Here is a 228,787-nt window from a genome sequence, read left to right as displayed (position 1 = left end):
GCGCACGACTGGTACTTCCTGTGGTGCCTGCCGTTCCTGGCCGTCGCCCGGCCCGGTCGGCGGCTGCTGACGGCACTGGTCGGCGTCAGCCTCGTCCTGACGATCGCCGCACCGCTCAACTCGTCGCTGCGCGGTGCGGTCATCCCCATCCTGGTGACGACGTCGCTGGTGCTCGTGGTCGTCGGCACCCTGCTCGGCCGGCTCCGCACTCTCCAGCCGGTCAGAGCGCCCCGACGGCCTCGTTCACCGCAGCCTGCAACCCCAGGTGCAGCGTGGTCGGCCGCGGCAGCCGCACCTCCACCACGTCCACGCCCGCAACAGTCCTGACCAGCGCGGCTCGCAGCTCGTCCTCCGTCGTCACCAGGGTGTACGGCGTACCGGTCGCTGCTGCCAGGGCACCGAAGTCCGTGCCGTGCGGGGTGCCGAAGACCCGTTCGAAGTCGGGCGACCCGGCCTGCTCCAGCGTCGAGAAGATGCCGCCGCCGTCGTCGTTGACCACCACGACGCGCAGGTCCGGCCGCGCCTCGGCCGGCCCGATCACCAGCCCGGTGAAGTCGTGCAGGAAGGCCAGGTCCCCGATCAGCGCGTACGTCGCCCCGCCGTTCGCCAGTGCCGCGCCGACGGCGGTCGACAGCGTCCCGTCGATCCCCGCGAGCCCCCGGTTCGCCACCGTCCGGATCGGTACGACGGGCGCCAGGTCCAGGTCGCGCACCGGGTTCGACGACGCCACCACCAGCATCCCGTCCGCGCCGACGGCCTCGCCGACGATCGCCGCGACACCCGGCCCGGTCAGTCCGCCCGCGAGCACCTTGTCGATCGCCGGCCGGGCCAGCTGGTCGGCCTGCTGCCAGCGCGCGAGCCAGTCGGTGTCGTCGGCCCCGATGACCTCCAGACCGGTCAGCACGGTCGCGGCCCGCCGTACGGCGTCCGGCCAGGAGCCGGTCGGCGCGACGACGATCACCTCGACATCCGGGCGGCCCAGCAGCGTGGTGATCGGGCGGGACAGCGTCGGGTGCCCGAACACCACCACCCGCTCGATCTCGTCCGCCAAATTCGTTGCTCCTAGCAACAGCCGGTACGCCGGGATGACCGACGGCCCGATCCGCGCCCGGCTCGACGGCTCCGCGAACAGCGGCCAGTTCCCCGCCTCCGCGGTCAGCCGCGCGGCCTGTGAAGCACCGTCCCCGGCGACCACGACTGTCTTCGGTCCGGGCGACAGGGACGACGGCTGTCCACCGGCCGCGCGCACGCTCGTCCACGGGCCCGTGGCCCGCCCGTCCAAGGACTCGGGCCAGTCCGGCCCCTCGGTCGGGACCAGCGGCTCGGTGAACGCGCAGTTGAGCTGGACCGGCCCGGGGTCGTTGCTGCGAGCGCCGACCGCGACTGACACTGCCCGCGCGATCTGCGACCGCCAGTAAGCGACCTGGCCGACCTCTCGCCGCGGTACACCCACCTCGTGGAACATCCGCACCGCGCCGCCGAACACCTTCAGCTGGTCGGTTGTCTGGTTCGCACCGCTCCCCCGCAGCTCCGGCGGCCGGTCCGCGCTCAGCACGAGCAGCGGCAGTCCGCTGTGCGACGCCTCCAGCACGGCCGGGTGCAGGTTGACCACCGCCGTACCGGACGTGGTGACCACCGGCACCGGCAGACCGGTCCCCCGGATCAGCCCGAGCGCCAGGAAGCCCGCCGTACGCTCGTCGATCCGTACGTGCAGGCGGAGCCGGCCCTCACGGTCAGCAGCGGCCAGAGCCATTGCCAGCGGCGCACTGCGGGAGCCGGGCGCGAGCACGACCTCCCGGACGCCACACCGGATCAGCTCGTCGACGACCACGGTCGCGAACGCAGTGGACGGGTTCACTCGGCACTCCCCTTCAGTACTTCGACTCTGGCCAGCCGTGCTTCCCACACAGCACTGGTTTCAGGTGACGCGGTGGCCGCGGCCAGCAACGCGCGGTCCGGCTCCATCTTCCTCACCGGCAGGAAGCCGTCGACCGGCAGCAACGGCTCGGCGACGACTTCACTGGTGAACATCGCCACGGTGGCCAGTCCGCAGGCATACGGCAACTCCGGCAGCGCTGCCGCCAAAGCGACACCCGCAGCGATCCCCACCGACGTCTCCAACGCCGACGAGACCACCACCGGCAGTCCGATCTGCTCGGCGATCTCCAGGCACGCCCGGACCCCACCGATCGGCTGCACCTTCAGTACGGCGATGTCGGCCGCCTCCAGCTCCCGGACCCGCAGTGGGTCCTCGGCCCGCCGGATGGACTCGTCCGCAGCGACCAGTACGTCGGTATGCCGTCGTACCAGCGCAAGGTCCTCGACCGACGCGCACGGCTGCTCGACGTACTCCAGCTCGAACCGCGACAGCTCCTTCAGCGCTCGCAGTGCCTCGTCGACGGACCAGCCGCCGTTGGCGTCGATCCGGACGCGTCCGTCGGGTCCCAGCGCGTCGCGAACGGCCTCGACTCTGGCCAGGTCGTCGGCCAGGCTCTGACCGGGCTCGGCCACCTTGACCTTCGCCGTACGGCAGCCGGAGGCGCGGACGATCTCCGCAGCCCGCTCAGGTCCCAGGGCAGGCACAGTGCAGTTCACCGGGATCTGCCAGCGCACCGGCTCGGGCCAGCCGTCGACCGCCGCCTCCTGGGCAGCGCGGAGCCAGGCGACACAGGTGGCGTCGTCGTAGTCCAGGAAGGGACTCCACTCGGCCCAGCCGGCCGGGCCCTCGAACAGCATGCCCTCGCGCACGGTGATCCCGCGGAACTTGTTCTTGAGGCCGAGCGAGTAGGTGATCATCGGACACCTTGCAGCAGCCGCTGCCGGTCGACCTTGCCCGAGCCGAGCATCGGCAACGCGTCCAGCCGAACCAGCTCACGCGGAGCCCAGGTCCGGGGCAGCGTCTCGCTCACGAAGTCCCGCACGTCGTCCAGCGCAGCCGAGCCGACCACGAAGGCCACCACCCGACTCCCCCACTCCTCGTCGGGCACACCGAGCACGACAGCATCCGCGACGTCCGGGTGCTCGAGCAGACGCGCCTGAACCGCCGGCAGCGTCACGTTGACCCCACCGGAGATCACCACGTCGTCCACCCGCCCAACAACCTCCAGCCGGCCGTCGACGAACCGGCCGCGGTCCTGCGTGCGGAACCAGCCGTCCTGCAGCACCTCTTTGGTCAGCGCGGGCTGCAGGCGGTAGCCGGAGAACAGCGTCGGCCCCTTGATCAGAATGCGCCCGTCGTCCAACCGCAGCTCGGTCCCGTCGAGCGGCAGACCGGCGTACACGCAGCCGCTGCCGGTCTCCGTCATCCCGTACGCCGGAACGACCGTCACGCCCGCGGCCGCGGCCCGGGCCTTCAGCTCGTCGCCCATCGAGGCGCCGCCGATCACGATCGCGTCGAAGCTGCGCAGCGCGTCGGGCGCGGTGTCCAGGTAGCGGGTGAGCTGGGTCGGGACCATCGCCGTGTAGCGCCGGTCACCTGTCATCGACGCGGCCGCTGTCAGGTCATCGGCCACGACGGGCGTCGTACCGGCCAGGAGCGAGCGGGTGAGGATCTGCAGCCCGCCGACGAAGTAGGGCTTCATCGGCAGCAGCCACTGCCCCGGTCCGCCGAGCCGGTCGTGCGTGGCCGTCGCCGAGGCGATCAGCGCGTCCCTGGAGAGCAGCACACCCTTCGGCTCACCCGACGAACCTGAGGTGGTCAGTACGACGGCGCAGTCGTCCTCCAGCGGCTCGTCCGGCGCAGCCGCCCGGCGTACGCGCTCTGCCGCGGCCGGCTCCGGGGGCACCGGCGCGAACGGCCGCCCGGCGCCTTCCAGCACCTCGGACAGGGCGGCGAGGACAGCCTCGGGCGTGCCAGGCACCAGACGCAGACTAGACATACTCCGTCGAGCGTAGCCCCGACCCTCATTCGCCGAGCCAACGGCTGACACAATCCGGGCCATGGCCAACCTTTCTCAGTGGATCGAGGGTGCCCGCCCCAGGACGCTGCCCGCCGCCATCGCGCCCGTGCTGGTCGGCACCGGCGCCGCCGCCTACCTGGACGGCTTCGTCTGGTGGAAGGCGCTGCTGGCCCTCGGCGTCGCCCTGGCACTGCAGATCGGCGTGAACTACGCCAACGACTACAGCGACGGCATCCGCGGCACCGACGAGAACCGGGTCGGCCCGCTGCGACTGGTCGGGTCCAAGGTGGCCACACCGCGAGCGGTGAAGACCGCGGCGTTCGCCTGCTTCGGCGTGGGCGCCGTGCTGGGGATCGTGCTCTGTGCGACGTCCAACTGGTGGCTGCTGGTCGCGGGAGCCGCGTCGCTGGTCGGAGCGTGGTTCTACACCGGCGGCAAGTCGCCGTACGGGTACCGCGCGCTCGGTGAGGTCAGCGTGTTCGTCTTCTTCGGGCTGGTCGCCGTGCTCGGCACCACCTACGTGCAGGCCGAGCGGCTGCACTGGACGGCCGTGGCCGGGGCCGTCGCCATCGGCTCGATCGCCTGCGCGCTGCTGGTCGCCAACAACCTGCGGGACATCCCGACCGACAGCGTGACCGGCAAGCGCACGCTGGCCGTGGTCATCGGTGCCACGCGGTCCCGGCAGCTGTACGCCGTACTGATCGCGCTGGCGTTCATCCTGGCCGTGCTGTCCGCGCTGGCGACGCCGTGGGCCCTGCTGGGCCTGATCGCGCTGCCGCTGGGCGTCAAGGCGGTCCGTGTGGTCGTCGGCGACGCCGTCGGCCCGGCCCTGATCCCGGTGCTCAAGGGGACGGGCCAGACCGAGCTCGTGTACGCGATCGGTCTGGCCGTCGGGCTGGCGCTGGGCGGCTAGAAGACCTGCTAGAAGGCCTCGCGCCACTGACCGGTTTCCGCGAAACCGCGGAGCGTCTCCTCGTACGGGCTGATGTCGATCCCGTTGGTGCGCAACCAGTCGTCGTCGTAGTAGGTGTTGGTGTAGCGCTCGCCGCCGTCGCACAGCAGCGTGACGATGCTGCCGCGCTGACCCATCCGGCGCATCTCGGCCGCCAGCCGCAGCGCGCCCCACAGGTTGGTCCCGGTCGAGCCGCCGACCAGGCGCCCGGTCACCCGTGAGCAGAACCGCATCGCCGCGATCGACGCGGCGTCCGGCACGGCGATCATCCGGTCGACCACACCCGGGATGAACGACGGCTCGACCCGCGGCCGGCCGATCCCTTCGATCCGCGACGGCCGCCCGGTGGCGAAGTCGCCGTCACCGGCCTCGAAGCCGGGGAAGAACGCCGAACCCTCCGGGTCCACGACCGCGACCGACGTCGCGTGCCGCTGGTAGCGCACGTACCGGCCGATCGTCGCCGACGTGCCACCGGTGCCGGCACCGACGACGACCCAGGTCGGCACCGGGTACTGCTCGAGCGCCAGCTGGCCGAAGATCGACTCGGCGATGTTGTTGTTGCCCCGCCAGTCGGTGGCCCGCTCGGCGTAGGTGAACTGGTCCATGTAGTGGCCGCCGGTCTCCTCGGCCAGCCGCTTCGCCTCGCCGTAGATCTGGCCGGACCGCTCGACGAAATGGCAGCGGCCGCCGTAGAACTCGATCAGCTGGATCTTCTCCCGGCTGGTCGAGGTCGGCATCACCGCCACGAACGGGAGCCCCAGCAGGCGGGCGAAGTACGCCTCGCTCACCGCGGTGGACCCACTGGACGCCTCGATGACGGTCGTCCCCTCGCGGATCCAGCCGTTGCACAGCGCGTACAGGAACAACGACCGCGCCAGCCGGTGCTTCAGCGACCCGGTCGGATGCACCGACTCGTCCTTGAGGTAGAGATCCACCCCACTCATCGCCGGCATCGGGAACACGTGCAGATGCGTGTCCGCACTCCGGTTGGCGTCCGCGTCCACCACCCGCACGGCCTCAGCCACCCAGGCCCGCTGCTTGTCGTCCCGCCGGTCCACTTCCCTGCACCCCAGCGGCTGGTTCTGTCCCCCGTCAACCTCACTCATGGGGGTCAGGCTAGGGCCATTTGGCGGGTGTTGAGTATTCCTACTCTCTGCAACCGTCCCGGCCCGCGGGCACGATCGGAGCATGATCCCCCTCGGCTTCGAGTTGAACCTGTCGGCCACCGAGCAGGCCGTGCTGCTCGTCGTACTGGGGCTGCTGGCGACCGCTGCGGCGGTACCGGCGAGCGTGCCGCTGGCTGCTGTCGGTGCACTCCGGGCGCGGGTTCGCGGGCGGGGAGCGGCCGGCAACGGGCTTTGGTACTGGCTCTGGGGTACGGCGCTCAGCTGGGCGACGATGATCGGCGGGTACCAGCTGGAGCTCGGCTGGTGGTCGGTGCCGTTCGGGTGGGTGCCGGGGCTGGTCGCCGCCTGGCTGCTCCGCCCCGGACCCCCGCGCCCGCTACGTTGGGAGGAAGCACGCCGACCCGTGGGGGAACGATGACCGACAACGACGAACGGCCGACCCGCCAGCGGGTGACGCTCACCGACATCAGCTCACGGGCCTGGGAACACCCGGCCGACCGCGGTGCGCTGGTCGCGCTGCGGCAGCTCAAGGGCTTCGACTTCGTGCTGCGCAAGATGTCCGGGCTGATCAACGAGCGCGCCTTCCGGCTGCAGTTCCTCGGCTCGGCGATCCGGGTCGACGAGCGGCAGTTCCCCAAGGTGCACCGGCTCTACACCGAGGCGGCCACGACGCTCGACGTCCGGCAGCTGCCCGAGCTGTACGTCACCAACAGCCCGATCTGGAACGCCGTCACGATCGGCATGGACCGGCCGTTCATCGTGCTGAACAGCGCGCTGGTGCAGGGCCTGGACGAGGAGGAGCTGCGCTTCATCCTCGCCCACGAGCTCGGCCACGCGCAGAGCGGTCACGCGCTCTACCAGTCGCTGCTGCTGTGGCTGATGCGGCTGACCGGCGCGATCAACTGGATGCCGATCGGCGCGCTCGGGATCCGGGCGATCATCGCGGCGCTGCACGAGTGGTCCCGCAAGGCGGAGCTGTCCGGCGACCGGGCCGGTCTGCTCGCCGTACAGGATCCGGCGGTCGCGCTGCGGGTCCAGATGAAGCTGGCGTCCGGCGGTCACCTCGACCAGCTCGACACCACCGCGTTCCTGGCCCAGGGCACCGAGTACGAGAGCTCCGGCGACCTGCGCGACTCCGTGCTCAAGCTGCTGCTGCTCGAGGCGCAGACCCATCCGCTGGCCGTCATCCGCGCGCACGAGCTGCGCCGCTGGGTCGACGAGGGCGAGTACACCACGATCGTGTCCGGCGACTACCCCAAGCGCCAGGACGACGCGAACGCCTCGATGACCCAGGAAGCCAAGAACGCCGCGAAGTCGTACTCCGACGCCTTCGCCCGCTCCCAGGACCCGCTGGCCAAGTTCCTCCGCGACCTCGGCGAAGGCCTCGGCGGCGTCCGCGACTGGGTCAACTCCAAGTTCCCGCCCCGCTGACATGCCGGACCGGTCGGCGGAGGACCGCGCCGAGCTGGCCCGGATGCAGGCGGCCGAGGCGGAGAAGTCCGAGGTCGACCTCGACGCCCTGCGCGCCGAGGCGGCCTCGTCCCCGCCCTCCCACGAGCGAACCGCCGCACTCGTCCAGCTCTATTGCGCCGACCACGCCGCGCTCGGCTACGGCTGGGACCGCGAGGCACGCACGTTCGTCATCCGCCTCGCGGCCGACCACTCCGGCACGGCGGCTCCGGACGCCCCCGCTTCGGACGCGGCGGCCCCGGACGCGTCGGCTCCGGACGCGGCGGCCCCGGACGCCGTGAACGCCCGACCGGTCGACCTCGGTGGCGCCGAAGCCGTGGTGGCGCGCAGCCGCCACACCCAGTCGGAGCTCGACCTGGTCCTCGACGAACTGCGCCTCCGCCGCTGGCACCCGGACGCCCGCACGTACCCGTACGGCTTCACCTACGACGCCCTCGCCGACGCGGTCGACGTCGTGACCAACGCCCCACCGGAGGTCGTGGCCCCGCTCCTCGAGCGATACCCCACCTCCCTCACCGTCCGCCACGGCCGAACCACCCGCCGCTGACCGGCGGCCCAAGGAGGGTGAAATGCTGGGCCGGTGATCGCACTGCGGCAGCTGACCCCGGACGACTGGAAAGACTGGCGCGAGCTGAGGCTGACGGCGCTCGCCGACACTCCGACGGCCTTCGGCGCCCGCTACGACGACTGGGCCGGCGCCGACGAGGACCGCTGGCGCGCCCGGCTCGCGCTTCCCGGCTCGTACAACCTGATCGCTTCCCTCGACGGCAACCCTGCGGGGATGGCGAGCGGCCTTCCGTCCCGCCACGAGGACGACGTCCGCGAACTGGTCTCGATGTGGATCACGCCGGCCGCCCGGGGCCGAGGCGTCGGGGACCACCTGATCACCGCGGTCGAGACCTGGGCCCGCGACACCGGTGCTCGCGCCGTCGAGCTGTCAGTTGTCGAAGGCAACGAGAAGGCGCACGCGCTCTACCTGCGTCACGGGTACAGCCAGACCGGCAAGTCCGGCGGCCTGATGCCCGACGGAATCCACCGCGAACTCGTGCTGCGCAAGCAACTGTAGAAAGCAACCCGGCGTACGCCGCTGGGCCGGCGGGCACAGGAGTCCCATGTCGACCGAGGGACCTGCCAAAACTCCGGACGGCCGGTACGTCGTGATCGCGGGGCGAAGTGGCGAGCCACCGATCCCGCGATCCCCGAGGAGATCCGCAGCGAGCTCCAGCACGCGCTGATGGCGGCCCGCCGAGCTGTCGGCCAGGCCCTGCGCGCCAAGGACCCCGACGCGGAACGACGAGCCAGAGCCCAGGTGAACACGGCCAAGATCGCCCTCGGCGAGCGCGGCACTCCCTGGTGGGAACAGTCCGACCAGGAGCGCGAAATCCGCTGGACCACCGGCCTGCAGCAGCTCAAGACCGACACAGCCTGAACAACGGCGAAGGGCCGCACCCCGCCCCCGGGATGCGGCCCTTCGGTTCAGGAGGGCGTCAGCCGATGTGGACGCCGCCCGGCTTGCCGTCGTTGGCCAGGTCCTTGGACTTGACCGACAGCCCCACCAGCGTGATCAGCGCCGCGCCGAGGATGATGAACGCCGACACCGTGAACGCCCGGGTGAACCCGTGCGTCGTGGCGACCGCGGTGAACTGGCCCTGGAGCTCCTTCAGCTGAGCCGGCGACTGACCGGACTCGGCCGCCTTCTGCAGCCCGGGGGCGAGCTCGGCGAACCGGTCCTTGATCGCGTTGGCCGAGACCGTGCCGAGCAGCGCCAGGCCGATCGCGCCACCGATCTGCTGGACCGTGTTCAGCACCGCGGAGCCGACACCGGAGTCCTCGTTGGCCACACCCGAGACCGCGGTCAGCGTGAGCGGCACGAAGATCAGGCCCATGCCGAACGACAGCAGCAGGATGAACGGCATCACGTGGGTCAGGTACGTCGAGTCGACCTCGAGCTGGGAGAAGCCCCACATCCCGACGCCGGCCAGCGCCGCACCGGCACCGGCGATCCAGCGCGGGTCGATCCGGGCGATCAGCGTGGAGGCGATCTGGGCCGCGACCACGATGCCGAGGCTGAACGGCAGGAACGCGAAACCGGTCTTCAGCGCGCTGTAGCCCAGGATGTTCTGGATGTAGATGCCGAGGAAGTAGAACATCGAGAACATCGCCGCGCCGACGATCAGCATCACGAAGAAGCTGACCCCGCGGGTCCGGTCGGCCAGGATCCGGAACGGCATCAGCGCGTGCCGGGACCGGGCCTCGATCGCCAGGAAGACACCGATCAGCGCGACGCCACCGATGATGAAGGCCAGCGTGACCGGGTCGCCCCAGCCCTTCTCGGCCGCGTGCGTCAGGCCGTAGACCAGGCCGGTCAGACCGACCGTGCCGGTGACCGCGCCGGGGATGTCGAACTTGCCCTGCTGGCGGGCCGACTCACCCAGGTAGCGGATCGCCAGCACCGCGACGATCAGGCCGATCGGGGTGTTGATGAAGAAGGTCCAGCGCCACGACGCCTCGGTCAGTGCACCGCCGAGGATCAGGCCGACCGCGGCACCCGCACCGGACATCGCGGCGTACACGGCCATCGCGCGGTTGCGCTCCTTGCCGGCCGGGAAGGTGGTGGTGATCAGGGCCAGCGCGTTCGGTGAGGCGGCCGCGGCCGCGACGCCCTGCAGGATCCGGCTGGCGAGCAGGATCGTCTCGTTCTGCGCGATGCCCCCGATGAACGACGCGACGCCGAACAGCACCACCCCGAACATGAACACCTTGCGGCGTCCGAGGATGTCGCCGATCCGGCCGCCGAGCAGCAGCAGACCACCGAAGGCCAGCGCGTACGCGTTGACCACCCAGGGCAGCGACTCGTTGGTGAAGCCGAGATCGTTCTGGATGTGCGGGAGCGCGATGTTGACGATGGTGCCGTCCAGCACCACCATCAGCTGCGCCATGCTGATCAGCGCGAGCGCGATCCCGAGGTTGCGGTGGCCGTGGGCCGCGGGCTCGGCCACCGTGTCGGTCGGTCGCCCTTCCGGCGGATCGGCCTTGACGACGTCTTCGGACATACTGAGTTTCCCCTCTTGGGTGGTACTGGCTTCTGGGTCGCCGACCGGCCCCACACCGGTCAGCTCGCCTGCGACCCCCGCGCCGCAGGCAGGATCACGTGGTCGATCACCCGCAGAATCAGGTCTTCGGTCGGCTCGACGCCGAGCACGAAGGCGTGGTGGATGACGAGCGCGGGCAACGTCTGGGACAGCAGCTCGACGTCGACGTCCTCGGCGATCTCGCCGCGCTCGACCGCCCGCTGGTAGAGCCGAGCGGTCAGCTCCAGGCGCGGCTTCAGGAACCGCTGCTGGAAGGCCTGCTGCAGGTCGTCGTCGCGGTGCAGCGCGGTGAGCAGACCGGCCGTCACCGACATCGGCATCTCGTCGGTGAACCCGCCGGCGCTGCACGACAGCGCGATCAGGTCACCGCGCAGGCTGCCGGTGTCGACGTCGTCCGGCATCGGGCAGCCCTTGGCCCGGCTGATCGCGTCGACGACCAATTCGGCCTTGGTCGTCCAGCGCCGGTACAGCGTCGCCTTGCTGGCCTTGGCGGCAGTCGCCACCGCGTCCATCGTCAGGCGGTCGTAGCCCAGCTCGCCGACGAGCTCGACGGTGGCGTCGAGGATCTCTTCCTCACGCCCACCCTCGACCCGCGGTCGCGATCGCGGTCCGGCTTCAGCCACTTCGGTCATCATCACCCTGTGTGATCGTCACGCAACAGATAGAACGAAACGGTTCCGTTTCATCCACCACGGTACGACTCATGTGAAGCGATGCACAAGCGAATTTCCGGGAAACTCCGCAGTGGCCTGGGTCACTCTGCGTACCACTCCTCCACTGGTACGCCGAACAGCCGGCTTCGCCCGCAGACAGCAACGGGCCCCGCCGACAGGTTGTCGACGGGGCCCGCGCAGGTCAGAACCTCAGTCCTCGTCCTCGGCCTTCCGGGCCGCCTCGAGCCGCTCGGACATCCGGGTCGCGCGCGTCTCGATCCGCTGCGCCAGCCGGTCCCGCCAGGCGCGCAGCACGAAGATCGACAGGATCGACGACACGATCAACGCGAGCAGTAGCAACGGGAACACCGCCAGCCAGTTGCTCAGCGCGAACCACAGCACCGCGAACGAGGCGGCGAACAACGCCAGCCGCAGTCCGGTGTAGACAGCGAATTCCTTCATACCGGCAGTCTCCTACAGCCCCGAGTAGGCGTGGATACCCGACAGCAGCAGGTTGACGCCGATGAAGTTGAACAGGAAGACGACCCAGCCGGCGATCGCCACCCAGGCGGCGCGGCGGCCCCGCCAGCCGGCGGTGGCGCGGGCGTGCAGGTAGGCGGCGTACACGACCCAGGTGACCAGCGACCAGACCTCCTTGGGGTCCCAGCCCCAGGCGCGGCCCCAGGCGTAGTACGCCCAGATCGGGCCGGCGACCAGGACGCCGAAGGTCCACAGCGGGAAGGCGAACGCGTGCACCTTGTAGGCGACCGCGTCCATGCCGGCCGACGACGGGACGCGGCGCAGCGCGGCCGACATCGGCTTGCCGTCGGCCTCACGCGCCTCGGCGCGGCTCTTGATCAGGTACAGGATCGAGGCCAGTCCGCCGACGGTGAACCCGCCGCCCGCGACCGCCGCGGCCGACACGTGGATCACCAGCCAGTACGAGTGCAGGGCCGGCAACAGGTCGGCGGCCGGGACGTACAGCGCGAGCACGGCGATGCCGAGCGTGGCGGCCAGGACGAAGGTGACCAGCAGGCCGAGCCACTCCAGCCGCTGCCGCGTGAGCAGGAACAGGTAGACCGCCGCGACCGCGAGCGACGCGGTGATGGCGAACTCGTACATGTTGCCCCAGGGCACCCGCCCCGCGGCCAGACCGCGGGTCAGCACCCCACCGGCGTGCATCACGAACGCCAGCACCGTGAGCAGGACACCGATCCGGCTGGCCTGCTGCCAGCGCGACGAGCGGTCCGGCTCGTCCGTGCCGTCGGCATCCGCGCCGGCCGGAATCTCGGCGCCGTCGGCACCGACCAGCACCTTCTGCTCCGCGGGCTTGCGGACCCGCAGGCCGCTCGACCACTCCACGGTGTGTGCCAGCAGGGCCAGCGTGTAGATCACCGTCGCGGTCGGAACCAACAGGTTCGACAGCGAGGCGAGGGTCGCCGAGTTCATGCCTGCTCCCGCTTCCTGTTCAGAATGTTCGAGATCGCGTCGAGCTCGTCACCGAGACCACGCTCCGGTCCCCGGTCCAGACCGGCGACCTCGACCACGGTACGCCCGTCCTCGGTCCGCACCCGCACCCAGGTACGCCGTGGGTGCACGAACAGCGAGCCCATCAGCCCGAGGATCGCGAGCAGGATCCCGGCCAGCGCGAGGTTCAGGCCAGGGGTGTGGCTGATCTGCAGTTTCACCCACTGGTCGTAGGAGTCGAAGGTCAGCGAGCCACGGCCGTCCGGCAGGTCGATGCTCTGGCCGGGCGCGAGCTGGAACCGCAGCTTGTCACCCTTGCCGTCGTCGAACTGGGTCAGCTTGGTCTTGTCCAGCTGGTAGACCGACTGCGGTTTGCCCGTCTCGTCGGCCGGCCGTCCGTAGTACGCCGTGAGCACCAGCGCCGGGTTCACCGCGTCGGGGAAGACCGACACCGGCCCGCGCTGGTCGATCACGGCGGTCGGCAGGAAGAACCCTTCGAACCCGAGCTGCGCGGGCCGCGCGTCCGGTGCCTTCACCACGCCGAACGACGAGAAGTTCGCGTCCTGCGGCAGGAACGGCGACGGCCCGGAGAAGGCGATGTCGCCCTTGCCGTCGCGCACCGTCACCTTCGGCGCGTAGCCGTGGCCGAGCAGGTGCACCTTGGTGCCGTCGATCGACAGCGGGTGGTTCACCTGCAGGTCGTAGGACTTCTCGGGCGATTCCGGCGTCTCCTGGTAGGTGATGCCCGCGTCGAACGAGCGGGCGGCGCCACGCTGCGGTCCCTGCGTCTCGAAGGTCGCCTTGAAGCTGTTCACGGTCAGCGTGAACGGCGGCAGGTCGTCCGGGGTAAACGACCGGCCCGGCGTGAAGTCATCGTACTGGGCGACGGCGTTGGAGAAACCGTTGCCGACGACAACCAGTACGGTGCCGCGGTAACCGAACAGCGAACCCCACGCGACCCCGACCAGCGTGAGGATCAGCGAGAAGTGGAAGACCAGGTTGCCGGCCTCGCGCAGGTAACCCCGCTCGGCGCCGATCGCGCCGTCGTAGGTCTCGACCCGGAAGCGGCGCTTGCGCAGCTCCTGATGCGCCGCCGCCAGTACGTCGGCCTCGCTCGCGTCGGTCTCGAAGCGCTGGTGCCCCGGCAGCCGGTTCAGGTTGCGCGGGGGCTTCGGCGGCCGGGCGCGCAGGGCTTTCAGGTAGACCTGCAGCCGCGGCACCACGCAGCCGATCAGCGAGATGAACAGCAGCAGGTAGATCGCGGAGAACCAGACCGACTTGTAGACGTCGAAGAGTCCGAACTTGTCGTACCAGGACGCCAGCGACGGGTTGGCCTCGTAGAAGTCCGAAACCTTGATCGGGTCGACCGGGATCTGCGGGATCAGCGAACCCGGCACCGCGCCGAGCGCCAGCAGGAAGAGCAGGACCAACGCGGTCTTCATCGAGGTGAGCTGACGCCAGGACCAGCGCAGCCAGCCGACCAGGCCGAGGGCCGGTGGCTCGGGGCGCTCGGGTGGCTTGCCGCCGGACATCACCGGCTCGGTCTCGACGTGCTCCTTGACTTCGCTCATCTCACACCGCCGACCCGAAGTTGCTGACCCACTGGCGAAGATCGGCGGTCATCGCGTCCCACACTCCTGTCAGCAGCAGCAGACCCACCGCGATCATCAGTACGCCGCCGATCCGGATCACCAGCACCTGGTGCTTGCGGACCCAGGCGACCGCGCCGAGCATCCGCCGGAAGGCCAGGGCCGCGACGATGAACGGGATGCCCAGCCCGAGGCTGAACACCAGGGCCAGCGTGGCACCGCGGCCGGTGCTGCCCTCGGTGGCGGCGAGGTTCATCACGGTGCCGAGCGTCGGCCCGATGCAGGGCGTCCAGCCGAAGCCGAACAGTACGCCGAGCAGCGGCGCGGCGGCGATCCCGACGGCCGGCACCCGGTGCACCCGGACGTCGCGCTGCAGGAACCCGAAGCCACCCAGGAAGATCAGGCCGAGCACGACGGTGGCTCCGCCGAGAACGCGGGTGATCAGGGTCTGGTGCACGATCAGCGCGTTGCCGATCGCACCGAACAGCACGCCGGTCAGGATGAAGACGGCCGAGAACCCGGCCACGAACAGGCTCGTCCCGGCCAGCATCCGGCCGCGCCGCTCGGACCCGAGCTCGGCGGCCGACAGCCCGGTGACGTAGGACAGATAACCCGGCAGCAGCGGTACGACGCACGGCGAGAAGAACGAGATCGCCCCGGCGAGCACCGCGATCGGCAGTGCCACCAGCATCGAGCCCGTCATCGACTGGGCGAACCACTCACCCATCAGCTCGCGTCTTTCACCATGCCGAGCAAGGTCTGGGTGGTCACTTCGCCGATCACCCGCGACGCCACCTTGCCGTTCTTGTCGATCACCAGCGTGCTCGGGATCGAGCTCGGCGAGATCTGCCCGCGGAAGCCGAGCAACTGCTTGCCGCTCGGGTCGTACAGGCTCGGGAACGGAACGCCGAACTCCTGCACGAACTTCCTCGCCGGCGCCTTGTCCAGGTCGCGGGTGTTCAGCCCGATGAACTGCACGTCCGGGCCGAGCTGCTGGTGCGCGGCCACCAGGTCGGGCGCCTCCTTGCGGCACGGCGGGCACCACGAGCCCCACACGTTCAGCACGATGACCTTGCCCTTGTGGTCGGCGAAGTTCCACGGCTTGCCGTCGAGGGTGTCGCCGCCGAAGTCAGGTGCCGGCTTGCGCTCGGCCGCGGCGAAGCTGGAGACCCGGCCGCTGCCGCTGACGAAGCCGGTCTGGCCGCTGCGGTTCTCGGTGGTCTCCTGGCCGGAGCCGCAGGCGGTGGCGAGCAGCAGGACCGCGGCCGACAGGATCGCCGTACGGCGCATCACGCACCGCCCACGAACTTCTTCGGGTTCTTGACCGGCAGCAGGTCCTTGGCCGGTTCGGCGTAGCCGACGGAGACGATCTGGTCGCCGTGAAATGTGAACGAGGTCAGGCTGGCCAGGCTGCACTGCCGCCTGCGCGGGTCGTGCAGCAACCGGCGGTTCTCGATCGCAGACCGGACGATCCAGATCGGCAGCTGGTGGGACACGATCAGCGCCTCGTGCCCGGCGGCCTTCTGCCGGGCGGTCTCGATCGCGTCCCGCATCCGGCGGACCAGCTGGCTGTACGGCTCACCCCAGGACGGCTTCCACGGGTTGCGCAGCAGCCACCAGGCGGACGGCTGGCGCAGCGCGCCGTCGCCGACACCGAACTTCTTGCCCTCGAACTGGTTGGCCGCCTCGATCACCCGCTCGTCGATGTCGGGGGTCAGACCGAAGGTCGCCGCGATCGGCTCCATCGTCTCCTGGGCCCGCTCCAGCGGCGAGGTGACCAGGTGCACGATGTCGCGGCCGGCCACGTGCTCGGCGACCCGCTCGGCCATCTTCCGGCCGAGCTCCGACAGGTGGTAGTCGGGCATCCGGCCGTACAGGACGCCGGCCGGGTTGTGCACCTCGCCGTGTCGCATCAGGTGCACGACCGTCGTTTCGGTCACCGCTGCCCCTCCATAGTCCTGTGCAGCCCTTCTCAGTTCTGTACGGCGGCCGCCGCGCGGGCGGCCGGAGCGAGTGCGCTCTCCAGCCGGGCCAGGGCGTCGTCGTCGATCGCGGCACTCACGAACCACGCCTCGAACGCGCTCGGCGGCAGGTAGACACCGGCGTCCAGCATGGCATGGAAGAAAGCGGCGAACCGTGGCAGCACCTGGGCTCCGGCACCGGCGAAGTCGCGGATCGGCCCGCTTGCCTCCTCCGAGTTCACGAAGAAGACGCTGAAGAGGTTCCCGGCCGACTGGATGACGTACGGCACACCTTCCTTGTCCAGCGCCGTACCGACCAGGCGCTGGATGGTGGCCGAGGTCTCGTCGAGCTTGGCATAGACCTCGTCGGTGGCCAGCCGGAGCGTGGCCAGCCCGGCCGCGGTGGCGACCGGGTTCCCCGAGAGCGTGCCGGCCTGGTAGACCGAGCCCTCCGGTGCGAGGTGGGCCATCACGTCGGCGCGGCCGCCGAACGCCGCGGCCGGGAAGCCGCCGCCCATCACCTTGCCGAACGTCATCAGGTCGGGCCGGACGCCGTCCACGCCGTACCAGCCGGAGCGGGTGATCCGGAAGCCGGTCATCACCTCGTCGGAGATGAACAGAGCGCCGTTGGCCTGGCAGATGCCGGCCAGGAACGCGTTGAAGTTGTCCTGCGGCGGAACGACGCCCATGTTGCCGGGCGAGGCCTCAGTGATCACGGCCGCGATCTGGTCGCCGTACTGGCTGAAGGCGGCGGTGACCGCGGCCTGGTCGTTGTAGGGCAGCACGATCGTGTCGGCGGTGGTCGCCTCGGTGACGCCGGGGGTGCCCGGGATGCCGAGCGTGATCACGCCGGAGCCGGCCTGGGCCAGCAGTGCGTCGACGTGACCGTGGTAGCAGCCGGCGAACTTGACGATCTTGTCCCGGCCGGTGAACCCGCGGGCCAGCCGCAGCGCCGACATCGTCGCCTCGGTGCCGGACGAGACCAGCCGGACCTTGTCGACCGGCGTCCGGCCGACGATCTCCTGAGCGAGCAGCACCTCGGTCTCGGTCGGCGTCCCGAACGACGTACCGCGGGCGACCGCGGCCTGGACCGCGGCGATCACCTCGGGGTGCGCGTGGCCGAGCAGCATCGGGCCCCACGAGCAGACCAGGTCGAGGTAGGTGTTGCCGTCGACGTCGGTGATGTGACATCCGTCACCAGAGGTCATGAAGCGTGGGACTCCACCGACGGCGCGGAACGCGCGGACCGGGGAGTTCACGCCGCCAGGCGTGACTGCGGTGGCTTGGTCGAACAGAGCGGCGGAGCGAGCGGTGTGGTCGGGCACGGCGGCCATTCTCCCCGACGAACCGGCGGCGGCGGTGAGCGGGCGGCGGCCCGGGGGTTCCGCTGAGCGTTGTTACGCGCCAGTATGGGTACCCGGTGACCGCTCGGACACTCTCCGCGCCCGCCCCGTAACCCACGCACGGGCCAGGCGTTAGACGAGGTGAACGCGGTTATCGGGACGACGAAGAGACGTGTCCGCAGCGTGGGGGCGGGACAGGTCGATGAGTCACGGAGGGGATCATCGATGGCGAAGGGCAAGCGCCGCGCCACTGCGGGCGGGTGGCGTCAGGTGGCGCCGCTGGTGCCGCTGGTGTTGTTCGCGAGCGCGTTCACCGTCAGTGCGACCGACGACCCGGCGGTCGCGACCGCGGCACTGGACCAGGACCTCGGACCGAACATTCCGGTCGTCGTCCCGAACAAGCCGATCAGCGACCCGGCCAACGTGCCGGTGCCCGGTTCGGTCGGCAACGGCGTGGACAAGACCGAGGAGCCGACCCAGGTCGTGTCCGGCCTGTCCCGCAACGGCATTCCGAACGCCGCGCTGAAGGCGTACTCGCGGGCCCAGCAGGTGCTCGCGCAGGCCGACCCGTCGTGCCACCTGCCCTGGACGCTGGTGGCCGCGATCGGCCGGGTCGAGTCCAACCACGGCCGCTTCGGCGGCAACTCGCTGACCACCGAGGGCGTCGCCACGCCGGGCATCTACGGCCCGCGGCTGGACGGCGTGACCACGGCCCGGATCACCGACTCCGACGCCGGCCGGCTCGACGGCGACGGCGCGTTCGACCGCGCGGTCGGGCCGATGCAGTTCATCCCGGCCACCTGGCAGGCGATGGGTGTCGACGGTGACGGCGACGGCACGAAGAACCCGCAGGACATCGACGACGCGGCGATGTCGACCGGCGTCTACCTGTGCTCCGGCGGTTCCGACCTGTCCCGGGCCGGCGACCTGAACCAGGCCGTGCTGCGCTACAACCACTCCCAGGCCTACGCCGACCTGGTGATCAGCATCGCCAAGGCGTACGCCGGTGGCAGCTGGATCGTGGTCGGCAACGGCACCGAGTCCGACGACCAGGGCGTGATCCGGGCCGGCGGCAAGCGCGGCGACGACAGCATCGACGCTCCGGCCGACGACAATCTGCCGCAGGCCATCGACCTGCCGGTGTACCCGCCGGGCACGCCGCGGCCGACGCCGACCGGTGGCGGCAACGGTGACGGTGACGGCACCCAGGACAAGCCGGGCGACCAGCCGACCCAGAAGCCCTCGAGCAAGCCGACGCCGACCAAGCCGGGCACGACGAAGCCGACCACCAAGCCGACGCCGACCAAGCCGACCACCCCGCCGCCGAGCACGCCGAGCGGCGTGGCCAAGCTGCAGACCGCGGCCGGCCTGATCGTCGGCACCGTCGGCAGCACCCTGACCGAGCTGACCAAGGCCACGCAGTACTGCCAGAGCGAGATGGCCAAGGTCACCATCACCCGCCCGACGCAGGACCAGCTGCAGAAGTGCGTGACGGCCTACCAGACCGGCGGCACCGCCGCGGTCGACCAGGTGATCCGCAACCTGCTGTCCGTGCTGGGACTGCTCGGCGTGCTCGGCGGAGGCCTGCTCGGCAGCTGACCACCCCCTAGACGGCGCGCCGCCCCCACCCCTCCCTTGGCGCGCCCCGGCGACGCCACGGAGCACCTCCCCCCAGCTCCGTGGCGTCGCCTCTTTTTCTGGTCAAGCGCTTACTTGAGGAATTCTCAGTTTGTCGTCCAGGGCCGCTCGATGGTTTGGCTGATCCGGTTGCCGCCGAGATCGGTCGCGGTGACCCGGAGCGCGGCGACCGGGGTGGACGGGATCATGGCGCTCTGCTGTCCCCAGCCACTCGGGCGGAGCCGCAGCGGCTGCCAGGTCTTGCCGTCGAAGGTGACCTCGGCCGTCGTACGGAAGAAGCTTGGGCCGCGCGCGCCCGGTTGATAGCCGGGCTTCAGCTCCAGTTGCCGGCCGGCGAGCCGGTAGTCGACCTGCACCAGCGGCAGGACCTCACGCGTCCTGACCGACCCCGACCGGAACCTCCACTCGGTCCGCGTCGCCGTCGACGTCTTCGCCCAGGTGTTCGGCGCCCGCTGAACGTCCAGCCTCAGGTCGTACCAAGCCGGCTTGGCCGGCACCGGGAACTGCGCGACCGACCAGTCCTTGCGGCCCAACTCCTTGCCGCCGCTGGTCAGCGTCAGGGTGGTCTGGTCACCGCGCATGTCACTCCACCCGTACTGCGTGCGGTCGCCGTTCACGTGCTGCGGGATCGCGATCCGCAGCGCGTTCTCGAAGCGAGCCACCGGCAAACCATCGGCCTCACTTCCCCGCGCATCCGGGATCGCCGGCCGCGAGATCGGCGCCCACACCTCGCGCATCACCCGCTCGTCGGGCCGGTAGCTCCGAGCCACGCTGTACTCGTAGCCCGAAAGGTTCTCCGCTCCTGCGCGCGTCTGCTCGTCCCAGGTCGTGTCCGGCTGATCGGAAGCCAGGTAGTCCGTCCGAGTCACCGGGCCGGCGACCAACCGGACCGATCCCAGACCGGCCGAAACCCCAGGGAGGTAGGCCGCCCGCTTGTCGTAGTGCAGGAAGTCGCTGTCGATCCGCTGGTAGTTCGTGGTCACCACCGCCGGGCGCAGCCGCGCGAAGTCGTAGGTCAGGGGGCCTGCCACCTGCTGCGGTCCGACCGCCAGTTCGTACCGGTACGTGCTGTCACGCAGCCCGGTCAGCTTCACCTGCACCGGCCGCTGCTTCAACAGCTGCAGCAATCGGGCGCCCTCCTCCTGCCGGAACAGGTAGAACGGCAGCCCCACCCACGCACTGTCGCTCCAGAACCCCGGCTGTTCGTTGTACATGAAGACCGCCTTCGCACCGGCCGCCTTCGCCGCCTCGACCTGCCCGAAGGTCTGGTCGTAGTCCCGGAAGCGGATCAGCGCGATCTTCCCGCGGGCCTCGCTGAGCTGCTCGGGACGCCCGTCACCGGCGTCGACCAGTGAGAGGGTCTCCTGCCCGACGTACCCGGACAACTCGGCGCCGTCGCGCGGACTCGGCAGCCGGAAGCCGCCCGGCCCGAGCACGTCGGCGGTCAGCTTCGGCTGAGCCAGGTCCCACCGCTGGACCGCCCGGAACGTCCCGGTCCGCACCTTGCCGAACTCACCGACGTAGACGTCTCCGGCCACCTCGCGGTCGAAGCCGAAGCCGGACACCGCCTCTCGCTCACCGGCCGCGCGGTGCCAGGCGATCCCGACACTGTCCAGCTCCGCGCGCTGCGGCGTCTTCACGGTCACCGGGTGTGCCCGCCGGGCATCGAACACGAAGGTCCGGTCCCCGCGGATCTCGGCCTCGGGATCACCGAGCAGCGTGACCCCGTCGATCCACTCGGCCTCGTCCGAATCCATCACGTACGCCATCACGGCGTACCGGCCGGTCGGTACCTCCAGCGTGTGCTGCCCGTTGGCGTCGAAGACGGTGCCGTTGACGTCGCCGGTGTCGAGGTTCCACAGCTGCACGCCGCTGTTCGCCGCCGTTGTCGGTACGGCGGGTTTGCCGTCGCGGCCGATCCCTTTCACGGTGACCCGATGCAACCGCCCACCGGCTGCGAACGCGACCCCGGTCCGGTACGTCGTGCCGCCCGCCGTGGTGCTGCCCGCGTTCCGCGCGTCCGGTGTCTTCGCCGCGCCGCCCGCGCTCGCCGCGCCGCGTCCCGCGACCACGGCGACCAACTCCCCCGCGTACTTCGCCGGACTGGTGCTCGCGAGGTCGAGCCGCAGCGTCGCCGACGCCGAACCGCCGGCCGGGATCGTCAGCCGCGCCGGGCTCACCGTCAACCCCGCTCGCACCCCGGCGGGCGACTTCGCCGCGACCGAGAGGTCCAGCGTCACCGACTTGCCCGAAGTGTTGCTATAGGCAACCTTTCGGAGCACCGGCGCCGGCGCGGAGCCGGTCCAGGAAACGTCACCGAAGAAGACATTGGCGACATCAGGCTGGATCTTCGGATCCAGCGCCCGCGGAATGTCGATCCGCCCGAGCCCTTGCTGCACAGTCGTCGCACCCGCACCCGGCACCGCGGTGCTCGCCAGCGCGGCCTTCAACTGCTGCCCCGTCCACTCCGGATGCCGCTGCGCCAGGATCGCCGCCGCACCGGAAACGTGCGGTGTCGCCATCGAGGTTCCGCTCATCGCGGTGTAGTGCTCGCCGACCACGTGCCCCTGTTCGGTCCCGGCCGCACGAGCGGCAACGATCTCGACACCCGGCGCGGTCACCTCGGGCTTCAGCGCGCCGTCACCGAGTCGCGGTCCACGGCTGGAGAACGACGCGAGCCGGTCGTCGCGGTCCACCGCGCCGACGGTCAACGCGGCCGCGGCCGACCCCGGCGTACCGACGGTTTCCTCCATCCCCGCGTTGCCCGCGGCAACCACGAAGAGTGCACCGCTGGACTTCGACAGCCGGTCGACGGCCTCGCTCATCGGGTCGGTACCGTCCGACGGCAGTCCACCGAGGCTCATGCTGACCACCTTGGCGCCTTGCTGGACGGCCCACTCCATCCCGGCGATGGCCTCGGAGTCCAGGCCGCCGCCGTTGTCGTCGAGCACCTTGCCGATCAGGAGATCGGCGCCCGGGGCAACACCCTTGCGCTTGCCGCCGGACGCCGTACCGAGTCCGGCGACGGTCGAGGCGACGTGGGTCCCGTGCCCGTGCCCGTCCTGGACCGGCTGGCCGGGGATGAAGCTGGCCGCGCCGACAACCTGCTTCTGCAGATCGGGGTGATTGGCGTCGTACCCGGTGTCGAGCACCGCCACCTTCACCCCACGCCCGTCGTACGACGAACGCCAGGCGACCGGGGCGCCGATCTGCTGGGTGGAGTGGTCGAGCGTGGCGCGCGTGCGGCCGTCGAGCCAGATCTTGCCGACCCCGCTGGTGCTCGCGAAGGTTCGCGGACCGGCGATGTCCTGCCAGAACTGCTTGGCCCGCGACTTGTCGATCGAGACGGCGGTGGTGCCGACGCTGGCCAGGGTCATCCGGCGGGTCGTGTTCGCCGGGGCGGCCGGTGCGTGGTCGCCGGCGAGCAGCACGGGCAGCTTGGCCGTGCTGGCGTCGTCGTAGCCCTGGGCAACCAGCTGGCTGAGGTTGAACAGCCGCCGATCGAGCCGCCCGGAGGTGAACAGCGGGTACGCCGCGACCGGTACCAGCGTGAGCTCGCCGTCGAAGTCACCGAAGTAGTAGTTGCCGCCGTCCACGAGCCGGGCCGACCGGCTGCCGTCGGCGGAGGTGGTCAGCTCGGCGACGTCGCCGGTGATCAGCGTGATCCGGTGCGTCGAGGCGCCCGGCGTCGGACGCGCGAGACCGGTGGTGCCGGGTGGGGAACCGGGAGGGGCCCCGGCACCACCGGTGGTCCGAGCTGCCTGGGCGGGCACGGTCAGTGCCGTCGCCCCGACGATCACCGAGCAGAACATGCTGGTCGCGCGTCGTGACCACCGCATCCGTGGACTCCTCACCGGGGCCCGACGGGCGCGAGGCCACCGCTGGCGAGCCTGGCAGTTGCCCTGGGCCACGGTCCACGAATCCGGCTGACCTGAACCCGTCATGGCCGATACCGGCCACTGAGACAGCTGTCTCACACCGCCCCGCCGCCGCCCGGTTGGGTCCCGCCCCCGATTTCCCCCGCCCCGCAACCCACGCCCTCCTCCCCCCAGCGTCCCGGCTTCCGCATTTCATGGGTTAACCCACCAAATCGCCCGTTGGCCCGCCGGAATTCGGTGGGCCAAGGGGTCAGATCGTGGGTTGACCCACCAAATGCAGCGAGGGAGTTCGGGACAGATAGGGCGGGGGCGGAGGGCAGGCGCGGGTGGCGGGAGAGGGAGGGCTCAGGCGAAGCGCTTGTCCTGGGTGAACCCGTGAAACTGACCGTTGGCCCACCGAATTCCGGTGGGCCAACGGTCGAACTGGTGGGTCAACCCACCTAACTGCGGGGTCAACCCACCAAATGCGCGACAGCGGGAGAGGCTCAGGCGAAGCGCTTGGCGACCTGCTCGACGCGGTCGACCAGGTCGAGGTCATAGGCGACGCCCGGCACGTAGAAGATCACGTAGTCGGCGCCGGCCTCGAGCGCGGCCTCGACCTTGTTCGCGATCTCGTCCTCGGTGGCGATGATGTTGTCGTTCGAGAACTGCTCCCAGTCCTTCGGCCCGCGGGCCTTCTGGGTCGCCTTCTGCGGGTCGTCACCGGCGTCGATCGGGAACACGTTCAGCCCGGTTGACTTGACGATCTCGTTGTAGTCGCGGCCGAGCTTGTCGCAGTGGCCCTTGAGGATCGCCGTCTTCTCCCGGATCACGTCCGGGTTGCCGCCGCCGATGTTGGCCGCGTCGGCGTACTGGGCGACCAGCTTCAGCGTGACCTGCGGGCCACCGCCGCCGATCCAGAACTGCGGACGCGTGTTGCCGGCGCCCTTGGGCAGGTTGATCGGGGCGTCGATCGAGTAGTGCTTGCCGTTGTAGACCGGCTTGTCCTCGGTCCACATCTTCCAGATGATCTCGGTCGCCTCGCGGAACGCGGCCATCCGCGGCTTCACGTCGGTCCACTCGTAGCCGTAAGCCTTCCATTCGTGCTCGTACCAGCCGGCGCCGATCCCGGCGTACAGGCGGCCGTGGCTGGCCACGTCGACGGTGGAGGCGATCTTCGCGTAGAGCGCCGGGTTGCGGTAGCCGTTGCAGCCGACCATCTGGCCGATGTTCACCCGCTTGGTGTCGCGGGCTAGCGCGGCGGTCGCCGACCAGCACTCGAAGGTGGTGTTGTCACTCGGCTCCGGCACGGTGTGGAAGTGGTCGAACAGCCAGATCGAGTCCCAGGAACCTTCGTCGGCCCGCTTCGCGACGTTCGTCATCGCTTCCCACTGCTCGACCGGATCGGCGATCTCGGTCAGGTCCATCTTCCAGCCTTGGGGAACAAAAATCCCGAAACGTGTGGTCATGCCCCCATCCTTTCCCGGCCCGCTGAACCGGTCTACCACCTGGCGGACGGGATTCCTTCTCAATCGGACCACCGTGGTTTCTCAATCGAACCGCCCGGCCGCACGCGGCGTCGTACCGGCTGCCATCCGACCCGAGGAGACGATCGCGATCCACCCGACCAGGTTCGACCAGTTGTTCACCGCCGCCACGCCGTTGATCGCCGCCGGGCAGCACGGCGTCGACACTCCCCCGGTCGAGAACGGCGAACGCTGGCCTGTCAGCACCGTCTTCCGCCCCGACCCCGCGGGCCCCCTGACGCGCCGCCTCGACCAGCTCACCCTCGAAGCCGCGCAGATCGCCGGCCTGATCCTCACCCGCGGCACCGTGATGGCCTGCGCCCACCCCCTCGACGACCACGCCAACCGCCTCCAGAAGCTGTACGCCGACGCCCTCGGCCCCGACGGCTGGCTCGAGGCCGAGGAAATCCGCGACATCTGGTACGTCAACCTGCTGCACTTCGCCGCCCCCATCCCCGACCCCACCACCCTGATCGCCTGGGTCACGGCCCACCGCCACGTCCCCCTCGGCAAGGTCACGGTCAACACAGCCGAGCTGGTCCGCTTCCGCCACACCCTGGGACCCCGGCCTTACATGCGCCCGGAAACCCTGGTCGCCGTTCCACTGAGCGCGCAGTAATCCGGATCCGGCTACGCGCCCGGTGAATACGCCGACGCGCCCGCGTCCAACGCGTCGCCGATAATCCGGTCGAGATCTGAGCGGCGAGCGGTCCAGCCGGTCGCCTGCTGGAACGCCGTGGAGTCCGCTGTCAGCTCCGGCGGCTCGGCCGCGCCGGCCTGATGCCGGACGGGCAGCGGCTTGCCGGTCAGCCGCTCGATGCTCTCGATGACGTCGAGGATCGTGGTGCGACCACCGCCGCCCACGTTGTACGCCTGCCATTCGCCCGGCTCGCAGAGACCGGCCGCGGCGAGGAACGCGTCTGCCATGTCGAGCACGTGGACGTAGTCGCGCACCGTCGTACCGTCGCCGTTGACGACGAGCTCGGGAGCGCGGCCCTGCGCGACGGCGACCGCCTTCGGGATCAAGCGGGACTCGTCACGATCCGGATGTCCGGGCAAGCCACCGGCCACGTTGAACGCGCGCAGGCTGATCGCCCCGATCGCCCCCGCCGCCGCCAGGTCCGCCGCCGCGCGATCGGCCGCGAGCTTGCCGGCGCCGTACGGGTTGCCCGGCTCCGGGCGGGCGTCCTCCCGGACCGGTTGCGTCGCGGGTTCGCCGTAGACGGCGCAGGTCGACGCGATGATCAGCTTCGCGGGCTCCGACGGGCCGTCGGCCAGCGCGCCGAGCAGGGCCAGCGTGCCACCGACATTCGTCTGCCAGTACGTCACCGGATCGACCCGGGACTCGCGCACCCGCACCGCGGCGGCCAGATGACAGACCACCTCAGCTCGGGCCTGCCCAACGGCCTTCCGAACGGAGCTCGCGTCCAGCAAGTCACCGAAGACGCGCTCGACACCCGAGGGCAGCGCCGCGTCGCCCCGAGTCAGCCCGAACACCTCGTGCCCGGCGAGAGCGAAGCGGCGGGCGACGGCGTATCCGACGAACCCGGAGGCACCGGTGACCAGGACTCTCATCGACCCAGGACTCTCTGTCCGTGCAGCCAGGATGCGGTCGGCATGGGGTCGATGATCTCAGCCCATACCTGACCCACGTCGTCCCGGTCGGCGGTCTCGGTGCGTGAGAGCGCTCTAGTTCCGGAACCGGCGGGGTCTTGACCGGGGGTTCGGGAGGGCTGAGCATCGGGCCCGACGCGGGTGTGAGGCACCTGTGCTGAGAGCTAGGAGTCGCCCATGCCCAGGTGGCCAGGTAAGCGTCTGTCGCGGCGGACGGTGGTGGTGACGGTGTCGGCGCTGCTGGCGGGGTTGCTGCCGTTGGGGGTGGCGTCGCAGGCAGCGGCCGACGATCCGGAGCCGACCGTGCTGGCGGCGTTCGAGGGGGCGGAGCCGTTCGCGTCGCCGCCGAACCCGGGGATCTTCGGGTGGGGCAGTGACGCCGACGACCCGCCGACGATGCAGCTGCAGGCGCGGGACGACGCGCCGGTCGGCGAGAAGGTCCTGCACGGGACCTACAACATCAGCGGGTACGGCGGGTTCAGTCACGACGTGACCTTCGACCAGAACCCGGGCAACTGGTCGGCGTACAAGGGGATCCGGTTCTGGTGGTACGGGCAGAACACCGCGCCGCTGCCGCCGGGGTCGGGCAAGCGGATCTTCTTCGAGATCAAGGACGGTGGCGCGAACGCCGAGGCGTCGGAGCTGTGGAACACCAGCTTCACCGACGACTGGCAGGGCTGGCACCTGGTCGAGATCCCGTTCAGCGACCTGGCCTATCGCGGCGACTACCAGCCGGTCGGCGGCATCGACCAGGTGCTCGGCCTGACCCAGATGTGGGGTTACGCGTTCACGATGCCGGTCGGCTCGCCCGGTGAGTTCGCGATCGACCAGGTCGAGGTCTTCGGCAAGGCCGACCCGGCGCTGAAGGCGAGCGTGGTCACCGACGCCGGCGTCTACCCGGTCGACGAGGGCGGTACGGCGCAGGTCAAGGTGTCGGTCGCCACCACCGGCGCAGTCCCGCTGGAGGAGCCGGTCACCGTCGACTTCCGCAGCGGCACCGGTACGGCGGGCGCCGACGACTACAACCCGGTCTCCGGCGCGTTCACCTTCCCGGCCGGTACGCCGTCCGGAACGTCGCACACCGTCCAGGTGGTCACCCGCAAGGACAAGTCGGCCGAGGCCGCCGAGACGATCCCGGTCGAGTTGACCGTGACCGGCGCGAAGGCTCCGGCGAGCCAGCCGGTCGTCGTGATCAACGCGCACGACCTGCCGTACCTGAACAGCAAGCTCCCGGTGAAGACCCGGGTCAAGGACCTGCTCGGCCGGATGACGCTGGCCGAGAAGGTCGGCCAGATGACCCAGGCGGAGCGCAACGCGGTCCGGACGAAGTCCGACATCGCGACGTACGCGCTCGGCTCGCTGCTGTCCGGTGGCGGCTCGGTGCCGACCCCGAACACCCCGGCGTCCTGGGCCGCGATGATCGACACCTTCCAGCTCAACGCGCAGGCCACCCGGCTGCAGATCCCGCTGATCTACGGCGTCGACGCGGTGCACGGGCACAACAACGTGATCGGTGCGACGATCCTGCCGCACAACATCGGCCTGGGCGCGACCCGCGACCCGGACCTGTCCCGGCGGACCGGTGAGGTGACCGCGACCGAGGTCCGCGCGACCGGCATCCCGTGGGACTTCGCGCCCTGCGTCTGCGTCGTGCGCGACGATCGCTGGGGCCGTTCGTACGAGGGCTTCGGCGAGGACCCGGCGCTGGTCAAGGCGATGGCGACCGTGATCACCGGCATGCAGGGCAAGGCCGACGGCAGCCAGCTGAAGCAGAACACCAAGGTGCTGGCCAGTGCCAAGCACTACGTCGGCGACGGTGGTACGACGTACGGCTCGTCCACCACCGGCTCCTACACCATCGACCAGGGCGTCACCGAAGTGACCCGGCAGCAGCTCGAGGCGATCCACCTCGACCCGTTCCAGACCTCGGTCGATCTCGGCGTCGGGACCGTGATGCCGTCGTACTCCAGCGTGGACATCATCGGCGACGACAAGCCCGCGGTGAAGATGCACGGGCACGCCGAGCTGATCAACGGCGTGCTGAAGGACCGGATGGGCTTCGACGGCTTCGTGATCTCCGACTGGCAGGCGATCGACCAGCTGCCGGGCGACTACGCCAGCGACATCCGGACCTCGATCAACGCCGGGCTGGACATGATCATGGTGCCGACCCGGTACCAGGAGTTCACCCAGGGCCTGACCACCGAGGTGACCGAGGGCCGGGTCAGCCAGGCCCGGGTCGACGACGCGGTCCGCCGGATCCTGGAGCAGAAGTTCAAGCTCGGCCTGTTCGAGCACCCGTACGCCGACACCAGCAAGCTGAGCGAGATCGGCGGCGCGAAGCACCGGGCGGTCGGTCGCGAGGCCGCGGCCAAGTCCCAGGTGCTGCTGAAGAACGACGGCAACGTGCTGCCGCTGAAGAGCAGCGCGAAGGTGTACGTGGCCGGCAGCAACGCCAACGACCTGGGCAACCAGCTCGGCGGCTGGAGCATCAGCTGGCAGGGCGGATCGGGCGCGACCACGACCGGTACGACGATCCTCGACGGCATCCGGCAGAACGTGCCGGCGGCAACCTTCAGCCAGGACGCCTCGGCGCCGCTCGACGGCCACGACGTCGGCGTCGTCGTGGTCGGCGAACGCCCGTACGCCGAGGGAATCGGTGACGTCGGCAACGGCCACGACCTGCTGCTCAGCGACGCCGACAAGGCCGCGGTCGACAAGGTCTGCGCGGCGATGAAGTGCGTCGTCCTGGTCGTCTCCGGCCGGCCGCAGGTGGTCGCGGATCAGCTCGGCGAGATCGACGCGCTGGTCGCCTCGTGGCTGCCCGGCACCGAGGGCGCGGGCGTCGCGGATGTGCTGTTCGGCAAGCAGCCGTTCAGCGGGCGGCTCCCGGTGACCTGGCCGAAGACCGAGGCGCAGCAGCCGATCAACGTCGGCGACGCGTCGTACGACCCGCAGTACCCGTACGGCTGGGGTCTGACCACGCAGGCGGCGGCCCGGCAGAAGTTGGTCGACGCGAAGACCGTCCTGCTGCGCAAGGGATTGCTGGACCCGAACGCGCTGGTCGCGGCGATCTCGATCGACATCGCCCTGCGGGTGAAGGACTGGTCCGGGCCGCAGGCAACAACCGCGCTGGTCGCGCTCGGCCAGGCCGGCAAGTCGTTGCAGCGCAGCCGGGTCGACGGCTTCGCCGAGGACGACGCGGTTGTCGCGGCGGCCCGCTGGATCGCCCAGGACGAGATCGGCCAGAACCTGGACGAGCCGGTGTCCAAGCTCACCGCGGACGCCGAGCACCTGGCGCTCAGCGGTGACCTGAGCGGTGCGATCGCCAAGCTGGCGGCGGCGTACAAGCTGAAGTAGCACGACGAACAGCGGGGTCCGGTGCAGCACCGGACCCCGCTGTTTTGCTGTCAGGCCGTGACCAGTTCACGCTCCGGCGTCGGCTCGACAGTGGCCGCTGACAACTTGGTGGGCCACCAGGCCCTGCGACCGAGCAGGACCAGGATCGACGGCAGCATGACGATCCGGACCAGCGTCGCGTCGATCAGGACGGCGACCGCCAGGCCGACGCCCATCTGCTTCATCTCGATCATGCCGAGCGTCGCGAAGACCGCGAACACCGAGACCATCACCGCGGCCGCGCTGGTCACCACCCCGGCCGACTCGGTGATGCCCTTGCGGACCGCCTCCTTCGGGCTCAGCCCGTCCCGCACCCCTTCGCGGATCCGGTTGAGCACGAACACGTGGTAGTCCATCGACAGCCCGATCAGGATCACGAACAGGAACAGCGGGATCCACGACACGATGAAGCCGGGCGAGGTGAAGTCCAGCAGCCCTTCGGCCCAGGTGCGCTGAAAGACCAGCGCGAGCGCCCCGAAGCAGGCCCCGACCGAGGCCAGGTTGAGCGCGGTCGTGACCAGGGCGATCGCCAGGCTGCGGAACGTGATGGCCATCATCACCAGCGTCAGGATCAGTACGAAGCCGATCACGTACGGCAGCTTGTCGCGCTGGTTCTGCCCGTAGTCGATCGAGTCCGCGGTCTCCCCACCGACGGCCCAGGTGCTGCCCGATCCGGCCGCGAACGCCTTCGGCACCAGATCGTCGCGCAGTTCGCCCAGCGCGATCCTGGCGTCGTCGCTGGTGTCGGGCCGGACCGAGACCAGTGACAGGACGGCGGTGTCGCCCGAGCTCCGGACCTGCTGGCCCGGCGTGACGACGAACTTGCCACTGGCGACGGCTGTGCGCTGCAGCGCGGTCAACGCGGCGACCGGCGCCTCGCCGTCGTTGCTGCGCGCAACCACGTCGTACGCCATGCCCTGGGACGGGAAGTTGGCCTGCAGCTGCTGCATCGTCTTCACCTCGGGGATGCTCTGCGGCAGCGTGCTCAGACCACCCGGCTCGGTCTTCATGCCGAACGCCGGGACGGCGAGCGCGACGATCGCCAGCACCGAGACGAGCAGCGCGATCTTGGGGAAGCGCAGCACCGGGGCGAGCAGGCGGCGGCTGATCCCGCCGGGGCCGATCCGACGGTTGAGGCGCCACAGGAGCGGAACGCGCGGGCGGTCGACGCGGTGGCCGAGCTTGGCCAGCAGCGCGGGCAGGACGGTGAGCGAACCGATGACCGCGACCGCGACGACGACGATGGTTGCCGTGGCCATCGACGAGAAGACGGGGTCCTGGGCGACGTACAGGCCTGCCATCGAGACGATCACCGCGATGCCGGAGACGACCACCGAGTGTCCCGACGTGGCAGCGGCGATCTCGATCGCGTCGACGGTGCCGTGGCCGCGGCGGCGTTCCTCACGTTCGCGCTTGAGGTAGAACAAGGAGTAGCCGACGCCGACCGCCATGCCGATCAGCAGCACCACGTTCGCGACCGAGCCGCCGTCGGGGAACAGGTAGGACAGCGGCGCGTAGAACCCGAGCGCGGCACCGACCGCGGAGATGGCCAGCAGCACCGGAATCCCGGCCGCGATCAGCGCGCCGAACGCCAGCAGCATCAGCGCGAACGTGATCGGCAGGCTGAGCTTCTCGGCCTTGGCCAGATCGCTGCCCACCTGCTTCCAGATGCCGGCGTCGAGCGACGCGCTGCCGGTCTGCTGGATGCTGAGGTTCTGGTTCTCCTTCTGGACGTCGGCGGTCGCGGCGACCAGCTGGTCGACGTTGTCGGCGGCGTCGTCGGCGCTGCCCTTCAGCTCGATCGGCAGCAACGCCGCCTTGCCGTTCTCGGCCCAGATCGGAGCGCCGACGGTGCTCACCGCGGCGATGCCGGTCATCTTCTGCTCGAGCTGGCGCAAGGCCTTGGCCGCCTCGGCCCGATCGAGCCGACCGTCCGGATCGGTGATCAGCACCGTTTCGCTCGGCTTGTCGCCGAGCCCGGCCTGCTGGATCATCTCGGCGGCCTGCCCGGACTGGCCGACCCAGGTGTCGGCTGCCTTGGTCTGCTGCTTCGGAACCATCACGGACAACCCGACCGCGACGGCGACGAGGATCAGCCACAAGCCGATCGCCCGCCATGGATGGGTGGCGCTCCACCGCGCGACCCGAACGGTCACTGATCCCCTGCTCATCTTCCAGCCCTCTCGACGACCCCGCCCGGGCGCTCTGCCCGCACCCAAGAGCCTGCCGATCCGGCGCTGGAATCTCAGGAGACGCAGCTCCCCCTGATGGGTGGGTCTAACCCCACCCCCGGCCGCTCAGGCCGTGGCGGCGGGAGCCCGGGAGCGCAGCCGGCGGAGCATGCGAGGGTCCTCGAAGCCGACGATCCGCGCGGCGGCGTCGACGGTGGAGCCGTGGGCGATCAGGTGTTCGGCGCGTTCGAGGCGGAGGAGTTGCTGGTAGCGCAGCGGCGTGAGGCCGGTGGCCGTGGTGAAGACACGGGTGAGGGTGCGCTCGCTGACCCCGACCGAACGGGCCAGCTCGGCGAGCGGCAGGCGTTCGGCGTACCGGCTGTCGATGACGTCCTGGACCCGGTGGGCGAGATCGCTGAGATGTCCCCGGTGGCGCAGCATCGCGCTCTCCTGGAGCTCGTCGCCGTTGCGCCGGGCGTAGACGACCATCTCGCGGGCGACCCGGGCCGCCGCGACCGCGCCGTGCTGGATCGCGACCAGGTGCAGTGCGAGATCGATCCCGCTGGCGATACCGGCCGACGTGATCACCCGCTCGTCCACGACGTAGAGGACGTCGCGCACGATGCTCGCCTTCGGGTACCGCGCCGCGAGCTCCTCGGTCAGGTCGTGGTGGGTGGTGTAGCGCCGGCCGTCGAGCAGACCGGCGGCGCCGAGCGCGTCGGCGCCCGAGCACACGCTCGCCACCGATCCACCACCCGCGTGATGGGTCCGCAGTACCTGTTTGGTCCGCGCCGAGATCGGCGGCCGCGGCGACAACCGCGGCGACCGCCACCCCGGTACGACGATCAGGTCGTCCCGGCCGAGCGCCGGCCAGTCCACCTGCGCCCTGACCGGAACACCTTGCGCGGTGCTGACCTCGCCGGCCTCGGCCACGTAGTGCAGCTGGTACGGATATCCGAGATCGGCCGCCGTCGAGAACACCTGCGCCGGCCCCGCGAGGTCGAGCAGATGCAGCCGAGGGACGAGGAAGAACACGACCTTGCGCATGATCCGGTCAGGATCCCACGAGCAGTCCGGCCTGCTCGTCGAGCGTCCGGATGGTGGCGAACCGTCCCGCCAGCGCGTACTCGGTCCGCTCGGTGATCACCTCGGGTGACAGCGTCCGCGGGTCGGCGAGCACCTCTTCCAGCGACGCGTCGGCCGGCAGCGTCCAGTGCGGCAACGGCGTCGTGGCGGTCGCCTCGGTCACGAACACCACGTCGTACCCGAGATCGGACGCGACCCGGGTGGTCGTCTCGCAGCACTGCTCGGTCCGGATCCCGCTGATCACCAACTCACGGATGCCGCGCTGGACGAGCAACTGCTGGAGATTCGTGGTGGTGAAGGCGTTGTGCGAGGTCTTGGTGAGCACCGGCTCCCCCTCGATCGGCTCCAGCCCTTCGATCAACCGCACGTGGCCGGACGCCGGGTCGAACACGCCGCCCGTTCCGGGCTCGGTGTGCAGGATCCACACGACCAGATCTCCGCGGTCGCGCGCGCTGCGGACCAGGCGGCCGACCCGGTCGGCGATGTCGGGGTGGTTCACGGCCTGCCAGTTCGGCCGGACCCGGAAAGACTCCTGGACGTCGATCACGATCAGCGCTGTCTGTGTCATGCCTCCAGCCTCGCCGGACGACGGCCCGGCCGCCAGGCATCATCGCGCCCCGAGGCGGACCGATCCGGTCACGGGTCGCCTGCACCGTTGAGTCATCGGACGAATTCGAACAGTGACGAACTCTGGCAAACACCGGACGCCGGTGCTTACAGTGCCCGGGTCGGCGTGAGAACGCTCTCGCCGGCCACCGCCCCCACCGATCGAGGAGAGCACATGCCAGACCACCTGCCTCGTCGCCACGTCCTCCGCGCCGCCGGAGCGCTCGGCCTCGGCGCCGCCGCGGCCGGTGCCCTGACCAGTTCGGCCGGCGCCCAGCCGACGGCTACTACAGTCACGTCCATGGGTTCACACCACGGCCGCCTGTCCATCCGCAAGGACCCCTTCGGCACCACCCCGCAAGGGGAGAAGGTCGACGTCTACACCTTCGGCAACGGGCGGGTGACCGTCTCGATGCTGACATGGGGCGCGACCATCCAGCGGGTTGAGACCCCGGACCGCCGGGGCCAGACCGAGAACATCAGCCTCGGCTTCGACAACCTGCCGGACTACGCGAAGCTCAGCCCGTACTTCGGCGCGACCATCGGCCGGTACGGCAACCGGATCGCGAAGGGCCGGTTCTCGATCGACGGGCAGAGCTACCAGATCCCCGTCAACGACGGCGAGAACGCCTTGCACGGCGGCACCACCGGCTTCGACAAGCGGGTGTGGACGGCGAAGGTCGTGCAGACCCCGTCGCACGTCGGCGTCGCGTTCAGCTACGTCAGTCCGGACGGCGAGATGGGCTTCCCCGGCACACTGACCACCACCGTCACCTACACGCTCGACACCGACGACGACCTGCGGATCGACTACCACGCGACCGTGGCCGGCAAGCCGACCGTGCTGAACCTGACCAACCACGTCTACTTCAACCTGGCCGGCGAGGGCAGCGGATCGATCGAGGGCCACGTCCTGGAGCTGAACGCCCCGTCGTACACACCGGTGGACTCCGGGCTGATCCCGACCGGCGAGATCGCGTCCGTCGCCGGGACGCCGTTCGACTTCCGCCGGCCGACGGCGATCGGGAAGCGGCTGCGCGACGACCACCCGCAGCTGGTGATCGGGCGCGGCTACGACCACAACTTCGTGCTCGGCGGGAAGCCCGGCCGCGACGGCCTGCGCTTCGCGGCGCGCTTCTGGGAGCCGGACAGCGGCCGGACCGTCACCGTGCACACGGCCGAGCCGGGCGCGCAGTTCTACAGCGGCAACTTCCTCGACGGCACGTTCCAGGGCATCGGCAACAAGTCGTACCGGCAGGGCGACGCGTTCGCCTTCGAGACCCAGCACTTCCCCGACTCCCCCAACCAGCCGAACTTCCCGTCCACGGTCCTGCGCCCCGGCCAGACCTACACCTCCCGGACGGTCTACTCCTTCGGCACCAAGTAGACAGCGCCGCCGCTGGTGGTCAGCTCGGCGACGAGGCGACCACCAGCGCCGGGTAGTCCCGCAGGTCGATGTCGTTCGCGGCCTTGTCGGTGTACTTGGTCATCAGCAAAAACATCCGCGAGCCGAGGAACCAGTTGCGCAGCCTGATCCCGGTCGCCGTTCCTGGCGCCAGGAAGCGGCCGGTGTTGCCGTTGCCCGCGATCTTGGCGTAGCGCTTCATGATCCGGTCGTAGCGAGGGTACGCCGCCAGGTGATTGCCTTCGGCAAGCGCCAGCTCGCCGGCCAGCACGTACGCCCCGACGATCGCGAGCCCGGTGCCGAATCCGCCCAGCGTGTTCCCGTACGCCGAATCGCCGACCAGCGCGACCCGGCCGCGGGTGTAGTGGCCGTCCAGCCGGACCTGGCTGAGCGAGTCGAGATAGAAGTCGGCGAACCCGTCCAGCTCGTCGAGCATCCGCGGAACCTGCCAGCCGACGTCGGCATACACCGTGCGCAGGATGTCGCGCTGTGCCTGGACGTCGTCGCGGCCGTGGCCGAGCTCGGACGAGGCGAACAGGTAGAACTGCTGACCCTTCGACCCACCGGTGACCGCGAGCTTGCCCGGCACATTGTGGCCTCGGGCAACCTGTCGTTCGGCTGAGCCACCAGGGTTCGCGCCGGCGACGCAGTAGTAGTGACCGAGGTGCTTCACGAAGTCCCGCTCCGGCCCGAAGACCAGTCCGCGCACCCGGGAGTGGATGCCGTCGGCACCGATCACCAGATCGAAGGTCCGGTCCGGGCCGTGCTCGAAGGCGACCCGGACGCCGTCGTCGAAGTCGGTCAACGCACTGATCGAGTCGCCGAAGAGGTACTCGCACCGCTCGGCGGTCCGCTCGTACAGGATCTCGGAAAGGTCCCCGCGCAGGATCTCCAGATCGCCGCCGGTGAACTCGCCGGAGATGACCGCCAACTCGTGGTCGTGCTCGTCGACGAGCACGGTGTCGGTGGTGCCGGTCCGGCGCCGCTGGAGCTCGTCGAGCAGGCCCATTCGCTCGAGTACGACCAAGTGCGTGCGGCCCTTGAAGTCGACGGCCTGACCGCCACGCCGCAACTCCGGCGCGCGTTCGACCACGGTGACGTCGAACCCATACCGGCTCAGCCAGTACGCGAGCGCGGGGCCGGCGATGCTCGCCCCGGAGATTAGAACGGACCTGCTCATGACGCCTCCCTGGAACTGGGTCCGACGGAAACTGTTTCCGATGGACACGAATCAGAGTATGGTAGACACAGTTCCTCGTCAACGGAGCTGTTCGAGGAGGACCGCGATGCCGGCACCGACTGCCGTCGAGCTGCTCTGGGGCACCCAGCAGCGGGCCCGACGCGGCCCGAAGCCCGCGCTGTCGCTGGAGCGGATCGTCGCCGAGGCGATCGAGCTCGCCGACGCCGAAGGCCTGGCGAACCTGTCAATGCAGCGACTGGCCGAGCGGCTCGGCTTCACCAAGATGTCGCTGTACCGCTACGTCCCCGGCAAGGCCGAACTGACCGCGCTGATGCTCGACACCGCGCTCGGGCCGCCGCCGCCGGCAGCCGACGGCTGGCGCGCGGGACTGCAACTCTGGGCCGAGACGATCTTCGCCCGCTACAGCGCGCACTCGTGGACGATCGACCTCACCACCGGCCAGCGCCCGATCGGCCCCAACGAACTCGGCTGGATGGAGGCCGCCCTCACCGCGCTCGGCGGAACCGGGCTGACCGGAGCAGAGCGGCTGGACACCATCGTGCTGCTCAACGGGCACGTCCGCAGCCTGGTCGAGCAGCTCGCGCCACCGGGCTCGTCCGCCGACTACACCGCACAGCTCGCCGAGACGATGGCCGCGGTGGGCGACCGCTTCCCCGCCGTCACCGCCGCCTTCGCCGAAGAGGCCGCCACCGCCGAGTCCGGCAACGCCCTCCAGTTCGGCATCGACCGCATCCTCGACGGCCTCGCCGCCCTGATCGCCGAGCGCTCGTGAGCCGGCCGACCGACACACTGCTCGGCCGAGCGAAGGGTCACCTCACTACATAGGGTCGAAGCATGACGGAGACCGTGCTGAACATCCCGTTCGACGACGCGTTCCGGTTCGATCCCTCGCCGACCTTCGCGGAGCTGCGGGAGAACCGGCCGGTCGCGCGGGTCCGGACCCTGGCGGGTGCCGAGGTCTGGCTGGTGACGCGGTACGACGACGTGCGGCTGGTGCTGGCCGACCCGCGGTTCTCGCGGGCCGCGGTGGTGAAGCACGGGGCGCCGCGGGTGGCGCTGGCCAAGCCGATGCCGAACAGCTTGACCACCACGGATCCGCCGGAGCACAGCCGGTTGCGCAAGCTGGTGTCGTCGACGTTCGCGCACCGGCGGATCGAGCGGACCCGGCCGTGGGTGGCCGACCTGTCGGCCCAGCTCGCGAACGACGTCGCCGCGGCGGGTGACGGCGCCGACATCCGGCAGCTGGTCGCGCTGCCGTTGCCGATCCAGGTGATCTGCCAGCTGCTCGGCGTACCGTACGAGGACCGCGAGCAGTTCCGCGAGTGGACCGAGCTCGGCTACAGCATGCGGATGGCGGAGAAAGATCTCGTCGAGAACGCGATGACCGAGCTGACGGCGTACATCGAGGCGCTGGTCGACCGGAAGCTGGCGAAAGCCGACCAGCCGGCCGAGGACCTGCTGGACGAGCTGGTCCGGGCGCGCGAGCAGGGTGACCGGTTGAGTCAGGAGGAATTGATTGCCTTCGGCGTCAACTTGCTGGTCGCCGGGCACGAGACGTCGGCGAACCAGATCTCCAGCTGCGTCGCGACCCTGCTGCGCCGGCCGGAGAACTGGGCCCGGCTCGTCGACGACCCCTCGCTGGTCCCGTCGGCGGTCGAGGAACTGCTGCGCTTCAACCGCTTCTCCGAGGTCGGTCAGCTGCGGGTCGCGATCGAGGACGTCGAGCTGCACGGCGTACAGATCAAGGCGGGCGACGGGGTGATGGCCGCGCTGAACTCCGCCAACCGCGATCCCCGCGCGTACGACGAACCCGACGAGCTGCGGCTGGATCGCAAGGACAACAAGCACCTGTCCTTCGGCTTCGGCCCGCACTTCTGCCTGGGCGCCCAGCTGGCCCGCATCGAACTGCAGGAGTCGCTGCTCGCGCTGCTGCGCCGCTTCCCGGAGATGTCGCTGGCCAAGCCCGCCGAAGACCTCGAGTGGCGCCGCGTCCTGGTCAGCGGCCTCGCCGAACTCCCGGTCAACCTGGGCACCGTCAAAGCCTGAGCACAGCACTGAGGGCCCGCTCGAAAGCGGGCCCTCAGTGTGTTGCTGCTCAGTTCTTGGTGCTGACCAGTTCGGCCTCGTACTGCTCGATGAAGCGGCTGGCCATCGGCTCGCTGCACCCGATCGCCTCGGCCAGCTTCTTCGCGCTGCGCTCGTGACCCTCGGGCCAGTCCGAGAGCATGTTCCACGCGCGCATCCGCCGCTTCTCCAGATCGGTCGGCTCGCTCTCGACCGGCTCGGCCGCGACGACCTTCGGCTCCGGGCGCGACGGCCTGGCCTTCGGCGCCTCGACCTTGGGCTCGGTCACGACGACCGGCTCGGTGACGACGACCTTCGGCTCCGGCTCGGCGACCACCGGCTCCGGCACGCCGGGCCGCGCGACCTGGTCGGCCGGGGCGAACGGCGACGGCTCCGACGGCTTCTGCACCACCGGCGACGCCTTGACCGGCTTGCGGACCCCGTTGACCACGTGCTCGGCCTCGTCCTCGACCACCTCGGCCTCGGCGACCCCCTCGGCGTTGACCGGCGGGTCGACGATGGCCATCAGTTCACCGGTCATCGCCTCGCCCCAGGCGTCCTCGTCGCGGATGTTCACGCCACCGTCGGCCGGCCGCAGCTGCTGCGGCTTGAGCGCGGTGCCCTCGACCACCCAGACCGCGGCGCGCAGGTCGTTGCGCTCCTCGGCCGGCGGCTCCTCCGGCGGCGGGGAGATGGCCCGGGTCAGCTTGTTCGTGACCACCTCGTAGTTGATCCGCTCCTCGAGCATCCCGGCCAGCCGGTCCGCGTCGTAGGTCGTCTCGGCGATCTTGGCCAGTCGCTCGTCCTGGTGCTCCGAGCGGATGTACTCCGCGACCGTGCCGGCGATCGCGTTGCGCCGGGCCGCGTTGCGTACGTGCTCGCGCGCCGCCCGCAGACTCTCGAACATCCCGTAGCCGTGCTCGATCGCCAGCGACCGGGCCTGCCAGGTCAGCCGCGGCTCGCGCAGCCACTGGACCACGCCGTACACCGGGCCGGTGTTGGCCATCTGGCCGGACACCCGCAGCGCGTCACGGCGCCGCGCCGAGCTGTGGATCAGCCAGAGCACGTAGGCGAACGCGGACAGCCCGCCGAAGCCGAAGGCCAGGAACCGCTCCTCCGGCCGCCAGTGGCCGACCACGTTGAAGACGAGCGCGACGATCGCCGCGAACAGCGACATCGCGCGGTAGGCGTAGGCCTGCTCCCCCTTGCGCCGGCGCAGGTCGGCCAGCGCCGCGGTCGCCACACCGCCGAGCTCGATGACGGCGACGGCCGGGGTGACGAGGGCGATCTTGAGGAACGTCGAGAAGCCCTCGTCGGGCCAGGGGATGTGGGTGACGCCGGCCCAGACCTGGCCGACGAGCGCGGCGGTCGCCGCGGTGGCGTAGAAGGCGTAGGCGACCTTGTCCGCACCTGTGAGGGGTACGTTCGCGAGTTCGCCGGAACTGCTGCTGGTGGTGTTCTCCTGCAAGACGGGATCTCCTGACCGGTTTGGGCTCTCCGGCAGTTCGTCGGTGGTGGTCGTCGTACCGCGACCATTCTGGGTGTCCCCCGGAAAAGTGCGCGGCGGCTGCACGAGGCTACCGGTTCCCGGGGCGTTCAGGGGAGGTGAATCCGTACAACGATTCCGTCCTACCCCGTGAGCCACTGCCGTCCCGCAGGAAAACCCGCTTCCTGAGCGGCCCCCGAGTACGGAATCGTCTCCCCTGGTACTGCTTCAGTACTCTCCAACGCCCGCCACCCCCGCGACGTCACGCAAAGGACATCACATGGTCCGGATCGAGAGATCGTTGCCCCGTCCGGACGACCTGCGCGACCACCTCGCGGAGGCCTACCGGCTGCCCTTCACCGGGTGCACCCTGCTGCGGTCGCTGGTCAACGACGTCTACCGGCTGACCACCGCGACGGGCGACTACGTAATCAAGCTGTACGCCGTCCGCCCGCTGCCGGAGATCCGTTGGGAGGCAGAGCTTTCCATCCACTTGTCCCAGCACCAGGTCGCGACCCCGCCGCTGATCCCGCTCGGGGACGGCGCATCGGCCGGCGTACTCGCGATGCCCGAGGGCGACCGGCCGTACCTGCTGACCGCGTTCGTCGACGGGTCCAAGCCGCAGGCGCCGTTCACCGACGACCTCTACCGTTCGTTCGGCGAGCTCGTCGCCCAGTTCCACACCGCGACCGACACCTTCGCGCCGGCGCTCGACCGTCGCGCGGCCGACCTGTCGCACAGTCTCGACGAGCCGGCCGCCGAGATCGTCCCGCTGCTCCCGGCCGCCGACGGCGAGCTCGTCGCGGCGCTCGCGAGCGCCGTTCGGGACAAGGTCGCCGACGGCCTCAGCCGGGGCGTCTGCCACGGGGACGTCTCGCTCGACAACGTGCTGATCACCCCGGACGGGTTGAGCCTGCACGACTTCGACCTGTCCGCCGAGGGGTATCGCGCGGCCGATTTCACCGGCGTCGCCGCGACACCGCACTGGGACGCGTTCCGGGCAGGCTACGAGCGGCACCGCCCGATCGCGCCCGCGGACCTGGCCGCGATCGATTGGCTGACCGTTGCCGGCCGCATCTCCAACCTGCACTTCCACCTGGTCCGCAAGCCGCTGTTCCGGGGCACCGAGTCGCGGGCCGAAGGCTGGGCGGCCGGCGAGCTGGCGGAGCTCCGCGCAGCCGCCGGCCGCTTGCTCTAACCTTCGTTGCCGGCGGCCCAGGGCGCGCCGAGTTCGCTGAACAGGGCCAGGCTCTCCGCGGCCTGCCCGGCCCACTTGTTCACGTCGTGCACCACCGGATGCCGCTCGGGACCCTCGCCTTGCCAGTTGATCAGCGCGGGGTCGATCTCCCGCGGCGGCGGTGACAGCCGGACCGCCTCGAGCACCTTGGTGAAACCGCCGAGCTGTTCGAGCGGAGCCAGCAGCTCGACGGCCGGGTCCTCCCGGTGCTCGATCAGGTTGAGCAGCAGGTCGTCCCGCTCGTACGACGCGGAGGTGGTGACGCCGTCGACGGTCAGCTCCAGGTGGTCCGTCGGATACGTCAGTACGGCGCGTCCGCGGGAGCCGTGCACGATGATCTGCGGATCACCGCCGGGCGGCTCGGCGCACAAGGTGAGCGCGGCAACGATCGTCGTACCGCGGGTGGTACTGATCCGGACGGTCGAGGTGTCGTCGGCCTCGATCGGGTTCGCCCGGTACAACTCGGTCTCCACCGTGGTGACCTGCCCGGCGGTGCCTGAGCCGTCCACCAGCAAGGCGGTCGCCGACGCGTGGGCGAACGGGTTGGTCACCGCGCCGTCCACCACGGCGACGCCGTCGAGGCTCCGCTTGCCGGACCACCGCGCGCGCTGCCAGTACTCCTGGTTCCGGATCCAGGTCCCGACGGCGCCGATTCCGCGGATCTCCCCCAGCCGCCCGTCGCGCACCCACTCCGCCATCGTCCGGGCGGCCTTCGACCCGTGCACCTGGAAGCCGACCTGACAGGCGCGGCCGGTCTCCTCCACCACACGCTGGAGCCGCTCGAACTCTTCCAGGGATGCGGCCGGAGGCTTCTCCAGCAGCACGTCGGCACCGGCGCGGAGGGCCAGCTCGGCCAGCGGGACGTGGGTGTGGATGGGGGTGCTGATCACCACCACGTCGACCTCGGTGGCCGCGAGCAAGCTTTCGAGGTCGGCGAACACCAGCGTCCCTGCGGGCAGGTCTTCTACCCGAGTAACCCGCCCGCCCCCGGCTGCGCCGGGGGCGGGCGGGGAGGAAGGCGGAGCCGCGGAGGCAGCGGGCTCGCCGGGCGTGGCGAGCTGGGGGTCGGCGACCGCGACCAGGCGGATGCGGCCGGCCGCATGGAGTTCGGCGCAGTGGCGGACGTGCCAAGTGCCGTGGCCGTGCACGCCGACCACCGCGACGCGCGGCGCGGCGCCGGCCGGGGCACGCCCGGCCGGCGGTGTGCTGGTCATGCGCAATCAGTTGCCGTCGGCAACACTACTTCAGCTCCCCGTTGATCTCGTCGATGAACTTCTGCGCCGCGTCGGCCGGTGACAACCGCCCGAACAGCACCTCGGTGGTGTAGCGCTGGATGATCTTCTCGACCTGACCACCACCGACCGGAGGCGGCGGCGACGGCTTGCCGAGCTCCTTGGCGATGGCCTGGATGAACGCCGCGGAGGCCGCGTCGGCGGGCTGCAGCTTGGGCGTGACCGCGGCGCGGATCTCGGTGTTCGGCGGGACGCCGCGCTCGGCGAGCAGCAGGTTGCCGGCGGCAGCGCTGTTGGCCAGGTAGTTGACGAACTTGGCGGCCTCCTTCGGGTGCTTCGACCGCGACGAGATCGACCAGAACATCGACCCCTTGTAGTAGGCGCCGTTCTCGCTCGCCTTACCGGTCACACTCGGCAGCCGCAGCAATTTGAGCTGCTGACCCGACGCCTTGCTGAGCGCGTTGAGCTGGTTGCTCCAGGAGAAGGCCATCGCCAGCTTCCCGGTCGCCATCCCGTTCTGGTCCAGCGGCGCGGTCATGTCCTGCGAGGTGAACTCCGGCGACGGCGTCGCCTTCGAGGCCTGCAGCGCGAGCAGGTTGGTGTAGAACTCGGCCAGCTTGTCCTTGCTCACGCCGAGCTTGCCGTCCTCGGTGAACAACGACTCCCCGCGCTGGCGGGCCCACATGTTCAGGCTGGCGTCGTTGGCCCCGTACGCCGCGGTGCCCCAGCCCTTGCCGTTCAGCTTCCGGCTGATCTCGGCCGAGATCCGGGCGTAGTCGTCCCAGGTCCAGGTAGTGTCGTCGGGGATCGCCACCCCGGCCGCCTTGAACACCGCCGGGTTCGCGACGATCGTGAACGCGTTGATGCCGGCGTTCAGCCCGTACAGGCCGCCGTCGAACTCCCCGGCGCCCAGCGTGTCCGGCTCGAACTTGGCGGTGTCCAGGCCCTCGGCCTTCTTCAGGTCGAGCAGCGCGCCGCGGTCGGCGTACTCGCGCAGGTACTTCTCGTCCATCTGGATCACGTCGGGCGCGTCGTTGGCGGCGACGGTGGTGGCGAGCTTGTCCCAGTAGCCGGCCCACTCGCCGAACTCGCCCTTGACCTTGATGTTCGGGTTCTCCTTCTGGAAGGAGTCGATCACCTGCTGGGTGATCTTGTGCCGGGTGTCGGAGCCCCACCAGTTGAACCGGAGGGTGACCTCTTCGCCGGCGGAGTCACCACCACCGCCGCCGGAGTCACCTCCGCAGGCGCTGGTGGCCAGCAGGGCGGCGGCCATCGCGACGGCGGCCAGGGCCCGCACGCGCCGGCGCGGCGGTGCGGTCAGTCGGGGTAGCGGCCTCATGGGTGAACCTTTCTGAAGGGACGTACGGCGTACAACACAACAGGGACGAGCTACTTGATGCCCGTGGTCGCGATGCCCTTGATCAGGAACCGCTGGCCGAGCAGGAAGGCGAGGAAGACCGGCACCAGCGAGACCACCGACATCGCGAACAGCGAGCCCCACGAGGTACTCGCGGTGGCGTCGACGAAGGCCCGCAGCGCGACCGGCACGGTGTACATCTTCGGATCGGTCAGGTAGATCAGCTGGCTGAAGAAGTCGTTCCAGGTCCAGATGAAGGTGAAGATCGTGGTGGTCGCCAGGGCCGGCACCATCAGCGGCAGGATCACCCGCAGGAAGACGCCGCCCTTGCCGCAGCCGTCGATCCGGGCCGCCTCGTCCAGCTCGCGCGGGATGCCGCGGATGAACTGCACCATCAGGAAGACGAAAAACGCGTCGGTGGCCAGCAGCTTGGGCACGATCAGCGGCAGGAACGTGTTGATCCAGCCGGCCTGGCTGAACAGGATGTACTGCGGCACGATCACCACGTGGATCGGCAGCATGATCGTGACCAGCATGATCGCGAACCAGAACTTCTTGCCGGTGAAGTTCAGCCGGGCGAACGCGTAGGCCGCCATCGAGCACGACACCAGGTTGCCGACGATCGCGCCCAGGACGACGGCCGCGGAGTTCAGCAGGTAGCGGGTGAACGGTTCGGTCAGCGCGTTCCAGCCGAGCCGGTAGTTCTCGATCCGCAGGTCACGGACCAGGATGCCGGGCTCGCGGAAGATCTCGTTGCCGGGCCGCAGTGAACTGACCACCATCCAGATCACCGGGTAGAGCATCACCACCGCGGCCGCGGCCAGGGCGACGTGGGTCAGCGCGGGGCGCACCCGCCGCCAGACCGGCGTCGTGGCCCGGGTGGCCGGGACGGACCGGGGCAGGGTCTCAGTCGTCATAGAACACCCAGTACTTCGAGGCGACGAAGTTCGCCGCGGTGAAGACTCCGATGATCACGAGCAGGAACCACGCCATCGCCGACGCGTATCCCATGTCGAAATTGCCGAAGCCACGGTCGTAGAGGTACAGCGTGTAGAACATCGTCGAGTCCGACGGTCCGCCGGTGCCACCGGAGACCACGAAGGCCTGGGTGAACGACTGGAACGCGTGGATGATCTGCAGCACCAGGTTGAAAAAGATGATCGGGGTCAGCAGCGGCATCGTGATGCTGAAGAACCGGCGCAGCGGTCCGGCGCCGTCGACCGAGGCGGCCTCGTAGTACATCGCCGGGATCTGCCGCAGGCCGGCCAGGAAGATCACCATCGGGGCGCCGAAGGTCCACACGTTCAGCACCACCAGCGTGCCGAGCGCCGTACTGGGGTCGGAGATCCAGCCCTTGCCGGCGAAGCCCAGCGGGGTGATCAGCTGGTTGAGCAGGCCGTCGGTGCCGAAGATCTGCTTCCACAGGATCGCGATCGCGACGCTCGAGCCGAGCAGCGACGGCAGGTAGAACACCGAACGGTAGAAGGCCATCCCGCGCACCCCACGGTCCAGGACGACGGCCAGCAGCAACGCGACCGCGAGCTGGATCGGCACCGACACCAGCACGTAGGTGAAGGTGACCTTCAGCGAGTTGTGCAGCCGCTCGTCGGACAGCATCCGGGTGAAGTTCTCCAGGCCGGTCCACTGCGGGGCCTGGATCAGGTTGTAGTCGGTGAAGGCCAGGTACAGCGACGCGATCATCGGGCCGATCGTGATCACGAACAGGCCCAGCAGCCACGGCGTCAGGAACAGGTACGCCGCGACGTTGTCCTTCTTCTGCCCGGGCGGTTTCTTCCGACCGAGCGTGCCCAATGCACTCAGCGCGCTCATCTTTTCTTTCCTCCGGAAAGCTGATGCAATAGTGCCGGAAAGCGTTTGCCCAGGTCGGTCAAACTAGTTCAGCGAAGCGGTTCGAACAAGACCTCGCCGGACCTTTCGGTGACCGATTCCGGACAGCTGTGAAGTCTTGACAGTGGTGTGCCGCCGAAGAACAGTACTGGGCATTTGGCAATCGCTTTCCAGCCTCTGGAGGCCTCATGCAGCGACGTACCTTTCTGGCCGGATCGCTCGCCGGACTGTCCGTGGGCACGGTTCTGCCGGGCCTCGCGAACGCGGCCGGCAGCGCACCGGCCGACGAGGAACTACTCGCCCTGCTCACCCGCGCCAACGAGACCCAGATCCCCCTCGTGCTCGGCAACCACCAGAATGCCGGCGACAGCGTGCGGACCGTCGCGCGCAAAGCCCGCCGCCTGGTCGCCGGTTTCGTCTGGAACCGTTCGCGGTATCACCACGATCCGACGGTGCTCGCTCCGCTGCGTTTCCTGGTCGACAAACTGGAGAGCACCCAGCACGACGACGGCACGTACGACGTCGGCAATCTGCACTCGCCGCCCGACAGCGCGTTCGCCGTCCAGGACTTCTGCACCGTCTACGCCCTCCTGGACGCCGACGACAGCCCGGAAACCCAGGTCCATCGCTCGGTGCTCGAACGCATCATTCGCAAGGCCGGCCCGGCGCTGGCCACCGGTGGCGTGCACACGCCGAACCACCGTTGGGAGATCTCGGCGGCCCTCGCCCGCACGCACCATCTGTTCCCGGATCGCCGGTACGCCGCACGGATCGACGACTGGCTGGACGAGGGCATCGACGCGACGCCCGACGGCATCTACAGCGAGCGCAGTTCGACGTACGCGTCGGAGGTGACCAACCCGAGCCTGCTGACGATCGCCTGGCTGCGCGGCAAACCCGAACTGCTCGGCTTCGTCCGCCGCAATCTCGAAGCGACCCTGCACCTGCTCGAACCCAACGGCGAAGTGGACACGATCGCTTCCCGGCGGCAGGACCAGAACCGGATCCGGGACGTCTGGTGGTACCTGACCCAGTTCCGTGAGCTGGCCCTGCACGACCGCGACGGCCGGTTCGCGACGGTTGCCAAGGACATCGAACGGCGTGGGACCGGCGAGCTCGGCGACTTCCTCGCCGAGGTGCTCGAGCGCCCCGAGCTGGCCGCCGTACTGCCGCCGCTCCGGACCGTCCCGACCGACTTCGTCCAGGAGTACGGCGCGCACGGCCTGGCCCGGATCCGCCGTGGCGACCGGACCGCCAGCGTCTTCGGCGGCACCGACTTCCACGACATCCCGGTGATCGCGTCCGGACTGTCCACCAACCCGACGTTCTTCAAGCTCCGCAAGGGCGCCGCGATCCTGGACTCGGTCCGGCTGTCGCCGCAGTTCTTCAGCACCGGCCACTTCCGCAGCGACGGCCTGCGCCGGACCGGGGCGCGCACGTTCCGGCTCGGCGACGAGGTGAAGGTCCCGTACCACCTGCCGCTGCCGCGCCGCTACCGGCGCGCGGACGGCGCGTACGCGCTCACGCCGGACGGCCGGTTCTACGCCTCGATGGACTTCCCGCACCGGCCGAAGCACTACCGGACGCTGCGGACGTCGGTCACCGTCGCGGAGACCGGCACCGGCTTCGACCTGTCGTTCGCGCTGGACGGCTCCGAGGTGCCGTTCGCGATCGAGCTGTGCTTCCGGCCCGGCGGCACGTTGTCCGGCGTGCAGCAGCTCGATGCTTCCGGCAACTACCAGCTGGTCGAGGGCACCGGCGCCTACACCGTCGGCGACGACCGGATCGAGTTCGGCCCGGGCAACGGCGCGACGCGGGTCGCGATGGACCCGGGCGAGCGCTACACGCACCTCAACGGCAGCCTGGTTCCGGACGGGCTGCGGGTGTACGTGACCGGCCGGTCGCCGGGGCGGATCACCCTGCGGTTGCGCACCGCCTGAGCCGGCCGTCAACCGACTGTCACCGCCAGCGTCGCGGTGACAGTCGGCTCGAGCTGCGAGGTCACCCGGAGCACGGCGCTGCCCCGCTGCTGGGCGTGCACGACGCCGTTCTGGTCCGCGGTCAGCACAAGGCTGTCCTGCTCGACAGTCCAGAGCAGATGCTGCCGGTAGAACGTTTCGAACTGCTCGTACCCGACCGTGTACACCGACTGCTCGCCGACGCCGAGCCGGCTCTTGCCGCTCACCGTGATCCGCGGCACCGGCGTCAGGCCGATCTGATCCGTCGCCAGGTCGTACGCCGTACCGGTGCGCCCGGCTACGACGTACCGCAGGACCGTCGGCCCGGTCGGCAGGTCGACCTCGCCGTGGGTGATCTCGCGGTACTGGTAGGACCCGTCGGCGGGTGCGAGGTATTCGTCGAAGACCGGGCCGAGCCGACTGCCGTTGACGGACAGTTGCGCCTGGCCCCTGGCTACGTGGGCCTTCACCAGGCTCGTGACGCGGTAGCGGCCCGCGGACGGAACGTGGATCGTGTAGTCGACCCAGTCGCCGGGACCGGTTGCCTTGAGCCCGTGCCAGCGCCCCTTGGCGGCCGCCGGGTCCGCGGTGGTGACGACGCTCGCGTTGGTCGCGGTGAACGAGTCCTCCGCCTCGAAGACGAGCCGCTCGGGCGTGATGGTCGGCGTGAGCTTGAGGTAGTCGACACCGACGGCGTGGCTGCTGCCACTGCTACCGGTCGAGGTGAACCGGACGACGTGCTCGCCCTTGGCCAGCTGGACGTTGCCGTGCCGGCGTTCGCGGAACTCGATGCCCTTGTACATGCCCCGCGGCTGGAAGTGGTCGGCCTCCGGACCCAGCCGGGAACCGTCGATCGTGAGTTGGCTGCGGCCGCGGGACTCGTTCTCCTTGTAGCGGACGTCGACGTGGTAGAACCCGTCGGCCGGGACGTCGACGGTGTACTCGATCGACTGGCCGACCGCCGTGAGGCCGGCCAGGATCCAGGCGCCGTTGCTCGCGTTCGGCTCGCTGATCTCGGTGACGGTGCTGCTGGTCTCGCGGGCGAGGAACTCGGCCTCGTAGTACGCCGGCTCGGCGAAGACCGTGCTCGCCGGTGCCGGCGGCAACAGCTCCGACGCGCGAATCGTCGCCGTCGCTCGGCCGCGGGCGTCGAGCGGGACGCTCTTGGCCAGGCCGCGATCGGTTCGGGGATCGACCACCACCACGACGGCTGACGCGTTCGCCGTACCGGACAGCTTCAGGTCGATCCGCTGGGGCGTGCCATGCTGCTCGACGGTGTCGACGAACTCGTCGGCGTACAGGACCTGCAGGTTCTTGCCGTCGGTCGCGCGAATCCAGAACGCCTTGCCGCGGGAGGTGTTCTGCCGCAGGTCGATCGGGAACTCGGCGAGCTGGCCGGCGGTGAAGGTGCCGCGGTAGGCGTAGCTGTGCGACCCGTCGTCGTCGAAGCTGATGTCGGCGATCGCGTAGGTCCGGCTCGGCGCCAGCCAGCGCAGGTCGGCGACCACGGTCGAGGCGTAGCCGCCCTTGCCGGTCGCGATCAGCAGCGCCTCGCGGCGGGCGTCGTCGGTCCACATCCAGACGAACGGGCCGGTGCTGCTGTTCCACGTCGTACCGTCCCAGCCGCTGCCGAGATAGACCGGCCGGAAGACCTGCTCGGTCAGCCGGGTCACGCGCGGATGCTTGCGCCAGCGGTTGAACGCCGCCATCAGGTCGACCGCGGCGTCCGGCCACGTGCCGGGCTTGCCAGGGTCCTGGCCGAACTTCACGTTGCGCACGGCGAGATAGGAGTAGTAGTCCTCCATCCGCCCGCTGAGCTGCCCGCCGTTCATGTATGCCGACCCCATCGGCAGGTGCCCGAAGCCGGTCACCGCCGTGCGGAGCGAGAGGTCCTCGCCGGTGATCCCGCCGTTGGCGGTGTTCCAGCCGTTGTAGGCGACGTGCAGCAGACCGTTGTTGCGATCGCCCTGGGTCGGCCAGATGTCCAGCTCGCTGGTCACCTTCGGCAGGTACTGCGGGTACTTCTCGACCAGCTCGTTCAGCATCCGCCGGCTCAGCACGGCCTTGCGATACACGTTGTCGCTCGGATGCGAGTACGCCGTGACCGCCTCGTTCTGCCACCACTCGGTCAGGTCGATCATCTGGTGGCTCATCCGGTACGTCGTGATCAGTGTCTCGATCTGGGCCCGCTTCGCGGCGAGCTGCGCCGGGTCGGCCAGGTCACGACCCTCCATGTGCCCGCCGCCGCTGAGCGAGTACCACAGACCGAAGCGCATCCCGCGGGAGGTGATCGTGCGGGAGAACTCGTCCAGGCTGCGGATCGACCTGGTCATCACCGCGCTCGGCTCGATCGAGTCGCGGGTGGTGTTCCACAGGTCGTCCAGCATCACCATGTCGAACCCGGCGCGCTCGGCCTTCGGGATGATCACGTAGTAGTAGTAGTTGTCCGGCAGCGTGCTGCCCGGACCACCGCGGTAGTCCCAGTCGTTGGTGTTGAACAGCGTGCCGGTGTAGTGGTAGCGGAACCGGCGGCGGAAGTGCTGCTCGTCGGCCAGCTTCGCGTCGATCACGTCGCCGCGGAACACGGTCAGGTTCACCGACAGGTACTCGAACTCCTCGTGCGGGAAGAGCACCAGCTGCAGGGACTCCGGGTTGGTGGTGACGCGGACGTGGTCGATGCCGTGCCAGGCGTTGAGCGACGCGAACGGCGGGAGCATGTAGCCGGAGGGATAGTTACCCTTGCCCTTCTGGGTCTTCCAGTTCAGCTCGGGACTCAGGCTCCAGCCGTGCCCACCGGCGTACACGCTGATCACCTTCTTCGCCCGCTCGGCCGGCTTGTCCTCCGCGGTCGGTGCCAGTGATCCGGTCGTGCTCTTCCAGCGCATGTTCGGCGGATAGTGCAGGCGGTGCGGACGATCCGGCAGACCGAGCGCGAGCACGGTCGAGTTGGTGATCGTCGTCAACGTGTCGGCGTCGTTGCGGATCAGGGTGTGGAAACGCAGACCCGAGCGGCCGTCGTACAGGTCGAGGACGACAGTCACGTGCAGTCCGTCGCGGCGGAGTGGGAGGCGGAGCTCGCGGCCGACGGGCACCCGGCCCTGCATGGTGTGCAGGTGGAGGTCACTGGTGCGCGGCTGGAGCAGCGTCCAGCCGTCGTCGGCGGTGATCGTGCGGGTGCCGTCCAGCTCGTACGCGAAGAGCGGCTGACGGGTGACCTGGTATTCCTGCTGGGCTTGCTTGTTGAGGATGCTGGTGAGGTGCAGGCCGCCACCGGTGAAGTCGAGCTTGATCCGCAGCACCTCGTTCTCGAGGACCCAGCCGGTGCCGCGCCGGATGATCGACGCGGCCCCTGGGCGGCCGGCGGCTTCGGCCGGACCGGCCAGCGTTCCGCCGGAGATGCCGAAGGCGGCAGCCCCCGCGAACGCCGTGCCGGTGACGGTCAGGAAGGTCCGACGGCTGATCGGTTCCATGCAGCTGTCTCCGGTCAGTCGCAGTGGATGGTGGTGGCGAGCGTTCCGTCGTGGGGAATGCGCAGTACGTGGACGCGGCGGCGCTGGTCGCGCAGGTAGGTGCGGGTCGACGTACTGAGTGAGGCCGGGCGGGTGCCGGACCAGGTGATCGTGATCGTGCTGCGGCCGCGCTTGACGGTCAGGCCGTCGGCCGTCGCGGTGCGGGACTCGTTGTACGGGACGCGGGTGCCGTCGGAGAAGACGACCTCGTCGCCGGGCTGCAGGACCAGCGGGATCTGCTCGGTCGCGGCCGAGGTCGCGGTGACCCGGCGGCTGACGGTGTCGTGACTCGTCACCAGGTCGGTCACGACGGAGTTGTCGGGAGTGCGGTAGCGGACCTCGTCGCGGGACCGGTACTCGGCGATCAGGTTGCTCTCGGCATCGGCTTTGCCGGCCCGGACCGTCGCCCAGCACCCGGTCGCGGTCTGCTGGGAGTGGATCACGGTGCCGGCGGCGGGGTGCCAGAGGAAGCCGGTGCCCGCCTTGACCACGCTGCCGGGCCGGGTGCCGAAGAAGGCGCCGAGATAGAAGCCGGGACGGCGGACGTAGAGGTAGTCCTGGTTCTCGACCGCGTCACGGCGCAGCTCGGTGAAGGTGTCCTTGCGCAGGTACGGCACGCGAGCGATCGCGGCCTGCTTGGCGGCCCGCGTCGGCAGCGCTTCGCCGTACGGGGCGTGCGCGATGATGCGTGGCGACGTGTCCTGCTTGGCCAGCGGCGCGACCGGCGCCGGGTCGGCGGCCCAGGCCGCCCGCGTCGCGGCGCGGTCCTCGCGGCTGGTGAAGAACGCGGCCAGCTCGGGCACGGCCGGGACGAACAGGCTGCCGAGATTGGTCCGGTCCGGGTCCGGGACGACGTCGTCGTAGTACGCCGTGGCGGTGCGGTCGGAGACGGCGTAGTAGGTGAGCCAGCCGGAGCCATCGGGTTCGCGGAGCAGGTTGTAGCCGAACCAGTCGGTGAACTTGCGGGTCATCGTGACCAGCGCGGGGTTCTTGGTCAGCAGGTGCAGCTCGGCCATCTCGGGGAGCATGACCTCGAAGTTGTAGTTGATGTCCATGCCGCGCGGGTCGTAGAAGAAGCCCGCGGGGCTCTGGGACCACCGGGCGACGTACCGGATGCGTTCGTCGAGCCGGCGGCGCAGCTCGGGGTCGGGGATCAGGTGCAACGTGAGGGCTGATCCGGCGACGCCCGCGACGGCCTGATTGGTGTACTGGAAGGGTTCGTCCCAGACGACCGTGTTCGCCGGGTCCAGGTACCAGGCGGTGCCCTTGCTCAGCGCGCCTTCCAGCTCGCGGCGGCGGGCCGGCAGGGCGTTGGCCTGGCGCAGGTTGGCGAGCGTCTTGGCCAGGTAGCCGAGCCCGAAGCCGCTGGACGCCTTGCCGCGCTCGCCGGGAGCGTACTCGGGCCAGGAGCCGTCAGGGTTCTGCAGCTTCAGGTAGTGCTGGAGGGCGGCGTCAAGGCGGGCCAGCAGGGCGGCGTCGCGGTAGTACGGGTTCCACGGACGGCGGTTGGCGTAGAACCAGCTGAGCGTGAAGACGTGTTCCTGGACGCGGGAGTTGAACGGCTGCGCGGGAGTCCGCCACCAGCCGCCGGCCATGAATCCGTACGACGCGGGGTCGCTGTCGACGATGTCGTTGCTCATCGGGGCGAGGATGGCGAGATAGCCGGCGAAGCGCTGTTCGAGCGGCGCGAACAGGCGGCGGTCCGGGGCGCCGGGCGGCAGGGGCTGGAGCAGCGGAAGGGGACCCTCGGCGGCGTGGGCGCTCTGGATCATGGACGGCAGGGCGGGCGTGGCCGCGACGGCGGCCGCGGTGGTCAGCAGGGCACGGCGAGTCAGTGGCATGACCGAAACTGTCCGGCGCGTCCACTCGGCTCGTCAAGAGGATGGCCGTGCTAATTCGTATTACCTTCGATCGCCACTCTTGACGGCGCACTTGTGCCGCTCTACCGTTCCTGGGCAATACGTATTACTCAACGGAGGTGACGGCAGTGCGGCTGACCCAGCGGGACATCGCGCGGCTGGCTCGCGTGAGCCAGACGACGGTCTCCCTGGTGCTGAACAACCGCACCGAGGCGTCCGCGCGGATCCCGGCCGAGACCCGCGACCGGGTCCTCAAGGTGATCCGCGAGACCGGGTACGTCGCCGACCCGCTGGCGCGCCGGCTGCTACAGCAGCGCAACCAGATCCTCGGGGTGTTCACCTACGAGTCGGTCTTTCCCAGCGCGAGCGCCGACTTCTACCATCCGTTCCTCAGCGGCATCGAGGAAAGCGCCGAGGAGCGCGGGCTGGACCTTCTGCTCTTCACCAGTGCTCCGGTCACCGACGGCCGGCGCCGGGTCTTCCACGCCAACAACCGACTCCGTCTGGCCGACGGCTCGCTGCTGCTCGGCCGTCACATTCCCACCGAGGAGCTCACTCGTCTGGTCGCGGAGCAGTATCCCTTCGTTTCCGTCGGCCGTCGTGACAACCCGGACAGCTCTCCTCCGGTCCCGTACGTGGGTGCCGACTACGTCTCGGCGACGGCGACGCTCACCGAGCAGGCGTTCGAGCTCGGGCACCAACGCGTCGCCTTCGTCGGGCCGGGCGAAGGGGCCGAGTCCTCGGCCGACCGCCTGCTCGGGTTTCGGCGGATCGCCGCTCGCGGACTGCACCTACCGCCCGCAGACCGCGCGCTCGACGACGTACTGGAAGAGCTGTTGTCCAAGAACGTCACCGCGGTGTTCGTCGAGGACCTCGCCGACGCCGACGCCCTGGCGGATGCGGCCCGCCGGCGTGGACTGACCGTGCCGGGCGACCTGTCCGTCGTCGCGCTCGGCGACGCGAGCCGGCCGATCCCCAGCGACGCCGACTATTCCGGCTTCCACATCCCCCGCAAGGAGATGGGCCGGCAGGCGGTCGGGCTGCTCGAGTCGATCCTGTCCGGCGAACCGGCCGATCCCCAGCAACTCCTGCCCTGCGAACTCGTCGAGGGAAGCACCCTCGCCGCACCGAGAGGTCTCTAGAGATGCATACCGAAGTCCTGGTCGTCGGCGGCGGTCTGGGTGGAGTGGCGGCAGCCCTGTCCGCTCTCCGCGCCGGACGCGACGTGGTGATGACCGAGGAGTACGACTGGATCGGCGGCCAGCTGACCAGCCAGGCCGTCCCGCCGGACGAGCACACCTGGGTCGAGCAGTTCGGGGTCACCGCGTCGTACCGCGCGCTGCGGGACGGCATCCGGGACTACTACCGCCGCCACTATCCGCTCACCGAGGCCTCGCGTGCCCACCCGGAGCTCAACCCGGGCGCGGGCTACGTGTCCAAGCTCTGCCACGAGCCTCGCGTCGCGGTTGCCGTGCTGGAGGCCATGCTCGCGCCGTACCGGGCGAGCCGGCGGCTACGGATCCTTCAGCCGTACAAGCCGGTCGATGCCACGACAGACGGCGACCAGGTCACCTCCGTGACCGTGCAGCACCGGGACACCGGCGACCAGCTCACGCTGACCGCGCCGTACATCCTCGACGCGACGGAGACCGGCGAGCTGCTGCCGCTGACCGGTACGGAGTACGTGACCGGTTTCGAGTCCCAGGCCGACACCCAGGAGCCGAGCGCGCCGGCGACGGCCCAGCCGCTCAACATGCAGGCCGTCTCGTTCTGCTTCGCGGTGGACCACGTCGACGGCGACCAGGTCGGCGACAAGCCCGCCAACTACGCGTTCTGGCGCAACTACCAGCCGCCGTTCTGGGGCGACCGGATGCTGTCCTGGAACGCCCCGGACCCGCGCACGCTGAACACCTCACGCCGTACCTTCACGCCCAACCCGGACGACGACCCGCTCGCCGTGGTCGCCGACCAGCGCCGCACCGGCGGCGACACGAACCTGTGGACGTTCCGCCGGATCGCCGCCCGCCGGCACTTCCAGCCGGGCACGTACGCGAGCGACATCTGCCTGGTGAACTGGCCGATGATCGACTACCTGGAGGGCAACGTCTTCGACGTCCCGGACGCCGATCGGCATCTGCAGGGCGCGAAGGAGCTGTCCCAGGCGGTCTTCTACTGGCTGCAGACCGAGGCGCCCCGACCCGACGGCGGCACCGGCTTCCGGGGCTTGCGCCTGCGCGGCGACCTGCTCGGCTCGGCCGACGGGCTCGCCCAGGCGCCGTACATCCGCGAGTCCCGCCGGATCGCGGCGGAGTACACGGTCGTCGAGCAGGACCTGTCGGTGGCCGTCCGCGGCGACGCCGGCGCGGTCGAGTACGCCGACAGCGTGGGCATCGGGATGTACCGGATCGACCTGCACCCGTCGACCGGCGGGGACAACTACATCGACGTGGCGAGCAGCCCGTTCCGGATCCCGCTCGGCGCGCTGATCCCGCGCCGGGTCGAGAACCTGCTGCCCGCCGGCAAGAACCTCGGCACCACCCACATCACGAACGGCTGTTACCGGTTGCACCCGGTGGAGTGGAACGTCGGCGAGGCCGCCGGACTGCTCGCCGCCTTCTGCCTGGACCGCGGGGTCAGCCCGCGAGCGGTCCGGGCCACCCCTGCTCTGCTCAGCGACTTCCAGGCACGACTGGTCGCCCAGGGCGTCGAACTGAGCTGGCCGGCCATCTCGGGTTACTGAGTTCCGGCTACTGATGGAGGACTGAGCGATGAGACTACGTTCCTTGACCGCGGCCGGTGTCGTCGCGGCGATGCTGGCCCTGACCGGCTGCGGCGGTGGATCCGACGACGCCGGCGCGTCCGGCCCGGTCGACCTGCGAATGACGATCTGGAGCGCGAACGCCAAGCACACGGCGCTGTTCGACCAGATCGCCGCCGAGTACAAAAAGACCCATCCCGACATCGGCAAGATCACCTTCGAGTCGATCCCGTACGAGAATTACACGACCGCGTTGACCACCCAGATCGGCGGCGGCAACGTGCCCGACCTGGCATGGATCCTGGAGAGCACCGCGCAGGACTTCGTCACCTCCGGCGCACTGGCGCCGATCGACAAGGACCCCGACCTGCTGCCGAGCACCACCAAGACGTGGGAGCAGGACGGTCAGCTGTTCGCGTACCCGTTCTCCACCTCGCCGCTGGGTGTCTTCGTCAACACCGACCTGGTGACGGCGGCCGGACGACCGGCACCCGCGCAGCAAGTTGCCGCTGGCAACTGGACCTGGGACCAGGCGGTCGCCACCGGCGCCGCCGTCCAGAAGACCGGCAAGGGCGGCATCGTGGTCGGCGACTTCGACTACAAGGGCTGGGACACACTGAACTCGATCTGGGCCGGCTGGGGTGCGCGGCCGTGGAGCGAGGACGGCAAGACCTGCGGGTTCGACCAGCCCGAGATGGTCGCCGCGATGACCGCGATCCACAAGATGGTGTTCACCGACCAGGCGATGCCCGGTCCGGGCGTGACCAAGGACTTCTTCGCCGGGGACGCCGCGATGGTGCTGACCCAGATCAGCCGGGCGGCCCTGCTGGAGAAGGCCAAGTTCAAGTGGGACCTGGTGCCGCTGCCGAAGGGCCCGGCCGGTGAGTACGCCGTCGTCGGGCAGGCCGGCATCGGCGTGCTCAAGCGCGGCAAGCACGTCGACGCCGCGAAGGACTTCCTCGCCTTCTTCAGCAACCAGGAGAACTCGGCCAAGCTCGCCGCGTTCTTCCCGCCGCCGCGCAAGTCGCAGCTCACCACCGAGGTCCTGGCCAAGGCGAACCCGCTGCTCAAGCCCGCCCAGCTGCAGAGCGTCGTGATCGACGGCATCGAGCGCGGCGACATCAAGACCAGCCACGTCGGGTACGCCGAACTGCAGCAGACCGTGCGCGCCGCGCTCGACCCGCTGTGGAAGCCCGACGCCGATGTGCAGGCGGTGCTGTCCGGCGTGTGCGCCAAGATCAACCCGCTGCTGGCCAAATGACGCTCCTGGCCTCCAAGCCCGCCGCGGCGCCGGCCCGCGCGCCGGAGCGGGCGCCGTACTGGACGATGCGCCGGCGCGACGAGCTGGCCGGCTGGCTGATGGTCACGCCGCAGCTCGCCGGCATCGTGGCCTTCGTCATCGTGCCGCTCGGGCTGGTGGTCTGGTACAGCCTGCACGAGTGGAACGTGCTGGCCGGCACCTTCGACTTCGTCGGCGGCGCCAACTACGAGCAGCTGACCTCGGACCCGCGACTGGGTCCGGCGTTACAGGCGACCGGGCTGTTCTCGGTCGGGCTGGTGGTGCTCAACCTCAGCTTGGCGCTGTTCCTCGCCGTACTGCTGAACCAGAAGCTGCGCGGAACCGTCGTGTTCCGCACGCTGTTCTTCTCGCCGGTCGTCGTGACGCTGGTCGCCTGGACGATCGTCTGGGGCTTCCTGCTCCAGGACAACGGCGGCGTCAACGGCTTCCTGCAGCAGCTCGGCATCGACGGGCCGAACTGGCTGCGCGGCGAGAGCACCGCGATGATCTCGGTGATCGTGGTTCAGCTGTTCAAGGGCGTCGGGCTGAACATGGTGCTGTTCCTGGCCGCGCTGCAGGGCGTTCCGGCCGAGCTGTACGAGGCGGCGCGGATCGACGGCGCGTCGGCGTGGGCCCGGTTCCGCCGGGTCACCGTGCCGCTGATCAGTCCGACGATCCTGCTCACCTCGATCCTCACCGTGGTCGGGTCGTTGCAGGTGTTCGCGCAGATCGCGGTCCTGACCCAGGGCGGCCCGGGCACGTCGACGACGGTGCTCGTCTACTACCTGTACCAGCAGGCGTTCCAGTTCCATCACTTCGGCTACGGCGCGACGATCTCGCTGCTGCTGTTCGTGATCGTGCTCGCGCTCACCGTCCTGCAGTGGCGGATGCGCCGGAGGTGGGTGTTCCATGAGTCGTAGGCTCAAGCTGCTCGTGTACGGCGTACTGCTGATCTGCTGTGTGCCGTTCGTCTTCCCGACCTGGTGGATGGCGACGACCTCGCTCAAGCCGGTGAACGAGATCTTCGCGTTCCCGCCCCGGTTGCTGCCGCAGGACGTCACGTTCGACGCCTACCGGCAGGTGTTCGCGCTGCAGCCGTTCGGCCAGCAGTACCTGAACAGCCTCTACATCGCGGTCCTGGTCACGCTCGGCACGCTGGTCGTCTCCTCGCTGGCCGGCTACGCGTTCGCCCGGATCCCGTTCCGCGGGTCCGGCGTGGTGTTCGTGGTCGTGCTGGCGGGGCTGCTGGTGCCGAACGAGGTGACGATCATCCCGCTGTACCGGATGTTCGACGGCCTCGGTCTGGTGAACACGCACTGGCCGCTGATCCTGATCCCGATGCTCGGGGCGCCGAGCGTGCTGGCGACGTTCATCATGCGCCAGTTCTTCATCACACTGCCGCGCGAACTGGAGGAGGCCGGCCGGGTCGACGGGCTGGGCCGGTTCGGGCTGTTCTGGCAGGTGTCGCTGCCGCTGGCGAAGCCGGCGATCGGGGCGGTGTCGATCTTCACCTTCCTGCACAGCTGGAACCTGTTCCTGGAGCCGATCGTGTTCTTGTCCAGCAAGGACAAGTTCACCATCCCGCAAGCTCTCACCCAGTACGTCGACGCCTACGGCGGCGCGTTGTGGAACGTCCAGCTCGCCGCGGCCACGTTGAGTGCGTTGCCGGTGCTGGTGATCTTCGTCCTGGCGCAGCGGCAGTTCGTCGAAGGGCTGGCGCAAACCGGCTTGAAGGGCTGATTTCGTCGCTCACTGTGTTCGTCTTGGCACACTCTGCGGACAACACCGTCTCATCGAGCGGTGGATGGTTGAACTACCGGCTCGGCGGGAGATACTGCTCGTGACCGGTGGTTCAGTCAGGAGCCACCCACCATCGCGGCCGTCGGGGATACGACAGTCGCAGCCGGCGCCCCGATGACCATCCTGTGATCGTTGCCCGGGTCGCCGACGAAGCAAGGAGTACCCGTTCGTGGCTGCCGACAGCGCGGATCTGTCCATCCAGGTCGACCACCTCGGCCCGCACCCGGTCGTCCGGCTGTCCGGCGACATCGACGTCGATTCCTCGCCCGCACTGATCGAGGCCCTGACCACGGTCCAGACCGGCCTCGGCGCCGAACCGCTGGTGCTCGACCTGACCGAGGTCGAGTTCCTCGACTCCAGCGGCCTGGGCGTACTGGTCGCCGCCCACCAGCGGGCCTCGCTCCAGGGCGGCACGCTGATCCTGGCCGGCCTGCATCCCCGGGTCGCCAAGGTGCTGCGCATCACCAAGCTCAACAAGGTCTTCACCGTCGCCGACTCGGTCGAGGAAGCGATGAGCACCAGTTCCTGATCGCACCCGGCCGCGTGGAAAAATGGAGCTCCACGCACGAACGAGGAGCGATGTGAGTTTTCACGCGGCGGTGTTCATCGCGGTCAGTCTGGACGGCTTCATCGCGCGGCCGGACGGAGCGATCGACTGGCTGACCGAGCGCGGCGAGCGAGCCGGCGACACCGGGTACGACGAGTTCATGGCGGCGATCGACACCGTCGTCCTGGGCCGCAAGACCTTCGAGAAGGTGCTGACCTTCGGCTTCTGGCCCTACGCGGGCAAACAGGTCGAGGTGCTGAGCACCACGCTGCCCACCGACGTCGACGAGCGCGTCATCGTGCACCGCACGGTCGACGGCCTGGTCGAGACGCTGAACGACCGCGGCGCGAAGCGGATCTACGCCGACGGCGGCCGGATCGTCCAGACGTTCCTGCGGGCCGGCCTGCTCAACGAGCTGACCATCACCACGGTCCCGGTGCTGATCGGCCAAGGCATCCCGCTGTTCGGCGCGCTGGACGCGGACATCGCGCTGACGCACAACGCGACCCGGACGCTCAACGAGGGCTTCGTCCAGTCGGACTACACGATCCGCCGCTGACCCCGGCGGCGGGCGCTCACCGCCGCCGGAAACCTGGTTGCCTCGCGGACCCGGGCCGGACCAGAATCGCTGCTCGTGCCCAGACGGTTGTTCGCCGATGTGACTCCGCTGCGTGAGTCAGCCGAGTTCCGGTGGCTGTGGGCCGGGCAGTCGCTGTCGTCGGTCGGCAGCACGATGACCGTCGTCGCGGTGTCCATCCAGGCGTACGACCTGACCGGTTCCTCGGTCGCGGTCGGGGCGCTCGGCCTGGCCAACCTGTTCCCGACCCTCCTGCTCGGCCTGTTCGGCGGCTCGATCGCGGATGCCGTCGACCGTCGCCGCCTCGTCCTGCTCACCAGCACCGGACTGATGGCCATCGGCGTGCTCTTCGCCGTCCAGGCGTTCCTGCACTGGGACCACCTGTGGCTGCTGTACTTGCTCACAGCAACGTCCGCCGCCCTGGCCGCGGTCGACGGCTCGGCCCGCCGGACGTTCCCGCCCCGCGTGCTCCCCGTCCGGCTGCTCCCCGCCGCGGCGGCGCTCAACCAGCTGTCCTTCCAGATCGCGATCATCGCCGCTCCCCTGCTCGCCGGGGTCCTGATCGCGTCGCTCGGCCTCGCCGCGGCGTACGCCGTCGACGCCCTCACGTTCGTCGCCGTCCTGGCCGGCGTCCGCCGCCTCCCACCCATGCCACCCGTCGGCGGCGGTTCCACCTTCGGCCTCCGTTCGGTCGCCGAAGGCATCCGCTACGCCACGCGCCACCGGCTGATCGGCATGATCTTTTTGCTCGACCTGAACGCCACCGCGCTGGCCATGCCGACGGCCCTGTTCCCCGCGCTCGCCGCCACCCACTTCGGCGGTGGCGCGCAGACCGTCAGCTACCTCTTCGCCGCCATCGGCGTCGGCGGCATCGTCGCCGCCACCCTCTCCGGTCCGCTCGGGCACCTGCGCCACCAGGGCCGAGCGATGCTCATCTCGGTCGCGGTCTGGGGCGCCGCCATCGGATCCGCCGCCCTCACCAACCACCTCTGGCTCGCCCTGCTCCTGCTGGCCACCGCCGGCGCCGCCGACATCGTCACCACCGTCTTCCGCGCCACCATCCTGCAGGCCAACACCCCCGACGACCTGCTCGGCCGCCTCAGCTCCCTCGACCTGGTGATCGGCATCGGCGGCCCCAACCTGGGCAACGTGCGAGCCGGCGCGCTCGGCGGGCTACTCGGGCCGATCCCCGCGCTGCTTCTGGGCGGCCTGACGTGTGTGCTCGGCGCCGGCGTACTGACTGCCTCGTCCAGAACCTTCCGCCGGTACGACGCCAAGGCCTGAAGCTAGAAGCCGCAAAGGTCCGCGAGTACGGCGTACTGCGTGGTCGTGGCGAAGCTCGGGTTGCTCATGAACGGCTGGCGGACGACTTCCAGCTCCGGGAGGCGTGGCGCGATCTCTTCTCGCGGGACCGGCGTCGACAGGAAGTCCATGGTGACAGGCATGACGAGCTTGCCGTGCTCCGAATACTCCACCGGACCGGTGGTTCGGCCTGCGGCCCAGATCCCGGCCTGCGGGCGTGCGCCGGTTGCGCCGGTGACCCACAGGAGGACCGGCTGTCCGGCCTCTATCAGTCGCGACCTGTAGCCCTCCCGGACGCACCAGGACCGCACCCCGCCGGCGATGAGCTCCGGAAGGTTGCTGATCGCCGGATTGCACTTGACCACCCAGGCGCCGAGATTGTCGGCCGTGATCCGCTGAGCCGGCGCCGAAGCACTCTTCCGGGTAGCAGCCACGCCTCTGATTCTCCCCTACTCGACGACGACCTGTCCCCATCGCTCGGGTTCAGCGATGCATTCCACGACCTCCAGGTACCGGCGCACCGCCGCAGAAGCCGCGTGGTGTCCTTCAACCCGAGACAGTACGACGGCCAGCCCGGCGCCGACTCCGACGTCGGAGGGCGCATCCAGCATCGACGCCATCGCCGCGGCCTTCTCCAAGTCACCCCGAACGATGTACTTCGCCGCCAACGGCAGCATGGCCAGCGCGAACGCGTTGGGATCCGGCGCAGGCCCCGGCAGTCCTCGCCCGACCAACTCGAGCGTCTCCGCGAGGTCGAGATCCCCAGCTGTACCTGCGCCGGACAGCAGCCGAGCCTCTCGGGGAATCGGCGCATCTGACGGCCAGAAGTACCAGTCAACCCACAGCGGAAGGCCGTCAACGTCGTACATCGCCCCTACGTAGCCTCCGCCGACCGGCCCGTTCCCCGGCATCTCGAGCGTCAGCAGCGTCTCGCCGAGCGCGCGCTCTTCCCCGACGACGAGAAGGTCCACGTCGCTCCACTCGTCGTGCGTTCCGGAGGCCAGTGAACCAACCAGCCAGACTCCGTCGGCCTGCAGCTTCGGGACAGTCTCCGCCAGCCACCCCGCCCGCCCGGCAGCCAACGCCGCCACCAAGCTCTGTGCCTCATCCCGCGTCACCCGACGGACGCTATCCGGTCTGCTCAGGGCGACACGACGTGGATTCGCGGGGCATCCGTGAATTGTCTTCCCTCGACCTTGGAGCTACCTTTGAGGTATGGATCTGCAGGAAGTGACGTTCACCGATTTGCTGCAGCACTCGAACGAGACCGTCGAGAAGCTGAAGCAGAGCCGGGACCGCGCTCTGCGCGTGCGCCGTCGGGGCTCGGAAGAGGACCTGGTCCTCACGACCGCGTCGCGGGCGGCCCAGGGCGAAGAGGTCGTGCACGTGGCGATCCGCCTGCTCCGTGCCATCGTGAGCAATCCGGTCATGCGCTCCACCCACCTGCTCGACATCCTGCCGCAGGTTTTTCCATGGATCCGGTTTCTCCCCACTGACGACCAGACGGAGTTCGTCCGTGAACTCATTGAGGTGATGAGCGCCGGCGAGGAGGTCGGCTCACCGGCTCCGGTCCTGCAGACGATCACGGAGTGGCGGAACACCGCCCAGATCTACGCCGACCCCGAACTGCTGGAGACCCTACGATCGCAGGTGATCGAGGACGCCGGGGACGTTGCAGCGCCTCCGGTTGCTCCGTGACTCCGGCGAAGAAGAACGACCGGGTCGCACCGCCGGCGCAGCCTGGTTGCTGGCTTCTCAAGTTCGGCAGCAATGAGGCCGCGAAGGGCTGGGAAGACCTGGTCCAGCAAGCATCGTCGAACCTGTGGGATGCGTACGAGGCGATTCGCACCGAGCCGACCCCGTTTCCGCCGAGGCCGCGGCAACACCGCCTGAAGGGTTCGCTGGGGACTGTCGACGGTCTGGAGCAGTGGCAGTACGAGGTCACGGCCGGCGGCCGGATCTGGTACGTGGTCGACCCGACGAAGAGGACGGTCTGGATTCGGGCGGCGAGTACGAAGCATCCGAAGGTCACGGAGTAACCGTCGGCGTAGAGATCCATGTCAGGCAGGACCGCGCTCACCTGACACCTAAGCCCTTGCCTGGTTGGCTTTCCGCTCGCATATAAACAGGCGTGGGCGGCAATAGGTCTCGTTCAGGTGGCGATCTGTTGAGTGCCGGCGCCGATCCACAGGAGAGGACTCATGCGCCCCGCCGAACCTGCATCCGTGCAGCCGGACGCCGCCGCGATAGCGACCACGCGCATCGCCGCCCGGCGAGTCCACCGGTATCTGACCGACCACGGGGAACGAAGCATTCGCATATTCGTTGGCGAGGATCCGGGCGAAACATTCGCGATTCCGCGAAGCGCAGTGGAACTCCTCGCTCGCGCGCTGGACTACATCGCGGCCGGCCAGGGAGTGAAGGTTGTCCCTGCTCCCGCGGAGCTGACCACGCGGCAGGCCGCTGACCTGCTGAACGTGTCCCAGCCTTATCTCGTCGGGCTGCTGGACGCGGGTGAGATCGAGCACCGGGACGTAGGGCGTCATCGTCTGGTGCGCACTGATGCTCTGATGGCCTTCAAGCGCAGCGACGATCTGAAACGTCGCGGCATCGCGGACGAGCTGACCGTGCTCGATCACGAGGTCGGCTGAATCGCTCGTACGTGGCTCAGGTCGCGGACCGGACCGAGTCGCCTCGAGGCACGAGCGCCTCGCTTTCGGCCGTTACGTTGTTGCTGTGAGCGATCGATCGGCCGCCACCGCGCCGACCCGCCGGGGGTAGTGCCCGACGAGCAGCGTGAACAGTAGTGCGGGGCACTCGCCCGTACGGTCTACTGCGCGAGCATCAATCCCAGCGTTGCTCGGGCGGCCGGGCATCGAGGAAGGTCTACGCGGATTCGAACGCCGCGGACCATCGGGCCTCGGTTGCTGGCAGGATCAGGCCATGCTGACTGGTCGCCTCCGCCAACTTGATCTCGGCGTCATTCCCGCTCCGTCCGGTGCGGGTGCGCTCGTTCTCCACGCGGAGGAGGCGGCCGACTGCGTTGTCGTGTTCACGGCCTTCGATCCGGCAGACCGCACGACCACGGCGGCGCTCGCCACATTCAGGGACTGCAGCCAGTCGATCTTCGGCTACCCCAATGATGAGGCCTACTGGGGCGTACCGGCCGCCGGATACGGCTTCTATGAGGTCCTTGACTCCGGCTGGTCCCAACGGCTGACCGAGTTCAACCGGCTTCGCTTCCCCGACACGATGCCCGACAGCGAGAGCCGCCACTACTTCATGGGCTGTCATGACGCCTCCGGGCAGTTTCTCGCTCGTGACCTGTCGGTCGAGCCCGTCAGTGGGGGCTTCGGCGCAGCGCTCAACGCAGCACTCAGACGCTACGGGCTCCACGAATAGTCGCAGCGCCGGCCACGAAGCGGCCACCAGTCGGAACACGACTGCAACGCCTTCAACTTCGTATGACCGCGCGGACGCGATATGCCAGTGTGTGCCAGCCTTCACTGTCCCAGCACCCGGCCCTGACGGTGTCGACTCATCTTCCGTACGGCGACCGGTTCGGCGCCGACAGGCTGATCCCTCCACCTGTGCCTTGCCGAACCAGGTGAGCGACCCAGACGCCGGGTGGTCCCGTGATGAACTGGGCAACCGAGGCGGCTCTGGCGCGTCGCCGGCCGCCGCGTGGGGCTGAATCGCCTGTACGAACGAACCCCCGACCAGGTCCCGCGAAGGTCGACCGCCTGTAGTCGCTCAAGCGGGCGACGCCAGGAGCCCGCGCCCCGGGTGGGTGGGAGCGGACTGCGCAGCACGCGACGCAGGAGCGCGCGTAGCCGGCCGCGTGGGGCTGAACCACCCACGCGAACCAACCCCCGCGAAGGCCGAACCCCTTCAGTCGCTCAAGCGGGCGACGCCAGGAGCCCCCGCCCCGGGTGGGTGGGAGCGGACTGCGCAGCACGCGACGAAGGAGCGCGCGTAGCCGGCCGCGTGGGAGCTCTACCGGTGGGAAAGAAGCTGCGCCGCTTCGGAAGCCCAGTAGGTCAGGATCGTGTCTGCGCCGGCCCGCTTGATGCCGGTGAGCGTTTCCATGATCGCCTTCTCGCGGTCGATCCACCCATTGGCGGCCGCGGCCTCGACCATCGCGTATTCGCCCGAGATGTTGTACGCCGCCACAGGCACGTTCACGTGGTCGCGCACCTGCCGGATGATGTCCAGGTAGGCCAGAGCCGGCTTCACCATCACCAGGTCGGCGCCTTCGGCGATGTCCAGGTCGACCTCGCGGATCGCCTCGCGGGCGTTGGCGGGGTCCTGCTGGTAGGTCTTGCGGTCGCCCCGCAGGGACGAATCGACGGCCTCGCGGAACGGGCCGAAGAAGGCGGAGGCGTACTTCACGGCGTACGCCATGATCACCGTGTCGGTGAAGCCGGCCGCGTCCAAAGCGGTGCGGACGACGCCGACCTGGCCGTCCATCATTCCGGACGGGCCGACGACGTGCGCGCCGGCGGAGGCCTGGGCGACGCCCATCTCGGCGTAGATCTCCAGCGTCGCGTCGTTGTCGACGCGGCCCTGGGAGTCCAGTACGCCGCAGTGCCCGTGCGAGGTGAACTCGTCCAGGCACAGGTCCGACATCACCAGCAGGTCGTCGCCGGCCTCGGACACCGCGTCCCGGATCGCCACGTTGAGGATGCCCTCAGGATCGAGGGCCCCGGATCCGACCGGGTCCTTCGACGTCGGGATGCCGAACAGCATCACGCCGCCGAGCCCGAGCTGCACCGCCTCGGCGACCGCCTTGCGCGCGGTGTCGCGGGTGTGCTGGTAGACGCCCGGCATCGAGCTGATCGCGATCGGCTCGCGGGCGCCTTCGCGGACGAACATCGGCAGGATCAGCTGCCGCGGCTCGATCGTGGTCTCCGACACCAACCGCCGGACAGCTGCCGACGACCGCAGCCGCCGCGGACGAACACCCGGGAAACCAGACACAGACCTAGCTCTTCCTGCGTGAGCCCGAGCGGCGCTCGGACGGGCGGGTGACCGGTTCACCGGCCTCTACCATCGTGTCACGCCGGTCCGCGCCGAACCGGGCCAGTGCGTCGGCCAGCTCCTCGGCCGACGGCGACTCGGCCATCGCGTCGACCCGCAGGCCGTGCTCCTCGGCGGTCTTCAGCGTCGCCGGGCCGATCACCGCGATCACCGTCGACGCGTGCGGCTTGCCGGCGATGCCGACCAGGTTGCGCACGGTCGAGGACGAGGTGAACACGACCGCGTCGAACTTGCCCGACTTGATCGCCTCGCGGGTCGGCGCGGGCGGCGGAGCGGCCCGGACGGTCCGGTACGCCGTGACGTCGTCGACCTCCCAGCCCAGATCGGTCAGGCCGGCGACCAGCGTCTCGGTGGCGATGTCCGCGCGCGGCAGGAAGACCCGGTTGATCGGGTCCAGCACCTCGTCGAACGGCGGCCAGTCCTCGACCAGCCCGGCGGCGGACTGCTCACCCGAGGGCAGCAGGTCCGGCCGGATGCCCCAGGCGGCGATCGCCTCGGCGGTCTTCTCGCCGACCGCGGCGATCTTCAGGCCGGAGAACGCCCGCGCGTCCAGTCCGTACTCGTCGAACTTCTCCCGGACCGCCTTGACCGCGTTGACCGAGGTGAACGCGACCCACTCGTAGCGGCCCTCGACCAGGCCGCGGATCGCCTTGTCCATTTGCTGCGGATTGCGCGGCGGCTCGACCGAGATCGTCGGCACCTCTTCGGGCATCGCGCCGTAGCGGCGCAGCCGGTCCATCAGCGGGCCGGCCTGGTCCTTGGTGCGCGGCACCAGGATCCGCCAGCCGAACAGCGGCTTGGTCTCGAACCAGCTGAGCGCCTCGCGCTGCTCGACCACCGAGCCGACCACGATCACGGCCTCGCCGGTGACCTTGGCGGCGCGCAGGTCGGCCACGATGGTGCCGAGCGTGCCGACCACGCTGGTCTGGGCGGTCGTCGTCCCGCCGACCGTCGCGCAGACCGGCGTACCGGCGTCGAAACCGGCCTCGACCAAGGCGGCGGAGACGTCCTTCAGCACGTCGACCGCGTTCAGCAGGACCAGCGTCTGCTTCGGGTGCAGCCGGCTGAAGTCGAGCTTGGCCTCGGCCAGGTCGAGCACCGTGACCTCGCGCTCGCTCTTCACGGTCAGCGGGATGCCCGCGTACGTCGGAACGGCGCTGACCTCGCTGACGCCCGGGACGACGTTGAAGCTGATCCCGGCCTTGCGGCAGGCGGCAGCCTCCTCGGCGCCGCTGGAGAACGTGAACGGGTCGCCGGTGAGCAGCCGCACCACGTTCGCCGCGGACTTGGCCGTCTTCACCACCAGCCGCGCACGGGCCGCGACCCGCAGCGCCCGGCTGCCCTCGGCGCCGGAGCCGTCGATCACCTCGACGCCCGGCCGGCAGTACGCCAGGAACGGGTCGTGCTCGGGACCCTCGACCACCACGGCGTCGGCATTGGCCAGGACGTCGCGACCCGCGAGCGTCAGCAGCGCCGGGTCACCCGGCCCGACCCCGACGAACGTGACATGGCCGAGCGGTCTGGTCTGCTTGGCCGTGCTGCTGGTCGCCGCGGCCTTCGCCGGCACCTTCTGCGGAGTCTGGGTGGCCGCTGCTGTCTTCGCGCTGCTCACGTCTGCCGTCGCCTTCGCCCTTGTTTTGCTCGTCTTTGCCGTCGTCGTCGTTCCCCGTGCCGGTGTCATGTCTGCTCCAGCAACTCGTGGGCCAGCGCCCGCCCGACCGCCGCCGGGTCGTCGACCGACCCGTTGGCGGACAGCCGCCGGACACCGCCGCCGTCCTGACCGAGTGCTCCCCGCAGCCACAGCTCCGGACCGTCCTCACCTTCGACCACCTCGGCGAGCGCCCCGACCGGCGCGGTGCACCCGGCTTCGAGCGTCGCCAGCAGCTGCCGCTCGGCGGTCACCGCGACCCGGGTGACCGGGTCCTCCAGTGGCGCCAGCGCGGCCAGTACGTCGGTGTCGTCGCTGCGGCACTCGATGCCCAAGGCACCTTGTCCCGGAGCCGGCAGCACCTGGATCGGGTCGAGCATCTCGGTGACCTCCGAGAGCCGGCCCAACCTGGCCAACCCTGCCCTCGCGAGGACCACCGCGTCCAATTTGCCGTCGGCCACCATCCCGATCCGGGTGTCCACGTTGCCGCGGATGCCGGTCAGTTCCAGCCCCAGACCCAGAGCCTCGAGCTGCGCCACCCGGCGCGGTGAGCCGGTCCCGACCAGCGCACCGGTCGGCAGTTCGCCGAGGCTCATCCCGTCGCGGGCCACCAGAACGTCGCGCGGGTCCTCGCGGACCGGGATCGCGCCGATCGTCAGGCCCTCGACGGGAGTTGTCGGCAGGTCCTTCAGCGAGTGCACGGCGATGTCGATCTCGCGCGCCACCAGGGCGTCGCGCAGCGCGCTGACGAAAACGCCGGTGCCGCCGATCTGCTCCAGCGGCGCCCGGTTCACGTCACCGGTGGTGACGATCGGGACCAGCTCCACCTCGTGCCCGAGGCTCCGCAGCGCGTCGGCCACGTGGTTGGCCTGCGCGGTCGCGAGCGCCGACCGGCGGGTTCCGAGCTTGATCATGCGGACTCACCTCCGGTGGTGGTTTTGGGGGCGGTGACCGCGTCGACGGTCGCCGGGTCCAGCGCGAACAGCTCGCGCAGCGCGTCGGCGTACGTCGGGCCGCCCGGATCGGCGGCCAGTTCCTTCACGCGGACGGTCGGGGTGTGCAGCACCTTGTCGACGACGCGCCGGATGGTGCGCGCGACCTCCTGGCGCTGGTGGTCGTCGAGGCCGGGCAGCCGGCGGTCCAGCCGGGCCAGCTCGGTGGCGACCAGCTCGGAGGCCATCGTCCGCAGCGCGACCACGGTCGGCGCGACCGAGGCCGCCCGCCGGGTCGCCTCGAAGGCGCCGGTCTCCTCGCCGACGATCCGGCGGACCTCGTCGATGTCGTGCTCGCTGCCGCCCGCCGTACCGGCGAGGTCGGCCAGCGTGACCAGGGTGACGCCGGGGATCCGGGCGACGCCGGGCTCGACGTCGCGCGGCAGGGCCACGTCGAGCACCCCGAGCGGGCGCCCGTCGGTGGCGTTGCGGATCATTTCCTCGGTCAGCACGGTGCCGCGAGCGCCGGTGCAGCTGACCACCAGGTCGGCCTCGGCCAGCGCGTCCGGTACGCCGGCCAGCGGGATCGCCGTACCGCCGATCCGGTCGGCCAGCGCGACGGCGCGGTCGTGGTTGCGGTTCGCGATCGTGACGCTCGCGGCGCCGCCGGCCAGCAGGGTCTGCGCGGCCAGCGAAGCCATCGATCCGGCGCCGACGATCAGCGCGCGACGGCCTTCGAAGCCACCGACGGCGTCCAGTCCGGCGGTGACCACCGAGCGGCCGGCCGAGTCGATGCCGGTCTCGGTGCGGGCCCGCTTGCCGGTCCGCAGCGCGTGCTGGAACAGCGCGTTCAGGCCGGACCCGATCGTCTCGAGGTCCTGGCCGATCCGCAGCGTCTCCTTCACCTGGCCGAGGATCTGGCTCTCGCCGACCACCATCGAGTCCAGGCCGACCGATACCTGGAACAGGTGCGCGACGGCGCCTTCCTCGAAGTGCACGTACAGGTGCTCGGCCAGGTCCAGCAGCGGGACGCCGGTGATGTCGGACAGGATCGCGGTGACCTCGTCCATGCCCGCGTGGAACCGGTCGACGGTCGCGTAGACCTCGGTCCGGTTGCAGGTGGCCAGTACGGCGGACTCGCTGACCGCGGGACTGTCCTGGACGGCGATCGCCAGCTTGGTCGCCGCGTCCGCGTCCAGCGCGACCCGCTCGAGAATCGAGATGTCCCCGCTGCGATGCGAGATCCCGACGACCAGGTAGCTCATGCCCCCACACCCCCACCCACGCTGGGCAGACCGGGCAGACCGTTGATCGCTGGTAGTTCGGGCACCTCGGGGAGCGCCGCCTCTCCGGACTTTCGTTGTTCGTGGTACGCCAGGATCTGCAACTCGATCGAGAGGTCCACCTTGCGGATGTCGACGCCGTCGGGCACGGACAGCACCACCGGCGCGAAGTTGAGGATGCTGGTCACGCCGGCCGCGACCAGCCGGTCGCAGACCTCCTGGGCCGGACCGGCCGGGGTGGTGATCACGCCGATCGACACCCGGTCGGCGGCGACAATCTCCTCCAGCTCGGCGAAGTCGCGGACCACCATGTCGCCGATCTGCTCGCCGATCAGGGCGGGGTCGGCGTCGAGCAGGGCCACGATCCGGAAGCCGCGGGTGCCGAAGCCGGAGTAGTTGGCCAGCGCGTGACCCAGGTTTCCGATCCCGACGATGACGACCGCCCAGTCCTGGGTGACGCCGATCTCGCGGGCGATCTGGTAGCGCAGGTACTCCACGTCGTACCCGACGCCGCGGGTGCCGTAGGAGCCGAGGTAGGACAGGTCCTTGCGCAGCTTGGCCGAGTTGACGCCGGCCGCGGTCGCGAGATCCTCGCTCGACGCGGTGGCGATACCACTGTCCGACAGAGCGGTCAGGGCCCGCAGGTACACCGGCAAGCGCGCGACAGTGGCCTCGGGAATGCCGCGTTCGGTTCTCGTCGGCGCGCCGGGGCGACGGCTGCGGGCAGGCGTCACAGTTCTCCTGGAAAGGTGGTTCGCGAGTCACCGCCTCACGGCGGGCGACACCCCCACTCTAGGAGCTTGTGAACGTGAGAACAAAATCGGCGACGGCGCCCATGACAGACGTCACGTCGAAACTCACGCGGTTGTCAAGGCCTTCCTCAGCCTGACCGGGTCGACCCGCCAGAAGTCGTGCTGGCGGCCGTCGACGAAGGTGACCGGGATCTGTTCGCCGTACTCACGGAACAGCTCGGGGTCCTGCGTGATGTCGATCTCGGTCCAGCCGACGCCGAGCTCGGCGCAGACCGCGGCGACGATCGCCTGGGCGTCCTCGCAGAGATGACAGCCCGGCTTGCCGTACAAGGTGACCCGCGGTTCGCTCATCGGTCCGTCTCCCGGAGCCGGCCCTTCGCGACCTTGCCGGTGACCGAGTGCGGCAGGTGGTCGACCACCTCGATCTCGACCGGGCACTTGAACCGGGCCAGCCGCTGCGCGGCGTACGCGCGGACCTCGTCGACGTCGATCGCCGCGCCGGTGGCCGGGACCAGGAACGCCTTCACCGCTTCGCCGGTCTCCTCGGACGGTACGCCGATCACCGCGGCCTCGCGGACGCCGGGAGCGCCGACCAGGACCTCCTCGACCTCGCTCGGGAAGACGTTGAAGCCGCTGACGATCACGAGTTCGCGGAGCCGGTCGACCAGATAGAGGTCCCCGTCGGCGTCCAGGTAGCCGACGTCGCCGGTGCGGTACCAGCCGTCGTCGCCCGGCCCGTCGGCGCCGTCGGGCCAGTAGCCGGAGAACAGGTTCTGGCCGCGGACCAGGATCTCGCCCGGGTCGTCACCCTCGACGTCCTCGCCCCGCTCGTCGGCGATCCGCAGGTCCACACCGGGCAGGGGTCGGCCGACGGATCCGAGCTTCGGGGAGTCCTCGCCGAGCGTGGTCGTGACGCCCGGGGACGCCTCGGTCAGGCCGTAACCCTGGTGCACGAACAGCCCGGTGACCTCCTCGAACCGGGCGGCCAGCGAGCGGTCGAGGATGGACGCGCCGGTGAGCACGACCTTGACCGAGGCGAGCCGCTCGCGGAGGTCGTCGCGGGCGAGCAGCGCGTGCAGGGCCGGCGGGGCGAGCGGGAGCCGCGTCACGGCGTACCGGCTGATCAGGTCGACGGTGCCGGTGGAGTCGAAGCGCTGGTCGATGACGAGCGCGGCGCCGGTGGCGATGGCCCAGCCGAGCACGGCGTTCAGGCCGAAGGCGTGGAACATCGGGAGTACGCCGAGCACGACGTCCTCCGGGCCCATCCGGTCCTCGCCGAGGCCGGCCAGATTCTCGACGTTGGCGGCCAGCGCGCGGTGGGTGAGCATCGCGGCGCGCGGCTCGCCGCTGGTGCCGGAGGTGTAGAGCAGGACCGCGAGGCTCTCCGGGTCGGTCCGCAGCGACAACGGAGCGTGACCGTCGAGCTCGCCGGGACGGATCACCTTGACGCCCTCGACCTTGGCCGCGAGGTCGCCGTCGGCGACCACCAGCCGGGCGCCGGAGTGCTGCACGACGTTGCCGATCTCGGGCGTGGTGAGGCCCGTGTTCAGCGGTACGGCGACCAGGCCGGCGCGCAGACATCCCAAGTAGGACGTGACGAACTCGATGCTGTTGGCCATCAGCAGCACCACCCGGTACCCGGGCACCAGACCGGCCGCGGCGTACCCCTGAGCGGCCCGCTCGACGGCCTCGTCGAGCTCGCTCCAGGTCAGTCGCCGGTCACCGTCGACCAGCGCGAGACGCTCCCCTTGACGTCGCGCTGTGTCACGAAGAACATCCGCGAAGTTGAAGTTCACCAGGCGAGTCTGTCATGTTCCCGTTAAGGTCCTCAGGGTGACTCGGGACCTTCGCGCCCGGTCGGTGCTGGCCGGTGAGGCCAGTGCGGCCGCGGCTGAGCTGGAAGCCGCGCTGGCGACCCCTCCGGTCGGCCACGCCGCCGCGTTCTTCGACGTCGACAACACGCTGCTGCAGGGCGCCTCGGTGTACCACCTGGCGCGAGGTCTGTACCGGCGCCGGTTCTTCAGCTTCGGCGAGATCGCCGGCAAGGCCTGGCAGCAACTCGCCTTCCGGCTGCGCGGCGAGACCCCCGAGTCGGTCGACAAGGCCCGCTCGGCGGCGCTGTCGTTCATCGCCGGCCACCGGGTGTCGGAAGTGAAGATCCTGGTCGAGGAAATTTTCGACGAACTCATGGCGGACAGGATCTGGCCGGGCACCAAAGCGCTGGCGCAGCGGCACCTGGACGCCGGCGAACGGGTCTGGCTGGTCACCGCGGCACCGGTCGAGGTGGCCCAGGTGCTGGCCCGGCGACTCGGTCTGACCGGCGCGCTGGGGACGGTTGCAGCGCAGAGTGACGGGGTCTATACAGGTGTACTCGTGGGCGATATTCTGCACGGCCCGGCCAAGGCGGAAGCCGTCCGGGCACTGGCCGCGCACGAGGGGCTCGACCTGACCGCGTGCTCGGCGTACTCGGACTCGGTGAACGACTTGCCGATGCTGGAAATGGTGGGGAATCCGTGGGCGATCAACCCTGACAGCAGGCTGCGGCGGCATGCCGAAGTGGCCGGCTGGCAGGTCCGGGACTACCGGACCGGACGCAGGGCGACGCGCCTGGCCCTGTTGACAGCCGGTGCTTCAGGCGTAACGCTCGGTGCTGTCTCAGCCGCTGTGGCCATCCAACGATGTCTCAGTCGCGGATGTGCCAGTCGTAGACGTGTCAGTTGAAACGGGGAGAGATCTTGACGACGCCGGAGCCGAGCCCGGACGGGATGAGACGTGCAGAGCTCGTCGATCGCGCCCAGGCTGGAGACGTCGGTGCATTCGGTGAGCTGTACGACGAGTACTCGCTCACCGTCTATCGCTACATCTACGCGCGGGTGTCTTCCTCGGCCCTGGCCGAGGACCTGACCAGCGAGACGTTCGTCCGGGCGCTGCGCGCGCTGGACTCGTTCCGCTGGCAGGGCCGGGACTTCGGTGCCTGGCTGGTGACGATCGCCCGCAACCTGATCACCGACCACTACAAGTCGGGCCGCGTGCGGCTCGAGGTGGTCACCGACGAGATCGAGACGCACGACCGGCAGACCGAGGGGCCGGAGGTCGACGTACTGGCCGCCGCGACCGCCGAGGTGCTGCGGGACGCCGTCGCGGCCTTGCCGGACGAGCAGCGCGACTGCCTGACCATGCGATTTTTCGCGGGTCTGTCGATCGCCGAAACGGCCAAGGCGCTGGAGAAATCCGAAGGCGCGGTCAAGCAACTGCAGTTGAGGGCCGTCAGGCACCTGGCGAAGGTAATCCCCAAGGACTTGAGGTGAGACGGATGGCAACGAATGTCTTCCGTAACCAGTCAGGGAGTTTCCTCGTTTGCCTGGTGAGGACCTGTCGGTGACCCCGACTGGACCATTGAGGAGAACGAGAACTCATGAGTGACCTAACCAGGGCTCGAGCGCGCGCGGATGCTTTCGCGCACGCCGTCGATCACGGGCCCCGTCACTCTTCGCGACTGAGCGATGACCCTGAGTTGCTGGAAGCTGTGGAACTGGCCGGGCGCCTGAGGACCGCCGGGGCAGTCGCACCGCGACCGGAGTTCAGTGCCGAACTGAGGCACCGTCTGCTGGAGCAGGCGGCGGCCCGGGCGGCAACGACTCCGACCGTGGTACACAGCTCGCCGGACAGCGAGGAGGATTTGCCGCCCCGCGAGGACGACGAGGCGTCCGTGACACCGATCCGTCATCGCCCCGGCCGGAGGATCCGGCTGGTGGCGAGCACCGCCGCACTCGTCCTGCTCGGAGGTGGCATCGGTTCCGCTGCCGCCGCCCAGCAGGCGATGCCCGGCGACACGCTGTACGGGATGAAACGCAGCATCGAGAACGTCTCGACCAACGTCAGCGTCGGGGACGACTCCCGCGGCCGGCGTGATCTCGAGCACGCGATGACCAGGCTGTCCGAGGTGGACGCGCTGGTGTCGAACGGCGGCGACGCGGCCGCCATCGACAGCACGCTCGTCCTGTTCTCGCAGCAGGCCCGCAAGGGTGTGTCCCGGCTCGTCGCGTCGTACCAGCAGGACGACGACCCCAGCTCGATCACGGCGATCACGACGTTCATCACCAGCGCCCGCCAGGCCATCGGTGAGCTCGCTCCGAAGTTGCCGCCCGAGTCGCTGAAGTCGGCCGTGGAAGCGATCGCGACGATCGAGGAACTGACCCGGCACACCACGCTGGCCTGCCCCAAGTGCGACCAGCCCAAGCCGGCGAAGGGCTCGACCCAGCCGAGCACGGAGCAGCAGCCCGAGCCCGGTCAGCCGTCCGACCCGGAGGACCCGATCAAGTCGGGTCCGGTCGTGCCGTCGGCCAAGACCAGCCCGAGCACGAGCGCGAGCGCCAAGCCGAGTACGGCACCGACCCAGGTGCCGGACACCACGAAGGTCGAGGAGCGGAACACGACGACGCAGCCGACCCAGCTGCTGACTCCGCCCGGCAACCGACCGACCGGATCTCCGACGGTGACGCCGTCCGGGCCCCCGGTTCCGAGCCTGCCCACCCCGGGAACGCCGAGCTGGCCCTGGCCGTTCCCGACCCTGAGCCTGCCACTGCCGACGATCAACCTGCCCGGCGTGGTCCAGACTCTGCTACCTCCCTGGAAGTAGCAGCACGACCCTTCAAAGAGCCCCGGCCGCTACGGCCGGGGCTCTTCGTTTGTCTCGGGGACTGCGGTCTGCAGGCCGCTGGTGCCGGGTTCCGCCCGCGTCGGCCTCCGGACCCCGGACATGAAACCGTCACGGCGCACAGGTCGTACCGTGTCCGCGGTCCCGGCAGGGTGTCCGCAGTGCGGTGATCCTTCCCGGGTCCCGAGAGGGTGACCGACGTACGGCAGATCGAACGTCGCCATCGCGTCGTGCAGCGCGCGGATCAGACCCCGTTTAGGGATGCTCGACGGCGCTCATCGCTCGGTCAGAAGAAGACGCTGCGGCGTTGCATGAGCAGCGCGTACAGAGTCTGCTGGATGGTTTCGCGGACCTGGTCGGTGACGTTGAAGACCAGCATCGGGTCGTCGGCCGCGCCTTCGGGGAATTCGTCGGTGCGGATCGGCTCGCCGAACTCGATCAGCCACTTCGACGGCAGCGGGATCAAGCCGAGCGGGCCGAGCAGCGGGAAGAACGGCGTGACCGGGATGTACGGGACGCCGAGCAGACGCGCCAGCGAGGCGATGTTGCCGACCAGTGGATAAATCTCCTCGGCGCCGACGATCGAACACGGCACGATCGGTACGCCGGTCCGCATGGCCGCGCTGACGAAACCGCCGCGGCCGAAGCGCTGCAGCTTGTACCGCTCGCTGAACGGCTTGCCGAGTCCCTTGAAGCCTTCCGGCCAGACGCCGACCAGGTTGCCCTCGCGCAGCAGCCGCTCGGCGTCGTCGTTGCACGCCAGCGTCGCACCGCCCTTGCGGGCCAGCTCACCGACGAACGGCGTACGGAAGACCAGGTCGGCGGCGAGCGTGCGCAACGGGCGGTTGGCGTGGTCGGCAACGACCAGCTGGGTGATCAGGCCGTCGAGCGGCATCGTGCCCGAGTGGTTCGCGACGATCAGCGCGCTGCCGGTGTCCGGGATGTTCTCGATGCCGCGCACCTCGACCCGGAACCACTTCTCGGCCAGCGGCCGCAGCCCCGACAGCAGCACCTGATCGGTCAGCTCGGCGTCGTACCCGAACTCGTCGACCTCGTACTGCCCGGTGAGTCGCCGCCGCAGGAACGCCAGCCACTCCGCGACCTTGCGCTCCCCCGCGTCGCCGAACATGTCCCGGACCACCTGCTCGAAGCCGGCGAAGTCGGGCAGCTCGTCGACAGCCGGCTGCTCGGCAGTCGGACCGTCGACCAGGTCGTCCGGCTCGGACTGGGGGTCCGGCTCGGGCCGCTGGTAGTTCTTGCCGGCCAGCGAGCGCGCCGCGGCCGACGGCGTCGTACGGCGGGCGCTGCCGCGGCCGGGCCGTCCGCCGGAGCCGATCGGGATGACGTCGGCGTCAGCCACGTACTGCCCCCAGTCCGGCCGTCAGCAGCCTGGAAGCGGTGGTCACCGCGCCGGGGCCGAGCGCGGCACGGAAGTCGTCGAAGGCCTCGGCCGTCGTGTACCGCGGCTCGAAGCCGAACTCGGTCCGCATCCGGGTCGTGTCCACCACGCGGCCGTAGGTGAGAAAGGTGATCTGGTCCGGCGAGAAGTCGGCCAGCCGCGCCCGGCGGACGACGGCCGCCGTGCTCGACGCGGTGAAGGACGGGAGCCGGACGACCGGACGGCCGAGCCGGCGGATCGCCTGGGACAGCACCAGGATGCCGTCGCCGGCAAGGTTGAACGTGCCCGGCAGGTCTTCGACGGTGGCGTGATGGATCGCCTCGACGCCGTCGCTCTCGTGCAGGAACTGCAGGCGGGCGTCGTACCCGAGAACGGTGGGGACCACCGGGAGCTCGAAGTACCGGGTGATCGGGGAGTCGGTCTGCGGACCGATCCAGTTGGCCATCCGCAGGGTGCTGACGGTCACGTCGGGACGGCGCCGGGCGAACCCGCGCACGTAGCCCTCGACCTCGACGGCGTCCTTGCTCAACCCGGTCTGGTGGATCGCCCGCGGAGCCATCTCCTCGGTGAACATCGCGGGGTCGCGAGGACCCGCGCCGTAGACCGTGGTCGACGACTTGACCACCAGCTTGCGCAGCCCGGGCGCCTTCTGGCACGCGGCGAGAAGCTGCATGGTGCCGATGACGTTGATCTCCTTCATCGACGACCGGCCACCGGCGCTGCCAGGGGTCGCGACCACGCCCGTGTGGACGACAGTGTCGACGTCCTCACCGGCAATGACCTTGGCGATCACGGGGTTGCGAATGTCCGCCCGGACGAACCGGACGCGGCCGAGCTCGGCCCGGGGCGGGACCACGTCGACCCCGATCACGGTCTCGATGGACGGGTCCGCGGCCAGCCGCCGCGCACACCGAGCACCGGCGTCCCGGGAGACGCCGGTCACCATCACCACCTGTGCCACGAGTGACCCCCAGCCAGACAGCAACCCACACAGCCGCTCTGGTGACCAGAGCGGCTCGAACTGCTTACTTGCCGAGCTTGCGGCGCTGCACCCGCGTCTTCTTCAGCAGCTTGCGGTGCTTCTTCTTCGCCATCCGCTTACGGCGCTTCTTGATAACCGAACCCACAGTTGGACCTTCCAAACATAAAGAGAGCGTCGGCAAAGCCTACCCGCAAGTGTGCTTGCGCACCTAAGTGAGGGGTAGGAGCCAGGGATGGGAGCACGTTACAACGGAGTGGCCGGGTGGTCGGCCTGGACCGTTCGGCGGACCAGTTGCGGTTCGCGCGGGAGAAGGGCGACGTGCCGCTGGTGGAGAGCGACTCGGCGCGGCTGCCGTTCGCGGCGGGCAGTTTCGACGACGTGCTGGCGCTGTGGATCTCGACCGATCTCGACGACTTCGCCGGGACCCTGCGGGAGATCGCGCGGGTGCTGCGGCCCGGCGGGCTGTGCTACTTCTACGGCGTGCACCCGTGCTTCAACGGGCCGCACGTGGAGTACCAGGAGGACGGCGGCCGGCTCGCGCATCCGTCGTACCGGCAGTCGGGGTGGCACGAGCCGTCGGCGTGGTGGAGCGGTGACGGGATTCGCGCGACGGTCGGGATGCGGCACATCCCGCTGGCCGAGTTCCTGAACGCGTTTCTCGCGGCGGGGCTCGCGCTCGACCACGTCGTCGAGCCGGACGGCGGCCCCGTGCCGGCAGCGTTGGCGGTCCGGGCCCGGCTCGCTGCTTAGCGCGTCGGGGCCAGGTGCTCCCAGGTCAGCAACACCAGGTCCCGGCCCTTGTCCATCAGCTTGGTCGGCGGGAGGTCGGTGAGCGTGTAGCCGGTGCGCTTGGCGACAGAGATGCTGGCCTGGTTGTCCGGCTCGATCTCCAGGATCAGCCGCGGCAGCTCGAGCACCTCGTGCGCGTAGCCGGTCAGCAGAGCGAGTGCGCGCACCGCGAGCCCCTGCCCGCGGTGTGCCGGCCCTACGGCGTACCCGAGGGAGCTCGTCTTCTGGTTCACCATCACCTCGCCGAGCGGCTTCTCGCCGTCGGTGGTGATGGCGAGGTGGAGCCGCCCGTTGTCGGTGTGCGCGGCGTCGTAGTACGCCTCGGCCGCGGCCAGGTCGAACGGCGCGCGCAGCGGTGTCCAGTACGCGACCTCCGGGTCGTCGAACAGCTCGGACATCGCGGCCAGGTCACCCCGCTCCCACTCCCGCAGCACCAGCCCGTCCCCCGCGATCCGCACCCCGGGACCGCCGTACCTGATCGTCATACGACTCAGTGTCCAGTACGCCGGGTTCGCAGGCGATCCAGCACTTCGGCGACGGAACCGAGGGTGATCAGGCCACTACCGGCGGCCAGTTCGGCGCGGGCCGGTTCGAGAGCCCGGGCGGTCCGGTCCATCGCCAATTTGTTGCCAAAGGCAAGGGCTGCCTCGGCGACGAGAACCCAGAGCAGCTCCTGGAGCAGGTCCTGCGGCGGGTCCGGTACAGCGTCGAGCTCTTCGCCGTCGAAGAGCGGTCGCACCCACGGCTCGTACGGCCCGTAGTCCGCGCCGGGATCCAGCGGCCGCCGTTCGCGAAGCCGCACGGTCAGCACCGCGAGCGGCAGCAAACCCCGTTGCACACCAGGCATTCCGGCACCGTCGAGCAGCTTCGCGACCTCGCGGTACGCAGCCTCACCGGGATCACGCAGTACGCCGTACCAGCGGGTGAAGACGGCGACCAACGGGGTCTCGTGCTTGCTCGCAAGGTCGTCCGCGGCGGCCGCGTGCGCGTCGGCGGACTCGAAGTCGCCCAGCGCGCTGAGGGCTTGGATGCGGATGAGATGCCCGAGCACCTCGTACGGAACGAGACCGTGGCGGCCGGCCAACGCGATCAGCTCGGCGCCGATCGCGTCGCGTTCCGGCGCGAGGCCGGTGCGGTGGAAGGTCTGCAGAAACAGGCCGTTGAGAGCGAAGGCCAGTACGCCGGGATCGTCGAGCCCACGAGCGATTTCGACGGCTTCAACAGCTGCGGCACGGGCGCGCGGCGACCCGGTTCCCCGCGACTCTATGGCGATCGTCGCCAGCAACCGAGCCCGCACGGGTGCCGCGAGCCCGTCGCTCGACGCGAGGGTGCGCTCGGCGGCGGCGACGACCGCGGCGGCCTGTTGCTCGTCGTCGGAGCGGGTCCAGATCGCGGGGACGTCGTACGCGCCGATCACCCGGGCCGTCAGCTCGGGATCGCCGAGCTCCTCCGCCGCGGTGATCGCCGCCAGCCGGTGTTCGCGGGAGGCGACCAGGCCGCTGCCTCCGGTGATCGCGAGACTCCGCAGCAGCCCCACGGTCGACTCCAGGCGGGCACGTGGTCCCACACCTTGGTTGTACGCCGCCACCGCCCGATCCCACACCGCAGCCGTTCCCGGGACCACCGTCGGCTCCATCAAGTGCGCCGCCTGGCGGAGGACGTCGGTTTCGAGTTGCCGGAGGTTCGGGCCGGGATCCAGTCCCAGCTGGTCCACCAGCAGCGCGCGGGCTCGGCGCAGTACGGCCAGGGCGTCGCCTTGTCTGCCCGACCGGTACAGCGCGAGCGCCAGCAGCCGCCAGCCCTCCTCGCGCCACGGATGCTCGCTGACATGCGCATCCAGATCGGGCACCGCCGCCGCGGCCCGCCCCGACCGCAACCGCTCGGCAGCCACCTGCTCCACCGCCTGCAGCCGCAGCTCGGTCAACCGCGACCGCTCCGCGCGAGCCCAGGCCTCGTCCGGAAAATCCGCGTACGCCGGTCCCCGCCACCACCCCAACGCTTCCTCGACCCCGGACGACGAAGCGACCGCCCGCTCGAATCGCCAGGCGTCCACCGCGTCCGGCGCCAGCCGCAGCGCATAACCAGGACCGTCGGTGATCAGCACGCGAGGTTTCGCCCGGGCTTCCCGCTCGGGCTCCAGCGCCCGGCGCAGCGCGGCGACGAAGGTCCGCACCGCGCTGACCGCTCCGGCCGGCGGAGCGGTCCACAGATCGTTGACCAGTACGCCGACCGGAACCACCCGCCCCCGCGCCACGATCAGCCGGGCCAGGACCGCGCGATGCCGGGGTCCCTTCAACGGCAGCGGTTCGCCGTTGTTGTCCCAGGCAACAACCGGCCCGAGCACCCCGAACCTCGGCTCACCGCTCACGGGCTCCACGCTAGCGCTCATCGAATGCTCATCCGCGCGCGCCAGGCTGGCGGCGTACCGGAAACCAGCTGCCAGAAAGGCACCACCGATGAGCACCATCGCAGGATTCGACTACCACCGGGTCACCGTCGCCGACGGGGTCACGCTGACCGCGGCGATCGGCGGCAGCGGGAGCCCGATCGTGCTGCTGCACGGCTTCCCGCAGACCCACCTGATGTGGCGGCACGTCGCCGCCGACCTCGCCGCCGACCACACGGTGATCTGCCCCGACCTGCGCGGGTACGGCGCCAGCGACAAGCCGGCCGAGCTCGACGAGAACACCTACTCCAAGCGCACGATGGCCGCCGACATCGTCACCTTGGCGCGGGAGCTCGGCCACGACCGGTTCGCGCTCGCGGGCCACGACCGGGGTGCGCTGGTCGCGTTCCGGGCCGGGCTCGACCATCCGGACGCGGTCACCCACCTGGCCAGCCTGGACGTGCTGCCGACGCTGGACATGTGGTCGGTGATGCAGGGCACGAGCGCCGCCATCGGGTTCCACCTGTACCTGATGGCGCAGCCACCCGGTCTCGCGGAGACGATGATCGCCGCGAGCTCGGACGCGTTCTTCGGCTACTTCCTCGACCTGTGGGTGAAGGACCCGTCGGCGATCCCCGCGGACGTCCGCAGGGCGTACCTGGACGCGTGCCGGGACGCCGTACCGTCGATCGTCGCGGACTACCGGGCGAGCGCGGGCGTCGACGTACGGCACGACGAGGAGGATCTGGCGGCCGGCCGCAAGCTGGCGATGCCGGTGTCGGTCGTCCAGCAGGACTGGGGCAGCGCGCTCGGTTTCGACGCCGCCGCCCGCTGGCGCGCCTGGGCGCCGGACCTCGAGCACACCACCACGACCAGCGGCCACTTCATGGCCGAGGAAGCGCCGGCCGAGATCGCCAAGGTGCTGCGGGACCTGCTGACGCGCTGAGTCCGGGCACGGCGCAGCGGCCGGTCCCCGCGGGGATTCCGGCCGCTGTGCTTCTCGTGGTTATCCGGCCTGGAAGAAGGCGCCCTTGAGGTAGTCGTGCACCGCGTCCTCCGACACCCGGAACGACCGACCCACCCGCACCGCGGGCAGCTCGCCGGAGTGCACCAACCGGTACACCGTCATCTTGGACACGCGCATGGCCGTGGCGACTTCAGCCACGGTCAGGAACTTCACCTCGGCAAGCGGCTGCTCACCGCCGGACTTCTTTGATGCCATAACGCACCGCACTTCCAGCACGGATCGTGCGCCGGCTTCCCCTCCGGCACCTCCGCCCGTGCATGAACCGAGGGTAGTGGCTGATGGTACGAATGGGAAAGAGGGTGTCTGGTGTGACTCGCCCCGGGCCGGCTCAGTACGTCGGATCGAGGCCGAGCAGCGGGAACGACGCGTCCCGGGTCGCCTTGATCGAGCGGTCCAGCCAGTTGTCGGGGTTGTACCCGGTGGACCAGTCGACGTACGAGCCGTCGTTGCCGTCGGTCATCCGGGTCGGCGCGAACCGGGAGAACCGGATCTTGATCTCCTCGCGCCACGACTCCGGGACCGCGGTGGTGGGCTCGATCGGGTGCCCCGCGACGATCGCCAGCAGATGGGTCCACGCGCGCGGGACGACCTCGATGATCGCGTAGCCGCCACCTCCGGTCGCGACCCACTTGCCGCCGCACACCTCGTGCGCCAGGTCGTGCAGCGCCGCGTACGCCGCGCGCTGGCCGTCGACGGTTTTGGTCAGGTGCGCGAGCGGGTCCTCGACGTGCGAGTCACAGCCGTGCTGGGTCACCAGGACGTCGGGCCGGAAGGCCCGCACCACGTCGGGAACGATCGCGTGGAACGCCCGCAGCCAGCCGGCGTCACCGGTGCCCGGCGGAAGCGGGATGTTGACCGACATCCCCTCGGCGCCCGGGCCGCCGGTCTCCCCCGCCGTACCGGTGCCGGGGAAGAGGGTGGTCGGGGACTCGTGCAGGCTCACGGTGAGAACCCGCGGGTCGTTGTAGAAGACCGACTGGACGCCGTCGCCGTGGTGCACATCGACGTCGACGTACGCGACCCGTTCGGCGCCGTGGTCGAGCAGCCACTGGATCGCGATCGCGGGGTCGTTGTAGACACAGAAGCCGCTTGCCTGCGCGCGCATGGCGTGGTGCAGGCCGCCGGCGATGTTCGCGGCGTGCAGCGCCTCGCCCTCCCAGACCGCCCGGGCCGCCTCGACCGACGCGCCCGCCACGTGGGCCGACGCCTCGTGCATGCCGCGGAAGCAGTAGGTGTCGTCGGTGCCGAGCCCGTGCACGAGATCCGGTACGTCGGGATCCTGGCCGGCCCGCTTCACCGCCGCGATGTACTCCGCCGTGTGCACGGTCTCCAGCAACGCGTCGTCGGCCGTCGGCGCCGGGACCACCTTCAGTTGGTCCAGCACCCCCAGCTCCCGCGCCAGCTTCACGGTCAGCTCCACCCGGACCGGACTCATCGGATGCCCGTGCCCGAAGTCGTACGCCGTCAGGCCCTCGTCGAACACCAGCAACGCCTCACCACTCATGCCCCGACCTTAGCGGCGCGACGGCGGACATGCCCATGGTCCTTCGAATACTGGATACCAGGAAAGCAAGGCTATCGGTGGTTCGCCGCCGGCGCTTTCGGGGCATCCGGGGCATCCGCGGACGCTTCCGGGGCGCTCGCGGACGCTCCCGGGGCGCTCGCGGGTGCTTCCGCGAGCAGGTCGCGGGCCTGCGCCGCGGCGCGGGTGATGCTTTCGCCCACGAACTCCATGAACCGGGCGATGTTCTCCAGCCGGAGCGCCGCGGGGCTCTGCCGACCCAACACATCGACGCCGCGGCGGGCGGTCTCGGCCATCACCGCGTGAGTCCGGGCCGCGGCGGTCATCGACTGGTACCAGACGTCGTTGTCGACGACGTAGCGTTCCCGGCGGCGGTCGTCGCGTTCCCGGCGGATCAAGCCCTGACTCTCCAGGAACGCACAGGCTTTGGAGATGGACGCCGGGCTGACCTGGAGGCGCTGGACCAGTTCGGCGGCGGTGAGGCTGCCGGCGTCGGTGGTGAGCAGGCTGGTCAGCACGCGCGCCATCATCCTGGGCACGCCCTGCGCCATCATCAGGTCGGTGAAGGCCTCCTCGTATTCCCGGACGGCCTCGGGATCCCGCCCGGGCGCGACCGGTGGCGCCTGGACGCTCCGGGCAGCGGGCTGCCGGCGCTGGTGAGCGCGACGTTCGGTGGCACGGTGGGCCAGGTCGGCGCGATAGCCGGTCGGGCCGCCGTTGCGCATCACCTCCCGCGTGATGGTCGAGGTGGGCCGGTCCAGCCGCCGGGCGATCTCGGCATAGGCGAGCCCGTCGGCCAGGCCGAGCGCGATCTGCGCGCGGTCCTGCTGGGTCAATCTGCCTCCCGGCATCGCCAATCTCCCTTCACTCGCGGCTGATCTGCCGAGCATAGCGTTCACCGCGCATCCAATGCAACGATCAACCCTTGCCTTGTTGCATTAGATTCTGAACTGTTGCAACGATTATTGGCGTTTGACCTGCGCAGATACGAAGACAACGCAACATTGTCGTTGCGCAATTCGCGAACGCAACGTAGCTTTTGCGATATCAGAAACACCAACGCCACAGCTCAGGAGCACACCGTGCAGACCTTCGCCACCACCGCCCCGATCACCACCGTCGTCGACATCCCGGCCGGCCGCGTGCAGCTCATCGCCGCCGAGCGCGCCGACGCCACCGTCGAGGTCCGGCCGGCCGACGCCGGCAAGAGCCGCGACGTGAAGATCGCCGAGCAGACCACGGTCAGCTACGCCGACGGCGTCCTGCGCATCGAGGCCAAGGGCAAGAACCAGATCCTCGGCAGCAGCGGCTCGCTCGAGATCACCGTCCAGCTGCCGGCCGGCTCCGCCGTTCAGGTGAAGGCCGCCAGCGCCGACTTCCGCGCCGTCGGACGCTTCGGCGACATCACCCTCGACGGCGCTCACGGCCCGGCCAAGATCGACGAAGCCACCGGCGTACAGGTCACCACGCAGGCCGGCGACATCGCGATCGGCCGGCTCAACGGCCCGGCCGAGATCACCACCGCCCAGGGCGACATCACCATCGCCGAGGCCCACCGCGGCGCTCTCACCCTGACCACCCAGGCCGGCAACATCACCGTCGACGCCGCCGCGGGAGTCTCCGCGACGCTCGACGCCGGCACCACCGTCGGCCGGATCAACAACACGCTGAAGAACGCCGACAGCAGCCCGGAGCTGACCATCCGTGCGACCACGACCCAGGGCGACATCACCGCTCGCAGCCTCTGAGCCGTCAGGCCGTCTCGACCGCAACCCGCCACCGGTAAAGGACACAGTCATGACCACCACCCCGCAGGACTACCAAGCCGCCGAGCAGCTCCTCCGCCGTCCCGCCCGCCCTGGCGAGCTGGTCGTCGGTGACCGGGTCCGGCCGCAGTGGATCGACGACGGCGCCCGCTTCTGGTACGCCGTGAACGACGGCACCGCGCACCGGATGGTCATGGTCGACCCGGCGAGGGGCACCAGCGAGCCGCTCACCGAGCCGCCCGCGTTCACGCCGCCGGCCAATCCGCTGGACGTGCCGTCACCCGACAACAAGTTCGCCGTCTCCCAGCGAGGGCACAACCTGTGGGCGTGCTCGTTGACGGACGGCACCGAGTGGGCGCTGACCACCGACGGCGAGGCCGACTACCAGTACGGCACCGGCCCGGCCGCGACGGGCAACGGCACGCTGCTGCGCAAGATCGGCCTGCCCTACCTGCCGCCGACGGTGGCCTGGTCGCCCGACTCGAAGAAGGTGCTGGCCCATCGCACCGACGAGCGTGCCGTGCGGCAGACCCACCTCGTCGAGGCCCGGCCCGCCGATGGCAGCGCTCCCGTGCTGCACACCCAGCGGTACGCCTACGCCGGGGACGAGAACCTGCCGCGCGCCGAGCTGGTCGTCCTGAACGTTGCCGAGGGCACCGTCGTACGGGCGCAGGCCGAGCCGTTGCTGATGCCGAACCTGTCGCCGATCGCGCTCAAGTGGGCCTGGTGGGCCGCGGACGGCTCGGCCGTCTACTACCTCGACCGGCCGCGCGATCTCCACACCCTCACCCTGCACCGGCTCGATCCGGCCACGGGCGAGGTCACCACAGTGCTCAGCGAGACCGGTGACACCCGCGTCGAGCCCAACCAGTTCGTCTTCGAGCCGCCGATCGTGCAGGTGCTGGCCGACGAGGTGCTGTGGTACTCCCAGCGGGACGACTGGGGTCACCTGTACCGGTACGACCTGCACACCGGCGAGCTGCTCGGGCAGGTCACCTCCGGGCAGTGGGCGGTGCGGCAGATCCTGCGCGTCGACGAGGCCGCACGGGTCGTGTACTTCACGGCGTCGGGTCTGGTCGACGAGGATCCGTACCGGCGTACGGTCTGCCGGGTCAACCTGGACGGCACCGGCTTCACCAAGCTCACCGACGACGAACTGGACCACGTCGTCACGGTCTCGCCCAGCCAGCAGTACTTCATCGACTCCGCCTCCACCGTCGACACCCCGCCGGTGACCAGCGTGCGGGACTGGGACGGGCGGGTGCTGGTCGAGCTGGAGCGGGCCGACATCAGCAAGCTCGTCGCCACCGGCTGGACGGCGCCGGAACGCTTCCGCGTCAAGGCGGCCGACGGCGTGACCGACATCTACGGCGTGCTGTACCGGCCGCGCGGGTTCGACGCCGCCGAGCGGTACGCGGTGGTGGACAACGTCTATCCCGGTCCGCAGGTCGCTCGGGTCGCACCGTGCTTCGACCCGGGCGGCATGGGCCTGGACGCCGAACCGCTCGCCGCGCTGGGGTTCGTCGTGGTCGCGCTGGACGGGCGGGGCACGCCGGGGCGCAGCAAGTCGTTCCACGACGCCTCGTACGGCCGGTTGGCCGACGCGGGCAACCTGGAGGACCACGTCGCCGCGCTGCGGCAACTGGCCGAGACCCGGCCGTGGATGGATCTGGACCGGGTGGGTGTCTTCGGCCACTCCGGCGGCGGCTTCGCCGCGGCGCGGGCGATGCTGGACTTCCCCGAGGTCTACAAGGCCGGAGTCGCGCTGTCCGGCTCGCACGACGCCCGTCACTTCAACCCGGGCTTCGTGGAGGCCTACGACGGCGCCGGCGACCCCGCGACGTGGGCCCGGACCTCCAACGTCGACCTCGCGGACCGGCTGGTGGGCAAGCTGCTGCTCGGCCACGGCGAGCTCGACGACCAGGTCCACCCGGACCACACGCTGCGACTGGCCGACCGGCTGGTCGCCGCCAACAAGGACTTCGAGCTGCTGCTCGTGCCCGGCGCCGAGCACACCTTCATCGACTGTCTGGCCTACGTCCGCGGACGCTGCTGGGACTTCCTGGTCCGCGAGGTGAAGGGTGAGCAGCCGCCCGGCTACCGTCCCGAGCCGATCGTCATCGGCCCGGAACTGTTGGCCGAGATGTTCTCCTGATCTATGCTGATGCCTGTGAACAAGCTGACCTTGCAGCAGTGGTGGGCCGCCTGACGGCGGACCCCCAGCGTTCACACGCATCCAGAGGCCGCCTCGCCGAGGCGGCCTTTTTGTTTGCCCTCGGACGGGGTGGCGTCTCCACCCCACAGAAGAGGACGAACACAGATGACTTCGGTATCGGGAATCATGCCGACCGGCCGGCTGACGCTCGGCAACCACCTGGGCGCGCTGCGGCGGTTCACGGATCCAAACGGCTTCTACTTCGTCGCGAACCTGCACGCGATGACGATGCGGCACGTACCCCGCCGGCTCGCGGAGCTGACCCGGGAGACGGCGACGCTGATGCTCGCGGCGGGATCACCGCCCGGCACGGTCTTCATCCAGTCGGAGGTCCCGGCGCACGTCCAGCTCGGCTACCTGCTCGAGTGCACCTCGTACGTCGGGGAGCTGTCCCGGATGATCCAGTACAAGGAGAAAGGCAAGGACAAACCGATGACGCGGGTGTCCTTGTTCACCTATCCGTGCCTGATGGCCGCCGACATCCTGCTCTACGGCACGGACCGGGTGCCGGTCGGTGACGACCAGGACCAGCACGTCGAGCTGGCCCGGGACGTCGCGATCCGGTTCAACCGCGAGTACGGCGAGACGTTCGTCGTGCCGGAGCTGGCGAAGGCGGCGTACGCGACCCGGATCAAGGACCTGCAGACGCCGACGGCGAAGATGAGCAAGTCCGACGTCGACGACGCGATCGGCACGATCCGGCTGCTCGACCCGCCGGACGTGATCCGCCGGCAGGTGATGAAGGCGAAAACCGACTCCGAGAACGTGGTGCGCCACGACCCCGACCGCAAGCCGGGGGTGACGAACCTGCTGGAGATCCTCGCCGCCTGCGTCGACGGCGATCCGGAAGAGCTTGCCAAGGGCTACCAAAGCTACGGCGAGCTGAAGACCGACGTGGCCGACGCCGTGCTGAGCGTGATCGAGCCGCTGCAGCGCGAGTACGCCGTACTGGCATCGGATCCCGCGACGGTCGACGCGCTGCTGGCCGCCGGCCGGGACCGGGCGATCGAGGCGAGCGCGCCATTGTTGCTCGCGGCAACCACCGCGATGGGGCTGAATCCCAGCCGGGCCACGGCGATGGCTTGAAGACAGGGGTGGCGGCCGGGAGTCGTCCCAGGTTTGGCAGGATCGAGGAGTGAGTGCGCAGCTGCGGGTGGCGACGTTCAACCTCCGGAACTCCTCGGCGCCGGACGGGAACGACTCCTGGCCGGTACGGCGCGACGCGGCCGTCGCGGCGATCGTCGAACTGGCGGCCGATGTGGTCGGGCTGCAGGAAGTGCTGCCGGACCAGCTGGAGTATCTGCGGGAGCGGTTCGACGGGTGGCAGATCGTCGGAGCCGGGCGGGACGACGGCGTCGCGGGCGGCGAGCACTCGGTGGTGATGGTGCGGCCGGGCGACTGGTCGATCGAGTCGCACGAAACCCGCTGGCTGTCGGCCGCGCCGGACACGCCGGGATCGGTCGGCTGGGACGCTGATCTGACCCGGATCGCGACGCTGGTCCGGCTGCGCTCGGCGGGTGGGCAGCGGGTCGGCGTACTCAACACGCACTACGACCACCAGGGTGAGGTCGCGCGGCTGGAGTCGTCGCGCCTGCTCGACGCGTGGGCGTCGGCCGAACCGGACCGATCGTGGATCCTGATGGGCGACCTCAACGCCGAACCTGGTTCGCCGCCGCTGAAGGTGCTCACCGACGCGGGCTGGACGGACGCGGTGCCGCCCGGGGAGGGCGGCACCTTCCACGACTTCACCGGCGAGGCCGACGAGCGCATCGACCACATCCTGGTCGGCACGGGGCTGCAGGTGGTGGAGGCCGCGGTGTCGCGTCACCGGCCGGGCGGACGTCTCCCGAGCGACCACTGGCCGGTCGTCGCCACGCTGCGACTCAGAGCTTGACGAGGACCTCTTCGCGCAGGCGTTCCAGAGTCTCGAAGCGCTGGTTGCCCGCGCCGAGGAAGGCGTCGGGGATCAGCAGCTCGTCGATGCCGGCCTCGGAGTACTGCGCGAGGGTGTCGAGCACGTGGTCCGCGGTGCCCATCACGGTGGGACGGCCCGCGGCGACGAGCTTGTCCCGGCGGGCTTCGGCTTCGGTGTCGCCGGGGGTGATGATCTCGATCATCGCCTGGGTCGAGCGACGGACCTCGGACGGGTCGCGGCCGATCGCCTCGCAGTGGGACCTGAACACCTCGCCCTTGTGCCGGGCGACCTCGGGCAGACCCCAGTGGTTCCACTCGTCGGCGTACCGGGCGACGATCCGCAGGGCCACTTTCTCACCGGCCGCGCCGATCAGGATCGGGAGATCGGCGGGCTTGGGCTCGAGTGGGGCACCGGTGAGCTGGTAGTACGTGCCGTCGAAGGTGAACCGCTGCTCGGCGAGCAGACCGCGGACGACCTGGCAGGCCTCCTCGAAGCGGGCCAGGAGCTCCTTCACCGGCGGCAGCTCGATGCCGTACACCTCGTGCTCGTTGACCTGCCAGCCCGCACCGAGACCGAGCACGAACCGGCCGCCGCTCAGCTGGTCCATCGTCGCGGCCCAGTTCGCCACCACAGCCGGGTGGCGGTAGGTGTTGCCGAGTACCATCGACCCGATCCGGACCCGCTCGGTCCGCGCCGCCAGGCCGGCGAGCAGCGCGAGCGCCTCGTTCACCGGGACGGACAGGTCGTCCCCGTTCTGCATGAAGTGGTCGGCGATCCAGACGCCGTGCCATCCGGTCCGTTCGGCGTACTCGGCGCCCTCGAGAATCTCCGTCCAGGTCCGCGACGCGGCCGGCCACAAAGAAAAGTCCATGACACCGACCCTATGCCTGACCTACAGCTCGCCGGCGAGGTGCTTCTCCCGGCTGGCGCGGGGGTGCTTGCCAACGGCCGACATCGGCTCGCGACCGGCCGGCTGGGGCGGCGGTGGCATCAACGGCGTGCGCTTCTTCAGCGGCCGGGTCACCGGCTCCTCGTCGGTCACCCGGACCTCCTCCCCGGCGTGCAGGAAGGTGATCTCCGCGTGCGGCCCGTCGTGCACGGCGTAGACGACCTCGTGGTGCCGCACCTCCACCCGCAGCCGGACACCGCGCCAGCGCACCCGAAAGACCAACCCGGCCAGACCGTCCGGCAGCGCCGGGTCGAAGCTCAGCCGGCCGTCCTTCTCCCGCATCCCGCCGAAGCCCGCGACCAGCGCCATCCAGGCACCGGCCAGCGACGCCATGTGCAGGCCGTCCCCGCTGTTGTGGTGCAGGTCGAGCAGGTCGATCAGCGCGGCCTCGTAGGCGTAGTCGTAGGCCAGGTCGAGATGCCCGACCTCGGCCGCCGCGACCGCCTGCACACACGCCGACAGCGACGAGTCTCGGACCGTGATCCGCTCGTAGTAGTCGAAGTTGCGGGCCTTCTCCTCGGCGGTGAAGGCGTCGCCGCACCAGTACGTCGCGAGCATCAGGTCGGCCTGCTTGACCACCTGCTTGCGGTACAGCTCGAAGTACGGTGCGTGCAGCATCAGCGGATACTTGCCGCGGTAGGCCTCGAAGTCCCAGTCGGCGTACCCGGTGAAGCCCTCGGACTGCGGGTGCACACCGAGCTTCTCGTCGTACGGGACGTAGACCGCGGCGGCCGCGTCCCGCCAGGCGGCCTCCTCCTCGGCGTCCACCTTCAGGTCGCGGGCGGTGGCCGGGTACTTGGCCGCGTACTTCGCCGCGGCGCGCAGGTTCCGGGCCGCCATCAGGTTGGTGAAAACGTTGTCGTCGGCAACGGCGCTGTACTCGTCCGGGCCGGTCACGCCGGGTAGGTGCCAGCGGCCGTCGCGGTCGTGGTGGCCGAGCGACAGCCACAGCCGCGCGGTCTCGACCAGCAGCTCGAGCCCGACGTCGGTCATGAACTGGTCGTCCAGGGTCGCGCAGTAGTACCGGGTGACCGCCTCGGCGATGTCGGCGTTGATGTGGAACGCCGCGGTCCCGGCCGGCCAGTACCCCGAGCACTCCTGACCGCGGATCGTCCGCCACGGGAACGCGGCACCCTTCAGACCGAGTACGCCGGCGCGCTCCTTGGCCTGCTCCAGGATCGAATGCCGCCAGCGCAGCGCATCGGCGGCGGCGTCCGGAATCGTGTAGGTGAGCGCCGGCAGCACGAAGCCCTCGGTGTCCCAGAACGTGTGCCCGTCGTAGCCCGCACCGGTCAGGCCCTTGGACGGGATCGCCCGCCGCTCGGCCCGGGCGCCGGCCTGCAGCACGTGGAACAGCGCGAACCGGACCGCCTGCTGCAGCTCGGCGTGGCCCTCCACCTCGACGTCGGCGGCGTCCCAGAAGTCGTCCAGGAACTCCTTCTGCTGCTGGACCAGCCCGTCCCATCCCGAGAACTGCGCGCCGGCCAGCGCGGCCGCGACCTGGTCGGCGATCGCCGTCTCCGAGCGCAGGCTGGACCAGCCGTAGGCGACGTACTTCACGACCCGCAGCGTCTCCCCCGGCTGCAGCTCGCAGATCACCGTGTTGCGGGCCCAGTCCTCGCGGATGTCCACGTCGACCTTGTAGCGCGTCGCCGTGTCCACCTCGTGGCACATCCCGGCGGCCATCAACTGCTCGCTCTTGCGCGTGCGGTGCACCAGGACGACGTCCTCGGCGTCACCGTGCTGCGAGACCGGCTCGAGCGGGTTCTCCAGCGCCGCCGCGACGCGGGGGTCGTCCGACAGCCGCGGCTGCGACTCGTTCGCCACCAGCTCGGACTGGACCACGATCCGGACCGGCTGGTCGATCGCCTCCACGACGTACTCGATCGCGACGATCGCGCGCTGGGTCAGCGACACCATCCGGCGCGACCGGACCTTGATCCGCTTGCCGGCCGGTGAGGTCCAGTCGACGTCGCGCCGCAGGATCCCGGTCTTGAAGTCGAGCACCCGCTCGTGGCTGTGCAGGTCGCCGTACCGGACGTCGAACGGCGAGTCGTCGACCAGCAGGCGGATCAGCTTGCCGTTGGTGACGTCGACCAGCGTCTGGCCGGATTCGGGATAGCCGTAGCCGGCTTCGGCGTACGGAAGCGGACGGCGTTCGTAGAAGGAGTTCAGGTAGGTGCCGGGGATCGCGTACGGCTCGCCCTCGTCCAGGTTGCCGCGCAGGCCGATGTGCCCGTTGGACAAGGAGAACAGCGATTCCGACTGGGCCAGGCGGTCGATGTCCAGCCCGGTCTCGCGCAGCTGCCAGGGCTCGACGGGGTGCTCGGCGGCACGCTCTTTCATCACTTCTGGTCTCCGTCCAGCAGCTCGGCCAGGTCCTGTACGACGATGTCGGCACCGTGCTTGCGCAGGGCATCGGCCTGGCCGACGCGGTCGACCCCGACGACGTATCCGAAGTGGCCGGCCCGGCCCGCTTCCACTCCGGCCAGCGCGTCCTCGAAGACCACCGCCTGGGACGGGTCGACGCCGAGCGCGCGGGCCGCGGCGAGGAACGTGTCCGGCGCGGGTTTGCCGCGCAGATGCTCGCTGCGGATGGAGAGTCCGTCGACGCGTAGTTCGATGTACTGGGCGAGGCCGGTGACGTCGAGGACCTCGGCGGTGTTCGCGCTCGAGGAGACCACGGCGCGGCGCAGTCCGGCCTGCTGGGCGGCCTGGAGGTAGCGGCGGGACCCCTCGAACACGCGCACGCCGTCGGTGCGGATCCGGCGCTGGACCGCGTCGTTCTTGTGGTTGCCGAGGCCGTTCACCGTGGCGGCGGCCGGTGGATCGTCCGGCGCCCCCTCGGGCAGCGTGATCGCGCGCGAGGCGAGGAAGTCCCGGACCCCGTCGACGCGCGGCTTGCCGTCGACGTACTGCTCGTAGTCGTGCTGGCTGAACGGCGTGAACGAGGCGCCGTCGCGCTCCCGGAGGAAGGCGTCGAACATCTCCTTCCAGGCCGCGGCGTGCACGGCGGCGGTGTCGGTCAGCACCCCGTCGAGGTCGAACAGGCAGACCGTCACCTGCGCGGGCAGTCCCAGCATCGTGCACCTTCCCGATCGCTTCATCCGGTGGTGTCGAGCGTAGCCGGAGGAGCCGAACGGATCCGGGAGGTCAGATGATGTGCCAGCGGATCAGGAACGCGCCGACCGCGAGAACCAGGTAGAGCAGGACCAGCGGAACGCCGATGCCCGGACGCGGCCGCGAACGCCGGACCGCGCGACCGTCGGCGGCCTCCCGGGCGGCCTCGATCACGCTCGCGACCTCGGCGGTGCGGTCCTTGCTGATGCCGTTGATCTCGTTCTCGTCGGGGCCGGAGCCGAGCACGACCGAGCCCTCGGCGACCTCGATCCGGTCGACGTCCTGCCAGGCGAGACTGCGGACGAGCAGGCTGGTCCGGGCCTTCAGCGCGGTCTGGGTGATCTCGACCTTGTAGAGCACGACGCCGCCCGCGACCCGGACCACCGACGCGCCGATCAGCGTGAACAGGCCGACGGCGAGGAAGTCGCGGGCGCCCATCCACAGCCAGGAGTTGAGCAGCGGGACGGCGACGAACGGCAGCACGAACAGCGCCCACGCCCACCAGGGCGCCGGGTCCAGGGGTACCCGCCACGGCAGCGCGGGCAGCGCGACCGGCCGGTCCGCGACCGGAGCCGTGGCAGCCGGGTCCACCGAGTGGTCGTTCATGGGCGGGACCATAGTCGTCTCATCCTTGGAGTGGCGGGAAACCGCGACGACAACAGTAACGGCGAGCGGGGGTGCGGTGTTACTCGCTGGGTTCGCTCCGGCGGGAGCGTTACTCCGCCGCGAGGTCGCGCGAGCGGTTGCGGGCCGCCTCGATCGCGGACAGAAACGCGGCCCGGACCTTGTGGTCCTCCAGCTCGCGGACCGCGGCGGCCGTCGTACCGCCCGGTGAGGTGACCCGTTCACGCAGCACGGTCGGGTGCTCGCCGGTCTCCCGCAGCAGCTTCGCCGACCCGACCACGGTCTGCACGACCAGCTCGGTCGCCGTACCGCGCGGAAGGCCCATGTGCACGCCTGCCTCGATCATCGATTCGACCACGAAGAAGATGTACGCCGGCCCGGACCCGCTGATCGCCGTCACCGCGTCCTGCTGCTTCTCCGGCACCCGCACGACCTTGCCGGTCGCGGCCAGCAACCCTTCGGCGAGCACGAGATGGCTCTCGTCGCAGTGCGCACCGCGGGAGATCGCGGCCATGCCCTCGTCGACCAGCGCCGGGGTGTTCGGCATCACGCGGACGACCGCGACCCCCTCGGGCAGCCTCGACTCGATGAATCCGGTCGTGATGCCGGCCGCCAGCGAGACGACGGTCTGGTCCGCCCGCACCGCCGGGGCGATCTCGGCGAGCAGATCAGGCATGTCCTGCGGCTTCACCACCAGCACCAGCGTGTCGGCCTTGGCCGCTGCTTCGACGTTGGTCACCACGTCGACGCCGTACCGCTCCCGCAGCTCGTCGGCCCGCTCCTCGCGCCGCTCGGTGATCAGCAACTCCCCCGGTCGCCGGCCGGCCCGGAGCAGCCCGGACAACAACGTCTCGCCCATCACACCAGCACCGAGAATGGCCACCTGACCGTTCGCACTCATGTGGTCAGGCTACTCAGTAGCCTTCAGTCGCCACCACCGCCACAACTGGGAGACACCACCATGCTCGAGTCCGCGACTGCCGAGTTCCTCCGGTCCGCCACGCAGTTGCCACCGGATGCCCTGGGCCGAGTGGTCGACGAGGCGCTGGCGAGGTGGCGCAGCGGTGGACGTGATGCGAGCCGCGCGGTGAAGGCGTCCGCGTCGGAGCAGTCCGCGCTCGACAACGCGCTCCGGTCGATGCTTCGGCCACGAGCCGATGAACTCGAGGCATTCCGCCCAGGGCTGCCGTCCCGGGTCAAAAGCACGGTCTCCATCGCCACGCGTGCTGTCCTCAAACGCCACCAGGCGTCGGAGGAACAGTACCGAGTGCTGACGGAACCGTTCGCTGCGGAGGGCGTGGAAATTCCCGTCCAGATGCGATGACGCTCACGCCGGTTGGGCGGACTAGCGGAGGTCAACGCAAAGGGTCGCCTGACGCATGCGGTCGCCCGTCGCGCTGCTCGCGAGGCTCCCGTACGTGCGGACGTAAGCATCGTCGATCAGCTCGGCGAGCTGCGGATCCGCGGAAGCGGGAACGGCCGTGATCATTACGTTCCACCTGGTTCGGCCGTGCCGGATCGGGTCGCGGGCCGGCACCGGGTCCAGGCCCGCGACCGTCGGGTGGTGATCAGGCGGCCGCCGCGGACGTCCGGCTCAGGTGCGCGCCGAAGAACTCGACGAGCTTTTCGACCGCGGGCGAGACGTACTCGTCCTTGTCGTAGAGGTCGACGTGGCCGGCGCCCTCGATCCAGAACAATTCCTTCGGCTCGGCGGCGCGTTCGATCGCCTCGACGCTGAAGTAGTCGCTGACCGCCTCGGTGCCGGCGATCATCAGCAGCGGCCTGGGCGCGATCAAATGGGCGAACCGGAAGCCGTCGAAGAGCGCGAGCAGGTCGAGGCTGCGCAGCGCGAACCAGTTCTCGGTGTGCGGGTGGTACGCGCGGTCGGTGCGGTAGTACTCCCAGCCGTCGTAGATGTGCCGGGTGAGGCTCTTCTTCACCGCGCCGCGGTCCGGCGGGGTCTCGGGGTGGATCGGCATCCGGCGTACCTGCTCGCCGCGCGCTTCCGCGGTCCTGGCCTCGGCCGACTGGTCGAGCAGGTCCTGCAGGACTTCGGGGGCCTGGGAGTGGGCGAGGCCGTCGCGGAACCAGCTGCCTTCCTCGGCGGCGCTGACCGTGGCGACCGCTTTGATCCGGTGGTCGGTCGCGGCGGCCGGGACGATGTAGCCGCCGGCGGCACAGATGCCGAGGCCGCCGATGCGGTCGGGGTCGACCTCGGGCCGGCCGCTGAGGAAGGTGACGGCGTTCTTCAGGTCCTCGACGCGGCGGGCGGGATTCTCGAGGAACCGCGGCTCACCCTCGCTCTCGCCCCAGTGTGCGGAGTCGAACGCCAGCGTCACGAATCCCTGGCGGGCGAGCCGTTCGGCGTACAGGCCGGCGGTCTGCTCCTTGACGCCGGTCATCGGGTGACCGACGACGATCGCGGGACGCGGAGCGCTCTGCGAGGCGTCGTCGGGGGTGTAGAGGTGGCCGGCCAACGTGAGGCCGTCGCTGGGGAAGGAAACTGAGGTCTTCATGTCCTCAGCATTCGTCGCCGTTCGAGGCCCTACCAGAGCAGATTCCTGCCGGGGAAGGATCCTGCCCCTCCAGTCGACACCGGTGGGTCAGGCGCGTACTCCCCGGCGCCGCCGTACTGGAGCAGCGTCGGGGAGACGCCTCACTTCTTGCTGATCAGGGACCGTGCGAAGAACTGCAGGTTCGCCGGGCGCTCGGCCAGGCGGCGGACCAGGTAGCCGTACCAGTCCTCGCCGTACGGGATGTAGACGCGGACGGTGTTGCCCTCGCGGGCGAGGCGGAGCTGCTCGTCGGGGCGGATGCCGTACAGCATCTGGTACTCGTAGCTGTCGCGGGAGCGGTTGGCGCGGTCGGCCAGCGAGCCGGCGATCGCGATCAGGCGCGGGTCGTGCGACGCGATCATCGGGTAGCCGTCGCCGTTCATCAGGATCTTCATCGCCCGGACGTAGGCCTTGTCGACGGCCTGCTTGTTCTGGAACGCGACCGACTCGGGCTCCTTGTAGGCACCCTTGCACAGCCGCACCCGTGAGCCGGCGTGGGCCAGGTCGACGCAGTCGCCCTCGGTGCGGCGCAGGTAGGCCTGCAGGACCGCGCCGGTCTCGGGGAAGTCCTGCCGCAGCTCGCGCAGGATGCTCAGCGTCGAGTCGGTGGTGGTGTGGTCCTCCATGTCGAGGGTGACCGTGGTGCCGGCGTTGCGGGCGGCCAGGCAGATGGTGCGCGCGTTCTCCAGGGCGATCTTCTCGCCGTCGCCGGGCAGCGCCTGGCCGACGGCCGACAGCTTGACCGACACCTCGGCGTGCTGGGTCAGGCCGGCCTCGGACAGCTGCTTGAGCAACTCCACGTACGCGTCGGCGGTGGCGGTCGCCGCGGCCAGGTCGGTGGTGTCCTCACCGAGGTGGTCCAGCGTCACGTTCAAGCCGTTGCTGACCAGCTTCTCGGTGGCCAGGACGGCCTCGGGCGCGGTCTCACCGGCGACGAACCGGGCGACGATGCCGCTCGAGACCGGCATCGACGAGACAGCCTTCTTGATCTGGGGACTGCGGGACACGCCCAGCAGGACTCGCCGAAGCACTCGTGTTCCTCCTCATCGCCCCCAGCCCCAAATGCCAGGGGTGTCAGCAGGCTACGCGCCTGGACCGGACCGTCCCTAATCCTGTGGCCAGGACCACACCAGTGAATCGAGTGGTCCGCCCTCAGCTTGGCGGACGACCGGGCGGCGGACAAGCGGCTCGCCCAGGCCTTCACTGCCGCGGGTGATTCCGGGCCGGAAGGATCAGCTGCCGAGGTGGCTGAGGTTCTGCCAGCCCGGGTCTCTGGCGGTGGTCAGCGTGACCTCGCCGTGCGGCCAGCCGGAGGTGGCGGCCTCGAGCTGGGCAGGGGCGGGCGTGCTGCCGTCGACGTAGTAGTGCAGCGTCCGGGCTCCGGCAATGGTCTCGTGGGCGAGCAGGCGGCCGGAGTCGCCGAGGCGGCTGGTGAGGTGGTCCTCGAGGTTGCGGAGCTGGTCGAGCATCTCGGCGTCGGGCAACCCGTCCTCGCGGCCGGCGGGGTAGCCGATGGTGACGCCGACGTGGGTGTCGAGATGCGGCAGGCGGATCGAGCGCAGCGGGACCTCGGTGGTCGCGATCAGCCGTTGGCCGTCGACGAATCCCTCCAGCAGCCGCCAGGTCGGGTTGCCATCCTCGGTGGTGAACGCGGCGGCGAACGCGGCCACGGTCGGCAGCAGCTCGCTGATCGGCACGGTCCCGGCCGGCCGCTCGACCAGCGTCTCGACCGCGCCGATCCAGGTCTCGGTCATCTCCTCGCCGAGCGACAGGTCGAGCAGGAGGAACGTGATCCGGCGCTGAACGTCCTCGGACACCTGCGCGAACACCGGATGATGCACCCCGACATGCACGGCGGCCGCCCGCTCGTCCGGCTCGATCGTGACCAGCGCGTCGTCGGAGGCGACCGGCGGCATGCCCTCGAACTGAATCGTCACCTCCGGCGAGGGACGCCGCAGATCGGCGTACTCCCAGAGGTGGTCGGACGGCGGCGCGGAGCGTAGCCAGCGCCTGGCGACCGCCCGGGTCGCGGGATCGCCGGCCGCGGTGACGACCAAAGTGTGCTCGGCGTGCAGTCCCGGACCGAGCTCCCAGTCCAGGCCGCCGTGAATGGCGTTGACGTGCTCGGCCAGCATCCCGCTGATACTGCCCGGCTCCTTGCGCGCGATCGCGTCAGCGACCAGCTGGGCCCCGGTTTCCTCCCACCAGGTCCAGAACCCCGCGATCGGATCCACCACCGATCGCCGCCGCTTGAAGATGCGCATACTGCTCATCTTCCCTCGCCACCGGCGCACACCCCAGTACGCCGCGGCGCCCGGTGCGCTGCGGCCGCGGACGTGCACCACTCATCAACCTCGTTCGCGGACCGTCGCTCAGGCGGCGACGAACCTCAGGAGCCGCGAGAATCGGAGGTTGGTGAGTGGTGCACGTTCGCATCGATCACCGTCAGGCCGTACGCCGCCTGAGCGTGGCGGCCCCCAGCGCCAGCGCGGCGACGATGAAGGCGGTGACCACCAGCGCGTCGGTCCCCGCGCCCGCGCCGAAGCCGTTGCCCGCAGCAACTCCGGCCACCGCGTCGACGGCATACGACAGCGGCAGCACATCGCTGACCGCCTCCAGTACGCCGGGCAGACGCTCCCGCGGGACGAGCAGTCCGCACAGCAGAATCTGCGGGATCATCACCGCCGGCATCATCTGCACGGCCTGGAACTCGGTCGCCGCGAACGCGCTGGCGAACAACCCCAGCGCCGTCCCGAGAACCCCGTCCAGCACCGCGACCACCCCGAGCTGCCAGGCGGCGCCCTCGATGTCGAGATCCAGCGCGTACAAGGCGATCGAGACCACCACGGCCGCCTGCACGACGGCGATCAGCGCGAAGGCGAAGGCATAACCGAGCAGGAAATCCAGCTTGGCCATCGGCATCGTGAACAGGCGGGCCAGCGTCCCGGTCGAGCGTTCCCGAAGCACCGCGACCGAGGTGACGGTGAACATGATGATCGCGGGGAAGACCGCGAGCAGTGGTCCGCCGACCCGGTCGAACGTGGCCGGCGAGTCGGTGAACATCCACCACATCAGACTGACCAGCAGAGTCGGCAGGACGACGAGCATCGCGACCGTGCGGTGGTCGCGACGCAGCTGGGCCAGTACGCGCGCGGCGACGGCGAAGGTGACGCGGGGTGTCATCGGGCACCTGTCTTCCGGTCGATCAGCGTGAGGAACGCCTGCTCGATGTCGGCGGTCCCGGCCGCGGCGAGCAGGTCGGCGGGGGTGTCGTCGGCGAGCAGATCGCCGTCGCGCATCAGCAACAGCCGGTCGCAACGGCTCGCCTCGTCCATCACATGGCTGGAGACGAGCAAGGTCGCGCCGTCGGCGGCGAGCCGGTGGAACAGGTCCCAGAGGTCGCGGCGCAGGACCGGGTCGAGGCCGACGGTCGGTTCGTCGAGCACCAGGAGCTCGGGGTTGCCGAGCAGGGCGGCGGCCAGCGACGCGCGGGAGCGTTGGCCTCCGGAGAGCTGGTCGACCCGGGCGGTCGCGTGGGTGCCGAGGTCGACGGCGTCGATCACGCGATCGACATCGTCCGCGGAGACGCCGAGGACAGCGGCGAAGAAGCGCAGGTTCTCGGTCACCGTCAGGTCGCCGTACACGCTGGGCTCCTGGGTGACGTAGCCGATCCGGCCGCGCAGCTTCGGGGATCCGGCGGGCAGGCCGAGGACCTCGACGTCGCCGGTCACCTTGGCCTGCAGGCCGACGATTGCGCGGATCAGCGTGGTCTTGCCGCAGCCGGACGGCCCGAGCAGCCCGGTCACCGAGCCGGTCACCAGCGCGCAGTCGATGCCGTGCAGGACCTCGCGGTCCCCGCGGACGACCACCAGCGACCGGCACTGCACCGCGTTTTTCATCATGCGATGAATTTAGAACGGACGGGAAGCCATGGCAAGAGGTCAGGGGGAGGTCAGCCGGTCAGATACTGCTGCAGAGCCGGCGCGATCCGGTCGATCAGCTCGGCCGTCGGCGTGGTCGTGACCGGGTCCAGTTCGAGCAGGTAGCGGACCAGCGCGATCCCGACCAGTTGCGAGGCGACCAGACCGACCCGCAGCCGGGCGTCCGGTACGCCGAGCGTCTCGGAGACCGGCCCGATGATCATCCGGGTCATCCCGTCGCGCATCAGGTGCGCCACCTGGTCGCTGCTCACCATGCTGCGCAGCAACGCCTTCATCCGCTGCTGCCCCTCGGCGGACTCCCAGACCCCGAGGAACACGGTGACGATCCGCCGGCCGAGCTCCTCGGGCGGCCCGCCGACGATCGTCGCCGCCACCTGGCGCGGATCGATCGGCAACGCCATCGCCTCGACGAACAACTCGTCCTTGCCGCCGAAGTAGTGGTGCACCAGCGCCGCGTCCACGCCGGCGGCCCGCGCGACGCCGCGCAGCGACGTACCGGCGAAGCCGTTGCCGGCGAAGGACTCCCGGGCGGCGCGCAGGATCTCGCCCCGGGTGTCGGGACCGCCCGGTCGCCGGCCGCGGCCCGCCGTTTCGTCGGTCCGGCTCACGGGACGATCTCCTCGTCGGTCCGGCTCACGGAACGTCCTCGTCGGTGCGACTCACGGAGTGAGCTCCGAGACCTCGCCGTCCGGAGTGACGGCGAAGCCGGTGCGGGCAGTGGCGGTCCGGACGAAATGCTTGCGGGTGAACTCGAGCGACTCGATCAGGTCGACCTCGCGCTCGGAGCGGCTGGAGGCGCGGCGGGTGTTGATCTCGATCACGATGTGGCCGCGGAAGTCGTTGTTCGCCAGGCCCTGCAGGAGATCGGCGGCGCGCTGGGTCCCCCGGCCGGGCACCAGGTGCTCGTCCTTCGCGGAGCCGGTGCCGTCGGTCAGGTGGATGTGCTTGAGCGTGCGGCCCATCGTCGCCGCGAGCTCGACGCAGTCCTGCTCGGCGGTCGAGGAATGGGACAGGTCGAGGGTGGTGTGCGCGTAGCTCTGCTCGGTCGGGTCCCAGCTCGGGGCGTAGGCCTGCAGGCCCTTGCCCGGCGCGCGCCACGGGTACATGTTCTCGACCGCGAACACGACCCCGCTGTCCTGCTCCAGCCGCGCGATGCCCTCGACGAAGCCGCGCGCGTAGTCGCGCTGCCAGCGGAACGGCGGGTGCACGACCACCACGTCGGCGCCCAGGTCCTTGGCCGCCTCGGCGCTGCGCTCGAGCTTGCCCCACGGATCGGTCCCCCAGACCCGCTGGGTGATCAGCAGACACGGCGCGTGGATCGCGAGCACCGGCAGCTGGTGGTAGTCGACCAGCCGCTTGATCGCGTCGATCTGGGTGCTCAGCGGGTCGATGCCGACCATCACCTCCACGCCGTCGTACCCCAGTCGGGCGGCCAGCTCGAAGGCGCTGGCGGTCGACTCGGGATAGACGGACGCGGTGGACAGGCCGATCTTCGCGGCCGTGCGGGTGTTCATCGGTAGGTGCCTTCGTGGGAGTTCATCGGGGTTGCAGCTGGTCCAGCCGGTTCAAAATGACGCCTTCGCGCAGCGCCCACGGACAGACCTCGAGCGAAGTCAGGTCGAACAGGTCCATCACCGCGTCGGCCACCAGGGCACCGGCCACCAACTGGCTGCTCCGGCCGATCGAGACGCCGGGCAGGTCGGCCCGCTCGGCCGCGGTCATCGCGATCAGCTTCGGCACCCACTCGCTCAGGTCGTCGCGATGCAGCGAGCGCGGCACGTACGGACCGTCGTCGGACGGCGCCGCTCCGCAGATCCGGGCCAGCGAGCGGAACGTCTTGCTGGTGGCGACCGCGCGCTGCGGGCGGCCGGCCCGCAGGACGTCGCCGGCCACCGCGGCCATGTTGACCCGGATCCGCTTGCGCAGCGCCCGGACCTCGTCCTTGTCCGGCGGATCGGTGGTCAGGCCCTCCCGCGTCAGCCGGCCGGCCCCGAGCGGCACGGACACCGCGATCGTCGGCTCCTCGTCGGACCCGGCCGCGATCTCCAGCGAGCCACCGCCGATGTCGAACACCGCCAGCCGCCCCGACGACCAGCCGAACCACCGGCGCACGGCCAGGAACGTCAGCCGGGCCTCGTCGTTCCCGCTGAGCACCTGCAGGTCCACGCCGGTCTCGGTCCGGACCCGCTCGAGCACCTTCTCGCCGTTCGGCGCCTCTCGCAGCGCGGAGGTGGCGAACGCGAGCACGGACTCGCAGCCCTTGTCCTCGGCCAGCTGCGCCGCCTCCTTCACGAAGGCGACCAGGTTCTCCGCGCCGGAGTGGTCGATGTTGCCGTCCTTGTCCAGGTGCTCGGCCAGCCGCAGTTCGATCTTGTGCGAGTACGCCGGGAGTGGCGCGGCACCACGGTGCGCGTCCACCACGAGCAGATGAACGGTGTTTGATCCCACGTCGAGTACGCCGAGCCGCATACCCTCACGCTACTGGACGCTGTGCGATCTGCCTCGCTCCGCTCGGCGGATCGTGGGGCCCCTGGCTCCCGGTCTTCCCTCGTCGCTCCGGTCGCTTCGCTCCCTCCACTCCTCAGTCCAGACCGGGAGGGCCCCACGAACTACCGATCGGCAGGCAGACCCGTCGGCCCGGTCGGGCCGACGATGCCGGAGATCGGAGCCGGGGCGCGTAGGCTTTTCGGGTGCCTGAGGTTTCTCTCGATTTCCCCCGTGCCTACGTCGAGTTCGTCGACCCCGACGATCCCGACCAGGTCTTCCGCTGCGACCTGACCTGGCTGACCTCCAACTGGACCTGCATCTTCGGCGGCGGCTGCCGCGGCATCTACAAGGGCCGCCCGAACGACGGCTGCTGCACGCTCGGCGCGCACTTCTCCGACGCCGAGGACGAGGACCGGGTGAAGGGCTACGTCAAGCAGCTCGGCAAGGAGGACTGGCAGTTCCGCAAGGAGGGCAAGAAGAACGGCTGGGTCGAGACCGACGACGAGGGCGACCGCAAGACCCGCGTCTTCGAGGGCGCCTGCATCTTCCTGAACCGGCCGGGCTTCGAGGGCGGCGCCGGCTGCGCGCTGCACGGGCTCGCGCTCAAGCAGGGCGTGCACTTCGTCGAGACCAAGCCCGACGTCTGCTGGCAGCTGCCGATCCGGCGCACGTTCCGCGACGTCGAGCGGCCCGACGGCACGTCGTACACGGAGGTCGGGATCGGTGAGTACGACCGGCGCGGGTGGGGTCCGGGTGGGCACGACCTGGACTGGTACTGCACCGGTAACACCGAGGCGCACATCGGCGTCGAGGCGGTCTTCGAGTCCAGCAAGGTCGAGCTGCAGACGCTGATGGGCCCGAAGGCGTACGACGTCCTGGCGGAGTACTGCCGCCGGCACCTGGAAGCCGCGCGGCCGTTGCTGCCGCACCCGGCGTCCCCCTCGCTGCCGGGTCCGGCCTCCCCGATGCTGCCCGCGTCTAACTGAGTTTTCCCGCGCCGACCAGCCACTCGATCGCTTCCAGCGTGGTCTCCAGCGCCGAGTAGCGCGGGCGGAAGCCGAGCAGCCGGGCCGCCTTCTCCATCGAGCAGTGCGGGCTGTGCGCGATGTGGTCGTAGGTGATCTGCGCGTCCCGCTCGTCCACGGTCTCGCGCCACTGCTCGAACGGCAGGAACGTCAGCCGCGGCTCCTGACCGAAGTACGCGGCCACCGCCTCGGCGTATCCGCGCAGGGTCATCGCGCCGTCGGCGACGGCGTGGAAGCTCTCACCGACCGCGACCGATCGGTTCGCGATCGCGGCCAGGAAGACGCCGGCCACGTCGGCGGCGTGCACGTGCTGGACGGTCTCCAGACCGAGGTTCGGCAGGACCAGTTCGACGCCCTGGGCAAGCTTCTCGAAGACGGCGAGGTCCAGGTGGCCGGCCGGGTTGACCGGCGTCCAGCCGGGGCCGCTGATGTGGCCGGGGTGAATCACGGTGGCGGGCAGGCCGTGACGCCGGGCCTGGTCGAGCAGGTAGCGCTCGATCGCGGCCTTCGCGACGCCGTAGTCGCCGAAGGGATTGCGGAGCGCGTCCTCGCGGGTCGGGACACTCGCGCTCGGGCCGTGCACCCAGATCGTGCCGCAGTGCAACAGGTGCTGGACCTTGCCGTTGACCGCCTCGGCGAGCTGGCGGGCGCTGTCCTCGGTGAAGCAGATCAGGTCGACCACGACGTCCGGGCGCAGGTCGGCGACGCGTTGCCCAAAGGTGCCGGCGGCATCCTCCTCGGCGCGGTCGATCTCGATCAGCTCGACCTCCTGCCACTCCCCGCTCGACCGGTACGGCGTACGGGCGCCGCGGCTGAGCACGGTGACCTGGTGGCCGGCCCGGACCAGCCCGGGGACGAGGTAGGTGCCGATGTGTCCGGTGCCTCCGACGACGACTGTTCGCATGATCGCAGCGTGCCCTGTTTCTGCCCGGTCAACCAGGTAAGGGTGCCCTTCGTAACGACACCCCGGATCGGCGAGTGTCGGTGCCAGGGCACAGAATGACTGACATGCGCTTGGATCATCTGTCGTACGCGGCCGGACCCGACGGGTACCGAGCCACGGTCGAGCGGTTGTCCGCGCTGCTGGGGGCGGACTTCGTCGACGGTGGCGTGCATCCGCGGTTCGGGACCGTCAACCACATTCTCCCGCTGGAGAACGACCGCTACATCGAGGTGGTCGACGTGCTCGACCACCCGGCCTCGGACAAGGCGCCGTTCGGTCAGGCGGTCCGGGCCCGCAAGGAGCTCGGCGGCGGCTGGCTGGGCTGGGTCGTCGCGGTCCGCGACATGGAGCGGATGGAGAAGCGGCTCGGCCGCGACGCCGTTCCGGGCAACCGGCACCGGCCGGACGGGGTGAACATCACCTGGCGGCAGATCGGCGTCAAGGGTCTGATGGCCGACCCGCAACTGCCGTTCTTCATCCACTGGGACGACCTCACCCAGCACCCGTCGGTCGGCGGCAAGGGCATCAAGCTGACCGCGCTGGAGATCGCCGGCGACCCGACCCGGGTGACCGAATGGATCGGCCACCCGGCCGACCACCTGCTCGACGACCTCGACGTCGCCTGGGTCGGCCCGAACGGCCAGCCGGGACTGAACGCCGCGGTCTTCCAGACCCCGAACGGCATCATCAGGTTGTGAGCGCGCCGGGCAGCTCCGCCGGCTGCTCTTCACGTTTACAGCGACGGGAAAATCCTGCCGCGCTTGATCTAGAGCTTCTCCAGCTCCTGCAGCGCGTGCTCCAAGTGCACCAGCAGCCGTTGCAGATGAGGGACCGTGCGCCGGCAGCCGGTGAGGCCGAAGTGCAACTGCTGGTCGTAGCTGGTGACACTGATGTTGAGCGCCTGCCCGTTGAGCACGATCGACGCCGGGTACATGCCGAGCAGCCGCGACTGGTTCCAGTACAACGGGCTCTCGGCCGGTCCGGGGATGTTGGAGATCACCAGGTTGAACGGCGGGGTCGTGCGCCCGGCCAGTCCCGGCAGGACCGCGGCCGGGCCCGCGGAGCCGATGCCGAGCGCCCCGATCATCAGGTTCTGCACCGGGCTCAACTCCGACAGCGTGCGCTTGCCGCGGCTGGTCGAGTCCATGATGCGGCGTAGCCGACGCCCCGGGTCACGTTCGTCCGTCGCGAGGTCGGCGATCAGCGTCGCCAGCGAGTTCGCGCCGCCCGGTCCGTTGCCTTCGGCACCACGCAGCGAGACCGGCACCAGCGCGGTCAATCCCTTGTCAGGCAGGGCGTTCTGCTCCTGCAGATACCGTCGGAGCGCACCGCCACACATCGCCAGCATCACGTCGTTCAGCGTCGCGCCGGTCAGCGCGCGCACCTTCTCCAACCGTTCCATCGGCCAGGACTGTGCCGCGAACCGCCGCGAACCGGTGATCGGCTGGTTGAAGATCGTCCGCGGCGCCTGGAACGCGCCCGGCGGGTGCTCGGCCCGCAGCGCGCGCACCGCGCTCCTCAGGCCCACCGCCGGAAGCTCCGCAAGGTCAGCGACCGCCCGCCCGAACAGCCCGAGCCGACTCTGATCGCGTTGCACGGACGACGGAGGGCTGTCCGGCAAGGCGAACGGCGCCGGCATGCCGGTACGGGCGGGATCGGTCGTGAGCATCTGCTGCATCAGCCGCAGGGCGCTCACGCCGTCGAGCAACGCGTGGTGGACCTTGGTGTAGAGGGCGAAGCGGTGGCCTTCCACGCCCTCGATCAGGTGCATCTCCCACAGCGGCCGGCGGCGGTCGAGCAGAGTGCCGTGCAGCCGCGAGGTCAGCTCGAACAGTTCCCGGTAGCGCCCAGGCCGGGCCAGCGCCGACAACCGCAGGTGGTACTCGAGATCGATCTCGTCGTCCTGCTCCCACGACCAGTAGCCGAGGTCGACCGGGCGATTACGCACCCGCCGGGCGAACATCGGGCTGACGGAGTCCACGGCGAGCATCTCCTGGTAGAGCCGCGACACGAACTCCCGCCCGGCCCCCTCCGGCAGCTCGAACAGCATCAGCCCACCGACGTGCATCGCCTGCTCACGCGTCTCCCCGAGCAGGAACATCGCGTCCAGCGGCCCGACCGCTGTCATAGATCCTCCGCTCCCGGCCGGCTCCGGCCGACAACTCATCGTCGCCGCCGGAGCCGGTCCCGTCCAACTGTCGCAGGCCCGGTGGGAGCAGTGGGCTCTTCGGCTACTGGTCGAGCGGCCGGTAGTTCAGGCCCAGCGCCTCGATCCGCCGCAGGTGCGGACGCAGCCGGCTGACAAACTCGTCGTACGGCGTCTTCGGGGAGCCCCAGGCGCGTTCGGAGAAGGCGGACAGGCGTGGGAGCAGCATGTAGCCGACCTGCTCCGGGCCCTCCATGTACTCGGTCCACACGTTGCACTGGGCACCGACGATGCGAGCCTGCTCCTCGTCGGTCAGGCCCGCGGGCACGACCTCGAAGTCGTAGACCTTGTCCAGCGGGATGAAGCCGCCGATCGCGAGCGGCTCGGTCTCCGGGTCACCCTGGTAGTAGTCGAAGTACACCGACTCGCACGGCGTCATCACCACGTCGTGGCCGGCCTTCGCGGCGATCTCGCCGCGCTGGGCGCTGCGCCAGGCCATGATCACGGCGTCCTTGGGGCAGTCGGTCTCGACCATCTCGTCCCAGCCGACCAGCCGGCGGCCCTGCTCGGTCAGCACCGACGCGACCTGCGCGGTGAACCAGCCCTGCAGCTGCCCGGCCTCGGTCAGCCCGAGCTCGGCCTGCCGCTGCTGCGCCGCCTCGGACTCGCGCCACTGACGGGCCGGGCACTCGTCCCCACCGAGGTGGATGTACGGGCCGGGGAAGATCTCCAGCACCTCGCGCAGCACGGTCCGGACGAACTCGACGGTCGCGTCGTTGACGTTCAGCACGTCCTCGCTGATGCCCCAGATCTTGCGGACGCCGAGCTGCTGGTCGGGGTGGTTGCCGAGCTCCGGGTACGCCGCGATCGCCGCCTGCATGTGGCCGGGCAGGTCGATCTCGGGGACGACGGTGATGCCACGCTCGGCGGCGTACGCGACGATCTCGCGCAGGTCGTCCTTGGTGTAGAACCCGCCGTGCGGCGTACCGTCGTAGTCGAACTCGGCCTGCTCGTGCGTCATCCGGCCGACCATCGACTCCGGCCGCCAGGCGCCGACCTCGGTGAGCTTGGGGTAGGCCTCGATCTCGACCCGCCAGCCCTGGTCGTCGGTCAGGTGCAGGTGCAGCATGTTCATCCGGTGCAGCGCGACCACGTCGACGACCTTGAGCACGAACTCCTTCGGCATGAAGTGCCGGGAGACGTCGAGCATCATGCCGCGCCAGGCGAACCGCGGCGCGTCCGCGATCCGCACCGCCGGCACCGAGACCTTGCCGTCCTCGGCCGGCTCGGCGGCGTCCAGCAACTGCCGGTACGTCGTGTCCGCCCAGCGCAGCGCGTCCTCCGAACCGGCCGACAGCCGCGCGCCGTCCGCGGTGACGTCGATCCGGTACTCGGTCTCGCCGAGGTTGTCCACGACGGTCCGGACCGCGTCGGTGGCCGGGTCGGCGGTGATCCAGCGGCCGTCGTCGACGACGAGTTCACGCGGTGCGGGGACGATCGCGATGTCGGGCATCCGGACTCCAAGAGGTCTCGAGGAACGCTTCGGCAAGAACCTTGCCGAATAGGACCCTACAAGCGCGACCCCCGCGCGGGACAGGTACGGTCCACGCTCCGATCTGCGCGCAAGACCGAGTGGTGAGCAGTTACGGGCCCTGCTAATTCTCTGCCGCGACAGCGTTCCGGGTGAGAGGCTGAGCGGGTGACCGCCGACCCCGTGCCGCAGGACGTGACCCCCGCCAGCCTCCAGCGCTCGACCCTGCGGGTGCTGGTGATCAGCAACGTGGTTGGCGGCGTCGCGGTGGCCAGCGGCTTCGCGGTCGCCGGTCTGCTCGCGGAGAACATCTCCGGCTCGACCTCGATGGCCGGACTGGTCGCCACGTCGACCACGCTCGGAGCGGCCGTGCTCGCCGTACCGCTGGCCGGTCTGGCGCGTACCCACGGCCGCCGGGTCTCCCTGGCGACCGGCTACCTGATCGCCACGCTCGGCGCGGCGCTCAGCATCGTCGCCGCGCAGATCGACTCGCTCGTCCTCCTGCTGCTGGCCGGGTGTCTGTTCGGCAGCGGCTCGGCCGCCAACCTCCAGTCCCGGTACGCCGCGACCGACGCCGCCGACCCCAAGTACGTCGCCCGCTCCCTGTCGGTGGTGGTCTGGGCGACGACCATCGGTGTGGTGGTCGGCCCCAACCTCACCGGCCTCGGCGGCTCGGTCGGTACGTCGGTCGGTGTCCTGGCGCTGGCCGGGCCGTACCTGTTCTCGGTGATCGCCTTCGCGCTGAGCCTGGCCACGGTCTGGTTCGGGCTGCGGCGTCTGCAGCTCTCGACACCGCGGACGAAGGTGGAGCGCCAACCGCTGATCACCACGCTGCGCCGGGTGATGGCCATCCCCCACGCCCGGCTCGGGCTGCTGTCCATCGCCACCGCGCACTCGGTGATGGTCGGCGTGATGTCGATGACCTCGGTTCACCTGCGCCACCACGGCGCCTCGCTGACCGTCGTCGGCTTCGTGATCAGCGGTCACGTGGCCGGCATGTACGCCCTGTCGCCGGTGATGGGCTGGCTCGCCGACCGCCTCGGCCGGATCCCCACCATCGGCATTGGCCTGGCGGTGCTCGCCGCCGCGATGACCGTCGCCGCCGTAGCCCCCGACGAGGCACACGGCCTCACCGCACTCTCCTTGGTGCTGCTGGGCCTCGGCTGGTCGGCCTGTCTGGTGGCCGGCTCCACCCTGCTGTCCAACGCGGTGCCGACCGACATCCGCACCTCGGCCCAAGGCCTGTCCGACCTGACGATGGGCGCCTTCGCCTCCATCGCCGGTACGGCGGCCGGCCCGGTACTGGCCGGACTCGGCTTCCACTGGCTGGCGGTACTCTGCGGCCTTCTCCTGATCCCTGTCGCAGTGACCGCGGCGCTAACCAAGCAGCAGGTGCGCAGTGCTTGAGCATGCAGAGCGGCTAGGGCCGCTCGGTGGGCTCAACCGGATTCACTAGGGTGGGGCGCCGTGAGCATCGCCGACGGCGGGATCCCCAGCCCGAACATCTGGCACCACCCGCAGACCTACGAGATCGAGAACCGGGCCGTCGACCCGCACGGTGTGATCGAGCCGGCCATGCGGGCGATCCGGGACTGGGCCGGTGCGACCGTGCTGGACCTGGGCTGCGGGACCGGCTTCCACCTGCCGATGTTCGCGCGGACCGCTTCGCACGTGATCGGTGTCGAGCCGCACGGCACGCTGGCCGCCGCGGCCCGGCGCCGGACCCGGCAGCTGGACAACGTCGAGGTCAAGCAGGGTACGGCGCAGCAGCTGCCGATCCCGGACGCCTCGATCGACGTGATGCACGCCCGGTGGGCCTACTTCTTCGGTCCGGGCAGCGAGCCGGGGCTGGCCGAGCTGGACCGGGTGATGCGGCACGGCGGTACGGCGTTCGTGATCGACAACGACGGGAGCCGGTCGACGTTCGGGCGCTGGTTCAGTGCGGCGTACCCGATGATCAAGCCGGCCGAGGTGGAACGGTTCTGGACGTCGCGCGGCTGGCAGCGCACGCCGCTGGACATGGGCTGGCGGTTCGAGAACCGGGCCGACTTCGAGGCGGTGGTGCGGATCGAGTTCCAGCCGCAGATCGCCGAACGGATCATCGCGTCGTACCCGGGACACGCGGTGGACTACGCGATCAACCTCTGGAGCCGCACCTACTGACCGGGCCCGACACGCGGCCCGCTGCGATGGCCCGCCGGTCGCCCTAAGGTGAGCATTCGCCACGACCTGGGAGGCGCCTCACCGGCATGGACGGACTGCTGCTGCAACGGCTGCTGCCGGGACTCCCCGACGAGGTGAGGATCGGCGCAGGGCAACAGCACTCCCTGGTGGTCGCGACAAGGGCCGAAGCCCGGCTGTGCGCCGACCTGATCGCCGGGCTGGAGGAGCCGCCACCGAACGCCGTGGTCGAGACCAGCGGACCGGTCCGGCTCGTCCCTGCCGAGGGTGGGCTGCTGCCGCACCTGACAGTGCTCGGCAACATCCTGCACGGCCACGTCGCCGCGCACCGGGTGACCAGAGACGCGGCGGAGAAGGAGTGCCGGCTCACCGCGACCAACTGCGACCTGGACGACGTACTGCATCGCTATCCGCACGAGATCACTCCCGGACGACGCCGGTTGGCCGGACTGGCCCGAGCGGTGCGGTCCAACCCGTCGGTGATCGTGCTGGAGGACGCACCGGGGCTGCCGACCTGGGGCTCGCTGTTGCGGCCGGACAACATCACCGAGCTGTGGTCCATCGCGGTCGTGCTGATCACCACCGACCCCGACCGCGCCAAAGGGTTCGACGCGTGATCCGCCGTCGGGTGGTGCTCGCCGGTGCTGCTGCCGCGGCCTTGACCGGCTGCACTCCCGACGTACTGGGGCTGAGCCGCAGTGTGCGGGTCGCGGTGAGCTGGGGTGGTCCGGAGCTGCGGGCCTTCCACCGGGTGCTCGATGGACTCGGCAAGCTCGACTACCCGGTCGAGGTGATCCCGCTCGGCGACGACATCTCCACGGCCTTCGGCGCCCGCTCCGGCCGGCGGCCCGACCTGGTGATGTTGCCGCAGCCCGGTCTGGTCCCGCTGCACCGCGGGGAGCTGGAGAAGATGCCGGCCGACCTGGCCGAGCGCGGCCGGGCACGGCTGTGGGACGAGCTGCTGGCCCAGGACGGTTCGACGTACGGGGTGCCTTTCAAGACGGCGCACAAGTCGGCGGTCTGGTACCGGCCGTCGGTGTTCCGGAAGGCCGGTGTGCGACCCCCGGCGCTGTGGGAGGAGTGGGTCGAGCTCAACAAGGCCCTGTCGACCAGTGGCATCAGACCGCTCGCTCTGGGCGCAGGTGACGGCTGGATGCTCACCGACTTCCTGGAGAACGTCCTGCTCGGTACGGCGCCCGGTGCCTATCGCGCACTGGCCGTGTCGACCGATCCGCGGGCTTCGCGGGTGCCGGAGTTCGCAGCCGCGTTGCAGCGGCTGGCGACGCTCTGGGCCGCGCCGGGCACGCTGGCCGGTGGCGTGGAACGCTCGCTGACGCAGCAGTTCCCAGATGCGGTCGTGGAGGTCTTCGGGCATCGCCGGGCCGCGATGGTGGCCGCACCGGACTTCGCCGAGCCGGTGATCCGCTCGTTCGCAGCCGATCCGTCCGACGTCGGGCTGTTCACCTTCCCTGCCTTCGCTGCGGGAGCGGCCGCGCCGGTGGTGGTCGGCGGTGACGTGATGGTGCTGCCGCGGCCGGCGACCGACGACGCGTGGGACCTGCTCCACCGGCTCGCGACCCCGGCATCTCCTGCTCCCTGGATCGAGAGCGGCGGCTTCCTGGTCGACGGACGCACCACCGGCTACTCCCCCGAGCTGGACCGGCTGGCTCAGCAACTGGTGGCGCCAGGTGCCTCGCTGCAGTTCGACCTGTCCGACCGGCTGGGCGAGCTGGGCGGCATCAACGGGCTGTGGCGAGTGCTGACCGATCTGCTGGTCCGCGTCGGCAACCGCGGGCAGGACGTCGTACCGGAAGCAGTGCGGTCCGCGCTGGAAGAGCTGGCGAAGGTGGAGAGCTGATGGGCCTCAGCAGCAACAGCTTGTCGCTCGAGATCGCGGGGCGGGCAGTCTCCGGCCGTCCGGTACCCGGCAAGCCGCAGCGACCGGCAGGCCCTTATTTGCTGGGGATTCCGGCGCTCCTGCTGAGCAGTCTGCTGCTGATCCCGGTGGCGATCACCGTGGTCGCGGCGTTCCGGCTGCCGGACGGGTCGTTCGGGCTGGGGAACTTCGCGGTGATGGGCGACCCGGCCGCACTGCACGCCGTACGGAACAGTGTGGCGTGGGTGGCGGTCGCGCTCGCCCTGGTCGTCGTCGGGTTCCTGCTGGCCGTCGTCAGCTACCGACTGCCCGGGCTGTCGTCGTTTCTTCAGCCAGCGTTGGTGATTCCGTTCGCCGTGTCGGTGCTGGTGTCCGGTGCGACGTTCCGGCTGATCTTCGACCCGGCACCCGAGCGCGGCACGGTGACGGCGGTGTGGAGCTCGCTGTTCGGCACCAGTCCGGTGTGGCTCGGCCCTGGCCTGTTCTGGCTGGTCCTGGTGTCCGCCTTCGGCTGGACCTGGCTCGGGTACGTCGTGTCGCTGTTCCGCGCCGGACTGGACGCGATCCCGGACGACGTGAGCCGCACGATCGCTGCCGAAGGTCTGACCGGCCTGCGTCGCTGGCGCGCGCTCGAACTGCCACTGCTGCGGCCGATCACCGGGGTCGTCACGCTGACGCTGGTGGTCGCCGCTGTCCGGGTGTTCGACCTGGTGCTGATCGTCGTACCGGGTCCGATGCAGCACGAGGCCGATGTCCTGGGCCTGAACTGGTGGCGCGCGACGTCCTCCGGCGACAACTCCGGCCGTACGGCGGCGCTCGGTGTGGTGCTGTTCGCCATAGTCGCCACGGTGGCGGTGATCGGTGTCCGCGGCCTGCGCCGGCGACGCTGGGCGGTGCCGGTGAGCGTCGTACCGGCTGACTCGTCGCTGCGCAGACCCAAGCCCAGCAAGCGAGTTCGGCGGATCGGGTGGACTGCCGGGTTCGTGGTGAGCCTGTTCTGGATCCTGCCGGCGGTGATCCTGGTCGCCACCGCGCTGCACTCGCCGCGGGAGGCCGGACTGCGGGGCTGGTGGTCGTTGGACGGGCTCGGGCTGTCGTCGTTCGACGCTGCGGCGAGCATCGGATTGCTGCGGGCGTTGCTGTCGACCGTGCTGATCGCCTCGATCGCCACGGTGGTGCTGCTCGTCGTTGCTGTCCCTACGGCGTACCTGGTCGCGTGGGGCGGTCTGCCGACCTGGCTGGGACGTGTAGTGACGTCGGTTTTCGTAGTGCTGGCAGTAACGCCGGTTCAGATGTACGCCGCGCCGCTGCGGGACGCGATCGACGCAGCCGGGCTCAGCGGCTCGCGGATCGCACTGGGACTGGTGCACGCGTCGGCTGGTCTGCCGTTCGCCGTACTGCTACTGCGGTCAGCGTTCGCGTCTGCTCCGCCCATGCTGGTGGCCGAAGCCCTGCAAGGGCCCGCGCGGCAGAGCGCCGTACTGGCGACTGTGCAACGGACCTATCGGCCGGCTGTGGTCGCTGTCGCCGTACTGGAGTTCGTGCTGGTGTGGAACGACTTCATCGTCGGCTTCCTGATCAGCGGAGCCGGTACGACGCCGCTGTCGCTGGTGCTGTGGGGTGAGGCGCGGCAGTTCTCCACGTCGGCCGGGACCGTCGCCGCGGCGGCGGTGGTCGCGTCGGTCGTACCGGCCGTGCTGATGCTGACCTTCTGGCGGACTGTCGTGCGTGGACTGACCATCGGGAGCCGGCCATGAGCCCACCCGACGAGGAGAAGCCGAAGGGCGAGCGGCGGCGCGGCGACTTCCTGGGGATCAGTGCGATCGCGGCCGGTCTGCTGTCCGGACTGGCGAGCGAGAAGCTGTCGCAGAGCCTGGAGAGCGGCGGCTGGATCAAGGTGGCCGGGTGGAGCCTGACCATCGTCTTCTTCGTGATCTGGGCGGTCTACAACGCCCCGGTGGTGAAGCGGAAGTACCGGAGCTGGCGTACTGGTACCGGCGCGACCAGTACGCCGTCCGAGCTTCGGGCCGCTGCCGAAGAGGCTGAGCAGTGGCTGGTGGCACTCGGCTCGGAGGCGGGCGGCCTGGCTGCGGCGGAGTGGTTCGAGCAGAACGAGCCGCGGCTGCGGTACATGCTGGCGAGCGAGAAGCCGGTTGCTGCGGCGGCTGACGATCTGGCCCGGATCTGCGACGCGCTGGATGCCTGGTACGTGCGGCAGCGCCGGCCAGAAGACCTGCTGGAGTTGAGCGACTACCTGCTGACCGTGGCGGAGGGATGCGGGCGGCAGGACCTGGAGGAGTTGGCGACAGCGCGCGGCGCCACGGCGTACCGGCTGCTGGGGGAACTGGACACCGCGATCGCGAGAATCGGGATTTCGGCCAACGTCGCACCGTCGCGGCGCGGGCACAGCCGGACGGCGGCGGCGCTGGACACCCGTCGGCAGGTGGAGCTGGCCTTGGTCCATCTGGCTCGGGCCGACGCCGCGCCGGCGGGCAACGAGCGGGACGAAGCCGTCGCGCATGCCCGCAGCCGGCTGGACGATGCACGGCTTAGTCGCCCGGGGCCGGATCTGGCAGCTGACGTGGCGATCTCCATCAACCTGGCGATCGTGCAGCTCTACCAGGAGGACGCCGAAGGCGCGCTGGATCTGCTCAAGCCGGCGGCGGCTCGGGCGGCCGCGGCCGGTGACCGGAGTGCGCAGGCGCATGCGTTCGAGCTGATCGGGGTCGCCGCGTGGATGCTGGAGCGGCGGGACGAGGCTGTGAAGTGGTGGGGGCGGGCCGAGCATCACTACTCGGAGATCGACGAACGGGAAGGGCAGGGCCGGTGCCTGCAGCATCTCGGGTCGGCGGCGATTGTCGCGGGCGATCGCGACGGCGGGTGCAAGCTGCTGAGGCAGAGCGCGGTGCTGCGATCGTTCGAGAGCCCGCTGCTGGCGCGGTACCTGGAAGCGGGGACGGAGACGGTGGCTACGCCGCCGGAGCCCGCGCCGCGGGGGCGAGGGGTCGGGGGGTGGCTGCGGCGCAGGATCGAGTTGTGGCGGTTGCGGTGATTGGCGAGGGTGGTCGGCTCGGCGACGGGTGACCCGCGCCGGCCGATCGGCCGGCGTACGGGGTGCCGGCGTAAGGCGTGATCGGGTCCGCTCGCCGGACTTGTCGGTGGCTTCGCCTAGGTTGTCGGTCATGGTGAAGGCGACGGGGCAGACCAAGGCGAAGGCAGCGGGCAAATCGCCGTTCCAGTGCTCGGAGTGCGGCTGGACAGCGGCGCGCTGGATCGGCCGCTGCGGCGAGTGCCAGGCCTGGGGCACGGTCGTCGAGGTCGGTGCGCCGAAGGCCGCGCGGATCACCGCCGGCCCGGTGTCGTCGCCCGCGATGCCGATCGCCCAGGTGTCCGCGGTCGAAGCCGAGTCGCGCCCGACCGGCATCGGCGAGCTCGACCGCGTGCTCGGCGGCGGCGTCGTCCCGGGTGCGGTGATCCTGCTGGCCGGCGAGCCCGGCGTCGGCAAGTCGACGCTGCTGCTCGAGGTCGCGGCCCAGTCCGCGCGCAACGGGCATCGCACGCTCTACGTCTCCGGCGAGGAGTCCGCCGCCCAGGTCCGGCTGCGGGCCGGCCGCACCGACGCGCTGGTCGACGAGCTGTTCCTGGCGGCCGAGACCGACCTCGGCGCGGTCGTCGGTCAGGTCGACGCCGTCGAGCCGTCGTTCCTGGTGATCGACTCCGTGCAGACGATGGCGCACCCCGAGGTCGACGGTGCGCCCGGTGGGGTGACCCAGGTCCGCGAGGTGACCGGCGCGCTGGTCCGGCTGGCCAAGGAGCGCAACATCGCGGTCGTGCTGGTCGGCCACGTCACCAAGGACGGCGCGATCGCCGGGCCGCGGATGCTGGAGCATCTGGTCGACGTCGTGCTCGCGTTCGACGGTGACCGGCACTCGGGGTTCCGGATGGTGCGCGCGACCAAGAACCGGTTCGGCCCGTCCGACGAGGTCGGCTGCTTCGACATGGTCGACACCGGCATCGTCGAGGTCAGCGACCCGACCGGCCTGTTCGTCTCCGAGCACTCCGAGCCGGTCGCCGGGACCTGCGTCACGGTGATGATGGAGGGCCGCCGGCCGTTGCTCGCCGAGGTGCAGGCGCTGGTCGGCCCGTCGTCCGCGCCGCAGCCCCGGCGCACGACGTCCGGGCTGGAGTCGTCGCGGGTGGCGATGGTGCTCGCCGTCCTGGGCAACCGCGCGGGCGTGAAGCTGCACGACCACGAGGTGTACGTCGCGACCGTCGGCGGGGTGAAGATCACCGAGCCGGTCGCCGACCTGGCGGTCGCGATCGCGGTCGCGTCCTCGGTCACCGACAAGCCGATCCACCCCGGCCTGATCGCGATCGGCGAGGTCGGCCTGGCCGGTGAGGTGCGCCGGGTCGGCGGGCTGGAGAAGCGGCTGGCCGAAGCCGCGCGGCTCGGGTTCACCAAGGCGATCGTGCCCGCCGACGTGCCGAACCGGGGCAAGGACCTGAAACCCTTGGACATGCAGGCGAAGTACGGCCTGCGCGTCTTCGCCGCGGGCGACATCCGGGCCGCGATGCACGCCGCCGGGATCCTCTGACCGACGGTCGCTCGCCGGCCAGATCCTCGGCGCGGCCCTCGGGTCACGCCGAGGTGGTCCCCGGCGCCGCCCTCGGGTCACGCCGGGGTGGTCCCCGGCGCCGGCTTAGCCGTCCGGTTCAGCTCTCGGTCAGCGCGTGCACCGACAGGACGGTCCGGTTGTCCAGCATCCGCGTCTCGACCAGCCGCAGCGGGCGGCGGGCCCGGCCCTCGGCGAACAGCCGCTTGCCGCCCCCGAGCAGGACCGGGTGCACCACGGCGTGGTACTCGTCGATCAACCCGGCCTCGGTCAGCGCGTCCGCCAGGCCCGCCCCACCCGTCAGCAGCAGATCGCTGCCGGCCCGGTCCTTGAGCTTGGCGAGTTCGTCGACCGTGCGGACCACCGTCGTGTTCCAGCCGGCGCTGTCCACCGTGGTCGACACCACGATCTTCGCCGCCTCCCGCCAGATCGGCGCGAAGGCCAGGTCGTGCGCGTCGTCCGAGATCGACTCCACGTCCGGCCAGTAGCCGGCCATCATGTCCCACACCCGCCGCCCGTACAGGAACGTGCGGGCCCGATCGTGCAGCCCGAACGAGTACGCCGACAGCTCCGGCCCCATCATCGGCCAGTCGAACTCGCCGTTCGGGCCCTCGATGAAACCGTCGAGCGAGGTGTGGACGTAGTGGACGATCTTGCTCATGGGTGTGCTCCTGATCCGCGCTGCCGGTCCTGCCTGACACCCCTCGGTCGGAGCCGTGCCCCCGGCTTTGACATGCCGCGGAAGACGTTGTGGTACCGCTCACAACCATGAGACGGGTGTCCACACCCTGGTTGGCCGTTACGTACTCTGGAGGGCGGCCCACTCCTCCCCGCGGCCGCCCACGAAGGAGCCTTCCATGACCGGATCCAGAGTTGTCGCGCTCGGCCACTACCAGCCCGAGCGGGTGCTCACCAACGACGAGCTCGCCACGATGGTGGAGACCAACGACGAGTGGATCCAGAGCCGGGTGGGGATCAAGGAGCGCCGGATCGCGGCGCCCGACGAGCAGGTCGACGAGATGGCCTGGCGGGCCGCGGAGAAGGCGATCGCGAACGCCGGCCTGGACAAGGCCGAGATCGACTACGTCGTGGTCGCCACCTGTACGGCGATCGACCGCTCGCCGAACATCGCCGCCCGGGTCGCGGCGCGGCTCGGCCTCGGCCACCCGGCCGCGCTGGACGTGAACACGGCCTGCTCGGGCTTCAGCCACGCGCTGGCCACCGCCGACCACGCGATCCGCGCCGGAGCGGCGTCCAAGGCACTGGTGATCGGCGTCGAGAAGCTGTCCGACTTCACCGACTGGACCGACCGGACCACCTGCGTGCTGGTCGGCGACGGCGCGGGCGCGGCCGTACTGGTTGCCAGTGACGAGCCGGAGATCGGGCCGGTGGTCTGGGGCTCGGTGCCGGAGATGTCGGACGCCGTCCGGATCGAGGGACCCGACGGCAAGTTCGCCCAGGCCGGACAGAGCGTCTTCCGCTGGACCACGACGCAGCTGCCGACGATCGCGCGGGAGGTCTGCGAGAAGGGCGGGGTCACCCCGGAGGAACTCGGCGGCGTCGTCCTGCACCAGGCGAACCTGCGCATCATCGAGCCGCTGGCCAAGAAGCTCGGCGCGGTCAACGCGGTTGTCGCCCGCGACGTGATCGAGTCCGGCAACACCTCGGCGGCCAGCATCCCGATCGCACTGTCCAAGCTGATCGAGCGCCGCGAGATCCCGGCCGGCGCCCCGGTCCTGCTGTTCGGCTTCGGCGGCGGTCTGTCGTACGCGGGCCAGATCATCCGCTGCCCGTGACCTGCGCCGACCGTCTCGATGCGCACCAGCACCTCGTCCGGCTCGGCGCGGCCGTCGGCGCTCCGGCCTGCGGGACGCGCCGTACCGGGGTGACGCGCCGTACCGGGGTGACGCGCCGTACGGGGTGAGAAATTTCGGCCGGGCGGTCGCCGGGTGGTTCGTCGACCGGTGAGCGCTCCGGTCGCGCGGCGAACCCGTCGGCGCCGGAGCTTCACGCGGGAAAATCAGTTGCACGCATCGGGTGCACATTCGGATGCACGGGCGTTTGCAAGCGCTGGGCGAACCACCCCGGACGGAGCGCTCGCTCCGGAGGCCTTTCGCTCACACCGCGCCGCCGACCCGCATAGACTCAGGGACCGTGGCCCCCAATTCCGACAAGAACAGCACCGATGCCCGGATGCGCGCGACGCTGGCGGCCGTGGCACCCGGCACCGAACTGCGCGAAGGCCTGGAACGGATCCTGCGGGGCCGCACCGGCGCCCTGCTGGTCCTCGGTCATGACAAGACCGTCGACTCCATCTCCACCGGCGGGTTCGCGATCGACGTCGAGTTCACCGCCACCGGCCTGCGCGAGCTGAGCAAGATGGACGGCGCGATCATCCTGGACCGCGACGTCAGCCGGATGCTGCGCGCCGCCGTACACCTGATGCCGGACCCGTCGATCCACACCGAGGAGACCGGCACCCGGCACCGGACCGCCGACCGGGTCGCCCGGCAGACCGGCTTCCCGGTCATCTCGGTGTCGCAGTCGATGCACATCATCGCGCTGTACGTCGACGACCAGCGCTACGTGCTGGAGGACTCCGGCGCGATCCTGTCCCGGGCCAACCAGGCGCTGGCCACCCTCGAGCGGTACAAGCTGCGCCTCGACGAGGTCTCGGGCACGCTGTCCGCGCTGGAGATCGAGGACCTGGTCACCGTGCGGGACGTCGCCGCCGTCGCGCAGCGGCTGGAGATGGTCCGCCGGATCGCGACCGAGATCGACGGCTACGTGGTCGAGCTCGGCACCGACGGCCGGCTGCTCACCCTCCAGCTGAACGAACTGGTCGCCGGCGTCGCGGGCGAGCGCGAGCTGGTCGTGCGCGACTACCTGCCGCCCGCGACCGGCCGCAAGGCGAAGACCGCGGACGACGTACTGCTGGAGCTGGACGCGGTCAGCCCGACCGACCTGCTGGACATCGGCCAGGTCGCCCGGGCCCTGCAGCTCGGTGGGGCCGAGCAGCTGGACGCGGCGGTCACCCCGCGCGGCTACCGCCTGCTCGCCAAGGTGCCGCGCCTGCCCGGTGCGGTCATCGACCGCCTGATCGAGCACTTCGGCCACCTGCAGAAGCTGCTCGCCGCGAGCATCGACGACCTGCAAACCGTCGACGGCGTCGGCGAGAACCGCGCCCGCACAGTCCGCGAGGGCCTGTCGCGCCTGGCGGAGTCCAGCATCCTCGAACGCTACGTCTGACCGAGCGAACTCGCTCGAGTCAGCCGCCTGCCCGGTTCCGCCGACGAGCGTGGTGAGCTGGATCCGGACGAGATCCAACTGCCCGGCGTCTGTCCGGGACGACGTCGACGATGCGACGTCGCAGCCGGTGTCCGCCTGGTCCCGCCTGACCGCCTGACCGCCTGATCCGCCTGACCGCCTGACCGCCTGATCCGCCTGATCCGGCTGACCCGCCTGGTCCGCCTGATCCATCCGCCCGCCCCCGCGCCGCCCCGCGCCCTCCTCCGCATTTCGTGGGTGAACCCACGAGCCGGCCCGTTGGCCTACCGAATTCTGGTGGGTCAACGGGCCATTTCGTGGGTTCACCCACCAAATACGCAAGGCGGCGGTGGGTTCACCCACCAAATGCGCAGGGCCGCGTGGTTCACCTACCAAATGCGAAGGGCCGCGGCGGTGGGTGAACCCACCAAATGCGCCGGGCCGCCGCCGGGTGACGCTGCCGACTTGCTTCCAGCACAGTGACCGAGGTTCTCCACGTGGAATAGGTCGCGAGGAATAGTGGGGGTGGAACGAGCTGGGAGGTGCTGCTGCCGATCGCGTTGCTGGGCGTGGCAAAACGGCTTCATGTAGGCGCCGATCGGGACCACGGCGACGCGCAACCTGCCGTACCACCAGGCCGGCGCATACAACACGACGCGGCAGGCCGGCGCGGGCGCCGGGGTCTACAACACGACGCGACAGGTCGGCGCGGTACTGGGCAGCGCGGCATCGCCGTACTGATGGAGTCGCGGCTGGCGGCGAACCTGCGGCGGCGCCTGGTGGTGCTTCAGCGGAGGGTGTGAGCTTCAGCGGCGAACTGCCTGAGGCGTTGCACCCAGGGGTAACGGTCGAGGCCGACTAGGAAGCGACTACGTAGAAGGCCTGGGCGGCCGACGCCTGGCCGTCGTACGCGGCCTTGGCCACGTAGGTTCCGGGCTTGGCCTGCGGCTGGCCGGGCAGGCAGCCGGGGGCGGAGCGGCGTCCGTCCCAGCCGATCACGCTGGTGGACTGCTTGCCCTTAGCAACCAGGAAGGTTGCCCGGGGCACGGTTTGCTCACACTGCGTGGTGGACCAGATCTGGTCGGCACCGGAGGTGATGGTGAGCGACAGCAGGGCCGGGTCGATCGCCGCCTTGCACTCGCCCCGGACGGCGCTGAGCTGGACGGAGAAGTTCAGCGAACCACCGCTGGCGATGGACCGGACGGCGGGCAGTACGGCCACCCGGACGTCGCGTCCGGCGCAGTCCTTCGGCGGCTCGGGTGTCTCCGGCGTTTCCGAGGTGCTCGGCTTGGCCGAGGTTTTCGTGGTCGGCTTGCCGGTGGTCCGCGGGGTCTCGACCGGTGTCTGCTCGTCGGTGGACGGCGTACTGGTCGGGTCGACCGGGGCTCCGGAGGTCTGCCCCTGCTGCGGTCCGCCGGCCGCTGTGTTCTCGGGCTTGTCGCCGCCTCCGCCGATCAGCCGGCCGAACAGCACCAGCACGACCACCAGGGCGACGAGCAGCAGGCCCCTGCGGAACCAGTAGACGCTGGCAGGCAGGTGCCCGACCGGACGGAGCAGGCTGCTCATGTCCGCACCTTAGTGTCAGGATTGAGCCCGACATGTCAGACTCGCCGCTCCCCCTCGCATCCGCCTTGCACACCCCCGTCCTGCAGTGGTACGCCGCCAACGCCCGCACGCTGCCCTGGCGCGAGCCGGACGCCGGCGCCTGGGCGGTGATGGTCAGCGAGTTCATGCTGCAGCAGACACCGGTCGCACGGGTGCTGCCGGCGTACGAGAAGTGGATGCGGCGGTGGCCCAAACCGGGTGACCTCGCCGCCGAGCCGCCTGGTGAGGCTGTGCGCGCCTGGGACCGGCTGGGCTACCCACGGCGGGCTCTCCGGCTCCACGCGGCCGCCAGGGCGATCGTGGAGCTGCACGGCGGCGAGGTGCCGGACGACCACGCCGCACTGCTCGCACTGCCCGGGGTCGGGACCTACACGGCGGCAGCGATCGCGTCGTTCGCCTTCGGTCAGCGGCACGCGGTGGTGGACACCAACGTGCGACGGGTCTTCGCTCGCGCGCTCACCGGCGTCGCGCAGCCGACCATCTCCCCGACTGCTGCGGACCAGCGGCTGGCCGTCGCCGCTCTGCCTGCAGACGAGGCCACTGCGGCCCGCTGGGCTGTCGCCACGATGGAGCTCGGCGCGCTGGTCTGCACGGCCCGCATCCCGCGGTGCGGCGAGTGCCCGATCAGCAGGCAGTGCGCGTGGGTCCTGGCCGGTTCCCCGCCGTACGACGGACCGCCGCGCAAGGGCCAGACCTACGAAGGCACCGACCGCCAGGTCCGGGGCCGGCTCCTGGCCGTACTGCGTGCTGCTTCCGGCCCGGTGGCCAAGAAGTCCCTGGACGCCAGCTGGCCCGACCAGGTGCAGCGCGAACGCGCCCTCGACGGCCTGGTCGCCGACGGACTCGTCGAACCACTCCGCCGGAATCGCTACCGACTCCCCCACTAGCCGCCCACCCCGCGCATCGCCGCCTGCCGCCCGCGCCACGCCGTTTCGACGGGGGGCGGGACGGGATGGGACGCGACCGGATGGGACGGGCACGCGACGGGAGGCGACGGGTCTGGGAGCGGCGGTCGGGGCGGGACGCGGCCGACGGGCCGGGCCGGCGGGACGGAGCTGGCCGGACCGGGCGGCGGTCGGGGCCGGCGGGACGGAGCCAGCGGGACGGGGCGGCGGTCGGAGCCAGCGGGACGGAGCCGGCGGGCCGGTAGGTCGGGCTGCGAGTGGAGTCCGGGCATGCTCGAGGCCGGCTTCTCCCCTGGGGGAGAGCCGGCCTCGGTGCGGTCGAGCAGGGGTGAGGCTGCTCAGTTCTTCTTGCTGCTGGACGTGGCCGTCTCGTCGTCGTCGTCGGCCAGCAGGTCGAGCGGCATCGCCGGGCTGCCGGACAGCGTCGCCAGCATCTGGCGGACGTTGGTCAGCTGCGCGTTGATGCTGTCGCGACGCTGGGTCGCGGCGGCGAGCTCACGCTCGGACTCGGCGCGGATCCGCTCGGCCTTGTCCTTGGCGGCGGCGACGATCTCCTGCGCCTGACGGTTCGCGTCGGCCAGCTGCTGCTGGGCCAGGCGCTCCGCCTCGCTGCGGGACCGGTCGGCCTCGCGCTGCACCTGGGCCGCGCGGTCGGTGACCGCGGCCAGCTGCTGCTCGGCCAGCGCCGTCCGGGCGGCGAACTCCTGCTCGACCTTGCCCCGGCGCTCGGCCAGAGTGGTCTCGAAGGCGGCCGCGGCCTGGGCGGACTTGGCCCGCTCCTGCTCGTACAGGGCCTGCGCCTCGCTGCGCCGCGCATTCGCGTCGCGCTCGGCCTCGTCGCGCATGTCGTCGGCCTGGGTGCGGGCCTCCTCGAGGATCCGGGCGGCCTCGGCGTCGACCTCGCTCTTCCAGTCCAGGGAGTACTGCTCGGCCTCCTTGCGGACCTTCTTCGCGTGCGCCTCGGCGTCGGCGACGATCGCCTCCGCGTCGGTGCGGGCCCGGGTGACCAGGTCCCGCGCCTCGTCGTCGGCCAGCGACAGGATCTTGGCGACCCGCTCACCGAACTCGGTGAACGTCGGCGTCCGGTCCTTGTCGTCGTTCTGGGCGGAAATCACCGCCGCCTCGGCCGCGTCGGTCCGGGCCTGCAGCTCCTGGACGTGCCGCTGCAGCTGCTCGGACTGCTGCTGCAGCGCGGTCAGCGAGGTGGTCAGCTCCCGAACGTGCTGGTCCACCTGGGCAGGCTCGTAGCCACGCAGAACGGTGCGGAACGGGGTTGGGGCTTCACTGCTCATGTCTTCTGATGCTCACTTCGGTGGGTGGGTGGATCACACATTGTCACTGACAAGGATCTGGCTGTCACGTCCTCATCCTGGTTCCCCCGTGGAACCCTCGCTGGAGGACATTCCACCATCAACGCGGAAGCCGGGTACAGCGAGTGCCTCGATCACACCCGAAAGCTGAGTGAGCTCCTTGGTGATCTCGTCGCGGCGCTGGTTCAGCGCGGCGACCCTCGCCTCGGCGTCGGCGAGAAGTTTTCGGGCCTGCGAGCGCAGCTCGTCGGCGTGCGCCCGGGCCTGCGCCTCGAGCTGCTGGGCCTCGGCGCGGGACTTGCGGATCAGGTCGTGCGACTGGCGCTGCGCGTCGGCCAGGTCGTTGGCCGCGCGCTCGCGCAGCACCTGCGTGCTCGCCTCGGCCTCGGCGACCCGGCGGTTGGCCCGCTCGACGATCTCCTTGGCCTCCGCCTCGGCACTGGCCTTGAGCCGCTCCGCCTTGGCCTGCGCCTGCACGGTGACCCGCTCGGCCTGCTGACTGGCCGCCTCCATCGCGGCCTCGGCCTGCGCGGTGGCCTGCTTGAGCGCGGCGTCTGCCTGGATGGTCTGCTCGGCGTTCTGCCGGGTGATCTCTTCCTGGGTGGCCTTCAGCCGGCTGGTCGAGCGACTGATCACGCGCCGCAGGTGGGCCCGCTTGGCGCGCAGCAGCTCGGTCGCTTCGGTCTGCGCCTTCTCCCGGATCGCCAGCGCCTCGGACTCGGCCGCCGCGACCAGCTCGTCGACCGTCTTCTTGGTCCACGCGGTCTGCTTCTCCGCCTCGGCCAACGCCGCCTCGGCGGTCTTGTTGGCCTCCTCGACGATCCGCTGCGCTTCCGCGGTCGCCGTACGCCGGTCCGCCTCGATGCTGTCGACGACCAGCTTGGCCTGCGCCCGGGCGTCGGCCATCAGCCGCTCGTTGGCCGACTCGGCCTCGGACTTGCGCCGCGCGATGTCCTCCAGCGCCTCGGTCCGCAGCTTGTCGATCTCCAGCGAGATCGCGGCCAGCTTGGCCCGCTCGGTCTCCTCCAGCTCGGCGGTCCGGCGCTCGAGCTCGGCCCGGTTCTCGCCGCGCAGCCGCTCGATCTCGGCGTGCGCTTCGGCGATCTCGGTCCGGGCCTTGTCCCGGGCGGTCTCGACCTCGAGCTCGACGGCGTCGCGCAGCTCCTTGGCCTCGGCCTCGGCCCGCGCGATCAGGTCGGCCTCGGCGCGGGCGGCGGCCTGCGACACCAGCGCGGCCTGCTCACCGGCGTCGGCGACCAGCTGCTGCGCCTCCCGGCCGGCGCGCTCGACGTTCTGCGCGGCGGCCTCGCGGGCTTCGCGGGCCTGCTCGAGCAGGTCGTCGGCCTCGGCCTTGAGCCGGGCCGCCTCCTTCTCCGCGTCGGCGATCCGCCGCGCGGCCGCGGCCTCGGAGTCCGCGGTGAGCTGGTCGACCGCGGCCTGGGTCGCGGCCTTGAGCTGCTGGGCTTCCGCTTCGGCGTCGGCCCGCAGCTTCTGCGCCTCGGCCTCCGACGCGGTCTTCAGCGCGGCCGCCGCGGCTTCGGAGTCGGCCTGCAGCTTGGCCGCCGCCGCCTCGGACTCGGCGCGCAGCTCGGCCGCCGCTTGCTCGGACTCGGCGCGCAACTTCTCCGCCGTCGCCTCCGACTCGGTCCGGACCTGCTCCGCGGCGGCTTCGGCCTGGGCGCGGTGCTCGTCGGCGGCGGTCCTGATCCGGTCGGCCTCGGCCTCCGCGTCGGCGATCCGCCGGGCCGCCGCGGCCTGCGACTCGGCCCGCAACTCGTCCGCCGTGGTCTGGGTCTCCGTGCGCAGCTTGTCCGCCGCGGCCTCGGACTCGCTCCGGCGACGGGCCACCTCCTCGGCGACCTCCGCGCGCAACTGCTCGGCGGCCGACTCCGAGTCGGCCTTCAGGCGCTCCGCCGTACCGGCTGCCTCGGAGCGAACCTGCTCCGCTTCAGCCGTCGCCTCGTCGCGCAGCCGCTTCACCTCGGCTGCGACGTCGGCGCGCAGCTTCGCGACCTCGGCGGCGGCCGTGGCGCGTAGCTGCTCGGTCTCCTCGCTCGCCTCGGAGCGGACCCGCTCGGAGGCGGTCTCGGCCTCGGTGCGCAGCTGCTCGGCCTGGCGCTCCGCATCAGCGAGCAGGCGCTCGGCGGCCGCCGCCGCGTCGGCGCGCACCTTCCGCGCCTCCGCCTCGGCCTCGGTCCGGAGCTGCTCGGCCTCGGCCCGGACCCGCTCGGCTTCGCGCAGAGCGGTGTCGTTCTCGTGCTCGGCCTGCTCGCGCAAGGTGTCCGCGATCCGCTGCGCGCGCTCCAGGACGCCGCCCGCTTGCCGCACGCCAAAGGAACCGGCGTCGACGACCGGTTCCTGGGTCAGGGGCAGACGCGGTGCGTCCATGCGACGAGATGATTCCATCTCCGGCCCCCTCTCCAACAGTCCGGGTCCACTTGGCGCAGTCATGCTCTTACAACGAGCCACATCCGGCTACGGGTAGCTTCTTTTTTATGCCGTTGCGTGATCTTCCCACTGAATCGCAGGCAGCGGCGGGCCTGTTACAGGTGGAGACGCTGCGGCATCGCGCGGCCATCCGGCGGACCGAGTGGCACGGCCTCGCGCTGGCCGCACTCGCTGTGGTCACAGCGGTTTCGGTGCTGCTGCCGGGCTCGGCGAGCACAGGCTGTTACCTGTGGCGAGCCACCACCCAACCAGTCGACGGACGTGGTCCGGCGCTCGCGTTGCCGGTCGCGCTGGTCGCCGTCGTGCTCGCGGATCGCTTGTGGGCGGACCGATTGACGGTACGGCGCCGAGTGCGCGGCTGGGCCGCGCCGGGACTGGCCGTGCTCACCGCAGCGATCTGGACTGGTCTGGTGGTTCAGGGCCGATCGGGTTGCTCCACTTCACCGGCTGTGATCGGCACGCTCGTCGGCGGAACGCTGGCAGTGGCGGTCTGCGCACACTGGGCGACTCGCCCATTCCCGGCCCGCGGGGTCCTGCGGGACCGCGGCGAATCGGTCGCCGACGAACCTCTGAACCAGTCCGAATTGCGGGCAACCTTTGTCCATCTCTGCGATCTCGTCCCCGTTCGGCCGGCTCGAGGAGCGACCGCGGCCCTCGTCCCGGCGGCCGCCTCGGCACTCCTCTTGCTCTCGACGGTGCTGCCCTGGCGCGAGCTGGTCGACCCCGTCGCGCTCGGTCCGGCGGGCGCCGAGGCCGGTCTGCTCCGCGCACAGCTCTGGGAACTTCCCTCTGCGGTTCCGTGGGCAGTGCTCGTCGCGGTACTGGCTCTCACGACTCTGGTTGCCCGCGCCCGGCTAGTACGACGTACTGCTGCTGCCGCTACCGGAGCGCTGACTATCACCGGCACGCTGTACGCCCTCATGCAGCTTCCCCCGCGTCTCCCGGACGGCGTCGGCTACCGCCCAGGCCTCGGCGCCTGGATCGCGCTGGCACTCGGCGTCCTGCTGGTCGTGGTCAGCTTGCTGCCCTTGCGACAGCTCCCAGTCGTCGCGGCAGCGGCCGCGCTCGGGCTGGTCGGCGGACTGCTCGTTCCCGACGCGTCAGCAGCGCCGTACCGGCCGGAGGGCGTCGCCGGTGCGCCGCACCGGCTCCTGGACCTCAACGGGGGCCAACTGCAGGACGCGATGGGCATGCGCGTTGCGATCGGTACGTCGGACCCGCTCGACTCGATCGCCGGCCGACTCGACGGTACGCCGGGCACGTGGCTGCTCGGCCGCACCGGCTCGGAGAGCTCGACAGTCTTCGCGTACGCCGACGACGTCGCGCTTCCCCAGGTCACATTGGCCCATGGCCCGACTCCCCCGGCTCTGCTCGGCGTCACCGACCAGCGGATGCTGCTGCTCGCCGGTGGAGCCGGCGATCGGCCGTGGGCCGTGCTGTCCGTGCCGCTCGACCTGGTGAGCGCCGACATCAGCCTGCGCCACCAGAACCCCGACGGCACGTACTACGTCACGCCGGGCGTCGAGGTGCTCGCCACCGGCACCGGCCCGGCCTTCACCCAGCGGAACGCGGACCACTCGATCGTCATCTGGGGTGGCACGCGCACTTGGCGGATCCCGGCTTCAGCACTTCGCGTCGGGATGAGACTGGACCAGTTCCAGATCGCCGGTGCCGGCGCCCCGGTCTCCGCCGGGCCTGACGGCACAGTGGCTCGGCAGACGGGTCCGGGGGGAGTTGCCCTTCAGCGACCGGGCGCTGGACCTGTGCAGCTCACGGGAGTCGCTCCGGCCGGCTGCCCGTTGAGTCGGGACCCAGCCAGCTCGTCGTTGACGGTCGGAGCGTTCGCCGTCGACGTGGGCGGCAACCTTTGGCTCGGCGGGAACTCTGAGACCGCTGTCGTCACACCGGACGGCGTACTGCGGCCGCTGCCGGGGCGCGTCGCCGGTGTGGCGAGTATCGAGGCTCGGGCCGACGGATCCGTCGTACTGGGGGTGGCGCCGGGTGGTGGGGACCAGGTGCTCGTCGTCCCCGACGCTGCTGCCGCTGCGGCGTCCTACCCGGCTGCTGGTGAGCCAGCTGCCCGGTGCGATCAGCGGAAGATCGCCGGCGGCTCGGCGTCGTACCGGATCTTGCCGGTGGGTGCCGATGGCTGAGCTTCCCGATGAGCTGCTGCCGCGCAGGCTGGAGCAAGAGGAGCGACGGCAGGCGGTCGCGCAGCACAGGTGGTTCGGCCGGGCGACGCTGCTCGCCGTACTGGCTGCTGGGGTGGCTCTGCTGCTGCCGTGGGTCTTCAGCCGCCGCCTCGGGCAGTCCGTCTGGCAGCTCGGCGTCGAGACCCAGCCGAAGCTGGCGCTCACTTGGCTCGCCGGACTGGTCGTGAGCGCGCTCGCACTGCTTCTGCGGCCAGGTCAGCTGGCGCCCGCCCTCTCCGGAGTCGTCGCGATGGTCTACGCAGCGGGCGGTTGGCAGGCCACCACTCCCAGCCCGATCAGCGGCACCTGGCCAGGGCCGGGCCCCTCGACAGCCGTCGTCACCGGCCTGATCTGGCTCCTCTGCGCCGCCGCCCAACTGGTCGCCAATCACGCGGACCCGGCCGAGCCCGACGCCGAGTCACTCGCCGATGCCGTCCGGCGCCTGCGCCAGAACTTCTGAACTCACCCTCGGGAAGAAACAGAGCCGCTCAGCGTGCCCGGGACACTCTGATCGACGGACCTTCCTGGACGACACCCTCGGGAAGCTGCGCCAGCCCGGGGCCGCTGGACGTCACGCCGGCGCTGCGCAGGTAGTCGACCAGCGTCTGCTGCCCTTGACCGTCGACGATGACCGGGGTCAACTCGAAGGTTCCCGTCGGCGCCGTACCGCCGATCCGCACCTGCGGGCACGCCCACGTGTCGCCCACACTCGGGCACGGTCCCGCCGCTGGGTAGAACAGCTCGGCCGCTCCGGACCGTCTCACCAGAACCCACACCACTTCGCCGGGCTGCAGGTCTCGCACCGCCCCCGACACCCGCTCGACCTCCGATACCTGACCTTCGGCCGGTGGCGTCGTGATCTCCACCGATCGGGCCGGCGGCCCACTCTCCGCCGGCGGCCCACTCTCTGCCGGCGACGCGTCGTTCGACCGCGACGTCACGACAGCCGTACCCCACCCCGCCACCGCCGCCAGCACACTCACGATCGCCAGCACTCGCCACCACCCCGCGACCAGCGCCTTGCCCCGATGCTTGCGGCGTCCCATCCAGGTCTCCTCGACGGTCCTGCAGCCCGGCCCCGTCACCGAAGCCGCTACGGATGCCCACTCATTGTGACCGATACCCGTGCTCAACCACCTCCTGCGGCTCGCCGAAAGGTTGCGGTCCGACCCGACGGCAGCCGATCCGGCCGTGGTCAGGACGCGGTTCACCCGCGAGAGGGAGCCGAACCCCTCGCAGGACGGAAGCGCTCCACCGCCCTCCGGCGGCACGGTGGAAGAACAACGAGCACCGGAGGATTCGATGACCGTCACCACCCCGGCCACGCGCACCAGCCGACTACCAGTCGCCGTCGCAGCCCTGTCCCTCCTGTACGGCGTACTCGGTGTGATCTGGCTGCTCGGCGCCGACTGGTACCCGTTCGGTCCGAGCACGGACGGCGACAAGGTCACGCCGCTGGCCTTCCTGCCCGAGCAGGTGGGAGCCGGCCTCGTCGCGTTGCTCGGCGTCCTCGGAGTGCCCGCCGCGCTCAGCCACCTCCGAACCGGCTGGACGCCGACGGCGTACCGGCCGCTGCTGACTTTCACTGCCGTGGAGGCGATCTTCTTCGGTCTGCTGGCCCCGAGCATGAGCCTGGTGGTCATCGCGGGCTATCTGCTGGTCCTGGTCGGCGTGCCAGTGGCTCTGGGCTTCGTCGTGGCCGGTGCCCTGCGCCAGCAGACCACCCGAGCACTTCTGCTGGTCCTGCTGGGGTTCGCCGCCGCTGTGCAACTCACCACCGGGCTGTTCGACTGGAAGGCGTTCCAGGGGCTCGGTTCGGGTCTGGCCAGTGTGCCGGAGCGAGTGGGCTCCCAGCCGCTCTTCGTCTTCGGTGCGTTCCTGCTCGGTGCCGGTTGGGCCGTGCTCGGCGTACGAGCTCTGCGGAACGTCCGAGGTCGATGCGCCCGCTGCGGCCGCCCCGGCGCACGCTGGACGCAACCGGAGCTCGCCCGTCGCTGGGGCTTCTGGGCCACCGTCGTCGCGGCGCTCTGCCCGATGCCCTACGCCCTGCTCCGGATGACCTGGCTGCTCCCCAGTCCGATCGGCCTCGGTGTCCAAGCCTCCGATCTGGAGGCCCAACCAGGCATCCGGTTGTTCGGGCTCGGCCTCGGGCTGATCGCTCTGACCTCGGGCATCGTCACCCTGGGCCTGATCCGTCCCTGGGGTGAAATCTGGCCTCGCTGGGTTCCGTTCCTGGCCGGCCAGCCGGTCGCCCTCAAGGCTGCCCTGATCCCCGCCGCGACCGCCGCCACGCTCCTCCTGGTCGGCAGTGTTTCCCTCGTCCCCATGCTGTGGGTTCCCGAGGAGTCCCTCCTCACCAATGTCGGACACCTGCTGCTCTTCCCGTTCCCGCTCTGGGGTGCGTCCCTGGCCCTGGCCACCGCGGCGTACTACTACCGCCGCCGGGATCGGTGCACCGGCTGCGCGCAGGGCTGACGTGCAGCGAGCTGCCGGCGACTCCGGATGCGTCACCGGCAGCTTGAAGAGATCAGTCGATCACCGCAGCGCAGCGGCCGGCGCGGTCGGCTTCGCGTCGGTCCAGCCCGACTCCAGGCCGACCGTGGTGCCGTTCTTGCCACCGGTGCGTTCGCTGCTGAGGAACTTGCCGGACGCCGGGTCGATGACCAGCTTGATGGCCAGCCAGGAGGCCGGGAACGAGAACTTCACCGCGGTTCCCTTGCGGCCCAGCAGGTCGGGCACGTTCTGCTCGACCTCCTGAGCACCCGGCAGGCCCGCCAGCAGCCGGAGCGCGGCAGCCCGCACCTTCGGAGGGGCCGGCGTGTCCTGCAGCAATCCGGCGTCGTCGGCAGGGCGAGCACCTCGCGAAGCGGCACGCCACCAGCCCCCAGGGCGTCGTACCGGTCGGCGGCGCCGGGCAGCTCGAGCAGCTCGCCACGCCCGGGCGTCGACCGGATGATCTGGTCCTTCGGCACCACCGTGTCGGTCTTGCCGAGGTTCCAGCCGGTCGGCGACCCGTCGCGTCGCCACGCCGCCTGGTCGGCGGGCGGGGCCGGCTCGGCGCCGAGCGACCGCGAGCCCCGGTACGCCTTACCGCCGGCGCGCCCGGTCCAGCTCTCGTTCACCCACCAGGTTGCATCCCTGCCAGGACACCTCCGTCACCGGCCTCTGCCGACGACGCCCGCCGTCGGCCGACCACACGCACAACGACGAAGGACCCCGCGGACAGAGCGTCCGCGGGGTCCTTCGTCGTCAGTTACTGGGTCAGCTGTCCTGGATACCGGTGCCGCCGCCGGCGATCTCGGTGAGCTCCAGGTCGGGCGTGCTCTTCTGGGTTCCGGTGAACGTGAAGTACTCCGGAAGCCCGTCCGAGCTGACCGTGCCCTCGGGGGCCACGTCGACCAGGACGATCTGGCCGGGGCGCAGTTCCCCGAACAGGATCTTCTCGGCCAGGACGTCCTCCACGTCGCGCTGGAGTGCGCGGCGCAGCGGGCGGGCGCCGAGGACCGGGTCGAAGCCGCGCTCGGCGACGAGAGCCTTGGCCGCGGGCGTGAGCTCGATGCCCATGTCCTTGTCCTTGAGGCGCTCCTCCACCTGGGCGACCATCAGGTCGACGATCCGGACGATCTCTTCCTTGCCGTGCTGGTGGAAGACGACGATCTCGTCGACGCGGTTCAGGAACTCGGGACGGAAGTGCTGCTTGAGCTCCTCGGTCACCTTCGCCTTCATCTTCTCGTACGAGCCCGAGGTGTCGCTGGCCTGGGAGAAGCCGAGGCTGACGGCCTTGGCGATGTCCCGGGTGCCCAGGTTCGTGGTCATGATGATGACGGTGTTCTTGAAGTCGACCACCCGGCCCTGGGCGTCGGTCAGGCGACCTTCGTCCAGGATCTGCAGCAGCGAGTTGAAGATGTCCGGGTGGGCCTTCTCGACCTCGTCGAACAGGACCACGCTGAACGGCTTGCGGCGCACCTTCTCGGTGAGCTGGCCGCCCTCTTCGTAACCGACGTAGCCGGGAGGCGAACCGAACAGCCGCGACGCCGTGTGCTTCTCGGAGTACTCCGACATGTCGAGGCTGATCAGCGCGCTCTCGTCGCCGAACAGGAACTCGGTCAGCGCCTTGGACAGCTCGGTCTTACCGACACCGGACGGACCGGCGAAGATGAACGAGCCGCTCGGCCGGCGCGGGTCCTTCAGACCCGCACGGGTCCGCCGGATCGACCGCGACAGCGCCTTGACGGCGTCGGTCTGGCCGACGTACCGCTTGGCCAGCTCCTTCTCCATGTCCAGCAGCCGCGAGGACTCCTCCTCGGTCAGCTTGAAGACGGGGATGCCGGTCGCGGTGCTCAGCACCTCGGCGATCAGCTCCTCGTCGACCTCGGCGACGACGTCCATGTCGCCGGCCTTCCACTGCTTCTCCCGCTCGGCCTTCGCGTTGATCAGCTTCTTCTCGTCGTCGCGCAGAGAAGCCGCCCGCTCGAAGTCCTGGGCGTCGATCGCCGACTCCTTCTCCCGGCGCACGTTCGCGATCTTCTCGTCGAACTCGCGCAGGTCCGGCGGAGCGGTCATCCGGCGGATCCGCAACCGGGCGCCGGCCTCGTCGATCAGGTCGATCGCCTTGTCCGGCAGGAACCGGTCGGAGATGTACCGGTCGGCCAGCTGCGCGGCGTTGACCAGGGCGGCGTCGGTGATGGTCACCCGGTGGTGCGCCTCGTAGCGGTCGCGCAGGCCCTTGAGGATCTCGATCGTGTGCGCGATCGAGGGCTCGGCCACCTGGATCGGCTGGAACCGGCGCTCCAGCGCGGCGTCCTTCTCGACGTACTTGCGGTACTCGTCGAGGGTGGTCGCGCCGATGGTCTGCAGCTCACCACGGGCCAGCATCGGCTTCAGGATGCTCGCCGCGTCGATCGCGCCCTCGGCCGCGCCGGCCCCGACGAGGGTGTGGATCTCGTCGATGAACAGCACGATGTCGCCGCGGGTGCGGATCTCCTTGAGCACCTTCTTCAGGCGTTCCTCGAAGTCACCGCGGTAGCGCGAACCGGCTACCAGGGCGCCCAGGTCGAGGGAGTAGATCTGCTTGTCCTTGAGCGTCTCGGGCACGTCGCCGCGGACGATCTGCTGGGCCAGACCCTCCACGATCGCGGTCTTGCCGACGCCCGGCTCACCGATCAGGACAGGGTTGTTCTTGGTCCGCCGGGACAGCACCTGCATGACCCGCTCGATCTCGGTCTCGCGCCCGATCACCGGGTCGAGCTTCGATTCGCGGGCGGACTGGGTGTAGTTCCGGCCGAACTGGTCGAGCACCAGGGAGCTGCTGGGAGCACCTTCGGTGGCCCCGGCGCCGGCCGTGGCCGTCTCCTTGCCCTGGTATCCGCTCAGCAGCTGGATGACCTGCTGCCGGACCTTGTTCAGGTCCGCACCGAGCTTGACCAGGACCTGCGCGGCGACACCCTCACCCTCGCGGATGAGGCCGAGCAGGATGTGCTCGGTGCCGATGTAGTTGTGGCCCAGCTGCAGGGCCTCACGCAGGGAGAGCTCCAACACCTTCTTGGCGCGGGGGGTGAACGGGATGTGCCCACTCGGAGCCTGCTGTCCCTGGCCGATGATCTCCTCGACCTGGGAACGGACAGCCTCCAGCGAGATACCCAGGCTCTCGAGAGCCTTGGCGGCGACACCCTCACCCTCGTGGATCAGGCCGAGCAGGATGTGCTCGGTCCCGATGTAGTTGTGGCTGAGCATCCTGGCCTCTTCCTGAGCCAGGACGACTACCCGACGGGCGCGGTCCGTAAATCGTTCAAACATCGCCAAAGCGCTCCTTGCCTCAGAGGAGTCGGACGTGCCGTGTAGGCCGACCCCCGTACATGCATGCTAGTCCCCGGCATCGACAGGCTCGCTCTCAGCGAACAAGCGACGACCTCTCGCCCGGCCGCCCACTGGGGATCACAAGGGAACAACCTCTGCGGTACCCACGGTGTTCCCGGCGCGCCCGGTGTTCGCCACCAGCGAATTCGCCGCGATAGCTGTCTTCTCAGGCACCGGCCCGAAAGTTGTGCACCGAAGTGTCCACACTGTGAAACAACCGGAATGCGGACGGTCCCGGTGCCTGGTTTCAGGCACCGGGACCGTCCGAATCCTCAGGGGCTGCTACTTCGCCTCGTTGTACGCCGCGCGCACCTCGGCCGAGATCCGGCCGCGCTCGCTCACCTCGTAGCCGTTCTCCTTGGCCCACGCCCGGATGTCGGCCGAGTCGGTGGCCGACCGGCCCCGGCTGCGACCGGCCCGGCCGGTGGCGCCCCGGCCACGGCCGGTCACCTTGCGCGCCACCCCGACGTATCCGGACAGCGCGTCGCGCAGTTTGGCGGCGTTCTTCTTGGACAGGTCGATCTCGTACGTCGTGCCGTCCAATCCGAAGGTCACGGTCTCGTCGGCCTTACCACCGTCGAGATCGTCCTCGAGAACTACCTGGACCCTTTGCGCCATCGATGACAGTCCTTTCCGCGCCCGCCACCGGGCACAATCCCCCACTTTTTCGGGCTTCCACCTGATTTGTACCGCACAAACCCTGGAGTTGTCATTCAACAGGCGGAATGTGGAGGAAAGATGTGACTAAACACCCGTCCCGGCGGGATCTCGTGCACTGTTCGTGACGAAGGGTATTCACGTCACTCCGCGTATGCGCCGGGCGCGGAAATGGACCCGGGAATGGATATGGCCGTTGGTTGTGCTATGCAACAGCCTCCCGGGCCCGTTTCCGGCTCACTCCGGACGCAGCAACGGGAACAGAATCGTCTCCCGGATCCCGGCCCCGGTGAACAGCATCACCAGCCGGTCCAGACCCATCCCGAGCCCACCGGCCGGCGGCATGCCGAACTCCATCGCGCGCAGGAAGTCCTCGTCCAGCTCCATCGCCTCGGGATCGCCCGCGGCGGCCAGCAACGACTGTGCCACCAGGCGTTCGCGCTGGATCACGGGGTCGTTCAGCTCGCTGTAGGCGACCCCGAGCTCGACGCCGTTGACGAACAGGTCGAAGGCCTCGACCAGCCCGTCGGCGTCGCGGTGGCGCTTGGCCAGCGGCCGGGCCGACTCGGGATAATCGCGCACGAACGTGGGCTGGATCAGGGTGTGCTCACACAGCTTCTCGAACAAGTCGACCGCGATCTCACCGGCATTCTTGCCCGGTTGCAGCTCGACCTCGTGCTGTTCGGCCAGCTTCAGCAGGGCGGGCAGCTCGGTGGTCTGGTCCACACTCTGGCCGACCGCCTCCGACAGCAGCCCGAAAAGCGTCGCGTGCCGGAACGGCTGCTCGAAATCGATCACCGAACCGTCGCGCGCGGTGACCTCCGGCCGGCCGGCCGCACGGGCGGCGTTGCGGATCAGCTGCTGCAGCAGCTCGGCCATCGTGTCGTAATCACCGTAGGCCTGGTAAGCCTCGATCATCGAGAATTCCGCGGCATGGGTGGAGTCCAGGCCCTCGTTGCGGAACGTCCGGCCGATCTCGTAGACCCGGTCGACGCCGCCGATCATCGCCCGCTTGAGATCCAGCTCGAGCGCGATCCGCAGCAGCATGTCCTGGTCGAAGGCGTTCAGGTGGGTCCGGAACGGCCGGGCCGCCGCGCCGCCGTTGGTCAGCTGCAGCACCGGCGTCTCCACCTCGACGAACCCCTGGTCGTCGAAGGTCGTGCGCAGCGACTTCAGCACCGCCGCCTTGGTCCGGACCATCTCGCGGGCCTCCGGCCGCACGATCAGGTCCACGTAGCGCATCCGGACCCGGGCTTCCTCGCTCAGCGGGTTGTGCTCGTTCGGCAGCGGGCGCAGCGTCTTGGCCGCCATCTGCCAGGACGTGGCCTGCACCGACAGCTCACCCCGCCGGCTGGTGACCACCTCGCCCTGCACCGACAGCAGGTCGCCGATGTCGACCAGCGCCTTGAACCGGGCCAGCTCCTCCTCGCCGACGTCGGCCAGCGACAGCATCACCTGCAGCTCGGTCCCGTCGCCCTCGCGGAGCCGGACGAAGCACAGCTTGCCGGTGTTGCGCAGGAAGATGACCCGGCCGGCCACCGCGACCTGCTCGCCGGTCCGGGTGTCCGGCGCGAGCTCCTGAGCGTCGTACCGGTCGCGCAGGTCCTTGAGCAGGTGCGTCCGCGGCACCGAGATCGGGTAGGGCTGCACCCCCTCGGCGAGCAGCCGGTCACGCTTCTCCCGGCGGACCCGCATCTGCTCGGGCAGGTCGTCCTGCCCGCTGTCGGGGGTCACCGGGGTCTCACGTGGCTCAGTCATAGGGCAAAGGCTAGTGACTGACCGCCTCCGGAACCGAATCGTTTGCCCGCCCACCGGCCGTCCCGGCCGCCCCTGGGTCGCGGGTCAACACCTGAACCGGCCCGGAAATTCCGTCCGCCGGATAGTTCACAGATCAGTAAAACGCTTGCCCGGCAGTGCCACGATTGTTTCATGGGGGAACTTCACGCGCTGGCGATCGCGGTACCGACCGGGGGACTCGCAGTCGTCACGTACCTGGTCGTCGGGCTGGTCATCGGCATCGAGAGCATGGGCATCCCGTTGCCCGGCGAGACCACGCTGATCGCCGCCGCGCTGCTCGCGTCCCAGGGCGATCTGCGCCTGGTGCTGGTGATCGGCGCGGCCGCGACCGGGGCGATCGTCGGCGACTCGATCGGCTACTACCTCGGGCGCAAGGCGGGCCGCGGCCTGTTCGAGCGGCTCGGCCGGCGCTCCAGACACTTCTCCACCGACCGGATCGAGCGGGCCGAGCGGTACTTCCACAAGTACGGCGTCTGGACCGTCTTCTTCGGCCGGTTCGTCGCGCTGCTGCGGATCTTCGCCGGCCCGATGGCGGGCACGCTGCGAATGCCGTACCCGAAGTTCCTGGTCGCCAACGCGGCCGGCGGGCTGGCCTGGTCGGTCACGATCGGTGTCGTCGCGTACAACATCGGCGACAACGCGGACAAGATCTTCGGCGAGCTGTCGATCTGGGCGCTGGCCCTGGTCGCCGCGGCCGCCGTCACGGCGTACGCGGTCTACAAGCTGCGGCACCGCCGGCGTACCGGCGAGGACTCCGTCGAGCTGGTCGGCCCGGCGCCGGCCGACGCCCAGTAGGTCAGCGGACCCGCAGCACCAGGCTCGGCGTCGCCGTGCCGTAGACCGGCGTGCCCTGGTACGTCGTACCGGGGACCAGGAAGCGGTAGGCGAACACCCCGGGCCTGGTCGCCCGGAAGCTGATCGTGGCCCGGCCGCCCCGCATCGGGGTCGCCTTGACGTTGCCCCAGGCCCGGCCGTTCCAGAACTGCAGCATCGCGGTGCTGTTCAGCGCCGGGCGGACCACCACCGCGGCGTTGATCACCCCGTTGCGGTTGTGCACGTTGCCGCCCGCGTAGCCCGCGCCCTGGATCAGCAGCCGGCTCCGGGTCAGGTAGCTCTTGCTGCTCGACGCGCTGAACAGCGCGCCGACCCGGCTGTGCACCGGCACGTACGCCCGGTACGAGCGGGTGCCGCCGGTGTTCACCCGGACCTCGAAGTGCCCGCCCGGCTGGGTGGTCGACCGGCCGGCCTGGACCCACGGACCGCCCGCGCGGTTCTGCGCCAGCACCACGACCGGCAGTCCGGCCGACGTCGACTGTTGCACCGAGCAACGAGATCCGCCGCAGCTGATCTCCTGCTGGATGGTCCGGCCGCGGATCAGCATCTGCTTGCCGAACGTCCACAACGTCGGTACGGCGGCCGTCGTCCTGGTGGTCCGCCCGGCGATCTCGGCGCCGGCCAGCGAGGCCCACTCGTTCTTCGTCCGCAACTGGAAGTAGTACGGCGGCCGGATGTTCTTCAGCACCAGGCTCGACTTGGTCGTGGCCGCGGCGACCGGCTTGAACGGCTGCCCGTTGACGCCGATCACCGGCGTGTAGACCTGGCTCCCGGCCGGCAGGTCGAGCGGGTCGTTCGGCGTGAAGTCCTGATCCGGCGGCGGCACCTTCCAGCTCACCACGACGTCCTTGCCGGACGTCCGCGCGATCGCCTCGGCCGGCCGCAACGGCCCGTCGGTGTCGAACATCGGCGACCGGGCCGGCTTGCTGGTCACCCCACCGCGCGACGTCCCGATCGCCACCGCGATCCGGTAGTTGCCGTCGGGCGGGAACGCCGAGGTCGGGATCGACCAGGTGTTCGGCTCGTCCGCCGCCACGTACTTCACGTACGACGGACTGCTGGACACCACGCCCTCGATCGAGATCCGGTTCGGCGCGTTGTCGTCCTTCCAGCTCACCTGGACCGCGGACCGCGCCTCGTCCCACCCGACCGTCACCCCGGTCGGGACCGGGTCCGACGTACACGCCGTCAGGGCGGTCCCCGCGACCAGCACCACAGCCACGACGGCAAGCGGCGACCGCACCCTGCCCATCGCACCTCACCGACCTAGGACAACCTGGAACCGCGTTGACCATACCCAGCCGACACCCCGCACTGCCTAGCCGGAGGGCCGAATCGTGATACTCCCCACCGAGGTCTGCCGCTCACGCTTCGCCAGCGCCGAGCGTGCGTTCCTGGCCACGACGGGTCTGGACCTGCGCCCCCATGTGGTGCCCGTCACGTTCGCACTGACCGGCGACACCGTCCTGATCGCCGTCGACCACAAGCCCAAAACCACGCGAAACCTGCGTCGTCTGCGCAACCTGACCGAGAACCCGCGGGCCACGCTGCTGATCGACCACTACTCCCCCGACTGGACCCACCTGTGGTGGATCCGCGCGGACTGCACGGCTGACGTCGTACCGGAGTATTCGGTCGAGGCGCTGGTCGCCAAATACTCGCAGTACGCCGAGAACCCACCAGCCGGTCCCTTCGTCGTCGCGAACGTCGAGAAGTGGACCGGCTGGTCGGCGAGCTAGTCCTCAGACAGTGGTGAGCACGAAGTTGGGCGTGTAGGCCGCCGCGTAGGGAAGACCGTTCAGCGACGCGGCAGGAAGGTAGTAGCGGTAGGCGACCCGGCCCGGCGTGGTGACCCGGATGACGCCCTCCCCACGACCGTTGGCGACCGACACCGAACCGACCGTTGCCCAGGTCGTCCCCGTCCAGCGCTGGAGCACAGCCTTGCTGGTGAGCCCCGGTGTGATGATCAGCGGCGCCTTCGCCGTCGCACCGCGCTGGACAACGGGCTGGACCCAGCTTGCCCGCCCGGCCTGCTGCATCGTCGTCGCGACCACTTGGCTGTACCCGCCGAACCATCCCTCGCTCTTGGCGTCGTCGCGGATCGTGGGCAGCGCGACCCGGTACTGCCGCGATCCGGACGCACCGAGGTCGAACTCGAACTGCCGGTTCTGGAACAACTTCGAAGCGACGACGTACCAGGGGCTGCTCGCCGAGTTCCGCGCCTGGAGGACGACCTGGGCCTGGGCCGGCTCGAAGGTACCGGTGATCTTGGCCTGCGGACTGTTCACCTGTGCCCAGGCCGGGATGACCGCCTTCAGGCCGGCGTAGCCGATCGTCAGATCCACGCCGGCGTAGCCGCCCCACTCGTTCCGGGCGGCGACGGAGAACAAAGAGCGTGGAACCGGCGCGCCGAACCCGATGAAGGTTCCCACGGAAGGCTCGCCCAGGCTCACCGGCTTGTCGCCCTCGTGCAACCGGTACTGCGGCGTGTAGAGAGTCGATCCCGGCCGGTCGAGCGGATCGTTCGGGGTCCCGGTGTCCGTGACCTCGTAGTACTTCCACTCGACCAGGACAGTGGCGTCACCAGCCAGCGTGAACTTCCGCTCGTCCGACGGCCGGGCCCGATAGGTGTCGAACCGCGGTGACGCCGTGGCCGGACTGGTCTCGCCGCCCTCGGTTCCGACCGACACCGCGATCTCCAGCTCCGAGTCGGCGCTGAAGGTGCCGGCCGGAATGTCGACGGCGTCGGGACCGCCTGCGGGGACGTAGACGACGCCGAGCTCGGCACTGCCCGCCTCGCGGCGGGTCACCACCTTGTTCGGCAGGCCGCCGTCGTCGTCCCAGCTGACGTGGACGAACTGGACCGTGTTGTCCTTCCAGCTGATCTTCACGTTCTTGGGCGCGGGATCGGCGGCGGCTGCCGGAGTCGCCGTCAGAGCGGCGGCAACCAGGCCGGCGGACACCGCGAGGAGCACGGACTTCTTCATGGAGATCCTCAGGAAGTGGTGGTGAGCACGAAATTGGGCGAGTACGCGGCGGCGTACTTGAAGCCGTTCACGGTGACGGCCGGGAGGTAGTAGCGGTAGGCCACCCGTCCGACGGCGGCACTCTTCACGTAGCCGCGGGCGAGGCCCACGTTGCTCCTGACGTATCCGACCGTGCTCCACGTGTTGCCGGTCCAGCGCTGCAGGACCACGGTGTAGCTGCAGGTCGGCGAGTGGCGAACCTCAGCGGTCGCGGTCTGCCCACGCCGGACCGTGGCGGTGGTGAAGCGGGCGCCCCAGGGGTTCACCTGAACTGTCGTCGCCACGGCCGCGCTGTAGCTGCCGAAGTAGGCGATGCCGGCAGTGTCTGTGTAGTTGGGCGCCAGCACCCGGTAGTGCCGCGAGCCGGACGCACCGAGCGGGAACCTGAAGGTTCCGTTGACGGCCTGCTGCGACGACGCGGTGTACCAGGGGCTGGTCGCGGTGTTCCGGGCCTGCAGGTAGACCGGAGCGGTGCGGGCGGCAACGGTCCCCGTGATCGCGGGCTGCGACGTCGCCGTGCCGGACTTCACCCAGGTCGGGATGACAGCCTTGAGACCGCTCGCGGAGGCACCGCCGAGGCGCCTGCTGACGGTGCCCCACTCGTTGCTCGCCAAGACGTCGATCTGGTACGGCAACGCGTGGCTGGCCACCGTCACCGAGGTCGCCGGGGACGCGGCGGCGAGGTCACTGACCTTGCTTCCGGCGACCAAACGGGGCGTGTACCGGGTCGAGCCGGCCAGGTCCAGCGGGTCGTCGGGAGTCCGGTCGAGCTCGGAGAACCCGGCCTTCCACTGCACCCGCAGGCCGCTGGTCCCCGACAACGTGACCGAGACCCGCTCGGCGGGCGCGGCGACGATCGTGTCGAACCGCGGGGAAACTCCGGCCGGACTGGTCTCTGCGGCCTCCGTTCCGACCGACACGTCGAACTGCAGTGTTCCGCTGTACGGTTCCAGCCGGGTGGCGGGATAGTCCACCACGTTCGCCGCACCCGCCGGGACGAACACCGGCAGCACGGTGGTCGAAGTCCCCGTCCGGAGCACGACCTTGTTCGGCTGATCGCCTTCCTCGGTCCACGTCACCCGGACGAACTCGTGGGTCGAGTCCTTCCAGGCGATCGTCACACCGGTCGGCGCGGCGTCGGCCGCGACCGCCTGAGTCGCGGTCAGCGCCGAGCCGAGCAGACCGGCGGACAATGCCAGTGCTGGCCATTTCTTCATGGGCAGAAAGCCTTTCAGCGAGTGATGGTCTGATAGAAGGTCGCGCTGTAGGCCGCCGCGACCGTGACCGCGCCGAAGCGGTGGGTCGGCACGTAGAAGCGGTACGCGAAGCGGCTGGCGACGTTCGTGCTGAGATACGCGTCGCCGTAGCCGTGCTTGGTGAACACGTAGCCCACCAACGTCCACGTCTTTCCGTTCCAGCGCTGCAGCTCGCCGCGGCCATCGATACCCGGCATGATGCTGAGGCCGATCTGTGCCAGGCCGCTGCCCACCGGTGCCGGCTCGCGATACACCGTCGGCCAGACAGTCATCTGGGTGGTTGTGGTGACTGGCGCGCTGTATCCGCCGTACCAAACTGTGCTGGGCGTGGAGGTGACCGTGTTGGCGACGGCAACGCGGTACTCACGGGTTCCACGGCTGGCCAGGGAGAATCGGTAACGGCCGCCGGAGAAGTCGGCAGAGCTGACGACGTACCAGGCGCTCGCAGCCGTGTTCCGGGCTTGCAGCGTGACCTGAACGGTCGGCGGGCCGGAGAAAGTGCCACTGACAACTGTCGGCGCGTCCGCCCGAACCCAGCGCGGGATCGACGTCGTGAACGCGACCAGCCGGCCGCGGATCCACTGGCTCGGGGGCCCGGCGTCCCACTCGTTCTGCGCCCGGACAGCAACCTCGAACGGCGGCTTCGGGACGGCGAAGGTGCTCCCCGCCGCGGTCGTCGGCCGGCCGACGTCCACCGGCGCGGCCGTGCCCACCCGATACATGGGCTGGAAGAGCACCGGCGCGTCGACGTCCAACGGGTCGTCCGGGGTGTCGCGATCCTGCCGCGGCCAGTTCCGCCAGTCGAGGCGCACCGCGGCACTGCCGGACGGGCTGAATCCCTCGATGAGGGGCTCACTGGAATAGAGAATGTCGAAGGCAGCAGAGAGCCCGACCGCACTTGCGGCCGTCCCGTCGGCGTCCGCGGCGGAGACTGCGATCTGCAGCACCTCGTAGGCGGTCCCCGCCTGCCGAACGGCGCTCTTCGGCAGGTCGATCTCGTTCGGGGCGCCGGCCGGAACGTGCCGGACGACTCGGTCCGTCAACTCGCCGCGTGCTCGCACCACGATCCGGTTCGGCCGGTCGGCATCTTCGCGCCAGGTCACGTGCACGTATTGACGAGTGCTGTCCTTCCAGCTGATCTCGACGTCTGTCGGGGCCGGTTCGGCAGCGTGGGCCGCGGGGGTGGGCAGGACGACGGCCAGGAGGCCGACGGACGCGGCTGCGGCGAGCCACTTGGTCATGAAGTGCCTTTCAGGCGGGGACGACGACATTGACGAAGGTTTCGGTGTACGCCGCGGCGAAGCGCAGGCCGCCGTACGTGGTGGCGGGGACGTAGTACCGGTAGGCGACCCGGCTCGGCTTCGCGGTGACGATGCGGCCGACGCCGTACCCGTTCCGCACCGCGACGGGGCCGACGGTGGTCCAGGTCGTGCCGCTCCAGCGCTGCAGCGTCGCGGTGGTGCTGACCTTCGGGGCGACATCCAGCCGCGCCTCGTTGGTCTGGCCGACGGGAACCTGGGCCGATCGGAAGTGCGCACCGGCCCGCAATTGGGTGGTCGAGGAGACCGCGATGGTGGACGCGCCGTAGCTGATTCTCGAGCCGTTGAGGTACGACAGCGGCTGAGTGGTCACCCGGTACTGCCGGCTGCCGCCGGTTCCAAGGGCGAAGGCGAACCTGCCCTGGCTGAACTGTCCGGCTGAGACGACGTACCAGGGGCTGGTCTGGCTGTTGCGTGCTTGCAGGACGACCTGGCGCGGCTGGTCGGTGGGCGTGTAACTGCCGGTGACCCGCGTGCTGCCGGAGCCGTAGACGGCCCACGCCGGAACGTTGGCCGTCAGCCGCGTGTTCCGGGCCTGAACCAGACCGCCGTCCCGGCCCATTCCCCACTCGTTGACACCGGCAACGAACAGGTCGTACTCGGACTTGAGGGTGTAGCTGATCCCTGTCCCGGTCGTCGGTCCGCCGATCCAGTACCGGTTGCCGGTCCCGAGGACGTCATAGGTGACTTGGAATCTGGCCGGGAGCGTCCGGTCCAGCGGGTCGTCCGGAGTCGTGTCGATCATCGCCGCCGGCTTCCACCGGACCGTGGTCGTACCGGTCGCTGACATGGTCGCGCCGTCGAAGGCCGGAGCGGACGGCGTCGATGCGTCGAACGCGGCCGAGACCGCTTCGGCGACCGGCGGGACCTGGTTCCCACCCACCACCGCGAACTCGAGCGGCTTCGTCGAGCCCGTCCCTACGGCGGCGACGATTTCCTCTGCGTCGATGCTCACCGTGTCGGGCAGGTCGGCGGTCACGCTGATCGCGCGCAGTCCGGCCGTCTCCCCTTGGTAGCGGAGCACGACCACGTTCTCCTGCGGCGCCGGATCCTTCCAGCTCACCACGACATGACGCAGGGTGCCGTCCTGCCAGTCGATCTCGACATCGGTGGGGGCGACTCCCCCGGCGAATGCGGGGGCGGCGGTGAGCAGAGAGGCGGCGAGCACGCTCGTGACCGCGAGTGCCGGCCAGTTCTTCATGTGGTCCCGTTCAGGTGGTGGTGAGGACAAAGATCGAGGAGTACGCCGCGTGGTACGTGCCTCCGCCGACTGTCGCGGTGGGGACGTAGTAGCGGTAGGAGACGCGGCCGGGTGCCGTGCTGCGGACATAGCCGTTCCCGATGCCGCTGGTGAATCCGACCGGGCCGACGGTGGTCCAGGCGGTCCCGCTGTAGCGCTGGAGGACTGCTGTGCCGTTGTAGGCGGGGTGGACCGTCAGGGCCGCGCGGGCCGTCTCGCCGCGGTTGATGGTCGGGCGGGGAAACACGCCGTACACCTTGTGCTGGACGTTGTTCGTCCCGATCGCGCTGTAGCCGCCGTACCAGACGCGAGCGCCGGCGGTGGTGTTCGGGACCTGGACCCGGTACTGGCGGGACGGGGTGGACTGGAAGGTGAATCGGTACGAGCCGGTGGTGTTCACCCGGGACGCGACGGTGTACCAGGCGCCGGCCGGGGTGTTGCGGGCCTGCAGGATCACCGTCCGCGGGTCGGTGCCGGCGATCTCGCCGGTGAGGTCGAGCAGGTTGTCGTAGACGACCCACGACGGCACCGTCAGCGTGGGAGCGCTCGCCGCGGCATCGACCAGCTTGGCCGTCGACGGTCCCCACTCGTTGACCTGGGCAACTGAGAAGGCGAAGGCCGGGCCGGGAGCGGTGAAGGTCAGCTTCGTCGCCGGACCGGTCGGACCGACGGTGACCGGGTCCTTCGAACCGACCTGGTACGACGCCTGGAACACCGCCGGGCCGGTCACGTCCAGCGGGTCGTCCGGAGTCGTGTCGGTGGCGGCGGGGCCGGACTTCCACTGTGCCGTCAAGGTGCTGCTGCCGGAGATCGCCGACGAGACGAGCTCAGGCATCGGCGGCAGCGTCGTGTCGAAGCGCGGGCTGCCGGTCAGCGGACTGATGCCGCCGTCCTTACTGCCGACGGCGACGGCCATCCGCAGGTCGTGCGCGCCCGCCGACATCGACGTGGCCGGGATGTCCACCTGGTTGGGCTCGTCCGCGGTGGTCCAGAACTGCCCGATCGGCGTCGTGTTCTCCTTGCCCTGCAGGATGATCCAGTTCGGCTGCGGGGACGTCTCGTCCCAGGTGAGGCGGATCGCCTGGTGGGTGGCGTCGACCCACCGGATCGTGACGTTCGTCGGCGCCGGCTCGGCGGCGTGGGCCGGGGTGGCGACGGTGGCCGCGAGCAGGGTGGCCGGCAGCAGGGCGGCAGACAGGCGCTTCATGGAGTCCCCACGGTGAAGGGGCCATGTTCCCCCACGGCCCAGCCAGCGCATTCTTCAGTACGGGGATTGCGATTGGCAACAAAGTTGCACTTTGCTGCAAAAACCAAGCCCGCCCCGGCGGGATGCCGGAGCGGGCTTCAGGGGGTACGGCGGTCAGCGAGCCTCGGCCCGGGCGGCCTCGGTCTCGGTTCCCGGGTTGGGTTCGCCGTTGCCCGCGCGGACCAGTTCCTCGATCTGCTTACCGGTGTCGGCGTCGACGTTCTTCCAGTACTGGAAGGCCTTCTCGAGCACCTCACCGTGCACGCCGCCGAGCAGGTGGCCGGCCACGGTGCGGACGAACTCCTCGCGCTGGGCGTCGTTCCAGACCTCGCGGACCAGCGTGCCGGCCTGGCTGAAGTCGTCGTCGTCCGCGCGCAGCTCGTACGCCGAACGGACGAACTCGCCGTCGGCCTCCCAGCTGTCCTCGGCCGGGCCGGTCAGGTCGGAGTACGGGCGGCCGGCGGTGTTCGGTGCGTAGACCGGGAGGTCGCCGGCGTGGTCGTAGGCCATCGGGCCGTCGAAGGTGTAGCTGTTCACCGGGACCTTCGGGCGGTTCACCGGCAGCTGCAGGTGGTTCGGGCCGATGCGGTAGCGCTGCGTGTCGGCGTAGGCGAAGACGCGGCCGAGCAGCATCTTGTCCGGGCTGAAGCCGATGCCGGGCACGACGTTCGACGGCGCGAACGCGGCCTGCTCGATCTGGGCGAAGAAGTTGTCCGGGTTCTTGGTCAGCCGCATCGTGCCGACCTTGACCAGCGGGTAGTCCGCGTGCGGCCAGATCTTGGTCAGGTCGAACGGGTTGATCCGGTAGGTCTTGGCGTCCTCGTACGGCATCAGCTGCACCGACAGCGTCCACGACGGGTGCTCGCCGCGTTCGATCGCGTCGTGCAGGTCGCGGCGGTGGAAGTCGGCGTCCTCGCCGGCGATCTTGGCCGCCTCCTCGCCGGTCAGGTGCTCGACACCCTGGTCGGTGTGGAAGTGGTACTTGACCCAGTGCTTGTCACCGGTGGCGTTGATCCACAGGTAGGTGTGCGAGCCGTAGCCGTTCATGTGCCGGTACGACTTCGGGATGCCGCGGTCGCCCATCAGGTAGGTGACCTGGTGCGCGGACTCCGGGTTCAGCGTCCAGAAGTCCCACTGCATGTGGTTGTCGCGCAGGCCGGAGCCGCCGCGGCGCTTCTGCGAGCGGATGAAGTGCGGGAACTTGATCGCGTCGCGGATGAAGAAGATCGGGGTGTTGTTGCCGACCAGGTCGTAGTTTCCCTCGCTGGTGTAGAACTTCAGCGCGAATCCGCGCGGGTCCCGCCAGGTGTCCGGGCTGCCGAGCTCGCCGGCGACGGTGGAGAACCGGGCCAGCATCTCGGTCGTCGCGCCCTTCTGGAACAACGCCGCCTTCGTGTACGCGCTGACGTCCTCGGTGGTCTCGAACACACCGAACGCGCCGCTGCCCTTGGCGTGCACGTTGCGCTCCGGGACGCGCTCGCGGTTGAAGTGCGCCATCTGCTCGAGGAAGTGCGTGTCGTGCAGCAGCAGCGGGCCGTTGGCTCCCAGCGTGAGGGAGTTGCGGTCGCTCGGTGCCGGTGCACCTGTCGACGTCGTCGAACCGGACGAGACCTCGGTCATGTCACTCTCCTAAGAAGTTCGGTACCGCACGTCTGGACGTCGCGCGGTGCTCAGCGGGGATCGGCCGTCGCGCACGACGGGCACAGTCCCCAGTAGTTGACCTCGGCAACTTCCACCACGAAGCCGGCCGCGTCGACCGGGTGCAGACAGGGCGCCTCGCCCTGCGCGCAGTCGACGTCCTCGATCCGCCCGCAGCCGCGGCAGATCAGGTGATGGTGGTTGTCCCCGACCCGCGGCTCGAACCGCGCCGAGTGCCCGGCCGGCTCGATCCGCCGTACCAGCCCGGCCTCGTCGAAGGCCCGCAGTACGTCGTACACGGCCTGGGTCGAGACGGATCCGAGCTCGTCCCGCACCGCCCCGGCGATCGAGTCGACGTCCGGGTGCGGCAGCCGGTCGAGCGCGGTGAGCACCTGGACCCGCTGGTTGGTGACCCGCAGTCCGGCGGCTCGTAGCCGCTGCACCGCATCCACCGAGGTCATGCCCCGAGCTTCGCAGCTAATCTGGAATCAGTCAAGAAAACACTGTGAGTGACGGGGAGATCCCGCTGAGACAACACCAAAAGGGCGGCCCGCGTGGGCCGCCCTTCTGGGGAGTGTGGACTCAGTGGTTCCGGGTGAAGGCCTGATCGAGGCCGAGCAGCGGCAGGAACGGCTCGTGGTGGGTGATCAAGGTGGACTCCGGAACGATCAGCGGAGCCAGAGCGCCGGTCGCCACGACGGGAACGGCGCCCGGCGTGAGGGACTGCTCGGTGAGGATGCGGGTGACCAGTCCGTCGACCAGTGCGGTGAAGCCGAAGATCGCGCCGGACTGGAGGGCTTCGACGGTGTTCTTGGCGACCGCGGCGCGGGGGCGGGTGAGCTCGACGCGGCGGAGCTGGGCGGCCGAAACACCGAGCGCGTCGGTCGCGGTTTCGATGCCCGGGGCAATCGATCCGCCGACGAAGGCGCCGGCCGGGTTCACCAGGTCGACGGTGGTCGCGGTCCCGATGTCGACCACGACGCAGGGGGCGCCGTACCGGTTGACGGCCGCGAGCGCGTTCGCGATCCGGTCGGTGCCGACCTCGCGGGGGTTGTCGACCAGCACCGGAAGGCCGGTTTTCACGCCGGGCTCGACGACGACGCTGGGCACGTCGCGGTAGTAGCGGGAGACGACGTCGCGCAGTTCGTGCAGGACGTGCGGCACGGCCGAGCAGACCGCGACGCCCGACACCGGCGCCTCACCGGCGAGCAGGCCGTCGAGCAGCACCGCCCACTCGTCCGCGGTACGGCGGGGGTCCGTGCCCACCCACCAGTGCCGCTTGACGGTGCCCTCGAAGACCAGTCCGACGAGGGTGCGGCTGTTCTCGACCGCGACGGCCAGCAACATCAGGCTTCCTGGAGGTCCAGGGCCAGATCGAGGACCGGAGCCGAGTGCGTGAGCGCGCCCACGGCCAGGAAGTCGACGCCGGTTTCGGCGACCGCGCGGGCGACGTCGAGAGACAGACCGCCCGACGCCTCGAGGCGGGCCCGGCCGGCGATCTTCTCGACGGCCTCGCGCAGCTGCTCGACCGGCATGTTGTCCAGCAGGATCAGGTCCGCGCCGGACTCCAGGGCGATCAGCGCGTCGTCGACCGAGTCGACCTCGACCTCGACGGCGATCTCCGGGTAGGCCTTGCGGACCAGCCGGAACGCCTCGGCGACGCCGCCGGCCGCGATCACGTGGTTGTCCTTGATCAGCGCCGCGTCGGACAGGCCCATCCGGTGGTTCTGGCCGCCGCCGCACCGGACGGCGTACTTCTCCAGCGAGCGCAGCAACGGCATCGTCTTGCGGGTGTCGCGGATCACCGCGCCGGTGCCCTCGACCTCGTCGACCCAGCGCCGGGTCAGGGTGGCGACCCCGGACAGGTGGCAGACCAGGTTGAGCATCGTGCGCTCGGCGGTCAGCAGCTGACGGGTCTTGCCCCGGGCGGTCAGCAGCACGGCACCGGCCTTGACCGCCGTACCGTCGGTGACCGAGTGCTCCACCTCGATCTCATCGCTGCCCGCGACCAGGCGCAGCACCAGCTCGGCGATCTCCAGTCCGGCGACCACTCCGTCGGCGCGTGCGACCAGCTCGGCGACCGAGACCTGCGCCTCGTCGACGGTGGCCGTGGTGGTGACATCGACACCGCCGGCCAGGTCCTCCTCGATGGTGGCCCGGACCAGGTCCTCGACCCACCGCCTGTCGAGCGTGTCATCCATGTCGCTACTTCCCCTCCGATGCTTCCTTCAGCGCCACGAAGGCCGTGGCAGGCCGGGCGGAGTTCCCGTCGCCCGCCAGTGTGAGGTCCAGATTGCCCGACCACACGGTGTCGTCACGATCCGGGTGGTCCTCACGCCAGTGCGAGCCGCGGCTCTCCTCGCGGGCCGTGCCCGCCGCGACCAGGGCGGACGCGACGGTGACCAGGTTGGTGGCCTCCCAGCTCGGCGTCCCGGGCTCGCCCGCGGGCTGCTCGATCAACCGGCCGAGGCGGTCACCGGCGTCCGCGAGCCCGGTCGCGCTCCGGATCACTCCGGCACCGACCGTCATCACCCGTTGCAGCTCCGGTACGACGTCCGCGTTCACCAAGCCGGGAACCCTACCGTCGTCGGCCGGTTCGCGCAGATCTGGCAGGTCGTCGGCCAGTGCGGCCGCGATCCGCCGGGCGAACACCAGGCCCTCCAGCAGCGAGTTGGACGCCAGCCGGTTGGCGCCGTGCACGCCGGTGCAGGCGACCTCGCCGCACGCGTACAGCCCGGGCACGGAGGTCTGGCCGTGCAGGTCGGTCCAGACTCCGCCGGAGGAGTAGTGGCACGCCGGCGCGACCGGGATCAGCTCGCGGACCGGGTCGATGCCGTGCGAGCGGCACGACGCCAGGATGGTGGGGAACCGCACCCGCCACTTCTCGTCGCCGAAATCCCGGGCGTCGAGCAACATGTGATCCTTGCCCGTGGCAAGCATCTTCCGCATGATCGCTTTCGCCACCACGTCGCGCGGCGCCAGGTCGGCCAGCTCGTGCTGCCCCTGCATGAACCGGTTGCCGTCGTGATCGACCAGGAACGCGCCCTCGCCGCGCACGGCCTCGGACACCAACGGCTGCTGGCCTTTCGCGCTCTTGCCGAGCCAGAGCACGGTCGGGTGGAACTGGATGAACTCCAGGTCCCGCACCTTCGCCCCGGCCCGCAACGCCAGCGCCACCCCGTCGCCGGTCGACACGCTCGGGTTCGTCGTCGCGGCGTACAGCTGGCCGAGCCCACCCGACGCCAGGACGACGGCCCGGCTGCGGATCGCGCCGACGCCGTCGAGCTGCCCTTCGCCCATCACGTGCAGCGTGACGCCGGCGACCGCGCCGTCCGCGGCGAGCAGGAGATCCAGGACCAGCGCGTGCTCGATGATCCGGATGTCGTCGGCCCGCTTCACCGCGGCGACCAGGGCCCGCTCGATCTCGGCGCCGGTCGCGTCGCCACCGGCGTGCGCGATCCGGTTGCGGTGGTGGCCGCCTTCGCGGGTCAGCGACAGGTCGCCGCCGGCCAGCGTGTCGAACCGGGCGCCCAGCTCGATCAGGTCGTGCACGGCCTCGGGTCCCTCGGTCACCAGCGCCCGGACGGCGGCCGGGTCGCTCAGCCCGGCCCCGGCGACCAGCGTGTCCTGCAGGTGGTCCTCGGGCGAGTCACCCGGCCCGAGCGCGGCCGCGATCCCACCCTGCGCCCACTGCGTCGAGCCGGACGCGACGACGTCCTTGGTCACCACCAGCACCGACCCGAACTCGCGCAGCTTGAGCGCGGCGGTCAGTCCGGCGATGCCCGAGCCGATCACCACCACGTCGACCGTGTCGGTCCATCCGGGCGCGGGCGCGGCAAGCCGTTGCGGAACGGCGGGAGCAGTCATTCCGCGACCGTATCAATGGATTTCATCTGAGAGTGATGGAAATGTTGTCAATGAGACGGGTCGTGCCGACACGAGCCGCGATCAGCATCCGGGCCTCCCCCGGACCGATCACCGGCCCCAGATCAGGTGCCCTGAGCGCCAGGTAATCGATCTTGACCGACGGCACAGACTCCAGCTCGGCATGCGCCGCGGCCAGTACGGCGTCCGGCCCGTTCATCCCGGCCTTCGCCCCCGCGGTGAGCGCCCGGTACAGCACCAGTGCCTCGTCACGCTCGGTCTCGTCGAGGTACCGGTTGCGCGACGACAGCGCCAGCCCGTCGGGCTCGCGCACGGTCGGCACCGGCACGATGTCGACGTCCCAGTCCAGATCGCAGACCATCTCCCGGATCAGCGTGAGCTGCTGGTAGTCCTTCTCACCGAACAGCGCCAGGTCCGGCGAGGTCAGGTGCAGCATCTTCGCCACGACGGTCAGAACGCCGCCGAAGTGTCCCGGGCGGACCATGCCCTCCAGCTCGTCGGCCAGCGGCCCGGGGTGCACGGTGATCGACGGCTCGTTGGGGTAGAGCTCGTCGCGGGACGGGTTGAAGACCAGATCGACGCCCTCGGCCTTGGCGATCGCCAGGTCGCTGGCCAGTGTGCGCGGGTAGCGGTCGAAGTCCTCGGTCGGGCCGAACTGCAGCGGATTCACGAAGATCGTCAGCACCACGCTGCCGTCGGGTCCGACCCGTTCGCGGGCCTCGGCCAGCAGCGCGGCGTGCCCGTCGTGCAGCGCGCCCATCGTCATCACCACCGCGCGTGGGCGGACCGCCGCCGCGGCGCGCAGTTCCGCCTTGGTCTGGGTGAGTCTCATCGCGGTGCCTCCCCTGTCCGGTCCCGCTCCAGCACCTGTTGCCGCTGGTCCTGCTCCAGTCGGTCCTGCTGCCCGTCGAGCAGCTGAGCGAAGCGCTCCGCCGTCGCCGCGTCGATCCGTTGGTCCTGCGTCACCCGTTCCACCGTGGCCCGGGCCAGCTCGGCGTACGTGCTGGCTGTGCGGCCCCGGAGAGCGGCCAGGTGGGCTGCCACCGTGTCCACGTCGCCGCGCGCGATCGGCCCGGTGAGCGCATCATGACCGGACCGCAGCGTGTTGTCGAGAGTTGCGGACAGCAGTGGCCGAAGTGCCGCCACCGGATCCGTGACTCCGGCCTCCAGCAGTACGTCGTACGCCTGGCTGACCAGTGTTGTCAGGTGGTTCGCCCCGTGCACCAGACCGGCGTGGTAGCGCGCTCTCTGCTCCTCGGCGACCCACTGGATGCCGGCGCCGAGCCCCTTGACCAGCCGCTCGACGAAGTCCGTGGCGGCGGCCGGCGCCGTGGCGGTGAACGTCACGCCGGACAGGTCGACCGGACCGCCCGGGAACGTCATCGGCGGGTGCAGCGCGACCGGTGTCGCCGGAGTGGCACCAAGGACCGCCAGGCCGTGCGCACCCGACAGGTGGACGACGTACTGATCAGGTGTCAGCGGCAACGCGGCCGCGACGGTTCCGATCCGGTCGTCCGGTACGGCGAGCACGACGACGTCCGCGCGGCTGGTGACCTCGTCCGGAGCCAGCACGGGGACGTGCGGGAGCAGGAGGGCGGCCCGGTCGAGCGATGCTCGTGAGCGCGCGCTGACGCCGGTGACGGGGTGTCCGGCGCTCGCCAAGGCTGCTCCCACGGCGCTGCCGGCCCGACCGGCTCCGATGATGCCGATACGTTCCATGTCCACTCTCTACGTTCCAGTCCTCTCACGAGGTACCAGACGATTGGTGCGGTTGCGGACCAGCGTACGGCGGATCGGCGGCACGTGGTGGAGTCGTGCGTCACAGGTGGGAGCATGAGGCGGTGAGCAGATTCGCCGACCCCTGGCCCGAGCCGACCGGCCGGACCGCGATCCCGATCGCCGTACCGGAGCTGGCCGCGTTCACCGATCGGTGGCGCTCGGCGTCGTACTCGCCCGCCCGGCCCGAGCTGCCGCTCAGCGCGCTGGTGCCGCCGCACGTGACCGTGCTGGTGCCCTGGCTGCAGGACCCGTCGCCGGAGGACGTGCTGCGCCTGACCGAAGCGGTCGCCGACGTCGCGCCGTTCGACCTGTCGTTCAACTCGGCCGGGCAGTTCGAGAACGGGACGAGCTGGCTGCTGCCCGAGCCGTACGACGAGGTGCTTGCCCTGGTCAACGCGGTCCTGTTCGCCTTCCCCGAATGCCCGCCGTACGGCGGTGAGCACCTCGAGCCGCACCCGCACCTGACGATCGCCATGTCCGGCCAGGGCGGTCCGGCGGTCGTCGCGGCGGCCGAGGAGGCGCTGGCCATGTCGCCGCCGCCGGCGGTGCGGCTGGACGACCTCACCATCTGGCGGGAGGGCGACGACGGCATCTGGCAGCTGACCGGCTCGGTGCCCCTAGGTGCTCGTGTGTAGCGCGCGCCCATCCCCTGAATCGCCCGTGCGTAGCTTCCGGGAGGCCTGGGACGAGGCGCTGTACGGCGCCGACGGGTTCTACCGCCGCGAGCGACCGGCTGCTCACTTCCGGACCTCGGTGCACGCCTCCCCGCTCTTCGCGGGCGCGCTGGTCCGGCTGGCGCGGTCGATCGGTGCCACTCACCTCACCGACATCGGCTCCGGCTCCGGGGAACTCGGCCAGGCTGTCGCGGCACTCGACCCCGATCTGACCGTGACCGGCATCGAGCTGGACGACGAACTGCCGGCCACGCTCAACGGCCTCGTGGTCGCCAACGAGTGGCTCGACAACATCCCGTGCGAGCTCGCGGAGCTGGACGACGACGGCGTTCCGCGTTACCTGCTGGAGGATTTCTCCCTCGGTCCAGTTGTCGAGGGCAACGATCGCGGCTGGCTCGACCAGTGGTGGCCGCTGGCCGAGCCGGGCGATCGCGCCGAGATCGGGACCACCCGCGACGCCGCGTGGGCCGGGGTCCTCGACCGCTTGGAGACCGGCCTGGCGATCGCGATCGACTACGGCCATGTGCGCGCCGGGCGGCCGCCGTACGGGACACTGACCGGTTTTCGCCGCGGCCGCGAATGCGACCCGGTCCCCGACGGCAGCTGCGACCTCACCGCCCACGTCGCCCTGGACTCGCTCGGCGGCACCATCACCACCCAGCGAACCGCCCTGCTCACCCTCGGCGTCTCCGCCGACCGCCCCGGCAACGACCTGGCCCGCAGCGATCCCCTGCGCTACGTCGCGGGGTTGTCCTCCGCCGGCGAGGCCGCTGAACTGCTGGACCCCTCCGGGCTCGGCGCGTTCGGCTGGGTCTGGACAGGGAGAGGCGCGGACGTCGTACGGCGGGCCTCGCGCGCTCTGGTGGTCTGAGCTTCCAGGAGGTCGGCCGCGTCGGCCAGGTCGCGGTGGAGGGCGATGGCGTCGGTGGGGCCCTGCGGGGTGTCGATGTGGACGTTGGCCAGCCGGAGGCGGCGCTGGATCGGGCCCTGCTGGACACGGACCGACTGGGTCTTGTGATGCAGGACCACTGAGGTCTTGCGGCTCACCCAGCCGCGCTGCGTGACCAGCACCTGGTCGTCCGCGCCGTACGCGAGGTAGCGCCAGCCGACCGGGCGGAGCCACTTCACCCGGCTCGGCGCCCGGTGCATCTCGATGCGGGACAGGTCGAAGCCGGGCAGGACCCGGGCCAGTACGCCGGCCACCTCGGTGCGCTCGCCGACCGGGAGCAGCTGGACGCCGTTCTGGTCCTCCTCACCGTCGCCGGAGACTCCGCCGACCACACCGGCGATGTCCAGGTCGACGCGGGACCAGCCGAGGCGACGCCAGATCAGCGGCTCGGTGATCAGCAGGCCCTGCACCCGGCCCGGCGGGACGGTCTGGCGCTGCAGGTCGAACAGGCCGCGCTTGGTCCGCAGGCCGTCCCGGCTCTCGACCAGCGTGAACCGGTGGTTGCCGACGACCTGCTTCCAGATCGGCTGCACCACACCGAGCAGCAGCGGCAGGCCGGCGAACAGACCGACGTGGAACTCCAGCACGGTCGTGGCCACGATCAGCCAGATCAGACCGGCGAGACTACCGAGCACTGTGGACGACAGCAGCGTCGCACCGAGCAGGCGCCCGGTCGGAACGACCAGCAGCGGTGGCGGCTCCTGCTCCGGCTGCGCCGCCTCTTCGGCGGCCTCCTTGCCCTTGGCCCGGACGAGCAGGATGCCGCGCAGCTTGGCGGCCTCCTCGGAGGTGAAGTAGCTCAGCTTGCCGTCACTGCGGCTGCCGCCGGCCACGTCCATCCGCAGCTCGGCCATGTTGAACAGCCGCGCGACGAACGGCTGCGCCACGTCGATCGCCTGGATCCGGTCGAACCGGATGATCCGCGTCCGGCGGAACAGGAACCCGCTGTCCACCCGGACCGCGTCGTCGGTCAGCTGCCACTTGGTGAACCACCACGACAACGCGCCGAGCAGCATGCCGCCGACCAGCACGCCGGCCAGCGCGATCCCGGCGATTTTGAGGTTGCTGCGCAGCCCTTCGTTGTTGGCCATCGCGAACGCGGCGACGACGAAGTATCCCCAGCCCTTCACGAACGGCGTCAGCGGGTGGAGCCGGTCGCCCTCGCGCTCGACGAGAGGAGCCGGCTCCGGCGTCGCGCCGTACGGCGGCGGGGCCGGGGCGTCCGGATCCGGGGCGTGCGGCGGCGCTCCGGATGGGGCGTTCGGCTCGGTCACAGGCCCCACGCCTGAGCTTGGCCCAGGGCGGACAGCCGGTCACGCAGCCGGCTCGCCTCGTCGGGATGCAGACCGGGGATCTTCGCGTCGGTGGCCGGCGTCGCCGTGTGCAGCTCGACCGTGGCGATCCCGTACGACCGCTCCAGCGGGCCTGCCGCGACGTCGACGAACTGCATTCGCCCGTACGGCACGACCACCAGCTGGCGGAACATGATGCCGTGGCTGACCAGCAGCTCGTCCTCGCGCTCGGCGTACTTCCAGGACCGCTGGTTGCGCCCGATCAGGCTCCACGACCAGGCGAATCCGGCCGCCACCAGCAGCACCCACAACCCGGCGTACAGCCAGCTCAGCATCAGCCCGAAGGCGAACAGGCCGGCCACGGCGACCAGGCCGCAGAAGATCGCCGACGTCACCCGGCGGACCGCGGCGAGCTTCGGCGAAACCGGCGTCCAGCTGACATCCGAAGGTGCGAAGAGGTCGTCCACGCTCCAAGCCTGTCACGATAGGGGGCATGAGTGCGGAAAGAGTGGTGGGAATCGGCGCGGGAGCAGCCGGGCTGGACCCGCTGTACGAGCGCGGGGGCACCGGCGCCGGGTCCGAGCTGCCGACCACCGACATGGTGCTCAACATCGGGCCGCAGCACCCCGCGACGCACGGCGTCCTGCGGCTGCGGCTGACCCTGGACGGCGAGCGCATCATCGGCTGCGAGCCGATCATCGGCTACATGCACCGCGGCGCCGAGAAGCTGTTCGAGGTCCGCGACTACCGGCAGATCATCGTGCTGGCGAACCGGCACGACTGGCTCTCGGCGTTCTCCAACGAGCTCGGCGTCGTGATGGGCGTCGAGCGGATGATGGGGCTCGAGGTCCCGGTCCGCGCGGTCTGGATGCGCACCCTGCTGGCCGAGCTGAACCGGGTGCTGAACCACCTGATGTTCCTCGGCTCCTACCCGCTCGAGCTGGGCGCGATCACGCCCGTCTTCTACGCCTTCCGCGAGCGCGAGACGATCCAGGCCGTGCTGGAGGAACTGTCCGGCGGGCGGATGCACTACATGTTCAACCGCGTCGGCGGACTCAAGGAGGACCTCCCGCACGGCTGGCTCGGTCGCGCCTCCGCGGCGTCCACCGCCGTCCGCGGCCGGCTGCCCGACATCGAGAATCTCGTGCTGGGCAACGAGATCTTCCGCGCCCGGACCGTCGGCGTCGGCAAGCTGTCCCCCGAACTCATCGCGGCGTACGGCGTCACCGGCCCGATCGCCCGGGCCTCCGGCGTCGACGCCGACCTGCGCCGCGACGAGCCGTACCTCGCGTACGACGAACTGCTGCGCGACGGCGTACTGCGCGTCGTCACCCGCTCCGACGGCGACTGCTTCGGCCGCTTCGCGCTGCTGCTGGAACAGGTCAAGGTGTCCCTGGATCTGGTCGACGCCTGCCTCGACCGCCTGGCGTCGATGCCCGCCGGCCCGGTCAACGTACGGCTGCCGAAGATCCTCAAGGTCCCCGAGGGCCAGACCTACACCTGGACCGAGAACCCGCTGGGCATCAACGGCTACTACCTGGTCTCCCGCGGCGACAAGACCCCGTGGCGGCTGAAGCTGCGCTCGGCCAGCTTCAACAACATCTCGGTGCTGCCCGAGATGCTGCCCGGCACCATCGTCGCGGACATGATCGCCATCCTCGGCAGCATGTTCTTCGTCGTCGGGGACATCGACAAGTAACTCGCGCTGTCCCGGCAGCGTCTGGAGATCAGCCCGGGGCCTCCACAGCGGACGGCAACCACTGCCTCCTCACAGGTCGTGCGCCTGCGCGTCTCCGAAAGTTGCCCGGGGCAACAGTGTTGCACATTCAGAAGGCCCTACAAGAACGGCGACAGGTACGGGCGGAGTACGGGCAGTGGTGTGTCAGCGGGGTGGGAAAGGATGCCGACGGCATCACCCTGCGCGGGCGGACTGCCCGCGCGAACCCGACCCCTGGAGGAACTCCCCGGATGCGTAAATCCATCGTGGCAGCCGCCACCGCACTGACCGTCGTCGCGACCGGCCTCGGCGTGGCCGGCCTGGTCGGGACGGCCCGGTCGGCGACCGCGGCGATCGGCGACGTCCCCACGGACTGCAGGGTCTCCACCGCGGCGTACCGCTCCGACGGGCAGCGTCTGACCTACAGTTACGACGGTGGCCGGACCAGCACCAAGCAGTACGGCAACGACGACCTCGACTGGGTGCCGACGGCGCATCAGCAGCTCGGCGGCTCCGGTGACGACACCGTCTTCCGCAGTACCGAGATCGCCGCCCACCCGACCGACGGCCGGCTGTACAAGCTGAGTCGCGAGGGTCATCGCCAGGAGGACGGCAGCTGGTCCATCATGTCGTCGAGCTCCAGCCATCTCGCGACCGGGTTCGCCAACACCCGGATCCTCGCGACGGCCTCGCCGTACCTGTACCGCGTGGCGGGCAGCACGCTGTACCGGTACCAGGAGAAGTACGTGAACGGAGCGTTCACGTACTCGGCGCCGGTGACGCTGGCGACCGGTTGGGGCGGCGTCAACACCCTGACGTACGAGGGCACGCGCGGAACGGGCAGCAGCGCCGTCGACGTACTGATCGGCACCAAGGTCAACGGTGAGCTCCGGGAGTGGCAGATCAACCGCGCCACCCCGACCAAGATCTCCGGCAAGACGCTGCGGACGAGCGGCTGGGCCTCCTTCACCAGCCTCAGCACCGGCTTCTGCGACGCGCACCCCACCGGGCGGCCGCTGCTCGCCATCACGGCCGACGGCAGGGCCTCGGTGCACTTCGACGCCAACAGCAAGGACGGCGTCGCCACGGACATGAAGGGCGGCTCGCTCGGCCAGCTCGGCTGGACCGCGAAGGCCTACGGCCAGTAATCCCTGCGGTGCCGACGATCCGGTCCTCGGTTCGTCGGCACCTGGCCCGTCCGGCGGTCAGCCTCCGGCGGCCTGCTGGATCAGCGGGAGCAGCTCGTCGGCGATGCCCGGCGCCAGCGCGATGGTCGCGCTCGAGGCGACGTCGTGCGGGGAACCGTCGAGGTCCAGCACGACCGCGCCGGCCTCGCGGGCAATCACCGCGCCGGCGCTGGTGTCCCACGGTTTGTTGCTGAACATGACGGCGGCATCGAGGCTTCCGTCGGCGACGAGCGCCAGGTGCAGCGCGCCCGTGCCGAGCATCCGGATGCGCTGGACGCGCGGGACCAGGAGCTCGATCAGCGCGAAGCGGGCGCGGTTCTTCTCGGCGGCGTCCTCACCGACCGCGAAGTCGCCGGCCATCACCATGGCCTCGGACAGCTCGGTGGTCTTGCTGGCCTGGATCGTTTCGGCGTTGCGGGTGGCGCCCAGACCGTCCGCGGCCAGGTAGCGCGTCCCCAGCATCGGGAAGTCCAGTACGCCGGCCACCTGCCGGTCGCCGTCGACCAGGCCGAGCGAGATGCCCCACAGCGGGACGCCGTGCACGTAGTTCACCGTGCCGTCGATCGGGTCGAGGACCCAGGACAGCTGCCCCTCGCCGGGACGAGCGCCCTCCTCCTCGCCCAGGAACGCGATCTCCGGCGTCACCTTGGCCAGATGCTCCCGGACCGCCCGCTCGACCGCGATGTCCGTGTCGGAGGCCATGTCCCGGTCACCCTTGGAGTGCAGAGCGCCGGGCTCGCGCGACTCCACCAGGTCAGCGGCGACCGCCACCGCCCCTTCGGCGATCTCCAGCAAACGGCGCAGGTCGGTCACAGGCGTCTCCTCAGCAGGCGGTCGGTACCAGCAACCTAACCGAGCGGCGGAAACACCTCGGCCATCGGCATCGAGTCCAACAGCTCCCGCAGCTCCGGCGACACCTCGCCGTGCACCTGCAGCACTGTCAACTCCGCCAGCTCGAAGACCTGCGCGAGCACGTCCCCCACATGCTCCTGATGCGCGAGCACAGCCGCCGAGTCGGCGTACTCCTCCAGCGCCACGACGTACCCCGGCCCTCGGAACCAGTCGTACCGCAGCGTGCCGGCCTCCTCAGCCACCCGCCCCAACAGAGCCCGCACCGCCGCCGCGAACTCTTGCTCGACCCCGTCCCTCACGACGAACTCGGCGCGTACCAGGATTCCCATCAACTACCTCCATCCATCGAACCGGCAACTCGCACCCAGGCCTCGACCGCCGCATAGTCAGCCGACCGCAGCCCCGCCCCGGGATCCACGTGATGCAGCAGCGCCGGCGAAGGCGACCGCTCGCTCACCCACGCCTGCTCGCGCTCGCCGATCTCGTCGTCGAACCACACGAACGGCCGACCGTCCGCCCACGCCAGCACCTCGGGCGTCTTCCAGTAGATCTGCTCGTCAGCCGGCTGCTCCTCAGCCCACGCGACGCACGGCAGCTCCGGCAGGCCCAGTCGAGGAGCGATGACCTCGTTGGCTTCCCCGATCCACGTCGTCGCCCAGACGAGCTCCAGACCCAGCGCCAGAAGTCGCGGGCCGTGCCGGGGATCGAGCCGGGTCAGCAGGGGATTGCCGTCAGGACCAGGCTCGCCGTACGCCGGGTACGGCGGGTCGCCGTACGGGATCAGTGGGCCGTCCACGTCGAGGAACAGCAGCGGGCGCATGCCCCCGACGCTAACCCCTGAGAGGGATCAGGAGGCCGCGAGGCCGCGGAGCTTCAGGTCGACCACTGTCGGGGCGTCGGCGTGGGAATGCTTGTCGCCGGCCGCGACCACGGTGGCGACCTCCTCGTCGATCTTGTCGAGGCGCTGGTCGATCTTGTCCAGGCGGCGCTGCATCAGGTCGACGAACTCGGCGTTCTCGACGACGCGGGCACTGGTGATCCGGGAGTACTCCTGGGCGACCTGCGCGCGTTCGTCGCTGTGGGCGAGACGTTCGACCAGCAGCTGGTGGCGGATCAGCAGAGAGCAGCCGATCGCGACCAGTACGGCGACGACTGCGGCGGCACGCAGGATCCACGCGTTCTGGGCGAACAACGCGACACTGACGGCCAGGCAGACGACGATCAGCAGACTGTTGGCGGCGGTGAGAACGGTGGTCCTGGTTCGACGGCGGCTACCCCTTGACCCCATGGACCGACATGTTAGGTGGTCTCGTCGGGGTCTTCGGGGATACGACACGCACGTTCGAGCAGCAATCCGGCCGTGACGACCAGCACTGAGATCACCGCGGCGACACCCGCTGTGATCACCCTGTTCCGCGGCCCGCTGGAGCCCACGGCGTCCAGGAAGGATAACGCGAACCCTGCGTACACACCGGTGCACAACGCGCCGACAAACGCGCTGGCTTTTCCGAGCATCAGCAGGAAGACCGCGCGCGACGGCTCGATCCGTTCCCGCCGGACCTGGACCCGCTGGTGAGTGTTGCGGGCGGCAACGAACAGCAGCGCGGCCAGGAACGCCCACGCGACCAGCGTGAGCCACGACACCGTCGGCGCCACACCGCCGCCGGACTCGATCGCCTTGACCATGGTGACCCCGATCGCCGCCCCGAGGACGGCGATCGCGATCAGCAGGCGGCGGGCCGTCGGCCGGACCGAGCCCGGCCGCTGCGGCTCCTTGCCGGGCGCCCGGCCCGGCCCGGGACTGCCAGACACCACTACTGCAGCTCGATGGTCGGCTCGTCGAGCTTGGTGACGCCCGCCGTCCCGACCTTCGCGAGCAGGTCGGCGACCGGGCCGAGGCCCGGCAGTTCGGCGTCCGGCTCGATGTCCAGCCACGGCGCCAGCACGAACGCGCGCTCGTGCGCCCGCGGGTGCGGCACGGTCAGCTCGTCGGACTCGATCGTCTTCTTGCCGTACGTGATCAGGTCGACGTCCAGCGTGCGCGGCGCGCCCGGCACGCCGCGCTCCCGGCCGAAGGCCTGCTCGACGGCGTGCGCGCGGTCCAGCAGCGTCTCGACGGCCAGCGTGGTGTCGGCCAGCAGCACGATGTTCAGGTACGGGCCGGACTCCTCCGGCCCACCGATCGGCGCGGTCTCGTAGACCGGCGAGACGTCGACGACCACGACGTCCGGAGTGTCCCGGAGCGCGTCCACGGCGCCCTGCAGGTTCGCCTCACGGTCGCCGAGGTTGCTGCCGAGCGACAGGATCACCTGGCGGATCGGCTTCAGGCCACCGCTGAGGGTGTCCGCGTCGATGACGTGGGGACTAGGGGTCTCAGTCACGGGGTATCTCCGGGTTTGCGCTGCACGGTCAGGACAACATCGTCGAACGGCACGGTGATCGGCGCCGAGGGTTTGTGAATCGTCACCGCGGTGCCGGTGACGCGCGGGTCGGCCAGGCAGATCGTGGCGATCCGCTCGGCCAGGGTCTCGATCAGGTCGACGGGGTCGTTCTCGATCGCGGCGTGCACCTGCTCGGCGACCACGCCGTAGTTCACGGTGTCGGCCAGGTCGTCCGAGGCGGCCGCCTTCCGGGTGTCCAGCTCGAGCCGGACGTCGACGACGAACTCCTGGCCGTCGGCCCGCTCGTGGTCGAACACCCCGTGCCGGCCGAAGCCCCGGATGCCGCGGATCTCGATCACGTCAGGGGGCACCACGGGACCGCTCATTGCGCCTCCTCCGCTCGCCCCCCAGACGACAGTACCGGGGAGGCATGGTGGATCCACAACCGCCAGCCGGACGAAGTTTTGCGGAACACGTTGGTCGCCAGTGCCTTGCCGCCCGCGAAGCCCTCCTCCGGCGCCCCTTCGCCGGACGACAGCACGTTCTCCGTGCACGTGACGTAGGCCACGTCGCCGTCGACCCGGGCCTGGACGTCGGTCAGGAAGAACTGGATGTACGGCGTGTTCGCGAAGATCATCGCCCAGGCCCGCATCATCTCCGAGTAGCCGGAGATCGCCGCGTTGCCCGGGTGGATGCAGACCGGATCCGGCTCCGGCAGCCAGACCGCCGCCATCAGGTCCAGGTCACCGGCCTCGAACGCGTTGTAGAACGCCGTGTTCGCGGTCAGCACGCTCGTCTCGGCCGACGGGCCGCGCGCGCCCGACTGTTCCCGGGCGCCCTGCTGCGCGCCCGGCTGGTCCTGGTTCGGCTGCTCTTCGGTCATACCGCTCCCCACCTGCTCGCCACCCGGACCGCGTCCGCACTCGGCGCCACCGCATGGGCCCGGACGCACCAGGCTCCACTCGCGGCGGCAAGGGCGGAAACAGCAGCGCTCGCGTCGTCTCGTCGTACGGCGGGCCTGGGCTCGCCGGTCTCCTCGTCGGCGAGCAGCCTACCGAGGAACGCCTTGCGGGAGGCACCGATCAGCAACGGCCGCTCCAGTACGGCGAACTCCCGCAGCCGGCGCAGCACCTCCCAGTTGTGGTCCGCGTTCTTCGCGAAGCCCAGTCCCGGATCGAGCGCCACCTTCGCCAGGTCGATCCCGGCCGCGGCGATCGCGTCCAGCCGGACCGCGAGCTCGGCGATCACCTCGGCCACCACGTCGTCGTACCGGGCCCGGCTCTGCATGTCGGCGGAGTGGCCACGCCAGTGCATGCACACGTACGCCGGACCGCGCTCGGCGACCAGCGGCAGCATGTCGGGGTCGGCCAGGCCGCCGGACACGTCGTTGATCATCACCGCGCCCGCGTCGAGCGCCAGGGCGGCGACGTCGGCGCGCATCGTGTCGACCGAGATCAGCGCGCCGTCGGCGGCCAGCGCCTCGATCACCGGCAGCACCCGGCGGATCTCCTCGGCCGGCTCGGGCCGCTGCGCCCCCGGCCGGGTCGACTCACCGCCGACGTCCAGCAGGTCGGCGCCCTCGGCGAGCAGCTCCCGCCCGTGCTTGATCGCCGCGGCCGGCTCGAACCACTCCCCGCCGTCGGAGAACGAGTCCGGAGTCACGTTGACGACGCCCATCACCAGCGCGCGGTCCGGTGTGGGCAGTCCCTGAACATGACTCGGTGGGGCAGTTCGCACTGGACCACCGTAGTGGTCCCGATCGAACTGCCCCACCTAGGTACCGGGCCCCCATCAATCCCCGAGCGCCTGCCGGGGGTTGCTAACCCAGTACCAATGAGGCGTTGCTGGCGGACAGCGCCTCACCGATCGGTTGTGAGTACGACTCGTTGGGCTGGCCGTGCTTGTGCAGGCACTCGCCGCTGATCAGCGCCGCGCCGCTGGTGATGCCCAGCGCGTAGCTGCCGCTCAGGTTCGCGCCGCCGGAGTCGCCGATCCGGACGCAGGCGGTGTGCTGGTACAGGCCTTTGACGATCTGGTTGGCGCCGTAGTTGACCGTGACGTTCTTGGCCACCACCCGGCCGCAGGACCAGTGGGTGGTCTTGCCGGACTTGCAGACCGAGGCGCCGACCGTGACGCCGGTCGTGCCCTGGATCCGGACGTCGCCGTCGTTCCAGCGCTCGACCTCGCCGCGCTGGTCCCAGCCGTCGATCACCCGGACGGTGCCGAAGTCGTTGCCGGGGTAGCTGGAGCTGCGGGTCTCGCCGAGCACATAGCCGTTGCGCGAGAACGACGGCTTGCCCGCCGTACAGTGCCCGGCGGTCAGGAAGATCCGGCTGCCGTCGTCGGCGCGGGCGTTGAAGCCCAGCGAGCAGGTGTAGCCGGTGTTCTTGTCGACCTGGATGCCGCCGCGCAGGCCGAAGTCGTCGGCGGTCGGGCGGACCGTGCCCGGCGTCCTGCGGATCGTCACGCGGTCGCCGTTCGTCTCGGCGCGCCGGACGAACCGCTGGGTGAACACGTCCCGGGCGCCGTCGGGCACGCTGACGACCACCGTGCCGGTGATCGGGTCGACGTACCAGGACTTCACCTCGCCGGCGGTCGAGCCGACGGCGATCTTGTCGAGGTCGCGCTGGACCGCCTGCAGCTGGGCCGCGGTGAACCGGACGAGTCGCGGAATCGCACCGGCCGCGCGGACCAGCTCCGCGGTCGCCTCGTCCGGGACGGCGACCACCAGCTCACCCGCGTCGTCCAGGTAACTGCCGACGATCCGGGACCCGAGCCGGGTCTCCAACGCGTTGGCCTTGAGGATCTCCTGGTGCTGCAGCAGATCGACGTCCTGCGCGTCGACCGTGCTGGCCGGGCCCGCCTGTCCCGCGCGGGATTCCGCCTGCGCACCGTTCGCCGCGACCAGTCCCGCCGCCGTCAGAGCAACGATTCCGGCAACTGCGGCGCCCACCCGGCCACGCCCTGACATACGTTCCTCCTCACGAAGGCGCCCCGCACCCGAGTCGGAACGCCACTACGGAACGTAAACGTTCAGCCACGGAATGTCCATGGGAAACAGCCTCTGAGTTCTCAACGACTTGAATCCCTCGGGGCTATGCCCCCAACCCCATCGAACACAAGAACGGCCCCATCGGCAGACACCGAAGGACCGCTCGAGGGTCGCTATTTCCCGTAGTGGAATCGCGCTTGCAGGATCACCAGATCGTCCCCGTCGACCAGGTAGACGAGTCGATGCTCGGAATCGATCCGGCGGGACCACGCACCTTGCAGCATGTGCTTCAGAGGCTCCGGCTTGCCGATACCGCTCTGGGGATCTCGGAGCGCATCATCGATCAACTTGTTGATGCGCTTGACCTGCTGCCGCTCCGTCTGCTGCCAGTACTTGTAGTCTTCCCAGCCGTTCGGGGTGAAGACGAGCCTCACGTCAGCTCGTGCTCTTCCCGTTCACCACGCTGAGCCTGGGCCAGACTTTCCAGCAGCCTGCGGGCGTTGGCCGGCACCCGGAGGAGGTGCGCCGTCTCTTCGAGAGCACGGTAGTCGTCCATCGACAGCAGAACAGCGTCACCGGCCTTGGAAGTGATCTCCACCGGGGTGTGATCCTCGTTCACCTGCTCGATCAGTGGAAAGAGGTCACGCCGAGCAGCCGATGCCGTGATCGCCATGCTTCACCCTCCGGTCCTAGTGGTACAAGAAATGGTACCACTATACCGGGTTCAGCCGACGATCAGGCTCATCGCTTCGGCGCGGGTGGAGGGGTTGCGGAGCTGGCCGCGGACGGCGGAGGTGATGGTCTTCGCGCCGGGTTTGCGGACGCCGCGCATGGTCATGCACAGGTGCTCGCACTCGATCACGACGATCACGCCGCGCGGTTTGAGGATCTCCACCAGGGACTCCGCGACCTGCGTGGTCAGCCGCTCCTGCACCTGCGGGCGCTTGGCGTAGACGTCGACCAGGCGGGCCAGCTTCGACAGCCCGGTGATCCGGCCGTCCGGCCCGGGGATGTAGCCGACGTGCGCGACGCCGGTGAACGGGACCAGGTGGTGCTCGCACATCGACCACACCTCGATGTCCTTGACCAGGATCATCTCGTCGTGGCCGAGGTCGAACGTCGTGGTCAGCACGTCCGTCGCGGTCAGCCCCAGCCCGGCGGTGATCTCCGCGTACGAGCGGGCCACCCGGGCCGGGGTCTCCTTGAGGCCTTCCCGGTCCGGGTCCTCGCCGATCGCGATCAGCAGCTCGCGAACGGCCCGCTCGGCCCGCTCGTGGTCGAACGTGGGCAGTGTCACCGGGTTACTCCGCCGGAGGGGTCGCGCCGCCGCCGTAGTTCGGGCCGTGGGCCGCCTCGTCGGGGCCGACCGAACCGCCGGGGATCACGTCGGACAGCGAACCGTTCTGCTCGCCGCGGCTCGGCAGCGGCATCACCGGCGGCTGCTCCGACGGCACCCGGGTGGACGAACCGGTCCAGGCCGGCCGGAGCTCCCGCTTGCGCACCGGCGCGAAGATCTCGGCGATCTCGCCCTTGTCCAGCGTCTCCTTCTCCAGCAGCTGCTCGACCAGGTGGTCGAGCACCGCACGGTTCTCGACCAGGATGTCGAAGGCTTCCTGGTGCGCGTTCAGGATCAGCTTGCCGACCTCCTCGTCGACCGCCGCGGCGATCTCCTCGGAGTAGTTGCGCTGGCTGCCCAGGTCGCGGCCAAGGAACGGCTCACCGGAGTCCTGGCCGAACTTGATCGCGCCCAGCCGCTCGGTCATGCCGTACTGCGTGACCATCGCGCGGGCCAGCGCGGTCGCCTTCTCGATGTCGTTGCTCGCGCCCGTGGTCGGGTCGTGGAACACCATCTCCTCGGCGGCGCGGCCACCGAGCATGTAGGCCAGCTTGTCCAGCATCTCCGACCGGGTGGTGGAGTACTTGTCCTCGTCCGGCAGCACCATCGTGTAGCCCAGCGCGCGACCGCGCGGCAGGATCGTCACCTTGTGCACCGGGTCGGAGTGCGGCAGCGCGGCGGCGACCAGGGCGTGTCCACCCTCGTGGTACGCCGTGAGCACCTTCTCCTTGTCCGACATCAACCGGGTCCGGCGCTGCGGACCGGCGATCACCCGGTCGATCGCCTCGTCGAGCGCGTGCTTGTCGATCTGCTGCTTGTTCAGCCGGGCGGTCAGCAGGGCCGCCTCGTTCAGCACGTTGGCCAGGTCGGCACCGGTGAAGCCCGGCGTCCGGCGGGCGACCGCGGTCAGGTCCGCGTCCTCGGCCATCGGCTTGCCGCGGGCGTGCACCTTGAGGATCTTGTCGCGGCCCGGCAGGTCCGGCGCGTCGACCGGGATCTGCCGGTCGAAGCGGCCCGGCCGCAGCAGCGCCGGGTCGAGCACGTCCGGCCGGTTGGTCGCGGCGATCAGGATCACACCGCCGCGGACGTCGAAGCCGTCCATCTCGACCAGCAGCTGGTTCAGCGTCTGCTCGCGCTCGTCGTGGCCACCGCCGAGGCCCGCACCACGGTGCCGGCCGACGGCGTCGATCTCGTCGATGAAGATGATCGCCGGCGCGTTGGTCTTGGCCTGCTCGAACAGGTCGCGCACCCGGGAGGCACCGACACCGACGAACATCTCGACGAAGTCCGAGCCGGAGATCGAGTAGAACGGAACGCCCGCCTCACCCGCGACCGCCCGCGCCAGCAGCGTCTTGCCCGTACCGGGCTGGCCGTACAGCAGCACGCCCTTGGGGATCTTCGCGCCGACCGCCTGGAACTTGCCCGGCTCCTGCAGGAACTCCTTGATCTCGCCGAGCTCCTCGATCGCCTCGTCGGCCCCGGCCACGTCCGCGAAGGTGGTCTTCGGGGTGTCCTTGGTGACCAGCTTGGCCTTCGACTTGGCGAAGCTCATCACCCGGGAGCCGCCGCCCTGCATCGAGTTCATCAAGAAGATGAACACGACCGCGATCAGCAGGAACGGGATCAGCGTCGAGAACACCTGGCCGATGAAGCTCGGCTTGGGGTTCTCTACGTCGTACCGCTCGATCTTGCCCTGCTGGAACAGCGTCTGCAGCGACGTACCGAGAGTGTTGGCCTGGCCGTCGACCCAGTGCGCCCGCACCTTGGAGCCGTCGGTCTTCTCGACCCGGATCTCCTGGTCGGGATCGATCAGCGTCACCGACTTGATCGTCTTGTCCGACGAGGTGGTGGCCTGCTGGATCAGCTGCACGACCTGGCCGGTGGGCTCGGTCTTGTAGCCGTTCGGGCCGGACAGGAGCTGCCCGATGATCAGGACGCCGAGGAAGGCGATGACGATCCAGAACAGGGGTCCGCGGAAGATGCGCTTCACGTCCATGATCGAGGCTCGAGCCCCGTCCCTCCTAGCTCAGCAGGCCCGGGTGAGGGGGCCTTCGACGGTAACACCATCCCAAGTGTCTCGTGTCGCACAAGACAACACACCACGAGGGTCACCAGACGACGGTACGGTCCGTTGTACAGCCTGTCACCAAGTCCCCGCCTGGACCGGGCTGAACAGCCGTCGAGCGACTCAGGAGCGGACGGGCGGAGCTCAGGAGTAGACGTGCGGCGCGAGCGTGGCCACGCAGCGCAGGTTGCGGTACTTCTCGGCGTAGTCCAGCCCGTAGCCGACCACGAACTCGTCGGGGATGTCGAAGCCGACGTACTTGACCGGCACCGCCATCTTGGCCGCGTCCGGCTTGCGGAACGCGGTGCAGATCTCCACCGAGGCCGGCTTGCGCGACTGCAGGTTGCTGACCAGCCAGCTCAGCGTCAGCCCGGTGTCGATGATGTCCTCGACGATCAGCACGTGCCGGTTGGAGATGTCGGTGTCCAGGTCCTTGAGGATCCGCACCACCCCGGACGACTTGGTGCCCGAGCCGTACGACGTGACGGCCATCCAGTCCATCTCGACGTGCCGGCTGAACGAGCGGGCCAGGTCCGCCATCACCATCACGGCGCCCTTGAGGACACCGACCACCAGCAGGTCCTTGCCCTCGTAGTCCGCCTCGATCCGGGCCGCCAGCTCGTTGAGCTTGGCCAGGATCTCCTCCTCGGTATGGAGGATCTCGGTCAGGTCCTTCTCGATGTCCGACGCGTCCACACGGTTAGCCTGACACACCCCGCGCCAGATGGATGAATCCGCCTCGGCGGATCGCCCGGATCGCTTGTGGCAGGTCGATCCAGCGCTGCCCCCGCCAGTCGGTGATCAGCGCGTCGACGGCGGCGACGTGGCCGGCGGTCAGGTCGGTGGCGTGGCAACCGGCTTCCAGCGCGGCCTGGCGCAGCACCCGCGTCCGGATCGCCTGCGGCTCCGCGGCGAGCATGCCGAGGTCACAGACCACCTCCTCGCCGGTACGCCGTACCGCTGTCTCGGCCAGGTCGGCGGCGAGCGCGTCGAGCGCGTCGGCGTCCGCCCGGAGCAGCCCGGCGGTCCGGGCCAGCGCTTCGGTCACTCCCGGACCGAGCGCCTCCTCGATCACCGGGAGCACCTCGTGCCGTACCCGCACTCTTCTGTACTGCGGGTCGTCGTTGTGCGGGTCGTGCCACGGCCGCAGCCCGGACGCGATGCACGCGGCAGCCGTGGTGGCGCGCGGAACCTCCAGGAGCGGCCGCCGCAGCAGGCCGGCGACCGAAGCCATCCCGGCCAGGGACCGCGCACCGGACCCCCTCGCCAGCCCGAGCAGGACGGTCTCCGCCTGGTCGTCGCGGGTATGGCCCAGGAGTACGACGTCCGCACCGACCGCGTCGGCCGCGTCACGCAGTGCGTCGTACCGGGCTGTGCGGGCGGCGCCCTCGGGTCCGCCGTCGCTACCGACCTCTACTGCCCGCACCTCTACCGGGTCGAGCCCCAGCGAGCGGCACTGGTCAGCTGCAACTGCCGCCACGTGCGAGGAGTCAGCCTGCAGCCCGTGGTCGACGATGACCGCTCCGGCCCGCAGCCCCAGCTTCGGCGCCTCGAAGGCGGTGGCAGCAGCCAGCGCCAACGAGTCGGCTCCACCCGAGCAGGCGACGAGCACCGTCGTTCCCGCCGGCAGATCGGCGAGCGCGGACCGGACGCCCTCACGGACGCGCGCGACCGCCGGATGGAGCTTTCCTCGTCTGCTGTCCACCAGCTCCTCGACGGACTCAGCCGTGAAGTCTGCTGATCCAGGCATCCGGGGTGGCGATCTCGTTCTTGGTGGGCAGCGTGTTCGGGCCGGTCCAGACCTTGTTGAAGCCCTCCATGCCGACCCGGTCGAGACCCGCCGGACGAACGCGGCACCGTCCTGGTACTGCTTCAGCTTGGCGTCCAGACCGAGCAGCCGCTTGAGCAGCTGGTCGACCGGGTTCCCGCTGGAGCGGCGCGCGGTGAACTTGGACCGGATGGTGTCCACGGTCGGGATCACCGACGGCCCGACCCCGTCCATCACGAAGTCCGCGTGGCCCTCGAGCAGCGACATCACCGCGGTCAGCCGGTCCAGCACAGCGCGCTGCTCCGGCGACTGCATCAGGTCGACCAGGCTCAGGTCCGCCTCACCCTTGACCGACCGGCCGAGCCGCTGCACGGCCTCCCGGAACATCGCCGCGTACGCCGAGGCGTCCAGCTCCGCCTGGTCCAGGAACAGGGCGATCTCCGACCGCAGGTGGTCCCGCAGCCAGGGCACCGCGGTGAACTGCACCCGGTGGGTCTCCTCGTGCAGGCAGACCCAGAGCCGGAAGTCCCGCGGTACGACGCCCAGCTCGTTCTCGACGTGCATCACGTTCGGCGCGACCAGCAGCAGCCGACCGGTCAGGCCGGGACGGCCCGGGTCGGGCTGGGCCGGGTAGAACGGGTCGAACTGCCCGAGCACCCGGGAGGAGAGAAAAGCCAGCAGCGCGCCGGCCTCGATCGCGGTGACCCGGGAGCCGACGGCGGACGACAGCCCGCCGGTCTTCTCCTGCTTCTCCCGCAGCTTGTCGGCCAGCGGCGCCAGCACGGTCCGGAAGCCGTCCGCGTTGGCCTGCACCCAGCCGGGCCGGTCGACGATCACCACCGGAGCGGTCGCCGAGGTCGCCTGCAGTCCGGTGAACTCCCGGACGTGGTGCTCGGAGTCCGTGGCGAACTGCCGCAGCTGGGCGACCACCTGGTCCGCCTCCGCGCGGCTGACCACAGGGCCCGGCCGCAGAAGCTTCCGGGCCACTCCGGTCGCCAGCTGCCAATCGACCATCTCGGCCGTGGTTCCACCTTCAGCCGTACTCATAGTCCGACCCTAGTGGCATGTTCCAACATGCGCTCCCGGAACGCGGGTGACAGCGGCGGAGCAGGAGCTGAACCGGCTAGGCCGCGCAGCCGCAGGTGGCCAGCGCGGCGACGGCCCGGTCCAGCGCAGCTCTGGCCTCCAGCGGCTTGTTCGCCGGTACGGCGTCCGTGGCGACCGCGAAGACCAGCAGTGACCCGGTCCGGCTCCTCACCAGCCCGGCCAGCGAGTGCACTCCGGTCAGCGTGCCCGTCTTGGCCCGCACCAGCCCGGTCCCGGCCGACGTACCCGGTGCGGCGAACCTGTTCTCCAGGCTTCCGGTGAACCCCGCCACCGGCAGCCCGCTGATCAGGTGCCGCAGCTCCGGGCGGCTCACCGCGACCCGGACCGCCCCGGCGAGCAGGTCGAGCGGCACCTGGTTGGTCCGCGACAGCCCGCTGCCGTCCTCGATCCGCGCCTTGTTCACGTTCAGCCCGAGCTTGGTCAGCGTGGCCCGCAGTCCCTTGATCCCGCCGGCGTACGAGCCGCCGTTGTCCGTGGCCAGCCCGACGTGCCGCAGCAGCACCTCGGCGCCGTCGTTGTCGCTGTGCAGGTTCACGTACTCGACGATGTCGCCGACCGGCGCCGACCTGACCTCGGACACCTTCTCGGCCGCGGCGGGAGCCGCCAGCGGCTTCACGCCCGGGGCGACCTTGATGCCCGCCGTCCGCAGCAGCGTCGCGAACGACGCGGCGGCCGCCGCGGCCGGCGACGCGGCGCGCTTCGACAGCCCCGGGGTGATCCGGCCCTCGTTCACCCACAGCGCGGAGGTCGGCGCGGCGATGCCTTCGGGGACGTAGTTCGGCTCCCACTTGGCGTTGGCCGCCGGGCCGGTGAACAGCCTCGCGTCGTACCCGAGCGTGACCGAGGTGACTCCCTGCTCGCGCAGCGACTTCGCCGTACTGGTGGCCAGGTCCTGCAGCGTGGCCCGGACCGGGAAGTCCAGCGGGTTGCCGGATCGCCTGAGCGTCAGCAACGGGTCGCCGCCACCGACCAGGATCAGCGAGCTCCCGCTCCGCACGGTCGAGGTGGAGAACCAGTGATCCGGTCCGAGCGTCTCCAGCGCCGCCACGGTGGTCAGCAGCTTCAGCGTGGACGCCGGGACGTACGGGCGCGTCGTACCGACCGAGTAGACCGTCTTGCCGCGCGACGCGTCGTACACGGTGGCGCCGTAGTGCTTGCCGAGCGACGGGTCGGCCAGAGCGGCCGCCAGCACCTTCCGTACGCCGGCCGCGGTGGGTACGACACCTTCGGCCTTCGCCGGGGCGAGCACGACGGGCGCCGCCGCACCGGTGGTGACGCCCCGCGGTGAAGCGGGCACTGCCTGCGCCCCGCCGACCAGTCCGGCTAGCGCGGTGCCGGCGGCCAGCGTGACGAAGACCGCACGGAGAGGACGGGCCACCAGGCTGCTCCTGTCATTTGGTCGGTCCGAACCGTGACAGTATCTGCCGTATGGAGTTCGACGTCTTCATCGAGATCCCCAAGGGCACCCGCAACAAGTACGAGCTGGACCACAAGACGAACCGGCTGCGGCTCGACCGCACCCTGTTCACGTCCACTCAGTACCCCTCCGACTACGGGTTCATCGAGGACACCCTCGGTCAGGACGGCGACCCCCTGGACGCGCTCGTGCTGCTGCCCGAGCCGACCTTCCCCGGCTGCCTGATCCGCGCCCGGGCGATCGGCATGTTCCGGATGACCGACGAGAAGGGCCCGGACGACAAGGTGCTCTGCGTGCCGGCCGGTGACCCGCGTCAGGAGCACCTGCGCGACATCCACCACGTGCCGGAGTTCGACCGCCTCGAGATCCAGCACTTCTTCGAGGTCTACAAGGACCTCGAGCCGGGCAAGTCGGTCGAGGGTGCCACCTGGGTCGGCCGCGCCGACGCCGAGGCGGAGATCACCGCGTCCTTCGAGCGCCTGAAGGTCGAAGGCCACTGATCGTCTCCCCGGCGGGTCCGCCGGGGACAGCACAAGACCTCCGCTGGGACCAGCGGAGGTCGTCTCGTCGTTCCAGGATCTGGACGACGTACTGCGGCGTGGTGCCGCCTAGGCCTGCGGCGGCTGTTCCTTGGCGCGCATCTGCTCGTTGATCCGCAGCGCCTCGGCGAGCTGGTCCTCCAGGATGATGATCCGGCACGCCGCCTCGAGCGCCGTGCCCTGGTCGACGAGCTCGCGGGCGCGTGCGGCCAGCCGCAACTGGTAGCGGGAGTACCGGCGGTGGCCGCCCTCGGACCGTTGCGGGGTGATCAGTTTCGCCTCGTCGAGGCTGCGCAGGAACCCCGGCGTGGTGCCGAGCATCTCGGCGGCCCGGCCCATCGTGTAGGCGGGGTAGTCGTCGTCGTCGAAGTGTGCCGGCCCGGTCGTCTGGGCTGAACTCATCGGGGTCTCCGTGGGTGAATCTAGGATCATCGGACTCCATGTCGAAGGGCCCCGGCGCGTGAAGCGCCGGGGCCCGAGGTTGGATTTTGTCACCATCTCCGGCCGTGAGGCCGGTCAAACACATCCGCAGCACGCCAACTGAAGGCCGTCACTGCGGGGATCGCTGAATGCGTAACCGAAGACCACCTTCCCATCACGATGGAACTACGGCACCCGCCCGGCGAAGTACTGGCACTGGCGGGCGATCCCTGACGGTGAACCCATCCTCCTTACTCGCGGACAACTGACTTCAATTACTGGTACTGCAACTACTGATACCGCAACTGCTGGTACTGCAACTTCAACTACTGGTACTTCAACTGCTGGTACTGCAAACAACTGGTACTGCTGTACGGAACTGCAACCACAACTTGCAACTGACTACGTACTGCAACTGCTGGTACTTCTACTGCAACTGAACTACCTACTACCAACTGCTCGTACTACCAACTACTCGCTCCATCAAGCCGCGGACCTTTTTCAACCACTGGCCTCGGCGACTCTGGACGGAGCACGGCGCGAAACCCGAGCCCTTCCACTGATCGGCCCGGCGGAGTCCGCCGACGTACCACTTCTTCACTTCTCGGACAGATCGTCAGCTGTCCACGTCAGCTTCGCTGTTCTTTCTCCGTCAACACGAAGAACTCTACACACCTCACCGAGCAATGTCTAATCTCGCCAGCACAGATTTTGCGATCGCTCCGCAGGAGGTTCCGGGAGCTCCTGCAGGTAGCTGCAGAGTTCGACCGCTGACCGCCTGTCGCGGGTAGGTTGCCCTGCGTCCGTACGCCCGACGGAGGGAAGCAACCATGAACTGGAAGCGCCTCACCCGGCCGGCCGCGACCGGCGCCGTCCTGCTCGTCCTGTTAGCAGGCCTCGTCACTCAGCCCACGGCCTCCGCGACCTCCACCCAGGCGCGAGCCGAGCAGCCGGCGCGCACCATCAAGTGGACACCCTGCGCGGAATCCCCAGCGTTCTCCTGCGGCACCATCACCCTTCCGGTCGACTGGGCCGACCCGAACGGGCCGACCTTCGAGCTGGCGCTGGCCAAGCGACCTGCCGACGACCCGGCGTCGTCGAAAGGCCCGCTGTTCATCAACCCGGGCGGTCCCGGCGGCTCCGGCGTGAGCTATGCCTTCACCGCGGGCAACCTGTTCAGTCCGGCGATCCTGCGCAGCTTCGACATCATCGGCATCGACCCCCGCGGCGTCGCGCGCAGCCACCCGGTGGTCTGCTCGGCGTCCGCCCTCGACCAGCCCGGCTTCACCGTCCTGCCGCGCACGCCCGTGGAGTTCACCGCGCTGGCCAAGTACAACCAGCAGCTCGCCGAGGACTGCCGCGCGCAGACCGGCCCGCTGTATGACCACGTCGACTCGGTCTCGGTCGCCCGCGATCTCGACGCGGTCCGCGCCGCACTGGGCGCCGACAAGCTGAACTGGTACGGCGCGTCGTACGGCAGCCTGATGGGCCAGATGTACGCCGAGCTGTTCCCGCACCGGATCCGCAGCATGGTCAACGACGGCAACATGGACCATAGCCTCGGCAAATGGGCGTTCCTGCTCAGCGAGGGCGCCTTCGTCGAGGACTCGTTCCAGCAGTTCGCCGACTGGTGCGCGAAGAGCGCCAACTGCGCGCTCAACGGCCAGAACGTCTCCACGGTGTACGCCGACCTGCTCGCGAAGGCCGACGCCGGCAAGCTGGTCGACCCGTCGGACGGTTCGACGGTGGACACCTGGTCGCTGCTCGACGTGACGCAGTTCTACTTCAACCGTCCCCGCTGGGTGCAGCTCGGCCAGCTGCTCGCGTCACTGCACAGCGGAAGCACGACCGCCACCACCCTGCGCAGCGCACAGTCGGAGCTCGCCAAAGCCCGCGGCACCACCCCGAACCGCCGCGCCGCCGACGAGCTGGTCGAGGACGTCCGCCCGCACTTCTGCCAGGACTGGTCGGTCCCGGTCAGCGGCTTCCAGGAACTCGACGCGATGTACCGGACGAGCCTGAAGGTCGCCCCGCGGATGCGCGCGTCCGTCCTGGCTCTGTCCTCGATCACCTCCTGCATCGGCGTCCCCGGCACCGTGAACAACCCGCAGCACCGCCTGCGCGTGACGGGCGCGCCGACCATCCTGATGCTCAACGGCCGGCACGACCCGGCCACCGGCTACGCCTGGGCGCTCAACGCGAAACACCAGCTCGGCAAGGGCGCCGTCCTCGTCACCTACGAAGGCGCCGGGCACGTCGTCTACTCCCGCACGGCCTGCACCCGAGCCGCCGCCGACAACTACCTGCTCGATCTCACCCTCCCCGCCGACGGCACCCGCTGCGCGGCCAACAACCCAGCCCTGACCACCCGAGCCGCAGGCCCTTCGGAGACCACCGCGCGCTGGTGACCTTCCGCTATTCCACATTGCACAGTAGCCTCTACCGCAGAACACCTCCGGGAGGCTTTTGTGACGACCACCGATATCGCCAGCGGCTATCTCCGGCGCGTCCGCGCCGAGCTGGCCGACCTGCCGGCGTACGAGCTGGAAGAGGTGATGGACGACATCACCGCGCACCTGACCGAGCTCAGCCAGGAGCTCCGCACCCCGGAGCTCCTGGAGGCTCGGCTGGGCACGCCGCAGCAGTACGCCGCTCAGCTCCGCGCCGCCGCCGGTTATCCGCCGCAGGCGAGCAACGCCGGTCCGGCCGACCGCGGTACCGCGGCGCTCGGCTGGCTCGCCTTGTCCACGGTCCTGACCCCGGCGCTGCTGATCGCGTGGTTCGCCCGGGACCTCGACTCGTCGCCCGCCGTCTTCGGCTGGCTGGCAGCCGGCCTGCTCCCGGCGATCCTCGGACTACTTGCTTTGCGCAACCATGATCCGTCGGTCGTCACCAGCACCCCGGCCTGGATCCGGTACGAGCAGCGCCTGCACCAAGTGCAGTCGGCGCTGCCGGCCGGCCTGCGCCGGGACCTGGTGGTGATCGGCCAGCCGGTGTGGTGGGTGCTGCGCGGCGCGATGGCGGGAGTGGCCCTGTGCGGAGTCCTCGCACGAACTACCGAAGCCGGACCGCTGCTGGCGGCCGCGCTCGTCGGCGCACTGGTGTCGATCAAGCTGGGCCGGCTCTCCCAGTCCGACCGGCGCTGGCTGTGGCTGCTCGTACCGCTCAACGCGGTCGCCGTGCTGGCAGTGGCGATCCTCGTGATCGGCGGCACCAGCGCCTGGGGCTGGGACGGCTACAGCTTCGACGGCGTTCACCGCGTCCCGGACTACCTCACCAACCGATGAGCGAGTAGGAGCGCGGCTGCCGGCACTCGGGCTCGGGTGCCGGCTGCTCGACCGGCGCGACGTCCGGCCGGGTCTCTCCTGGGCAGTTGGCGGCCTCCTGTGTCGGGGCCGCGGCGGGGCGCCGCCGGGTGAGAACTGCGGCGAGTCGGGCTCTGCTGCGGGTTCGGGTCATCAGCTACCACCGTTCTGCTGGGCATCGGCTCAGGTGCGGTGTCAGGGGCGGGCTGACGGGGGTGCGGCGGCGGCCGGGACAGACCGCCGCCGCTGCAAGGTTCAGGGACGACCGAAGAAGTCCGGGTCCTCCCAGTAGTAGACGCTGTCAACGGTGACCGGCCGGCCGGTGCGCGGCGCGTGCACCATGCGGCCACCGCCGAGATACATCGCGACGTGGAAGATCGTGCCGGGGTCGTCGGCGTTCTCGGCCCAGAAGATCAGGTCGCCCGGCCGCAGCTCGTCCTCGGAGATGTGCCGGACCTGCTCGTACTGCGCGACGCTGTAGTGCGGCAGGTCGACGCCGGCCTTCTTCCAGGCCTTCATCGTCAGGCCCGAGCAGTCCCACGCGTCCGGACCGGCGGCGGCCCAGACGTACGGCTCGCCGAGCTGGGACAGCGCGAACGCGATCGCGGCTCCCGCGCCCCGGCGGCTGGGGGTGCCGCCGCCGTTGCCCGGCCGCTCGATCTTCGGCTTCGGCTTCTTCTTCGGCGGCTTCGGCGGCTTCGGCGGGTTGGTGCCCCGCCTGGCCGCCTCCTCGCGCTCTTCGCGTTCCTTGCGGGCCTGCGCGGCTGCGGCCGCGGCCGCGGCCTCGGCCCGCGCGGCGGCTGCCTGAGCGCGTTCGGCGGCCTCCTTCGCGGCGATCCGCCGGCGCAGTTCCTCGGCCTTCTTCGCGGCCAGTGCGGCGGCTCGCTGGCGCGCAAGCTCCTCGAGTCCCCGCTGCCGCTGGTCGGCGACCTGGTACGACGTGTTGCGCAAGCTCGCCAGCAGACCGATCTGCTGTTTGCGTTCGGCACCGATCGCCGCGACGGCCGAGGCCTGGTTCGCCTCGGCGGCCTCGGCGGCCTTCTTCGCCGCGGCCGCTTCGTCGGTCGCGGCCTGGACCTTGGTGACGGCCTGGTCGGCCTGCACCTTGAACGCGTTGCTGACCACCTGGGTCGCGGTGAACCGCAGGTACGACCCCTGCATCGCCTGCGACACCGACCGGGCCGCGCCGGCCGAGTCGAGCAGCGCCTGCGGCCCGTCGGCGCTGAGCAGCGGCGCGAGTTGCGCGACGTCCCCGCCACCCTGGTACGACGCCGCGGCGAACCGGCCGATCTGGCGCCGTTGGTCGGCGAGCGTCTGGGCGGCCTTCTTCGCCCGGGCCGCGGCCGCGGCGGCTTCGGTCTTGGCCTTCTGGAGCCGGTACAGCGCGCCGTTGTACTTCTCGGCGGCGATGCCGGTCTCCCGGCCGAGCTGCTCGAGGCGGGCGTTCGCGCCGGCGAGCCGCTGCTCGATCGCGGCCACCTGCGCGGCCTTGTCGGCGGCGGCCTTCTTCGCCGCGTCCACCTGGGACTGCGACGGAATGACCGGTGGCCGAGGGTCGGCCTGGGCCGGCACGGTGGTCAGGGCCATGGTGCCGGTCAGACAAACCGCGAGCACTCCGGAGAGCAAGGCTCTACCGGTCTTCCCAGTGCCTACGACCCATCTGCCCGACGTAGCCCCCGAGGGCGTCCGCATCGGGTACTTCCTTCCGCCGGTCGCGAACTCCTTCCCCAGAGTTCGCGATCTTTTGGTCCTTCTGGACCTCATACGTGACACTAGTTGCCTTCAGCCCCATTGGGAACAGCTTTCACACGAATAACTTTGTTGCACGTGCGTGTCGGCTTGACAAACTACAAGCTTGTAATTCACGCGCCCTGAAGTAGGCGCCGTCGGCAACCGGTCGCCAAGGCAACAAAAAACCGGCGCCCTCCGCGAGGCGGAGGACGCCGGGACGAGCCGGGCGGGGAAGGTCAGCGCAGGGTGTAGGTGGCAACCACGGGCAGGTGGTCGGAGGCCAGGGTCGCCGGCACCGACGCGGACGTCGGACGCAGGGCCGCGCTGTGCAGCAGGTAGTCGATCCGGGCGGTCGGGTTGCTCGCCTCGATCGTGTAACCCGGGCCGGAGCCGACCTGCGGCCAGGTGTCGCGCCAGACCGCGGTCAGGGTCTTGATCTCCGGCGTGGTGGCCGCGGCGTTGAGGTCGCCGACCAGCAGCGTCGGCTGCTTCGAGCCACCGAGCAGCTCGACCACCTTCTGCGCCTGCTGCAGCCGCTCGGCGTTGTTGTTGTGGGTCAGGTGCGTGTTCGCGAACCGCAGCTCCTGGCCGCGGACCTTCAGCGTCGCGACCGCCAGCCCGCGCTGCTCGCCGGCCGGAGCCTTCGGCAGCAGCGTGTTGTGGAAGTCCTTGATCGGGAAGCGGGACAGCACCGCCGTCCCGTACTGGCGCCGCGGCTCGCCCGCGTTCACCGGCGGCAGGTCGAGGTTCGGGGCGTAGCGGTAGTGCATCTTCAGCCGGCGCGCCAGCCACGCGGCCTGGTCGACCCAGTTGCTGCGGTCGCCCCAGTGGTTGTCGACCTCCTGCAGCCCGACCACGGAGGCGCCGGACTTCTCGATCACCGTCGCGATCCGCTCCAGGTCGAGCACACCGTCGACGCCGGCGCCGTGGTGGATGTTGTAGGTGATCACGGTCAGCGTCCGGTCGTCGGCGCGCGGACCGGCCGCGGCGGCGGTCGGCAGCACCATCAGCAGTCCCGCGACAGCGGCGATCAGGCTCTTGGGAAGAATGCGCATGACCTCAATCCTGGTCGAACCGGTGCGACCTCGGCACGTCGTCCGGGTGTCGCCGAGTTGAACAAACCGACTCACCGGGTCAGGCGGCCGACGGCCCCCTTCACACCGGACGCCCAGCATCCCGCCTGCGGACCGTGACCGGCGCACTCGACACTGTCGAAGTTCGCGTCGGAGAACTGCGTCCAGCTGTGCCCGCCGTTCAGGCTCACGTCACTGCCCGACGGCCCGACCGCGACCACCGTCGCGAGCGTGCCGGGCACGAACGCCGATCCGCTGCGGTAGCCCTTGGGCGCCTGCTCGGCCGGGACGAGCCGCCAGGTCCGGCCACCGTCGTACGTCACCGAGGCTGCCTTGACCGCCTGGTCCGGCTTCTCGAAGTCGCCGCCGACCGCGACGCCGTACAGCGGGCCACGGAACGCGAGGCTGAAGATCCCGGCCGCCGCGCCACTGGCCATCGGCGAGTCGGTCACCGTCCAGGTGCGGCCGCCGTTGACGGTCCGGAAGACCCGCGGCCGATCAGCGCCACCGGTCGCGAACCACGCCGTCCGACCGGGGCCGGCGACCAGGCAGGTCCCGCTGGCCGCGAAGGCGAACTCGCCCGGCAGCGCGGCCGGCATGCCCTTCGTCGACTGGATCTGCCACGTTTTGCCGCCGTTCGAGGTCTCGGCGATCCGGAACTTGCCGTCGACCGGGTCGCTCAGCGCGAGCCCGTGCCGGGAGTTGTTGAAGTCCAGGCAGTCGTAGAAGGCGTTCGGATCGGTGTTGCGGAACGTCTCGGTCCAGCTCCGGCCGCCGTTCTCGGTCCGGTAGACCCGCGAGTCCTCTCCGGGCCCGATCGCCAGCACCACCGCGCGCCGGGCGTCGAACGCCTCGACGTCGCGGAACAGCAGCGTGCCCGCGCCGGCCGGGCTCACGTTCTGCCACGCCTTGCCGCCGTTGGTTGTCCGCAGCACCTGCCCGGCGCTGCCCGCGACCCACGCGACGTCCTTGTTCACCGCCGCCAGCCCGCGGAACTGCGACGTACTGCCCGTCGGTGTCAGCTCCCACCGGTACGACGGCCGGTGGCCGTCCGAGCCACCGGCCGCCTGGGCCGGGAGCAGTTGACTGGTGGCGAGCAGAACTCCGGCCGCGAGCGCGGCGATGCGCAGGGTCTTCATGACCGGCAAAGCTAATACACCACCCGGCCGAGCACGAGCCCTTGCCGCCGCTCCGGGCGCACTGTCACTCTGAGCACCCGTGCCCCAAGGAGGCCTGCGTTGAACGACTCCGTGCTCACCTCGGTGCTGCTGCCGGTCGCCCTGGCCGTGATCATGTTCGGCCTCGGCCTGACGCTGACGGTCAAGGACTTCACCCGGGTGCTGCGGATGCCGCGCGCCGTACTGGTTGCCCTGGGCATCCAAGTGGTGCTGCTGCCGGTGATCTGCTTCGGCCTGGTCAAGATGTTCGGCCTGGCCCCGGCGCTCGCGGTCGGCATGATGCTGCTGGTCGCCTCCCCCGGCGGGACGACGGCCAACCTGTTCAGCCACCTCGCCGGCGGCGACGTCGCGCTCAACGTCACGCTGACCGCGGTGAACTCGGTGCTGGCCGTGATCACGCTGCCGATCGTGGTCAACCTGTCGCTGAACCACTTCCTCGGCGACGGGCAGATCGGCCTGCAACCGGCCAAGATGCTACAGGTCTTCGCGATCGTCCTGGTCCCGGTCGCGCTCGGCATGCTCGTGCGCGCCCGCCGTCCGTCGTTCGCCGACCGGATGACGCGACCGGTCAAGCTCGGCTCGATCGTCGTGCTCGCGCTGGTCATCTTCGCCGCGGTCTACACCGAGCGCGACAACGTGCTCGACTACCTGGTCGAGGTCGGCCTGATCGCGCTGCTGCTCAACGTGCTCAGCCTCGCCATCGGGTACGCCGTACCGCGGCTGACCGGGCTGGCCGAGCGCCAGTCGATCGCCTGCTCGATGGAGATCGGCATCCACAACGCCACGCTCGCGCTGACCATCGCGCTCAGCCCGTCGCTGCTCGGCAACAGCGAGATGTCGATCCCGGTCGCCGTCTACGGCATCGTGATGTTCTTCCCGACCGCCGCCTTCGCCTACTACCTGAGCCGCCGCGGCGTCCGGCCGGGCAACGAAACGCTGCCCGGCCGGACCGCCGTCTAGGCAGGTGTGAGCCTGAACGACTGGGACGCGGTCCCGTTGCAGGTCAACTGAACGAGCTGGACCGAGTCGGCAGTGGAGGCGCTGGGCACGGTGAGGCACTTGCTGCTGTGCCGGCTGACGAAGCGCCAGTATCCATTGCCCTCGGCAACAGCTTGCCACTGCTGGTTGTTGCCGCCGCTGTAGGTCCACAGTTGCAGGCCGGCGTTGTCGGCCAGGGACACGTTGGTGACGTCGACCACCTTGGTGGAGTCGTTGCGGTTGTTGATCCGGGTGAAGCCGCCCGACGTCGGCTGGAACTGAAAGTGCTGCGCCGTCGAGGCGTTGCAGGTGTACTGCTGGACGACCGTGCCGTTCGACGTACCGGCCGCGCGGGCGTCGACGCACTTGCCGCTGGCCTTGCTGGTCGCCGAGTACCAGGTGGTGGGCTCGGGCTGACCGGTCGGCGGGTCGACCGGCGGGGTGCCGCCACCGCCGAGCCACTTCAGCGCGTCCATCATGAACTGGTTCTGCGCGGCACTGTCGAATGTCGACGACAGCCGGGTGTTGGTCTGGTAGTTCATCGCGTTGTGGCCGAAGTTGGCGTAGATCATCTTGTAGTTCTTGTGCGCCCAGACGATCGGGTGGTAGCCGCTGTACCAGGTCTGGTTCGGGTCGGTGCCGACCGGATAGCTGCCCGGATCGATCGCGGCCAGGATCTGGAGGTTCGGGTTGGCGCGCAGGTCGTTCTGCCAGCCGTACCACTCACTGACCGAGGACCGGAACGTCGCGCCGGTGTTCGCCAAGGCGGGGTGGGTGCGGTTCTCGGTCCGCAGCGTCACCGCGGTCGGGCCCCAGGTGTTGGTGGCGAACCGGCCGGTCCCGAGCAGCGTCTGGTAGTACCACGGCCAGCTCGGCGTGTTCGCGTCGTTGTACGCCGACACGTGGAAGCCGAAGTAGGCGCCGCCGTTGTCCATGTAGCGCTGGAATCCGGCGCGCTGCGTGGCGTTCGTCGGGGCGTTGTCGAGGAACATCACCACCTGGTACTGCGAGGCGCTGAGGTTGTTCAGCCGGCTCCAGTCGTTGGTGGGGGTGTAGGTGAAGCCGTTCTGCGCGGCCAGTTGCGGGAACCGCTCGTTCGCCTCCTTGACGAAGTCGATGTGGGCGGCGTCCCAGGTCCCGCTGTAGAACGCGAGCACGTTGAAGCTCGCCTGAAGCTTCTGGTCCTGCTGAACCCTGGCTTCGGCAACGGGCACCGAGGCGAGCAGCAGCAGACCCATGATCAGGGCCAACAATCTGGGCATGACGGCAGGTCGGACGAAAGGCATGGGGGCGGTCCTTTCCGTGAACCGCGCGGACGGGGGCGATCCGCGCGGTGATCGGGCGGTCACAGCCCGATTTCAAGACTTAAACTAACTTTCAGTTTTAAGCCTGTCCAGAGTCTGCAAGCCCTTTCCAGAAGTTTCCTTCGTTACTCCCCACCACCGTCAGCAGCCGCAGCCGCTCGGCGCTCTCGCTGCCCGGGGTCGCGGTGAACACCAGCAACGTCTGCTGCTGGTCGCTGTCCGACATCACCTGGCAGTGCAACTCGAGTTCACCGACCACCGGGTGCCGGAACCACTTCGTCTGCGTGTGCGCGTGGCCGACCTCGTGCGCAGCCCACAGCGCCGCGAACTCAGGACTCTGCTCCGACAGCACGTGGACAATCGTCGCGGCCTGCGACTTCGGGCCGTCGGCGGCGTACACCTCCCGCAGCATCGAGACCAGGATCCGGCCGTGGTTGGCCCACTCGCGCTCCTGGTAGTTGCCCTTGTCACCCATGAACCACCGGTAGACGGCGAAGCGTTCCAGTCCGTCGTGGTTGGTCTGCTCGCCCTCGAACGCGACATGCGCCCGGGTCTGCGCGAGCGTCTCGCCGAGCCGGTTCAGCACCACCGCCGGGGTGTCGTCCAGCCGGTCGAGGATGCGCAGCAGGCCGGGGTTCACGTGATCCAGCCGGGTCACCCGGGGCGGCGTCCCGTGGCCGGCGAGCACGAACAGGTAGTCCCGCTCGGCCAGCGTGAGCCGGAGCGCCCGCGCGATCGCCGACAGCATCTCCGCCGAGGGTTGTGGCCCTCGGCCCCCTTCCAGCCGGCTGTAGTAGTCGGTCGACATCGACGCCAGCGCGGCGACCTCCTCGCGCCGCAGCCCCGGCGTACGACGGCGCCGGCCGCGGGGCATCCCGACGTCCTCGGGTTGCAGGGCTTCCCGGCGCTTGCGCAGGAAGTCGGACAGTTCGCCGTACTCCATGGGTCCAGGTTCGCAGGGTCCGGGCGGCTCAACCACTGCTTGCCGAGCAGTGGTTGAGCTCAGCCTGGTTACCGACGGCCGGCGGGCCAAAGCTGGAGCCATGAAAACGACTGGCAACACGATCTTCATGACCGGCGGCACCTCGGGCATCGGCCTCGGGCTGGCCCGCAAGTTCCGTGACCTCGGCAACACCGTGATCATCAGCGGCCGCCGCAAGCAGTTGCTGGACCAGCTCGCCACGGAGGAGGGCTTCGGCACGATCGAGCTGGACGTCGCCGACCCGGCCTCGATCCAGGCGGCGTACGAGACCGTCACCGCGCAGTACCCGGAGACCAACGTGCTGATCGCGATGGCCGGGATCATGCGTTCGGAGGACCTGCGCGATCCCGGACACCTGGCCGCGGCCGAAGAGACGATCGAGATCAACCTGCTCGGCACGATTCGCGCGATCACCGCGTTCACGCCGTTCCTGCTCGGCCGGCCGGACGCGGCGATCGTCACGGTGTCGTCCGGGCTGGCGTTCACGCCGCTGGCGATGACCCCGACCTACAGCGCGACGAAGGCAGCCGTGCACAGCTACACCGTGAGCCTGCGCCACCAGTTGGCCGGCACCGGCGTCCAGGTGATCGAGCTGGTCCCGCCGGCGGTGCAGACCACACTGCTCGAGGGCCGCGAGCCGAGCCCGCAGTGGATGCCGCTGGACGAGTTCCTGACCGAGTCGGTGCAGCTGTTCGCCGACCAGCCCGACGCCGACGAGATCCTGGTCGAGCGGGTGAAGTTCCTGCGCAACTCCGAGCTGGAGAACCGCTTCGAGCAGACCTTCACCACGCTCAACAACACGCCTCACTGATCCCCGAGGGCTTGCTCCAGGCGCTCGACCTTGGCGGTCAGCTGCCCGGTGTACCCCGGCCGGATGTCGGCCTTGAGCACCAGGCTGACCCGGGGTGAGACCGCGGCGACGGCGTCGACGGCCTGCTTGACCACCGCCATCACCTCGTCCCACTCACCCTCGAGGTTGGTGAACATCGCGTTGGTCTCGTTCGGCAGGCCGGAGGCGCGCACGACGCGGATCGCCTCGGCGACCGCCTCGCTCACGCCACCGGTCTCGTCCCCGGCGGCCGGGCTGATACTGAAGGCAACGATCATGCCCTCAGCTAACCAGCCCGGCGGTGACCGGCCGGCTCAGACGTCGTCCTGCCGCAGCCGGCCGGCCGCTTCCTCGTCGGCGCGGCGCTCGGCACCGCTGGTGGTGAGCAGCGGCTTCTCCTTGATGAACAGCACCGCGACCAGCGCGAGCACCGCGAACGGCACCGACATCATGAACAGATCCGCGGTCGCCGCGCCGTAGGCGTTCTCGACGGCGATCCGGGCCGGCTCGGGCAGCTCGGCGATGTTCGGCACGGTGCTGCCGCCGGACGACGAACCGCCCGGGTTCAGCGTCTCGGTGACCTGGTTGGCCAGGATCGCGCCGAGCACGCTGACGCCGATGGTGCCGCCCATGCTGCGGAAGAAGCTGACCGCCGAGGTGGCCGCGCCCAGCTCGCGCGCCGGGACGTCGTTCTGCGCGGCGAGCACCAGGTTCTGCATGACCAGGCCGATGCCGACGCCGAGGATCACCATGAAGCCCCAGAGCGTCATCTTGCCGGTGTGCGCGTCGATCGTGCCGAACAGACCCAGCCCGACCGGGAGCAGCACGCTGCCCACCACCAGGTAGATCTTCCACTTGCCGTACTTCGTGATCAGCCCACCGGCGACCGTGGAGGCGACCATCATGCCGAGGATCAGCGGCAGGCTCATCAGTCCGGCCTTGGTCGGCGAGTAGCCCTGCGCGATCTGGAAGTACTGCGCCAGGAACACCGAGCCGCCGAACATCGCCACGCCGACCAGGGCGCTGGCGACGATGGACAGCGTCACCGTGCGGTTGCGGAACAGGTCCATCGGGATGATCGGCTCGGGGTGCCGGCGCTCGACCAGGACGGCCGCGACGAGTGCCGCCAGCGCCGCCGCGACCAGCACGAAGCTCCAGCCCGACGCCCAGTCGAACCTGTTGCCGGCGAACGAGGACCAGACCAGCAGCGTGCTCACGCCGGCCGTGATCAGGAACGCGCCCCACCAGTCGATCCGCACTTCACGGCGTACGGTCGGCAGCTTCAGCGTGCGCTGCAGCAGCACGATCGCGGCGAGCACGAACGGCACGCCGACCAGGAAGCAGGCCCGCCAGCCCAGCGGCGAGTCGACCAGGAAACCGCCGAGCAGCGGTCCACCGACCGTCGCCGAGGCGAAGATCGCACCGAAGATGCCGGAGTACCGGCCGAGCTCGCGCGGCGGGATGATCGCGGCCATCACGATCTGCACCAGCGCGGTCAGGCCGCCGGCGCCCAGGCCCTGCAGCACCCGGCTGCCGAGCAGCACCTCGATGTTCGGGGCGAAGCCCGCGACCAGCGAACCGACCACGAAAAAGCCCAGCGACAGCTGGACCAGCAGCTTGTTGTTGTAGAGGTCGGCGAGCTTGCCCCACAGCGGCACGGTGGCCGTCATCGCGAGCAGCTCGAGCGTGACCACCCAGGTGTACGACGACTGGCTGGCGCCGAGGTCGTGGATGATGCGGGGCAGCGCGGTCGACACCACGGTGCCGGCCAGGATCGCGACGAACATGCCCATCATCAGGCCGGAAATGGCCTGGATGGTCTGCCGCGGCGTGAGCGCGGCGACCTGTGCGGCGGTCTCTTCCGGCGGAGTGGCTACAGGGACCTCGCCCCCCGCGTCGGACGGCGTGGGCGAAGAGGTCGTTGTCATGACTGACCTTCCTGGTCGATTCGGGACAGGGCGTGCGGGTCGTAGTCGGGATCGAGGCCGTGGGCAATCATCAGGAACGCCTCGTCGACCAGTGAGCTGAGCGTGCGGCCGGCCAGCTCCGGACCGGCCTGCTTGAGCTTCTCGGCGGCGACCCGGATCGCCGCGATGACCGTGGAGACGATCAGAGCCGGCGCGATCGCGCCGGGCGGATCACCCATGCGCTCGGCCAGCGCGGCGGACAGCGCCCGCTCGTCCTCGGCGCCGAGCAGAACGAACTGCGACAGCAGCGCCGGCGACTCGAAGATCAGGGCGACCTGCCGGGCCCGGTCGCCCTGCTCGTCCTCGAACTCGGCCAGCGTCCGGGTGATCAGCAGGCGCATCGTGGTCAGTGGCGAGTACTCGGCCGGGGTCTCCCGCAGCCGGGTCAGCGCCCGCTCCAGATCCTCCGGGTCGCGCCCGAGGATCGCGTGCTCCTTGTGCGGGAAGTAGTTGAAGAAGGTCCGCACGGACACGTCCGCGGCCTCACTGATCTCCTCGACCGTGACGTTGTCCGGCCCCTTCTCCACCGCCAGCCGCAACGCCGCGGCGGCCAGCGCCTGGCGGGTTTCCCGCTTCTTGCGCTCGCGCCGGCCACCGGCCGCGACGTCGTCGGTCTGCATCACGCCGTCCACGGTAGGCGCGAACTTGCAGTGCGTGCAAATTGTTTTCCGTGCAACTTTGCAGACCTGCACAGCCAGTGAACAGTCAGAAACCGGAGTCGGTGACGACCCCTTCGCGGATCGCTCGCCGCCGCCAGGTCCGCAGATCGTCCGGCAGCTCCGGTACGTCGCCGCCGGGGCCGCGAGCGAGGACAAGATGGACCAGTCGCCCGGCCAGCCGGAGCTGGGTCTGCAGCCCGAGCCGGTAGCCGCGCCGTTCGAGGACCGCCGGAAGGTCGAGCTCGACGTCACCGACGAGGCAGATCTTCGCAGCGGGATCGAGCGTGGCGGGCAGGCGGCGCCAGAACTTGTCGAGCGACCTGCCCAAGCTTCCCTGCGACTGCACCGCCACGTTCCACGGCGGATTGGTCAGCACGGCGTCGAGCGGCGGGCGGCCCTCGACCGTCGCCCCGGCGTCAACCTGCGAGATCGCCAGGGGGACGCCGGCCGCGGCGGCGTTCGCGCGGGTGTTCGCGACCCGCTCGGGATCGAGGTCGGCGGCCAGCACCCGCGCCGTCGGCCAGGTCAGGGCGGCCTCGATCGCGATCGTGCCGTCACCACAGAACGGGTCGAGGATCGTGGCCCCAGGCAACGGTCCGGCAAGGGCGGCCAGCGCGGCCGCGACCGGGGGCTGCAACGTTCCCGGACCGGTCTGAAGCTTGTAGTCCCGGCGGTGCAGCGGCCGGGCGGCCAGCCGCAGCGCGGCGATCGTGTCCGAGCCGCGCAGGAACAACCGCACGGTCAGGTCGGGCGTCCCACTGAGACCACCCTGGGGGTCCCGCGGCAGGAACTCACCGCCGACCCGCCGGGCGACGGCTCGGCCGGCGACGCCTTCGACGTCGTACCGGTTGTAGGTGCGCTTGCCCTCGATGCTCACGACGCAGTCGAAGGTGAAGCGACCGCGGAGGTCGCGAAGCGCCCGCACACTCGTCAGCGCGGCGTCCCAGTCGAGCTCGGCCAGCTGAGTGGCCAGCGCCGGTAGCGCGGCCTTGGTGGTGCCGGTCCCGGCCACGGTTCCGACCACCAGGAAGGCGTCCTCGGCACACCGCAGGCCGAGCACCCGCCGATCCGCGTCCGGCAGCTCGAAGGAGATTTCCCGCCGCGCCAGCCGGATCCGGCTCGCCGAGTCCAGCGACTCGGCGATCTCGGCCGCGCAGACCCACTCCAGTCCGTGCACGGACCTGGCGACCAGCTTCACGGTGATGCCGTCGGCAACGAAGCGGTCAGCGGTAGTTCACGAACTGGACGGCGAAGTCGAAGTCCTGCTTGTTGATCAGCGCCTGGACCTGCTGCAGGTCGTCGCGGCTCTTGCTCGACACCCGGAGCTCGTCGCCCTGGACCTGCGCCTTGACGCCCTTCGGCCCCTCGTCGCGGATCAGCTTGGAGATCTTCTTGGCGTTCTCCTGGCTGATCCCGTTGATCATCTCGACGGTGATCTTGTAGAGCTTGCCGGACGCGTGCGGCTCGCCGGCCTCGATGTTCTTCAGCGACACCTGCCGCTTGACCAGCCGGCCCTTGAACGCGTCCAGGACGGCGAGCGCGCGCTGGTCGCTGTTCGCCTGGATCTCGACCGCGTCACCGGCCCACTTGATGCCCGCGTCCACACCCTTGAAGTCGAAGCGCTGGTTGATCTCCTTGGCCGTCTGCTGGAGGGCGTTGTCCACCTCCTGACGGTCGAGCTTGTTCACGATGTCGAAGGAGGATTCGGAGGCCATCGTCGGCTCCCTTCTCTGCAGCTCGGTGGTGCACGGGTGTTCCGGCGCCACTCTATGACGACCGCCGGGCCGGACGCGGCGCAGCGGTCCGCGGCGGCGTGATCCGCGCCTCACCAGCTGGAGATGCATAGGAGTGCTATGTAATCTCGGAAGGGTGATCGCGACAGACCTCTCCCAGCTCGGTGTCGACGCGGTGGTGGCCGCGGCCCGGTTCACCCGGCTGGCCAGCCGGGACGTGAGCGCGTTGCCGCACGCGGCGATGCGGTTGCTGGGACGGCTCGACGAGCTCGGGCCGACCCGGATCAGCGAGCTGGCCAAGGCCGACCGGTGTTCGCAGCCGACGATGTCGACGCTGGTGCAGCGGCAGGAGGACAGCGGGCTGGTCCGGCGGGAAGCCGATCCGGCCGACTCCCGGGCCAGCTTGATCAGCCTCACCGACGCCGGCCGCGCTGAGCTCGACCGGGCCCGGCGCGAGGCGGGTGACGCCGTCGCACGGCGGCTCGTCCACCTGCCGGCCGACGACGTCCGAACCCTTGAGGCCGCGGTCACCGTCCTGCACAAGATCCTCACCCTCGAACCGACGGAGGACACCCCCCGGTGAGCAGCACCAGCAGCTCTTTCCTCAAACAACCCAAGTCCGTCTGGGCGGTCGCTTTCGCCTGTGTGATCGCCTTCATGGGCATCGGCCTGGTCGATCCGATCCTCAAGCCGATCGCCGAGCAGCTGCACGCCAGCCCGTCTCAGGTGTCGCTGCTGTTCACCAGCTACATGGCCGTGATCGGCGTCGCGATGCTGATCACCGGCGCGGTCTCCAGCCGGATCGGCGCGAAGCGCACTCTGCTGATCGGTCTCGCGATCATCGTGGTGTTCAGCGCGCTGGCCGGTCTGTCGAACTCGATCGGCGCCATCGTCGCCTTCCGGGCCGGCTGGGGCCTGGGCAACGCGCTGTTCATCGCGACCGCGCTGGCCACCATCGTGAACTCCGCGGCCGGCTCGGTCGCCCAGGCGATCATCCTGTACGAGGCGGCGCTGGGTGTCGGCATCGCGGCCGGCCCGCTGGTCGGCGGTGAGCTCGGCACGATCTCCTGGCGCGGCCCGTTCTTCGGCGTCGCCGTACTGATGACGATCGCGCTCGCCGCGACCGCGTTCCTGCTGCCCGCCTCTCCTCCGGCCCCACGCCGTACGTCGATCCTCGAACCGCTGAAGGCGTTGCGGCACCGGTCGCTGGCCACCGTCGCCGTGACCGCGCTGCTCTACAACTTCGGCTTCTTCACGCTGCTCGCGTTCACCCCGTTCCCGCTGGCCATGTCGGCCCGGCAGATCGGCCTGATCTTCTTCGGCTGGGGCATCGGTCTGGCCCTCACCTCGGTGTTCGCGGCGCCGTGGCTGCAGCGCCACTTCGGCACGCTGCCGGTCGTGATGACGTCGCTGCTGCTGTTCGCCGCCGACCTTGCGGTGATGGGGCTCTACGCCCACCACCGCGGCGTACTGGCGGTCGGCGTGGTCGTCGCCGGTCTCTTCCTGGGCGTGAACAACACCCTGATCACCGAGGCCGTGATGGCCGCGGCTCCGGTCGAACGCGGTACGGCGTCCGCGGCGTACAGCTTCGTCCGCTTCTCCGGCGGCGCGGTCGCGCCCTGGCTGGCAGGCAAGCTCGGCGAGGAGATCAACATCCAGCTGCCCTTCTACGTCGGCGCCTTCGCGGTGCTGCTCGCGGTCGGCGCCCTGGCCACCGGGTGGAAGCCGCTCGCCCACCTGCGGATGCCGTCGGCGCACTCCAAGGCCGAGGCCGACGCGGTCACCGTGGCCGACGCCTGATCCTCAGCGCGCCTCTTCTCACCTACCGTCCCGAGGTCACTCGCGACCACTGAGCACGGTGACCGGGCGGAACCTGGTCGTCGTCCAGGCGGTGATCGCCGCGGTGCCGCCGACGACGGCCAGCGAGCCCGCTAGCAGGAGCCCGAGCAACCGCCACGGTACGGCGACCACGACGACGCCGTACGTCTGCGCGGTGCCGGCGGCGATGCCCGCGAGGGCGGCTCCCGCGACGACCGTGCCGAGCAGGACGCCGACCACGACGACGGTGACCGATTCGACCGTGGCAATGCCCACGACCTGGCGGCGGGTCAGCCCGGCCATCCGGGCCAGGGCGAACTCGCGGCGCCGGTCCGCGGCCGCCATCACGACGGCGTTGACCACGGCAACCGCCGCGTAGACGCCGGCCAGGCCCATCAGGACGGCGAAGATCCCGGTGTCGTCGCGCTGCTCGTCGGCCGCCTTGGCCTCCGCCCACTCCTGGACGGTCCGCACCTCCCGCCCGGCCCCGGGATCGCCGGGCCGGGCCCCCATCCCGGCCTCGCCGGTCCCAGCCCCGGTCCCGCCCGCGGGCTCCGCGCGGAGACGCTCGGCGAGCTCCTTCGCCGAGGTCCCCGGCGCCGCCCGCACGATCGTCTCGGTGCTGCCCGCCACCCCCGTCGTCAGGCTGCGCGGCACGAAGAAGTTCTCGGTCACGTCCAGGGTCTCCGGCATGATCGCCACCACCTTCAGCACCTGCCGCCGGGTCCCGATCGTCGCGGTCACCGACTGCCCGAGCTGGTAGCCCTCGACCGCCATCCCCGGCCCGATCGCGATCGTTGCCCCCGACAACTTGTCGAGCGACCCCTTGCGCGGCCGCAGTGCATGCGTGCGCTGATAGCCGGCCGGATCGATCCCGACCGCCTCCGAGTACGTCGTGCGCTTCTTCTTGCCGCTGGTCGTCACGATCGTCACCGGCACCGTCGTCTGCTCCGACGTCGCCGCGATGCCCGGCCCGTCGGCGACTCGTCCGCCGACCACCAGATCCGCCGTGATCAGCTGCCGCTGCTCCTCCCCCACCGCCTTCGCCAGCGACCCGAACACACCCCACAGCCCGGCGAGCAGCCCGACCAGCACGATCAACGGCGCCGCGGTCGCGGCACTTCGCCGTACGGCGTGCAGGACGCCGGCCCGGGCGAGGTCCGTCACGACATGCCCGCGCAGCACCAGCGACGGCAACCGCCCGGCCACCGGTACGACGATCGGACTCAACTGGCTCAACGCAACCGATCCGCTGATCATCACCACCAGCGCGATCATCAGCGCGGCCACGAAGTCGCCCGCGGCCTGCGCGGCGATCACCATCAGCACCGTGAACCCGGCCGACGACAGCCCCCAGAACCACCGCCACCCGGTCATCACCGGGAACGATCTCGGCAGGTCGCCGATCGCTTCCAGAGCGCTGACCCGGGACGCTCGCCAGGCCGCCGCCGACGCGCCGGCCACTGCCGTCCCCACGCCGACGAAGGCGGCCACCCACACCGTGCCCTGCACCCAGGGCGCCTCGAACCACGGCGGCAGCATGCCCACCTCGATCAGCACCGTCGACTGCGCCCAGGTCCCGAGCAACCCGACCGGCACCCCGATCGCCGTCCCCAGCAGTCCGAGCAAGGTTGCTTCAAGCAACAACATGAGACGCAGCCGTCCGCGCTGCGCCCCGATCAGGCGCAGCAGCCCGAGCTCGCGCCGCCGTTGCGCCACGGCGAAGCCGAACGTCGTACTGACCACGAAGACCGTGAGGAAGACGGCGAGCATCACCGACAGGCCCAGCAGGGTGGCGGCGCCGGCGTACCCGTCGCGGATTCGCGACCGTTCGAGTCCGGACAGTCCGGGCGGCAACGACGGCTGGTCCGTCGCGGCCATCACCTGCAACGCGGACTGCACCAGCCCGACGCCGAACGCGACAGCCACCAACGCCCCAGCGAACAGGTGCCACCGATCCCGTACTGCCCCCAGCGACATCCTCAACATGCCCCCAGCCAAGCGGCTCGAAGTCTGCGCGACACGGGCCGCAGCACCCGGTCGCGGGTAGTGCGCGCGCTACCTCAGGTGCGCCAGCAAAGCGGCGACATCGGCTTGGGCGAACGGCCGCGCCCGGACGAGCGACTGGAGCAGGAGCCCGTCGAGCGCGGCGACGAGCAGGCTCGCCTTCTGCGGGTTGGTGGTGAACGTCCGGGCGATTTCGGTCAGCGGTTGCAGCCAGGCCGCGGCCGCCTCCCGCAGCTCCGGCCGACGGGCCGCCTGCAGGTACAGCTCGTACTCCGCGAGCGTGCGTCCGCGGCGGTAGACGAGGAGGTGTTCGATCAGCCTGGCGAGTTCGTCCGCGGGCCGCGCGCCGAGCTCGGTCACCCGCTCGTGCAGCTCGGCCGTGAGGTCCTCGGCGGCGCCGGTGAGCGCGGCGACCAGCAGGTCGTCGAGCGTCGCGAAGTGGTACGTCGTCGAGGCCACCGACACCCCGGCCTCGGCCGCGACGGCCCGGTGACTCACGCCGGCGACCCCGGCCCGCTCGATCACCGCCACGGTCGCCCGAAGCAGCTCGTCGCGCCGCAGCGCACCCCGCACCCGGCGGCCGTCGCTCCGGCTCGCCGCACCTGGCGCCCGACCGCCGTCGCTGCCGTTCGGTGCCCGGCGCTCGCGGCGCCGGCCGTTCGTCCTCACACCCCCACTGACCTGCACAAACGGCAAACTACCAGGACAGACGTACTGATTGTTTTTGCCCTCCGATTTCGCGAGATCGAGCCGGTTCCAGCGCTTAGGCTCGGATTCCGTGACCTCGACTCTCAGTACGGCGATGCGCCGAGCCCTCAAGCGCGCGAACGACGGCAAGACCCTGGACCAGGCGGAGGCGGAGGTCCTGCTGACCGCGTCCGGCGAGGCGCTGGAGACTCTGATGGCGACCGCCGCGCGGGTCCGTGACCAAGGCCTCGAGGACGCCGGTCGCAGCGGGATCGTCACGTACTCCAAGAAGGTTTTCATCCCGCTCACCCGGCTGTGCCGCGACCGGTGCCACTACTGCACGTTCGCGACCACCCCGGGCCGCGTCGAGTCGCCGTACCTGAGTCCTGACGAGGTGCTGGAGATCGCCCGCCAGGGTGCGGCCCTGGGCTGCAAGGAGGCCCTGTTCACACTCGGCGACGCGCCGGAGGACCGCTGGGACGCCGCCAAGCAGTGGCTCGACGAGGCCGGCTACGACAGCACGCTCGACTACGTCCGGGCGATGGCGGTCCGGGTGCTCGAGGAGACCGGTCTGCTTCCGCATCTCAACCCGGGCGTGATGTCCTGGCAGGACCTGCAGCGGCTGAAGCCGGTCGCGCCGAGCATGGGGATGATGCTGGAGACCACCTCGCGCCGGCTGTTCGAGGAGAAGGGCCAGCCGCACTTCGGCTCACCGGACAAGGACCCGTCGGTCCGGCTCCGGGTGCTGGAAGACGCGGGCCGCTCCAACGTGCCGTTCACCACCGGGCTGCTGATCGGCATCGGCGAGACGATCGCCGAGCGGGCCGACTCGATCTTCGCGCTGCGCCGGATCGCCCGTCAGTACGGCGGGATCCAGGAGGTCATCATCCAGGGCTTCCGGGTGAAGCCGGACACCGCGATGCGCAACGACGCCGACGTCCCGCTGGACGAGTGGCTGGCCGCCATCGCGGTGACCCGGGTCGTGCTCGGCCCGCGCGCCCGGGTCCAGGCCCCGCCGAACCTGGTCGACCTGGACGAGGCGAAGCTGCTGCTGGCCGCGGGCATCGACGACTTCGGCGGCGTCTCGCCGCTGACGCCGGACCATGTGAACCCCGAGCGCCCCTGGCCGCACCTGGACGACCTGGCCAAGCTGACCGCGGACGCCGGCTTCACCCTGCGGGAGCGCCTGACCGCCCACCCGGAGTACCTGCGCGAGCCCTGGCTCGACCCGCGGCTGATCTCGCACGTCGAAGCCCTGGCCGATCCGGCCACCGGCCTCGCGAACGAGGACGCGATGCCGAAGGGCCTGCCGTGGCAGGAGCCTGACGGCGGCTGGGACAGCGTGGGCCGGACCGACCTGCACACCGCGATCGACACCGAAGGACGGCGGACCGAGACCCGGTCGGACTTCGACGCGGCGTACGGGGACTGGGACGTTCTGCGAGAAGACATGGCTGCCCGGCGCTCCGACAGCACAGCTCCGGAGCGGATCGACGGCGACCTGAAGGAGGCCCTCGCGGCCGCGGAGCGCGACCCGGCCGGGCTGTCCGACAGCCAGGCGCTGACGTTGATGACGGCCACGGGTCCGGCGCTCGACCAGCTCGCGAAGATCGCCGACGACCTGCGCAAGGCCGTGGTCGGCGACGACGTGACCTACGTGGTGAACCGCAACATCAACTTCACCAACGTCTGCTACACCGGCTGCCGGTTCTGCGCGTTCGCCCAGCGGCGCACCGACGCGGACGCGTACTCGCTGTCGATGGACGAGGTCGCCCAGCGCGCCGAGGAGGCCTGGGTGATCGGCGCGACCGAGGTCTGCATGCAGGGCGGCATCCACCCCGACCTGCCCGGTACGGCGTACGCCGACCTGGTCCGGGCGGTCAAGCAGCGGGTGCCCGAGATGCACGTGCACGCGTACTCGCCGATGGAGATCGTGAACGGCTCGGTCCGCACCGGGCTGTCGATCGAGGAGTTCCTGATCTCGGTCAAGGAGGCCGGGCTGGACAGCATCCCGGGCACCGCGGCGGAGATCCTGGACGACGACGTGCGCTGGATCCTGACCAAGGGCAAGTTGCCGACGGCAAGCTGGATCGAGGTGATCAGCACCGCGCACAAGGTCGGCCTGCCGTCCAGCTCGACGATGATGTACGGCCACGTCGACTCGCCGCATCACTGGGTCCAGCACCTGCGCACGATCGCGGCCGTGCAGGACCGGACCGGTGGGTTCACCGAGTTCGTGCTGCTGCCGTTCATCCACACCAACTCGCCGATCTACCTGGCCGGCGTCGCCCGCCCCGGCCCGACGTACGACGAGAACCGGGCGGTGCACGCGATGGCCCGGATCATGCTGCACGGCCGGATCGACAACATCCAGTGCTCGTGGGTCAAGCTCGGCACCGACGGCTGCGTCGCGGTGCTCAACGGCGGCGTGAACGACATCGGCGGCACGCTGATGGAGGAGACGATCAGCCGGATGGCCGGCTCCAAGCACGGCTCGCGCAAGTCGATCGAGGAGCTGACCGCGATGGCCACCGCCGCCGGCCGACCGGCCCGCCAGCGCACCACGACGTACGGCGAGGTCCCGCAGCGGCCGCTCGGCGAGCTCGAGCTGGCCTGACCGCCACCCGGCACAACGACGACGAGCGAGGCCCCGCACCGGCGGCCTCGCTCGTCCTCGTTGGTTCGCCGGTCAGCGCGTCAGCTGCACCGTGACGGTCTTCACCGTCCCGTTGACCTTCACCGACAGCGTGGCCGGTCCGGTCCCGATGGCGGTGAGCGTGCCGGTGGCCGCGTCGTACCGGAGGTTGTGACTGGTGGACCAGTCGGCGCTGACCGGGTAGGCGACCGGGACGGTCCGGCCGCTCTGGGTCAGCGTCGCCGAGACCTTCGCCGTGGCCCCGCGGCGAAGCGTCGCCGGGGCCGAGACCGTGAGTTCGTCGACGTGCGGGCGGATCTGCGCGGACAGCCAGTTCGGTCCGCCGCGGTCCGGGCGCCACCGGGCCTGCGCCTGCTCACCGGCGCTCACCTGGTCGACCCCGAGCAGGGACCAGCCGGTGAAGCCGCCGTTGTCGGCCCCGGTCGCCGGCGCCTTGCCGGAGTTTCCGTTCACCAGGTACGGGACGCCGTCCACCCGGGAGGCGTGGAACGTCCCGACGTGCCCGCCGATGAAGGCGGCGCCCTTGCCGGTGTCGTGCTGGAAGCCGGCCAGCCACCGCTCGATCAGCGCCGCCTCGTGCCGGTCACCCAGCTGGCTGTTCTTGGCCGGCGTGGGGTCGCGCGGCGGGTGGTGCTCGATCAGCACGACCGAACCGATCCGGCGGTCCTTCGCGGCCTCGTCCAGCGCCGTCCGCAGCATCGCCACCTGGTCGAACCCGCCTCCGCGCAGCGTTCCACTGGCGGTGTTCAAGGTGACGAACCGCGTGCCCTGGTGGTCGAACACCCGCTGCGGCGCACCGAAGTACTTGGTGAAGTTGCCGATCGCCGAGCCCATCACCTCGTGGTTGCCGGGCACGTAGTAGTACGGCACCGAGGTGCCGATCTCCTCGTTGAGGATGCGCTTGGCCAGCTGGAAGTCGGCCTCGGTCGCCTCGTCGACGAAGTCGCCGGCGATCACGAAGAAGTCCGGCTCGGCCGCCTTGATCTCGCGCAGCGTCCGGCGGGCCGCCTGGACCAGCGGCGAGTTCGGGTCCCGGGCGACGAACTGCGCGTCGGACATCACCGCGAACCGCCAGTCCCGCCCGTCCACCGACCGGGCGGTCTGCACCAGCCCGTCGCGGACCGGCGGCGCGGCCGGGGCGGTCACCTGCGGCGCGGCCTTGACGTAGACGTTGTCGAGCACGACCTCACCGGCGTACTGGGCGGCGGCCTTGGTCTCCAGGGTGTAGATCCGGGTCAGCCGGACGGGCTGCGCGAGCCCTTCGGGTACGGCGAGCTCGACGTTCTGCCAGCCGTTCCAGGTGACGTACGGGCCGTAGATCGTGGACGACCGGCCGGTCGCGTCGACCACGCCGAACGCGGTCCACTCGCCCTTGCCGTGGCCGAACACCGAGACGCCGAAGGCCCGCGCCTGCTCGGTGCCGCCGAGCGGCTGCGGCGCGATCGCGATCGCGTTCCGGGTCAGCGCCGACTGGCTGAAGTCGTAGCTCAACTTGAGCCCGGAACCGTTCTCCCCCTCGGCCACCTTGCTCACCGACACCGCGGCGCGCGCGGAGCCGGCCCGCCACTGCTCGGCGGTGTCGAAGGTGTCGAGCACCCGCTTCTCCACCCCGATCGAGACCCCGACCGACGTCTCGAGGCCGCCGATCCGGGCGGTGATCACGGCGGCGCCGGACTCCTTGCGCGGGGTCAGCTCGAACCGGCCGTCCGCGGTCGGCTCCACCTGCAGCAAGCTCTGGTCGTACGACAGGCGGACGTCGGCCGGCTCGATCGGCGCGGAGTTGCCGTAGGCATCGAATCCGACCAGTCCGAAGGTGCCGGTGGTGGTGATGTTCAGCGTCGCGCTGGTCGGAGCCACTCGCCGCACCGGCCCGAGGACCTCCAGGTCGGTACTGCCCCGTCCGCCGGACGTGGTCGCGCGGACCGTCACCCGGCCCGGCGTCGAGGCCCGGAACACGCCGTCCCGGATCGATCCGTGCGAGGCGGACCAGTTGATCCTCGGCGTCTGCTTCACCGCGCCGTACACCTCGTCGTACGGCGTGGCGGTCAGGGTGCGGGTGGTACCGGCGAAGACGCGATCCGGGCGGCCACTCGGCACCGGCGCGTCGCCCGGCGCGGTCCGGCCGTCGGCGGCCGTCTCGACCCACAGGCCGTGGACCTTGCCGCTGCCCTTGGGCGCCATCACGGCCAGGCCGTTCGGCACCGGCCGGACGACTCCGTCGCCGGGAACGTTGTCCACCTGGACCTTCGTCGTACCGGGCCGGCGGCTGACCATCGTCGTCGAGCCACCGCCGTCCAGCTCGACGCCGACGTAGGCGCCGCGGGCGGCCAGGATCTTGCCCATCTCGGTCAGCGTCGCGCCACGGCTGTGCGTCAGCCGGTTGCTGTCGATGCTGACGACGATCATCTTCGTGCCGTCGGCGGAGAAGCCCAGCCCGGTCCGGCCGGCGTACGTCACGTCGTCGACCGGCTGCGGCTTGCCGTCCTTGACGAGCAGCGCGTGCACGCCGACGGCGGTCCGGACCGTGCTGCCGTCCGACGCCCGCGGCGTGAAGGAGACCGGGACCCGGTCGCCGACCTTCAACTGGCCGAGCTCGTCCGCACCCGCTTCGCGGCCGAGAAGGATCGTCGTACCGGCAGGGATGTCGCCGGTGCCGGCGGTGGTGCCGACCGCTGTCACGGTGTCACCGGTGACGGCAACCTCGGCGACCTTCGTCGCGCCGGCGACCGCGTGCGCGCGCGAGTAACTGCCCCACAGGCTGGTGAAGGCGCCGATCTCGTCCTTGCGGAGCACCGGGCTGTTCAACCGGTCCAATTGGTAGGGACCCGCGGTCCCCTCGAACAGCACCTCGAGGACGCGGCCGACTCCCTGCGGGTCGAAGGCGACCGCGGTGTAGGGATCCTCGGACTGTGACTTCACCAGCTGACCGTTCGCGACGGCCGGACCGAGCGGGGCGCCGGAGTTGTTGATGTCGAAGAAGTCGCCGTTGACTGCGGCGACCGCGCCGGCCTCGTTGGCCTGCTGGTCGATCGGCTTGGTGGCGCTGACCTTGCCGGACGACAGATAGTCGATCCGTGCGCCCTTGGTCAGGTCGACCGACAACGTGTTGCCCTGCTGCCAGCCGCGGTCGTCGAACGTCTCCAACGATCCGGCGGTCACTCCGGGCGCCACCGGACGGGTGCGTTCGTAGGTTTGCAGCTGGGTGGGCGCCGCGACGGGACCGGCCGCGGGCGCGGCGGACGCCGGGAGCAGCGCCGGGGTGGCCAGCGCGAGCGCTAGCGGGATGGCCACCAGACGGGAGAGGGCAGGCACAACGGACCTCCGGTCGTGAACGATTGACCGGCTCAGTCAACAATCCGAAACCTACTTACACCAGAGGTCGGCGATGAACGATCACCGAATTCGGCCTCCGCCGGTCGTTCACCTGTGACGGCGCGCTCACGCAGGGCCTTGCCCCGGTGGTATCGGTCCCCAGTCGCACCGGTACCACCGGGACAGGAAAACGCCGGCCGTGCCGGGCGTCGGTCACCACCTCACTGGCGACCGGCGCCCTGGATGGCACGACCGGCGTATATCTGTGCCCCGAGAGGGCGGTCGGCCCGAAGGATGGTGGACCGAGTTCTCGTTCCGCGGCCGGCAGGGGAGGTACAGTTCCGGTCGCGGACGGGAGTTCGCGGGTTCCACCAAGAGCCTGTGCCGGCGACCCGTCCGTCGCCGACAACTGAACGTTGTCACGCGGGCCCGGAGCGGGACCATCCCCTGGATCAAACATTTGCATTGGCTTTTCAGAAGGCGACAGACTGTATACATCCAGTCACCGACTGTGCAGATGTTGCCTGTCGCAACAAGTAAAAAGCTTGTGCGCTTGATCACCTCACCGGGCGGGATCCCCGCCCAGCAAGGCGGTTGAGGTCAGTACGGGTAGGTGTCGTCGCGCCGCGTCGGGTCCATGTCCCACAGCGAGAACTCGACCACCTTGTGGGATTCCTCACCGCCGGCCGGGCTCAGACCGACCGTGTCGTAGTCCTTGGAGCCGAGCCCGTCGAGGTAACCGAGCAGCTCGAACGCCGACCGGGCGTCCTCGATGTCGTCGATCACGTCGTCGTTCTGCGCCTCGTCGGCGCGACTGCGCACGTAGGCGACGAACGCCTCCGGGTCGGTCACCACGAAGTCGTAGCGGGCCTGGTAGCTCAGCCGCAGGCCGTTCTCCGGGACCAGCGGCTCGTCCAGGTCCGCGACGCCCTCGACCAGCTCGCGGTAGTCGGCCGGGTCGTCGAAGTCGTCCGGCCCGAGCGGCACGTCGTCCAGCTCGTCGGGGTCGTAGGAGTCGATGCCCAGGAAGATGTCGCCCCAGCCGCGCTCGTGCACCGCCTCGGCCAGCACCCGGGCCTGCACCCGGACGTTCTCGATCGCCGTCGTGGCCCGCAGGTCGTGCAGGTCGAGGGCGTCGGCCTGGGCCAGCAGCACCTTGGCCAGTTCGCGGGCGGCCTCGGCGGCGGAGGCGGGCTCAAGCGGCTCACTCATGCTGCGACCGTACAACCATCGGCACCTCGACCGCCGCGCCCGGTACGCCGAACGCGTCGACCAGGTCGGTCGCGTAGCTCCGGATCCGGCCGCAGAGCTCGTTCACCAGCGCGGTGATCGCCTTCGAGCGCGGCCCGGACAACCGGCCGTGCTCCATGAACCAGGCCCGGTCGCTCTCGATCGTGGACAGCGCGTGCAGGTCGTACAGCTCCTTCAGCCGGTCCCGCACCTCCCCCTCCGGCGCATCCCGTACGGCGTGCTGGAACGCCTCCAGCACGACCCGCTCGACGTGCGCCCGGCCGGCCGCGATCACGTGGTCCTGGCACCGGTTGAACACCTCGAACGCCTCGTCCCCGGCGTCGATACCGGCCCGCAGCCGGCGCGCGACCCCGGCCAGCATGTGCTGCTCGCGGAACTGCAGCAGGCCGGAGTGGTAGTCGTCGTCCCGCAGCCCGGCGTCCGGGTCGGCGGAGTCCGACCGGTTCGGTACGACGTCGCGCAGCCGCTCGACCAGAGTCCGCAGGGCGGTCTTCTCCACCGCGATCTCGACCGCCTGCCCGGCGATGAACCGGGCGGTGCCGAGCGGATCGAGCTTGCCGAAGGACTCCCGGTAGTCGGTCAGCAGTCCCTTCGCGACCAGTTGCAGCAGGACCGTGTTGTCGCCCTCGAAGGTGGTGAACACGTCGGTGTCGGCCTTGAGCGCGGACAGCCGGTTCTCGGACAGGTAACCCGCGCCGCCGCACGCCTCGCGGCACATCTGGATCGTCTCGGTCGCGTGCCAGGTGCCGAGCGCCTTCGTCCCGGCGGCCTGCGCCTCCAGCGCCCGGCGGTCGTGCTCACCCGGCCCGACGCGGCCGTTCTCGCCGTCCGCGGTGTCTCCGGTCCGGCCCCGGACGGCGTCGGTCTCGTCGTGGCCGAAGATCCGCGCGAACTCGTCGACCAGCTCGGCCTGCGCGAAGTGCAGCGCGTAGGTCCGGGCCAGCAGCGGGAGCAGCCGGCGCTGGTGCATCCGGTAGTCGAGCAGCAGCGCCTCCTCCGCGCTGCCCGGCGCGCCGAACTGCCGCCGCCCGTCGGCGTACCGGATCGCGATCGTCAGCGCGACCTTGCTCGCGTTGATCGCGGCGCCGCCGACCGACACCCGGCCCTGGACCAGCGTGCCGAGCATCGTGAAGAACCGCCGGTCCGGGTTCTCGATCTCGCTGCGGTAGGTGCCGTCGGCATCCACCTGCGCGTACCGGTCGAGCATCGCCTCGCGCGGCACCCGGACCTGGTCGAACACGATCCGGCCGTTGTCGACGCCGTTCAGCCCGAGCTTGGGGCCGCAGTCGCTGATCGTGACCCCGGGCAACGGTTCACCGTCGCCGGAGCGGATCGGGACCAGCAGGCAGTGCACCCCGTGCGTCTGGCCGCCGACCACGAGCTGGGCGAACACCGCTGCCAGCGTGCCGTGCCGGGCCGCGTTGCCGATGTAGTCCTTGCGCGCCGACGGGGTCGGCGTGTGCACGACGAACTCGCCCGTCTCCGCGTCGTACGTCGCGGTGGTCTCCAGCGCCTGGACGTTCGAGCCGTGGCCGGTCTCGGTCATCGCGAAGCAGCCGAGCAGGTCGCCGGTGAGCGCGTCGGACAGGTAGCGTTCGTGGTGCCTCTCGGTCCCCAGGTGCAGGATCGCGCCGGCGAACAGGCCGAACTGGACGCCGGCCTTGACCATCAGCGACAGGTCGCCGTACGCGAGCGTCTCGAAGCCGGCGATGAACCCGCCCAGATCGCCCTGGCCGCCGTACTCCTTCGGGAAACCGCGCGACGGGTGACCTTCGGCGGCGATCTCCTTCAGCGTGGCCAGCACCTGGTCGCGGTACTCGTCGCGGGACAGGCGTAGTCCGGCGTCCAGCAGCGAGGCGTGGCTCGCCAGCCCGTCCCGTACGACGTCGCGTGCGGCCTTGTGCGGCCCGTCCAAGTACTCGCGCAGCCCGGTCATGGCTCCAACCTATGCCGAGGATTACCGAAACCAGAGGGAAATCGGGAGTGGCATGCCGCACTTGCGGCTCTAGGATGGCCAGCATGCCGAATTTGCGGATCAGTGAGGCGGCCGCGCTGCTCGGAGTCAGCGACGACACCGTCCGGCGCTGGATCGACAACAAGCGGCTGCCGGCCACCGAGCAGGGCGGCCGGATGGCGGTCGACGGGCGCGCGCTGGCGGCGTTCGCGCAGGAGCTCGCCGACTCCCCGGAGGCCGGGACGACGACGGCCGCCTCGGCGCGCAACCGGATGCGCGGCATCGTCACGCGGGTCGTCAAGGACGGCGTGATGGCCCAGGTCGAGATGCAGACCGGACCGTTCCGGGTCGTCTCGCTGATGAGTCGCGAGGCCGCCGACGAGCTCGGCCTGGAGCCGGGCGTCGTCGCGGTCGCCTCGATCAAGTCCACCCATGTCGTCGTCGAGATCCCGGAGGGCTAGATGTCGCGTCGTACCAGCGCAGCGGCCGTACGCCGTACTGTCGCCGCCGGGCTGATCGCGGTCGCGGCCCTCGCGCTCACCGCCTGCGGATCCGACGCGTCGGCCGGCTCGGCAAGCGGCGGCGCCTCGGTGTCCGGCACCGTGAACGTGTTCGCCGCGGCCTCGCTGACCGGCAGCTTCAGCCAGCTCGGCAAGGACTTCGAAAAGGCCCACCCCGGCGTCAGGGTGGTCTTCAACTTCGGCGGCAGCTCGGCGCTCGCGCAGCAGATCAACCAGGGCGCGCCGGCCGACGTCTTCGCCTCGGCCGCGCCGAAGAACCTGGACCAGGTGACCGACAAGGGCACCGCGACGACGTTCGCGCGGAACCAGCTCCAGATCGCGGTCCCGAAGGGCAATCCGGGCAAGGTCGCCGGGCTGGCCGACTTCACCGACGCCGGCCGCAAGATCGCGCTCTGCGCCGAGCAGGTGCCGTGCGGCGCGGCCGCGCAGAAGGTGTTCGCGGCGGCGAAGCTGACGCCGCGGCCCGACACCCTCGAGCAGGACGTCAAGGCCGCGCTGACCAAGGTGAGCCTGGGCGAGGTCGACGCCGCACTGGTTTACCGGACCGACGTACTGGCGGCCGCGGACAAGGTCGAGGGCATCGAGTTTCCCGAAGCCGCGCAGGCGGTCAACGACTACCCGATCGCGACGCTGACCAAGGCCCCGAACGCCGACGGCGCCAAGGCTTTCGTCGACTTCGTGCTGTCGGAGCAGGGCCGGAAGGTCCTGACCGACGCGGGTTTCGAAGCGCCGTGAGTGCGCGAGTCCGCGGCAGGACGGGCGGCAGGCGAAGGACAGGCGGCCGGCTGCCGCTAATCCTGCTGCTGCCCGCCCTGCTCGGGCTCGCCTTCCTGCTCGTCCCGCTGGCCGGACTGCTCGCCGAGGCGCCGTGGTCGACGTTGCCGTCCCGGCTCTTCAGCGCGGAGGTCGGTCAGGCGTTGCGCCTGTCGTTGCTCTGCGCCAGCGTCGCTACGGTCATCTGTCTGTTCCTCGGCATCCCGCTGGCCTGGCTGCTCGCCCGCTCCGAGCTTCCCGGTCGGGGTCTGCTGCGCGCACTGGTCACCGTTCCGCTGGTGCTTCCGCCGGTGGTCGGTGGGGTCGCGTTGTTGCTGGTGCTCGGCCGGCGAGGGCTGATCGGTGAGCGGCTGGATCTGTGGTTCGGGTTCAGCCTGCCGTTCACGACGGCCGGCGTGATCGTCGCGGAGGCGTTCGTCGCGATGCCGTTCCTGGTGATCTCGGTCGAGGGCGCCCTGCGCGCCGCCGATCCCCGCTACGAGGAGGCCGCCGCGACCCTGGGCGCGGGACGATGGCTGACCTTCCGCCGGGTCACGCTGCCGTCGATCGCGCCGGGCATCGTGGCCGGCGCCGTCCTGTGCTGGGCCCGCGCGCTCGGCGAGTTCGGCGCGACCATCACGTTCGCCGGCAACTTCCCGGGCCGGACGACGACGATGCCGCTGGCCGTGTACCTGGCGCTGGAAACCGATCCCGAGGTGGCCGTCGTACTGAGCCTGGTGCTGCTGATCGTGTCGGTCGTCGTGCTCGCCAGTCTGCGCGAGCGCTGGATCAGTGGTCTGCGATGACCCTGCGCGCCGACCTGCACGTACGCCGTACCGGCTTCGAGCTGCGACTCGACCTGACCGTCGAGCCCGGTGAGGTCGTCGCCGTCCTCGGCCCGAACGGCGCCGGCAAGACCACCGCCCTGCGTGCCCTCGCCGGGCTGCTCCCCCTCGACGCCGGGCGGATCACGCTGGACGGGGCCGTCTGGGACGAACCGCCGGGCACCTTCCTGTCCGCCGACCAGCGCCCGATCGGCGTCGTTTTCCAGGACTACCTGCTCTTCAACCACCTGAGCGCCCTGGAGAACGTCGCGTTCGGCCTGCGCGCCCGCGGCGTCGACAAACGCGCCGCCCGCACCGAGGCCGCCCGCTGGCTCGAGACCGTGGGCCTGACTGAGCAGGCCAAGTCTCGCCCTCGCGCCCTGTCCGGCGGCCAGGCCCAACGCGTCGCGCTGGCCCGGGCGCTCGCCACCAACCCCGACGTACTGCTCCTGGACGAGCCGCTCGCCGCCCTCGACGCCGGCACCACCCTGCACATCCGCGCCGAGCTGGGCCACCACCTCTCCCGCTACGACGGCCGAACGCTGCTGGTCACCCACGACCCCCTGGACGCGATGGTCCTGGCCGACCGCCTGGTCATCGTCGAGCACGGCCAAGTCGTCCAGGAGGGCTCCCCCAGCGAGGTCGCCCACCGCCCCCGCACCGACTACGTCGCCCAGCTCGTAGGCCTCAACCTCTACCGAGGCACCGCCGACGGTCACACCGTCCACCTCACCACCGGCGGCACCGTCACCATCGCCACGCCCGCCACCGGCCCGGTCCACATCTCCTTCCCGCCGTCAGCCATCAGCCTCTACCCCGACCGCCCCACCGGCAGCCCCCGCAACACGTGGCCCGTCGTAGTCAGCGGCGTCGAGCAACACGCCCACACGGTCCGCGTCCGCCTGTCCCCCGCCCCCGGGTCCCCGGCCCCCACCAACCTCCTCACCGACGTCACCCCCGCCGCCGTCGCCGAACTGGCCCTCACCCCCGGCCGCCCCCTCTGGGCCACCCTCAAAGCCACCGAAACGCAGACGTACCCGAGCTGATCAATTTGTTGCCTAGCGCAACGGAGGGATCGGCGGATACTGGGGTGGACCGGGTCGTCGTCGGATGGGGAGCGTCGTGAGCGTGCCGAGTGCCGGATGGCGGGAACTGGTCGGGGCCGACGAGGAGGAGCGGCACCGGCGGCAGGCGGAGATGTTCGGGGAACTGCAGGCACGGAAGTCGGCGGAGTTCGGGGGCGGGCGGGCGTTGCACCGCAAGCAGGTGGCGGCGTTGCGGGCGACGGTGACGGTGCCGGCGGAGCTGCCGGAGTACGCACGACAGGGACTGTTCCGGGTGCCGGATAAGTACGACGCGTGGGTGCGGCTGTCGAACGGCGGGTTCAACCGGGCACCCGACCACGTGCCGGACGTTCGCGGGTTCTCGATCAAGGTGTTCGGGATGAGCGGGCCGGCGGCGCTCGGTGGGGAGGCGGTGTGCCAGGACTTCGCGCTGATCAACCACGAGCGGTTCAGCTCGGCGACCAGCGAGGAGTTCACCACGATCGTCACCCTGGCGGGTGAGACCAAGGGACGACTGCTCTCGGCGCTGGTCAAGAAGCCAGGTCTGTGGCCACGGCTCACGAAGGTCAGGGACGCACTCCGGGAGCCGTTCTCCGGGTTCGCCACCCAGGACTTCTTCAGCGCCGCACCGATCGCCTTCGGCCCGTACGCCGTACGCGTGCGGCTCAAGGCGCTCGCCGACGACCCCGACCCGGACGCGACCGACTGGGCCGCCGACATCTTCAACCGGCTGATCGCCGGTCCGCTCGGCTACGACTTCCAGGTCCAGTTCTTCGTCGACGAGCAGCGGACCCCGATCGAGGACGCCTCGGTCGCCTGGGACGCGCCGTACGAGACCGTCGGACGGCTCACGCTCCCGCGGCAGAAACCAGACCCGGCGCTGGCCGAGGAGATCGAGGCGGCGGTCTTCGACCCCTGGAACGCGAAGGCCGAGCACCGGCCGCTCGGCGAGGTGATGCGGGCCCGGAAGGTCGCGTACCTCGCGAGCCAGCAGCAGCGCGACGCCCGCTGACAGCACAGCACGATCAAATCCAGGCAAAGTTACGGCTTGTTACCTGGTCGGCACGCATCGACATGATGTAACGGCGATTTCCCGCTCAAAATCGCATCGATGTCACGAAGAGTGTTTACTTACTCACTCGTAGCATGTGAATTATTCATAGTCGACTGGTGACGTCATGCACTACGCCGACCCCTCTCCCACTGCCCAAGATTCTCCGGGGCACCGACGAGAGGGGGACGAACCACCATGGAGCTACGAGCTGTACTGCCTGGCCGACCGGCGGTTCTACGACACCCCGTCCAGCGGTGACACCCATCCCGACTTCGCCCTCGCCTCGCGTCCGGTCCCGGCCGGCTGGGACCACGTGCCCGGCGAGATGTGGATGCACTACGCGCCGAGCGGCCTGAAGCTGCCGGCCCAGGGCTGGAAGATCCACGTCTCGGCCGGCCTGGCCGACGCCGAGCGCACGCTGGCCACGATCTGGGACTACTGCGTCCCGCGCGGCATCGCGTTCAAGTTCCTGCGCAACGAGCCGGTCCTGGTGATGGTGAACTCGAAGTCCGCACCCCGCGGCTCGAGCGGCAAACTCGTCACGATCTACCCGACCGACGAGGACCAGCTCGAACTGGTGCTCAAGGAGCTCGACGACCTGCTCGACGGCGTCCGCGGCCCGTACATCCTCAGCGACCTCCGGTACGCCGAAGGCCCGCTCTTCGTCCGGTACGGCGCATTCGTCAGCCGCTACACGCTCGACCCGGCCGGCGAGCGCGTGCTGGCGATCGAGGACGACCACGGCCGGCTCGTCCCGGACCACCGCGGACCGACCTTCAGCACGCCCCCGTGGGTCACGCTGCCGTCGTTCCTGCAGACCCACCTGGACGCCCGCAACGCGGTCACCACCAACGACCTCGCGTACACGATCGAGGGCGTCATCCAGTTCTCCAACGGCGGCGGCGTCTACGTCGGCCATCACAACGAGACCCAGGACCGGGTGGTGCTCAAGGAGGGCCGCCCGCTGGCCGGGCTCGACATGGCCGGCCGCGACGCGGTCGCCCGGATCGGGCACGAGCGGGACATCCTGCAGCGCCTCGACGGCCTCGACGTCGTCCCGAAGGTGCACGACTACTTCACGCTCGGCGACCACCACTTCCTGGTCCAGGAGTTCGTCGACGCGAACCCGCTGCAGCGTGAGCTCGTCCGGCGCTACCCGCTGACCCGTCCGGACGCGACCGAGGCCGAGCTCTCGGCGTACGCGGAATGGGCGACCGGCATGGTCGGCCAGGTCCAGCGGGCGGTGGGCGAGCTGCACGGCCGCGGCGTGGTCTTCTGCGACCTGCACCCCGACAACGTGTTGCTGAGCACCGGCGATCGCCTCGTGCTGATCGACTTCGAGGTCGCGACGCTGGCCGAGGACCAGGCCCGGTCCGCGCTCGCCCACCCCGGTTACGCGGCGCCCGGCGACCGGCAGGGCCCGGACGTCGACCTGTACGCGCTGGCCTGCATCACGCTCGGCCTGTTCGCGCCGCAGGCAACGATGCTGCTGCATCTCCATCCTGGCAAGGCGTTCCAGCTCGCCGACATGGTGCACGAGACCTTCGGCGTGCCCAAGGCGACCCTCGACACCGCCGTCCGGACCATCGTCGGCCCCGACGTCGCCGAAGACCCGGCGATGGCGTCGCTGCCACTGCCCGGCCGCGCGCCCTGGACCGACGTCCGCGCCGCGCTGACGAAGGCGATCGTGGCCAGCGCGACGCCCGAGCGGGACGATCGGCTGTTCCCCGGCGACATCGCGCAGTTCCGGCCCGGCGGCGGGATCAACCTGGCGACCGGCGCGGCGGGCGTGCTCTACGCGCTGGCCAAAACCGGCGCGGGCCGCTTCCCGGCGTACGAGGACTGGCTGCGGGAGCACGCCCGGACCACGGAGATCGGCCCCGGCCTGTACGACGGGCTGCACGGCGTCGCGCACGTGCTCGACGAACTCGGGCACCGGCAGGACGCGCTCGACGCGATCGAGCTGACCCTGAGCGACGACCTCGACAGCCGCGAGCTGGGACTGCACTCCGGTCTCGCCGGAATCGGGCTCAACCTGCTGCACTTCGACGAGCCGGGTTTGCGCAGTACGGCGACCCGCGTGCTCGACCTGGTCGCGGACCGGCTCGGCGACGTCACCGACGTACCGGAGCTGAGCGGCGAAGGGAAGCCGCGGGCCGGGCTCATGTACGGCTCGTCCGGTCCCGCGCTGCTCTTCCTGACGGCGTACGAGAAGACCGGGGACACCGGGCTGCTCGACTTCGCAGAGACCGCCATCCGGCAAGACCTGCGGCGCTGCGTCAGGACGCCGGAAGGCATGCTCCAGGTGAACCAGGGCTGGCGCACGCTGCCCTACCTGGAAGAGGGCTCCGTCGGCATCGCGCTGGTCCTCAGCCGCTACCTGCAGCACCGACCGGACGACGAGCTGGCCGCCGAGCTGGCCGCGCTCCGGCTGGTCACCCGCTGCTCGTACTACGTGCAGCCCGGCCTTCTGATGGGTCGCGCCGGGATGCTGCTCGCCGCAGCCGAGCTCGGCGAGAACACCGACGACCTGGTCCGCGGACTCGGCTGGCACGCGCTGCCGTACGAAGGCGGACTGATCTTCCCCGGCAACCAGCTGCTCCGGCTCTCGACGGACCTGGCCACCGGATCGGCCGGCGTCCTGCTGGCACTGGGAACCGCGCTGCACGAGCGGCCGGTGTCCCTCCCGTTCCTCGGACCTCCCCAGTGGTCCGAGTCCCTGTCCCGACGACGTCCTCCGAAGGAGGTGTAAACACATGGCACTTCTCGACCTCCAGGGTCTGGAGACCCCGGGCTACGGTCACGGCGGCCACCACCACGGCGGCTCCACGCTGACCGTGCTCGGCTGCGGTTCGCAGCGCCCGAGCAACCTGAGCCTCGTGCTCTGCCACTGATCGGGCCAGGCGCCTCCGCGCGAGGCGCCCAGCTTCTTTCAGGCTTCCAAGGCCCGGGGCGGGCGGCAACACCCGCCCCGGGCCGAGCTTCGTTCTTGGAGGGCAGTGATGGACTACCCGTACGCCGAACGGCTCGCGCTGGTCGAGCAGTTGCACGGGCAGAGCGTCGCCGATCCCTATCGCTGGCTCGAGGACGCCGGCAGCCCGCAGACCCGGCAGTGGCAGGCCGCGCAGGACGAGCTCTGGCTCACCTACGCCGCCACGCTGCCCACCCGCTACACGTTCCGCAGCCGCGTGAAGGCCTTGTCCGCGGTCGGTTCGGTCTCCGCGCCGGTCTGGCGCGGTGACCGTTGTTTCGTTCTCCGCCGTGAGCCGCGGCAGGACCACGCCGTGCTCACCGTCGACGGCGCCGAACTGCTGGATCCGGCCAAGCTCGACCCGAGCGGGCTGACCACGCTGGACTCCTGGCAGCCCTCGCCGGACGGTTCGCTGGTCGCCTTCCAGGTCTCGCGTGGCGGCTCCGAAGAGTCCGTGCTGCACGTGCTCGACGTGGCGACCGGAGCGTTGGCCGAGGAGCCGATCGACGGCTGCCGCTACTCGCCGATCGCCTGGCTGCCGGACGGAAAATCCTTCTACTACGTGCGATTCCGGCAAGTCGTCCTGCATCTGATCGGTGGTGGCGACCAGCCGGTGCTCACCGACGAAGCGTCGTACGGGCTCGATCTCAGTGCCGACGGCCGCTGGCTGACGATCTCCGCGGCCCGCGGAACCACCAACGACCTCTGGCTCGCGGACCTCCGCACCGGCGACGCACCGCGTCCCCTGCCGGTGCCCGACGACGTGATCACGCTGATGTCGGTCGGTCCCGACGGCCGCCTGTACGTCGTCACGACGCAGGACGCCCCGACCGGCCGGATCTGCGTCGGCGACCCGGAGAATCCACTCGTCTGGCACGACTATGTCGCCGCGGACCCGGACGCCCCGCTGAGCAGTCTCGCCGTACTCGACAAGGTCGTCCTCGTCGGTCGCAGCCGCGGCGGCATCGGCGAGATCGCCGTGCACGACCTGGTCACCGGCCGTCACCTCGGCGAGGTCCCGCTGCCCGGCCGCGGTTCCGTCGGCTCGCTGACCCCACGCCCCGAGGGCGGCCACGAGGTCTGGTTCTCCTATACAGACAGCGTCACCCCCGCCGCGATCTACTCCTACGACGCGACGACGGGTCAGACGACTCTGTGGGCCGACCCGCCGGGCGTGGCTCCCACCGTCGAAGCAACCGCCACCCCCGTCGCCTTCCGGTCCGGCGACGGTACGGACCTCGACATGCTGGTCATCGCCGGCCCCGGCGACGGCAGTCCGCGTCCCACGATCCTCTACGGCTACGGGGGTTTCGGGCAGTCCCTGACTCCGGCGTACTCGGCTTTCGCTCTCGCCTGGGTCGAAGCCGGTGGCGTCTTCGTCACCGCCACCCTGCGCGGTGGGGGCGAACGCGGTGACGACTGGCACCGCGCCGGCACGCTCGACCGCAAGCAGAACGTCATCGACGACTACCTCGCCGCGGCCGGACACCTGATCGCGGACGGGTGGACCACGTCGTCCCAGCTTGCGGCCTGCGGCGAGTCGAACGGCGGCCTGCTCGTCGGCGCCGCGATCACCCAGCGCCCGGAACTGTTCGCCGCGGCCGTCTGCTCGGCGCCGTTGCTCGACATGGTGCGCTACGAGTTGACCGGTCTCGGGGCCCGCTGGGTGCCGGAGTTCGGTTCGGCCTCGGATCCGCGTCAGCTCACGACGTTGCTGAGCTACTCGCCGTACCATCGAGTTGCCCCCGGCACCGGCTATCCGGCCGTTCTCTTCACCACCTTCGCCAACGACACGCGCGTGGATCCCTTGCATGCAAGGAAGATGTGCGCCGCGCTGCAGCACGCGTCAACGAGTGGACCGGTGCTGCTCCGAGTAGAGGCCGACGCTGGGCACGCGTCCGGCGGAGCGAGCCGCGGGATCGCCCTGGCCGCCGACATGCTGGCGTTTCTCGACAGGCAGTTGCGATGAGTCTGGCCTTCGGTGACGTCGTCCGGCACGGTGGCAAGTGGTTGCCGGTGATCGGGCTGACCTCGATCGGCGGGAGCTGTGTCGCGCTCGCGCTGCCGTCGGTGCTCGGACGGTCGGTGGACGCGATCGTCGCCGGCCACGGCTACGACCAGTGGCTCACGATCGCAGCGGGATTGGTGGCCACGGGCATCATCTGTTCGCTGGTGGACGTCTTCGCCGGCACCGCCTGCGTCGCCGGTACGACGGCCTGGCTGCGGCACGGGCTGGTCCGCCGCGTCGTACGGGGTGGTCCGGAAGGCTCGCGCGGGTTCGAGACCGGTGACCTGGTCAGCCGGGTCTCGGGCAACGCCGTCGACGCGGCGCAAGCCGGTCCCGCGCTGGTCAGCGCGTTCGCCGCGATCCTGCCACCGGTCGGCAGTCTCGTGCTGCTCGCGTTGATCGACCCTTGGCTCGCCGCGGCGTTCTTCGGCGGCGTCCTGCTCGTGATCGGCGTGCTGTGGGTGTTCGCCCGCCGGACCGCGCAGATCAGCCTGGACTACCAGGAGACCCAGGGCCGGATCGCCGGCCGTCTCACCGAAGCACTGACCGGCATCCGCACGATCCTCGCCGCGGGGACGACCGCGCGCGAGGAACACCGCATCCTCACCCTGCTGCCCGAGCTGCACAGGCACGGCCTGCTCACCTGGAAGGTGCTCGCGCGATCCGGCGCCCAGGCCGCGATCGTCGGCCCGCTCGTTCTCGTCGCGGTCCTCGCCGTCGGCGGCCTGCAACTCGTCGCCGGCCGCATCACCGCCGGCGAACTGTTCGCCGCCGGCCAGTACGCCGTGCTCGGCGCGGGCCTCGGCAGCCTGACCGGCGTGATCGGCGAGATCGCCCGCGCGAAGGCCGGGGTCCGGCGCGCGAGCGAGGTCTTCGCGATCGACACGATGCCGCACGGCACTCTGCCGTTGCCCGCCGGCCCGGGACACCTGCGCTTCGAAGGCGTCACGGTCGTCGCCGACGACACCACACTGCTGTACGACGTGAACCTCGACCTGCCCGGCGGTGCGACCGTCGCCGTGGTCGGGCCGAGCGGCGCCGGCAAGTCCGTGCTCGCCGCCGTCGCGGCGCGGCTGCGCGACCCGTCGTACGGGCAGGTACTGCTGGACGGCGTACCGCTCCAGGCCGTGCACCGCCGGTCGCTGCGCCACGCGGTCGGCTGCGCCTTCGAACGCCCGACGCTGGTCGGCTCGACCATCGGCGACGCGATCTCGCCCAACCCGCTCGGCACCGTCCGGACCCTGGCGGCCGCCCGCGCGACGCACGCCCACGACTTCGTCAGCCGCCTTCCCCGCGGCTATCGCACCCCGTTGCCGGAAGCCCCCATGTCGGGCGGCGAGCGGCAGCGGCTCGGCCTGGCCCGGGCCTGGTCGGCGCGCCGCCTGCTCGTGCTCGACGACGCCACCTCGAGCCTCGACACCGCGACCGAGATGCAGATCAGCCGCACCCTCACCGAGGACAAGCACCACCGGACCCGCCTGATCGTCACGCACCGGCCCGCGACCGCCGCCCGCGCGGACCTGGTCGTCTGGCTCGACCACGGCACTGTCCGCGCCACCGGTCGGCACCGTGACCTGTGGCACCGCGCCGACTACCGCGAGGTCTTCGGATGAACCGCGGAGTCGCCACATGAAGCGTGAGCTCGGCTACGGCATCGAGGCCCTGCGCAACCGTTCCGCGCTGAAGCTCGCGCTCTGGTCGATCCCGGAGATCCTTCCGACGGCCGTCTACGGCGTCGCCGTCGCACGGGCCACCGACAGCTTCCTCGCGGGCCATGCCTGGCAGGGCATCGCCTGGCTCGGCGGACTCGTGGCGACCGCCTGCCTCGGCGCGGCCGGCGCCCACCAGGTCTACGGCCGCCTGGGCGAACTCGTCGAACCCCTGCGCGACGACCTGGTACGACGTGTCGTCGGCGCCGCCCTCCGCACCGGCGATCCGGCGGCCGTCGCCCGGCTGAATCGCCAGGTCGAGATCGTCCGGGACACCTTCGCCGGTCTGGTTCTGGTCGTTCGCGGCTTCGCCGTCACGCTGGTCGGCGTACTGGCTGGATTGCTGTCGCTGGCTCCCGCGATCGCCGGGTTCGTCATACCGCCTTTTCTGCTGGGCTTCCTGGCCTCGCTGGCGGTACTCGGGCTGGCCGCCGACCGGGTCCGCGCGTCCTTGCAGGCTGACGAGGACCTGGCCACCACGGCAGGGATGACCTTCAGCGGTGTACGAGACATCACCGCCACAGGCACGGAGGAGTTCGCGGAGCATCTCACCGGCCGACCGATCAAAGCCCAAGCCGCAGCCGAGCGCGCCCTGGCTCGCGTGGCCGCTCTGCGTACTGTCTGCTTCGCCATCGGCGGCTGGGCGCCCCTGCTGATTCTGCTGGCCGCCGGCCCTTGGCTCGTCGGCCGCGGAGTGTCCACCGGAACGCTGCTCGGCGGTCTCACGTACGTGCTCGTCGGTCTGCAGCCCGCGCTGAACACCGTGATGGGCGCCCTCGGCGACAGCGGCCTGCGGTACGTCGTCACACTGAGCCGAATCCTGTCCGTGCAGGCGGTGCCGGACCGATCGCTCAGGACGAAGACTCCACCGGAGTCCTCGATCCGGACGCACGGGCTGACCTTCGCCTACGGCCCGGCGGCCGAACCGGTCATCGACGGCCTCGACCTCACCGTTGCCGAGGGCGAGCATCTGGCCGTCGTGGGCCCGAGCGGCATCGGCAAGTCGACCCTGGCCGGTCTGATCTGCGGGATGCTCGAACCCTCTCACGGCCAGGTCCTGATCGGCGGCGTCCCGGCGAGCGACGTGTCCCCGCGGACCCGGGCGCTGATCCCGCAGGAGGCGTACGTCTTCAGCGCGACCGTGATGGAGAACCTCAACTACCTGCTCCCGGACGCCTCGCCCTCGGAGGTCCAGCAGGCGATCGACGCCGTCGGCTCCGGCGCGCTCGTCGATCGCCTCGGCGGGCTTCAGGCGCAGGTCAAACCCCACGACCTGTCAGCCGGCGAACGTCAGCTGATCGCGCTCACCCGCGCCTACCTGTCGCCGGCCCCGCTGATCGTGCTCGACGAAGCGACCTGCTTTCTCGATCCCGACGCCGAGCGCCGGGCCGAAGAGGCCTTCGCGACCCGCGGCGGCACGCTGATCGTGATCGCTCACCGGATCAGCTCGGCCCGGCGCGCGCGGAAGATCCTGGTGATGGACGGCAACCGCGCCACCCTCGGCACGCACACCAGCCTGCTCAGCAGCTCCCCGCTCTACCAGGAGCTGCAAGGCCACTGGCAGCCCACCGAGAGCCGTCAGATCCAGCCGGCGTCCTGAGCCTTGCGAATCGCCTCGATCCGGCTCCGGGCGCCGGTCTTGGTGAGGATCCGGGACAGGTAGTTGCGTACCGTGCCGGCACTCAGGCTCAGCGTCCGGGCGATCTCCTGCGCCGTCGCGCCCGTGGTCACCTGACGCAGGACCTCGCATTCACGGTCCGTGAGCGGGTTGTCCCCCGCCCGCAGCGCGGCGACCGCCAGCCGGACGTCGACCACCGGCAGCCCCTTCGCCACGTCACGCACCGCCTCGACCAGCTGCTCGGTGGTCGCGTCGGTCGCGATCAGCCCGATCCGCGGCGCCTGCTTGACCAGCGCCATGCTGGTCGCGGCGATCGCCTCGTGGTCGACCAGCACCAGGACGCCGCGACCGGTGAGCTTGCGGCACAGGTCCTCGATACCGACCTTGCCGGGCAGCTGTGGATCGAGCACCACGACGTGCGGACGCAGCCGGACGGCGGCCAGCACGTCGTCCGACCGGTCCACGTCCGCCAGCACGTCGAAGTCGGGCTCTCTGGACAGCACCGCGGCCAGTGCTCCACGCACCAACGTGCCGCGGTGGCCGAGTAGCACTCGGATCACCGGACGCCCCCATCAATCGTTTGCCTCAGCCACGGGCCCTCCCGGCCCGTGACTGAACAACGAGCCAGGCGCGGTGATGACACGCCCGATCGGTCGTTTCCCGCCTGGAGCGGGCCGGTAAACCGTTCGGTCTCCGCGCCGCGACACGCCCGGAAACCGTTCTGTTGTTGGGCTTTCGCTTCCTCAGGGCCAGAAAAAGTTCGTCCGGATCCCGGCAGAACACTTGCGTTCCGGGCCGACGTCACGCACGATGGCTCGGTCGCGCCGTTACCAGCGCGTGACCATTCGGACGCTGTCTCGTAACCGAACGCAGCGCTTCGAGTGCTTGTCCCCTGCACCCCCCGAAGGGAGTGGTACCTCACCAGACTGTGGAGCCCGGTACGGCGCCGGCAGCGATCGGCGCCGACGATCCGAGCCTCACGCACTCGGTGACGACCACCATCGTCTCGCCGGCCGGCCGCACTTCCGGTCCGCGGGATCTCGGGGAAAGTGCGCACGCGGCTGAATCGGCCGGGCTGGAGAAGTTCACCATGCCCAGCTCATGAGGAGCAGATTCTGATGTCCAAAGCTCGACACGCCCGACCTCGGCGAAGTACTCGCCGGATCGCCCGGACCCTTTCCGTCGCCGGTCTCGGCGTCGGTATCACCGCCGCCGGCGCAGGCGCCGCCTTCGCGACCGACTACACCGTCAAGCCCGGGGACACCCTCTCCGAGATCGCCCAGGCCAACGGCACCGACTGGCGCCAGCTGGCCCAGCTGAACGATCTCGCCAACCCGGACCTGATCCTGATCGGCCAGACGCTCGAACTCGACGGCGTGAGCAAGGCCGCCGTCACCGAGCGCCGCTCGAAGGCCAAGCCCTCGGCCGAGCGGTCGGAGCGCAAGAAGGCCGACCGGTCGGAGCGCAAGAAGCCGGTGAAGTCCGAGCGCACGAACCGCAGCAGCCGCTCGGAGTCGACCCGCGGCTCGACCAGCGTGTCGATGAGCGCGGCCTGGCGCAAGGTCGCCCAGTGCGAGTCGGGCGGCAACCCGCGAGCGGTGAACCCGACGGGCAAGTACCACGGTCTGTTCCAGTTCGACCGGCAGACCTGGCGCAGCGTCGGCGGCACCGGCACGCCGTCCAAGGCGTCGGCGGCCGAGCAGTTGATGCGCGCGAAGAAGCTGTACGCCCAGCGCGGCGCTTCGCCGTGGCCGGTCTGCGGCCGCTTCCTGCGCTGACCCTGGGGACACAAGAAAACGGTGGTGCCGATCGCGGATCGGCACCACCGTTTTCTGTGTCGGCGGTCAGCGGCTGAGCACCAGCATCTCGTCCGCACCGACCTGGAACTCGTACGGCACCTTGCGGATCTCGGTGTCCACACCGTCCAGCTCCTCGAGCAACGACGGCAGGAACTCCACCGGCTCACCGGCGCCCATCTTCACCAGCGGGAAGATCCGCACCTCCGACCGGGACACCCTGATCAGCTCGTTCAGCGCCGCGAGGTGCCAGTCCTTGTCGTACTTGTCGGCCCACGTGAACAGCAGGTGCGAGCTCAGCACCAGGTCGAACCGCTGGTCCGGGAACGGCAGGTCGGGCAGGCTGCCCGGCACGTAGCGGTCCGGGACCTCCGCGACGTCGGTGAGGAACCGGTCCGCCGCGTCGAGGCGCAGCTCGTCCCGGCGCTCGGGCGATCCGTACCAGTTCCAGACGAAGCTGCCCGCGTACTGGTCGACGATCCCCGACCCGGCCGGCAGGCTCCGGCGTACGGTGTCGACCAGCTCCGCGGCGGCCAGCTCGTACGCCGGGTCGACGGCAACAGCATCGACGCCGCGCGCGGCCGCTTCGGCGGTGAAGCCCGCACCCCCGGCGCAGCAGTCGAGCACGGAGTCGGGCAGTTCGGACAGATCGAACATCGCCTCGTACTCGGCGTACGAGCGAGATGTCACCAGCACGGGTCTACCTCTCGACGGCGGTCCTGTTCAGCCGGCGATCGAGCAGAGTCGCCCCGAACGCCAGAACCAGGAACAGTAGCGCGACGAGCAAACAGTTGACCAAGACTCCTGCATAGCCGAGATCGCCGACGTCGACGAACGGGTACGGGTAGAAACCGACCGCTTCGCCGCGGATCAGCGTGAAGGCCAGCCACAGCACCGGGAAGACCAGCGACCAGCTGACGATGCGGTAGTCGGTCCGGCCACGCGGTCCGAAGAACAGCCAGCCCAGTACGCCGAGCAGCGGGGTGGCGGTGTGCAGCAGGAAGTCGGCGACCTCGCCGGCGGCCGACAGTTCGTTGATCCCGGCGAGAGCGATGTGGTACACGATGCCGGTGACGGCGATGCAGAGCACGCCGTTGAGCCGCAGCGTGCGGAACAGCGCGGAGTCGCGATCGGTGCCGAGGGCAAGCAATAGCGCGGTGCCGCCGAGCAGCAGGTTGGACTGGATCGTGAAGTAGGCGAACACGTTGAAGACCCGGTCCGGGTTGTCCGGGAAGTAGCCCTCGGTGGTGGTCGCCGTGACGACCAGCTGGATCACGATCCCGGCCGCCACCACCAGCGCCGTCACCCCGAACAGGACCCGCCCCGCACCGGTCTTCGTCATGACCGAAATGTACGGTGCGCCGGCGGACCGCAGTGGGATCTTCGTGCCTCAGGCCGCGACCTCTTTCCTCGGCTCGCAGTCGTCGTCCTCGGTCACGTCGGCGCTGTAGCTGAACGAGACGACAGCGTCGATCACCAGCACGATCGTCCAGGTCCACGCCGGGCCGAGCAGCGCGTCGTACCCCTGGCCGGACAGCAGGCCGAGACCGATCATCACGCCGACACCCACGGCGTACGCGAGCAGGTGCCGGTACCAGCCGCGGCGCTCGAACTCGGCCTTGGCCTTCGTGCCCTTGCGCGGCTTGACCGGTCGCGGGCCGCCGGCCAGCTTGTACGCCGCCCACGCGTCGGCCCACTGCAGCGTCCGGTGCCCGAACCCGACACTGACGCCGATGAAGATCGCGGCCAGCGAGTGCTTGAACGACGGCTCGCCGCCGGACCGGATGTCGATCACGCTGGCGACCAGCATCACGACGTCGATCAGCGGCACGGCCAGCAGGAAGGCCATGCCGAGCTTGGGCAGCCGGAACAGGTAGCGCGTCAGCAGGCCGGCGGCGAGCAGGACCCAGAAGCCGACCTCACACGCGGCGATCACAGCGAGCAGCACGATCTCGACCTTCCCCTTTATTCAGCACGACTGTGTTGACAAGAACTACCGTAACACAGGTGTGCTAAAAAGGGGCATGCCGAAAATCGTCGATCACGACGCCCGTCGCGAGGAGATCGCGCAGGCGCTGTGGCGGGTGGTCCGCCGGGACGGGATCCGCGCCGCGTCGGTCCGCACCGTCGCGGCCGAAGCCGGCTGGTCCGCCGGCGCCGTGCGGTACTACTTCCCCGACCAGGACGGCCTGATCAGCTTCGCGATGGACCTGGTCTCTCAGCGAGTGCACGCCCGGGTCTCCCAGCTCCAGCCCACCGGTACGCCGGTCGAGATCGTGCTGCGTTACCTCGAAGAAGTGATCCCGCTCGACCCGGAACGGCTGGCCGAGTTCGACGTCTGGTTGTCGTTCACCGCCCAGGCCCAGGCCGAGTCCGGCGCCGGCGGCCTGCGCCGGCACCTCGGTCCCGTCCACGAAGGACTACGCGACCTGTGCGGCCAGCTGATGCACGCGTTGTCGGACAGCGGTGACCTGCGGCCCGATCTCGACCTCGAGCTGGAGACCGAACGGCTGCACGCCCTGATCGACGGCATCTCTTTCCACGTGACGCTTCAGCCCGAGGTGACCACCGCGGCCCGGGTTCGTCAGGTGCTGGAGGCGCACCTGCTGTCACTGCGGCCCTGACACCGTTGGCAGACTCCGGCCAACCGGTGGCCGAGACCTGACGCAACCCCTGTCCCCCGTGGCACGATCCACCCTGTGCAGACCGAGGGAGTGATCGTCGTCAGCGGGATCACGGCGGCCGGCAAATCCACGGTCTCCCAACTGCTCGCCGAACGCTTCCAGTACGGCGTACACCTGCGCGGCGAGGTCTTCCGGCGGATGATCGTCAGCGGCCAGGCCTCGGCCGGCGCCGACGACGGCGCGGAGGCACAAAAACAGCTCAAGCTGCGCTACCGGTTGGCCTGCCAGGCCGCCGACGGCTACGCCCAGGCCGGGTTCACCGTCGTTCTGCAGGACGTGGTGATCGGTGAGCTGCTGCGCGAGTTCCTCGACGGCATCCGGAGCCGGCCGCGCTACCTCGTCGTCCTGACGCCTCGCCCCGACGTGATCTCCCGCCGGCTCGGCGGCCTGTCGGTCGACGAGCTCGACTACGAGCTGCACGCGTTCAGCCCGCGGCGTGGACTGTGGCTGGACAACTCCGACCTCTCCCCGAACGAGACCGTCGACGCGATCCTCGGCCGGTTGGACGAAGCGCGGTTCGACTAGTCGCCTGGGTTACCGAGGCGTAAGTTGGCGGGATGGCAGCCACTGTGCGCAGGACCTCGTGCAACTTGTGTGAAGCCATCTGCGGTGTGCTCGTCACCGTGGAGGACGGCCGCGTGACCGACGTACGCGGCGACGAGGCGGACCCGCTGTCGCGCGGGCACATCTGCCCGAAGGCCGTTGCGCTGAAGGATTTGCAGGAGGATCCGGACCGCCTGACAACACCGGTACGCCGTACGCGGGACGGCTGGGAACCGATCGGCTGGGACGAGGCCTACACGTTGGTGGCCGATCGGCTGACGGCGATCCAGCGGGAGCACGGGCGCAACGCGGTCGCCGTCTACCTGGGCAATCCGAACGTGCACAGCCTCGGCGCGATGACCCACATGCCGACCGCGCTGCGGCTGCTGCGGACCAGGAACCGGTTCAGCGCGACGTCGGTCGATCAACTGCCGCACATGTTGGCGTCGTACCTGCTGTACGGACACCAGTTGATGGTTCCGGTCGCGGACATCGACCGTACGTCGTACTTGCTGATGCTCGGGGCGAACCCGCTCGCGTCGAACGGCAGCATGATGACCGCGCCGGGGTTCGGACGGCGGCTCAAGGAGATCCGGCGCCGGGGCGGGCGCGTGGTGGTGATCGACCCGCGGCGTACTGAGACCGCCGCGGTCGCGGACGAGCACCACTTCGTCCGGCCGGGGACCGACGCGGCGTTTCTGCTCGCGCTGATCCACCAGGTGATCGCCGACGGCAACGCGCGGCCGGCGGCATACGTGGACGGGCTGGCGGCGGTGACCGAGGCGGTCGCGGAGTGGACGCCGGAGCGTGCGGCGGCCGCGACCGGGATTCCGGCGGAGGCGATCCGGCGGATCGCCGCGGAGTTCGCGGGCGCGGATCGCGCGGCCTGCTACGGGCGCGTCGGGGTGTCGACGCAGCAGTTCGGCGTGGTGTGCCAGTGGGCCGTGCAGGTGCTCAACATCATCACCGGGAACCTCGACCGGCCCGGCGGCACGATGATCCCGCGGCCGGCGGTCGACACGTTGCGAGGGATCGGGCGCGGGCATGTCGGGGTGTGGAAGAGCCGGGTGCGCGGGCTGCCGGAGTTCGGCGGTGAGCTGCCGGTCTCGGAGCTGGCCGAGGAGATCCTGACGCCGGGCGACGGGCAGATCCGCGCTCTGGTGACGGTCGCCGGGAACCCGGTGCTGTCGACGCCGAACGGGCGCAAGCTCGACGAAGGCCTGGCGGGGCTGGACTTCCTGGTGGCGGTCGACCCGTACATCAACGAGACGACCCGGCACGCGGACGTGATCCTGCCGCCGACGCCGCCGTTGGAACGGGACCACTACGACCTGACGTTCCACCAGCTCGCCGTACGGAACACCGCGCGGTGGAACGAGGCGGTGCTGCCTCGGCCCGCTGAGGCGCGGCACGACTGGGAGATCTTCCGGGACCTGGGGCTGGAACTGCTGCGGCGGATGCCTCGATCGCGGCAGAAGGTGATCGCCGGAGTGCGGTTGCGGTTGTCGCCGCGGCGGGTCGTGGACCTGGGGTTGCGGATCGGGCCGTACCGGCTGTCGCTGCGCAAGCTGCGGAAGTCGCCGGGCGGGATTGACCTGGGGCCGTTGCAGCCTGCTTTGCCGGGGGCTTTGCGGACACCTGGCAAGCGGATTGACCTGGCCCAGCAGTCTGTGCTCGACGATCTGGCTCGGCTTTCGTCGGCTTCGGTTGCTTCTGGCAACGATGGCGAGCTGCTGCTGATCGGACGGCGTCATCTGCGCAGCAACAACTCCTGGATGCACAACTCGGCGCGGCTGGTGAAGGGCAAGCCCCGGCATCAGCTGCTGATGAATCCTGCCGATCTGGCTGGGCGTTCGCTGACCGACGGGGAGTTGGTGGAGGTCACCTCGGCGGCCGGTGCGCTCACCGTTGAGGTTGCTGAGAGCAACGACATGATGCCTGGGGTGGTGAGCTTGCCGCACGGGTTCGGGCACGGGCTGCCCGGCGTACGGCTCGGCGTGGCCGGGCAGGTCGCCGGCGCGTCGGTCAACGACGTCACGGACGACGCGGAGACCGACGCGGTGGGCGGCACGGCGGTGCTGAACGGCGTACCGGTGCGGGTGACGTCAGCTCGCGGGCGGGCCTGAGCTTTCGCGGATCACCAGCACCGGTGTCGAGTAGAGATGCGCCGCGGCAGGCGCTCCGTCGAGCAGGCCGAACAGGCGATGCGCGACCTCCGCGCCGTACGCGACGATGTTGTGGCTCATCGCGGTCAGCGTCGGATGGGTCAGCCGGCACAGCGCCGAGTCGTCCCAGGCGACGATCGTGACGTCGTCGGGCGACTTCAGGCCGAGCCCGTTGATCACCGAGAGACCGGCGACCGCCATCAGGTCGTTGTCGTAGATGATCGCGGTCGGGCGCCGCTCCGCGGTCAGCAGCTCGCGCGTCGCCGCGGCGCCTTCCTCACCGGAGAAGTCGGTGTGCCGGATCCGCAGCTGCATGCGGAGCCGCCGGCCGGCCGCGGCGTACGCCTGGTCCCGGATCCACACGTGCCCGTGATCCGGCGGCCCCGCGACCCGGGCGACGACCTTGTGCCCGAGTGACGCGACGTGCTCGACCGCGGCGTTCATCGCCGACCGGCCGTCGTTCCAGACCGAGGTCAACCCGTCGGCGAGCACCGGATCACCGACGACCACCGCCGGCAACTCGAGCTTCCGGAGCAACGGAATCCGCGGATCGTCGACCCGCAGATCGACGACGATCACCCCGTCGACCCGTCGCTCGGCCGCCCACTTCCGGTACGTCGCCATCTCTTCCTGCAGGTCAGGCACGACCTGCAGCGCCAGCGCGTAGGACTTCTCCCCCAGCACCGACTCCACCCCACCCACGAACCCCATGTAGAAGGGCTCTTCGCTCAACGTCTTCGCCGTGCGAGCCAGCACCAGCCCGAACGTCTCACTCCGCGCCGCCGACAGCTGCCGGGCGGCCCGGTTCGGCATCCACTCCAGCTCCTCGGCCACCTTCAGCACCCGGGCCCGAGTCGCCTCCGAAACCCCCGGCTGGTTGTTCAACGCGTACGACACCGCACCCTTGGAGACCCGGCCCGTCGAGCGATCTCCTTGATGGTCACACGGCCCACGATCGGCTCCTTCGAACGGGCGGACCGAACCGTGACGGGCGGCTCGGCAGGCACTCATTCTGCGCCGCCGACCACGGCCTGTCAGCAGGTCAACGCTCTCCCTCACCGAGCGCGACCATTTGATCAAACTTCACTCAGCGCAGAGGACGAAAGCCACTGCCGAAAGACAGAGGCAAGAGAGAAACCAAGAGCAAAAGAGCTCTACCCCGACCTCGAGCCGCGGCCAGCGGGGCACCCACCGGATTGGGCAGACGGACCGACTGTGGTTCTTTCTCTTTCTTGTTCCTGTGTCTTTCCGGCGCTCCGTTTGGTGTGATCTCCGCACCTGGTCCAGACCGGGACCGCCACGGGAAGCGGTTGCCGGGTGGTGACCACGGGATGATTCGACCCTGGTCGGCGGGGGGAGGTGTGGGATAGGCTGCCGGACGGTACTTAACCGGTTCGGTCAAGCGAGGCCGGGGGTTCTCTGGGCAGCGGAGGGACCCTGGCGACGAGGAGAGAAGAATGGTCGCAGTGGACAACCTGTCCCTCCAGCTCTACACGGTGCGGTACAAGCTGGAGGAGGACTTCGACGCCACCCTGGCCCGGATCGCGGAGATCGGTTTCACCAAGGTGGAGCCGTTCGGTCTGGTGAATCTGGCCGGTCAGCTGGCCGACGCGCTGCCCAAGTACGGTCTGACGGCGCCGAGCACGCACGCGGGGCTGCTGCGCGAGGACAGCGGGCCGATCTTCGAGGCGGCCAAGAAGCTGGGCATCGGTACGGTCATCGACCCGCACACCGACCCGGCGCGGTGGCAGTCGGTCGACGAGATCAAGGTGATCGCCGAAGGGCTGAACGCCGCCGCGAAGCAAGGTGCCGAGCACGGCATCACGGTCGGTTACCACAACCACCACTTCGAGCTGGAGTCGGTGATCGACGGCGTGCACGCGCTGGAGATCCTGGCCGACAACCTGTCCGACGAGGTCATCCTCGAGGTCGACACGTACTGGGCCGCCGTCGGCGGTGCCGACGTACCGGCGCTGCTCGGCCGGCTCGGTGACCGGGTGAAGGCGCTGCACGTCAAGGACGGCGACGGGACGCTGGACAACAAGGCCCAGGTCGCGGTCGGCGCCGGCACGATCGCCGTCAACGACATCCTGGCCGCGGCGCCGACCGCGCTGCGCGTGGTCGAGCTGGACGACTTCACCGGTGAGATCTTCGACGCCGTCGAGGGCAGCTTCCGCTACCTCACCGGGCAGGACCAGGCATGAGCCCGGTCGGGGTAGGCGTCATCGGCGCCGGAGTGATCTCCGACGCCTACATCAAGAGCATGCAGAGCTTCCCCGACCTCAGCGTCGTCGCGATCGGCGACCTGCGGCCGGAGGCGGCCAAGGCGAAGGCCGAGGAGTACGGAATCCCCGCGCACGGCGGTCCCGAGGCCGTGCTGAACAACGCCGACGTCGAGATCGTGGTCAACCTGACCATTCCGATCGCGCACGTCGAGGTGGCACTGGCGGCGATTGCCGCGGGCAAGCACGTGTGGAGCGAGAAGCCGTTCTCGCTCGACCAGGAGAGCGGCCTCAAGCTGCTCGCCACCGCCCAGGACGCGGGACTGCGGCTCGGCTGCGCGCCGGACACGATTCTCGGCCCGGGCCTGCAGGAGTCGCGCCGGATCATCGAGAAGGGTGACATCGGTACGCCGCTGACCGCACTCACCCTGATGCAGTCGCCCGGTCCGGAGTCCTGGCACCCGAATCCGGCGTTCCTGTTCCAGGAAGGCGCCGGACCGCTGTGGGACATCGGTCCGTACTACCTGACCACGCTGGTGCAGCTGTTCGGCCCGGTCGCGGCAGTCGCGGGCCTGGGCTCGAAGTCGCGCGACAAGCGCACGATCGGTTCGGGGCCGCTGGCCGGCACCGAGTTCGACGTCACCGTGCCGACGCACGTCAGCGCGATCGCGCGGTTCGAGTCGGGGCAGTCGTCGCAGAGCATCTTCAGCTTCGACTCGCCGCTGCCGCGGGCCGGGTTCGTCGAGATCACCGGCTCCGAGGCGACCCTGGCCGTCCCGGACCCGAACCGGTTCGACGGGGAGATCAAGATCCGCCGCCGCGGCGGGGACGACTGGGAGACCGTCGCCACCACCGAGGCGACGGCCGAGCGCGGGACCGGCGTACTGGAGATGGCGCGGGCGATCCGGGCCGACCGGCCGCACCGGGCCACCGGCGCGCTGGCGTTCCACATCGTCGATGTGATGGCCTCCATCACCGAGTCGATCGACACCGGGGCGTTCGTCGACGTCACCAGCACGGTCGAGCAGTCGCCGGTCCTGCCGGACGACTGGGACGTGAACGCGGCCACTCTGTGACCACGGACAACCTTCTGGATCCCCGGCGAACCATCGTGTTCGCCGGGGATTCGGTCACCGACTGCGGCCGGCGCGACGACCCGGCCGGCCTGGGCGACGGCTACGTGAAGTACCTGTACGACGACCTGGGCACGAGCCGCCCGATGATCCTGAACGCCGGGATCAGCGGCAACCGCGCCGTCGACCTGGTCGCTCGCTGGGAGACCGACGTGCTCGCCCACTCCCCCGACCTGGTCTCGGTGCTGATCGGGATCAACGACACCTGGCGCCGGTACGACGAGAACGACCCGACCTCGGCGGAGCAGTTCGAGGCGGCGTACCGCAAGCTGCTCGATCCCCTGCGGCAGGTCCGTCTGGTGCTGGTCGAGCCGTTCCTCGTCCCGGTGAAGGACGAGCAGCGCGGCTGGCGCGAGGATCTGGACCCCAAGCTCGAGGTGGTCCGCCGATTGGCCGGCGAGTACGGCGCGCTGCTGGTCCCGGCCGACGTCGAGTTCACTGCCCGAGCCGCGGAAGTCGGCCCGGAGACACTCGCCGACGACGGCGTGCACCCGACGGCCGCCGGTCACCGGCTGCTGGCCGACCTCTGGCAACGGACTGTCTTTTCCTGATTCCCGGGCTCTAGAATTTATTGAGTCTGTTAAGTAACTCTTCCGAAAGAGACCCCTCGTGAACCTCAGCTCTCCTCGCCATGTCCCGCTGACCACCGACGGTGGGCTCGCGTGGACCGTGCGCGCCGTCGACGGTCCGGTGCCCGACCGGCACAGTGCGATCCTGGCCGCGCCGGTCGCCGCGACCGTGCCGGGTGAGGTCCACACCGACCTGCTGGCCGCCGGGGTCGTCCCCGACCCGTTCGACGGCGCCAACGAGAACAAGCTGCATTGGATCGGCCGGACCCGCTGGAGCTACCGGACCGAGTTCGACTGGCAGCCCGACGGCCACGCCGTCCAGGAACTGGTGGCCGAGGGCCTGGACACGGCCGCGACCGTCACCCTGAACGGCACCGAGATCGCCAAGACCTGGAACCAGCACCGCTCGTACCGGTTCGACGTCACCGCACTGCTCGTTGCCGAGCGCAACGAGCTGGTGATCGAGTTCGCCGGCCCGGCGGACACCGCGGACCAGCTGGCCGAGCAGCTCGGGCTCTGGCCGCACACGAACCTGCACCCGTACAACGCGATCCGCAAGATGGCCAGCAACTTCGGCTGGGATTGGGGACCGGACGTCGCGACCGTCGGCGTCTGGCGGCCGATCCGGATCGAGTCCTGGACCGGCGTGCGGATCGACACCGTCCGCCCGCTCGCCGGGCTCGACGGCGACCACGGCGTACTGGACACCAAGGTCGCGCTGGCCTGGGCCGAGGGGTTCACTGCCGACGCGACGCTCACCGTCGAGGTCGGCGGCACCACGACCGAGATGACGGTTGCCGCCGGCACCGAAGAGGCCGGGATCAAGGCGACCGTCGACAACGTCGCCAAGTGGTGGCCGCGCGGCCACGGCGAGCAGCCTCTGTACGACGTGACGGTGTCGCTGCGGGCCGGCGAGCAGACTGACGGCTGGAGCGGCCGGGTCGGCTTCCGGACCATCACGATGGACGTCGCACCGGACGAGCACGGCGGCCCGTTCGTGTTGTCGGTGAACGGCAAGCCGATCTACGTCCGCGGCGCGAACTGGATCCCCGACGACGCGTTCGTCACCCGGCTGAACCGGTCGACGTACGAGCGCAGCATCGCCGACGCGATCGACGCCGAGATGAACCTGCTCCGGGTCTGGGGCGGCGGCATCTACGAGTCCGACGACTTCTACGACGTCTGCGACGAGCTCGGCGTCCTGGTCTGGCAGGACTTCCTGTTCGCCTGCGCGGCGTACTCGGAGGAGGAGCCGCTGCGCAGCGAGGTCGAGGCCGAGGCGCGACAGGCCGTCACGCGACTCAGCCGGCACGCCAGTCTGGCGATCTGGAACGGCAACAACGAGAACATCTGGGGCTACGTCGAGTGGGGCTGGCGGCAGCCGCTCGCGGGCCGGACGTGGGGCGAGGGCTACTACTTCGACCTGCTGCCGAAGATCGTCGCGGAGCTCGACCCGCGCACGCCGTACTCGCCGGGCAGCCCGTACTCCTACGACCACTTCATCCACCCCAACGACGAGCGCAACGGCACGATGCATGTCTGGGACGTCTGGAACCAGGTCGACTACTCGACGTACCGCAAGTACAAGGCGCGGTTCGTG

General features: G+C 70.2%; 204 protein-coding genes and 2 pseudogenes (2 of these 206 running past the window's edge). 84 read left to right on the top strand and 122 right to left on the bottom strand.

Annotated features, from left to right (window positions below; genetic code table 11):
- On the top strand, window positions 1-327 hold the 3' portion of the coding sequence (mptB, locus tag BWI15_RS36690; protein ID WP_168197424.1) for a polyprenol phosphomannose-dependent alpha 1,6 mannosyltransferase MptB. 1,164 nt of this gene lie to the left of the window's left edge; 327 of the gene's 1,491 nt are visible here — the last part of the coding sequence; the start codon falls outside the window, past its left edge; the stop codon is at window positions 325-327.
- Here mptB and menD read toward each other — a convergent pair.
- From menD to menE, 3 genes are read right to left on the bottom strand one after another with little or no spacing between them, the layout of a single operon-like run.
- The gene (gene menD / locus BWI15_RS36685; protein WP_077019054.1) at window positions 221-1,858 is read right to left on the bottom strand and encodes a 2-succinyl-5-enolpyruvyl-6-hydroxy-3-cyclohexene-1-carboxylic-acid synthase; all 1,638 of its coding nucleotides are present in this window, start codon (window positions 1,856-1,858) and stop codon (window positions 221-223) included. The two genes, mptB and menD, sit on opposite strands and share 107 nt — an antisense overlap.
- A complete protein-coding gene (locus BWI15_RS36680) occupies window positions 1,855-2,796 on the bottom strand; it encodes an o-succinylbenzoate synthase (protein ID WP_077019053.1) in 942 nt (313 codons plus the stop codon). The genes menD and BWI15_RS36680 overlap by 4 nt, the downstream gene beginning before the upstream one ends.
- Window positions 2,793-3,860 carry an o-succinylbenzoate--CoA ligase gene (gene menE / locus BWI15_RS36675; RefSeq protein WP_237771614.1) on the bottom strand — a complete coding sequence of 356 codons (1,068 nt, stop codon included), beginning with the start codon at window positions 3,858-3,860 and terminating at the stop codon, window positions 2,793-2,795. Before menE ends, BWI15_RS36680 begins: the two co-directional genes overlap by 4 nt.
- A 79-nt stretch (window positions 3,861-3,939) precedes the next feature.
- Between menE and BWI15_RS36670 the strand changes: the two genes are divergently transcribed.
- Window positions 3,940-4,812 carry a 1,4-dihydroxy-2-naphthoate polyprenyltransferase gene (locus BWI15_RS36670; protein ID WP_077019052.1) on the top strand — a complete coding sequence of 291 codons (873 nt, stop codon included), beginning with the start codon at window positions 3,940-3,942 and terminating at the stop codon, window positions 4,810-4,812.
- 8 nt (window positions 4,813-4,820) lie between these two features.
- Here the strand turns inward: BWI15_RS36670 and BWI15_RS36665 are convergent, their stop codons facing one another.
- Window positions 4,821-5,957, bottom strand: coding sequence for a PLP-dependent cysteine synthase family protein (locus BWI15_RS36665; RefSeq protein WP_193432213.1), 1,137 nt, complete (start codon window positions 5,955-5,957; stop codon window positions 4,821-4,823).
- A gap of 82 nt (window positions 5,958-6,039) precedes the next feature.
- Here BWI15_RS36665 and BWI15_RS36660 point away from each other — a divergent pair, with 82 nt between their 5' ends.
- The 5 genes from BWI15_RS36660 (at window position 6,040) to BWI15_RS40380 (ending at window position 8,877) form a co-directional block, all read left to right on the top strand.
- Window positions 6,040-6,396 (top strand): hypothetical protein, encoded by a 357-nt coding sequence (locus tag BWI15_RS36660; protein WP_077019050.1) that lies wholly within the window; start codon window positions 6,040-6,042, stop codon window positions 6,394-6,396.
- Entirely contained in the window at window positions 6,393-7,409 is a 1,017-nt protein-coding gene (locus tag BWI15_RS36655; protein ID WP_077019049.1) for a M48 family metallopeptidase, read from the top strand. The genes BWI15_RS36660 and BWI15_RS36655 overlap by 4 nt, the downstream gene beginning before the upstream one ends.
- A gap of 1 nt (window position 7,410) precedes the next feature.
- Window positions 7,411-7,995: a hypothetical protein gene (locus tag BWI15_RS39670; protein ID WP_077019048.1), complete on the top strand. Its 585-nt coding sequence runs from the start codon at window positions 7,411-7,413 to the stop codon at window positions 7,993-7,995.
- Between the two features lie 33 nt (window positions 7,996-8,028).
- Window positions 8,029-8,514 carry a GNAT family N-acetyltransferase gene (locus BWI15_RS36645; RefSeq protein ID WP_077019047.1) on the top strand — a complete coding sequence of 162 codons (486 nt, stop codon included), beginning with the start codon at window positions 8,029-8,031 and terminating at the stop codon, window positions 8,512-8,514.
- 168 nt (window positions 8,515-8,682) lie between these two features.
- Window positions 8,683-8,877, top strand: a complete 195-nt coding sequence (locus BWI15_RS40380; RefSeq protein ID WP_237771613.1) for a hypothetical protein — start codon at window positions 8,683-8,685, stop codon at window positions 8,875-8,877.
- A gap of 58 nt (window positions 8,878-8,935) precedes the next feature.
- Here BWI15_RS40380 and BWI15_RS36635 read toward each other — a convergent pair whose 3' ends face one another.
- From BWI15_RS36635 to hemL, 9 genes are all read right to left on the bottom strand, one after another.
- On the bottom strand, window positions 8,936-10,501 hold the full coding sequence (locus tag BWI15_RS36635; protein WP_077019046.1) for an MFS transporter: 1,566 nt from the start codon (window positions 10,499-10,501) through the stop codon (window positions 8,936-8,938).
- A 59-nt stretch (window positions 10,502-10,560) separates the two neighbouring features.
- Window positions 10,561-11,172: a TetR/AcrR family transcriptional regulator gene (locus BWI15_RS36630; RefSeq protein WP_077019539.1), complete on the bottom strand. Its 612-nt coding sequence runs from the start codon at window positions 11,170-11,172 to the stop codon at window positions 10,561-10,563.
- 231 nt (window positions 11,173-11,403) lie between these two features.
- Window positions 11,404-11,655, bottom strand: coding sequence for a DUF4229 domain-containing protein (locus tag BWI15_RS36625; RefSeq protein WP_077019045.1), 252 nt, complete (start codon window positions 11,653-11,655; stop codon window positions 11,404-11,406).
- Between the two features lie 12 nt (window positions 11,656-11,667).
- A complete protein-coding gene (gene ccsB, locus BWI15_RS36620) occupies window positions 11,668-12,642 on the bottom strand; it encodes a c-type cytochrome biogenesis protein CcsB (protein WP_077019044.1) in 975 nt (324 codons plus the stop codon).
- On the bottom strand, window positions 12,639-14,231 hold the full coding sequence (gene resB / locus BWI15_RS36615; protein WP_077019043.1) for a cytochrome c biogenesis protein ResB: 1,593 nt from the start codon (window positions 14,229-14,231) through the stop codon (window positions 12,639-12,641). The genes ccsB and resB overlap by 4 nt, the downstream gene beginning before the upstream one ends.
- A gap of 1 nt (window position 14,232) precedes the next feature.
- The gene (locus tag BWI15_RS36610) at window positions 14,233-14,976 is read right to left on the bottom strand and encodes a cytochrome c biogenesis CcdA family protein (RefSeq protein WP_077019042.1); all 744 of its coding nucleotides are present in this window, start codon (window positions 14,974-14,976) and stop codon (window positions 14,233-14,235) included.
- Entirely contained in the window at window positions 14,976-15,539 is a 564-nt protein-coding gene (locus BWI15_RS36605; protein WP_077019041.1) for a TlpA family protein disulfide reductase, read from the bottom strand. Before BWI15_RS36605 ends, BWI15_RS36610 begins: the two co-directional genes overlap by 1 nt.
- The gene (locus tag BWI15_RS36600) at window positions 15,539-16,162 is read right to left on the bottom strand and encodes a histidine phosphatase family protein (RefSeq protein WP_237771654.1); all 624 of its coding nucleotides are present in this window, start codon (window positions 16,160-16,162) and stop codon (window positions 15,539-15,541) included. Before BWI15_RS36600 ends, BWI15_RS36605 begins: the two co-directional genes overlap by 1 nt.
- Before the next feature lie 59 nt (window positions 16,163-16,221).
- Window positions 16,222-17,544, bottom strand: a complete 1,323-nt coding sequence (gene hemL, locus BWI15_RS36595; protein ID WP_077019039.1) for a glutamate-1-semialdehyde 2,1-aminomutase — start codon at window positions 17,542-17,544, stop codon at window positions 16,222-16,224.
- 234 nt (window positions 17,545-17,778) lie between these two features.
- Here hemL and BWI15_RS36590 point away from each other — a divergent pair, with 234 nt between their 5' ends.
- Window positions 17,779-19,152 (top strand): lytic transglycosylase domain-containing protein, encoded by a 1,374-nt coding sequence (locus BWI15_RS36590; protein ID WP_077019038.1) that lies wholly within the window; start codon window positions 17,779-17,781, stop codon window positions 19,150-19,152.
- A gap of 125 nt (window positions 19,153-19,277) precedes the next feature.
- On the opposite strand, the gene BWI15_RS36585 is transcribed toward BWI15_RS36590, so the two are convergent.
- Both BWI15_RS36585 and BWI15_RS36580 read right to left on the bottom strand, forming a co-directional pair.
- A complete protein-coding gene (locus tag BWI15_RS36585; protein WP_077019037.1) occupies window positions 19,278-23,030 on the bottom strand; it encodes a S8 family peptidase in 3,753 nt (1,250 codons plus the stop codon).
- Between the two features lie 524 nt (window positions 23,031-23,554).
- Window positions 23,555-24,517, bottom strand: coding sequence for a TIGR03560 family F420-dependent LLM class oxidoreductase (locus BWI15_RS36580; protein ID WP_077019036.1), 963 nt, complete (start codon window positions 24,515-24,517; stop codon window positions 23,555-23,557).
- 73 nt (window positions 24,518-24,590) lie between these two features.
- Between BWI15_RS36580 and BWI15_RS36575 the strand changes: the two genes are divergently transcribed.
- Window positions 24,591-25,193 (top strand): hypothetical protein, encoded by a 603-nt coding sequence (locus BWI15_RS36575; RefSeq protein WP_077019035.1) that lies wholly within the window; start codon window positions 24,591-24,593, stop codon window positions 25,191-25,193.
- An 11-nt stretch (window positions 25,194-25,204) separates the two neighbouring features.
- Here BWI15_RS36575 and BWI15_RS36570 read toward each other — a convergent pair whose 3' ends face one another.
- Complete coding sequence (locus BWI15_RS36570) at window positions 25,205-26,149, bottom strand: NAD-dependent epimerase/dehydratase family protein (protein WP_077019034.1); 945 nt, start codon at window positions 26,147-26,149, stop codon at window positions 25,205-25,207.
- Window positions 26,150-26,365: 216 nt separating this feature from the next.
- On the opposite strand from BWI15_RS36570, the gene BWI15_RS36565 reads away from it, so the two are divergent.
- Window positions 26,366-29,548 carry a glycoside hydrolase family 3 N-terminal domain-containing protein gene (locus tag BWI15_RS36565; RefSeq protein ID WP_077019033.1) on the top strand — a complete coding sequence of 1,061 codons (3,183 nt, stop codon included), beginning with the start codon at window positions 26,366-26,368 and terminating at the stop codon, window positions 29,546-29,548.
- Between the two features lie 50 nt (window positions 29,549-29,598).
- Here BWI15_RS36565 and BWI15_RS36560 read toward each other — a convergent pair whose 3' ends face one another.
- The 3 genes from BWI15_RS36560 to BWI15_RS36550 all read right to left on the bottom strand — a co-directional run bounded on the left by BWI15_RS36560 (window position 29,599) and on the right by BWI15_RS36550 (window position 33,412).
- Complete coding sequence (locus tag BWI15_RS36560) at window positions 29,599-31,758, bottom strand: MMPL family transporter (RefSeq protein WP_077019032.1); 2,160 nt, start codon at window positions 31,756-31,758, stop codon at window positions 29,599-29,601.
- 126 nt (window positions 31,759-31,884) lie between these two features.
- Window positions 31,885-32,805, bottom strand: a complete 921-nt coding sequence (locus BWI15_RS36555) for a GlxA family transcriptional regulator (protein ID WP_077019031.1) — start codon at window positions 32,803-32,805, stop codon at window positions 31,885-31,887.
- Between the two features lie 7 nt (window positions 32,806-32,812).
- The gene (locus tag BWI15_RS36550; RefSeq protein WP_193432212.1) at window positions 32,813-33,412 is read right to left on the bottom strand and encodes a cysteine hydrolase family protein; all 600 of its coding nucleotides are present in this window, start codon (window positions 33,410-33,412) and stop codon (window positions 32,813-32,815) included.
- Between the two features lie 213 nt (window positions 33,413-33,625).
- Between BWI15_RS36550 and BWI15_RS36545 the strand changes: the two genes are divergently transcribed.
- Complete coding sequence (locus BWI15_RS36545; protein WP_077019030.1) at window positions 33,626-34,837, top strand: aldose epimerase family protein; 1,212 nt, start codon at window positions 33,626-33,628, stop codon at window positions 34,835-34,837.
- 19 nt (window positions 34,838-34,856) lie between these two features.
- Here the strand turns inward: BWI15_RS36545 and BWI15_RS36540 are convergent, their stop codons facing one another.
- A complete protein-coding gene (locus BWI15_RS36540; RefSeq protein ID WP_077019029.1) occupies window positions 34,857-36,035 on the bottom strand; it encodes an FAD-dependent monooxygenase in 1,179 nt (392 codons plus the stop codon).
- Between the two features lie 106 nt (window positions 36,036-36,141).
- Between BWI15_RS36540 and BWI15_RS36535 the strand changes: the two genes are divergently transcribed.
- Together BWI15_RS36535 and BWI15_RS36530 are read left to right on the top strand one after the other, a co-directional pair.
- A complete protein-coding gene (locus tag BWI15_RS36535; RefSeq protein ID WP_077019028.1) occupies window positions 36,142-36,828 on the top strand; it encodes a TetR/AcrR family transcriptional regulator in 687 nt (228 codons plus the stop codon).
- Between the two features lie 62 nt (window positions 36,829-36,890).
- A complete protein-coding gene (locus BWI15_RS36530; protein ID WP_077019027.1) occupies window positions 36,891-38,102 on the top strand; it encodes a cytochrome P450 in 1,212 nt (403 codons plus the stop codon).
- Window positions 38,103-38,151: 49 nt separating this feature from the next.
- Here the strand turns inward: BWI15_RS36530 and BWI15_RS36525 are convergent, their stop codons facing one another.
- Entirely contained in the window at window positions 38,152-39,588 is a 1,437-nt protein-coding gene (locus BWI15_RS36525) for a hypothetical protein (RefSeq protein ID WP_077019026.1), read from the bottom strand.
- Window positions 39,589-39,886: 298 nt separating this feature from the next.
- Between BWI15_RS36525 and BWI15_RS36520 the strand changes: the two genes are divergently transcribed.
- A complete protein-coding gene (locus tag BWI15_RS36520; protein ID WP_077019025.1) occupies window positions 39,887-40,804 on the top strand; it encodes a phosphotransferase enzyme family protein in 918 nt (305 codons plus the stop codon).
- Here the strand turns inward: BWI15_RS36520 and BWI15_RS36515 are convergent.
- From BWI15_RS36515 to BWI15_RS36500, 4 genes are read right to left on the bottom strand one after another with little or no spacing between them, the layout of a single operon-like run.
- Window positions 40,801-42,057 carry a Gfo/Idh/MocA family protein gene (locus BWI15_RS36515; RefSeq protein WP_077019024.1) on the bottom strand — a complete coding sequence of 419 codons (1,257 nt, stop codon included), beginning with the start codon at window positions 42,055-42,057 and terminating at the stop codon, window positions 40,801-40,803. The two genes, BWI15_RS36520 and BWI15_RS36515, sit on opposite strands and share 4 nt — an antisense overlap.
- Window positions 42,058-42,082: 25 nt before the next feature.
- Complete coding sequence (locus tag BWI15_RS36510) at window positions 42,083-43,414, bottom strand: ABC transporter substrate-binding protein (RefSeq protein WP_077019023.1); 1,332 nt, start codon at window positions 43,412-43,414, stop codon at window positions 42,083-42,085.
- Window positions 43,415-43,464: 50 nt separating this feature from the next.
- Window positions 43,465-44,349, bottom strand: a complete 885-nt coding sequence (locus BWI15_RS36505) for a carbohydrate ABC transporter permease (RefSeq protein ID WP_077019022.1) — start codon at window positions 44,347-44,349, stop codon at window positions 43,465-43,467.
- Entirely contained in the window at window positions 44,339-45,262 is a 924-nt protein-coding gene (locus tag BWI15_RS36500) for a carbohydrate ABC transporter permease (RefSeq protein ID WP_077019021.1), read from the bottom strand. The genes BWI15_RS36505 and BWI15_RS36500 overlap by 11 nt, the downstream gene beginning before the upstream one ends.
- A 206-nt stretch (window positions 45,263-45,468) precedes the next feature.
- Here BWI15_RS36500 and BWI15_RS36495 point away from each other — a divergent pair, with 206 nt between their 5' ends.
- Window positions 45,469-47,220: a hypothetical protein gene (locus BWI15_RS36495; RefSeq protein WP_077019020.1), complete on the top strand. Its 1,752-nt coding sequence runs from the start codon at window positions 45,469-45,471 to the stop codon at window positions 47,218-47,220.
- An 8-nt stretch (window positions 47,221-47,228) separates the two neighbouring features.
- Here the strand turns inward: BWI15_RS36495 and BWI15_RS36490 are convergent, their stop codons facing one another.
- Both BWI15_RS36490 and BWI15_RS36485 read right to left on the bottom strand, forming a co-directional pair.
- Window positions 47,229-50,708, bottom strand: coding sequence for a carbohydrate-binding protein (locus BWI15_RS36490; protein ID WP_077019019.1), 3,480 nt, complete (start codon window positions 50,706-50,708; stop codon window positions 47,229-47,231).
- 14 nt (window positions 50,709-50,722) lie between these two features.
- Window positions 50,723-52,588, bottom strand: a complete 1,866-nt coding sequence (locus BWI15_RS36485; protein WP_077019018.1) for a hypothetical protein — start codon at window positions 52,586-52,588, stop codon at window positions 50,723-50,725.
- A gap of 137 nt (window positions 52,589-52,725) precedes the next feature.
- Between BWI15_RS36485 and BWI15_RS36480 the strand changes: the two genes are divergently transcribed.
- The 8 genes from BWI15_RS36480 (at window position 52,726) to BWI15_RS36445 (ending at window position 60,851) form a co-directional block, all read left to right on the top strand.
- On the top strand, window positions 52,726-53,748 hold the full coding sequence (locus BWI15_RS36480; RefSeq protein WP_077019017.1) for a LacI family DNA-binding transcriptional regulator: 1,023 nt from the start codon (window positions 52,726-52,728) through the stop codon (window positions 53,746-53,748).
- Between the two features lie 2 nt (window positions 53,749-53,750).
- Window positions 53,751-55,346, top strand: a complete 1,596-nt coding sequence (locus BWI15_RS36475) for an FAD-dependent oxidoreductase (protein WP_077019016.1) — start codon at window positions 53,751-53,753, stop codon at window positions 55,344-55,346.
- 28 nt (window positions 55,347-55,374) lie between these two features.
- A complete protein-coding gene (locus BWI15_RS36470; protein WP_077019015.1) occupies window positions 55,375-56,625 on the top strand; it encodes an ABC transporter substrate-binding protein in 1,251 nt (416 codons plus the stop codon).
- Window positions 56,622-57,563: a carbohydrate ABC transporter permease gene (locus BWI15_RS36465; protein ID WP_077019014.1), complete on the top strand. Its 942-nt coding sequence runs from the start codon at window positions 56,622-56,624 to the stop codon at window positions 57,561-57,563. The genes BWI15_RS36470 and BWI15_RS36465 overlap by 4 nt, the downstream gene beginning before the upstream one ends.
- Entirely contained in the window at window positions 57,553-58,383 is an 831-nt protein-coding gene (locus tag BWI15_RS36460) for a carbohydrate ABC transporter permease (protein ID WP_077019013.1), read from the top strand. The genes BWI15_RS36465 and BWI15_RS36460 overlap by 11 nt, the downstream gene beginning before the upstream one ends.
- Window positions 58,384-58,612: 229 nt before the next feature.
- Window positions 58,613-58,972: an STAS domain-containing protein gene (locus BWI15_RS36455; protein ID WP_077019012.1), complete on the top strand. Its 360-nt coding sequence runs from the start codon at window positions 58,613-58,615 to the stop codon at window positions 58,970-58,972.
- Window positions 58,973-59,024: 52 nt separating this feature from the next.
- On the top strand, window positions 59,025-59,549 hold the full coding sequence (locus BWI15_RS36450) for a dihydrofolate reductase family protein (protein ID WP_077019011.1): 525 nt from the start codon (window positions 59,025-59,027) through the stop codon (window positions 59,547-59,549).
- Window positions 59,550-59,624: 75 nt separating this feature from the next.
- Window positions 59,625-60,851, top strand: a complete 1,227-nt coding sequence (locus BWI15_RS36445; protein WP_077019010.1) for an MFS transporter — start codon at window positions 59,625-59,627, stop codon at window positions 60,849-60,851.
- 2 nt (window positions 60,852-60,853) lie between these two features.
- Here BWI15_RS36445 and BWI15_RS36440 read toward each other — a convergent pair whose 3' ends face one another.
- Both BWI15_RS36440 and BWI15_RS36435 read right to left on the bottom strand, forming a co-directional pair.
- Window positions 60,854-61,303 carry a hypothetical protein gene (locus BWI15_RS36440; protein WP_077019009.1) on the bottom strand — a complete coding sequence of 150 codons (450 nt, stop codon included), beginning with the start codon at window positions 61,301-61,303 and terminating at the stop codon, window positions 60,854-60,856.
- Window positions 61,304-61,318: 15 nt separating this feature from the next.
- A complete protein-coding gene (locus BWI15_RS36435; RefSeq protein ID WP_168197423.1) occupies window positions 61,319-61,987 on the bottom strand; it encodes a nucleotidyltransferase domain-containing protein in 669 nt (222 codons plus the stop codon).
- A 97-nt stretch (window positions 61,988-62,084) separates the two neighbouring features.
- On the opposite strand from BWI15_RS36435, the gene BWI15_RS36430 reads away from it, so the two are divergent.
- From BWI15_RS36430 to BWI15_RS36415, 4 genes are all read left to right on the top strand, one after another.
- Window positions 62,085-62,567: a hypothetical protein gene (locus BWI15_RS36430; RefSeq protein WP_077019007.1), complete on the top strand. Its 483-nt coding sequence runs from the start codon at window positions 62,085-62,087 to the stop codon at window positions 62,565-62,567.
- Window positions 62,564-62,908 (top strand): hypothetical protein, encoded by a 345-nt coding sequence (locus BWI15_RS36425; RefSeq protein WP_077019006.1) that lies wholly within the window; start codon window positions 62,564-62,566, stop codon window positions 62,906-62,908. The genes BWI15_RS36430 and BWI15_RS36425 overlap by 4 nt, the downstream gene beginning before the upstream one ends.
- Window positions 62,909-63,070: 162 nt before the next feature.
- Complete coding sequence (locus BWI15_RS36420; protein ID WP_077019005.1) at window positions 63,071-63,520, top strand: helix-turn-helix domain-containing protein; 450 nt, start codon at window positions 63,071-63,073, stop codon at window positions 63,518-63,520.
- A gap of 292 nt (window positions 63,521-63,812) precedes the next feature.
- Entirely contained in the window at window positions 63,813-64,271 is a 459-nt protein-coding gene (locus tag BWI15_RS36415; RefSeq protein WP_077019004.1) for a hypothetical protein, read from the top strand.
- A gap of 594 nt (window positions 64,272-64,865) precedes the next feature.
- On the opposite strand, the gene hemB is transcribed toward BWI15_RS36415, so the two are convergent.
- From hemB to BWI15_RS36380, 7 genes are all read right to left on the bottom strand, one after another.
- Entirely contained in the window at window positions 64,866-65,849 is a 984-nt protein-coding gene (gene hemB, locus BWI15_RS36410) for a porphobilinogen synthase (RefSeq protein WP_077019003.1), read from the bottom strand.
- Window positions 65,850-65,853: 4 nt separating this feature from the next.
- Window positions 65,854-67,590, bottom strand: coding sequence for a uroporphyrinogen-III synthase (locus BWI15_RS36405; RefSeq protein WP_077019002.1), 1,737 nt, complete (start codon window positions 67,588-67,590; stop codon window positions 65,854-65,856).
- Window positions 67,587-68,471 (bottom strand): hydroxymethylbilane synthase, encoded by an 885-nt coding sequence (gene hemC / locus BWI15_RS36400; protein ID WP_077019001.1) that lies wholly within the window; start codon window positions 68,469-68,471, stop codon window positions 67,587-67,589. The genes BWI15_RS36405 and hemC overlap by 4 nt, the downstream gene beginning before the upstream one ends.
- Window positions 68,468-69,754: a glutamyl-tRNA reductase gene (locus BWI15_RS36395; protein WP_077019000.1), complete on the bottom strand. Its 1,287-nt coding sequence runs from the start codon at window positions 69,752-69,754 to the stop codon at window positions 68,468-68,470. Before BWI15_RS36395 ends, hemC begins: the two co-directional genes overlap by 4 nt.
- Entirely contained in the window at window positions 69,751-70,506 is a 756-nt protein-coding gene (locus BWI15_RS36390) for a redox-sensing transcriptional repressor Rex (RefSeq protein ID WP_077018999.1), read from the bottom strand. Before BWI15_RS36390 ends, BWI15_RS36395 begins: the two co-directional genes overlap by 4 nt.
- A 123-nt stretch (window positions 70,507-70,629) precedes the next feature.
- Entirely contained in the window at window positions 70,630-70,875 is a 246-nt protein-coding gene (locus BWI15_RS36385; protein ID WP_077018998.1) for a glutaredoxin family protein, read from the bottom strand.
- Window positions 70,872-72,320: a class I adenylate-forming enzyme family protein gene (locus tag BWI15_RS36380; RefSeq protein WP_077018997.1), complete on the bottom strand. Its 1,449-nt coding sequence runs from the start codon at window positions 72,318-72,320 to the stop codon at window positions 70,872-70,874. Before BWI15_RS36380 ends, BWI15_RS36385 begins: the two co-directional genes overlap by 4 nt.
- A gap of 37 nt (window positions 72,321-72,357) precedes the next feature.
- On the opposite strand from BWI15_RS36380, the gene BWI15_RS36375 reads away from it, so the two are divergent.
- The 3 genes from BWI15_RS36375 to BWI15_RS36365 all read left to right on the top strand — a co-directional run bounded on the left by BWI15_RS36375 (window position 72,358) and on the right by BWI15_RS36365 (window position 75,163).
- Complete coding sequence (locus BWI15_RS36375; RefSeq protein ID WP_077018996.1) at window positions 72,358-73,245, top strand: HAD family hydrolase; 888 nt, start codon at window positions 72,358-72,360, stop codon at window positions 73,243-73,245.
- A gap of 44 nt (window positions 73,246-73,289) precedes the next feature.
- Entirely contained in the window at window positions 73,290-73,832 is a 543-nt protein-coding gene (locus tag BWI15_RS36370; RefSeq protein WP_041289570.1) for a sigma-70 family RNA polymerase sigma factor, read from the top strand.
- A gap of 443 nt (window positions 73,833-74,275) precedes the next feature.
- On the top strand, window positions 74,276-75,163 hold the full coding sequence (locus tag BWI15_RS36365; protein WP_237771611.1) for a DUF5667 domain-containing protein: 888 nt from the start codon (window positions 74,276-74,278) through the stop codon (window positions 75,161-75,163).
- Between the two features lie 304 nt (window positions 75,164-75,467).
- On the opposite strand, the gene BWI15_RS36360 is transcribed toward BWI15_RS36365, so the two are convergent.
- The 3 genes from BWI15_RS36360 to BWI15_RS36350 all read right to left on the bottom strand — a co-directional run bounded on the left by BWI15_RS36360 (window position 75,468) and on the right by BWI15_RS36350 (window position 77,707).
- Window positions 75,468-76,541, bottom strand: a complete 1,074-nt coding sequence (locus tag BWI15_RS36360) for a lysophospholipid acyltransferase family protein (protein WP_077018994.1) — start codon at window positions 76,539-76,541, stop codon at window positions 75,468-75,470.
- The gene (locus BWI15_RS36355) at window positions 76,534-77,526 is read right to left on the bottom strand and encodes an NAD-dependent epimerase/dehydratase family protein (protein ID WP_077018993.1); all 993 of its coding nucleotides are present in this window, start codon (window positions 77,524-77,526) and stop codon (window positions 76,534-76,536) included. The genes BWI15_RS36360 and BWI15_RS36355 overlap by 8 nt, the downstream gene beginning before the upstream one ends.
- A gap of 79 nt (window positions 77,527-77,605) precedes the next feature.
- A complete protein-coding gene (locus BWI15_RS36350) occupies window positions 77,606-77,707 on the bottom strand; it encodes a 30S ribosomal protein bS22 (RefSeq protein WP_008356322.1) in 102 nt (33 codons plus the stop codon).
- Between the two features lie 110 nt (window positions 77,708-77,817).
- Here BWI15_RS36350 and BWI15_RS36345 point away from each other — a divergent pair.
- A pseudogene (locus tag BWI15_RS36345) lies at window positions 77,818-78,312 on the top strand (class I SAM-dependent methyltransferase); the annotation flags it as partial.
- Here BWI15_RS36345 and BWI15_RS36340 read toward each other — a convergent pair.
- Together BWI15_RS36340 and BWI15_RS36335 are read right to left on the bottom strand one after the other, a co-directional pair.
- Entirely contained in the window at window positions 78,309-78,836 is a 528-nt protein-coding gene (locus BWI15_RS36340; protein WP_077018992.1) for a GNAT family N-acetyltransferase, read from the bottom strand. The pseudogene BWI15_RS36345 and the gene BWI15_RS36340 sit on opposite strands and share 4 nt — an antisense overlap.
- Window positions 78,837-78,841: 5 nt before the next feature.
- Window positions 78,842-80,740 carry an AfsR/SARP family transcriptional regulator gene (locus BWI15_RS36335; RefSeq protein WP_077018991.1) on the bottom strand — a complete coding sequence of 633 codons (1,899 nt, stop codon included), beginning with the start codon at window positions 80,738-80,740 and terminating at the stop codon, window positions 78,842-78,844.
- Window positions 80,741-80,807: 67 nt separating this feature from the next.
- On the opposite strand from BWI15_RS36335, the gene BWI15_RS36330 reads away from it, so the two are divergent.
- Complete coding sequence (locus BWI15_RS36330) at window positions 80,808-81,683, top strand: alpha/beta fold hydrolase (RefSeq protein ID WP_077018990.1); 876 nt, start codon at window positions 80,808-80,810, stop codon at window positions 81,681-81,683.
- 60 nt (window positions 81,684-81,743) lie between these two features.
- Here the strand turns inward: BWI15_RS36330 and BWI15_RS36325 are convergent, their stop codons facing one another.
- The 3 genes from BWI15_RS36325 to BWI15_RS36315 form a co-directional block, all read right to left on the bottom strand.
- Complete coding sequence (locus BWI15_RS36325) at window positions 81,744-81,959, bottom strand: helix-turn-helix domain-containing protein (protein WP_012923942.1); 216 nt, start codon at window positions 81,957-81,959, stop codon at window positions 81,744-81,746.
- 133 nt (window positions 81,960-82,092) lie between these two features.
- Window positions 82,093-83,268: an acetoin utilization protein AcuC gene (locus BWI15_RS36320; protein ID WP_077018989.1), complete on the bottom strand. Its 1,176-nt coding sequence runs from the start codon at window positions 83,266-83,268 to the stop codon at window positions 82,093-82,095.
- Between the two features lie 71 nt (window positions 83,269-83,339).
- A complete protein-coding gene (locus tag BWI15_RS36315; protein WP_077018988.1) occupies window positions 83,340-84,137 on the bottom strand; it encodes a GbsR/MarR family transcriptional regulator in 798 nt (265 codons plus the stop codon).
- A gap of 231 nt (window positions 84,138-84,368) precedes the next feature.
- Here BWI15_RS36315 and BWI15_RS36310 point away from each other — a divergent pair, with 231 nt between their 5' ends.
- The 4 genes from BWI15_RS36310 (at window position 84,369) to BWI15_RS36295 (ending at window position 89,161) form a co-directional block, all read left to right on the top strand.
- Complete coding sequence (locus BWI15_RS36310) at window positions 84,369-85,034, top strand: DUF4097 family beta strand repeat-containing protein (protein WP_077018987.1); 666 nt, start codon at window positions 84,369-84,371, stop codon at window positions 85,032-85,034.
- Between the two features lie 49 nt (window positions 85,035-85,083).
- A complete protein-coding gene (locus tag BWI15_RS36305; protein WP_077018986.1) occupies window positions 85,084-87,207 on the top strand; it encodes a S9 family peptidase in 2,124 nt (707 codons plus the stop codon).
- Between the two features lie 165 nt (window positions 87,208-87,372).
- Complete coding sequence (trpS, locus tag BWI15_RS36300; RefSeq protein ID WP_077018985.1) at window positions 87,373-88,353, top strand: tryptophan--tRNA ligase; 981 nt, start codon at window positions 87,373-87,375, stop codon at window positions 88,351-88,353.
- A 49-nt stretch (window positions 88,354-88,402) separates the two neighbouring features.
- Window positions 88,403-89,161: an endonuclease/exonuclease/phosphatase family protein gene (locus BWI15_RS36295; RefSeq protein WP_077018984.1), complete on the top strand. Its 759-nt coding sequence runs from the start codon at window positions 88,403-88,405 to the stop codon at window positions 89,159-89,161.
- Here the strand turns inward: BWI15_RS36295 and BWI15_RS36290 are convergent.
- The 5 genes from BWI15_RS36290 to proC all read right to left on the bottom strand — a co-directional run bounded on the left by BWI15_RS36290 (window position 89,151) and on the right by proC (window position 94,776).
- Window positions 89,151-90,053: a TIGR03560 family F420-dependent LLM class oxidoreductase gene (locus tag BWI15_RS36290; protein ID WP_077018983.1), complete on the bottom strand. Its 903-nt coding sequence runs from the start codon at window positions 90,051-90,053 to the stop codon at window positions 89,151-89,153. The genes BWI15_RS36295 and BWI15_RS36290 overlap by 11 nt on opposite strands.
- 21 nt (window positions 90,054-90,074) lie before the next feature.
- Window positions 90,075-92,477, bottom strand: a complete 2,403-nt coding sequence (locus BWI15_RS36285) for a glycoside hydrolase family 65 protein (protein WP_077018982.1) — start codon at window positions 92,475-92,477, stop codon at window positions 90,075-90,077.
- On the bottom strand, window positions 92,477-93,214 hold the full coding sequence (locus BWI15_RS36280) for a beta-phosphoglucomutase family hydrolase (protein WP_077018981.1): 738 nt from the start codon (window positions 93,212-93,214) through the stop codon (window positions 92,477-92,479). Before BWI15_RS36280 ends, BWI15_RS36285 begins: the two co-directional genes overlap by 1 nt.
- A gap of 70 nt (window positions 93,215-93,284) precedes the next feature.
- Entirely contained in the window at window positions 93,285-93,857 is a 573-nt protein-coding gene (locus tag BWI15_RS36275) for a hypothetical protein (RefSeq protein WP_237771610.1), read from the bottom strand.
- Between the two features lie 109 nt (window positions 93,858-93,966).
- Window positions 93,967-94,776, bottom strand: coding sequence for a pyrroline-5-carboxylate reductase (proC, locus tag BWI15_RS36270; protein WP_077018979.1), 810 nt, complete (start codon window positions 94,774-94,776; stop codon window positions 93,967-93,969).
- 60 nt (window positions 94,777-94,836) lie between these two features.
- Here proC and BWI15_RS36265 point away from each other — a divergent pair, with 60 nt between their 5' ends.
- Entirely contained in the window at window positions 94,837-95,199 is a 363-nt protein-coding gene (locus tag BWI15_RS36265; RefSeq protein WP_077018978.1) for a hypothetical protein, read from the top strand.
- A 244-nt stretch (window positions 95,200-95,443) separates the two neighbouring features.
- Here the strand turns inward: BWI15_RS36265 and BWI15_RS36260 are convergent, their stop codons facing one another.
- From BWI15_RS36260 to BWI15_RS36225, 8 genes are all read right to left on the bottom strand, one after another.
- Window positions 95,444-96,391: an alpha/beta hydrolase gene (locus BWI15_RS36260; RefSeq protein WP_077018977.1), complete on the bottom strand. Its 948-nt coding sequence runs from the start codon at window positions 96,389-96,391 to the stop codon at window positions 95,444-95,446.
- Between the two features lie 140 nt (window positions 96,392-96,531).
- Window positions 96,532-97,461, bottom strand: coding sequence for a proline dehydrogenase family protein (locus tag BWI15_RS36255; protein WP_077018976.1), 930 nt, complete (start codon window positions 97,459-97,461; stop codon window positions 96,532-96,534).
- 201 nt (window positions 97,462-97,662) lie between these two features.
- Window positions 97,663-98,694, bottom strand: coding sequence for a DUF695 domain-containing protein (locus BWI15_RS36250; protein WP_077018975.1), 1,032 nt, complete (start codon window positions 98,692-98,694; stop codon window positions 97,663-97,665).
- Window positions 98,695-98,875: 181 nt separating this feature from the next.
- Window positions 98,876-99,613, bottom strand: a complete 738-nt coding sequence (locus tag BWI15_RS36245) for an ABC transporter permease (RefSeq protein ID WP_077018974.1) — start codon at window positions 99,611-99,613, stop codon at window positions 98,876-98,878.
- Window positions 99,610-100,332: an ABC transporter ATP-binding protein gene (locus BWI15_RS36240; protein ID WP_077018973.1), complete on the bottom strand. Its 723-nt coding sequence runs from the start codon at window positions 100,330-100,332 to the stop codon at window positions 99,610-99,612. The genes BWI15_RS36245 and BWI15_RS36240 overlap by 4 nt, the downstream gene beginning before the upstream one ends.
- Before the next feature lie 50 nt (window positions 100,333-100,382).
- Window positions 100,383-100,979 carry a TetR/AcrR family transcriptional regulator gene (locus tag BWI15_RS36235; protein ID WP_077018972.1) on the bottom strand — a complete coding sequence of 199 codons (597 nt, stop codon included), beginning with the start codon at window positions 100,977-100,979 and terminating at the stop codon, window positions 100,383-100,385.
- 51 nt (window positions 100,980-101,030) lie between these two features.
- Window positions 101,031-101,885: a sugar phosphate isomerase/epimerase family protein gene (locus BWI15_RS36230; RefSeq protein ID WP_077018971.1), complete on the bottom strand. Its 855-nt coding sequence runs from the start codon at window positions 101,883-101,885 to the stop codon at window positions 101,031-101,033.
- Between the two features lie 22 nt (window positions 101,886-101,907).
- Window positions 101,908-102,840 carry a Ppx/GppA phosphatase family protein gene (locus BWI15_RS36225; RefSeq protein ID WP_077018970.1) on the bottom strand — a complete coding sequence of 311 codons (933 nt, stop codon included), beginning with the start codon at window positions 102,838-102,840 and terminating at the stop codon, window positions 101,908-101,910.
- A gap of 221 nt (window positions 102,841-103,061) precedes the next feature.
- Here BWI15_RS36225 and BWI15_RS36220 point away from each other — a divergent pair, with 221 nt between their 5' ends.
- Window positions 103,062-103,844, top strand: coding sequence for a hypothetical protein (locus BWI15_RS36220; RefSeq protein WP_077018969.1), 783 nt, complete (start codon window positions 103,062-103,064; stop codon window positions 103,842-103,844).
- On the opposite strand, the gene BWI15_RS36215 is transcribed toward BWI15_RS36220, so the two are convergent.
- Window positions 103,837-104,787 (bottom strand): NAD-dependent epimerase/dehydratase family protein, encoded by a 951-nt coding sequence (locus BWI15_RS36215; protein ID WP_077018968.1) that lies wholly within the window; start codon window positions 104,785-104,787, stop codon window positions 103,837-103,839. The two genes, BWI15_RS36220 and BWI15_RS36215, sit on opposite strands and share 8 nt — an antisense overlap.
- Window positions 104,788-104,891: 104 nt before the next feature.
- Between BWI15_RS36215 and BWI15_RS36210 the strand changes: the two genes are divergently transcribed.
- Window positions 104,892-105,524, top strand: coding sequence for a VOC family protein (locus tag BWI15_RS36210; RefSeq protein WP_077018967.1), 633 nt, complete (start codon window positions 104,892-104,894; stop codon window positions 105,522-105,524).
- 68 nt (window positions 105,525-105,592) lie between these two features.
- Here the strand turns inward: BWI15_RS36210 and BWI15_RS36205 are convergent, their stop codons facing one another.
- Window positions 105,593-106,954 carry a WS/DGAT/MGAT family O-acyltransferase gene (locus BWI15_RS36205; RefSeq protein ID WP_077018966.1) on the bottom strand — a complete coding sequence of 454 codons (1,362 nt, stop codon included), beginning with the start codon at window positions 106,952-106,954 and terminating at the stop codon, window positions 105,593-105,595.
- A gap of 103 nt (window positions 106,955-107,057) precedes the next feature.
- Window positions 107,058-108,485 carry a beta-N-acetylhexosaminidase gene (locus BWI15_RS36200; RefSeq protein WP_077018965.1) on the bottom strand — a complete coding sequence of 476 codons (1,428 nt, stop codon included), beginning with the start codon at window positions 108,483-108,485 and terminating at the stop codon, window positions 107,058-107,060.
- Window positions 108,486-108,671: 186 nt separating this feature from the next.
- Here BWI15_RS36200 and BWI15_RS36195 point away from each other — a divergent pair, with 186 nt between their 5' ends.
- From BWI15_RS36195 to radA, 7 genes are all read left to right on the top strand, one after another.
- On the top strand, window positions 108,672-109,910 hold the full coding sequence (locus tag BWI15_RS36195; protein WP_077018964.1) for an MFS transporter: 1,239 nt from the start codon (window positions 108,672-108,674) through the stop codon (window positions 109,908-109,910).
- A 60-nt stretch (window positions 109,911-109,970) separates the two neighbouring features.
- Complete coding sequence (locus BWI15_RS36190) at window positions 109,971-110,666, top strand: class I SAM-dependent methyltransferase (protein WP_077018963.1); 696 nt, start codon at window positions 109,971-109,973, stop codon at window positions 110,664-110,666.
- 86 nt (window positions 110,667-110,752) lie between these two features.
- Entirely contained in the window at window positions 110,753-111,301 is a 549-nt protein-coding gene (locus tag BWI15_RS36185; RefSeq protein ID WP_077018962.1) for a hypothetical protein, read from the top strand.
- Window positions 111,298-112,542: an ABC transporter substrate-binding protein gene (locus BWI15_RS36180; RefSeq protein ID WP_077018961.1), complete on the top strand. Its 1,245-nt coding sequence runs from the start codon at window positions 111,298-111,300 to the stop codon at window positions 112,540-112,542. The genes BWI15_RS36185 and BWI15_RS36180 overlap by 4 nt, the downstream gene beginning before the upstream one ends.
- A complete protein-coding gene (locus BWI15_RS36175) occupies window positions 112,542-114,317 on the top strand; it encodes an ABC transporter permease subunit (protein ID WP_077018960.1) in 1,776 nt (591 codons plus the stop codon). Before BWI15_RS36180 ends, BWI15_RS36175 begins: the two co-directional genes overlap by 1 nt.
- Window positions 114,314-115,612, top strand: coding sequence for a hypothetical protein (locus BWI15_RS36170; RefSeq protein WP_077018959.1), 1,299 nt, complete (start codon window positions 114,314-114,316; stop codon window positions 115,610-115,612). Before BWI15_RS36175 ends, BWI15_RS36170 begins: the two co-directional genes overlap by 4 nt.
- 130 nt (window positions 115,613-115,742) lie before the next feature.
- A complete protein-coding gene (gene radA / locus BWI15_RS36165; protein ID WP_077018958.1) occupies window positions 115,743-117,155 on the top strand; it encodes a DNA repair protein RadA in 1,413 nt (470 codons plus the stop codon).
- A 118-nt stretch (window positions 117,156-117,273) separates the two neighbouring features.
- Here the strand turns inward: radA and BWI15_RS36160 are convergent, their stop codons facing one another.
- The gene (locus BWI15_RS36160) at window positions 117,274-117,834 is read right to left on the bottom strand and encodes a dihydrofolate reductase family protein (RefSeq protein ID WP_077018957.1); all 561 of its coding nucleotides are present in this window, start codon (window positions 117,832-117,834) and stop codon (window positions 117,274-117,276) included.
- A gap of 196 nt (window positions 117,835-118,030) precedes the next feature.
- On the opposite strand from BWI15_RS36160, the gene BWI15_RS36155 reads away from it, so the two are divergent.
- Window positions 118,031-118,969 (top strand): beta-ketoacyl-ACP synthase III, encoded by a 939-nt coding sequence (locus tag BWI15_RS36155; RefSeq protein ID WP_077018956.1) that lies wholly within the window; start codon window positions 118,031-118,033, stop codon window positions 118,967-118,969.
- Between the two features lie 397 nt (window positions 118,970-119,366).
- The gene (gene disA / locus BWI15_RS36150) at window positions 119,367-120,422 is read left to right on the top strand and encodes a DNA integrity scanning diadenylate cyclase DisA (RefSeq protein WP_077018955.1); all 1,056 of its coding nucleotides are present in this window, start codon (window positions 119,367-119,369) and stop codon (window positions 120,420-120,422) included.
- 876 nt (window positions 120,423-121,298) lie between these two features.
- On the opposite strand, the gene BWI15_RS36145 is transcribed toward disA, so the two are convergent.
- Entirely contained in the window at window positions 121,299-122,006 is a 708-nt protein-coding gene (locus BWI15_RS36145) for a hypothetical protein (protein ID WP_077018954.1), read from the bottom strand.
- Between the two features lie 32 nt (window positions 122,007-122,038).
- On the opposite strand from BWI15_RS36145, the gene BWI15_RS36140 reads away from it, so the two are divergent.
- Entirely contained in the window at window positions 122,039-122,932 is an 894-nt protein-coding gene (locus tag BWI15_RS36140; RefSeq protein ID WP_077018953.1) for an A/G-specific adenine glycosylase, read from the top strand.
- Window positions 122,933-123,288: 356 nt separating this feature from the next.
- On the opposite strand, the gene BWI15_RS36135 is transcribed toward BWI15_RS36140, so the two are convergent.
- Together BWI15_RS36135 and BWI15_RS36130 are read right to left on the bottom strand one after the other, a co-directional pair.
- Window positions 123,289-124,242 (bottom strand): DivIVA domain-containing protein, encoded by a 954-nt coding sequence (locus BWI15_RS36135; protein WP_077018952.1) that lies wholly within the window; start codon window positions 124,240-124,242, stop codon window positions 123,289-123,291.
- A gap of 72 nt (window positions 124,243-124,314) precedes the next feature.
- A complete protein-coding gene (locus tag BWI15_RS36130; RefSeq protein ID WP_237771608.1) occupies window positions 124,315-126,648 on the bottom strand; it encodes a kinetoplast-associated-like protein in 2,334 nt (777 codons plus the stop codon).
- Window positions 126,649-126,809: 161 nt separating this feature from the next.
- Here BWI15_RS36130 and BWI15_RS36125 point away from each other — a divergent pair, with 161 nt between their 5' ends.
- Together BWI15_RS36125 and BWI15_RS36120 are read left to right on the top strand one after the other, a co-directional pair.
- Complete coding sequence (locus tag BWI15_RS36125) at window positions 126,810-128,861, top strand: hypothetical protein (protein ID WP_077018950.1); 2,052 nt, start codon at window positions 126,810-126,812, stop codon at window positions 128,859-128,861.
- Window positions 128,854-129,360 carry a hypothetical protein gene (locus BWI15_RS36120; RefSeq protein WP_143466118.1) on the top strand — a complete coding sequence of 169 codons (507 nt, stop codon included), beginning with the start codon at window positions 128,854-128,856 and terminating at the stop codon, window positions 129,358-129,360. Before BWI15_RS36125 ends, BWI15_RS36120 begins: the two co-directional genes overlap by 8 nt.
- A gap of 28 nt (window positions 129,361-129,388) precedes the next feature.
- Here BWI15_RS36120 and BWI15_RS36115 read toward each other — a convergent pair whose 3' ends face one another.
- Entirely contained in the window at window positions 129,389-129,946 is a 558-nt protein-coding gene (locus tag BWI15_RS36115; protein ID WP_077018948.1) for a hypothetical protein, read from the bottom strand.
- 256 nt (window positions 129,947-130,202) lie between these two features.
- Here BWI15_RS36115 and BWI15_RS36110 point away from each other — a divergent pair, with 256 nt between their 5' ends.
- Entirely contained in the window at window positions 130,203-131,375 is a 1,173-nt protein-coding gene (locus BWI15_RS36110; protein ID WP_077018947.1) for a hypothetical protein, read from the top strand.
- Window positions 131,376-131,435: 60 nt separating this feature from the next.
- Here BWI15_RS36110 and BWI15_RS36105 read toward each other — a convergent pair whose 3' ends face one another.
- From BWI15_RS36105 to lysS, 4 genes are all read right to left on the bottom strand, one after another.
- Complete coding sequence (locus BWI15_RS36105; RefSeq protein ID WP_143466117.1) at window positions 131,436-131,702, bottom strand: hypothetical protein; 267 nt, start codon at window positions 131,700-131,702, stop codon at window positions 131,436-131,438.
- A gap of 459 nt (window positions 131,703-132,161) precedes the next feature.
- The gene (locus BWI15_RS36100; RefSeq protein WP_077018945.1) at window positions 132,162-134,696 is read right to left on the bottom strand and encodes an ATP-dependent Clp protease ATP-binding subunit; all 2,535 of its coding nucleotides are present in this window, start codon (window positions 134,694-134,696) and stop codon (window positions 132,162-132,164) included.
- A gap of 342 nt (window positions 134,697-135,038) precedes the next feature.
- Window positions 135,039-135,374, bottom strand: coding sequence for a histone-like nucleoid-structuring protein Lsr2 (locus BWI15_RS36095; protein WP_077018944.1), 336 nt, complete (start codon window positions 135,372-135,374; stop codon window positions 135,039-135,041).
- Window positions 135,375-135,650: 276 nt separating this feature from the next.
- Window positions 135,651-137,171, bottom strand: coding sequence for a lysine--tRNA ligase (gene lysS, locus BWI15_RS36090; protein ID WP_077018943.1), 1,521 nt, complete (start codon window positions 137,169-137,171; stop codon window positions 135,651-135,653).
- Window positions 137,172-137,342: 171 nt separating this feature from the next.
- On the opposite strand from lysS, the gene BWI15_RS36085 reads away from it, so the two are divergent.
- Window positions 137,343-138,005, top strand: coding sequence for a DedA family protein (locus BWI15_RS36085; protein ID WP_077018942.1), 663 nt, complete (start codon window positions 137,343-137,345; stop codon window positions 138,003-138,005).
- Window position 138,006: 1 nt separating this feature from the next.
- Here the strand turns inward: BWI15_RS36085 and BWI15_RS36080 are convergent, their stop codons facing one another.
- Window positions 138,007-139,296, bottom strand: coding sequence for a hypothetical protein (locus BWI15_RS36080; RefSeq protein WP_077018941.1), 1,290 nt, complete (start codon window positions 139,294-139,296; stop codon window positions 138,007-138,009).
- Between the two features lie 85 nt (window positions 139,297-139,381).
- On the opposite strand from BWI15_RS36080, the gene BWI15_RS36075 reads away from it, so the two are divergent.
- A complete protein-coding gene (locus BWI15_RS36075) occupies window positions 139,382-139,783 on the top strand; it encodes a TIGR03668 family PPOX class F420-dependent oxidoreductase (protein WP_077018940.1) in 402 nt (133 codons plus the stop codon).
- A 3-nt stretch (window positions 139,784-139,786) separates the two neighbouring features.
- Here BWI15_RS36075 and BWI15_RS36070 read toward each other — a convergent pair whose 3' ends face one another.
- From BWI15_RS36070 to BWI15_RS36015, 12 genes are all read right to left on the bottom strand, one after another.
- The gene (locus tag BWI15_RS36070; RefSeq protein ID WP_077018939.1) at window positions 139,787-141,031 is read right to left on the bottom strand and encodes a hypothetical protein; all 1,245 of its coding nucleotides are present in this window, start codon (window positions 141,029-141,031) and stop codon (window positions 139,787-139,789) included.
- Window positions 141,032-141,039: 8 nt separating this feature from the next.
- Window positions 141,040-142,287: a hypothetical protein gene (locus BWI15_RS36065; RefSeq protein ID WP_143466116.1), complete on the bottom strand. Its 1,248-nt coding sequence runs from the start codon at window positions 142,285-142,287 to the stop codon at window positions 141,040-141,042.
- A 14-nt stretch (window positions 142,288-142,301) separates the two neighbouring features.
- Entirely contained in the window at window positions 142,302-143,273 is a 972-nt protein-coding gene (locus BWI15_RS36060; protein ID WP_143466115.1) for a hypothetical protein, read from the bottom strand.
- 304 nt (window positions 143,274-143,577) lie between these two features.
- Window positions 143,578-144,846: a hypothetical protein gene (locus BWI15_RS36055; RefSeq protein WP_077018936.1), complete on the bottom strand. Its 1,269-nt coding sequence runs from the start codon at window positions 144,844-144,846 to the stop codon at window positions 143,578-143,580.
- A 10-nt stretch (window positions 144,847-144,856) separates the two neighbouring features.
- Window positions 144,857-146,092 (bottom strand): hypothetical protein, encoded by a 1,236-nt coding sequence (locus BWI15_RS36050; protein ID WP_077018935.1) that lies wholly within the window; start codon window positions 146,090-146,092, stop codon window positions 144,857-144,859.
- Between the two features lie 153 nt (window positions 146,093-146,245).
- A complete protein-coding gene (locus BWI15_RS36045) occupies window positions 146,246-147,751 on the bottom strand; it encodes a catalase (protein WP_077018934.1) in 1,506 nt (501 codons plus the stop codon).
- Window positions 147,752-147,801: 50 nt separating this feature from the next.
- Window positions 147,802-148,230: a Fur family transcriptional regulator gene (locus tag BWI15_RS36040; protein WP_077018933.1), complete on the bottom strand. Its 429-nt coding sequence runs from the start codon at window positions 148,228-148,230 to the stop codon at window positions 147,802-147,804.
- A gap of 121 nt (window positions 148,231-148,351) precedes the next feature.
- Complete coding sequence (locus BWI15_RS36035) at window positions 148,352-149,116, bottom strand: type III pantothenate kinase (RefSeq protein ID WP_077018932.1); 765 nt, start codon at window positions 149,114-149,116, stop codon at window positions 148,352-148,354.
- Window positions 149,116-149,970, bottom strand: coding sequence for a carboxylating nicotinate-nucleotide diphosphorylase (gene nadC, locus BWI15_RS36030; protein WP_077018931.1), 855 nt, complete (start codon window positions 149,968-149,970; stop codon window positions 149,116-149,118). Before nadC ends, BWI15_RS36035 begins: the two co-directional genes overlap by 1 nt.
- 4 nt (window positions 149,971-149,974) lie before the next feature.
- Window positions 149,975-151,636: an L-aspartate oxidase gene (locus tag BWI15_RS36025; protein WP_077018930.1), complete on the bottom strand. Its 1,662-nt coding sequence runs from the start codon at window positions 151,634-151,636 to the stop codon at window positions 149,975-149,977.
- A 22-nt stretch (window positions 151,637-151,658) separates the two neighbouring features.
- Entirely contained in the window at window positions 151,659-152,486 is an 828-nt protein-coding gene (gene panC, locus BWI15_RS36020; protein ID WP_077018929.1) for a pantoate--beta-alanine ligase, read from the bottom strand.
- A complete protein-coding gene (locus BWI15_RS36015) occupies window positions 152,483-153,373 on the bottom strand; it encodes a Rossmann-like and DUF2520 domain-containing protein (RefSeq protein WP_077018928.1) in 891 nt (296 codons plus the stop codon). The genes panC and BWI15_RS36015 overlap by 4 nt, the downstream gene beginning before the upstream one ends.
- A 122-nt stretch (window positions 153,374-153,495) precedes the next feature.
- On the opposite strand from BWI15_RS36015, the gene BWI15_RS36010 reads away from it, so the two are divergent.
- A complete protein-coding gene (locus BWI15_RS36010) occupies window positions 153,496-154,068 on the top strand; it encodes a 2'-5' RNA ligase family protein (protein WP_077018927.1) in 573 nt (190 codons plus the stop codon).
- Window positions 154,055-154,744, top strand: a pseudogene (locus tag BWI15_RS40655) (SAM-dependent methyltransferase); the annotation flags it as partial. The gene BWI15_RS36010 and the pseudogene BWI15_RS40655, both read left to right, overlap by 14 nt.
- A 98-nt stretch (window positions 154,745-154,842) precedes the next feature.
- Here BWI15_RS40655 and BWI15_RS36000 read toward each other — a convergent pair.
- Both BWI15_RS36000 and BWI15_RS35995 read right to left on the bottom strand, forming a co-directional pair.
- Window positions 154,843-156,330 (bottom strand): PH domain-containing protein, encoded by a 1,488-nt coding sequence (locus BWI15_RS36000; RefSeq protein WP_083751199.1) that lies wholly within the window; start codon window positions 156,328-156,330, stop codon window positions 154,843-154,845.
- On the bottom strand, window positions 156,327-156,815 hold the full coding sequence (locus BWI15_RS35995; RefSeq protein WP_077018925.1) for a PH domain-containing protein: 489 nt from the start codon (window positions 156,813-156,815) through the stop codon (window positions 156,327-156,329). Before BWI15_RS35995 ends, BWI15_RS36000 begins: the two co-directional genes overlap by 4 nt.
- Before the next feature lie 26 nt (window positions 156,816-156,841).
- Between BWI15_RS35995 and BWI15_RS35990 the strand changes: the two genes are divergently transcribed.
- Window positions 156,842-158,047, top strand: coding sequence for an NADH-quinone oxidoreductase subunit D (locus BWI15_RS35990; RefSeq protein WP_077018924.1), 1,206 nt, complete (start codon window positions 156,842-156,844; stop codon window positions 158,045-158,047).
- Between the two features lie 269 nt (window positions 158,048-158,316).
- Entirely contained in the window at window positions 158,317-159,213 is an 897-nt protein-coding gene (locus BWI15_RS35985) for a hypothetical protein (RefSeq protein ID WP_143466113.1), read from the top strand.
- 57 nt (window positions 159,214-159,270) lie between these two features.
- Here BWI15_RS35985 and BWI15_RS35980 read toward each other — a convergent pair whose 3' ends face one another.
- The 17 genes from BWI15_RS35980 to dacB form a co-directional block, all read right to left on the bottom strand.
- On the bottom strand, window positions 159,271-160,065 hold the full coding sequence (locus BWI15_RS35980; protein ID WP_077018922.1) for an inositol monophosphatase family protein: 795 nt from the start codon (window positions 160,063-160,065) through the stop codon (window positions 159,271-159,273).
- A 35-nt stretch (window positions 160,066-160,100) separates the two neighbouring features.
- Window positions 160,101-160,433: a putative quinol monooxygenase gene (locus tag BWI15_RS35975; protein WP_077018921.1), complete on the bottom strand. Its 333-nt coding sequence runs from the start codon at window positions 160,431-160,433 to the stop codon at window positions 160,101-160,103.
- Window positions 160,433-160,924 carry an HAD domain-containing protein gene (locus BWI15_RS35970; RefSeq protein ID WP_077018920.1) on the bottom strand — a complete coding sequence of 164 codons (492 nt, stop codon included), beginning with the start codon at window positions 160,922-160,924 and terminating at the stop codon, window positions 160,433-160,435. The genes BWI15_RS35975 and BWI15_RS35970 overlap by 1 nt, the downstream gene beginning before the upstream one ends.
- Before the next feature lie 27 nt (window positions 160,925-160,951).
- On the bottom strand, window positions 160,952-161,392 hold the full coding sequence (locus BWI15_RS35965; protein ID WP_077018919.1) for a hypothetical protein: 441 nt from the start codon (window positions 161,390-161,392) through the stop codon (window positions 160,952-160,954).
- An 11-nt stretch (window positions 161,393-161,403) separates the two neighbouring features.
- Entirely contained in the window at window positions 161,404-161,916 is a 513-nt protein-coding gene (locus BWI15_RS35960; protein ID WP_237771607.1) for a DUF3180 domain-containing protein, read from the bottom strand.
- 2 nt (window positions 161,917-161,918) lie between these two features.
- Window positions 161,919-162,485 (bottom strand): 2-amino-4-hydroxy-6-hydroxymethyldihydropteridine diphosphokinase, encoded by a 567-nt coding sequence (folK, locus tag BWI15_RS35955; RefSeq protein WP_077018917.1) that lies wholly within the window; start codon window positions 162,483-162,485, stop codon window positions 161,919-161,921.
- Complete coding sequence (gene folB, locus BWI15_RS35950) at window positions 162,482-162,871, bottom strand: dihydroneopterin aldolase (RefSeq protein ID WP_077018916.1); 390 nt, start codon at window positions 162,869-162,871, stop codon at window positions 162,482-162,484. The genes folK and folB overlap by 4 nt, the downstream gene beginning before the upstream one ends.
- The gene (locus BWI15_RS35945) at window positions 162,868-163,368 is read right to left on the bottom strand and encodes a nuclear transport factor 2 family protein (protein WP_083751198.1); all 501 of its coding nucleotides are present in this window, start codon (window positions 163,366-163,368) and stop codon (window positions 162,868-162,870) included. The genes folB and BWI15_RS35945 overlap by 4 nt, the downstream gene beginning before the upstream one ends.
- Window positions 163,365-164,162 carry a dihydropteroate synthase gene (gene folP, locus BWI15_RS35940; protein ID WP_077018915.1) on the bottom strand — a complete coding sequence of 266 codons (798 nt, stop codon included), beginning with the start codon at window positions 164,160-164,162 and terminating at the stop codon, window positions 163,365-163,367. Before folP ends, BWI15_RS35945 begins: the two co-directional genes overlap by 4 nt.
- Window positions 164,163-164,304: 142 nt before the next feature.
- The gene (locus BWI15_RS35935; protein WP_077018914.1) at window positions 164,305-165,456 is read right to left on the bottom strand and encodes a S1 family peptidase; all 1,152 of its coding nucleotides are present in this window, start codon (window positions 165,454-165,456) and stop codon (window positions 164,305-164,307) included.
- A gap of 194 nt (window positions 165,457-165,650) precedes the next feature.
- Window positions 165,651-165,911: a Txe/YoeB family addiction module toxin gene (locus tag BWI15_RS35930; protein WP_077018913.1), complete on the bottom strand. Its 261-nt coding sequence runs from the start codon at window positions 165,909-165,911 to the stop codon at window positions 165,651-165,653.
- Complete coding sequence (locus tag BWI15_RS35925; RefSeq protein ID WP_077018912.1) at window positions 165,908-166,150, bottom strand: type II toxin-antitoxin system Phd/YefM family antitoxin; 243 nt, start codon at window positions 166,148-166,150, stop codon at window positions 165,908-165,910. Before BWI15_RS35925 ends, BWI15_RS35930 begins: the two co-directional genes overlap by 4 nt.
- A gap of 51 nt (window positions 166,151-166,201) precedes the next feature.
- Entirely contained in the window at window positions 166,202-166,774 is a 573-nt protein-coding gene (gene folE, locus BWI15_RS35920; RefSeq protein ID WP_077018911.1) for a GTP cyclohydrolase I FolE, read from the bottom strand.
- 4 nt (window positions 166,775-166,778) lie between these two features.
- Window positions 166,779-168,809, bottom strand: coding sequence for an ATP-dependent zinc metalloprotease FtsH (ftsH, locus tag BWI15_RS35915; RefSeq protein ID WP_077018910.1), 2,031 nt, complete (start codon window positions 168,807-168,809; stop codon window positions 166,779-166,781).
- Between the two features lie 213 nt (window positions 168,810-169,022).
- On the bottom strand, window positions 169,023-169,574 hold the full coding sequence (hpt, locus tag BWI15_RS35910) for a hypoxanthine phosphoribosyltransferase (protein WP_077018909.1): 552 nt from the start codon (window positions 169,572-169,574) through the stop codon (window positions 169,023-169,025).
- Window positions 169,575-169,578: 4 nt separating this feature from the next.
- Window positions 169,579-171,693, bottom strand: a complete 2,115-nt coding sequence (tilS, locus tag BWI15_RS40785) for a tRNA lysidine(34) synthetase TilS (RefSeq protein ID WP_441327747.1) — start codon at window positions 171,691-171,693, stop codon at window positions 169,579-169,581.
- Between the two features lie 76 nt (window positions 171,694-171,769).
- Window positions 171,770-173,131 (bottom strand): D-alanyl-D-alanine carboxypeptidase/D-alanyl-D-alanine endopeptidase, encoded by a 1,362-nt coding sequence (gene dacB / locus BWI15_RS35895; RefSeq protein WP_077018907.1) that lies wholly within the window; start codon window positions 173,129-173,131, stop codon window positions 171,770-171,772.
- Between the two features lie 50 nt (window positions 173,132-173,181).
- On the opposite strand from dacB, the gene BWI15_RS35890 reads away from it, so the two are divergent.
- The gene (locus BWI15_RS35890; RefSeq protein ID WP_077018906.1) at window positions 173,182-173,670 is read left to right on the top strand and encodes an inorganic diphosphatase; all 489 of its coding nucleotides are present in this window, start codon (window positions 173,182-173,184) and stop codon (window positions 173,668-173,670) included.
- 108 nt (window positions 173,671-173,778) lie between these two features.
- Here the strand turns inward: BWI15_RS35890 and BWI15_RS35885 are convergent, their stop codons facing one another.
- Window positions 173,779-174,111: a MerR family transcriptional regulator gene (locus BWI15_RS35885; RefSeq protein WP_077018905.1), complete on the bottom strand. Its 333-nt coding sequence runs from the start codon at window positions 174,109-174,111 to the stop codon at window positions 173,779-173,781.
- 848 nt (window positions 174,112-174,959) lie between these two features.
- Here BWI15_RS35885 and BWI15_RS35880 point away from each other — a divergent pair.
- Both BWI15_RS35880 and BWI15_RS35875 read left to right on the top strand, forming a co-directional pair.
- Window positions 174,960-176,537: an alpha/beta hydrolase gene (locus tag BWI15_RS35880; protein ID WP_077018904.1), complete on the top strand. Its 1,578-nt coding sequence runs from the start codon at window positions 174,960-174,962 to the stop codon at window positions 176,535-176,537.
- Between the two features lie 60 nt (window positions 176,538-176,597).
- Entirely contained in the window at window positions 176,598-177,416 is an 819-nt protein-coding gene (locus BWI15_RS35875; protein ID WP_077018903.1) for a DUF1700 domain-containing protein, read from the top strand.
- A 273-nt stretch (window positions 177,417-177,689) separates the two neighbouring features.
- On the opposite strand, the gene BWI15_RS35870 is transcribed toward BWI15_RS35875, so the two are convergent.
- The 3 genes from BWI15_RS35870 to BWI15_RS35860 all read right to left on the bottom strand — a co-directional run bounded on the left by BWI15_RS35870 (window position 177,690) and on the right by BWI15_RS35860 (window position 181,377).
- Entirely contained in the window at window positions 177,690-179,021 is a 1,332-nt protein-coding gene (locus BWI15_RS35870) for a C40 family peptidase (protein WP_237771606.1), read from the bottom strand.
- A gap of 380 nt (window positions 179,022-179,401) precedes the next feature.
- Window positions 179,402-180,220 carry an endonuclease/exonuclease/phosphatase family protein gene (locus BWI15_RS35865; RefSeq protein ID WP_077018901.1) on the bottom strand — a complete coding sequence of 273 codons (819 nt, stop codon included), beginning with the start codon at window positions 180,218-180,220 and terminating at the stop codon, window positions 179,402-179,404.
- Window positions 180,221-180,291: 71 nt separating this feature from the next.
- Window positions 180,292-181,377 (bottom strand): oxidoreductase, encoded by a 1,086-nt coding sequence (locus BWI15_RS35860; protein ID WP_083751196.1) that lies wholly within the window; start codon window positions 181,375-181,377, stop codon window positions 180,292-180,294.
- A gap of 99 nt (window positions 181,378-181,476) precedes the next feature.
- Here BWI15_RS35860 and BWI15_RS35855 point away from each other — a divergent pair, with 99 nt between their 5' ends.
- The gene (locus tag BWI15_RS35855) at window positions 181,477-182,376 is read left to right on the top strand and encodes a bile acid:sodium symporter family protein (protein ID WP_077018900.1); all 900 of its coding nucleotides are present in this window, start codon (window positions 181,477-181,479) and stop codon (window positions 182,374-182,376) included.
- Here BWI15_RS35855 and BWI15_RS35850 read toward each other — a convergent pair.
- Together BWI15_RS35850 and BWI15_RS35845 are read right to left on the bottom strand one after the other, a co-directional pair.
- The gene (locus BWI15_RS35850) at window positions 182,373-183,656 is read right to left on the bottom strand and encodes a ThuA domain-containing protein (protein WP_193432211.1); all 1,284 of its coding nucleotides are present in this window, start codon (window positions 183,654-183,656) and stop codon (window positions 182,373-182,375) included. The genes BWI15_RS35855 and BWI15_RS35850 overlap by 4 nt on opposite strands.
- A gap of 121 nt (window positions 183,657-183,777) precedes the next feature.
- Window positions 183,778-184,641 (bottom strand): helix-turn-helix transcriptional regulator, encoded by an 864-nt coding sequence (locus tag BWI15_RS35845; protein ID WP_077018898.1) that lies wholly within the window; start codon window positions 184,639-184,641, stop codon window positions 183,778-183,780.
- 100 nt (window positions 184,642-184,741) lie between these two features.
- Here BWI15_RS35845 and BWI15_RS35840 point away from each other — a divergent pair, with 100 nt between their 5' ends.
- Window positions 184,742-185,491: an SDR family oxidoreductase gene (locus BWI15_RS35840; protein ID WP_077018897.1), complete on the top strand. Its 750-nt coding sequence runs from the start codon at window positions 184,742-184,744 to the stop codon at window positions 185,489-185,491.
- Here BWI15_RS35840 and BWI15_RS35835 read toward each other — a convergent pair.
- From BWI15_RS35835 to BWI15_RS35815, 5 genes are all read right to left on the bottom strand, one after another.
- Window positions 185,485-185,787, bottom strand: coding sequence for a thiamine-binding protein (locus BWI15_RS35835; RefSeq protein WP_077018896.1), 303 nt, complete (start codon window positions 185,785-185,787; stop codon window positions 185,485-185,487). The genes BWI15_RS35840 and BWI15_RS35835 overlap by 7 nt on opposite strands.
- A gap of 36 nt (window positions 185,788-185,823) precedes the next feature.
- Window positions 185,824-187,437 carry an MDR family MFS transporter gene (locus BWI15_RS35830; protein WP_143466110.1) on the bottom strand — a complete coding sequence of 538 codons (1,614 nt, stop codon included), beginning with the start codon at window positions 187,435-187,437 and terminating at the stop codon, window positions 185,824-185,826.
- Complete coding sequence (locus BWI15_RS35825; protein ID WP_077019534.1) at window positions 187,434-188,096, bottom strand: TetR family transcriptional regulator; 663 nt, start codon at window positions 188,094-188,096, stop codon at window positions 187,434-187,436. The genes BWI15_RS35830 and BWI15_RS35825 overlap by 4 nt, the downstream gene beginning before the upstream one ends.
- Before the next feature lie 85 nt (window positions 188,097-188,181).
- The gene (locus BWI15_RS35820) at window positions 188,182-189,333 is read right to left on the bottom strand and encodes a methyltransferase (RefSeq protein WP_077018895.1); all 1,152 of its coding nucleotides are present in this window, start codon (window positions 189,331-189,333) and stop codon (window positions 188,182-188,184) included.
- A gap of 25 nt (window positions 189,334-189,358) precedes the next feature.
- On the bottom strand, window positions 189,359-189,850 hold the full coding sequence (locus BWI15_RS35815; protein WP_077018894.1) for a YajQ family cyclic di-GMP-binding protein: 492 nt from the start codon (window positions 189,848-189,850) through the stop codon (window positions 189,359-189,361).
- A gap of 154 nt (window positions 189,851-190,004) precedes the next feature.
- Between BWI15_RS35815 and BWI15_RS35810 the strand changes: the two genes are divergently transcribed.
- Window positions 190,005-190,451, top strand: coding sequence for a MarR family winged helix-turn-helix transcriptional regulator (locus BWI15_RS35810; protein ID WP_083751194.1), 447 nt, complete (start codon window positions 190,005-190,007; stop codon window positions 190,449-190,451).
- Window positions 190,448-191,668: an MFS transporter gene (locus BWI15_RS35805; RefSeq protein WP_077018892.1), complete on the top strand. Its 1,221-nt coding sequence runs from the start codon at window positions 190,448-190,450 to the stop codon at window positions 191,666-191,668. Before BWI15_RS35810 ends, BWI15_RS35805 begins: the two co-directional genes overlap by 4 nt.
- A 36-nt stretch (window positions 191,669-191,704) precedes the next feature.
- Here the strand turns inward: BWI15_RS35805 and BWI15_RS35800 are convergent, their stop codons facing one another.
- Window positions 191,705-193,675, bottom strand: a complete 1,971-nt coding sequence (locus BWI15_RS35800) for an FtsX-like permease family protein (protein ID WP_077018891.1) — start codon at window positions 193,673-193,675, stop codon at window positions 191,705-191,707.
- Between the two features lie 69 nt (window positions 193,676-193,744).
- Window positions 193,745-194,362, bottom strand: a complete 618-nt coding sequence (locus BWI15_RS35795; protein WP_083751192.1) for a TetR/AcrR family transcriptional regulator — start codon at window positions 194,360-194,362, stop codon at window positions 193,745-193,747.
- Window positions 194,363-194,471: 109 nt separating this feature from the next.
- On the opposite strand from BWI15_RS35795, the gene BWI15_RS35790 reads away from it, so the two are divergent.
- Window positions 194,472-196,997: a bifunctional FO biosynthesis protein CofGH gene (locus tag BWI15_RS35790; RefSeq protein ID WP_077018890.1), complete on the top strand. Its 2,526-nt coding sequence runs from the start codon at window positions 194,472-194,474 to the stop codon at window positions 196,995-196,997.
- Between the two features lie 72 nt (window positions 196,998-197,069).
- Here BWI15_RS35790 and BWI15_RS35785 read toward each other — a convergent pair whose 3' ends face one another.
- The 3 genes from BWI15_RS35785 to BWI15_RS35775 form a co-directional block, all read right to left on the bottom strand.
- A complete protein-coding gene (locus tag BWI15_RS35785; protein ID WP_083751191.1) occupies window positions 197,070-200,348 on the bottom strand; it encodes a phosphodiester glycosidase family protein in 3,279 nt (1,092 codons plus the stop codon).
- A gap of 600 nt (window positions 200,349-200,948) precedes the next feature.
- The gene (locus tag BWI15_RS39775; protein WP_077018888.1) at window positions 200,949-201,560 is read right to left on the bottom strand and encodes a hypothetical protein; all 612 of its coding nucleotides are present in this window, start codon (window positions 201,558-201,560) and stop codon (window positions 200,949-200,951) included.
- Window positions 201,553-203,535, bottom strand: a complete 1,983-nt coding sequence (locus BWI15_RS35775; RefSeq protein WP_077018887.1) for an acyl-CoA dehydrogenase family protein — start codon at window positions 203,533-203,535, stop codon at window positions 201,553-201,555. Before BWI15_RS35775 ends, BWI15_RS39775 begins: the two co-directional genes overlap by 8 nt.
- 74 nt (window positions 203,536-203,609) lie before the next feature.
- Between BWI15_RS35775 and BWI15_RS35770 the strand changes: the two genes are divergently transcribed.
- From BWI15_RS35770 to BWI15_RS35730, 10 genes are all read left to right on the top strand, one after another.
- Window positions 203,610-204,014 carry a TOBE domain-containing protein gene (locus tag BWI15_RS35770; RefSeq protein WP_237771605.1) on the top strand — a complete coding sequence of 135 codons (405 nt, stop codon included), beginning with the start codon at window positions 203,610-203,612 and terminating at the stop codon, window positions 204,012-204,014.
- Window positions 204,015-204,809: a molybdate ABC transporter substrate-binding protein gene (modA, locus tag BWI15_RS35765; protein ID WP_077018886.1), complete on the top strand. Its 795-nt coding sequence runs from the start codon at window positions 204,015-204,017 to the stop codon at window positions 204,807-204,809.
- The gene (modB, locus tag BWI15_RS35760; protein WP_083751190.1) at window positions 204,806-205,633 is read left to right on the top strand and encodes a molybdate ABC transporter permease subunit; all 828 of its coding nucleotides are present in this window, start codon (window positions 204,806-204,808) and stop codon (window positions 205,631-205,633) included. Before modA ends, modB begins: the two co-directional genes overlap by 4 nt.
- The gene (locus BWI15_RS35755; protein WP_077018885.1) at window positions 205,630-206,697 is read left to right on the top strand and encodes an ABC transporter ATP-binding protein; all 1,068 of its coding nucleotides are present in this window, start codon (window positions 205,630-205,632) and stop codon (window positions 206,695-206,697) included. Before modB ends, BWI15_RS35755 begins: the two co-directional genes overlap by 4 nt.
- Before the next feature lie 76 nt (window positions 206,698-206,773).
- Window positions 206,774-207,727 carry a hypothetical protein gene (locus BWI15_RS35750; RefSeq protein WP_237771604.1) on the top strand — a complete coding sequence of 318 codons (954 nt, stop codon included), beginning with the start codon at window positions 206,774-206,776 and terminating at the stop codon, window positions 207,725-207,727.
- Between the two features lie 166 nt (window positions 207,728-207,893).
- Window positions 207,894-210,521, top strand: a complete 2,628-nt coding sequence (gene lanKC / locus BWI15_RS35745; RefSeq protein WP_083751189.1) for a class III lanthionine synthetase LanKC — start codon at window positions 207,894-207,896, stop codon at window positions 210,519-210,521.
- Between the two features lie 4 nt (window positions 210,522-210,525).
- Window positions 210,526-210,663 (top strand): SapB/AmfS family lanthipeptide, encoded by a 138-nt coding sequence (locus tag BWI15_RS39140; RefSeq protein ID WP_143466108.1) that lies wholly within the window; start codon window positions 210,526-210,528, stop codon window positions 210,661-210,663.
- Window positions 210,664-210,771: 108 nt separating this feature from the next.
- Window positions 210,772-212,709 carry a prolyl oligopeptidase family serine peptidase gene (locus BWI15_RS35740; RefSeq protein ID WP_077018883.1) on the top strand — a complete coding sequence of 646 codons (1,938 nt, stop codon included), beginning with the start codon at window positions 210,772-210,774 and terminating at the stop codon, window positions 212,707-212,709.
- Window positions 212,706-214,361 (top strand): ABC transporter ATP-binding protein, encoded by a 1,656-nt coding sequence (locus BWI15_RS35735; protein ID WP_077018882.1) that lies wholly within the window; start codon window positions 212,706-212,708, stop codon window positions 214,359-214,361. Before BWI15_RS35740 ends, BWI15_RS35735 begins: the two co-directional genes overlap by 4 nt.
- Before the next feature lie 16 nt (window positions 214,362-214,377).
- On the top strand, window positions 214,378-216,057 hold the full coding sequence (locus tag BWI15_RS35730) for an ABC transporter ATP-binding protein (RefSeq protein ID WP_077018881.1): 1,680 nt from the start codon (window positions 214,378-214,380) through the stop codon (window positions 216,055-216,057).
- On the opposite strand, the gene BWI15_RS35725 is transcribed toward BWI15_RS35730, so the two are convergent.
- Window positions 216,036-216,635, bottom strand: coding sequence for a response regulator transcription factor (locus BWI15_RS35725; RefSeq protein ID WP_077018880.1), 600 nt, complete (start codon window positions 216,633-216,635; stop codon window positions 216,036-216,038). The two genes, BWI15_RS35730 and BWI15_RS35725, sit on opposite strands and share 22 nt — an antisense overlap.
- Window positions 216,636-217,193: 558 nt before the next feature.
- On the opposite strand from BWI15_RS35725, the gene BWI15_RS35720 reads away from it, so the two are divergent.
- Complete coding sequence (locus BWI15_RS35720; RefSeq protein WP_077018879.1) at window positions 217,194-217,853, top strand: transglycosylase family protein; 660 nt, start codon at window positions 217,194-217,196, stop codon at window positions 217,851-217,853.
- A 66-nt stretch (window positions 217,854-217,919) separates the two neighbouring features.
- On the opposite strand, the gene BWI15_RS35715 is transcribed toward BWI15_RS35720, so the two are convergent.
- From BWI15_RS35715 to BWI15_RS35705, 3 genes are read right to left on the bottom strand one after another with little or no spacing between them, the layout of a single operon-like run.
- Window positions 217,920-218,561, bottom strand: a complete 642-nt coding sequence (locus BWI15_RS35715) for a class I SAM-dependent methyltransferase (protein WP_237771603.1) — start codon at window positions 218,559-218,561, stop codon at window positions 217,920-217,922.
- Window positions 218,562-218,571: 10 nt separating this feature from the next.
- Window positions 218,572-219,213, bottom strand: coding sequence for a Pr6Pr family membrane protein (locus BWI15_RS35710; RefSeq protein WP_077018878.1), 642 nt, complete (start codon window positions 219,211-219,213; stop codon window positions 218,572-218,574).
- Between the two features lie 48 nt (window positions 219,214-219,261).
- Window positions 219,262-219,819, bottom strand: a complete 558-nt coding sequence (locus BWI15_RS35705) for a 2TM domain-containing protein (RefSeq protein ID WP_077018877.1) — start codon at window positions 219,817-219,819, stop codon at window positions 219,262-219,264.
- A gap of 76 nt (window positions 219,820-219,895) precedes the next feature.
- Here BWI15_RS35705 and BWI15_RS35700 point away from each other — a divergent pair, with 76 nt between their 5' ends.
- From BWI15_RS35700 to BWI15_RS35690, 3 genes are all read left to right on the top strand, one after another.
- Window positions 219,896-220,495 carry a TetR/AcrR family transcriptional regulator gene (locus BWI15_RS35700; protein WP_077018876.1) on the top strand — a complete coding sequence of 200 codons (600 nt, stop codon included), beginning with the start codon at window positions 219,896-219,898 and terminating at the stop codon, window positions 220,493-220,495.
- A 75-nt stretch (window positions 220,496-220,570) separates the two neighbouring features.
- A complete protein-coding gene (locus BWI15_RS35695; RefSeq protein WP_077018875.1) occupies window positions 220,571-221,080 on the top strand; it encodes an AAA family ATPase in 510 nt (169 codons plus the stop codon).
- A gap of 32 nt (window positions 221,081-221,112) precedes the next feature.
- Window positions 221,113-223,224 (top strand): molybdopterin-dependent oxidoreductase, encoded by a 2,112-nt coding sequence (locus BWI15_RS35690; protein WP_077018874.1) that lies wholly within the window; start codon window positions 221,113-221,115, stop codon window positions 223,222-223,224.
- Here BWI15_RS35690 and BWI15_RS35685 read toward each other — a convergent pair.
- The gene (locus BWI15_RS35685) at window positions 223,204-224,160 is read right to left on the bottom strand and encodes a LacI family DNA-binding transcriptional regulator (protein ID WP_077018873.1); all 957 of its coding nucleotides are present in this window, start codon (window positions 224,158-224,160) and stop codon (window positions 223,204-223,206) included. The genes BWI15_RS35690 and BWI15_RS35685 overlap by 21 nt on opposite strands.
- 560 nt (window positions 224,161-224,720) lie before the next feature.
- Here BWI15_RS35685 and BWI15_RS35680 point away from each other — a divergent pair.
- The 4 genes in view from BWI15_RS35680 to BWI15_RS35665 are tightly spaced (at most 58 nt apart) and all read left to right on the top strand, a layout consistent with a single transcriptional unit that may run on beyond the window.
- The gene (locus BWI15_RS35680; RefSeq protein WP_077018872.1) at window positions 224,721-225,467 is read left to right on the top strand and encodes a sugar phosphate isomerase/epimerase family protein; all 747 of its coding nucleotides are present in this window, start codon (window positions 224,721-224,723) and stop codon (window positions 225,465-225,467) included.
- Window positions 225,464-226,561, top strand: coding sequence for a Gfo/Idh/MocA family protein (locus BWI15_RS35675; protein WP_077018871.1), 1,098 nt, complete (start codon window positions 225,464-225,466; stop codon window positions 226,559-226,561). The genes BWI15_RS35680 and BWI15_RS35675 overlap by 4 nt, the downstream gene beginning before the upstream one ends.
- A complete protein-coding gene (locus tag BWI15_RS35670; protein WP_083751187.1) occupies window positions 226,558-227,169 on the top strand; it encodes an SGNH/GDSL hydrolase family protein in 612 nt (203 codons plus the stop codon). The genes BWI15_RS35675 and BWI15_RS35670 overlap by 4 nt, the downstream gene beginning before the upstream one ends.
- Window positions 227,170-227,227: 58 nt before the next feature.
- A protein-coding gene (locus tag BWI15_RS35665) for a glycoside hydrolase family 2 protein (protein ID WP_237771602.1) crosses the window boundary here: on the top strand, window positions 227,228-228,787 show its 5' portion. Its footprint extends 915 nt past the window's final position; 1,560 of the gene's 2,475 nt are visible here — the first part of the coding sequence; the start codon lies at window positions 227,228-227,230; its stop codon lies beyond the right edge, outside the window.

Source organism: Kribbella sp. ALI-6-A, from assembly GCF_001984195.1.
Taxonomy (GTDB): domain Bacteria; phylum Actinomycetota; class Actinomycetes; order Propionibacteriales; family Kribbellaceae; genus Kribbella.
Note: the sequence above shows the minus strand (reverse complement) of the source record. Positions and strands in the feature narration are given on the sequence as shown.

Excerpts from the sequence above, each read along its gene's own strand:
- BWI15_RS36680 (WP_077019053.1), bottom strand. The coding sequence starts at position 2,796 with ATGATCACCTACTCGCTCGGCCTCAAGAACAAGTTCCGCGGGATCACC.
- BWI15_RS36670 (WP_077019052.1), top strand. The coding sequence starts at position 3,940 with ATGGCCAACCTTTCTCAGTGGATCGAGGGTGCCCGCCCCAGGACGCTG.
- BWI15_RS36665 (WP_193432213.1), bottom strand. The coding sequence starts at position 5,957 with ATGAGTGAGGTTGACGGGGGACAGAACCAGCCGCTGGGGTGCAGGGAA.
- BWI15_RS36660 (WP_077019050.1), top strand. The coding sequence starts at position 6,040 with ATGATCCCCCTCGGCTTCGAGTTGAACCTGTCGGCCACCGAGCAGGCC.
- BWI15_RS36655 (WP_077019049.1), top strand. The coding sequence starts at position 6,393 with ATGACCGACAACGACGAACGGCCGACCCGCCAGCGGGTGACGCTCACC.
- BWI15_RS39670 (WP_077019048.1), top strand. The coding sequence starts at position 7,411 with ATGCCGGACCGGTCGGCGGAGGACCGCGCCGAGCTGGCCCGGATGCAG.
- BWI15_RS40380 (WP_237771613.1), top strand. The coding sequence starts at position 8,683 with ATGGCGGCCCGCCGAGCTGTCGGCCAGGCCCTGCGCGCCAAGGACCCC.
- BWI15_RS36635 (WP_077019046.1), bottom strand. The coding sequence starts at position 10,501 with ATGTCCGAAGACGTCGTCAAGGCCGATCCGCCGGAAGGGCGACCGACC.
- BWI15_RS36630 (WP_077019539.1), bottom strand. The coding sequence starts at position 11,172 with ATGACCGAAGTGGCTGAAGCCGGACCGCGATCGCGACCGCGGGTCGAG.
- BWI15_RS36625 (WP_077019045.1), bottom strand. The coding sequence starts at position 11,655 with ATGAAGGAATTCGCTGTCTACACCGGACTGCGGCTGGCGTTGTTCGCC.
- ccsB (WP_077019044.1), bottom strand. The coding sequence starts at position 12,642 with ATGAACTCGGCGACCCTCGCCTCGCTGTCGAACCTGTTGGTTCCGACC.
- resB (WP_077019043.1), bottom strand. The coding sequence starts at position 14,231 with ATGAGCGAAGTCAAGGAGCACGTCGAGACCGAGCCGGTGATGTCCGGC.
- BWI15_RS36610 (WP_077019042.1), bottom strand. The coding sequence starts at position 14,976 with ATGGGTGAGTGGTTCGCCCAGTCGATGACGGGCTCGATGCTGGTGGCA.
- BWI15_RS36605 (WP_077019041.1), bottom strand. The coding sequence starts at position 15,539 with ATGCGCCGTACGGCGATCCTGTCGGCCGCGGTCCTGCTGCTCGCCACC.
- BWI15_RS36600 (WP_237771654.1), bottom strand. The coding sequence starts at position 16,162 with ATGCGACACGGCGAGGTGCACAACCCGGCCGGCGTCCTGTACGGCCGG.
- hemL (WP_077019039.1), bottom strand. The coding sequence starts at position 17,544 with ATGGCCGCCGTGCCCGACCACACCGCTCGCTCCGCCGCTCTGTTCGAC.
- BWI15_RS36590 (WP_077019038.1), top strand. The coding sequence starts at position 17,779 with ATGGCGAAGGGCAAGCGCCGCGCCACTGCGGGCGGGTGGCGTCAGGTG.
- BWI15_RS36585 (WP_077019037.1), bottom strand. The coding sequence starts at position 23,030 with ATGCGGTGGTCACGACGCGCGACCAGCATGTTCTGCTCGGTGATCGTC.
- BWI15_RS36580 (WP_077019036.1), bottom strand. The coding sequence starts at position 24,517 with ATGACCACACGTTTCGGGATTTTTGTTCCCCAAGGCTGGAAGATGGAC.
- BWI15_RS36570 (WP_077019034.1), bottom strand. The coding sequence starts at position 26,149 with ATGAGAGTCCTGGTCACCGGTGCCTCCGGGTTCGTCGGATACGCCGTC.
- BWI15_RS36565 (WP_077019033.1), top strand. The coding sequence starts at position 26,366 with ATGCCCAGGTGGCCAGGTAAGCGTCTGTCGCGGCGGACGGTGGTGGTG.
- BWI15_RS36560 (WP_077019032.1), bottom strand. The coding sequence starts at position 31,758 with ATGAGCAGGGGATCAGTGACCGTTCGGGTCGCGCGGTGGAGCGCCACC.
- BWI15_RS36555 (WP_077019031.1), bottom strand. The coding sequence starts at position 32,805 with ATGCGCAAGGTCGTGTTCTTCCTCGTCCCTCGGCTGCATCTGCTCGAC.
- BWI15_RS36550 (WP_193432212.1), bottom strand. The coding sequence starts at position 33,412 with ATGACACAGACAGCGCTGATCGTGATCGACGTCCAGGAGTCTTTCCGG.
- BWI15_RS36545 (WP_077019030.1), top strand. The coding sequence starts at position 33,626 with ATGCCAGACCACCTGCCTCGTCGCCACGTCCTCCGCGCCGCCGGAGCG.
- BWI15_RS36540 (WP_077019029.1), bottom strand. The coding sequence starts at position 36,035 with ATGAGCAGGTCCGTTCTAATCTCCGGGGCGAGCATCGCCGGCCCCGCG.
- BWI15_RS36535 (WP_077019028.1), top strand. The coding sequence starts at position 36,142 with ATGCCGGCACCGACTGCCGTCGAGCTGCTCTGGGGCACCCAGCAGCGG.
- BWI15_RS36530 (WP_077019027.1), top strand. The coding sequence starts at position 36,891 with ATGACGGAGACCGTGCTGAACATCCCGTTCGACGACGCGTTCCGGTTC.
- BWI15_RS36520 (WP_077019025.1), top strand. The coding sequence starts at position 39,887 with ATGGTCCGGATCGAGAGATCGTTGCCCCGTCCGGACGACCTGCGCGAC.
- BWI15_RS36515 (WP_077019024.1), bottom strand. The coding sequence starts at position 42,057 with ATGACCAGCACACCGCCGGCCGGGCGTGCCCCGGCCGGCGCCGCGCCG.
- BWI15_RS36510 (WP_077019023.1), bottom strand. The coding sequence starts at position 43,414 with ATGAGGCCGCTACCCCGACTGACCGCACCGCCGCGCCGGCGCGTGCGG.
- BWI15_RS36505 (WP_077019022.1), bottom strand. The coding sequence starts at position 44,349 with ATGACGACTGAGACCCTGCCCCGGTCCGTCCCGGCCACCCGGGCCACG.
- BWI15_RS36500 (WP_077019021.1), bottom strand. The coding sequence starts at position 45,262 with ATGAGCGCGCTGAGTGCATTGGGCACGCTCGGTCGGAAGAAACCGCCC.
- BWI15_RS36495 (WP_077019020.1), top strand. The coding sequence starts at position 45,469 with ATGCAGCGACGTACCTTTCTGGCCGGATCGCTCGCCGGACTGTCCGTG.
- BWI15_RS36490 (WP_077019019.1), bottom strand. The coding sequence starts at position 50,708 with ATGGAACCGATCAGCCGTCGGACCTTCCTGACCGTCACCGGCACGGCG.
- BWI15_RS36485 (WP_077019018.1), bottom strand. The coding sequence starts at position 52,588 with ATGCCACTGACTCGCCGTGCCCTGCTGACCACCGCGGCCGCCGTCGCG.
- BWI15_RS36475 (WP_077019016.1), top strand. The coding sequence starts at position 53,751 with ATGCATACCGAAGTCCTGGTCGTCGGCGGCGGTCTGGGTGGAGTGGCG.
- BWI15_RS36470 (WP_077019015.1), top strand. The coding sequence starts at position 55,375 with ATGAGACTACGTTCCTTGACCGCGGCCGGTGTCGTCGCGGCGATGCTG.
- BWI15_RS36465 (WP_077019014.1), top strand. The coding sequence starts at position 56,622 with ATGACGCTCCTGGCCTCCAAGCCCGCCGCGGCGCCGGCCCGCGCGCCG.
- BWI15_RS36460 (WP_077019013.1), top strand. The coding sequence starts at position 57,553 with ATGAGTCGTAGGCTCAAGCTGCTCGTGTACGGCGTACTGCTGATCTGC.
- BWI15_RS36430 (WP_077019007.1), top strand. The coding sequence starts at position 62,085 with ATGGATCTGCAGGAAGTGACGTTCACCGATTTGCTGCAGCACTCGAAC.
- BWI15_RS36420 (WP_077019005.1), top strand. The coding sequence starts at position 63,071 with ATGCGCCCCGCCGAACCTGCATCCGTGCAGCCGGACGCCGCCGCGATA.
- BWI15_RS36415 (WP_077019004.1), top strand. The coding sequence starts at position 63,813 with ATGCTGACTGGTCGCCTCCGCCAACTTGATCTCGGCGTCATTCCCGCT.
- BWI15_RS36405 (WP_077019002.1), bottom strand. The coding sequence starts at position 67,590 with ATGACACCGGCACGGGGAACGACGACGACGGCAAAGACGAGCAAAACA.
- hemC (WP_077019001.1), bottom strand. The coding sequence starts at position 68,471 with ATGATCAAGCTCGGAACCCGCCGGTCGGCGCTCGCGACCGCGCAGGCC.
- BWI15_RS36395 (WP_077019000.1), bottom strand. The coding sequence starts at position 69,754 with ATGAGCTACCTGGTCGTCGGGATCTCGCATCGCAGCGGGGACATCTCG.
- BWI15_RS36385 (WP_077018998.1), bottom strand. The coding sequence starts at position 70,875 with ATGAGCGAACCGCGGGTCACCTTGTACGGCAAGCCGGGCTGTCATCTC.
- BWI15_RS36370 (WP_041289570.1), top strand. The coding sequence starts at position 73,290 with ATGAGACGTGCAGAGCTCGTCGATCGCGCCCAGGCTGGAGACGTCGGT.
- BWI15_RS36355 (WP_077018993.1), bottom strand. The coding sequence starts at position 77,526 with ATGGTGACCGGCGTCTCCCGGGACGCCGGTGCTCGGTGTGCGCGGCGG.
- BWI15_RS36340 (WP_077018992.1), bottom strand. The coding sequence starts at position 78,836 with ATGACGATCAGGTACGGCGGTCCCGGGGTGCGGATCGCGGGGGACGGG.
- BWI15_RS36335 (WP_077018991.1), bottom strand. The coding sequence starts at position 80,740 with ATGAGCGCTAGCGTGGAGCCCGTGAGCGGTGAGCCGAGGTTCGGGGTG.
- BWI15_RS36330 (WP_077018990.1), top strand. The coding sequence starts at position 80,808 with ATGAGCACCATCGCAGGATTCGACTACCACCGGGTCACCGTCGCCGAC.
- BWI15_RS36325 (WP_012923942.1), bottom strand. The coding sequence starts at position 81,959 with ATGGCATCAAAGAAGTCCGGCGGTGAGCAGCCGCTTGCCGAGGTGAAG.
- BWI15_RS36320 (WP_077018989.1), bottom strand. The coding sequence starts at position 83,268 with ATGAGTGGTGAGGCGTTGCTGGTGTTCGACGAGGGCCTGACGGCGTAC.
- BWI15_RS36315 (WP_077018988.1), bottom strand. The coding sequence starts at position 84,137 with ATGCCGGGAGGCAGATTGACCCAGCAGGACCGCGCGCAGATCGCGCTC.
- BWI15_RS36305 (WP_077018986.1), top strand. The coding sequence starts at position 85,084 with ATGACCACCACCCCGCAGGACTACCAAGCCGCCGAGCAGCTCCTCCGC.
- trpS (WP_077018985.1), top strand. The coding sequence starts at position 87,373 with ATGACTTCGGTATCGGGAATCATGCCGACCGGCCGGCTGACGCTCGGC.
- BWI15_RS36290 (WP_077018983.1), bottom strand. The coding sequence starts at position 90,053 with ATGGACTTTTCTTTGTGGCCGGCCGCGTCGCGGACCTGGACGGAGATT.
- BWI15_RS36285 (WP_077018982.1), bottom strand. The coding sequence starts at position 92,477 with ATGAAAGAGCGTGCCGCCGAGCACCCCGTCGAGCCCTGGCAGCTGCGC.
- BWI15_RS36280 (WP_077018981.1), bottom strand. The coding sequence starts at position 93,214 with ATGCTGGGACTGCCCGCGCAGGTGACGGTCTGCCTGTTCGACCTCGAC.
- BWI15_RS36275 (WP_237771610.1), bottom strand. The coding sequence starts at position 93,857 with ATGAACGACCACTCGGTGGACCCGGCTGCCACGGCTCCGGTCGCGGAC.
- proC (WP_077018979.1), bottom strand. The coding sequence starts at position 94,776 with ATGAGTGCGAACGGTCAGGTGGCCATTCTCGGTGCTGGTGTGATGGGC.
- BWI15_RS36265 (WP_077018978.1), top strand. The coding sequence starts at position 94,837 with ATGCTCGAGTCCGCGACTGCCGAGTTCCTCCGGTCCGCCACGCAGTTG.
- BWI15_RS36260 (WP_077018977.1), bottom strand. The coding sequence starts at position 96,391 with ATGAAGACCTCAGTTTCCTTCCCCAGCGACGGCCTCACGTTGGCCGGC.
- BWI15_RS36250 (WP_077018975.1), bottom strand. The coding sequence starts at position 98,694 with ATGCGCATCTTCAAGCGGCGGCGATCGGTGGTGGATCCGATCGCGGGG.
- BWI15_RS36245 (WP_077018974.1), bottom strand. The coding sequence starts at position 99,613 with ATGACACCCCGCGTCACCTTCGCCGTCGCCGCGCGCGTACTGGCCCAG.
- BWI15_RS36240 (WP_077018973.1), bottom strand. The coding sequence starts at position 100,332 with ATGATGAAAAACGCGGTGCAGTGCCGGTCGCTGGTGGTCGTCCGCGGG.
- BWI15_RS36230 (WP_077018971.1), bottom strand. The coding sequence starts at position 101,885 with ATGAACACCCGCACGGCCGCGAAGATCGGCCTGTCCACCGCGTCCGTC.
- BWI15_RS36225 (WP_077018970.1), bottom strand. The coding sequence starts at position 102,840 with ATGCGGCTCGGCGTACTCGACGTGGGATCAAACACCGTTCATCTGCTC.
- BWI15_RS36215 (WP_077018968.1), bottom strand. The coding sequence starts at position 104,787 with ATGCGAACAGTCGTCGTCGGAGGCACCGGACACATCGGCACCTACCTC.
- BWI15_RS36210 (WP_077018967.1), top strand. The coding sequence starts at position 104,892 with ATGCGCTTGGATCATCTGTCGTACGCGGCCGGACCCGACGGGTACCGA.
- BWI15_RS36205 (WP_077018966.1), bottom strand. The coding sequence starts at position 106,954 with ATGACAGCGGTCGGGCCGCTGGACGCGATGTTCCTGCTCGGGGAGACG.
- BWI15_RS36200 (WP_077018965.1), bottom strand. The coding sequence starts at position 108,485 with ATGCCCGACATCGCGATCGTCCCCGCACCGCGTGAACTCGTCGTCGAC.
- BWI15_RS36185 (WP_077018962.1), top strand. The coding sequence starts at position 110,753 with ATGGACGGACTGCTGCTGCAACGGCTGCTGCCGGGACTCCCCGACGAG.
- BWI15_RS36175 (WP_077018960.1), top strand. The coding sequence starts at position 112,542 with ATGGGCCTCAGCAGCAACAGCTTGTCGCTCGAGATCGCGGGGCGGGCA.
- BWI15_RS36170 (WP_077018959.1), top strand. The coding sequence starts at position 114,314 with ATGAGCCCACCCGACGAGGAGAAGCCGAAGGGCGAGCGGCGGCGCGGC.
- radA (WP_077018958.1), top strand. The coding sequence starts at position 115,743 with ATGGTGAAGGCGACGGGGCAGACCAAGGCGAAGGCAGCGGGCAAATCG.
- BWI15_RS36160 (WP_077018957.1), bottom strand. The coding sequence starts at position 117,834 with ATGAGCAAGATCGTCCACTACGTCCACACCTCGCTCGACGGTTTCATC.
- BWI15_RS36155 (WP_077018956.1), top strand. The coding sequence starts at position 118,031 with ATGACCGGATCCAGAGTTGTCGCGCTCGGCCACTACCAGCCCGAGCGG.
- disA (WP_077018955.1), top strand. The coding sequence starts at position 119,367 with ATGCGCGCGACGCTGGCGGCCGTGGCACCCGGCACCGAACTGCGCGAA.
- BWI15_RS36145 (WP_077018954.1), bottom strand. The coding sequence starts at position 122,006 with ATGAGCAGCCTGCTCCGTCCGGTCGGGCACCTGCCTGCCAGCGTCTAC.
- BWI15_RS36140 (WP_077018953.1), top strand. The coding sequence starts at position 122,039 with ATGTCAGACTCGCCGCTCCCCCTCGCATCCGCCTTGCACACCCCCGTC.
- BWI15_RS36135 (WP_077018952.1), bottom strand. The coding sequence starts at position 124,242 with ATGAGCAGTGAAGCCCCAACCCCGTTCCGCACCGTTCTGCGTGGCTAC.
- BWI15_RS36130 (WP_237771608.1), bottom strand. The coding sequence starts at position 126,648 with ATGGACGCACCGCGTCTGCCCCTGACCCAGGAACCGGTCGTCGACGCC.
- BWI15_RS36120 (WP_143466118.1), top strand. The coding sequence starts at position 128,854 with ATGGCTGAGCTTCCCGATGAGCTGCTGCCGCGCAGGCTGGAGCAAGAG.
- BWI15_RS36115 (WP_077018948.1), bottom strand. The coding sequence starts at position 129,946 with ATGGGACGCCGCAAGCATCGGGGCAAGGCGCTGGTCGCGGGGTGGTGG.
- BWI15_RS36110 (WP_077018947.1), top strand. The coding sequence starts at position 130,203 with ATGACCGTCACCACCCCGGCCACGCGCACCAGCCGACTACCAGTCGCC.
- BWI15_RS36100 (WP_077018945.1), bottom strand. The coding sequence starts at position 134,696 with ATGTTTGAACGATTTACGGACCGCGCCCGTCGGGTAGTCGTCCTGGCT.
- BWI15_RS36095 (WP_077018944.1), bottom strand. The coding sequence starts at position 135,374 with ATGGCGCAAAGGGTCCAGGTAGTTCTCGAGGACGATCTCGACGGTGGT.
- lysS (WP_077018943.1), bottom strand. The coding sequence starts at position 137,171 with ATGACTGAGCCACGTGAGACCCCGGTGACCCCCGACAGCGGGCAGGAC.
- BWI15_RS36085 (WP_077018942.1), top strand. The coding sequence starts at position 137,343 with ATGGGGGAACTTCACGCGCTGGCGATCGCGGTACCGACCGGGGGACTC.
- BWI15_RS36080 (WP_077018941.1), bottom strand. The coding sequence starts at position 139,296 with ATGGGCAGGGTGCGGTCGCCGCTTGCCGTCGTGGCTGTGGTGCTGGTC.
- BWI15_RS36070 (WP_077018939.1), bottom strand. The coding sequence starts at position 141,031 with ATGAAGAAGTCCGTGCTCCTCGCGGTGTCCGCCGGCCTGGTTGCCGCC.
- BWI15_RS36065 (WP_143466116.1), bottom strand. The coding sequence starts at position 142,287 with ATGAAGAAATGGCCAGCACTGGCATTGTCCGCCGGTCTGCTCGGCTCG.
- BWI15_RS36055 (WP_077018936.1), bottom strand. The coding sequence starts at position 144,846 with ATGAAGAACTGGCCGGCACTCGCGGTCACGAGCGTGCTCGCCGCCTCT.
- BWI15_RS36050 (WP_077018935.1), bottom strand. The coding sequence starts at position 146,092 with ATGAAGCGCCTGTCTGCCGCCCTGCTGCCGGCCACCCTGCTCGCGGCC.
- BWI15_RS36045 (WP_077018934.1), bottom strand. The coding sequence starts at position 147,751 with ATGACCGAGGTCTCGTCCGGTTCGACGACGTCGACAGGTGCACCGGCA.
- BWI15_RS36040 (WP_077018933.1), bottom strand. The coding sequence starts at position 148,230 with ATGACCTCGGTGGATGCGGTGCAGCGGCTACGAGCCGCCGGACTGCGG.
- BWI15_RS36035 (WP_077018932.1), bottom strand. The coding sequence starts at position 149,116 with ATGTTGCTGGCCGTCGCGGTCGAGAACAGCCGCACCCTCGTCGGACTG.
- nadC (WP_077018931.1), bottom strand. The coding sequence starts at position 149,970 with ATGGATGACACGCTCGACAGGCGGTGGGTCGAGGACCTGGTCCGGGCC.
- BWI15_RS36025 (WP_077018930.1), bottom strand. The coding sequence starts at position 151,636 with ATGACTGCTCCCGCCGTTCCGCAACGGCTTGCCGCGCCCGCGCCCGGA.
- panC (WP_077018929.1), bottom strand. The coding sequence starts at position 152,486 with ATGAGACTCACCCAGACCAAGGCGGAACTGCGCGCCGCGGCGGCGGTC.
- BWI15_RS36015 (WP_077018928.1), bottom strand. The coding sequence starts at position 153,373 with ATGGAACGTATCGGCATCATCGGAGCCGGTCGGGCCGGCAGCGCCGTG.
- BWI15_RS35990 (WP_077018924.1), top strand. The coding sequence starts at position 156,842 with ATGAGTGCGGAAAGAGTGGTGGGAATCGGCGCGGGAGCAGCCGGGCTG.
- BWI15_RS35985 (WP_143466113.1), top strand. The coding sequence starts at position 158,317 with ATGCGTAAATCCATCGTGGCAGCCGCCACCGCACTGACCGTCGTCGCG.
- BWI15_RS35975 (WP_077018921.1), bottom strand. The coding sequence starts at position 160,433 with ATGGGAATCCTGGTACGCGCCGAGTTCGTCGTGAGGGACGGGGTCGAG.
- BWI15_RS35970 (WP_077018920.1), bottom strand. The coding sequence starts at position 160,924 with ATGCGCCCGCTGCTGTTCCTCGACGTGGACGGCCCACTGATCCCGTAC.
- BWI15_RS35965 (WP_077018919.1), bottom strand. The coding sequence starts at position 161,392 with ATGGGGTCAAGGGGTAGCCGCCGTCGAACCAGGACCACCGTTCTCACC.
- folB (WP_077018916.1), bottom strand. The coding sequence starts at position 162,871 with ATGAGCGGTCCCGTGGTGCCCCCTGACGTGATCGAGATCCGCGGCATC.
- BWI15_RS35945 (WP_083751198.1), bottom strand. The coding sequence starts at position 163,368 with ATGACCGAAGAGCAGCCGAACCAGGACCAGCCGGGCGCGCAGCAGGGC.
- folP (WP_077018915.1), bottom strand. The coding sequence starts at position 164,162 with ATGGGCGTCGTCAACGTGACTCCGGACTCGTTCTCCGACGGCGGGGAG.
- BWI15_RS35935 (WP_077018914.1), bottom strand. The coding sequence starts at position 165,456 with ATGTCAGGGCGTGGCCGGGTGGGCGCCGCAGTTGCCGGAATCGTTGCT.
- BWI15_RS35925 (WP_077018912.1), bottom strand. The coding sequence starts at position 166,150 with ATGGCGATCACGGCATCGGCTGCTCGGCGTGACCTCTTTCCACTGATC.
- ftsH (WP_077018910.1), bottom strand. The coding sequence starts at position 168,809 with ATGGACGTGAAGCGCATCTTCCGCGGACCCCTGTTCTGGATCGTCATC.
- tilS (WP_441327747.1), bottom strand. The coding sequence starts at position 171,693 with ATGAGTACGGCTGAAGGTGGAACCACGGCCGAGATGGTCGATTGGCAG.
- BWI15_RS35890 (WP_077018906.1), top strand. The coding sequence starts at position 173,182 with ATGGAGTTCGACGTCTTCATCGAGATCCCCAAGGGCACCCGCAACAAG.
- BWI15_RS35885 (WP_077018905.1), bottom strand. The coding sequence starts at position 174,111 with ATGAGTTCAGCCCAGACGACCGGGCCGGCACACTTCGACGACGACGAC.
- BWI15_RS35880 (WP_077018904.1), top strand. The coding sequence starts at position 174,960 with ATGAACTGGAAGCGCCTCACCCGGCCGGCCGCGACCGGCGCCGTCCTG.
- BWI15_RS35870 (WP_237771606.1), bottom strand. The coding sequence starts at position 179,021 with ATGGCCCTGACCACCGTGCCGGCCCAGGCCGACCCTCGGCCACCGGTC.
- BWI15_RS35865 (WP_077018901.1), bottom strand. The coding sequence starts at position 180,220 with ATGCGCATTCTTCCCAAGAGCCTGATCGCCGCTGTCGCGGGACTGCTG.
- BWI15_RS35860 (WP_083751196.1), bottom strand. The coding sequence starts at position 181,377 with ATGAAGACCCTGCGCATCGCCGCGCTCGCGGCCGGAGTTCTGCTCGCC.
- BWI15_RS35850 (WP_193432211.1), bottom strand. The coding sequence starts at position 183,656 with ATGCCCAGATTGTTGGCCCTGATCATGGGTCTGCTGCTGCTCGCCTCG.
- BWI15_RS35845 (WP_077018898.1), bottom strand. The coding sequence starts at position 184,641 with ATGGAGTACGGCGAACTGTCCGACTTCCTGCGCAAGCGCCGGGAAGCC.
- BWI15_RS35840 (WP_077018897.1), top strand. The coding sequence starts at position 184,742 with ATGAAAACGACTGGCAACACGATCTTCATGACCGGCGGCACCTCGGGC.
- BWI15_RS35835 (WP_077018896.1), bottom strand. The coding sequence starts at position 185,787 with ATGATCGTTGCCTTCAGTATCAGCCCGGCCGCCGGGGACGAGACCGGT.
- BWI15_RS35830 (WP_143466110.1), bottom strand. The coding sequence starts at position 187,437 with ATGACAACGACCTCTTCGCCCACGCCGTCCGACGCGGGGGGCGAGGTC.
- BWI15_RS35825 (WP_077019534.1), bottom strand. The coding sequence starts at position 188,096 with ATGCAGACCGACGACGTCGCGGCCGGTGGCCGGCGCGAGCGCAAGAAG.
- BWI15_RS35815 (WP_077018894.1), bottom strand. The coding sequence starts at position 189,850 with ATGGCCTCCGAATCCTCCTTCGACATCGTGAACAAGCTCGACCGTCAG.
- BWI15_RS35800 (WP_077018891.1), bottom strand. The coding sequence starts at position 193,675 with ATGTTGAGGATGTCGCTGGGGGCAGTACGGGATCGGTGGCACCTGTTC.
- BWI15_RS39775 (WP_077018888.1), bottom strand. The coding sequence starts at position 201,560 with ATGAGTGAGCCGCTTGAGCCCGCCTCCGCCGCCGAGGCCGCCCGCGAA.
- BWI15_RS35775 (WP_077018887.1), bottom strand. The coding sequence starts at position 203,535 with ATGACCGGGCTGCGCGAGTACTTGGACGGGCCGCACAAGGCCGCACGC.
- BWI15_RS35770 (WP_237771605.1), top strand. The coding sequence starts at position 203,610 with ATGGCCAGCATGCCGAATTTGCGGATCAGTGAGGCGGCCGCGCTGCTC.
- modA (WP_077018886.1), top strand. The coding sequence starts at position 204,015 with ATGTCGCGTCGTACCAGCGCAGCGGCCGTACGCCGTACTGTCGCCGCC.
- BWI15_RS35755 (WP_077018885.1), top strand. The coding sequence starts at position 205,630 with ATGACCCTGCGCGCCGACCTGCACGTACGCCGTACCGGCTTCGAGCTG.
- lanKC (WP_083751189.1), top strand. The coding sequence starts at position 207,894 with ATGCACTACGCCGACCCCTCTCCCACTGCCCAAGATTCTCCGGGGCAC.
- BWI15_RS39140 (WP_143466108.1), top strand. The coding sequence starts at position 210,526 with ATGGCACTTCTCGACCTCCAGGGTCTGGAGACCCCGGGCTACGGTCAC.
- BWI15_RS35740 (WP_077018883.1), top strand. The coding sequence starts at position 210,772 with ATGGACTACCCGTACGCCGAACGGCTCGCGCTGGTCGAGCAGTTGCAC.
- BWI15_RS35735 (WP_077018882.1), top strand. The coding sequence starts at position 212,706 with ATGAGTCTGGCCTTCGGTGACGTCGTCCGGCACGGTGGCAAGTGGTTG.
- BWI15_RS35730 (WP_077018881.1), top strand. The coding sequence starts at position 214,378 with ATGAAGCGTGAGCTCGGCTACGGCATCGAGGCCCTGCGCAACCGTTCC.
- BWI15_RS35720 (WP_077018879.1), top strand. The coding sequence starts at position 217,194 with ATGTCCAAAGCTCGACACGCCCGACCTCGGCGAAGTACTCGCCGGATC.
- BWI15_RS35710 (WP_077018878.1), bottom strand. The coding sequence starts at position 219,213 with ATGACGAAGACCGGTGCGGGGCGGGTCCTGTTCGGGGTGACGGCGCTG.
- BWI15_RS35700 (WP_077018876.1), top strand. The coding sequence starts at position 219,896 with ATGCCGAAAATCGTCGATCACGACGCCCGTCGCGAGGAGATCGCGCAG.
- BWI15_RS35690 (WP_077018874.1), top strand. The coding sequence starts at position 221,113 with ATGGCAGCCACTGTGCGCAGGACCTCGTGCAACTTGTGTGAAGCCATC.
- BWI15_RS35680 (WP_077018872.1), top strand. The coding sequence starts at position 224,721 with ATGGTCGCAGTGGACAACCTGTCCCTCCAGCTCTACACGGTGCGGTAC.
- BWI15_RS35675 (WP_077018871.1), top strand. The coding sequence starts at position 225,464 with ATGAGCCCGGTCGGGGTAGGCGTCATCGGCGCCGGAGTGATCTCCGAC.